The sequence below is a fragment of the Echinicola vietnamensis DSM 17526 genome, from assembly GCF_000325705.1.
In the GTDB taxonomy this organism is placed as follows: domain Bacteria; phylum Bacteroidota; class Bacteroidia; order Cytophagales; family Cyclobacteriaceae; genus Echinicola; species Echinicola vietnamensis.
The window spans coordinates 4,872,843-5,103,528 of sequence record NC_019904.1 but is presented as its reverse complement, the minus strand read 5'-3'; the positions used below and the strand labels follow the sequence as shown (position 1 = coordinate 5,103,528).

Below are 230,686 nucleotides of genomic sequence, written 5' to 3'. Positions count from 1 at the left end.
AGGGATGCCCCCTGTAACTGCCGACGGCAAGGAAGCGTTCCGCACCATGGTCAGGAACGAACGGCGGGTGGAACTGGCATTTGAGGAGCATCGGTATTGGGACGTGAGAAGGTGGATGACCGGAATGGACCTCTTCAACAGTGCTGTACGAGGAGTACAGGTGGAGAAAATCTCCGAGAACGAGTTCTCTTTGGAATACGTGGAGGTGGATGACCGTTTCTTTGCCCCTCAAATGAACCTCTATCCCATCCAGGCGGACGAAATAAACAAATCGAAAGGAAGCCTATCCCAGACACCGGGATGGTAACCAAAATAACCTTGAAACAATAAAGATAATGATAAGGACTACTATACTGGCCATGGCCTGTTTGATCAGTATCACAGCGTTAGGTCAACACGCAAAACAGCAGCGCTTTTCTCCTGGAAAGATATGGGAGGATACGGAAGGAACACATATCAATGCCCATGGTGGCGGAATGCTTTTCCATAACGGAACCTACTATTGGTTTGGAGAACATAAGACCGCCGGCAGGGGCGGAAACAGGGCCAATGTGGGGGTGAGGTGCTATTCATCCCAAGACCTATACAACTGGACCAATGAGGGGGTAGCCCTGCCGGTCGCAGCCGAAGGAAGCGGTTCGGACATTGAAAAAGGGAGCGTCATTGAAAGGCCAAAGGTCATCTATAACGCTTCCACTGGGAAATTTGTGATGTGGTTCCATCTTGAACTCAAAGGTCAGGGCTATAATGCCGCACGTACAGGGGTGGCCGTCAGTGACCGACCGGAAGGTCCCTATACCTTCTTGAGGTCACTGCGGCCCAATGCCGGTACCTGGCCGGTAAATTTTCCCGAACCTTGGAAATCTAAAGAAGTGACCGAAGCGGACCTGGAAGCTTGGAGTCCTGCATGGAGAAAGGAAGTGGCCGAGGGATTGTTTATCAGACGGGATTTCGGTACCGGGCAGATGTCGAGGGACATGGGACTTTTTGTCGATGATGACGGAAAGGCCTACCATATCCATTCCGCAGAAGAAAACCTTACCCTGCACATTTCAGAGCTGACCGATGACTACCTCGGATTTACCGGGAAATGGGCAGTGATGGAACCGGCCGGCCACAACGAAGCACCTGCACTCTTCAAAAAGGACGGGAAATACTATATGGTCACCTCAGGCTGTACCGGTTGGGATCCCAATGCGGCACGTTCCTTTGTGGCAGATCACATCATGGGGCCATGGAAGTCCCTGGGGAACCCCGCAAAAGGGGAAGGGGCCTCCATTACCTTCGATTCCCAAAGTACCTATGTCCTTCCTGTCCAGGGCAAGGAAGATGCCTTTATCTTTATGGCCGATCGTTGGGAACCGCAAAATGCCATTGATGGCAGGTATGTCTGGTTGCCCATTGAATTTAACGAGGGGAAGCCAGAGCTGAAATGGCATGAGGAGTGGTCTTTGGATTTCTTCGATCAATAAACGAACAATTACTATCATAAACCTATTAGACCAATGAGAAGAATGTTTTTTATCCAGCTGGGAGCAATATGTACTTCCTGGCTCCTTACCGGGTGTGGCAGCGGAAATACCTCGAACAATGCAACAGAAACCCCTGACTCACCTTACCAAGGGTATGAGTTGGTATGGCAAGATGAATTCGATATCGATGGAAAGCCTGACAGCAGGTTCTGGTCTTACGAGGAGGGCTTTGTCCGGAACCGGGAACTGCAATGGTACCAAAGGGACAATGCCAACGTTAAGGGAGGATTCCTGGTGATTGAAGGAAAAAGGGAACAGGTGGCCAATCCTGACTATGAAGAAAACAGCAGGAACTGGAAGAAAAACAGGCCCCATTCCGAATACACTTCCGCCAGCATCAATACGGCCGGAAAAAAGACCTTTCAATATGGAATAGTAGAAGTAAAGGCCAAGCTGGATACTGCCCTGGGCATGTGGCCAGCCATATGGACCCTAGGAGAATCAAAGGGCTGGCCAGCCAATGGGGAAGTGGATATCATGGAGTATTACCGCGTTGATGGGCAACCGACCATTTTGGCGAATGCCGCCTGGGCACACGAACAAAAAAGAGCGGCTTGGGATGAAGCAAAGGTGCCCTTTTCGGAATTTTTGAAAAAAGACACCAGTTGGCCGGAAAAGTTTCACATCTGGAAAATGGAGTGGACACCTGAAACTATCCGTCTTTCCCTGGACGGGGAGTTGCTCAACGAAATAGATTTGGCCACCACATTGAACCCTGATGGCAGTAACCCCTTTCACCAGCCCCATTATATTCTATTGAACCTGGCCATTGGTTCCAATGGTGGCGATCCTGCCAAGTCCGAATTTCCAAAAGAATACCTGGTGGATTATGTAAGGGTGTACCAAATGAAATAAACCGGCCCAAGCCAAGGGTCGGCTTAGTTTAGCGGTGTAAATTTTAGGACAGGGAGACCAGGAAAGATCTCCTTGTTTTTTTGGATTTTCCCTGGAAGTGGTTTGATACCACAAGCTTACCTTACCAATGGGTGTGCGCAGGAAAATGATTGTACACCATTCCCCTCCCTTGCCCGGATCGGGCGCAGGGAATGCAAACGGGATACCCTCCTTGGATAAACGTCACCCGGCAAAGGTTGAAGGAAGCGGTATCAACTTTCCCCGGTAGGGGGATCATAACGGTCTATCAAAGCCACCATCCGCAAGCGAACGGACTGGTGGTAAAGAAATGGACATAGGTTAAAAAGTAAATTAAGGGCACAGAGCAGGATAATGTACGTCCAGGTAATTCCAGAAAAACATGCTCCAATAGCCACGCCAATAAGCAAAAGAAAGGCCAGCAGGTGTTCTGCCTCCCTTTTGAAATGACGGAACATGGCATCCTCCAAAGAATGGCGGTGGTAATTCGGAGAATAGAGCAAATGATGGTCCAGGTAACTGAACGGTCCAAGGGACATTAAAAAACCGAAGCGGTAAATACCTAGTCTCCGATAACACCCTTCCCTGTTAAAAAGAAAACGCCTGCGGTACCGGCCGAACAACTTTGGCGGAGAAAGCCTGTGCAGGATAAAGGCCCCACAAAAGAGGGAAAACACATAGGTGAACAGGGCAAGAAAAATATTGTTGATGTAATGCATTTGGGCGATGGTATTGCGACGCGGAAATTAGATGAATTTAATGGATATTCTTATTTCTTGATTTTATTTGTAAGGATAACGCAGCAAAGTGTTATCGATATACGTTTTCATGCAAAAGGTAGATTGTGTTTTTTTAAGGTCTTTTGACCTATTTATGGGTGTTGTGTAGTTTTTTTTGTAAAATTAACCATTTAAATTGTTTTTAAATGCGTCCTTGAAGATGAAATTTGTTTGTTTTTGCATTACGTTACCTCCATGGTCCTAAACGGGGACAGGAAAAGATGAACGGATTTCCGAAGGGGCCGGTTCCGGTCCTTACCATTAGAGGTGGCATGCCCCTTTTATGGAAATCCCTGTACAGGTTCAGCGCTTTGGCCATTGGTAGTACGGGTTTCAGGATATCCTTCCGGTGGTCGAAGTGGTTGTCGGGGCGTGAACAGTGGATAACTTTCGGTAAGTTCCCCACAATTAACACCCTTAACAATACGGGGCACGTTATCAGCCTTATTTCTGGTAGGCCACATCAGGTTTAAAAATCGGCGCTGTTCCTGAATACAGCTTCAACATTTCAAGCATGGCCAATATCCTGCAAGCTTATGGAATGACAGCCTTCATACCAGGAGTTGGCCAGTGGTGCATCGGTTGGTCGTTCTTGTCCAAATGGTCCAATCCCTGTACCGGTGAAATCACCCCAGGGTCATTGTAGATAGGTTGATCCTTGAACATTGATGGGCTGTGTTGGGGGCCGGCTTCGGAAAGTCCACCTGTTAGCGGTAGGGGGATCACTGTTGCCTTTCCCGTGCAGCCTTTGAAACTGGCCTTGGGAAGATGTGCGGGTGCTTTCATTACAAAATTCACTATATTGCATTTTGCTCAACGTATCTTAACAACAGGAAAAAAGCTGAAATACGATGAAATGGCAATATGATGAATTTAAACAAATAGGCAGGGATTATTCCAAGAGGGAAGAAGTTGAACAATATGAGCAGACCCATGCATTGTTCAGGGACCTCTTGAAAGAGAGCATTGACATTTTGGAAGCATTGGAGCTCTCGGCCAAGGATACCTTGGTCGATTTTGGATCCGGAACCGGGAAGCTCGCCATTGAGGCGGCAAAAAGGTGCAGGCAAGTATATGCCGTTGATATTTCCTGCGAAATGTTGGAATATTCAAGAAAAAGGGCCAGGGAAGAGGGGTGGCCAATATCGAATTTGTCCACGCCGGTTTTTTGAACTTCCAGTCCAAGCCAGGATCAATAGATGTGGTCACATCCATTTATTCTTTGCACCACCTGCCCGATTTCTGGAAAAGAATTGCCCTTGGTAGGTTGAACGATATGTTAAAAGTGGGGGGACGTTGTTTATCAGGGATATTGTCATCCAGGACAACAACCCGGTTTTCAACATAGGTGCTTTCATCGCTGCACAATACAAACATGGAGGTGACTTTTTGGAAGAGGATGCCGTTATTCATTTTAAAGAGGAATATTCAACATTCGATTGGATCATGGAGGAAATGTTGGAACGGTCGGGAATGGAGATCACCGAGCTTGGGACAGAAAAAGGGGTGATTGGAAATTATACTTGCAAGAAGGTGAAGAATATCCGCTGATCCGAAAGGAATATTTCCGGCAAAGGTAAAGAGAGGGCCACCTTGCAAAAAGTGCCTGGTTCGAATTCGTGGAGACATGCTCCCTTGCCATTACATTATGTTGGTTCATGGCGTACCATGGAGGGACATTTCCTATAAAACTGCATAACATGTTGTGGGGTACGCTGATGATGGACCCGTGGACGGATCAAGATTGAGGATCTGCAGTGTTTTATTAATGGAAAAAGTGGAATATGGTGGTATTATGACCGATTAGCTGACAGATTTTGGCGAGAGGGGATTTATTATGGTGAAAATATGAAGTATCGGTTCAGGACATGGAGTGTACCCCCTGTATTTCATTGAATGAACTTATTAATCTTGGCCGGACCTTGACCATTTCCGGTCGGCTGGTTTTCCGGTTTCAGAGGGAAGAAATGGTTGAAGATACTGTTCAGGATCTTTTTGTGATTATAGTTGCCGATTTTATGGAAAGGGACCAAAAAATCGACAATCCGTTCTACGCTTCAGACCAACATGTTGCACCCAGGCCGTTCCTTGAATCATTGGACTTGAAGTCATTATTGATCAGGTTGGGGGACCGGGGGAGGGCAATGGACATGGTAAACCATATGGTCATAGGTATCACAGGGTTTTCGATACGGTGTTCCCGGGAACCGAAACTACAATTTGGACGCACCTGGACTTTGTGGTTTTCAATTAGGGTATCCTGTGGCAAGGTCCTTGGGAATGTCGCTCATGATCTTTGTTAGGGCAAGCTATTTGGGAAGTTTGCCCCGGTTATATCAACTTCAGTATCCGTTTTCATAAGTTCGGGCATTGAGCGAGGTGACATGAGGTCAAGTGCCATGGTGTTCGTTTTTAATGGCCCTCAACCATGCCAATGCGCTGGACTCTTCATGAAATACACCCAGTGGGAATTTTGGCCTGTTGAATCCCAAAAAGAAACTTGCAATAAGGTTGGCCCTTGTCGTAGTGGCAATAATGCCTACCGCTTGTTGGAACTTGCCGGTGTCGGGATGGCAAAAAAGGTCGCGGCATTCGCTGGTTACCTCCTTGATCATGCTGATATCGACCATCAAGAGGGCTGGACCGCCCCCTGACAGGGTTGAAACGGTACTGATGTTTTCCTTGGCATCCTCAACGGTAAAACAACTGTCAGGAAGGACCCTACTGTAAATTATTCCACTGGGCAGTTTCCTGAATTCCTGGGTCCTGGTTATGAGCGCGAACATTTTGAAATTAGTTGGTTATTAGTGAAATCCCTGCTGAACTGATAAGAATGCCGAAAAGGCGGTTCATGGCCTTCTTAATGATTTAAATATCTACTATATGTATGTCCTAACGAAAATCAAGCCAAATTTTTAATAAAATCAAAATAGCGTGCTTTAAATACACTAAAAGGTTTTTATTGAATATTTGTAGTATAAACAACAGGTCCTTTGGTTAAAAATGTAATGTTCTATGGTGGTGGATAAAAATATAATAATTACCTTTTGTCATGATTGACCGTTAATTTGTGGAGGGTAATGTCCTGTTTGGTCCATAATGGAAGCCCAACCTTCAGAAACACGTTTTATATTTTATCTTCCAAAAAGTGTGTTTATGTTGGATATATTGAGAACCACCGACTTTTTTCTGAAAATGTTTTGGAAGGTACCGCGGTGGTTGGAGCTCGTGAAGGGTAAGATGGAGCGATTAAATGACTTTTTTAAAGTTTACACTAAAGATGAATGCAGAATTATGAGATTTTATTGGTAGATGATGACGATCTTATAAACCTTGTCCACCAAAAAATGATCCGAAAGTATTGGCCTTCCATAAGGTTGGAGGTGTTCACATCTGCAGAGCAATGTGTCCACTACATTGCAGATAAACAAGGAATACGGTTTGTACTGTTTGTCGATATCAGGATGCCGCAAAAGAACGGTTGGGAGCTATTGCAGGATCTGCGTCAAAGGGGCCTTACCGAAGGATTGAGCGTATATATTGTTTCCTCATCCCTGGATCCGGGAGATATTGCCCGCACTCGGGAAGATAGGCTGGTCATCGACTTTCTTAACAAACCCCTGACTGGAGAAATCCTTCTTGGAATAAAGGCCTCTTTCCTGGATTGAGCAAGGGAGGCGTTTGGTACAATCGGTTCAATGGACCCGACAGCCCTTCCACCGTTTGTACACAGGGTTGATCATGGGATCACTGTGTGAAAAAGTGTCCATCCGGAACCATGTTTTACCAGGCCAATCATGGTCGGGGTCCTTAAAGTGATTAAGGAATGTTTGGATGGACCAATCTATATTATAACCGTTGTGCCGCTTTGAGGGGGTACCTTCTTTACCTCACCAACCTCTGCAGAATAGGAGGTCAGGGAAGTTTGTTCTGATCAGAAAGGCCCGACAGAAAAGGTGCCGGAAGGTTTGGGTAAGTGCAATTTAATGGATGGAGCGTCATCACACCATGGTGGCGAAGTAGCATATAATTGCTGTACCGAGCGGTCTCTACCAATCCCATGGCCCAACGGATCGCAGAGAAAATCCGGCGTGGACCATTATTCCGTTGTGAAAATACTGGCCGTTTATGGTCATGGGCAAGATCATAATGAAACCACTTGAGCAAACAGGGGTGGCTCGAAACGCTAAATTACAAAACCTATCCCCCCATTAATATGGTTTTGCTGAAGGAAGCCATTCAATTTAATGAACCCATTGCGAGAAATCGTCAGGGTTGATGGTGTGGAGGAGGCAAGGGGGCTATTCACCTACCAGACAAATTATTTCACATGACCTACTGATAGATTGGGAAAGACAGGAGGGGATTGAAGTACTATGATGCCGTCCAAATGCACAAAACAGTATAGGGCTAAAATGAGGGAGGGAAGGGTCCCAATACCGGTTGTTCAAGGTCAGGTAGGAAAACTATCGCAGATAAAGAGCAGTAGGCCTGCAAATGGCTGTAAGGAAAACCAAGGAAGGATTTAAGGTTGAACTGGAATTTCTAAAGTGGTCCTAACCTACATTCCCTTAGAACAGCCGTCCGGAGACCTACTGGTTGTGGAATGCCATGTCCTGAGGGAACGTCATAAACCTTTTCCGGATCCATATTCGATCAGCTATACCCGATCCCATTACTCAGTTCCGGGATCCATTAAATAACATTTGTACTTGCCATAATGAGTTACCCGGGTGCCCACTTGTATTCATGGATTTGAAAGCTGTCATACGCCTGGCCATTGACCAAAAAAAACAGGGGTCATGGTTGGTTAGTAAGCACGGTCCACTAGTGGATTCCGGTAATGGAAAACATATCGTTTGCATCCGGAACGAGTTGCCGGATGTTTTAACAGGAGGGGTGCCAAATTATATTTGTTTGAACTGAGTTTTTTACGGTGTTTATGAACAATAAATAACGCTGTATGTTTGGTTTATTTTGTTTTTTGTATATATTGAATTGTGGTTAAAAAAAGTATATTTTGTTAATAATGGGTTTGAAAAATTATTTTAAAAATATCTTTTATTATATAAAAGCCCTATGCAACGGCCATTCTATAACGTAGTATTTGGCCGCCTGGACCAAGAACGGGGGAGATAACAAGCTTGACAGGATAGGTCCCCAAATGTAATTTTATGGATCACGAGCAAATGACCACAAAATTGTTCTGGTACAATCCTTACGGAGCAAAGTAGACAACAATACAATGGATTATGTAGGCGCTTGGCATGAGCAAAAGTGCCTTCCTGCTTTCGTTACAAATTGTGAGGTGATGGAACCGACCAAGTCCTGTAGCCATCGGGCGAATGGATTTTTGTGCCCAAATGGAAATTGCATCCCCTGTGGGTTAATTACTGGAGATGACAAGGACAAAGAAAATGGGTGCCACGTTTGAGGAAAATTAAAGGAAGGGGAGATATGGTTAAAATTAAGGTAACGGGAAGGAACCCGAAATTTGTAGATAATATTTGCGAGATCCTTGGTCTTTTCGGATATCAGGCCGAAGCGGTCGATATGGGAACTGATGTCCAGGAAGTCTGTTGGGACTCTGTGAAGTTGGTAGTATTTGATGTATCCAACGGATGCCACACTTCAGGGGACATGGCCTTGATCAGGTATTTATGTTCCTTTGGTATACCAGTTCTCGTGCTTGGATATCCCGATGATTTGGGATACTATATGCATGGCCTTGACAATTGGCCAAAAGTCCATTACCTTAAAAAAATGTCCTCTGCAATGGCCTTTGAAAAAAGGTTGGTCCAACTGGTAGGTTCTCCTTCCGCTAACTGAGCTAATCCGGACCCGGAATAATACCGGTTCCACAATCCCGCAATACAACTATGGAACAAAAAACAATGGATGATGACATTTTTGAAGTGTCCCCAATTCCCATGTGGGTATATGACCCTTCCACCCTTCGTTTTTTGGCCGTGAACATGGAAGCCGTTGTGCAATATGGCTATACCAAAGAAGAATTCATGGAGATGACCATAGCCGAGATCTTCCCCTCCAGTGGAGCGGCGATGATGCACACCAGGGAAAAAAAACAAGGCCCCGAAGCCGGTGACAGAACAGTTCGTGTGGACCTGCACCTGGAAAAGGGCGGGAGACTGAGGAAGGTCAAGGCAAAGGGAAGCAAAATTAGGTTCAAGGGAAAGGATGCCGAATTGGTGATCGCCGTGGATATCACCCATCATGAAGGCCTTGGGGAAAGGGTGACCGGGCAAAGGGAAGGTCTAGAATTTCTGGAAGGGATTAACAGGCAATTGATAAAGGCATCATGTGCCGATGAGGCGGTCACATCCGTATTTTCGATGTTATGGGAGCCATGGGGGCTAGAAAAAGGATACTTTCTCGAGGTTTCGGATGAGGCGGTTGGCACCGGCCCAACATGGACGGTAAAGACTTATGATTTTCCTACCAGGGCCCTGTCCCCAGGATTAGGGACAGCCCCCTTCAAGTTGGAGCATTGTGTCGGACCAGGCGCTTATGGACCGGGACATCCATACAGGAAAGAGCTCGACCAGGTCCTTCCCGAAGTTACCATGGACGGTCTGATGATGGTTGTTCCCATATTATCCGAAGGAAACCGTTCAGGTTATCTGGTTTTATTGGGGAAAAGGCACCCATATGGAAAGTTACTAGACCTGTTGCTTTCCAACATCGGTAGTTCACTGTCAGGTTTGGTGGAAAAATTCCGGTCCCTTGGCGTATGGCACTTACACGAAAGGAAGTTCAAGGCCCTGGTGGAAAGAAGCAGCGAACTGATCGCCATCCTCAACAGTGAAGGAAGAATAGATTATTTCAGTCCTTCCTGTGCCAACCTCCTTGGGCAAAATCCGGGGGAATTCATCGGGACCTTTTTCCTGGAGCATGTCCATAAATCCCATAGGGAAATGGTTTCGGAGAAGCTTAAAAAGGTGAGAAAAAAGGGCCGGGTGAAACTGAAGGCTTTCAGGGCATTCGAGCAGGAAGACAGGCCACGGTGGCTTGAAATGAACCTGTCTGATATGCACGGAGTTGCCGGAGTTGGAGGCACCGTCCTAAACATGGTGGAAATTACCGAACTGAAGGTCGAACAGGAAAATGCAAAAATGATCAACGAGCGCTATCGGTTGGCAGCATTGGCCTCGAAGGACCATATTTATGATATGGACATGAAAACGGGGATGGTTACCAGGATGGGCCGCGCCCTTGAGAGTCTTTTTGGTGATGATGATCCCTACCGTACCCAATACCCATACGGGTTTTGGAAGGACAGGATCCATCCCGCAGACAGGGAGAAGGTCCTATGGTTGGTGGATGGATTTATCAGTTCTCCATACAAGGAGAACCTCTCGTTATCCTATCGTTTCCGTCGGGCCGATGGAAGTTATGCCCACGTGCTGGATTTTTGCAGTGCAATCCGGGATCAAAAAGGAAAGGTTTTGAGGATCGTGGGAAGCCTTCGGGATATCTCCAGGGCCATACATCATGAAGAAATGAAAGACCTAATGTTCAGGGTATCCTATGCCATGGGACAACCGGGGAAGTTGGATGCCTCCATGAAAAGGGGGCTTGTGGAACTGTTGATCCATACCGGGGGCGAATTGGGGGAGGTATGGCTCAGGTCCAAGGACGGCAGTAGGTTGTACCTTAATACAACCGCCCGTAGGAAATCTAGGACACAACCTTTCAATGCAAAGAAAGGTACCTTGAACCAGGTTAGAAAGGGAGAAGGCCTTCCAGGGCACGTTTGGAAATTCTCTTCGGTCCAGATTTGGGAAGGACTGGCCAACAACCCGTTGTTTTTGAGATCCGGAGATGCACGTGAAGCTGGGCTCGATTCCGGAATGGGCATTCCCATTGTTCATGGCACGGAGGTAATAGGGGTTTTCCTCGTGTTTACCTCTGGCACGGCCCACGCTTTCCATCATCACGAAAAGTACTTACAGGAGATTGGCCTGCAAGTTGGGGCAACGGTCAAGAACAAGCTCATGGAAGCAGAGTTGCTCCAGTTTATGGGGATTTCCAGCAACCTTTTGGCCATAGTTGATCCAGACGGTAAAGTCATTCGTTGCAACGCGGCCTTCGCTAGGGTCCTGGGAAAGGAAAGGAGGGATGTCGTGGGAAAGGGACTTGACAGTTTTGCAGTGGGGGAAGATTCGGAAAGGTTACTTTCCTTCCTTGATCCCTTGGACAGGTCCGACTTTTTGGTAGTGGCCATGAAAAACCGTGCCGGGGATCAAAAATGGGTGGCGTGGAAAAAAAACTTCAGCAAAGGAGAGCAGGTTTTCTATTGCATGGGCCAAGATATATCCGAAAGCAAAAAGGCCCAATACAAACTCAAAAATGCCTATCGCAGGTTGGATAGTGCCCAGCGCATTGCAAAACTGGGGTATTGGAGCAGGAATTGGGATGAAACGAATTCGGAATGGTCGGAACAGACCTATCGGATTTTTGGAGTGGACCCCAGGGAGTTTGAGCCCACCTATGAAAAGGTCTTGGAGAGGTTCCATCCACACGACCGACATTTGATGGAAAACGTTCCGTTGGATAGGTTGAAAAATTCAGGTCCGGTTAAATTTGTCCACCGTATCCTTAAGGGATGCGGAACTACCCGCTGGGTTGCCCAGACAGTAAACCTGGTGTTGGACGATGAGGGAAACCCGACGATGATAGAGGGAGTGGTGCAGGACATTACCGAACAAAGGGAATCGGAGGATAAGATAAAGCTTAACAATGAGCGTTTTAGCCTGGCCATGAAAGCTACCCGGGAAATGATATGGGACATTGACCATGAATCAGGATCAATCCTCCGGAGCGGGGCCTTGACCCATTTGGTAGCGTACAGGGAAAAGGAAAGGTTTTCAATAAACAATTCTTGGCTGACGAATGTCGTTGCAGGCGATGCAGTCTGGAAAAGTTATATGTTGGTATGTGGAAACAGGGATAAGCATTATTGGCAAATGGAGTACAGAGTCAGGAACAAGAAAGGCGAGCTCCTTTACGTGAAGGACAGGTGTTATATCATCCGTGACAAAGAAGGAAGGCCTACACGCGCGGTGGGTGCCATAGAAGATGTTTCGGAAACCAGAAAACATATGGACATCATTGCTGAACAGAACAGGAAACTCCGGGAAATAGCCTGGAAACAATCCCATCTTGTAAGGGCCCCACTCAGCAATATAATGCTGTTGACCAGTCTGTTGCAGGCTGGGTGTCCAGTGGACAGGGAAATACTGTCGAATTTATCCATTGCCGCAGGCAATCTCGATGCTATTGTACACCAGATCAACCAAGAAGTCCAGGCCGTAGAAAAATACCTGTCCGAAACATTTTACAAGAATTAGGAAAGTATGGGAGGTGCCATGAATCCCGTATAGTGGTGATTTTTTTGCATTCGTGCCAAGCCGCAAAGGTTCAATGGCCCACCAAAGGGCCATCCATAGTAAATGGCTGATAGATGTTAAGGAAGCGATTCCTACGTTTGCCCGACAAAAAGGCTTTGTTGACGATAAAATGACATAAAACGTAAACGGTACGGTTATTACTGTGTATGTACGGCCTCGTGCAGATATGTCAGACCTTTGGTGCGGAGCAATTGAAATGGAGGACCGATTCTTCTAAGGACGGAAATTCCTTGCCTTCTTTGACCAGTGCCTTCCTGGAAAATCTTATTTCCAGCGAAAGGCCCAAAGGTTTTTCCATTCCGTGATATTAGCGGAATGGTTCAATTGATGGCCGTTGAAAGGGAGTGGGGTTACGGTAGGTTTTCAGGATTTGCTCCACCGGTCTTCTGCCCTGCTGGAGCACCGAGGTAGACCAAAGCATGAAGCAATTAGGGGAGAGGCTACCATTAAGGTAACTTTTCACGTCCACTTCTTTCCTTTCATTGCTTAATAATAATTAACTTATGGCGAACTCTATTTTCGGCAGGATAGGTCTTGGCCATTATGTCCCGATACAGGACCGTGCACATCTTTCAATACTTTGAAGCTGTTTGAGCTACCGGCCTTTCATGATTAGATTTATCCAGGCTTATAAAAAACTAGCCAGTACCTATTTCAATTCCTTAACGGTCAATATTTTTCCATGCAGCATACCTCCATGATGCCCCCAGGGGAGAAGTTTAAAAATAAACCCGTCCATACAACAGATCTTAACTTATAAATACTTTGTTATAATGGAAACAAGCCTTTTATAATGGGGGATTTTTTGGAATGGTATCATTTGAGGTAATATCAAGTAATCATGCAACTTACTTTTAGGTTGAATGGGCATGTCCACCCAATGAACAATATGGAAGGTGAAAGGTAGGCAAAACGACATCGAATTCAGAATGGTAAAAAGGGGGGCTGAAATAATTTCGAGCGGCTCCCAAAAATAGTTTGGTAATAGGATTGGCGTGCCCAAATATTGAGAAAAATAGGTTTGGCCGGTATAATCCCATCAATTCATCTATCAAGTGGTCAGGAGTCAATTAGAATCCGGAAAAGTTCATCGATGCTTTTATGATGGACATCATTTAATTGGAATTGATGGAAAATCCTTTCATGCGTATCCTCTATCACAAATCGTGATTCGATATCAACATGATTGTACAATACCAAATACCCTACCTGGATAATTGGGGATATGTTACCAGGTCTTGAAGGTGTTTCTCCTAAATATTGGATATGGACAAATTCTTTTTTGTTGAAATCAGTAATCATGGTGTGGCAGGGATATAGAAAGACAAGTTGATATGATCCTTTTTGAAATTGCAACCAGAAAGACATCAGCCTGTCTTCTTTGGTATTCATTTTAAGGGACCGTATAGTTGGGTTTCGAGTTTTTATGGTCAGATCAACCCATGCTTTTGCGAGAATGCGAGCAGTTCCAGGATGGTCTTGCTCCCTGTCTTTTTCATCATTTTCCTTCTGTGAGAAACAATGGTGTGCCGGCTTAGATGAACCAACTCTGCTGTCCTGTCGATTGAAAAACCCTGGGTAAACAGCTGTAATATTTCAAGTTCCCTTGGGGCCAATGGTATTTTTTTTATCCTTTCATAGGAAGCAAGGATCTCCTGTATTTCCGGGCAAATATAAAATCGACCCTTTTCAAGATTTTTTAGACATTTTATCAATAGTGTCCTAAATAAAAAATGAGAGGTTCTGTTTTTTGCCCAAAAAAGTTATTTTGGGTTTGCACCAAAAAACACGAACCTCTCATGTTTAATATTACATAGTTTTCACAGATTATTAAAAAGATAGACCGATCAATTTTCAAGAAATTGGCCAAGGAAAAGCAAACCGGTAAGGGCTGCAAGGGATTTGACCGCTGGACGCATCTTGTCTCGATGTTGTTCTGCCATTTTGCCAAGAGCACCTCGGTAAGGGACATTTCCAACGGACTCCGGTCTGCTACCGGGAACCTTAACCATCTTGGTATTGCCAAAGCCCCCTCCAAATCAAGTATCAGCTATCAGAACAAACGAAGGGATTCGGACTTGTTCAGGGACCTTTACTATTCCCTACTGGGAAGTTTGGGACAGCAGGCAGCTGTCAGGAGGTCCAAACTCAGGATCAAGGTCTCCGTTTACCTGCTCGATGGCACGGTGATCAGCCTTTGTCTTTCGGTGTTTGACTGGGCTACTTTTCGTACCAAAAAGGGAGCTGTAAAGATGCACACCCTACTGGAATATGACGGGAAACTCCCTGTTTACGTGAACATTACCGAGGGGAGTTTAGGGGATAATAAAGAAGCTTACGACATTCCATTGGAAAAGGGCTCGGTGATCGTCGCCGACCGGTATTACAATGACTTCCCCATACTCAACGTCTGGGACCAGCAAAGGGGTGTTCTTCGTGATCAGGCACAAGGGAAACCTTGCCATCAGTACCGTCGAAGAACTGGAGCTTCCCGAAACAACCGCCCAACATGTGCTCAAGGACGAAGAAATCGAACTGACCAACCCACAATCCAAAACCAAGTATAAGGGAAGGTTCAGAAGAGTGGCCGTGTGGGATGAGGAAAACCGGCAGACCATTGAACTGATCACCAACAACTTTGCCTGGGCGGCCCAGCCCATTGGGGACCTCTACAAATCAAGATGGGAGATTGAGGTGTTTTTTCGGGACATCAAGCAGCTATTGCATATCAAAACCTTTATCGGAACCTCTAAAAATGCAGTAATGATCCAGATATGGACGGCTTTGATCACCATCCTGCTGATCAAAGTCATGAAGGCAACAACTAAATTCGGCTGGCACCTGTCCAATCTGATGGCCTTTATCCGGCTCAATATATTCCTGAAAATCGAACTGCAAAAATGGCTTGATAGCCCATTTACGGAACCCGAAAAACCACCCCTGAAAATAGTACAGGGGGATCTGTTTGCTCAAACTCCTTAATATGTCCCCAATTTGATTTCAAATACAGACCAAAGAGTAAATCAAAAATTATTTAGGACAGCATTGTACTGATTATAACAAAGGAATCATTTTAGTTTATATTGTATATTGACCGGATGGTACAATAAGGCAATGGCATCCACCACGGGTTGGTTTTTCTTACCTTCATAAAGTAGGGTATGGTTTGACCATTAATCATTCCACAAAGTTAGCTTTCGGGCGGCAGGGCGGCCATGAGCTTACGGCATAAACACCACTCTTCCCACCGTACCTTCCTTTATTCCGTTGCCACTTGGCCTTGTTTGCCCGTAAGCGGAAGGGCTTCCATAATTAATTTTCAACCTTAAACATGAAATGTTATGGATACCAACAACACCGTTCTCAGCCACGTAGCCGAAATTACCCTAAGCTACCGCCCCAACTCCAAGATGTCAGACAAGCCACAGGTCGTTTCCTCCCAAGGTGCCGCCAAAGTGCTCAGGGCAAACTGGGACGCATCCAAACTGGAATTCATCGAAGAGTTCAAGGTAATCCTGCTCAACAGGGCAAACCGGGTACTGGGCATTGTCAACGCCTCTTCCGGTGGAACCTGCGGTACCGTAGTGGACCTGAAAGTGATCTTTGCAGCGGCCATGAAGGCGTCTGCTTCATGCATGATCCTTGCCCACAATCACCCCAGTGGTACCCTCCGGCCCAGCGAACAGGATACCCAGCTGACCGAGAGGATGGCCAAGGCCGGAAAACTGTTGGATCTGCCGGTAATGGACCATATCATATTGACCGCAGAGGGTTACTATTCATTTGCCGACATGGGAGGGCTTTAGGCCCTCTTCACTATGCTATCCAAGAGCCGAACAAGGGAAACAGGTACACTTTTGGTGATGAGGTTTGTTTGCGTTACAATAATTTTACCCTGCGCCAGTAAGGAATTAAAAGGTTGTCAACTACAGTCCGCAGTGGGAGCACTTTACCTTTATTGCCCAGCTTACCGGTTCGACCCAAAGCATATTCTTTGCTTGTAAAGCAAGGAGTCCATGGGCCGGAAAATTCCTAAGCGGGAGAACCGATAACAGGTGGCCACCAACGGGAACCTTTTCATTTCAGGATTTTTTAGTTGGTACCCCAGGCGATGTTGCAGTTTGGCAGGATATCTTTATATTTACCTACTAAATCGATAAACCTATGAATAAACCTGTCCTCTTTTTATGCCTGGTATGGCTGTGTGCCTGCGGAGGGAAAACAACTGAAGAAGTCATTGAGCCACCCGTGTCCATCCAAAATCCCATCATACGGGGAGAATTTCCCGACCCTTCGGTAATTCGGGTGGACGGCACCTATTACGCCTGTGGTACCTCCAACGATTGGGCACCGATCTATCCCATTTATTCCTCTACCGACCTGGAAAACTGGCAATTTGAAAGCTACGTGTTCATGGAGGCACCGGATTGGACCATGGGCAGCTTCTGGGCTCCCGAGCTGTTTTACCGGGACGGTAAGTTCTTTTGCTATTATACCGCGCGGCGGAAGGATGGCGTTTCCTGTATCGGCGTGGCCAGTACCACTGATATCGGTAAGGGCTTTACCGACCATGGAGAGCTGATCGAATGGGGCTCGGAAAGCATCGATGCCTATGTCTTTGACCAAAATGGGCAGTTGTACATTACCTGGAAGGCTTATGGCCTTGATCCTGAGCGGCCTATCCAGTTGCTGGGGGCAAAGCTTTCTGCCGATGGCCTCCAGCTGGAAGGGGATGCCTTTACGGTCGTGACCGCAGAGACGGACACTTGGGAGCGTGGCGGAATAGAAGGGCAATCCATCGTGCAGCAGGGGGAGTACCTGTACCTGCTGTATTCCGGAGCGGCCTGCTGTGGGGGCGGCTGTGACTACAAGGTCGGCGTGGCCAGGGCCAAGCAGATGGAAGGGCCTTGGGAAAAATACACCGGAAATCCCATCCTGACCGATTTTGGCGATTGGAAATGCCCCGGACATGGTACGCCAGTATCCACGGGACAGGACGAATGGTATTACCTCTACCATGCCTATGCCACCGAAGGATTTCCCTATATGGGCAGGTCAGCACTGCTCAGCCCTTTTTATTGGGACGAAAAGTCCGGTTGGCCCTACTTTAAGACCGTGGACCTGATGGCGGACAGTACCGGTGGTGTGGCCCCACTTTCCATTGACGATAACTTTGATGGGGACCAGCTCGAGGGTTGGTGGCGCTGGGACCTGGCCAGCAACCAACCCTCCACAAGAGTGGACGATGGACAGATGCAGTTGTCGGGCAGCCTGAAGCAAGAGGCCTGGGCCACGGCACTTTGTGTGGTGCCTGAAAAGCCGGCCTATCAAGTGGTGGCGGAATTGCCCAACGAGGGCGATCACCTCAAAGGGCTGATGCTGTACGGTACCCATGCCAATATGCTGGGCATAGGTCTGAAGGAGGGGCGTTTGCAGGTGTTTGAATTAAGAAATGGAGAATACAGCCCGCTGGGAGAGGCGGTAGCCGTGGAGACCGAATCGGTAAGCCTCCGTGGGCAAGTAGAACAGGGGCACTTGGTGCGTTTTGCCTACCGAACCAAAGGCGGGGAGTGGAAGGCACTTTCCCCTGCCAAAACAGAAAACAGTCCGCTCAACGGCGCCTTTCTGGAATTCTGGCAATGGGGCGTAAAACCGGGGCTTTTCGTGGAAGGAGATGGTAAAGGCACCTTCAGCCGGTTTGAGTTGGAGTATGACGGATGGTGATTGTTGTCTGATGGTTATTTGATGACGGAGGTTATATTCCTGGTGTATCTTTAGCATTAAACGTACAATCCCGCTATTTTAGCATTATGGAAAATGATCACAAGGACACAAGGTGGGGTCAGGGTTTTGCTAATTTTAAGAAAGCATTTGGGCAATTAGAAAAGTTTGTAAACCATGGTTCATTGAATGAAATGGAAGAACAAGGGTTGATCAAGGCTTTTGAATACACTTATGAATTGGGATGGAAAACACTACAGGACCTATTGGCGCATAAAGGTTATCAGGGGATAACTGGGCCAAAGCCTGTAATTGAACAGTGCTTCTCGGATGGCTATATTGCCGATGGAAAAGGGTGGGCCAGAATACAAAAAAGCAGGAACCTAACTAGCCATACCTATAATGATAAGACGGCCCGAGAAATAGTGATAGGGATAAAATCGGAATATGTTAAACTTCTTCAAGATCTTAACTTAAAACTTGAGGCAGAAAGGTCTGGAAATCAAGGAGCAATATTTGAAGGTGAATAAAGATACCGGCTTGACGGATGCTGAGGTTAATGCCATAAATACGGTGTTCAAAAGACACCCTAAAATAGGTAGTGCTGTTTTATTTGGCTCAAGAGCAAAAGGTAACTATAAAAACGGTTCTGATATTGACATTGCCCTAAAAGGAAAAGGACTGCTCTTAATGGATATACTGGATATCTCGATCGACTTGGAAGATCTGATGTTCCCGTACAAATTCGATATAGTAGCTTATGATAGGATAGATGAAAAAGACTTAATTGAACACATAGACCGGGTAGGCATCAGGTTTTATAAAAGGACCGCTTAACCGATACCCATAAAACCTTTAATCAATCCGAAAAATCGAGGATAATGTGTGGGGTGGTGCTGATGGCACGGAAATTCCGAATTTTATAGAGATTTTCGTTGGTCTCTATTGAAGGAGCCTTCCAAAAGGCGTTCTCCTTGGATTTTTTCAGTCCCACAGGGGGCTTTAAGCAGATATTTGCCCTCCCCCCAAAAAAAAGACCTATACTGGAACCGAAGGCTGAAAGTCATTTATCCAACTTAGCCCAAGGCATGGCCTTGGGGTGTAGACGCCATAATTTCTTCCTTTCAGGTTGAAAGCGGATCAAGCCATATTTCTGGGGGCGATAAATTCCTTTTAGTCCAAATTATAGCATTCATTTGGGGCCTTTGGGAGGTTGTGGCATTTTTATTAATCCGTGGCTTTACCTTTGAGCCAACTGCCAGTCCCAAACTTTTCCGATTGATCAGAAATATGGGATGGGCCAACGTTTATTCCACTCTCTATTATCAGAAAAAATAAAACCGGGTCACCTTTCCCTCATCCCTTTTCAAACAGTTATTAGCGATTGTTGGATTGTAGCAGAAACGGGACGTTTTAGGGAAAGGTGGCCCGGCCAGGCTGTGGTTTATGTATAGTGGTTAGTTGGTTTTGCAGTTATTGCCCCTTGCCGTTGACCATCACCTTGACGGTTTGATAGATGATGAACATATCGGTCTTCAGACTGGGACCAGTGAGGTAAAGCAGGTCGTATTTCATCCGCTCGACCATCTCCTGTACCGTTTCGGCATAGCCATAGTAAACCTGCCCGATGGAGGTAATGCCCGGCTTGATGCCCTGCAGTTTTTTATAGCTCGGCGATACGCTCACGATCTGGTTGATAAAATGCTCCCTTTCCGGACGAGGGCCCACAATGGACATATCTCCTTTCAGCACATTGTAAAATTGGGGGATTTCATCCAAATGGGTCTTGCGCATAAAACTGCCCCATCGGGTCACACGGGGATCATTGCCGCGCGTGAGCTGTGGGCCGTTTTTTTCTGCATCCGTATACATGCTCCTGAATTTATAGATTTCAAAGGGCCTTCCATTTTCGCCGATCCGCTCCTGTTTGTAGAAGATAGGTCCCTTGGACGTCAGCTTGGTCATGGCCATGAGCGCCAAATATACCGGAGCGCCAAGGAGCAGGACCGTGACCGCAAAAAAGATGTCAAAGACCCGCTTGATGACCTTGGTAGTGGTGTCCATCTGCAGGTTCAGGATACCGCTCTGTAAGCGGTCCCGCGTGATCATGTCCGAAAGGGTAAACAAATCAGGAATGGCAGCCGTGGTGGTTACCGCCCTGTTAAAATGTATTTCTTGATTATGGTTAGTCATCTTGTTGGTTGTTTAGTCAGTAAATCAGTAAAATAAACCTGATTCACTTAAGCCAACTTATATGCCAAGGGGGAAATCACCTCTGAAAGGGCCTTAAAATGGTGTTAAGAGCTGATTTTGTGCGGGTTTGCTGGGGAAGGCTTACTCACTGTGTGGAATGCCAAAAATGCTTGTGCATGGATAAAAATTTGTTAAAAGATGTTGGCAACCGTTTGTGCATCAGACCTATTTTATAACCGGTCCATTTGGCGAAAAGGGAAGCAATGGATTTGGGAAGGGCCTTGGGATCATGCTCCAGAACATGGGCGATTTCCGATCGCAGGTATTGCATCCCCCGGCCTTCAGCGCGGCCAAAATGGTCAAAGATCCAGGCGCTGTCCGCATGGAACACCCCGATGTCAAAATAGCGCTTGAATTCCTCTTTGACCGTGTAGTCATGGGAATGGTGGACCTGGGCATTGGCAACATAGGCCATTTCCCAGCCCTTCAGCAGCATTTTGCCCGCCAAATAGGCATCCTCGCCCAAGATAAGGCCCGTGGGAAATCCTCCCGCTTCACAAAAAGCCTCTTTGCGGTAAGCTGCAAAAGAGTTGGAACAGGATATCGTCTTGATGCCGTGGCGGTGCCGGTCTTCAAGGCTGCGGACCTCACTTTTTTTAGGGTAATTAAAAAGCCTGGCGTGGGCTTCAAGGGTGGTGGCCCCATGGTGCGGCAGCTGACGGCCATAGGCCATGCCAAGTTTGGGGTTGTTTTCCAGGGCGGCCACCAACACGGAAAGGGCATATGGCCCCGCAGGAATGGCATCTTGGGTAAGGAAAATGAAAATGTCCGCATCGCCAAACTTTTCCACTGCCATCTGGCGGGTTCCCCCATGGTCAAAGTCCCTTTTGTCAATCGATATTACATCAAAACCATCCAGCAAAGGGTCATCCAAGGTGCCGTCAGTAGATCCCGAGTCGATGATCACCTTGCGGTGCAAAGTAAGGGACTGCTCGGCCAGCTGCTCCAGGGTCTCATGCCATTTTTTGCCTGCATTCAAGGTGGGAATAAAAAGGTTGGTCTTCATGTACGGTAGTGTTAAAGGTTACTGGTGGCGACGTTTACCCCGTCGAGTTCAACGGTTCCCCGAATGATCTTTTCTGCATCCATTTGGGCGGTGCCCTTGCCTTCCATGTAGATCACCGGACGGTCATCCCTGCCGGTATGTTCGTTGCCGGCAAGCAACAGGCCCTGAGGATTTTTGCTCCTGAAGGTAAGGGAATGGTTGCCGGCGTCCATGGCCGTGAGCTTGTTGCCCTTGATCCGGAGGTGTTGCGCACCTTGGTCGATGATGCAGGTGTTTACCGCGCGAATGGTGTTTTCTTCGACAAGGACATCAGCTGCCGTGGCATGGACGATCAGGGCAGGTGCGCGGTTGCTGACGATACGGTTGTTGGCAAGGTGGACCGCATCTGCCCGGACCAGCAGCAAAGCAGGATTTTTGCCTTCGTTGACGATTCGGTTGCCCACCAGCTGGACGCTTCCTTTCAGGTTGACGTTGAGCGAGGCATTGCCCAGCTCGTTCTCATTGACCAAAAGGGAGTCTATCCGGATGCCATTGGGCATGTGAAGGGTGGTCAGCTGGTTGTTTTCCATGCAGATGTAGCGGGCATGTACATTGTTGATAAAGGTGATGTTGGAAAAGGTATTGGACAGCAGGCTCAGGCTATTCAGGGCCCCGACCAATTCCACTTGGTTGTCGGCCTCATTGTCCTTGACCAAAATCTCCCCACAATCTTCCATGTACACGGCAGGGCGGTTGTTTCCCATGGCCTTATTGGCAATGACCGTCACTTGCGAAACGTTCACCAGCGTGGCAATCCCGGAGCCATCGGGGGTCGGTTTTCCTTTCACAAAGCCATTGTCCTTGCTGTCGTTGTGGAGAATGGACGCATGGATGGCCAACGGTTCGCGGGATCCCCGGTTGTTGATGTCCACGGCATCACTGGCGTTGCCATGCAGGATGTTGTTCTCAAAGCGGTAGTTTTTTTCCACTCCGCTCGTACCAAAGGCCACTTGGATGCCGCTCATGCCGTTATGGCTGATGGTAGAGCCCAGCACCCTTACATCGGGGCTGGCATGAATGAATACGCCGTTTTCCCCGTTGTGGGAGATGGTGGCCGCTTGAATGGTGACCTCCTTGCTTTCCAGGATCCGGATGCCGGTGCCGGGCTGGTAACGGTCCGTGTGGCGGCGGTCGGTGCCGAATCCGGCCACCGTGGTGCCTTCAATGGTGATATCGGAGCATTTGTAGAGCAATATTCCGGCAAAGGAGCGCAGCTTGGTGCTGTCCCCGTGCAACTGGGAACGGTAGATGGTCACCCGTTGGCTGCCGCTCAGGTAAATGGCCTCATGCAGCGCTTGGGCATTCAGCGAGAGGGAAAGGTCCGAGATGTCCTTGCCCCGAAACAGTGGCGCCGAGGAATTCTGGCGCTCTTTGGTGAATTCCTCCGTGCGGTCCAAATGCTGCTTCAAGGTGCCGTCGGCCTTGATGTGCACCCCGGAGCGTAAGCCCAAGGTGCTTACCTTGTAGGTGCCCTTCGGAATCCATACGGTGTCCCCGGGATGGGCCATGCGGATGGTCGCCTGAATGGCCTCGGTATCATCGGTCTGGCCATCGCCCTTGGCATGGTGGTCCCGTACGTTCCAGGTTTTCACCAGGTCCCGTGTGTCCATGTCCAAAGCAAGTGCAGCAGGACTTCCCACGGCCAAGAGCCATCCGATCAACAGGTAATAGGTCATTATTGCTTTTGCCATCTTCTTCCGGTATTCGTGTTTTTTTCAATAGGTTTGATTTGTCCGAAACTTCAGGAAAGGATCTGTTCCCAGGTCTGGGAGGCGGTGCGGGCCCACGGGAATTGCCTTGCCCGGCGGAGGCCCTTTTCGACCAAATCCTCATAAAGTCCATGGTCGCTGACCAGCCGCTCAATGCCGTGCTGGATGTCCGCGTGATCCTCTGGCCGTGCCAACAGGGCCGCGCCACCAGCGATCTCCGGAAGGGAGCTTTCCGTGGAGGTTAGGACCGGGGTGCCCGAGGCCATGGATTCCAGAACGGGCAGTCCGAAGCCTTCCATTTTGGAAACAAACAGCGTGGCATAGGCTCCCCTATAGACCTTCGGAAGCGCTTCCTCGGGAATGAACCCCAAAAACTGCACCCTTTTTTCAATGCCCAGCCCTTCGATAAGTGCCCGGAGCTGGGAATCGGGGTTCCCGCTAAGTGCAAAAACAAAGTCCTTGGGAATGCGGGCATGGGCAAAGGCCGTCAGCATGGCGGGAAGGTTTTTGTTCTCCCGACGGTTGCCAACGTACAGAAAATAGGGCCTGCCCAGTGAATGGCCCTCCTCATTGGCCAGGAAATGGTCGTCCACGCCGTTATAAATCACCGAAATCAGCGATTCGGGGAGACCCAGTATGGTGACCAATTGCGCTTTGCTGAAGTGGGAAACGGTAATGAGCTTTTTGGCCCGTTTGGCGAGCCGGGCAATGACCTGACGGTAATAGACCCGGTGCAGGGGAGAATAGTAAAAAAGGTGCATCAGGTCATGGACGGTAAAAACAAAAGGCATCTTCGAATATAGCGGGGGCATAAAGGAAGGACTGTAGAAAACTTCCCCATCTGACCTGCCAATGTCACGGGCAAGGGCAACCGGGGAAAACATACTTCCCAGCGGGACAGTGGTGCGCACATAGCGGCAATCCACTCCTTGTGGAGCTGCTTGCATGACCTCCCGGTAAAGCCTTCCGATTCCTGTATCCCCGGCCCATCGGCCATCGATCAATACTTTTCTTTTTTGTTCCATAACCCAATTTTTACATCGCCAAAAGGAACATTGTCACGGCAAGTGCCCAGAGGAACCAGCAGGACAAGGTACATGGCGATATCATTATCGTATCCCGAATACAGGATGCACATGATGGCAAGCAGCGGCAAAAAGCATGCTATCCAGAAGTGAAGGTGCGGGTTTATGATAAAACAAGACCGCGAATAGCCGACCAAAAACACCACAAAGGATGCCAGTCCGATGATGCCCAGCTCCAAATAACAGGACATGAAGGTGTTGTGGATGTGCGGCTCCCCATGGTAAAATTGGGCGTATTCGTTCAGGAAGGCCGGAGCGGTCATAAAGCCCTTGCCCCAAAGGGGAATGTCGGTGATATGGGCAAAAAAGGCCTGCCAATAGACCAGGCGTACGCCCATGCCGTCGTTGGAGGCGGTCAGCTGATCCACGCGGACCACCTTTTGGAGGATGATGGGGACAAGTGCTGCCAAAGCCACGACCATGACGATCCGGTATTTCTTGGAAAGGACCGTCCACAACAGGTAGCCACAGCCGATCAAAAGGGCCACCACGGGGGTCCTGGAAAGGGACAGGTAGGCAACCAGGAAAATAAAGGCGATCCGCCAAAAGGCCACCTTCCGGTAACGCACCACCGGTATCAGGATATACAGAAAACCCAGTAGGGCTATCCGGCCTCCCAGCATGTTCTTATCGGCCAGCCCCCAGAAGAAGAGTTGGGGATCATAAAGCATGCTGGCCTGCCCCGAAGAACTGCTGCCCGTGACCAGCCGGAAATGAAGGGCCTCATGGTAAACCAACAGCTGCAACAGGACCAATGCGAAGATCACGTGCAGGGTGATGTCCACCAAATAGAGCAGGTTTTGGTTGTTGCGCTGGGCAAGCCAGTTGAAGGAGCAGTAAAGAAAGGCGAAATTGACCACCAGTTTGATGATGGCCGTCACCAAAGCGGCCTGGCCTTCGTAAACCAAAAAGAAACTGCCCACAGCATAAAGGGAAAATATTCCGAGGGCGATGACCCAAGGGGCAAGATATTTTTTGTCGGATTCAATAAAGGAAAATCCAGCAGAGACCAAAAAGAGGGCCGGATAGATCTTTACCGGCAGGCATGTGGATGCCAAGGCGATGCAGAACACCAACTCGGAGAGTTGGATATCCTTCCACTCCAGCACGGGAAGGGGCAAAGTACTGTTTTGTTGCTGCAGGGCGGTGGCCATGGATCAGATGGGGTTTGTCGTAAGGTCGTTTAACGTTGTTTCCAGAATATCCTGGTAGGCATCCAGCATCCTGTCCCGGTCCAAAATCGCCGCGACCGAACCGCGGGCCTGTGCGCTGAGCCGTTGATAGTCCTCAGGGTTTTCGTACAGGGTCTTTAGCGCTGCCGCAAGGGAAGCCGGCTCATCACCATGGCAAAAGAATCCGTTTATGCCCTCTTGGACCGTTTCCTTGAGCCCTCCGGCGGCATTGGCCACCACCGGGATATGGTGGGCAAGGGCCTCGATGGCCACCATGCCCAGCGGCTCTTCCCACAAGGAGGGGACCGCCAATACATCAATGTTGGAGAAGAGCTCAGCAGGTTGTGCATAGCCCATAAACTCAATATTAGCATGTTCCTCGCTGATGGAGCGAAGGTGTGTTTCATAGCTTTCCTTGCCCTTTCCGGCAATGTGAAGGTGTATCGGGAAGTCCACCTGCTTGACCGTTTCGATCAGCCATTCGATGCCTTTGATCCTGGAGAGGGTGCCCAAATACCCGACACGCAAAGGAGCCTGTGCCGTTCTGGTCCGCGGAGGGCCAGGGTCGGGGATTTGCCGGGTGTTATGGATGACCTGTTTGTGGGCATGAGGAAAGTAGCCTTCTGCCTCAAAGCGCTGCAATATGCTTTGGCTGATGCCCACGACCGCGTTGACCTGCGCGGACTTGCCTTGGTGATGGAGCCGCAGCAGCTTGCATTCCATACAGATGCCTTTGCAGGCCGTGTCGTTCTTGTACATATTGCTGTTGGGACATAAAAGGTAAAGGTCATGCAGCACCTGGACCATGGGAATCCCCAGGGTACGGAGCTCGTCCCAGACCGCGACGGACCAACCGGCCAAATTGTGGCAGGAAACCACATCGGGCCGTTCCCGCGCCACCACCTCACGCAAGTAGGGCATCATGTCCCGGTTTTCACGGTCCTTTACATGCCAAAGCAACCGTTGGTACGCAGGGGGCTGGCCGGTGTCATAGGGCCAATACCGGTTTTTGAGGCCTGCACGGTAGACCTTCACACCATCCACCGTGGAGGAATGAAGCTCCCCCTCGGGCATCAGGGCCAATACCGCCACATCAAACCCTCTGGATTGCATGCCTTCCACCATGAGCTTGAGCGAAAGTTCGGCTCCACCACGGATGTCAGGGGCATAAAGTGAATTGATATAGAGTATTTTCATGGTCGTTGGTCTTGCATGTCATTGCCCGCCGGGGAAGGGCTGCGTTTACGTGAGAATTTACCAAAATAATCGGATAAAAGCAGGTTTTCCTTACGATGAAACCAGTTTATGGTAAAGTTGTTTGAGTTTATTCCCTACACGGGCCTTGGGCTGCCGGCTGAGCACATGGGCCTGCATGGCCTTGCCCATGGCCTCAAGGGCTTTCGGGTCCCTTTTTTTCAAGGCCATGGCCTGATCGATGGCCTGTCGGATCACCTTCCGGTGCCCGGCAGGGTCCTCATAGCGGTAGCCAAAGAAATTTTCCCGCGCCTCCTCCATATCAACCAACGTGCCAATTTCCGGACAAATCACGGTTTTTTGATAGCTGAAGGCCAGCATGACCGTGCCGGAATTCAGGCTGCTGGCCAGGTCATAGGGCAATATCACCACATCGGATTTGGCGAGCAGTTCGGGAAGGAGACTGTCCGGAACAAAAGCGAGGTTCAGGTGGATGTTGGGGAACCTTTTCGCTAACTGGGTGAGGCTGTCTTTATAAGCTTCGTCCTTGGCCTTGCCGGCAATCATAAGGGAAACATCTTTCATATCGCCCACCGTTTCGATCAGCAGCTCAATGTTTTTGTACGGTTTGACAGCGCCCACAAACAGGAGCCTCAGCGCGGAGTCATCGCTTGGACTGGAGGAAGGTACCGGCCCGTAGCAGTCCACAAAATCCGGATGGGGGATATAATGGATCTTCTGGGAAAGGGATGGGGACTGTGCCAAAATGAGCGCTCGGGAAAGTTGGCTGTGAATGATAATGGCGTCCGACCATGCCAGCAGTCGATCGGTCAGGATGCTGCTCATCTTGCCGGTTTTTTGTTCGTGGGTCATACGGTTGTGCATGGTCCACACCAACTTTTTCCCGCTCAGGTGGATGACCGTCAGCACCACCATCTTCCGGAAAAAGCTTCTCAACCCCTTGAAAAAGCTTGTGTCATCGATGTTCTCAAACCAATTGAGGTGGACCAGACGGATACTCCAAAAATGTTTCCACCCGGAAAACAAGCCGTCCAGTTCATGGATGCGGAAGCCATCCTGGCGCAGTGGCTCCACCATGATTTGGATGTATTTGTTCTCGGTATTGTCCGGTGGGTTGAAAATAATATCCATGTATAAAACGGTGTTTATGAGTTCTTTTCGCTATTTCCTTTTTGGCGTCCATTAGGATGGCATCCCCTCACTTTTTTGCCTTATGCCCAAACAGCTATTCCCTGAGCTGTTTTCTCATTTTCCTGCTTTTGACGGCAGCCGTTAAGATATCCTTGGTCGTGAGCTGGAATTTCTTTCGGTGCCGGAGCCATTTGCCGATACGGGGGATGGCCTCTGAGGCCATGATCTTGGTCATGGTAAAGATCCTCCGGTCGCGCATGTAGCGGTCTTGGTTTTCGACCAGGTGCCGATAGATGACCGTTTCGACAGCTCCCAGGGGATTTTCCTGGAGAAAGTTTTTCAGCCAGGCCGCATAGCCCATGTCCGCTTCCAGTTTGGCCAGGCCATTGGTGGTCGTGGAGGTAATGGACATCCCATGGCTCCTGTAGCGGAAGACCGCCTTTGGGCTGTGGGCAATGCCTTTTTGCCCCATGGCGATGAAGGCGGTGATGTCATCAGATCCCCAGGCCAGGGGAAGCGGATGGAAACCTCCTTGGTCCCGCAAGGCCTCGGTACGGTAAAGGTAGTCGGAAATATAGTTGGAGCGGTACTGGTTTAGGCGGTGCCAAATGCTGTCATAAACATCCTCGGTGGCGGGACAGGCCGGGGTCAGCAGTATCGTATTTCCGTTTTCGTCGATGATCTTGCTCCTGCAGTGGTAGACATCCAGGTCCGGATGGGCGGCGATCAGCCCGGTGAAGGTCTCCAAATAATCGGGTTCCAAAAGGTCGTCATCGCCCATGATCACGATAAACTTTCCCGTGGCCAGGGAAAGGCATTTGTTCCAGTTCTGGACCAGGTCGACGGCCCCGACGTTCGTTTCGTTTTTATGGTACTGTATCCTTTTGTCATCAAACTGGGAAACCACTTCTTCAACAGGTTGGGGAGAGCAGTCGTTCAGGATGATGAGCTCAAAGTCTCCTATGGTCTGGCCCAGGATACTGGCAATGCATGCGTGGAGATGCTTGCTCTTATAGGCGGGGATACATATGGAAAAGGTGGTGCCGTTATTCGGATTCATGGGTTCAGGGTTGGGGTGAAAGTTTGCTTTTTAGGTAGTCGATATCGGAACGCTTGATGACAAATGCCCCGTGAAAGCCTGCAAAAACCAACAGAAATACCGTGGTCTGCAGGGCCATTGCCAAGTAAGGCTGCGCCAAATCGACCAAGGTTCCGGTCAGATAAGCCAGAAACCATGCCAAGACCGCCCCCAGCAGGGAAGGTGAAAAGGCCTTGAAGAAGATCCGGGCGCTGCTCATGTGCAGGACCTTGGGAATATAGTAAAAGTAGAAGAAGCCCATCTGGATGAGCATGTAGACCAAATACCCCATAACGGCCGCACCCACGCCCATCTCTGGGGCGAAGACCACGGTAATCGGCAGGGAAAGGATGCAGCCAATGGCCGCCGAATAGACCAGGGCCTTGGTCTTCCCGGAGCTCAGGACCAAGCTGGCCACGGGAGTGTTGTGCATGGACAGCAACACGGTGAGCAACCAGATGATCAGCCATTTGCTGAGGTCGGCGTAACTTTCTCCCATATAGAGCACCAGCAGGTTTTCTGCGTTCAGGATCAGGGCGAATACCACTAAGGTCAAGAAAATAGCGATATAGCGGGTGGCCTCGAAGACCATCTTTTCCATTTTGTGTTGGTCGTTTTCAGCATGGGCCTTTGAAGCAGAGGGCAGCAGCACTTGAAGAAAGATGCTGCCGAAGGACATGACCAGGTTGGCAATGGTTTGGATGACCCGGTAATCGGTCAGCACATCGATGCCCGTGGCAAATTTGGCCAGCAGGATAGGGCGCAGTTCTTTTGCCGAAAATTGGAACAGCCCCATGGCAAAGATGGCCATGCTATAGCCCAAGATCTGCTTGAAAACTTTTCCGTCCCACTTGGGAAGCAGGAGCTTGCGCAGCGGAAGAGGATAGCGCTTCAGCCGGAGGACATTCAAGGGGATGACCACCATTAGCGATAGGGTGTAAAACAGGAAGTAGACCTCCAAGGACCATTGGAAATGGATGGCGGCCAGGGCAATCAGGAAGTTGAGGACACTGCTGATGACGGTGATGCGGTGGACAAACCCCAGCTCATCCTTGGCGCTCAGCAACTGGATGACCACGTTTGACAGCCAGTTGAACACCGTGCTGGCAGCGAGGATATACATCATGATCCGATAGGTAGGGGCTTGGTCCTGGCTGATATTGAAAAAGTCGGGACCATGATCGGCCATCCAAACGAAGATCAGGGCGTTGACCAGGCCGATGAGCCCGTAGAACACCATACTGGACCGTGAGGCCGTGGCAATTTTATCATACTCGCCTTTGGATTCCCACATGGCAAAATACCGCACCGATCCGATGTTCATGCCCAAGTCCATCAGGCGAAGGTAAGCATTTAGCGAGAAGGCCAAGGCAATGAGTCCATAGTCGGTTTTGCCATAAAAGCTTACCAGCAAGGGAATGGTCACAAACTTCGCCAAGGCATCGAGCACCTTGGCAGCGATGCCCCAAACAGAGCCAGAGAAGATTTTCTTTACCGGAGATTGTCCTGCCATAGGTAAGTCAATAGATCAATGCGTAAATTAAACCAATTTTAAGGATAATTAAGGGTTTTGGGCTCCCTCGGAAAAAGAGATTTTGCCCGAAAAAAACTGCTGGAAAGGTGATAGCAATCTTAGTGCTAGAAATCATGGAGCGGCGAGATGGGGTAGGCCTTGCGTTATTTGTGGGATAATTTTTTCAGTAGTACCAAAACAGGTAGGTTTTTTGATAGAAGGTAAACCATGGAAAATATTTTGATCATTGGTGCTTTTGACCGCTATAATTACGGGGACCTGCTTTTTCCCCTGATCATTGAAAAACAGCTCGAAACCTTGGGGAAGGAATACCGTTTCCGGTTTTTTGGACTGGTGAAAAGCGATCTTTCCCAAGTAGGAGGGAAGCCCACCGAGGATTTGGCAGCTTTTTACGAGGCCTGCAACGCCAACGATGGGCAAAACCACGTCATTATCGCCGGAGGCGAGGCCCTGGGCGTGACCTGGCACTCCCTTTTTGCCGCCTTGAACCCAACTTACCAAAAAATCCATCGCTACCGCCATCGCCTTTCCAGGTACATCGACCTGAATGCCATGGCCAAGCGTTTTCTAAAAGGGAAAACGGTATTGCCGCTGGTCTTTACCAAAGATGATCTGGGAAAGGTACGATCGGTGATCCTCAATTCTCTCGGGGGATCGGGGATTGACAGGAGCGTTTTTGAGCGCTATCCGTTTATGCAGGAAAAACTACAGCAGGTGGATTACTTGGCCGTAAGGGACGGACAGACCGTTAAAAACTTGCAGGCAAACCAAGTGGATGCACGGCTTTTTCCCGATTCCGCCGTCCTGATGTCAGCATTTTATCCCGTTGCTGACTTGGAGGCACGTGTGACCCCACCGGTAAGGGATTATGTCAAAGCCCATCGGGGAAAGTACCTCTTCTTCCAGATCAACCGAAAAAACACCATGGGAAAGGAAGCGGTGATCGCTGGCCAACTGGAGCAGGTGTTCCGGCAATCCGAAACGGAGCTGTGCCTGTGTCCAATAGGCAAGGCCCTCGACCATGACGACCACCTGGCCTTGGCGGAGGTGCGGAGGCGGATGGACTGTCCGCACGTTTATTTTGATGCCGAAAATATTTGGGATATCATGTACTTGATTGCCAATGCAAAATGCTATGCCGGCACCAGCCTGCACGGTGCCATCACGGCCATGAGCTATGCCGTGCCCCATGTCGGGCTAAAGGTAGAAAAGCTGAATGCTTATTTGGCCACCTGGGGACTTCCCCGGAACAATTTTGCGGTTGGCTTTGATAGGATCCATGCCCAGTTTGAGGTGGCCGTTTCCTTGCCGAAGGAAACCTATAACGAAAAACAACAGCTCCAAATGGAACAGGCCCGAAAGGCCTTTGCCTTGATAGGAGAGGTCATCGGAAAACCTTGATTTCCCAACAAAAGCTCCGGGAAGGTATTTGGATGGGAAGTATTGGTAGGTGGTTTGTGGGTGGTCTTTCGAATGGAAGCTCCGTGACTTTGTCTACATTATGGTACAATAATTCTACAATTTGTCTAATATTTCAGATTTTAGAACCTGAAGTTTTTTGATGATGTTCTAAAAATACCACTTCAGATTTCTTAATTGGCTATATTCATTGTTTTTTGGTGATTTTTTAAGGGTTGTGGAATAGGACTTGGATTAATTAAGGTCATACCATTAGAGCCTTAAAACCAACAACGATGAAAATACCGTTAAAGCGTATCAACCATCTGGTATTGACATGGAGCTTGGCAGGTTTTACTTGCCTGCCTGCTTTTGCCCTTACCGAGAGCTTTCCGGATTGGCGAGCGGCCTCCGAAGAACTCACCCCGTATCAGGATACCGTACCACAGCAACCCCGTCCCACATTGGACGTGCAAGACACTGTTCCACCTTCCACAAGGACCGTAAAGGGCAAGGTGACCGATCAGGAAGGAGCCTCCTTGCCAGGAGCAACCGTCCAAATAAAAGGAACCGATACGGGAACGATCACCGATGAGCAGGGGAATTATACCATTAGGCTTTCTGGAGGGAGCAGTGAACAGGTGCTGGTGTTTTCTTTTGTGGGCTTCCAAGGAAAGGAAGTAGCCGTGGGCAACCAAAGCCAAGTAGACGTTACCCTTGGTTCCGAAGAGAAGGAATTGGAGGAAGTGGTGGTGATCGGGTACGGTTCGGCACGGAAGGCGGATCTTACTGGAGCCATTTCCCAAGTCAGCACCGAGGAGGTAAATGCCTTTCCCACCACCAGCGTGGTGCAGGCGTTGGCTGGCCGTGCTCCGGGCGTGCAGGTGGTGCAAAATGACGGTTCTCCGGGAGGAGGAGTGGACATACGCATCCGTGGGAGCAATTCCATCCAAGGGGACAACAGCCCCCTTTACGTGATCGATGGATTTCCCTATTCGGGCAACCCGACCAACCTCAACAATTCGGACATTGCCAGCATCGAAGTGCTCAAGGACGCTTCTGCCACGGCCATATACGGTTCCAGGGGGGCAAACGGAGTGGTGCTCATCACCACCAAAGGAGGGGTGCAGGCTCCCACCCAAGTGGAATTTGACAGCTATTACAGTGTGCAGCACTTACGGAAAAAGCTGGACCTGATGAACGGGCGGCAGTATGGCCAGCTGATGAACATCCAGGCCGCAAATGATGGTTTGGATCCCTATTTCAGCGAAAGTGAGCTTTCGGCCATGGACACAGGGACGGACTGGCAGGACCAAGTGTTCGACAGGGCACCCATCAAATCCAGCTCCATCAGGGTTTCGGGGGGAAATGAAAGTACCCGATTTTCGGTAGGAGGAAGTATTTTTGACCAGGAAGGGATCATTCGCGGAAGTGACTATAACCGTTATGCCCTGCAATCCTCCATCCATCATTCCCTGAGCGATAAGCTGACCATTGACTTTTCGACCAACTTGACCAAACTGACCACTGCCAGAAGGGACAGCGATGGCGGGGCTCGGGGAAACTCCATGATCGGGGCAGCCTTGGTGGCCTCTCCCTTGTCCTCGCCCTATGCTCCCGACGGCTCCTTGACGGTATTGTCCGAAGACTTCCCCTTCGTTTCCCCGGATATCATCAATCCGCTTAACTATATCAATGAGGAGTTCAACACCGTTAATGCCAATATTGTCCTGGCCAATGCCTCGGTGAGTTATCGGCCCATTCCAAAATTGACCATCAAAATCCTTGGCGGGATCGAAAACAGGGATGACCGAACGGATGTTTACCGGACCACCGATTTTATCAACAGCGATGGCAATGCCAGCGTCAACACCCGGCAGTACATCAGCCGGCTCAATGAAAACACCATTTCCTATGCGGACACCTTGGATGAAAAGCATAAGTTTGATGTCCTGGCGGGCTTTACCTATCAGGATTTTCAGACACGCTACCTGGCAGGAAGTTCAGCTGGATTTCTCAGCGACCTGTTTGGAACGGATAACTTGGGCGCGGCCAATACCCCCGGCGTGCCCACTTCGGGATATGCCAAGTCGGTACTGCTTTCCTATATCGGTCGGTTGAACTATAATTATGCTGACAAGTACCTGTTTACGGCCACTTGGCGTGCCGATGGTTCCTCGCGCTACAGCGAAGGTAACAAATGGGGGCATTTTCCCTCCGCAGCACTGGCTTGGCGGGTGTCCCAAGAAGGATTTATGCAGCAACAGCAGGTGGTGTCCGAGCTGAAGATACGTACAAGTTGGGGGCTTACCGGAAGTCAGGCCATTGATCCGTACAGTACCTTGAACAGGCTTTTTCCGGGCTATACCGTTTTTGGCGAGGAGCTGTACAGCACCTTTGCGCCACAGTCGGTCCTGCCGGGAGACCTTAAATGGGAAACCACCGAGCAGTTTGACGTTGGGCTGGACCTTGGGCTGATCGGTGGCCGCATCATGCTGGGGGCGGACTATTACATCAAAAACACCCGCGACCTGCTCAGCACGGTCAGGCTGCCCAGCTCCTTTGGCTATACCACCACCGTGGCCAATGTAGGCGAAATTCAGAACAAGGGCCTTGAGCTCAGCATGGATGCCATAGTGCTGAACAGGGGGTTCCACTGGAACTTGAGCGGGAACATCGCCTTTAACCGAAACAGGGTCATCAGCCTGAACGATGGCGAACCCATTCTGACCAACTATATTAATGTAGTGACCGTGGCGGATAACTTTTCCATCATGGAAGAGGGAAGGCCCCTGGGGCAGTTTTGGGGCTATCAAGAGGACGGCTATACCGAAGATGGTAATATCCGCTACAGGGACCTGAACGGGGACGGGGAGATTAACGAGTCGGACAAGACCGCCATTGGCGATCCCAATCCCGATTTTTATTATGGCATCAATTCCACGATGACCTTCAAGAACTTTCAGTTGGACCTGTTCCTGCAGGGGACCAAGGGCAACGATATCTTTAATGTCAGTGCCATATCCAGCACCATGGATTTCGGGCAGGGGTTGAACATGCCGGAAGAAGTGCTGCTGGATCATTGGACCGCAGAGAATACCGATGCCAAATACCCGAGGATCAGCCGAAACAATGACCTGAAGGTGTCCGACCGCTATGTGGAGGACGGCTCTTACCTGCGGGTGAAAAATATCCAACTGGCCTATGATTTTGCCTTCCCGGAATCCAAGTGGATCGGTAACCTGAAACTTTATGTCAGTGGCCAAAACCTGCTTACGTTTACCGATTATTCCTGGTGGGATCCCGAGGTAAACAGCAACGGTGCCGATGCCAGTCTCGGGATCGACCACTTCAGCTATCCTATTCCAAAATCCTATACCGTGGGCCTCAGGGCCACCTTCTAACCATCCAAACGCGATACAGACCATGAATACCGATCATATCATTTCCCGAAATTTATGCCAAAGGCCTTTCCGATTTGCTGGCAGGGCACCGATGATCCTGTGGGCATTTACCGTACTGGTAGGGTGCAGCGATTTGCTGGAAGAAACGCCCAAGACCGTGGTGGCGGAAAACTTTTACCAGTCCGCAGCAGATATCGAAGCGGCCACGAATGCCATTTATAATCCGCTGCGCAATGTACGTTCCGAACAAGTGGCCGTTCTGAGCGCCCATACCGATTGGGGATACGGGCGGGGAAGCAGGGCCCAATACAATGATTTCGACGGGTTGAATGCCACCAACATCAACACCGCCGCCAGTCGCTGGACCATGTTTTACGAAGGGATCAGAAATGCCAACCTGGTGATTTTCCATGTCCCCCAAAGTGAGCAAGTGGCACAGGAAGTGCGCGACCGCTTTTTGGGTGAAGCCCGGTTTTTAAGGGCATTGACCTATTTTGACCTGGTCCGTAACTGGGGAGGGGTGCCGCTCAGGACCGAAGAAAACATGGAGGAAAGGGATGTGCCCAAAGCCAATGCGGATCAAGTATACGCGTTTATCTTGGAAGATCTGCGGATGGCCGAGCGTGCCTTGCCTGCCGAACCCGCACAGCCGGGAAGGCCTACCCTATGGGCGGCCAAGACGTTGATGGCAGATGTTTTTCTTCAGCTTGAAGCGTATGATTCGGCCCAGGTCAAAGCAAAGGAAGTGATCGATTCGGGGCAGTTTGGACTTGTTCCGGTCCAACGCGTAGAAGATATCCAGTGGAAGATCTTTGGGCCTGATTTGGTCAATAGCAGCGAAGAGGTTTTTTACCTGAAATATGCCCGTCAATCAGCCCAGGGGAATGGGTTGCCGTGGATATTGAACCACCCCAGTACGGGATTGTACAACTTTGGCGGGGCCTATGCCCATTACGGGGATGCCGCCAATCCCTTTTTCGAGCAATGGGACGATGCAGACCTGAGAAAGCAGCTGTGGTCCAACGTGGACTTTGGCCTGGGGGCGACCACCTTGGTCAGCGGGAAGTATGTGGAGCCCGAAGCGCCGGACAACACCGGAGCGGGAAATGACCTGCCCATCTACCGCTACGCAGAGGTGTTGTTGCTGTTTGCTGAAGCGGATGTTCGCGCTTCCGGGACGGTGAGCGGCGAGGCCCTGGAAGCACTGAACCAAGTACACAGAAGGGGGTACGGCTTGGATCCTTCGGTGCCGGGTGAAGTGGATTTCGGTCTCTCGGAGATGTCCACGGAGGCATTTCTGGATGCCGTGTTGCAAGAGCGGGCCTATGAATTCCAATTTGAAGGGAAACGCTGGCTGGACCTGAAGCGGTTGGGAAGGGCAGAGGAATTCGTTTCCCAAAACAAGGGCATCAGCATTGCCGAGAAACATTATCTTTGGCCGATACCCGTGGATGAGCTGAATTATAACCAGGCCATGGATGCTTCCAGCGATCAAAATCCCGGATATTGACCGTGTTTTTTATGTTGGAATAATCCTCGAGGTTCCTTTCTGGTCATGCGGAAAGGAACCTTTTTCGTCATGGGACTTTATCAGGAAAAAGATGGAAGTCCTTTCCCCAAGAAAAGAAATCGGGGATCAAGCAGAAAAGATGGGGGTAGCCTGTTTCGATGGGTAAATATGATCTTCGCCATCTTTGGTTGCTATTTGGCCACGGATGAACGCTGATAAACACAGATAGGATGCTTAAGAAATGGCAAATCCGTGGTATGGTGTAAAATGTAACCTCGAAAGTTAGCTCCAAAGGGACGGCACATTCATAGCCATGGGTGAAGCCCATGGTAAATTAACCCAACCAACGTTTTCCGTTTTAGCGTCATTGACCGCCCCATTCTCCACAACTTCCCGCTAAAACCCATTCGAGCGGATGGAGGAAAACCATCGTTGTAACGGTGTGAAATTTTCTTTCATAAGAACATGTCGAAAATCATCCCCCCAGAAACATTGCTTGATCCGAAATCGGATGTTAAATAATTTTGAATTTTTGGTCGAAAAGTCTCGCGAAATTCCAATTTTAGGCGGTTATTTTATAAATTCGCACTCCTACCGCCATCAGAATGAAAATTTCAGAAACCTTGGATGCCGTTTTGGTGTTTAATGGTTCTGAAAAAGTATCCAACTATTTCGTAAAATTTGTAGCGTAACTTTATGAGTACTTTATCCCCTGTGAAAAGGCTATGGCGGCTTTTGAAACTGTATAAGCCCGAAATAAGGCAGATTTATACCTACGCCGTTTTTATCGGTGTGGTAAACCTGTCCCTGCCACTGGGAATCCAGGCCATCATTAATTTTCTCCAAACCGGACAGCTGTCATCCTCTTGGTTTATTTTGGTTACCGTGGTTTTGATGGGGATTGGCGTAGCAGGGGTGTTGCAAGTGCTGCAATTGCGGATTGTGGAGAACATCCAGCAGGATATTTTTGCCCGCTCGGCCTTTGAGTTTGCATTTCGGTTTCCCAAAATGAAAGCCAAGGAGGTGGATAGTATCCACGCACCGGAGCTGGCCAACCGTTTTTTCGATACCCTGACCATCCAAAAAGGATTGCCCAAGATCCTGATCGACCTGTCGCTGTCCACCTTTCAGATCTTTTTCGGGCTGTTGTTACTGTCCGTGTACAGCCTGTACTTTATCTGGATGGGACTGGTCATGATCCTGATCCTTTATCTATTGGTGAAAATCACCGGTAAGATCGGTTTGGATACCAGCATTGAGGAAAGCAAATATAAGTACCGATTGGCACACTGGTTGGAAGAAATTGGTCGTGCCAGGAGGACGTTTCAGCTGAATGACCCAACGTCATTTCACCTGCGAAAGACCGATGATATTACGGCTGATTACGTTAACAGCAGGGAATCCCATTTTAAGGTATTGCTGGATCAGTTTAAGTCCTTTGTGGGGTTCAAGATCATCATTGCCGCAGGAATCTTGGTCGTGGGCGGGCTGTTGGTCTTTAACCAGCAGATGAACATTGGCCAGTTTGTGGCCGCCGAGATTGTCATCATCCTGATCATCAATTCGGTTGAGAAGCTATTACGGGTCTGGGACAATGTATACGATGTGCTGACAGCTTTTGATAAAATCGGTTTCGTGACCGACTTGGAGCTTCAGGAGAACAAGGGGCAGGAAGTGCTTGCCGCCGATGTGGAATGTTCGCTTTCCTTGAAAAAGGCCACCTTTCGGCATAAAGGAGCTGCTGATCCGACCTTTAGCGAGCTGGACCTGACCATTCCGGAAAGGGCCAGGGCGGTGCTCAACAGCGGAACGGGCTCGGGAAAATCCACCCTGCTGCAGGTGTTTGCCGGAGTGCAGGAACTGGAATCGGGCGACGTGTTGCTGAACGATATTTCCTATAGCGTACTGAGCAGAAAAAGCCTGCACCAAAAACTGGGAATTGTCTTTGCCGCCAACCAGATATTTGAAGCAACCATCAGGGAAAATATTTTAGTGGGCAGGCAGGTGCCCGAAAAGGAATTATCGGAAATGTTACGCGATTTGGGGCTGGAGGATTATATCAAGGGCCTGCCAAAAGGATTGGAAACGATCATGGACAGCGGGGGGAGGCGCACGCCACGGTGCATCATCCAAAAAATACACTTGGCACGTGCCATTTGCCACCGGCCAGGGCTGCTGCTGATGGAAGACCCTTTGGTCAATATGCCAACCGCCGAAAGGGTTCAGTTGATCGATTACCTGACCGATGAAAAACAGCCATGGACGCTGGTTGTCATCAGCGATGATGAGGAATGGTTGAAAAAAAGTACAATGACCGTGAAGCTGTAACCTGCTATGCTTAATATCTCTGAAAATAGTATTCATAATTATATCAAAAAGAAGGATTTCAAGGTCTTTAAGGTGTTGGAAGATGCCAAACCCTTTCAGTTTTCAAGAAGGACCTTCCTGATCATTTTTATAGTGTTTGTGGCGGCCATGTTTTTGCCTTGGACACAGAATATTCAAACGGACGGCTACGTGACCACCCGCTCCCCGGAGCAGCGGCCACAATCCATCCAATCGGTAATTTCCGGGAGGTTGGAACGATGGTACGTAAAGGAAGGTGATTTTGTCCAGCAGGGCGATACCTTGGTGTTCATCTCCGATGCCAAGAGCGAATATTTTGATCCCAACCTCTTGGAGCGTACCGAAGAACAGCTGAACGCCAAGACCCAAAGTGCGGATTCCTATGAGATGAAAGTTGGGGCGCTGAGGTCGCAATACCAAGCGGTCCAGGAAGCGCTGGAATTCAAATTGCGCCAGCTGGACAATAAGATCCTTCAGGCCAAGAACAAGGTGGAAATGGACAGCATGGACCTGGTGGCTTTCAAGACTAACCTTTCCATTGCCGAAAACCAGCTGCAGCGTACCACCGAGCTGCACGCCAAAGGCCTTAAGTCCCTTACCGAGCTGCAGGAAAAGGAGCTGAAGGTACAGGAAACAAGGGCAAAGGTGACCGTCCAAGAGAACAAACTCACCAACCAACGTAACGAGCTGCTCAACCTGGACCTGCAGATTTCCTCCACTGAGCGGGAGTACCGGGACAAGCTTTCCAAGGTACAATCGGATATCCAAACGGCCCTTTCCTCCAAATTGGGCACACAGGCAGATGCTTCCAAACTTCGGAATCAACTGCGCAATTATACCGAAAGAAGGGAACGTTACTTTATCACCGCCCCCCAATCAGGCTATATTACCAAAACCGTGACCAAAGGGATTGGGGAAATGATCAAAGAAGGTACCGATATCATGACCATCGTGCCAGAGCGCTATGACCTGGCCGTGGAAGTGTATGTCCGCCCACGCGATCTACCGCTGGTTCAGGAGAACGAAAAGGTACGACTACGCTTTGACGGCTGGCCTGCGATCGTCATCAGCGGCTGGCCAGAGGCTTCTACGGGGATCTTTTCCGGAAAAGTGGTAGCCATGGACCGCTTTATCAGCAGTAACGGCTACTACAGGCTGCTGGTGACCCCCGATCCAGAAGAGCGCAAGTGGCCGGAAAGGCTCAGCATCGGTACAGGAGCGCGGGCATTCCTACTTCTGAACGATGTGCCGCTATGGTACGAGATATGGAGACAGCTGAATGGCTTCCCTACAGATTACTATAGCGAAGAAAAGGCCAATCCCAAGGCCATTAAATTAAAGGCTCCCTTGAAATCAGTAAAATAGGCATTGACATGAGCAGAGTGGTAATTTATACGGGCTTATTGTGGATCCTGATCACCTCGCTGCAGACCCGGGCATGGGCGCAGGAAGCGGGGGAGGAGAGGTTGTATTTTGAGCAATATATCCAGGACGTACTGGCACACCATCCCCTGTCGGCAAAGGCAAGGCTCAATGCCCAAAAGGCAGCAGCTACCGTGCGGGCGGCGAGGGGGAATTTTGACCCTGTGGTCGGGGCGGATTTCAGCCAAAAACATTATGACGACAAAATATACTACCGTAAGCTGGCCTCGGGGTTGAGGATTCCCACAGTCGCAGGATTTGACCTGGTGGCGGGCTATGAGAAAAACTCGGGCTATAACCTGAACCCTGAAAACTATATTGCCGGAGATGATGGCCTGTGGAATGCCGGTATCGAGCTGAACGTGCTCCAAGGACTCTTGATGGATGAAGGCAGGACGGCCCTGAAGCAGGCCAAGGCCTATGCGGCCATTGCCGAGCAGGATCAGGTCTTACAGACCAACGACCTGTATTTCAGTGCTGCAGAGGCCTATTTTTATTGGGCTAATAGCCATCAGTCTTTGGAAATCGTCCAGGAAAGTGTGGAACTGGCTGAAAATTACTTTGAAAACACCAAGACAGCTTACTTAAACGGCGAAAAAACCGCCATGGACACCTTGGAGGCCTTTACGGTTTGGCAGGATCGGCAAAACCTGCTGCAGTCTGCCCAATCCAGTTATGTGGCTACCGTGCGGAATTTGGAAAACTTTCTTTGGGACCAAGATGGAAATGCTTACCTGCAGGGAAGGGATCCTGAGCAGTTGGAAACTTTGCGCGAAGCCGCAGGGGTGCCTGAGTTTCCCATCGACTCGGTGGAGCAGCATCCCATGTTACAGAAGAGCAGGTTGGACCTTTCTGCCCTCGAAGCGGAAAGAAGGATGAAACAGGAAAAACTGCTGCCCAAGCTCAAGCTCAAATACATGCCACTGCTCACCCCGGACGGGGAAGGGCTGCCGGGGTACAATGAAAACGACTACAAATGGGGCTTTTCCTTTAGTTTTCCGCTTTTGCTCAGGGGCGAGAGGGGAAACTTACAGCTCAGCAAGATCAAAATCCAGGAAAAGCAGCTGGAGCTGGAAAACAAAAGCTTAGGACTCCGAAACAAAGTGCTCAACAGCCAGGCACAAATAGGATTGCTGGCCAATCAGGTGGCCAACCAGCGACAAAATGTGGAAGGTTATGAGCGCTTGTTGTGGGCGGAATCCGAAAAGTTCAATTATGGGGAGAGTTCCGTGTTCCTGCTCAACAAGCGGCAAGAGAAATTTTTGGAAGGCCAGTTGAAGCTGATCGATTTGATTACCAAATGGCAGCTGGAAAAGCTGAAGTATGGTTATTTTTCCAATACGCTGGACATTCCCGAAGCCACCCAGTAAGGTGCATCGTGCTGTTGTCCGCTCGCTGTCCAGCAGCACGAGGTGAGGTGGGTACCTTGCCGGATTTGCTGTCCTACCTGGATCGGAGGAAAAGCGCTTCCGGAAGAGTGAAAGCCACCAATCCTTTCGGTTTGGTGACGCTTCGGCCATTATTACCACCGAGAAATGCGCCAATGCTTAAAAATTAGCGGGATTTGTGTTAACTTTCCCAAACATTACAAATCACTAATCAAAAGACAAAAAAGAACGTTATGAGCAAATTGGCTGATATAGGCCTGATAGGGCTGGCGGTGATGGGTGAAAACCTGGTGCTGAACATGGAGAGCAAGGGATTTTCCGTGGCCGTCTATAACAGGTCTACAGACAAAGTGGACAAATTTATCCAAGGACGTGGGGCAGGAAAAAACTTCATCGGTACCCATTCGGTAAAGGAACTGGTGGATTCCCTGCAAAAGCCCAGGAAAGTAATGATGCTGGTGAAGGCAGGTGATCCTGTGGACAGCTTCATCGAGCAGATCATCCCCCACTTGGAGGAAGGTGATATTATCATAGACGGAGGAAATTCCAATTTTACCGATACCATCCGCCGTACCGAATACGTGGAAAGCAAAGGATTCCAATACGTCGGAACCGGCGTTTCGGGCGGGGAGATCGGAGCCCTCAGGGGGCCTTCCATGATGCCCGGAGGCAGTAAATCCGCTTGGCCCCATGTCAAGGAAATTTTTCAGTCCGTTTCGGCCAAAGTGGACGGGGGCGTTCCCTGCTGCGACTGGGTCGGAGCGGACGGTGCCGGCCATTATGTGAAGATGATCCACAATGGCATCGAATACGGGGACATGCAAATCATCACTGAAGCCTACCAGTTTATGAAAGACGTGCTGGGAATGGATTATGATGAGATGCACAAGACCTTCAAAAAATGGAACAGTGAAGAACTGGATTCCTACCTCATTGAGATCACGGCGGACATTCTGGCCTATAAGGACGAGGACGGCGAGCCGATGGTGGAAAAAATACTGGATACTGCAGGGCAGAAAGGTACAGGAAAATGGACAGGAATCGAAGCCATGCACCTGGGCGTGCCCCTGACCTTGATTGCCGAGTCGGTTTTTTCCCGGTTCCTAAGCGCGCAGCTCGAGTTGCGCGACCAGGCCTCGCAGGTGTTTGACGCACCGGCCATTTCCTTTGATGGAAACAAGGAAGCCATGTTGGAGGACCTGAAAATGGCCGTTTATGGGGCCAAGATCATTTCCTACGCCCAAGGTTATAACTTGCTAATGGAAGCCTCCAAGGAACATAATTGGGAGTTGAATTACGGGGATATTGCCCTGATGTGGCGTGGAGGCTGTATTATCCGCTCCGCTTTTCTCGGTGATATTAAAAAGGCCTTTGACAAGAATCCTGGACTGCCTCATTTGCTTTTGGACGATTTCTTCAAGGAAAAGGTTCAAAATGCCCAGGCAGGATGGAGGAAGGTCTGCGCAGCGGCCGTGACCAATGGAATTCCCGTGCCTGCTTTGAGTGCCGCATTGGCCTATTTTGATGGATTCAGGACCAAGCGGTTGCCGGCAAACCTGCTTCAGGCCCAACGTGACTATTTCGGTGCCCATACCTATGAGCGTACCGATAAGCCTAGGGGAGAATTTTTCCATACCAATTGGACAGGCGAAGGTGCCGATACGGTTTCTACGGCCTATAACAGCTAAGCTGACCAAACTTAGACAAACGGATTTGGGCACACTGTCCGAATCCGTTTTTTTTTTGTGCCTGATCATCAAGCAGCAGGTTGATGGATAAAAAATCAATGAGGGCTAACCTTTTTCGATGGCTTTACCTATTCTTTGCCATTATTGGTTTCTATTTGGCCACCGATGAACGCTGGTAAACACCAATAGAATGCTTAAGGCATCGTAAATCTTTGACCACCCCTTTTTATTCTTACCATGAGGTTGACGTTGGATCAAGCGGGAAAATTGGGAGCGGCGGCAGCCCGGTCACCGATTACCCTCGAGTAGTTGGGGTTAGGTGACGGCCCACGCGTAGTTTTTCAGGTGGACCAGGAATCGCTTACTTTTCCTTTGGTGTCGTACTTGAGCTCTAAATGACTGATTTTGCCATCTTTGTCCGGTACCGCGTATGGAAGGGATGACATGCCCTTGGTCATCACACCGCTAGCTTTGGCGTCATAGGTCTTTTTTTCGCCACCTTTCATGACAATGGTAATTTCCTGAAGCTGCAGGGTCCCTTGAGTGCATTTTAATTTGATTTTGTCCACGGTATTGTCGTTCCCCAGCATGGATACCTTGTCGGTTTCACTTTTGAAGGCCACCGTTTTCTCGCCCAGCTTCACCCAGCCCTTTTCTTGGGCTTTTACCGTCAGGGTCATGAAAATCATCAGAGGGATCAGAAAAATATATCTCATATGTTTATTGAATTTGATTTAATATAAATTTACCAAAAATTAGTAGTTAATAGAAGTATTATTTTAATAGTAAATTGTTGGTTTCAAGCCTTTTAAGTTGATGGTGATCCCGGGTCCTTTCGATGGAGCTTAGAAATTTTCATTAAGCCTCAAGAACAGACCAGAGGTGCCGTAGTTGCCCCAGCCATAATCGATACCGATGTTGGTACGTGCTTTTTGACTGATATTAAACCGTAGGCCCAACCCATAGCCCGGCTCGACATACTCGAATAGGTTGATACCATTGGCTTTTCCATTGGCGGTCGTCGCGTTTAAATAGAGGATGGCGCCCATAAATCGGGGATTTTTTCGGGTAGCAAACAGGTGCTTCCTGTATTCCACTCCGCCAAACATCAGGTTCCTGCCCCGGAACCTTCCTTGAGAATAGGGTTCTCCGGATTTGGAGTACTGGTCCCAGCCAATGGCGGGCAGGTTCATATAAGGCAGGTCTCCTGAAACCGTAAGGTTGGCATAGGTCCAAAGGGCCAGGATATTGTTGTTGTCATCGGTCAGGTTAAAATAGTCACGGTACTCCATCCACAGCTGGGTAGAGCTTTGGTCGCTGCCGAGAAAGGTAGGATTCACTTTGAAATTGACCATGGCATATCGGCCGGCATAGGGATTGTTTACATTGTCCCGGGTGTCCAAAACACCATTGAAGGATAGCCCTACCAAGGTGCTTTTCTCTTGATCAAATCCGTAGGTTTCATTGTAGGCATAATATGGGGTGATCACGGGAGTGGAAGCTTCCAGGTCCAGCAATTGGTCCTTGATGTCACTGAAGATGTCCACGTGTACACCCAGTCCTGCATAGAATCCTTTGGAATTGATCTTTTTCAGGAACGTTTGATAGAACCTGAAAAACTTAAATTCCATCATGTCCGCCTCGGAATTGCCCTCGATACTGCCATCGTCAAAATTAAAATCATTGCTGGCCAGCCGGGCAGACTGCGGACCCGTTCCCAGTCCCCAAGTGGGCTGGCTACTGTCAAGGTAGCGCCAATCCCCAAGCATGATGAAATCATTGTCTTCGCCATAAACCGTACTCTTTAAGGTAATGATGGTCTGTTTCTTGGTGGTGAAGGCCACCCCGAGCAAGGCATTGGAAATCTTGGTGCTCGCCGGATCCCCCATAAACCAACTGGCGGAACCACCGACCCCATAAATAAAGCCAAATGCCGGATTGGCACCGATCACGGGCACGGGAGAGAGGTACAGGCTCCCTTTTTGGGGAGGATCATTTTTCTTCTTTTTTTGTCCGTAACTGTTGTCAACGACGATCACGGAAAGCAAGAAGAGGAAAAAGAGAGTGGGGAGGTTCAGTTTTTTAGCGGTCATATCCAATTTTTTTTCAACAGGTAGTGGTTGCCTTTTAGAAGGCCATGGTTGAACTTGGCATGGCCACTTTCGGCATTTATCCACTACAAAAATAGAAAAGTGGGGTGGGGGGAGGGCGGAATATTGGGGGGAAGTTGGTTAGTTTTATAATATTGGGCATGAAAACCCTTGCCAGAACGGTGCAATGGTCAAACCGGTGAAGGGCCAATAAAAAGTAAAGGCTGCCCGATTAACAAAACGATAGGGATTGTTTTCCTCCTTGTTTGTCTCTGGGCAGCCTTTGATTAGGCAAAGTTATTCGATAAAGATTTTCACTTGGTTGTAAGCCTCAATGGAACCTGAAATCATGACCACATGGAAATCAAAATTAATGCTCCTGCCCAATTTTACCTGCCAGCCCTTTGACATCCTCAAGGGAAAGGTAAAGGCAGGGCACGATCACCAAAATGATGGAGGTGGCAAAGACGATACCGAAGCCCAGGGATATGGCCATGGGAATCAAATAAAAGGCTTGACTGGAAGTTTCCAAAATAATGGGCGTAAGCCCACCAAAGGTGGTCAAGGTGGTCAGGACGATGGGCCTGAAACGCCGTAATCCTGCCTCGTGGATAGCATCAAAAACAGGAAGGTCTCTTCTCATTTTATTGGCATAATCCACCATGATCAAGGAGTCGTTTACCACTACCCCTGCCAGTGCAATCATGCCCATCAGGCTGACCAAGGAGAGGTCATACCCCAGCAAAATATGTCCGATCACGGCACCGACCACCCCGAAAGGAATGGCCGTCATGACGATCAGCGGCTGGGTGTAATTGCCGAAGGCCAAGGCCAATAGCGCGTATATGAGCAAGAGGGCCATGGTGAAGGTTCCCCACAGGGAGTCGGTGGATTCCCGCATGTCTGCTTGGCTTCCTTCGAAAGTCCATGTAAGCCCGGGAAAATCTGCCCGCAGTTGGGGGAGGACCGATTCGTTTATGGAAGCCAACACCCTGCTGACGGCATTGGAAGGCTCTACGTCCATGCCTACATTGACCACGCGGCGGCCATCCCGGCGGTTGATAGAGGTAAAGGCTTCTTTTTGGACCACTTCCACGACATCCATTAAGGGGACTTCCACGCCTGATGCTGTCCGAATGATAAAGTCCTCCAGGTTACGGATATCCTTTCGTTCCTCCAAGGGCAGCTTGACACGGACTTCCACTTCGTTATTGCCCCTGAGCTGCCGCATGGCCAAAGCTCCAAAAAAGGCATTCCGGACCTGCCTGCCCACCTCGGAAGAAGTAAGGCCGAGGTTTCTCCCTTGCGGCAGCAACTTAAAGTCGTACTGTACCTTTCCCTTATTGTAGTTGTCGCTGACGTCCCGGGTGTTTTCGAAGGTGTTCATCTTATCGACAAATGCCTTGCTGGCTTTTTCCAGCACGGCAATGTCCGTATGGCTGAGGTCCACGCTGATGGCTTGTCGAGCACCTCCCGGGCCCCTTTCTGCCTCAAAGGTGATCTGGTCCACACCCCGGATATCACCGATATTGTCTCGCCAAAGGGCGATGATCTCCCGGGCGGAAATGTCCCGTTGGTCGGGCGGAAGCATGACGATTTCCACGTCGATGAAGTTCTGCCCCCGAACATTGGTCTTGATTCCTTCGGCCACTTCGTACAGGTTGTGTTCCTCAAACATCTTTCTGGTGGCCGTGGTCACTTCCTCCGCCACTGCTGCGGCTTGGTCTGGCGTGGTGCCCACAGGAAGCCTGATCCCCGCCTCGATTTCATCTGCGGCCACTTCCGGCATCAAGATAATGCCCATGTGATCGCTTAGCCCATATCCGCCTACCACCACGAAGAGCCCCAAGGCGATGCTTAGGGTGATGTATTTAAATTCCAGGCATTTGTCCAGAAATGGATGGTAGTAGCTTTCGATAAACCAATCGAAGCCTTTGGCAAATTTAGCTTGGTAAGTCTCCAGCTTCAGGATGATTCCCTTTTTCTGGCGACGCTTGATATGGCCCAAATGGGAGGGGAGGATGAAAAGCGCTTCAATCAGGGAAACGCTGAGAATGACAATCACCACTGCCGGAAGCGGCCACCAAAACTTTCCGGTCTCCCCGGGAATGTAGAGTAAGGGAAAAAAGGCAATGATCGTCGTCAGGATACTGAACAGTACGGGTTGGGCCACATCTTTGGTGCCCTTGATGGCGGCATCCATGATACCATAGCCCTTTTGGCGGTATTCAAAGACGTTTTCGCCAACCACAATGGCATCGTCCACCACAATGCCCAGGACCACCAGAAAGCCAAACATCGAAATCATGTTGACGCTTACGCCGATCCACGGCAAAAAGGTGATGCCACCGATAAAGGAGATGACCATGCCGATCATTACCCAGAAGGCCAAACGGTATTCCAAAAACAGCGCAAGTATCACCAATACGATGACGATGGCCATCAGTCCGTTTTCCGTGAGCAGGGAAAGACGCTCCCGGTAGTCTTCGGCCCTGTTGCTGTCGATCCGATAAGCTACTCCAGGAGGCAACTGGAAGTCATCGAGGAGCTCGTAAACCAACTCTTCGATGTCCAGTGGAGATTGGTCGCCTACCCGGAAGATTTCCATACTGACCGCTGGTGTTTGGTTAAACTGACCATGAAAGCCCGTTTCCTCAAAGCCATCGGTAATGGTGGCGATGTCCCGGAGCTTTACCTGTGCACCTGATGGAGAGGAGGCAATGTTGATGTCCCCAAATTCCCTTGCCCACTGTTTTCGTTCTTTCATCCTGAGGAGGATCTCTCCGGAGTTGGTCTCAATGGCGCCGGCAGGAACGTCCCTGCTGGATTGGTCCACTAAATTGGCTACTTGCCCCAAGGTGAGCTGGTACTTCCGAAGGTTGTGGCGGGGGATTTCGATGCGGGTTTCATAATCGGGCACATTGTCCAAGCTGACCTGGGTGATTTCCGGTTGGCTCAAGAGCCGGTTTCTCAATCGCTCAGCCAGTTTGCGCAGCGTCCAAATATCCACGTTTCCGTACAGGGAAAGCTGCATTACATCGCGCTGTCGGTCCTGTAGGACGACTTCGGGTTCTTCAATGTCATCCGGAAAGGTGCGGATCCGGTTGACCGCCTGGTCGATGTCCTGGAAGGCCTTCATCCGATTGGTGCCGGCCACCAGCTCGATGCTGATCTGTGCGGAGCCTTCATTTGCGGTGGAGGTGATTTCCTTGATCCCTTGGATGCCCCGAATGGCCTCTTCCACCGGCATCAGGATGCCCTGCTCCACCTCTTCGGGGGCGGCTCCGGGATACACTACCGATACATTCACAAAATCAAGTTGAAATTGGGGAAACACTTCCTTCTGGATGGTGAACATCGTGTAGATCCCACCGCCCACCAGTAGTAGCATCAAGATATTGGCCGCCAGGGAGTGGGTGGCCATGTAGGCAATGATGCCCTTTTGTTCGGTATCGACGTGGCGCTTTTTCAAGGATGTGAAGGGTTATGGGTGCTGTCCTGCTCGACCCGAAGCGGCACGCCATTGGTGACGGTACTGATATTGGTCGTTACCACTTTTTCGCCTTGCTGCAGTCCTTCAGAAATGTAGGCATAGTGGGCGTCCATCAGCTGGATCCGAACCTTTCGGATGGAGAGTTTACCGTTTTCCATGACCCATACGGTTTCGTTGCTCCGCAGGTAATCCCGGTTTAACCTCACTACTTCTTTTACCGGGCTGCCCTTGATGGAGACTTCCACAAATTCATCAATCAGCAGCTTTGGCCGGTAGTCTTGGGATTGACTGGCCAGGGGATCGGGAACCTTGATGATGATGCGGGCCAGTCGGGTCTGTGGGTCGAGTGCTCCGATCTGGCGGTAAAGGTAACCTGTGCGGTACTCCTCCGGCTCCCAGGAGCTGGTATTTTTGATTTTTACGGTATCGCCTTTTTGGTGGTCTCCAGCGGGGAAGTGAAGCCATTTCAAGTCCCTCACCGGTAGGGTGACCTGCACCCAGTAAGCCTCAGTGCCGACCAACCTGCCCAAGTCATCACCGACACTCACTTGAGATCCCAACGTGACATTTTGGGTGATGATCTGTGCATCAAAAGGAGCCCTGATGACGGTTCGTCGAAGGTTTAGGCTAGCTTGGTCCACCGCTGCTCTGGCAGATTGGATTTGGGCATTGATGGCTTCGAGTTGGGGCTTTCGAAGGACCAGGGACTGTTCTTTTTCCGAAAGGGTGTCGCCGCTGATCAGGGACAGGTCCTGTTCGGCAATCTTTTGCCTTCCCATCTCGATCTGCAAGTTGGTTTCTGCCTGGGCCAGTTCACTTTGGCGCAAGGCCAGCTGGTTTTGGTAATCGGCAGGATTTATTTTTAGGAGCACCTCGCCCTTTTTTACCAGTCCACCGGGGACAAATTCCGCCATCCGCTCAATTACCTCACCGTTTACTTGAGCGCTTAAGCTGACGTTGTCCACGGCCTGAACGGTCCCCGTGGTGATGAATTCCGGGACAAAGGTGCCACTGCTGACTTCCTCGACGCTGACGAGCATGGCCGTGGTCTTGGTGGCTCCTTCGCTTTGGGCAGTAGGCTCGGTAAAAAATATCAACAATACCACCAACGCGGAGGCAGTCAATATTCCTACAACAATGAAAAGGGTCTTTTTATGGCTCATTTATGTGCTGGTTATCGGGTTGGTCATCTTGGAATTCCAGGTCAAAGTTTCCCGCCAAGGCCCGGTAAAGGGCTATCCTGGATTCAAAGACTTGTTGTTTGAGCTGGATTTTTTCACGTTCCAACTGCTGTTGTTCGTCCAGAGAGACCAGAATATCCAAGTATTCGGTCAATCCATTGATGTATTCGGTCAATCCATTGATGTATTCGATCTGCAATTGCTTTTGGACATTACTGGCCATGGTGATGCGTTTATCGATCACTTTCAGCCGCTCTGCCTGTTTCTTTTCCCGGATCAGGGCATTTTCTACTTCCTGAAAGGCTATCAGGACCGATTGCCCATAATTGTGGAGTTGTTGGTTCTTGATGGCTTCGGTACGGTCCACTTCTGCACGCAACCTGCCCCAGTAGAGCAAAGGAGCGACCAAATTGGCCCCCAAGGTATAGGCCCAATCGTTAAAGAGTTCGGGATAGGTATTGGAGCGCGTTTGGCCGGAGAGGTTGAAGGACAGCCGGGGAAACTTGTTCCTTACCGCGACGGCCATGTCCCGATCGGCAGCCATCAATTGGTGGTAAGCCCTTTGGAGATCAGGCCGACGCCTTACCAGTTCGAGGGGGAGTCCGGTTTGGGGATGCGGGGGAAGGGGCGGCAGGCTGTCCTTGGCCGAAATGGTGAAGTTTTGCGGAGCCACCCCGGTCAGCACGGCCAGTTGGTTTTTTAGGACTTCCAGGTCCGTTTCGTAAAGGAGCTGTTGGTTTTTGGCCTCCTCGACCAATTGCTGCTGCCGTAGGATGTCCACCCCCTTGACTTGGCCGGCTCCGAACCGCACTTTTATCAGTTTGATGATCTTTTCGTTAATGGCAATTTGCTCCTTGGCCAGGTTCAGTTGTTTTTTGGCGGTGATCAGCTGGAACCAAGTGGTGGCAATCTGTGAAGAAAGGGTCATGGCCGCTGTTTGGTAATCAAAGTAGGACGCCTGAAGCCTAAAGTCCTCTGCCTGCACACCTGCCCGGATCCTTCCCCACAGGTCCACCTCGTAATTTGCCGATACGCCTATCTGTGTGTTTTCCCCTCCTGCAAAATCAGGTTGAGGTCGGCTTATGGCCGTTCGAGCACTGCCCTCAATATCGGGCAGCAGCAATGAAGACTGTATTTTACGAATGGACCGGGCCTCCTGAAGTTGGTACCAGATGCTGATCAGGTCGAGGTTGTTCGAGAAGGAGCTGTCCATCAGCCTGTTCAGCTCGGGATCGTCAAAAGCCTCCCACCAACGGGCAGATACACTGTCCATTCCGGAAGATGAAAAAGCCTGAGGCTCGGCTATGGGTGGCTCATAGGGAGTGATTTTTGGTGAACACTGCCAAAAAAACAGGTTTAAGACCAGCAGGAGTATAATGCTGCTCGCAAAAGAGGTTTTCACTTTAGGGGCATTGATCTGCAATGGTCGTGTCCTTTAGGTGCTGGGTTTGTGCTAAAGTATTAAAATAAAGGATTTTAGGGAGTTGAGCAAATTGCTGGGCCTTGGAAGCGGGAAGTTTTTAGGGATGCATGAAAGTATAGGGAAGGGGAATCCTCTATGGAACGAAGGTTTCGTTTCGGGACCTGGCCGAGTGGTATATGAAAAAATCAACTGATAAGCGCAAAACCAAAGGAATATGGGAAGGGAAGCGTGGTTGGGATGATCCCCTTCCCATATTCCAATAAAAATCACTTTGTGATCAGGATTTCCGCTTAGGAAACCGCCACGGCTTGTGGTTTTTTCTTGGTTTTTCGGGAAGGCTTTTTCTTCATTTTGTTGATCCATATCAAGGTGCCGGTAATGGGCAAGCTGGTGGCGATCAAACAGGAGATGAAGTACAGCAATTTGGAGAATCCACCATACACAGAGCCGATGTGAAGGGCCTTGATGGATCGTGCCACCCGCTGATTAAAGGGCTGGTCAGCAAACCGATGGATGTCAGAGACCGCTGCAGTGGCAGGCTCAAGGCTGATCCGGTCACTTGCCGCAGGGGCAAAGAATCCCGTTTTGTTCTTTTGGATCTCGACCAGGTCGTTACCGTTTTTGGGGAAGCTGATCCGGTAATCACCCGTGTAGTCAAGGTGCTTGTCTGCCACGTCAAGGTATTCTTGGTAGGGAAGGAGCGATAGGGTTTTTTCGGGCTGTTCTTCCTTTTCGTTGGAAGGAGAAGGTCTTCCGTGTCCACCACCCCTGCCGGAAGGTTCCTGATAGGTACCCAAAGTCTTTTGCAGCCCCGTGCGGTACCAGGGGAATGACCACTGTGGCCCGGTCAGCCCCATGATCAGCAGGATGAAAAAGGCATAAAAGGCCAGTGTGTTGTGAAGGTCGTGGTTGGCTCGTTTCCAACTGCCGTTCAGTTTTAGTTTTAGGCCTTGCCTCCAGTTTTTTACTTTTTGGGGAAACCAGATCACGATGCCCGTGAGGACACCTAAGGTGAAGAGGATGGTGGCCGTACCGGTAATATAGCTGCCCAGTTTTCGATTCGAGAGTTCTCCGATCAACGGCTCTTCGATTTTGTCCAGGAGCAACCAGCGATGGAGGCTGAACATGTCTCGCATAAAACCTGCAATAGCATTTTTTTCTTCCGAAGTACCGACAATTTTACCTGTGTAGGGGTCCATATAATAAGATGTCCCGAACCTGCTCCGGCTGTCTTTTTCCCTGACGGTAAATTGAAAAGTACCTTGCGGGTCATGGGGTACAGAAACACCGGTGATGTCTCCATCCACCTGTGCGGAAAGGGATTGCAGGAGGGATTCTATGGTTTTTTTGCTGCTACCGTTTTGTATTTCTATATGATGGAGGTGGGCACTGAACATTTCCTGGAGCTCGGTGTTGTAGACATAGATGGTCCCTGAAAAGCAAACGGGGATGAGCACCAGGGCACTGGCCAATCCCACCCAAAGGTGGATATCATTGAAAAATTTTCTGACCTTTTGCCAAGTGGTTTTTTGCTTTTTTGCCTTCATTGTTTTGATAGTTTGATTGCCGGTGAAGTGGTTGGATAGGGATCATGACTGTCTCTGGGTCAATTTGCCCATCTCAGTATTCCTAAATAGCATTTTTGCTTTACGTAGGAAAGACCTTGTTTCCCCTTTTCATGAAATAGGAAAACAAGGTCAATGATTTGGATAAATCCCCGCGTGGGGAACCGATTTGATACCTTAAAAGGCTCCGATAAAATGGTTGCCCGGCTTGTTGATCAGTTTGGCGCCTACAGATACCTCTCCGGTTTGGCTGTGGAGGATATAAATATTCCCATCTTTGCCAAGTGGAGAAACCGGAACCAATAGGTCATTGCCACTTACCATAAAACCTTGGAATTGGTTAAACCTAACATCAGGATCATCTGGGATTTCGTTCACCAAATATGCCGTTTGCTGGTTTAGGTCCAGTCTCGCGATATAACCTTGGTCTTCCTCTCCATGTCTGATCATGGCATAGCCAATGCCATTGTTGACATATTTCCAAGCGTCCACATAGACGTCGTTCAGTCCCAGGGCCTCGTCCAAGCTCAGGGCGAAGGTATTGTCGTATTCATTCTCAGGAGTGATTCTCAGGATATGAGATCCGTCGGTGTCGCGGGAAGTGGCTTGGTAAATACTGCCGTCTTCTGCCAACTGGTTGACATTGCTGCGGTAGCCAGAGCAGTCTCCGTTTGCTTGTGTGGAGGTGATGATCGTTGGGTTTTCCAGAGAAGGATAATCTACCACGACTGTTTTGGTGCCCAATCTATCCCATTCACTTTCCCGCTCACCAGTGGCCACGTCATATTTGCGCATCCACGTTCCGATGAGCAGCTTGTCACCGGCTTGGTTCAGCACTGGTGCATCCAGTCTGAAGATACAGTGACCGGCCAGTTCTTCTTCTTCCGTTAGCGGAATTTCATAGTCTTTAGTAGCCCTGATAAGCACATCTTGGAGGTCCACATCAAGTACCGTCGCGGTACCTCTGTAATATTGGAAAGGCTCCGTGGAGTTTTCCGCAGCATTGTTTGCTGCAATATTGGCCACGTTTACTGCGATCCCGTTTTGGTCCCCATTGTACAATTTGCTCCATCGGGGAGCTGTGCCGACATACTGGGAAATGTTTACGGTGACGTCCTGCTGGACATAGCTGGAACCTCCTGCGACGTCAAATTTGGAAAATTCCCCGCCATTTTCACCACCATAGGCAATATTGAACAAGGTGCTTCCGTCTTCTGATATTTGCAGCCTTGCCGTACGGTTGGACTTGACTGGTTCCCCGTTGTCAAATACGTCGATTTCGATTTCTGGATTGATGGCGTCTTCATAACTCACCGCGTAGATTTTGGTACCGCCGTTTCCGTCACCCGGACTATCGCCCATCAGTGCGCCGGCGACGGTCACCCATCGGTCAGCATTCTGCTCGGGCTGGGGTGTGGGATCATCTTCGTTGTTACAGCTGGTCAGTGACAGGGCCGCCACAACGGCTCCCATATGAAGAATTTTGGATTTTAGCATGTTAGTCCTGAGCATCTTCCTATTGATTAATTGGTTAAAAATTATTTAAAGTTGTGAATTGCATAATTGATTTTGAGGTAAAAGGCCCTGCCGGGTTTTTGGACGGCAAAGTTGTCATAGACCTGCTTGTCAAACACGTTCCGTAGGTCTGCACTGATGGAAAGTCGTTGGTTGGGCAGGGTATAGGTGGCGCCCAGGTCATGGACATATTGTCGCGGGGTCCTGAAGTCCTCGATTTCCAGCCACGTGGTATAGAACCTCTCCACAAAGCTGAAATAATGCGATAGCCTTAAGGATGAACCCTGCTGGAAGACATCCTTGAGGGTATATTCCAGTGTACTGTTTATGGTAAAGTAAGGCTCATTTGGAATTTGCTGCCCGAATTTTTCGTAAAGGTTGCCATTGGGGTCATATTTGGTGTTGAAGACTGAATTGAACCGTGAAAAATTCACCGTTGCCCGTAAAGCCTTTTTATAGGAGTAGGTAGCCTGGCCTTCAAAGCCAATGGCTTTGGTCCGTCCCAGGTTTTCAAATGGATTGGTCTGCACTGCGTCGTTGATGCGCGGATTGATCTGCTGGATGATCTTGTCCTTGGTGTCACGGATAAATCCTGATCCGGAGAAGGAGAATTCATGGGCGTTTTTCCTGAATTCACCTAGTTTAAAACCGAGGTTCAAATTGTTACTGATCTCTGGTCGGATGCTCAGGTTTTCGACGATATTGTCCCCCGGACTGCCAAAGATCTCTCCCTCAGAAGGCATCCTTACCGCCTGTTCTGCGGAGGCAAGAAAAAGTATTTGTTTCCAGGCCCTGAAGGAATAGGCCATCCCCATGCCCGTGGTATTCCTGGAGCTGGTAACCCGGTCCTCTTGGCGTTCCGATCCGTTTGGTCCTTCCACCAATATGGGATCCATTCGTTCGATGTTTTGGACATAATACTTCCCGAAAACGTTGCCTTTGAGCCGGGAGTGCATCAGGTTAAACTCGTAACCCAGCGAGGTAATGTGTTTTTGGAGGTCCCTTGTGCCGACAAATTGCCGTTCTACCGCATTTCGCATTTCATCTTGCTGAAAACGGTCTATGTTGAAAAAAGATTGCCCGAAAATTAATTTGTGCTGCGGGTGGAGCTCATATTGTGCGCCAGCACGAAAAGTACTGACATTCCTGTCGATATGATTGATGGTCGGAGCGCCTTGCTGGGCACCGTCTGGCCTCAGGATAGGTTCGCCATCCAGATCCAAACTTATTTCCCCAAACCAATTGTAGTTCCATTTCACCGTATCGGTGACCACTTCGGCGCGTTTGCTGAAGGAGCCATTGAAGTTAACTGCCAATCCTTTGGTAAATAGGTCTTCCTTCGAATAGGTCAGCCCGAATACATTTGACTGGGAAGTCGTAAAACGTCCTTTGTAGGGGATGGACATGTAAGTGCCGTGCTGGATTTCATTATAATCATCCGATCCTGTGTAGCTGATAAAAAACTGGTCGGCCCATTTGACATCGGTAAAGCCGATATCGAATTTCCCGCCAACGGACCGGTAACTGTCGTTAAACCTTTTGGCCCGCACGTAGTCGTAGCGACCATTGGGGAGAATATTACGGACAAATTTCCCCCAGACCTCATAATCGTTGTCGGAGTAATTGTAAAATCCTGATATTTTGGTGGTGAATCCAGAGCGTTTGTCCCTATAGACGGCGTTAAGGTTGCCTTGCAGCGTGTTAAACGAACCATACGAAACCGCGGCCATAAGGCTGTTGACAGCTCCTTTTTTCAGCACCACATTGATGGCACCTCCCAGGGCGTCATCAGCCAAGTGTGCCGGAATCACGCCCTTGTAGATTTCGATGCGCTCGATCAGCGCGGGAGGAATGCTGTTCAGGCTGAAAGAGGGACCGTAGGTAGAAATGGGAAGACCGTCAATGAAGATCCGCACCGAATTTCCCGACATGCCGTTCAGGTTATAGTCCACTCTAGAGCCAATGCCCCCATTTTGACGGACACGGATGCCGGCGGTCCTGTTGAGCAGGTCATTGGTCTGGACAGACTGTAAGGCTGCCTTGTCCGTTTCCACCACTTCCACGGCAAACCCTTTGGTTTCTATCTCCGTTTTTACCGATTGACCTTCTATGATGACGCCATCAAGCTCTGTCATGGATTCCTCTAGCGCAAAATCCAAATGAACTGTGGGCTTGTTTTTTTCGATGGAGACCTTGCTCGCATGGTCTTGGTAGCCCAGGCAGGAAAGCAGCACTTCCACTTCCCCCTCTGGGATGTCGGTGATCTGGTAACTGCCATCCAGGGAAGATATGGCCGTAAGCGGACTGTCCTTGATCCTGACGATGACACCCGGAACCGGACTTTCTTCGGTATCAAAGATCCTTCCTTTTAGTGTCGTGGCCGGAATGGTCTGGGCTACCGCAGGTAATCCGGACATCAGCATACACAAGGCCGTGTAAAAATATATTTTCCCTAACGGTAGAAATGTTTTCATCCGAAGCTTTATTAGCGATGCTTAGCAAAGAAAAAATAATCAGTATAGCGCCACACGTGAAAAATGCATGATGCTGATGATTATTGTTTTTGTTTAGATTTAATCTAATTTGTTGCAAAAATATAGCCTTAAGATTATTATTACAATTATTATTTAGATTAATTTTTAATAAATTTATTTAAGGGGTAAAAAGTAATGGATACTGGCGAAATTATCCTATGCCCGACTAAAATGTGTGATTTGATCAGGCCGATTTTGATTATAAGGGGATTTAAAAAGCCCTATTGCGAAACGGTTGGTCCACAATAGGGCTTGTACTTTAATAGAACCTTTTTGTCTTCTTCAAAGCTTGAAAGGGGAGGTGCTATCGGTTCAGTTGGCCATGACCCTGGTTCCGATTTGTTTTCCATTGACGATATCCAGTAACACATTTGGTGTGGTGCCGTTGGCGATGTGGACGGCTATATTTTTACTGGCTGCTTTTTTGGCCATTTTGAGCTTTGAGGCCATGTTTCCTCGGCCAATGGTTTTGGGATCTCCTTTATCGTGGATATACTGTTCGGTTTTTTCATCTATTTTCACCTCTTCCAATACCTCGGTATGTGCTGCATCGGGAGGTCCATTGAACACCCCGTCCTTATGGGTAAGGAATATCAGCATGTCCGCCTCCAACAGTTCTGCCACGAGTGCTGCCAGTTCATCGTTGTCGCTAAAAGCGGACATGGAGAGGGAAACGGTATCGTCCTCGTTGGCAATCGGAACAATGCCCGAGGCGATCAGCCCGTTATAACAATTGATCATGTTTTCCCGGTGCTTTCCCGGAGAAAAGTCCCGTTTGGTGGCCAGCACCTGCCCACAACGGATGCCGTACTGTTGGAATATCTCGTAGTAATGGCGCATGAGCCTTGGCTGGCCCATGGATGAATAAATCTGTCTGCGCACGGCATCATCCTTTATGCTTAGTTCCCGCCCCATGGCCTCCATGCCTGCCGCTACCGATCCGGAAGTGATCAGGATGGGCATGATATTGTCCTCATAGAGTTCCGCCAGTTGTCCTACCAAATGCTGGAGGACGGTATCCATGATGCGGTTTTTATGATTGGTGAGCATATTGGAGCCTACTTTCACCACGATCTTTCTCGGTTTTTTACTCAAATTTTCCATTAATCCATGTTTTATCAACAGTTCAAAATTATGGTTCTATGAGAGAATTGCCATAATTTCGGTGAAAACATTTGGAATGAAGGGCGATCAGTGTACTGAGAGGACTGAAAGCCAAGGAAGTTACACCATTTGCCAGGGATGTCTGTCATTACACAAGCTACGGTCCCGAAATCAAAGGGGGAATAAATAAAAGGAAAACGTTATATTGAAAAAATTGCCTGCCTTGCGCTATAAAAATGGAGAAGTAAATCATAACCCTGAGGAAAACCAAAGATGAGAACATATCAATCAAACTGCATTTTCAGGATGCTAATCATGGTAGTGGTGCTTAGTTCTTGCCGATCAGAAAGCAAACAATACCGTAAAGAACCAAAGAAAAGCCAGTCAATAATGGTTGATGTCCAACAAGATGAAACCTTTCAGACCATTGCACATTTTGGTGCCTCGGACGCATGGTCATGTCAGTTTGTAGGCCAGTGGCCAGCGCCAAAAAAATCAGCCATGGCAGAATTGCTGTTCAGCAGGGAAGTTGATCAAGAGGGCCGTCCCAAAGGAATAGGGCTGTCGCTTTGGCGGTTCAATATCGGAGCAGGAAGTGCAGGGCAAGGGGATGAAAGTGGGATCCGGGACGAATGGAGAAGGGCAGCATCCTTTTTGGGACCGGATGGGCAATATGACTGGAACAAGCAGGCAGGACAGGTATGGTTTGCCTTGGCGGCCCAAGCATATGACGTTCCCCATTTATTGGTATTTCCCAACAGTCCACCAGTCCATATGACCAAAAATGGGAAGGCATATGCAGATGACGGGATCCCAAACCTGGATAAGGAGAAGTATAATGCGTTTGGCCAGTATTTGGCCAAGGTCATCAAAGGCCTGGAAGGGAAAGGGCTGAAGGTGGATTATGTAAGTCCGGTCAATGAGCCCCAATGGGATTGGTCGGATGGGGGGCAGGAAGGAACCCCATTTTACAATGTGGATATTGCCGGTATCGTAAAAAGCTTGGACGCATCCCTGACAGCAGCAGGACTGTCGACTAAAATCGATGTGGCAGAAGCGGGAAAGATCAATTACCTGTATGAAACAGCCGACAAGCCTGGCCGAGGGAAGCAAATAGAAGCCTTTTTTGATGAAGATTCCGAGTATTTTATTGGGGATCTTGACCATGTCGGGCATGCCATATCCGGGCACAGTTATTTTACCACATCACCCCATCATGCTGCCGTCGAGCAACGCCAAAATCTCCATCGGACCGTTTCCAAAATAGCCGGGATGACGTATTGGATGAGCGAATATTGCATCTTGGGCGATAACGGTGGTGAGATCGAAGGAAATGGAAGGGATTTGGGAATTGACCCGGCGCTTTACATGGCCAGGGTCATCCATGATGACCTTACCGTGGCCAACGCCTCCGCTTGGCATTGGTGGTTGGCGATTTCACCGTATGATTATAAAGACGGGCTCATTTATATCGATTACGATCAGCAGGACGGAGACTTCCATGAAAGCAAAATGCTCTGGGCACTGGGAAATTACAGCCGTTTTATCCGTCCAAATTATCAAAGAAAGGGAGTGGTCATTAGCGGAAATGAAGAGCAAGCTTCCCATTTGTTGGCATCAGCATTTTCTTCCCCGGCACAAGATGAAATGGTATATGTCCTGGTCAATTCAGGCCCGGAAGCCGTAGCCGCTGGATTGGCAGTGGACGGCAAGGCCGTAATGGCCCAACAAGCCTTTATTACCTCAAAGGATTTCGATCTCATGCCCATGGCGCTGGAAGGTGATACTTTTGATATTCCCGCCCGGTCGATCTTGACCGTTATTGTCAAGCCATTGGACTATTAGGGCGTTTCAGGGTTTTTATGGATGGCCTTTTATTTGGGGACAAGTTATTAGGGCAGGTTTTTCTTGGTTTTGGCAGGGCTGAAATGCCCTGACGTCCCTAAAATAGGAGTGAAAAATCTTTGGAAATAGGCCTGTGGAATGAGCCATCGCAATAGGAATTACCGGAACTGGGGGAAAAGGATTTGTAGGTATACCATCAATGGACAGGTTTTAAGGAAATCTTAAGAATTCCCTAAGGAAGTATTTAGGGAAGGCAGATAGTTTTGTAGCGGACCATAACCTCAATCGGAATGCTACAAAAACTTATCCAATACAGCCTGCAACATAAGCTGGTCATATTACTTTTTACCTTGGGTATTCTGGGCTTTGGCCTTTATGCGCTGACCCATATTCCCTTAGGTGCTGTACCGGATATTACCAATAATCAGGTACAGGTCATCACCACTTCGAAAAACCTGGCCACAGAGGATGTGGAGAAATTTCTTACCTATCCAGTGGAACTTGAAATGGCAAATCTTCCCAATGTGAAAGAGATCCGTTCGGTATCCAAGTTTGGGCTTTCGATTGTAACGGTGGTGTTTGATGATAAGGCAGGGACCTACCTTCCACGTCAACTAATTGCCGAAAAATTGAAACTTGCAGAGGAGAGGATCCCTGAAGGATTTGGGAGCCCATTCATGGGGCCCATTTCCACTGGTCTAGGAGAAATATACCAATATATCATAGATGTTGCTCCCGAATACAAAGGCGAATATTCCACTGCAGACCTGAGGACGATACAGGATTGGATCATCAGGAGGCAGCTTTCGGGTATCCCCGGGGTGGTGGAAATCAATACGTGGGGAGGTTATTTGAAGCAATACGAAGTAGCGGTGGACCCTGAAAAGCTAAGAGCGATGAATATACCGTTGCGAAAGCTATATACTGTGTTGCGGGACAATAACAGCATTGCCGGGGGAGGTTATATAGAAAAAACTGAAGAAACCTATTTCGTAAGAGGGGAAGGTCTAGTGGAAAGTCTGGAGGATATTGGCAATATCGTGGTGGAAAATAGGAACGGTGTCCCGGTCTATGTGTCTGATGTAGCGGAGGTACGGTTCGGTCATGCGACCAGATTTGGAGCGATCACCGGCAACGGGGAAGGCGAAAAGGTGCTGGGGCAGGTGATGATGCTAAAAGGAGCCGATTCTCAGGCAGTCATCAATGCGGTGGCCGAGAGAGTGGAGGCGATAAAACCTTCACTTCCCCCTGGGATCATCATCAATCCATTTTTGGAAAGGAGTGAACTGATCGGCAAAACCACTTTTACAATTGCCGAGAACCTCATTCTCGGTTGTCTAATTGTCATATTCGTGGTCGTACTGCTGCTGGGAAATCTCCGTTCTGCTTTGGTAGTGGCATCGGTGATTCCACTTTGTTTGCTGTTTGCGTTATCGTTGATGTACCTGACCGGTGTTGATGCCAACCTAATGAGTTTGGGAGCCATTGATTTTGGAATAATCATAGATGGTGCAGTGATCATTGTAGAGTTTATTGCCTACCAGATTACGGCCCAAAACGCATCGCTCATAGGCCTTAAAGGCAAGGAACGACAAGTGGCAATTGACCGGATTACTTTTTTAGGGGCTTCCAAGATGATGCACTCTGCAGTTTTCGGCCAGCTGATTATTATCATCGTATTCATTCCCATTTTATCCTTGGTGAATGTTGAGGGCAAGATGTTTCGTCCAATGGCCATGGTATTTTGTTATGCACTGGTGGGGGCGATGGTGCTATGCTTTACCTATGTGCCAGTGATGTCAGCACTATTTATCAAACCATCGAAAAAGTCCGGGGCAAATATCTCGGTCAAGTTGATAGCCGCTGTGTATCGGATATACCAGCCGGCGATATATTGGTCGCTGCGCCATAAGAAAATGGTGTTGTCAATGGCAGGAGGTCTATTGCTATTGGCTGGATTGTTGTTTTTTCGTATGGGTGGAGAGTTTGTGCCTACCCTCGATGAGGGGGACTTTGTGATCCAGCCAGTACTCAAAACGGGCACTTCTTTACAGAAGACCATTGAAACGACCACCAAGATGGAAAAGATCCTCCTTGGATTTCCCGAAGTGGATCAAGTGGTGACCAGGATAGGGGCTGCCGAAGTACCTACCGATCCCATGAGTATGGAAGAAAGTGATGTTATCATTAAACTGCATCCTAAAGAGGAATGGGTAACGGCGGAAACCAAGGATGGTTTGGCAGATGCATTCAAAACAGCTCTATCCATATTGCCAGGGATTGATTTTGAATTTACCCAGCCCATAGAAATGCGGTTCAACGAGTTGATAACCGGAGTGCGCGCAGACCTTGCCATTAAGATATTTGGGGAAGACCTCGACCTTCTTTACCAAAAGGCCCTTGAAGTGGAAACAGCTATTCAGCAAGTAGAAGGTGCTTCTGACATCATTGTTGAAAAAACGGCCGGTTTGCCTCAGATGTCCGTAAATTATGACAGGAGGAAAATTGCCAAATACGGCCTGAATGTAAGTGCGCTCAACGAGTTGATCAGCATGGGGTTTGCCGGTCTCCCTGCGGGGACCGTTTTTGAGGGAGAAAAACAATTTGACTTGGTTTTGCGGTTTGATCCTGAACACCGGAAAAGTTTGGAGGATATCCAATCTGCTTCTGTCCAACTTCCAAATGGCCATAGTCTTCCTCTCAGCGAATTTGCCTCGATTGGATTTACCACGGGGCCTGCAAAGATATCCCGGGACGATACCAAGAGACGGATTGTAGTGGGGGTAAATGTCCGGAACAGGGACCTGGAATCGGTGGTAGAGGATGTTCGGAAAATAATCGAGGAAAAGATTGAGCTGCCTACGGGATATTCGGTCACTTATGGTGGTCAGTTCGAAAATTTAAGAACTGCAAGGGAGCGCTTGATGGTAGCAGTACCCATAGCCCTATTATTGATTTTTGTCATGCTGTATTTTGCCTTTGGATCTATAAAGGAAGCCTTTATCATCTACAGTGCCATTCCATTGGCGGCGGTGGGAGGGGTGTTCCTGCTGTATTTTCGTGGACTACCATTTAGTATTTCTGCCGGGGTGGGATTTATTGCACTGTTTGGCATTGCCGTACTGAACGGAATTGTGTTGATCGAGGAATTCAAAGAGCTCCGTGATCAAGGGATCAAAAATGTTCACAAAGCTGTCCTTATCGGTACAAAAAAGCGGTTAAGACCAGTCTTGTTGACAGCTTCAGCAGCTGCATTGGGTTTCCTGCCCATGGCCGTATCCCATTCGGCAGGGGCAGAGGTACAGCGTCCTTTGGCCACGGTGGTTGTAGGAGGACTAGTGACGGCGACCCTTCTTACCCTATTGGTGGTTCCGGTTCTGTACACGATCATGTCAGCTCAGAAGATTATACCCAAAACCCCAAATAAAGTGATGGCCACGGCAGTGGTTTGCATTTTCCTAAGCCTAGCAGGTCACCAAACCTACGGTCAGGGAGAACAGGTCGGACTGGAAAAAGCGATGCAGTTGGCGGTAGAAAATAACCGTAGCCTCCGCTCTTCCCAAGTAGAATCCATTAGGCAGGAGCAGCTTACAGGAAGTGCTTGGAACATTGACAAGACAGCCTTCTACTACCTTTATGATGAAAATAATATAGCCGAAAATGGGGCGCCCATCAGGGTATGGGGAATCAATCAGACATTTGAATTTCCGACCGTTTACGGGGCGAGGCACCAATGGCAGAAGGAAAAGGCTGACCTCCAGCAAAGGCAATATCGGTTGGAGGTGTTCAAGGTCAAAAAAGAGGTTGCCCAAGCGTATTATACGGTGGTGTACCGAAAGCAGCTGGCAATCCATTATGTGTACTTGGATAGCCTTTATAAGGGGTTTGCCGGTGCAGCAGAAATGAAATTCGAAGCCGGTGAATCTAATTTGTTGGAGCGTCTGACAGCAGAGAGCAAATCAAAGGAAATGGCCGTGTTGTTAGCCCAGGGACAAAAGGATATGGAAAGAGCGCGCATTGCTTTAAATGGCTGGATTCAGGGAGATACAGCTTATCAGGTGATCGATCGTGAAATGCCGAAATTGGTACTTAATGGTGACAGTTCATTGCATCCTGGTATGGCCTATTACAAGCAATTGGAGGTGACCTATGGGAAGGAAGTAAAGGTCGAAAAGCAACAGCTGTTGCCCGATATACAAGTGTCACTTTTTCAGGGTACCAACCAATTGGCAGATGCCAAGCAGTATCGGGGTATACAGGCAGGAGTGGCCATTCCATTATGGTTTGGAGCCCAGCGTGCCAAAATCAGGGCTGCCCAATCCAGCTACCAAAAGGTTCAGCTGCAGCGGGAGAATTACCGGATTCATCTTCAGGCAAAATACTTGGCACTACTTGCAGAGCTCAAAAAGTACCGTAAGGCAATAGAATATTATGAACAGACCGGAGAGGAACTGGCCTCAGGGATTTTGGCCAATGCACAGATGGCTTACCGGGAAGGTGAAATTGACTATCTCCAATACATTCAGCTGTTGGAAAATGCACGAAACATTGAAATCAATTACCTCCGGAATCTGTGGGAATATAACATGACCGTATTGGAAGCAAATTATTTAACAGACTGAACCATGAGAATTACAAGCAAACAATTCAATGCAATTTTTGTCCTGACAGGAAGCCTGTTGTTGTTGGCCTGCAGCGGTGAGAAAAACCATGGAGACCAACAGCTCGATAATGGCGATAGTGTCATGGCTCCGGGGCTGGTCAGCTTGACAGAAGAGCAGATCATTGCCAATGATTTTACTTTGGGCAGTTTCGAAGAAAAGAGCTTCCATCAATCGGTAAAAGCAACTGGGATGATGGAAGTGCCTCCAGAAAGCAGGATAGCGATTAGCCCTTATCTTGGAGGATATGTAAAGGAACTTCCCTTGCTCACCGGTCAGAATGTCAAGAAAGGGGAAACCTTATTGGTCCTAGAAAATCCCCAGTTCATTCAGCTACAGGAAGACCTATTGGAAGCCAAAGGACAATTAGCATATTTGGAATCCGATTTCAGGAGGCAAGAAGGATTGGCGAAGTCGAAAGTGTCTTCGGAGAAAAAGTTTCGGAAGGCAGAGGCAGATTACAAGGTCATGAAGGCACGGTATGAAGCTTTGCGAAAAAAACTCGGCGTAGTGGGGATTGACCCAGATCAGTTAGCGCCCCATAACATTACTTCGATGGTCAAGGTATATGCCCCCATTTCAGGAACCGTTACGACCATCCAAGCCCAAAGGGGTATTTTTCTAGAGCCATCGGACGTGGCACTTACTCTGGTAAATACAGAGGATCTCCACCTTGAACTCAGGGTATTTGAGAAAGATGCCTGGAAAATACGAGAAGGCCAGCAAGTAACGTTTCGTCTGCAGGATAATCCTTCAAAGGAATATTCGGGAACCGTTCATTTGGTCGGTAGAGCAGTAGACCCAGTGGAAAGGAGCATAGGACTGCACGTACACTTTGATCCTTCAATCGAAACATCCAACTGGATTCCCGGCATGTACGCCGAAGCGTTCATCAGGACCGAATCAGTCCAAAGACCAGGACTTCCCATAGAAGCTGTGGTGCGGGCGGGAAACGAGCACTACGTTTTACTTCAAGCAGGAACATTCGACGGTAGAAGGAGGTTTGTCAAAAAACGAGTGGAGACAGGGAGTACAGAGAATGGATTTATGGAGGTTAAAAATGCTGAAGATTTTGAAAAAAATGCGGTGTTCCTGACCAAGGGAGCCTTTAATTTGATCAAAGAATAGCAGACTTGGTAATGGATTTTGCTAGATTGTAGACGAAAATCACAAGTGATGGTATTAACTGGAAGGATATGAAACTGTTGATTGTAGAAGATGAACCTGGCATCGTAAATTTCTTGAAACAAGGCTTTGAGGAAGAGGGGTACCAGGTCAGTTCTGCCCTGGATGGGGATAAGGGGTTGGACCTAGCTGTTTCCGATGATTATGATGTGCTTTTGCTGGATTGGATGGTGCCAGGAATCAGTGGCATGGAAATTTGTCGAGCTTTTCGAAAGATCAATAAACATACGCCTATTATTTTTTTGACAGCCAAGGATGAGGTAGCCGATGTGGTCTTTGGTCTCCAAGCCGGGGCAAATGATTATATCAAAAAACCGTTTCATTTTGAAGAACTGCTGGAAAGGGTAAAGGTACAGCTCAGGCCGCTATCAGGCGAACATGAAGTGTTCAGCATAGGAAATATTCGTCTGGATACAGGGACACATCAAGTGATCAAGGGAAGTGAAGAAATCTATCTGACCCAAAAGGAATTTTCCCTGTTGGAATACCTGCTTCGCCAGAAAGGAAAGGTTTGCAGACGGACCCAGATCATCGAGCACGTTTGGGACATCAATTTTGATTACAGCACTGGGGTAATCGACGTGTACATCAATGCACTTCGTAAAAAACTCCGATTGGATGAAAATGAAAATTATATCCAGACCATCCGGGGAGTGGGGTATATTGCCAAGGAATGATGAAGTTGGACTTTAAAAACAGGATTGCCCTTTATTATATGATGGCCACTTCGGTCATTAGTATTCTGGCTTTTGTGTTTATCTATTTCATGGTAAAGAACACCATGTACGACAGTCTCGACCATAGTCTTTCCTATGAGGCTCATAAGCACCTGAAAGAAATTGCGGTAGTCGCCGACACCATTTACTTTACACACAAGAAGGAATGGGAAGAGACCGAGCACAGGGAAGTCCAGATCAATCCTGTTTTCTTGCAACTTATGGATACCAACGGAAAGATCATGGACAAGTCCCCCAATCTAAAGGAAGATCACCTGATCATAAATCCCGCCTTCCCGAATGATGTGCACTATAATACGCGGTTAAAGGACCGGCCAATTCGTCAAATCCAGATCAATATCGAAGAAGAAGGAACCGTTAGGGGGCATATTGTCGCGGCCATTCCCATAGAATCTTCCTTAATGGTACTGTCTAACCTGCGCCATACACTTTTGGGGCTTTTTCCCCTCACCATGGTTGTACTTTTTTTTATATCCAGGTATTTAGCGGGGAAGAGCATTCGTCCCATTTCTACGATTATCGAAACAACCGGTCGGATTACCAAGAACAACCTGGGAGAAAGAGTTCCGCTGCCCACCCAAAAGGATGAACTTTACGACCTGTCCACGTCAATTAACGAATTGCTCAATAGGATTGAAGAGGCCATGGAACGGGAAAAGCAATTTACCGCTGATGCCTCCCATGAGTTGCGTACGCCATTGGCGACCTTAAGGGGGACCTTGGAGATCCTTGTACGAAAGGAAAGAAATATCCGAGATTATGAGGAGAAGATTCGCAATAGCCTTGATGAAGTGGATAGGATGTCGGAAATAGTGGAACAATTACTGTTTTTAGCCAGAAATGGGCAGGCTTCGGATCCCAGTCTCCAACAGAAAGTTCCGATAGCCGTGCTGGCAGATGAGGTACTGTCTCGCCAACATAAGGCCATTAAAGCAAAAAAATTGGTGATTTCCATGAAATCCAACGATTGGGGTAGTTTCGAAGTGCCTTATTATTATGGTTCGATCGTGCTGGATAACATTTTGGGCAATGCGATTAAGTATAGTCATGAAGGAGGAAAAGTGGTCATTGAGTTGAACGGTGACCGTACGGGATGTTTCTGCAAGGTGACTGATCAGGGAGTAGGCATCAAGTCAGAAGACTTGGACTATATCTATAATCCCTTTTTTAGGTCTGATTACTTAAAGCACAAACAGATCAAAGGATTGGGGCTTGGCCTTTCGATTGCTCGAAAGGCAGCCCTAGCCATAGGCGCTGACATTGTCATTGACAGTGAACTGGGAAAATGGACTGCCGTCAAAGTTTCGTTTTAATAAGAGGTCCATTTCGAGCAATTTGCCTTTCTCAAGGGCCCGAATTCATAAATGGTAACGGGAATGTCAGGTAAGGGAGTGAATAGGGAATAAAAACAATTGAAACTCAGGGAGAAATCTATTTGATCCTCTGGTGGAGTTGATAAGAGCAAATTCGAACCATTTGGGATCAAGCGGAAAAAATGGGGGTTAGCCTATTACCGAAGGGTAAATATGTTCTTTGTCACTTTTGGTTTCAATTTGGCCACGGATGAACACTGATAAAGACAGATAGGATGCTTAGGCAGGGTAAATCCTTGTTCATCTCCTCAGAAAAATGACTTGACCAAAATAACAGGAATTAATCCTATATCGATGGCAAAACCTAGGCTAAATAAAAATGTACCCAAGCTACGAAATGGATGCTGTAATCTACAAGGAAATTCATTAATAATTCCTTTGTACCTTTGAGCCTTCGTGGCGAATCATTTTTCCCCTAAATAACAATATCTCTCGCCCCCGAAATATGGCTTGATCCACCATTTAGTGGAGGATTTAAGGCTTTTGGCGGATATATGAAATCAGAAAGGGTGATCAAAGTTAGGGGAGTCACCTAAGTGCATAATAAGTGGCTCTTCCTTTGCCCTGTTTTTTAATGAGATTTTGCGCTACCATTTCAGTGAGAATTTCGTAGGTTTTTGTGTTTTTTAAGTCCAATAAAGCCGTAGCCTCTTTCCTTGAGATTTTTCCTTTTTCAAGTAAGTATAAAAGGATGGTTCGTTTTTCTTCCTCTAATCGTTCGTAATCGTTCGTAACCGTTCGTGATCCTGTCTTATTGATTGGTCTTGCTCAATACTTTCCTTTAAGGATGAAGTTTCCTGTGGCCGAATAAATTCATTGTCAAAATAGTCATTCTTCTCTTGGATAATTGGTGTTTGAAGTCCATAACCTTTACAAGCGCTGATGATCCTGTTAATGCCACTTCCCCATTGCTCGATCAAACCTAGCTCTTTGAATACATTTGCCAGTACTCTGTTGCGAACTTCACTACGACCATTAAAAATATCATCCATGGTAATGTTATTGGGCAAGCTACCAGGCGATACAATATTTACAATGTCATCATAAATACCCACTTTGATATCCCTGCCTTGGTTGACATAGTCCCGATGAATAATCGCCTTGACCAAAGCTTCCCTTAAAGCGACCACGGGAATTTCATATTTTTCATCTCTGTAAAGCCCTTTTATTTCAGCTTGGAGGTTGATATGGTTCAAAACAAAATTTTGGGTGTTTTCAAGAGCTGTAAAAATATCCCCACTATATTCCTTTTTATCAATAAAAGTCTCCATGGTAGTTCCTTTAAAGCGGGCACACTTTATGGTACAATGTGGAAGTTTCCCTAGAATAACCATTAAGGCATTTGAGGGATATATTTTATCATTGGAGGTTTTTATCAGCTTTAGGTTTTCTAGTTTCTCATTATTTAAGGGGTTACCAACTTGTTTGAATATATCAATTAGAGGGGACAAGTCAAGTTTATTGAGTTCAAGATCGTAATATACTTCCTCATCATAGCTTATATGATGTTTTTGACGTTCAAGCTCGGCAATTGTAGAGGAATCTGCGAGACGGTTGGTGGCACCAATTCTGACATAGGAACCAACTTCCCTTCCTCTGCTTTTTAAAAAATAAGGTTTTTGATTGCCACGAACTACTTCAATAACTAAGACCAGTTTGTTTTCTATATTTACACTGTAGATATCAGGAATAATCCCAGGGAAACAACTGTCAGAAATAATTGATGCAATCTTATCCTGTATTTCAAATAACATTGAATCATCAATGCCAACAATGCTTAATTGATCATTCACTCCAATGATCAGTTTGCCGCCACTTGTGTTTGAGAAAGCTACTATTGTTTTAGCGATACTTTCATTTTTTGGAAGGCTTTCTTTTAATTCGAGCGTTTTACTTTCTCCTTTTTGAATTTGATCGATTAAGAGCATTTTTCTACTGTGACAGTTATACGGAACTTTTTGGATGGATATAGATAGACAAATTAACCAAAAGCTTAAAGAATAATAAAGTAATCTTGATTTCTTAACTTCCCCTATCGCTTGAAATCTATATTATGTGACATTTTGAAGTCATTGGCAAACAGAAAAGGATATCAAAGAAATTTATGGGGAATTTTGTAATCACTTATTCAGAATCGGATAAACTGGAAATATTCAATGGGCTCTTTAAGGGTAGGTCAGATGTTTTCGCTGTTCGCTGGGAGAAGGGAGCCAAAGCCGGATATATGCCCGCATACCATTATGATCCCTATATGTATCGACGCCATAAACGTAATGGTGGTACATTCAAAACCTACAAGGACAAAAGCTATATCCCGTTAAAAGGCATTGAAGTTCTGAAGCATCTTAATGGAGAACACCATATCGGTATTTACCCTCTTTTACAGGACAATACTTCCTGGTTTATTGCTGCCGATTTTGATGGAAAAAATTGGGAAGGGGAGTGCAAAAAAGTAATGGGGCTGTGTAAATCCAAAAACATTCCTTCATATCTTGAAAGATCAAGATCCGGAAATGGAGGGCATATTTGGATATTTTTCGCGAGCCCTTATCCTGCAAGAAAAAGTAGAAAGCTGCTTGTCCATCTATTAAAGGAATCCCAATCGATTTCTGAATTTGATAAATTTTCCAGTTTTGACCGGCTGTTTCCAAATCAGGATTATCTATCCGGGAAAGGGCTTGGTAATTTAATTGCGCTTCCGCTAAACCAAGCTGTTTTGGAAAAAGGAAATGGTGGTTTCCTGAATGATAATATGGAACCATATCAGGACCAGTGGACTTTCCTGAAATCCGTCAAAAAGATTTCAGTGGACCGATTAGATGCCTTATATGACCAATTAATATTGGTCGCCCATGGATCAAGCCCATCAGATTTCAATACTTCAAAGAAGTTATTGATCAAACTGAGTAACAATATTCGACTCAATAAGTCTGCAATTACAATAGAGTTAACTGATTTTTTAAAGGAAGAACTGAATTTTTCCAATTCAGCCTATTTCGTAAAGAAGAAGGTTGGACGAAGCACCCATGGTACACCATCTCATTTTCGGTTGATTGATGAAACTGAAAATGAGGTTGTCATTCCTAGGGGTATTATGGGTAGGTTGGCGAGGTTTTGTACAGCCCACAACATTCCGTTTGAATTTAAAGATGAAAGAAAACTGCAACAGACAATCTCCTTTAACACCACTTTTAGACTAAGGGAACATCAGGAGAAAACAGTCTGTGCAGCGGAAAAGAAGCAGTTTGGGATAATTGTAGCCCCTCCGGGCACAGGAAAGACAATAATAGGGTTACAGATAATAGCCAATAAGAAACAACCAACACTTATTATCGTCCATCGGAAACAACTTATGGCACAATGGCTGGAAAGGATCCAGTCTTTTATGGGATTGAGGAAGGCTGAGATAGGAAGAATTGGACAAGGGCGTGCTAAAATCGGTAAAAAAGTAACCGTCGCAATGTTCCAAAGTCTGGCCAAGTTTTTGGACAAACCTGAATCAAGTGAATATTATGACGCATTCGGTACGGTCATAATTGATGAATGCCACCACATATCAGCAGAGAGTTTTCGGAACAGCTTGTCCAAGCTCTCTACTTTCTACCTGTATGGGCTGACGGCGACACCATTTAGAAAGGGAAATGACGGGAGGCTCATTTTTATTTATCTGGGTGATGTAATTGCCAGTATTGATCCCAAGGAAACCAAAAACTACCGGCCTGCAACGGTGAAAGTGAGGAAGACCGCCTTGCAAGTACCGTTCAATCCAAAAACTGATAGTTTTGAGACACTTTCAAAGATATTGGTGAACGATTCAGCCAGAAATCAGCTCATCATCAAAGATGTTATAAAAGAGGTGAATGAAGGGGGAAGTGTAGTGATTATTACAGAAAGAAGAGAGCATATCGCTACGTTAAACCACTATTTGAAAGGGGTTTTTGAAGTAATCACTTTGAGTGGGGAAGATAATGAACGTAGCCGCAAGGGGAAATGGGGCCAGATATCCAGAGGAGATTTCCAGGTCTTGATTACTACCGGACAGTTGATGGGGGAAGGTGTGGATTTGAATAACATATCAAGGCTGTTTTTGGTCTATCCTTTTTCTTTCAAGGGCAAACTTATCCAATATATAGGGAGGGTTCAGCGCTCCGAACTGGCTCCTGTGATATATGATTATCGGGATTATTTGGTTGATTATCTTGATCGTTTGTTTTTGAAGAGGAATACCTATTATAGAAAACTTAAGAAAGAAGCCGACTTGTTTATGGATCTAAGCGAATCTGGAGAAATGAGTGCTGTCACCATCGACAAGACAGTTAAAATTGCATTGGACAAACTGGATTTCAGGTATGGTAGCATTGCCTTTAATTATCCCGTGCAAGAACTCAATACAGAAATTGAATTTGAACTTGAAAATGAATACGTCCGTCCTGAGATTGAAGTATTAAAACCCTACTTCTCGAAGTCACTAAAAATGAAATATGCCAATGTGGAGATTTTTGCTGAATTTGAAAATGGAATGTTAGTGACCCAAAGAGCTGAATCCGAAGACTTGGGAAAAATTAATCAAGATACCATTGAGAGTGTCAGGTTTCAGTTTGCCATCGATGAAATTAAAAATGATCCAAATCATCAAAATGACAATAGGGCCACTTCTGATCTTGAAGGTTTAAGAAAATCCAATCAATTTCCCGGCTCTCATTTTACCGAAGAGCAACTGATCAATAACCTAATTGGAGATGAAAAGTACAGGCATTTCAGACAATTGAGGTACTTGGCATCAAAACACGAAGGTTCATTGTTAAAAATAAGGTTTATATTAAAACCTTTTTCATTCGTATTTCTATTAAAAGGTAAGAAATTTCACCATATCATTTTAGAAACCTTGGATACGGAAGAGGCTACCTATATTTGGCACACGGAAATCATGGTTAATGGAGGAGGAATTTCCCAATCCCTGCTTGGAAAAAGACTGAATGAGGTAGAATCGGACCTTCAGAATATAAAAGATAAGGGAAGACAAGCCTTTATAGAAAGCTCTCCGGAAAGTTTCAGTAGGTTAAACCATGATTATTCGGATCCAAGAAAGGGATATATCCTTTGGAAGGGGCAATTGGAAGAACGGTTGGTTTAGATGTGTTTGATATTTGGCTTTTAAAAAGAGTTTGGCGCATTAATTCAAAATAATTATTGGAATTTACAGGGAGTTTTATTTGAAATTTGGTTCGATTCCTACTAGCTAAGCCAATGAGATTGACCGAACCATTTGTTAAATTATATGATTTTTGAAGGTTGTTGTCAGTATTTTGATTTTTGATGGAATAGGTTTTTGGCAATTCATTTTTCGAATTATCAGCTTATTATATAGATGAAAACGATGTTTGTTAATTTGTTTATGTAAAAAAAATAAAAAACGAGGCGAAAATTCACCTCGTTTTTGGTTCGTGGAGCTAGAGGTACATGGATCGAACTCTTTTTTGGAAGAGATGGAAATGATAGATCAGTTTAGGCATTTGAAAGACTACTATCTGTGAATATGGTCAAATACTGTTCCACTGGCTTATAAAAAAATATGTTCTAAGGCTAAGCTCAAAAAGTATGTGAAGTATTAGGAGAAACAATAATAGAATTTTGAAAAGTAAATAATGTTTACAATATCGAGGTGATTTCCATTGACAAGGATTATCAAATACACTCATTCTAATCAAAGGAATGTTTGGTAAATTTATAAAATGATATTGTATAGTTTTTGATATAGTTTTTTACTTTGTAAAAACAAAATAATATTTCTATTAATGTATTGAGTCCTTTATTTGTGTAGCTATTGTTCTTTGTTGATTTGTTTTTTTTAATATTAATTATTTTGGTTTATTGTGTTGTGAAAGACTTAAGTTTTAATGTTTTGTTTTGAATCATAACTATTTATTGTATCGGTTTTGGGACAAATCGAAAATCTTACCATATCGAATTTAAAGAAGAAAACAGAGGAGGGCTTTGATTATTTATACCATAGGTATTACAAAAACCTGGTAAATTATGCATTTACTTTTTTGTTGGATTCCAGCGAGGCAGAAGATCTTGTTCAGAACCTCTTTATCCATTTTTGGGAGAATTTGGAAAGTTTTCAACTGAAAGGCACCTTAGATGGATTTTTTTATACTTCGGTAAAGAACAGGTGCCTGAACAAGTTAAAAAGTATTGATGTCTATGATAAGCACAAAATCCTATATATAGAGGCCATGTTGGTGCATCTATCAAGGGAAGAAGAAATCGATAAAAATGTACTTGAAGAAGAATTATTAATGGCCATAAGTAATCTACCAGTACAGGCAAGGGAAATTATTGTATTGAAATACTTCAAAGGCCAAAAAATAGCAGAAATAGCAGAAACACTTAACCTTTCTGAAAATACCGTTAAAACACAATTGAAGCGGGGTAAATCCAAGTTGAGGAATGAAATGAACCCCAAATTGTTTTCTATATTTTTCCTCTGATGATTATTTAGCCCCGTTCCTTCTTATTACAACTACTTCCCATCACTGCTTTTTTCTTCCTATATCACAAACTATCCTCAGGCCAAATGATGGAATGCCAAAGCACTTTCAGACCGAGATACTTGGGGGGCTTTGCATAGAAGAGGCTAATGCTTATTTCTGGTTTTATATTTGGAAATGGACCAGTTGACATGAACTGGGCATAATAATGGTTCCTGGCCAGAATTCCTGGATACAATTAGGGGATAAATGAACTTTTGTAAATGATTATACTGTGGTCTAGTAAAAAAATAAATATTTTTTTTGTCACCCCTTTTTTGAAGTCTCCTGTCCTTTAAGTGATAAAGGACAATAAAATGATCGATTACCTTCTCATTTGGAAAAAAATACATGGGCAACTGTCTAATGTTGAAGAAAAAGAACTTCAGGAATGGATAGCATCAGACAGCAAGCATGCGGATTATTATGCCAGAACCTTGGCATATTATAAATCGGGAAGAGATCCCAGGCTGCTACTTAAAGATGATGCATTAGTAAATTTAAAAAGCGGAATAACTTTTAAGAAAGAGAGAGATTTCAAAATTTGGAGATATGCAGCCGTAATCCTACTACTCATTTTTTCCGGGACCATTTTATGGTTAAGTATTGATAATTTCAGTTCTTCCCAACTGCCTGATGAAGAGCTTTTGACAGAACTGTCCAAGAATACAGGAAGTGTGCAGCTTTTTACATCGGGAGGAGAACAAATCAACTTTGACAAGGACAGTGCCTTTTCCATCGATGATGAGGAAGCAGCAGTTTCTGCACTGGGAAATAAGATTGAATATGAAAGCAAAGGCAATACAAAGGGCAAGTCAGCCATGAACATTCTGGTCATTCCAAGAGGAGAATCTTTCAATTTGGAATTGGCAGATGGAACTAAGGTATGGCTAAATTCAGAGTCTGTAATTAAGTATCCTTCAAAATTTGCAGACCAAATCAGGGAAGTTGAATTTTCCGGTGAGGCTTATTTTGAAGTGGCAAAGGATGCAAACCGCCCCTTTATTCTCCATTCCCAATCTCAGGAATTACGCGTTTTAGGTACATCCTTTAATGTCACTTCTTATAAGGACGAGGACAGGATTTTAACCACCTTGATAGAAGGTAGTGTGGCCATACAGCCAGCTTCAGGCGAGCAACTGATACTTCAACCCAACGAACAAAGTAGCTTGACCAAAGCTACGGGCATGATCGAAAAAAGAACGGTGGAGGTCGAAAACTTTATCGCCTGGAAGGACGGCATTATGCATTTTGATAATATGGAACTGCACGAACTGCTCGGTAGGCTATCGAGATGGTATGACATAAAAGTGGAATGTGAAAATCAGGCTATTAGGACAAAAAAGTTTACAGGGGAAATCGCCAGATATGATGACGTTTCAGAGTTTTTGAAAATGTTGGAAGCTTCAGGAATTGTAGAATTTAAATTAGATAAAAATGTAGTAACCGTGAAATAAAAAAAGGAGTGCTCCCAACACTCCTTGAGTTTGTTTAAATAAATGTTTAACCTTTTACAATTAAAATTTATGTTTAACAAGGATACAATAATACCCAAAAAAATCCGGAAAAAATATTTCCAAACCTTCTTGTTGACGATGTTGCTGTTAGCAGTCGCGAGTATGGAGGTTTCGGCCAATGTTTTTTCACAGACCTTGACCATGGACCTCAATGTCCAAAATGAATCCTTTGAGAGCATTCTCAAGGAAATCAAAAAAAAGAGTAAGTACAAAGTTTTGTACCCCAGTGATTTGTTTGAAGGGCTCCCCAATATGAGCATCAATGTTCAGAATGCCACCTTAAACACCATTTTTAACAAATTAATAGTTCCTTATGGCTATAGCTATGTTTTGAGGGATAAGACCATTGTTTTTAAAAAAGAAGGTGAAGCACCTCCAAAAGAAACTTTTCAGACAGCTAAGGATCCCATTCAGGTGAAAGGTCGCGTGACCGATGAAAACGGGGAAGGACTGCCGGGTGCGAATGTACTGATAAAAGGTACTTCCAAAGGTACAGTCACAGATGTAAATGGTGATTATAGTTTATCCGTTCCTTCTGATGCTATCTTGGAAATCAGCTTCTTGGGGTTTGTCAGCAAACAAGTAAATGTAGCAGGGCAGGAAGAAATTAATATTACCCTTTTGCCTGATGTTGAGGCTTTGGATGAAGTGGTGGTCATCGGTTATGGTAGTGTCAAAAAAAGTGACTTGACCGGAGCAGTGAGTACTGTGGATACCGAAAACTTTGATAAAATAGCGGGTACCTCGCCATTAAATGCCATTCAGGGTAGGGCCGCCGGTGTATCCATTTCAAGTGGATCAGGTCTGCCTGGATCTGGCTTTAATGTGACGGTCAGGGGAATCGGTTCGATCAATACCGGAAACGGGAGCGGTTCATCACCCATTTATGTAGTGGACGGTGTGATCACTAATAGTATAGAAAATATCAACCAAAATAATATTGAGTCAATTTCTGTACTAAAGGATGCCTCTGCTTCAGCCATCTATGGGGCCAGAGCGGCCAATGGCGTTATTTTGGTCACCACCAAAAGAGGAAGAGTAAATGTTGAACCTCAAATTACCTTTAATGCTTATTGGGGAGTAAGCAATGAGAGTAACTTGAAGCATGAACTGTTGAATGCAGACCAGTTTTTGGAGCTTTGGACAGAGTCTTATGAGAACTCCAATATCCCCTTGGATTGGGAGCAAAGTGATTTGGCCTATTATGAAGGTGTTGATACCAATTGGAAAGACCTGATGCTACAACAAGGCGGTATACAATCATATGATGTATCGGTAGCAGGAGGTTCTGAGCGTTCCAATTATTTTGTGTCTGCCAATTTAGTAGATCAGGATGGGATGGTAATTGGTACCGGACAAAAGAAATATACTTTCAGAATCAATACCGATCACAAGATCCGAGATTGGTTCAAATTCGGTAATTCCCTGAACATTAGCTCTAATAAAGTGCTGGGAGACCAAACCTACTATAGAAAAGCACTAACCAAGGTGCCACTTACAAGAAATAAGGAGGAAGATGGAGACTGGGGGATCATTCACAATCCCGGCTTGGAGCACTTCTTTGCCAATCCAATATGGGAGGCACAAAATAGCAGCCAGGAAGCCATTTGGAAGGGATTACAGGGAAACCTTTATATCACCGTTTCTCCGGTGAAAAACCTGGAATTTACGGTGAGGGGAAGTCTTAACTATTCGGGGAAAAAACAATCTGATTTTGTTCCAGGTGTACCTCCAGAGTATGGATGGGGAGGTACTAATGTCAATACCGTTTATAAGGAATCCTATGAAAATGTTTATTGGAGCAATGACTACTTGTTAAAGTACAAACTTGATGTCAAGGACCATGCTTTTAACTTTTTGTTGGGCTATTCCAGAGAAGAAAATTCTGCAGAAACCCTTTCAGCTCAACGTACTGGTACGATTAATAATGACATCCGGTATTTGGATGCAGGAGATCCTACCAGCCAGATCAATAGTAACTTTTTCAGGGACTGGGCTTTGGTATCCATGTTTGGAAGGCTGAATTATTCCTTCAAGGACAAATACCTTTTTACCGGTACTATCCGTAGAGATGGTACTTCCAGACTTACGGAGGATAATAGATGGGGAGTTTTTCCTTCAGGATCCATTGCTTGGAAGATTTCTGAAGAGGCTTTTTTGGAAAACAGTGCTGTATTGGAAGAATTGAAGTTGCGGGCCAGTTATGGTTCTTTGGGGAATGTCAATTCCATCGGGATTTACGGGACCAGTGCAACCCTTACCAGCGAACGTGCCGTATCCAATAATCAACCTGCTTTGGGTTATACGATGACCTCAGCGGTCAACAGGGACGTGACTTGGGAGTCAGCCAATAAGGCTAACCTCGGTATTGATGCCAGTGTAATCAATGGACGTTTTTATGGTTCTATTGATTACTTTATTGAAAACACCTTTGATATGCTTTTTGCAGAGCCCATTCCTCGCTCATCTGGATTGTCCGGCTTTCCGGTGATCAATGGGGGCAATGTAAGAAACAAAGGTTTTGAGGTGGTTTTGGGAGCAAGAGGAGGCAATTCAGATTGGTTTTATGATGTCAGCTTTAACCTGTCCAAAATTAAAAATGAGGTGACTGATTTGGCAGGCAGGGAAGAAATCAATTTGGGCAGTAGTAGGATCAGTTATAAACATAAGGTAGGAGCACCGGCCCATTCATTTTTTGGCTATAAGTCAGATGGACTTATCCGTGAGGAAAGCGAATTGGACAAATATGCAGGAGGGAGCTTCCCCACCAAAAAAGTAGGAGACATCGCCCTGATGGATATCAATGGGTATGATGCAGAGGGAAATTTGACGGGCGAACCTGATGGTGTGGTGAATGAAGCCGACAGAACCATCATCGGAAGCAGGTACCCTGAATTTTTTTACGGAGGGGTGATTTCCGGAGGTTATAAGAACCTTAGTTTATCCATTCAGTTACAAGGCTCGCATGGTTCTGATGAATATTTTGGACCGGGCCAGTCCACTGACTTGTTTCAGTTGATGACCAGTTTTGCCCAAAATGAAGATGTTAGACTTTATGACCGTTATCACCCTACTAAAAACCCTGATGGAACCTTTCCGCTTTTGAACAAAAATGGTTCCGGTGGAAATGAACAGTTTTCGGATTTTTGGCTGGAAAATGCCTCTTATCTGCGAATTCAGAACATTACCTTGAGCTATGATTTGCCTGCAGCGCTGATCTCAAAAGCTCAAATTGACAATTTGGGTGTTTACTTCAGTGTGCAAAATGCCCATACTTTTACCAAAAACCATAATCCAGAAGTAGGCAATGCCACTGCCACCGGATCTGGTTTGAATGCCTTCGTTACTGGGGTACCTATCCCCAGAACGCTTACACTAGGTATAAAAGCAGCATTTTAAACCCAAAAGAGTTAAACCATGAATTCAATAAAAAACATAAAATATATAGCGAGTTTCTTTTCTTTGATCATGCTAATGTCCAGCTGCAATGAAGAGGAATTTCTGAACAGATATCCTTTGGATAGACCTAATTCGGCCAATTTTTTTGTAGGACCGGAATCTGCTAGAGCGGCGGTCAATGCCTGTTATGAACCTTGGCACAGAGGTAATGCCAATATGCTTTATAGGGATATGACGATCCATCTGGATGCCCTTACGGATGATGGTTACTGGCGTCCAGTGAGAGCGGCTTCCATAGCCCTTGAGGAGTGGAACATTACACCTACCCATGAAAATGTCAAAAGCTGGTGGAGATACCCTTATGTGTGTATCAATGCGGCTAACTTTGCCCTAGCCAATATTCCACAATCTACAGACGAAAGTTTTACGCCTGAGCAGCAGGCACCTTATCTGGGAGAGGCGGCTTTTTATAGGGCCTATTCTTATCAGTTTTTAACCATGTTATATGGGGATGTGCCTTTGTATTTGGATTTGGCGGGTAGTTTTGATGATTTCCATTTGCCCAGATCACCCAAGGATGAGGTGCTGGCGCAAGTAATTGCAGATTTTACTTTTGCCAAAGAAAACCTGAAGAACCAACCGATTTTCCCAGGAGCTCCTTCAAAGCCCATTGCAGCCGCCATGCTGGCCAAAACCTATTTGATTTTAGGAGATTGGATCAATGCAGAAGCTGCCGCCAGGGAAGCCATAGAAATTGCAGAAGCAGCTGGTAAGCATTTGATGGATGACTTCGAGGCTATCTGGGCCCTTGAAAATGAAGGGGACAGCAATCCTGAGTTATTGTGGTATTGGGGATTTGTGGAAAACGATGAATTCCACGGTGGAAACCATGCGGTTCAAAGATTGACCAGGGACCTGCCTGCAGAACTTAAGACGGCCATTGACGGGGATGGTTGGGGCTATGCTTTGCCTCAGCGGGATCTTTATGACGCCTTTGAAGCAGGCGATCCCAGAAGGGAATATACCATTTTTGCTCCTGGTGATGATTATAAGATATATCCAGGTGAAGACTTTTCCTATAGACACCAAAAATTGGATGAGAATGGGGATACGCTTAGATGGGATGTGGTGTATTCAGCAGGAGATATGGTGGAGTATGATTACCGTTGGTCTCCATCGGGCATGAATGTTAGAAAGATGATCAGGACAGTCATTAATTTGGCAAATGTCCGCTGGTCCGGTCAGGATGTTCCTGTGATGAGAATGTCTGAACTTTACCTGATTTTGGCAGAAGCCCTCGCAGAACAGGGTGATGCAGAAGCCTATACTTGGGTAAACAAGGTAAGGGCTAGACCCTCGGTAAACATGCCTCCGGTAAACAGTGGTGATCTGGTAGAAGTGGTTCGCCATGAGAGAAGGGTAGAACTGGCTTTTGAAGGATTGCGCCTTTTTGATCTGATCAGATGGGGTGAAATTGATGATGTTTTTGGTGATGGTACCAAGGTGAAGCGGCATTTTTATTCAGACTTTTTACCTGATAATTCGCTGCTTAAATACGATCATCCTATTGGAAAACTTAATTTGGATCCTTTGTTCCCTATACCACAGGAAGAAATTGATAATAATATCAATATCAATTCGAACAACCCCGGATGGTAATTCTTTTTAGGCTAAACGGTTGATGTGTTCCTGGAGGCTGTGCCTCTAGGAACCATTATCATTCAGCATTAGCGCCTTTTTTAGGCTGAGGGGAATAGTATGTCCTTATCCAAAATATTTCTGACGCAGCTTAATGATAAATCCTATTAGAAAATAGGCTTGATTTTGACCTTTTATAACCTTCAAATCATCAATAAAACCCAAAAACATGTATAAATATAGACAAATTTATATCACCATATTCCTGCTATTGTGCATGGCCTTCGTTGGTGCACAGACCGCAAAAGCCGGAGTAATTCAGGTAAACCCTGGAGATGATGTGGCTGCCATTATTCAAAACGCAAATGGCGGAGACGAACTGGTATTCAGTCCAGGTACTTACAGTAAAGTGTTGATACAAAATCGACAATTCACAGAGAATGCGCCCCTGATTATCAAATCTGATGGAACCGGAGAAGTGATTTTCGAAACGGTAACCAATACTGGTACGGCTTTTAAGATTATTAATAGCAGTTATATAGTGCTGCAAGGTGTCTTTGTTCGAGGAGGACTAAACGGAATAGTTCTAGAGGGAAGTGACCATATTATGATCCTCAACAACGACATCAGTGGACCAGGACAGGCAGGCATACATGTTCATTACAGCTGTTCATATGTGGATATTATTGGGAATCATATTTATAATACTGGATTAAGAAACTCCCAATATGGAGAAGGCATCTATGTGGGCACAGGCAATTATGCCTACACGACCTTTCCGGATAACTGTGAAAATATTTGGATAGAAAACAATGAACTTCATCATTGCGGCAATGGTGAGGCCATCAATATCAAGGGAGAGAGCTTCCATGTGACGGTCAGGGATAATGTCATGTTTGATATTGCACCTGGAACGGCTACACAGTATAACCAAGCGGCGGTGACCGTGGAAGCTGCTTCAGTTTCCATTACCAATGATTACCGTTTGGATGAGTGGCGCGATACCTGGGTGGAAAACAATATCATCTATAATGTGGCAGGAGGTTATGAAGAGCGAAGCTCCAATAATGGGATCATGTTCGGGGGATCTGGATGTTATATCATCGGAAATACCGTTTTTAATTGTGAAGAACGAGGGCTATATGGCAATTCTTTTAAAAGTTTGGGCTTTGACACCTACGTTTACAATAACAATACTTATGATAATGGTATCAATACGCTCTACAATTCGGCATTGACCATTCTGGATCAGGATCCTGGACCAAACCCGAATGTGCCACAAAATTGGTACAGCGCTCCTGCTTTTTCAGTTGATACAGTCCTTTTGGATTTAACTTCGGTATTGATGGAAGTGGGGGATAAACAACAGCTAGTGGATCAGGTTTTGCCCTTAATGGCCAATGACCGGTCGGTGACCTGGAGCTCATCAAACACCAATGTAGTGACGGTGGATGAAAATGGTTTGCTAAGGGCCATAGGCTTGGGGCAAGGGATCATTTCAGTGGTCAGTACAGACGGTAGTAAGACAGCTACCTGTTCTGTAATCGTCAATGATGGAGACATTGCTTTGGGCAATACAGCAATTTATCCAATGATCAGCACGGCAAGTAACAGAAGTGCTATTCCTGTGATGGTAACACATCCAGGTGCCATCAACGAAATTTCTATTTATCATGAAGGAGGAACAGGAAATATGTTACTGGGGGTCTATGAAGGGGAAGTGGCTCCTACTAATTTATTGAGCAATACAGCCATTACAGCCGTCAATGCAACTGCTGGTTGGCAGCACCTTCCTTTGGACAGTTTAGTGGAAGTCAACTTGGGGCAAAAGATATGGTTAGCTTGGAATTTTGAAAATAATCCGGGGATTCATTACCAGTCGGGAAGCCCTGGAGTCCATCATTCATCAGGTTCTTGGCAAAGTGGAATGCCTCTGACTTTTGGTGCCACTACAGAAGAAAATAAGGTTTATTCTATTTTTGCCTCATTGGATCCTGAAAATATCCCCCCAAGTATTGAACTGACAAATCCATCAGCAGGAATACTGGAAATTAACCCTGGATTGGCCCTGGTAGAATTATTGGCATCTGCCAACGATCTTGATGGGGAAGTAACACATGTGAATTTTTTCGTGGATGGCAATTTGGTGGGAAGTGCAAATGGTTCTCCTTTTACGGTGGATTGGGTAAATGTTAGTGCAGGTACTTATTCACTTAGCGCAACAGTACAAGATAATGAAGGGGCGGTTGCATATTCAGATACCAGCATGGTTACCATCACTGAGAAGGACTTGGTTCCGGGTACAGTAGGTATTACCGATGTGTTGGGAATCAATACCACCAATAATAAAAGAAGAGCGCAACCTTTTGTGATGCCTGAGGATGGAAGGATAGAAAGTATGTCCATGTACCATAATGCAGGCAGTGGCGGAATGATTTTGGCCATTTATAATGGCACCTCGGCCCCAGATAGTTTGTTGGCCATTACACCGGTGACTCCTGTGGACAATGTGGAAGGTTGGCAGACCATTGGCCTTTTGGACAGTGTGGAAGTCAGTGCTGGAGAAACGGTATGGTTGGCTTGGTTGTATGAAAGTAACCCTGGGATTCGCTATGATAAGGGAAGCCCTGGTCGATTTGATTCCAATATCGCTTGGATAGGGGGAATGCCTGCTTTGTTTGGAAGTGGCACTCAGGGAACAGCCATGTATTCCCTTTATGCTTCTTATGTGCCCACTTCAAACCCTTATGTTAATCTTACTAGTCCGGCAGAAGGAGCGGTTTTTTCAGCACCTGCAGATATTGAAGTGACGGCAGAAGTGCTCAATATTGAGGGACTGTCGGAGCTGACTTTCTTTCAGGACAGTCTACCTTTACAAACACTCCAGTCTGGACCGTATACCTTTAATTGGGCAGATGTTTCTCCTGGAGCATATAGTCTTTATGCTGTGGCCACGGACAGTGCTTCCAATGAAGTAGTATCCGAGATAGTAAATTTCACGGTGGAATCTCCCGATTCCTTGCTCAACACAATTGGAATTACCGATCGTCTGGCCAGTGCGACCAATTATATCAATAGAAGAGCGGTACCGTATACCATGCCTGAAAATGGAACAATAGAAAGCATCAGTATGTATCATTTGGCGGGTAACGGTAATATGCTGTTGGCAGTTTATGAAGGAGACAGTGTGCCGACCAACAGAATTGCGATTACACCCCTTACCACTGTAAATCAAGTGGATGGATGGCAGAAAGTGATGTTAGAAACTCCCATAAGCGTAAATGCTGGAGAAACGGTATGGTTGGCTTGGGTATATGAAAATGCAACGGTCATTTATTATGAATCAGGAAGTCCTGGACGCTTTGATTCTGGAAAAACATGGAGTGGTGGCATGCCTGAGGAATTTGGTTCAGGCACCCAGGGAAATGCTGTTTATTCCATTTATGCCTCTTATATTCCGGACGCAGCTCCTGCTGTGAACCTGATCAGTCCTTTGGATGGGGCTGTATATGACGCACCAGCAGCTATTGAAATGACAGCGGAGGTGTTTAATATGGAAGGCCTGTCCCAAGTGATTTTTTATCAAGATAGCGTTCCATTGCAGGCTGTTTATACTGCCCCCTATACTTTTACATGGCAGGATATTTTCCCTGGTGTCTATAGTGTATATGCTTCCGCTATGGATAGCTCTTCTAATGAGGTGTTCTCTGAGCTGGTCAATTTCACAGTGGAGTCACCTGATTCCCTGCTCAATACTGTGGGAATTACCAGTCGTTTGGCCAGTGCCACCAATAATGCCAACAGAAGGGCAGTGCCTTATACCATGCCTGAAAATGGTAAGATAGAAAGTGTAACCATGTACCATAGGGCAGGAACTGGAAACATGCTTTTGGCAGTGTATGAAGGAGATAGTACACCGACCAATAGGATTGCCATAACTCCACTGACTCCTGTCAGTCAAACTGATGGTTGGCAGGAGGTATTGCTGGAGTCTGCTATCAGTGTGGGGGTCGGAGAGACCATCTGGTTGGCTTGGGTGTATGAAAGTCCGACATCGATTTATTATGAATCTGGTAGCCCCGGGCGTTTTGATTCGGGTGACAACTGGACAGGTGGAATGCCTGAGCAGTTTGGCAGCGGGAGTCAGGGAGATGCCCTTTATTCCATTTATGCTTCGTATGTAGTGGAGGAGTCCATAGGGGATACGACAAGTAGTGAAAATAAGGATAAAAAAGTCAAGACAGGCAAAAAGCCTAAGGTGAAAGTTTATCCAAATCCATTTGAATATGAAGTAAGCATAGGTTATGAAATAAGCGAAACATCCCAGGTGCTTTTGGTCATCTATGACTTAAATGGAAATGAAATTAATCGATTGGATCAAGGGCAAGTAGAGTCGGGATACCATGAAATCCATTGGGATCTTTCCCAATCCAATGCAGCCAATAAAAAACTATTTGTCTATCACCTTTCTGTGGTGACGGAAAGTGAGGATCATTTGATCATGGGCAAATTGAAGGTAAAATAATCCAAATTAGCCAGAGGTGGGGACTTAGAAGGAATTCACCTCTGGCTAACTACCATAAAAATTATCATCAGATGAAAAGAAAACATTTGTCGAGTTTTTTTTGTCTACTAGCGGTATGTACTATGATGGCCTGTAGGGATAGGCCTGCAAGTGTAACATTGCACAACCTGTTTTCAGACCATATGGTATTGCAACGGGAAAAGCCCATTCCCATATGGGGAAAGGCCCTTCCAGGAACTGTGGTGACGGTAAAGCTGAATGGTTTTACGGCGAGTTCCGAAGTAGGAGAAGATAGCACTTGGTTAGTAGAGCTGCCTGCCCAGAAGAAGGGCGGACCTTATCAATTGGAGGTGCTTGCGGATAGTACACTGAAATTGGAGGATGTGTGGCTTGGGGATGTGTGGGTTTGCTCCGGTCAGTCCAATATGGAGTGGCCACTCGAAAGGGCGGGAAATGCCAGTGAAGAAATCCGTCAGGCCAATTATAGCCAAATAAGACTGTTTGATGTACCGCATCAAATGGAGCAATCCCCCTCTGAATCTTTGCCTGATAGCGTAGCATGGAAGGTATGCTCTCCGGAGACCATTAAGAATTTTTCAGCAGTGGGGTATTTTTTTGGAAGAGAATTGCAACAGGAACTGGATGTGCCCATTGGTTTGATCAGCAGTAATTGGGGCGGTACCAATGTAGAGGCCTGGACAAGCGCAGCCATGATAGGTCAATTCCCTTCTCATAGGGCTAAGATTGCGGCATATGACAGCATCAATTTAAAGGAAATGACCTCAATAGCTTCATTGGCCATAGATAGTTGGCTGCAGGCTATCGACTCACTGGACCTGGGCTTGCAGGAAAATTGGTCCAATCCTGAAATTGAATGGGAAAATAGTAGTACTGTGGTTTTGCCCGAAGTATTTGAACGTTTAGATGTCCCAAATACAGATGGGGTTATTTGGTTCAAGAAGACCCTTTATCTTTCAGAAAATGAAGCAAATCAGGATGCTGAAATTTCCTTAGGAAGAATAGATGAGGAAGATTTTACCTATGTGAATGGACAACTTGTAGGATCGATGATCGGAACCGATCCCCTGAGGTCTTATAAAATCAAACAAGGAGTACTGAATGAAGGGCTTAATACCATCATAGTAAGGGTAAAAGACAAAGGTTGGACCGGTGGTTTTAAAGGCACTCCCCAACAGATGAATTTGGCATTGGAAAATAAAAAGTTGGACTTATCAGGAGAGTGGGAGATGAATATTGGAACTGTGGATTTGCCCATTGCTCCCAAGAATATCCATCCAAATAATTTTCCGACCACACTCTTTAATGGGATGATAAAACCGCTAATTCCCTTTAGTATCAAAGGTGCTATTTGGTATCAAGGAGAAAGCAACGCTACAAGGGCATATGCTTACAGGGAGATGTTTCCCGCCATGATCAAGGATTGGAGAGTACACTGGGGACAAGGTGATTTTCCTTTTTACTTTGTTCAACTGGCCAATTATAGGGCTGAACAAACAAGTCCCGGTGAAAGTACTTGGGCAGAAGTACGGGAATCCCAAATGGCCGCCTTAAAATTGCCTCATACGGGAATGGCCGTGGCCATCGATCTGGGAGAAGCAGACAATATACATCCCAAAAACAAGCAGGAAGTGGGACGAAGATTGGCATTAGAGGCTCTTTCAAATACATATCACCATGATATATTGAGCACAGGTCCAACCTATTCCCGACAGGAAGTTTTGGGAGATAAGCTGCGTTTAGTCTTTTCAAATATTGGTGATGGGATGACGACTGGAAAGAATGATAAGGAGCTGAGAGGTTTTGCCATCGCTGGCAAGGATAAACAGTTTTATTGGGCCAAGGCAGTCCTTGAATCTGATTCAACCATTTTGGTCAGTAGCCAGTATGTAGTCCGACCCCAGGCCGTAAGGTATGCTTGGGCAGATAATCCCGGAGCACTCAATCTGTACAATAGTGTGCATTTACCCGCCAGTCCATTTAGAACGGATAGTTGGAAAGTATCTACAGAATAAAATATATAAATAGAAATATCTTAATGAATAGTCAACCAGTAATATCCATGTTAGCCTATCCTGTCAAGGTCGTATCATCCATTGGCCTATTGATCTTTGTACTGTCCTTGTGGATGCTGCCTTTGCGCACAAATGCACAAATGACTGAAAAGAATCCATATGCGAGAGAGTTGGATAGGATCGTTTTAGAGATGGCAGGGAAATTAGAGCTTTTGGAAGTGGATTCTACCATGATTCCCCGCTCATTAAGGGCACAAGGCGACTTGGCAGGAGTGGGCTCCAGGGATTGGACCAGCGGTTTTTTCCCGGGTACGCTTTGGTACCTGTACGGTTATTCAGGAAACCCGGCACTCTTGTCCGCAGCCAGGACTTGGACAGCCTTTATAGAAAAGGAAAAATATGATGGGCATACGCATGATACGGGGTTTAAGGTATATTGCAGCTTTGGCAATGCCTATAAAGTCCAAGAAAAGGAGAGCGATAGAAATATCATCGTACAAACTGCTAACACATTGATGGGGAGGTTTGACCCAAAGATAGCTTGTATTCGTTCATGGGACTTTAACCAGGAAACTTGGCAATATCCTGTCATCATAGACAATATGATGAATTTGGAAATATTGTTTGCAGCCACACGCTTTACAGGGGATTCGAGTTATTATCAAGTGGCAAAAGCACATGCATATACTACACTCAAAAATCATTTTAGAGCGGATTATTCCAGTTACCATGTGGTCGATTATGATACCATATCCGGAATGTCCAGACTGAAAACTACCCATCAGGGATATGGAAAAAACTCCAGCTGGTCGAGGGGGCAGGCTTGGGCATTGTATGGTTTTACCATGTGCTATAGGGAGACCGCTGATCCGGTATTTTTCGAGCAGGCACAGAAGGTCGCTAGATTTATTCTCGATCATCCAAGGCTGCCTAAGGATAAAATTCCCTATTGGGATTTTGATGATCCCAAGATCCCAAATACACCGCGGGATGCTTCCGCAGCCGCTGTGATCGCTGCTGCATTATTGGAACTTTCCACCTATAGCCGTCAGGAACAGACTAGGAGATATTGGCAGGCAGCAAATACCATTCTGAAGCATTTGTCTTCCTCAACCTACCGCATGAAAGGAGAGGAATTACCTTTTCTTTTGGACCATAGTGTAGGCTCAAAGCCTCATGACGCTGAAGTAGATGTCCCTTTGGTCTATGCGGATTATTATTATGTGGAGGCCTTAATCCGGGCCAATAACTATGCCTTATCAAACATGAATAATGGATCAGGATTAACTTGGTAGGTGATGTTTTATCTTGATGAACAAAAACTAAAAAAGTACTTATGTTGAAATTCAATTATCTGAAGTCCAATCTTTTATTATTGGCCTTATTGCTTTCCCTGAATGTTTTAGGTCAGGAGAAGGAGACATTGAGGGTGTTGTTTGTAGGAAACAGCTATACTTATTTTTGGAATTTGCCTCAAATGGTAAGTGCTCTTGCAGCGGATCAGGGGATGTCCATTATTACACGAAAATCAACTTTGGGCGGAGCCACACTCAAGCAACATTGGGAGGGTGAGCGTGGCTTGGAAACAAAGAAAATGATTTCAGAAGGGGAATGGGATGTGGTTGTCCTTCAAAACCACAGCAAGAGCACTATTAATGATCCTGTGGAATTTGAGGATTATGGTAAAAAGTTCATAGAGCTGGTGAAAGCAAAGGGGGCGAAACCATTGCTTTATATGACCTGGGCCAGGAACTGGAATCCCTTAATGCAAGAGACCATTTCTGAAGGATACCGTGATTTGGCCAAAAGCACAGGAGTGGATTTGGCCCCTGTGGGGGAAGTATGGGGACAGGCAAGAATATTACGTCCAGATTTAAGTTTGTTTGATCCTGACGGAAGCCATCCCTCTCAGATAGGGACTTATCTTACAGCCTGTGTTTTTTATAGGATACTGAGCGGCAAAGCAAGCCAAGGTTTGTCGGGAAGGCTTTCTTGGGTTGATCAGGATGGAGAGGAAATCTTTTTGGCTATTATTCCTGAAGGTGAGGCTGAATTTATCCATCAGTTGGTAGATAAGGTGCTTGTTAAAACTATGGAGCAGGAATAATGGGAAAAACTTTCAGTAAAAAGTGGTCACTTATTCTAGGCCCAATGGTTTTTATCGGGTTGATTTTGTTGGATCCTCCAAGTGGCATGAGTGAGGAGGCTTTGAAGGTGTTAGCGGTGACGCTATGGATGGCCATTTGGTGGATAGCGGAAGCAGTCCCCATAGCTGTGACGGCATTACTTCCTATTGTTTTATTTCCAATAACGGGAGCGGTAGAAATCGGTATTACTACCGAGGCATATGGTCATAAGTATATTTTTCTTTATATGGGAGGGTTTATCTTGGCCCTGGCCATTGAAAGGTGGGGCTTACACCAACGTATTGCCCTGATCATCATTTCCCTGATCGGTTCCAATATGAACAGTATTATGCTGGGTTTTATGCTTGCGACGGCCTTCTTGTCCATGTGGATCTCCAATACAGCCACTGCTGTGATGATGCTGCCCATAGGGATGGCCATTGTCAATCAATTTGCAAAAGTGAGTGATATCTATCCTGATAACAGGGAAAAAGAGGTGGGGAAAGCTTTAATGTTGGCGATTGCCTACAGTGCTTCTATTGGCGGTTTTGCCACATTGATCGGCACGCCCCCAAATTTGGTACTGGCAGGGATTATAGAAGAATTATATGATGTGAAACTGAGCTTTCTTGATTGGATGAAATTTGGTTTTCCTTTAAGCATGCTATTGCTGATCATTTGTTGGAAATACCTGACCACTTATGCGTTCGACTGTAAAAAGGTGGATTTTCCAGGGGGAAAACAGGAGATCAATAAAATGTTGAAGGCCTTGGGCAAAATAAGTTTTGAAGAAAAATGGGTGCTGATCATATTTGCCTTAACAGCAGCGGCATGGATACTAAGGTCCTTTATCCAAAGGTTGCTTCCGGGTATTGACGATGCCGTGATTGCATTGATGGCTGCCATTACTTTGTTTGTTTTGCCAAGTAAAAGCGGGAAGAGAAAACTGATCAATTGGGAAGAGGCTGTAAAACTCCCATGGGGCATTATTTTACTTTTTGGTGGAGGAATGGCTTTGGCCAAGGGTTTTGGTATTACAGGTCTTGCGGAGTGGATTGCCGGAAAGATGGGACAGATGAATGGCATGTCCATGATACTGATGATATTGATTTTGGTCGCCATGGTCAATTTTCTTACAGAAATCACTTCCAATTTGGCCACCACAGCCATGATTTTGCCGGTATTGGCGCCATTGGCCATGTCTTTTAATGCACATCCATTTATGTTGATGGTTCCAGTAACTGTTGCTGCCTCTTGTGCATTTATGCTTCCTGTGGCCACTCCACCAAATGCCGTGGTGTTTGGTTCAGGCTATTTGAAAATTCCAGACATGGTTAAGGCTGGTTTCTGGATGAATATTTTTTCTATTCTTTTGGTTACAATTGTGAGCTACTACCTTTTAGATGCCTTTTGGAATTTTGAAGCTGATGTATTTTCTAAAGTATTAATTACCTGAGTTCGATTAATAATTCCCCATAAATTGTCCGCCAAGAAACGTTCAAGCAAGAATAACACAAAAATTAATGTTAAAATTTATTTTATAAAAAAATTCACATATATAGATAATATTTTCTATGTATTTAATTAAAAACTATAATTAGAAACATAGAAAAAGCCATGTTTTTTCGTTATATTAAAGTGTTGAAGTTCAATACATTAACTACTAAAACATGACCTTAACTGACTCCAAAATTACCGAAATTTTCTATCTTATCGATGAATTCTGCATCCAATTTGAAAAATCCACTGAAAAACATATTCTTGGAAACAGGCCCAAGAGAAGGCCCAGAATGAGCCTGAGCGAAGTCATTACCATTATGGTGATGTTCCATACCGGGGGATTCCGAAACATGAAACACTTTTATCTCTATTTTATCAAAGTCCATAAAAAACACCTTTTCCCCCAGACCGTTTCCTACAACAGGTTTGTTGAACTGATGCAATCCGCCACCCTTCCGATGACTATATTCCTGAAAACCTGTTGTTTAGGAGAGGGGACAGGTATTGCGTTTATCGACTCAACTCCGATCAGGGTATGCAAAAACAAAAGGATAAAAAGGAACAAGGTTTTCAAAGATATTGCCCAGGTGGGCAAATCCACCATGGGATATTTCTTCGGCTTCAAGCTCCACCTGGTCATCAATGACAAAGGGGAGCTGTTAAACTTTGTGGTCACCCAGGCCAATGTTGATGACAGGGAGCCGCTTAGGAACAAAAGTTTCGTAAATAACCTAAAGGGGAAATTATATGCGGACAAAGGCTATGTTTCAAAGGATTTGACCGAATTGTTGTTTTCAGACGGGCTTCACCTAATTGCCAATATTAGGAATAATATGAAGAATGTCCTTATGGAAATGAAGGACAAAATCATGCTCAGAAAACGATCTGTTATTGAAACGGTAAATGATGAATTGAAAAACATGTGTCAGATCGAACATTCCAGGCACCGCTCTTTTGGAAATTTCATCACCAACATGATTTCAGGACTCATTGCCTACTCATTTTTCCCTAAAAAGCCCGCAATCAAATACCAAACAGTCCAAACTAACCAAATAGCCCTGTTTTAAAATCGAACTCAGGTTAATTGATTAAAACCCATGGAATGAGGGTAGCTTATCGTGTGTTTTAAAACATCTCGCCATTCTATTCGCAAATCCAATAAAAAAGCCCTTTACGTTCTGTAAATGGCTTTTTCGTGTCCTTCATAAACTTTTCTCGAACCAATTTTATGAGGATTTGGAGTGGTATTATTGGGAGGATGAGTGAATAACACTATCTACTGTGTCAAAATGTTGACAGCTTGTTGTTTGTTTCGAACCGGTTTGCGGAAGATTTGATGATGATTTTGAAACTTTCTGATGAAATCAATACTCAGAATAATTGTTGATCGTCCCGTCAGCTGGAGCTGGCGTTATGTTGATCGAGCTCTATTTTGGATGAAAAGGAAATGTTAGATTAACTGTATCCCCCCTAGCAATCCCGTCCTTGTAATTTGAGGATTTTCATTTTGTAGTTTCGTGGATATAGTTTTCTGATATCCCTGTGGTTGGTGTCCATGATGTTGTCCATGACATATTTGAGCCACTCATAGGGGTTGATGTCCTCTTTCTTGCACATGGCAAAGAAGGAGTAGGCTATGGCCGCTCTTTCGGCACCTTTATGTGAGCCGGCGAACAGGTAGTTTTTCCTTCCCAGTGCCAGTGGCCTGATGGTGTTTTCGATCAGGTTGTTGTCGATCTCCAGGTTGCCGTCCAGGAGGTAGTTGCACAGCTCTGCCCATCGGTTCATGGAATAGAGCATGGCCTTTCCCATGGCACTTTTCGGGAGCACATTGGGCAGTTCGGCCTTGAACCATTCGGCGAAGCCGTTGAGCACCGGCAGGGCGTGGTCAAGGCGGTAGGCCTTTCTCTGGTCCGCATCCAGCCCCTTTTCGCGGCAATGGGCTTCCACCCCATAGAGTTTCTGGATGAACAGCAATGCCGTCTCGGCCCTTTTGGCATCATTGTTCTTGGCCTCGAAGAATTCCCTTCTGGCATGGGCCCAGCAGGCAAGGTGGGTAACCTCCTTCCGGCTGCCGTAGCATTCATACACCTTGTAGCCGTCGGTCTGCAGGTACCCCCTGAAGTCCTTCAGCATCCTTTCCGGGGCCTTGCCCCCGCGGCCCTTCTGGTAATCGAACAATACCGTACCGTCCATCGGGTTATGGTATACCCAATAGTATCCCAGGTGGGCGGCCTGCTTTTTTTCGCCGTCCAATACCTTTATGGTCGATTCGTCCACCTGGAGGTAGCCCTTGGAACGGGTATCCTCCAGCAGGCAATCATACAGGATTTCCAGCCGGTCAAGGCTCTGACGGACCCAGCCGTCCATGGTGGATGCCGCTATCGGGATCTTTTCCCTTTTGAAGCGCTGCAGCTGCCTGTAAAGCGGCAGGTGGTCCACATATTTGTCGGTCAGGATGCTGGCCAGAAGGCCTGTCCCCGCAATCCCCTTTTCGATGAACCTCGAGGGAAGGGTCCCTATCTCTACCTTCGTGCTGCCGGTTTTTTGCTTTGGCACGTACTTGTAGCGTATGTATCTTCTGACAACAAGTTTTGCAGGGACATAGTCCAGCTCCTCGGTCACCTCCGAACCTATGCATTCCATCTCCGAAAGGTCGACTTCGGGGTGGATCTCGATTTCTTCCACGGGAAGGTGGCCGGGAAGCGGGTGTCTTCCGGGATGGCTCTCCCTGGGCTGTTTCTTTCTGATGTACCCGATCTTTTTGCCCAGCTCCTCTCCTTGTTGCTCCTCCTTTACGGGATCCGCTCCAAAGGGAAGGGGAAGCTGGTCCCTGTTGGCCTCAAAGCGTTCCCGCTTCTGGGCAAAGGCCAGGCGGGCAAAACGGTCGACAATCCCACGCAGACGCTCGATCTCCTGCTCTTTTTCCTCCAGCCGGCGTACCGATTCCAGTTCCTTTTTTTCCAAAAGGGAAATCAGTTCTGCTTTGGTCAACTGGTCGAGCGGTTTTGACATGCCCCGAAAATAATACATCACTGGCGGTCTTCCATGGATTATTTTTCCACAGGCCCGGTGGAAAAAACGGCTTCAGGAGAGTATTTTGAACAGACGGGAACCAAAACACCCCATTAATGGATACAGGGGCGGTTGCCCCTGAAAAAAACTGAACCACGGTCAGGTGTTTTTTTTACCTTCCGTGCACGTAGCGGGGCGACTGTCTTGACCTTTCCACTTTGATGCCCTCTACCATCAGTACCAGTTCCGGCCAGCTGACCGTCCACCCCTCCCAGGGCGAAGGGGGCACAAAGGTCCCTTTTTCCAGCCTCTTATAGTACAGCACAAAACCGCCGTGCTCCCAGTGCAGCAGCTTGATCAGTGTCCTGGACTTGTTGAGGAAAACAAAGACATCTCCCGAGAGGGGATCCCTGTCGGTATGGGAGCTGACCAGTCCCTGAAGCCCATCGAAACTTTTGCGCATGTAATGTAAAATTTTACATTACATGCGCTTCGGTATCAACTCGCTTTCAGGCCTGGACCGGAACAAACTTGGCTTTGACCCGATGAATGGGGATGTTTTTGTTTTTATCGGTAAACGGTCAAACCAGATCCGCATACTTCAGTGGGATAAAGACGGTTTTGCCATGTATATCAAAAAGCTCGAAAAGGGTACTTTTGAATGTCCAGTACTCTCTGGAAACGCAATCACAAGCCGTCAATTGAGCCTTCTCCTACAGGGGGTAAGGCTTGAATCGGTGAGCTACAGGAAGCGCTATGACGCCTTAAAAAGAGTGTAAAAAAAGTACTCTTTTGGGTGTAAAAACAGCCTGTAAATGTATTCAAAGCCATTTTTTTATGGTATCTTTATATCATGGAAAACGGGGGGAAAGACTACAAAAAACTGTATAAAGAAGCCCTGTTGACCATATCTGAAAAAGAAGAAGCCCTGCTCAGAAAAGAAGAGGTCATCTCTGACCAACAGTCCGAACTCGACAAGCTCCGCAGGCACCTTTTTGGGTTCAGGAGTGAAAAACGCAAGGGCAACGTCGGTGACGACCAGTTGGGACTTTTTGAACTCGGCACCACAAAATCAGTACAGGAAGAACTTTCCGGAACAGTTTCTACAGCGGAAAAACCAACTCCAAAAAAAAGGGCAAAAGGAACGGGACGTATGAACCTTCCCGAAGAACTCAGGAGGGAAGAGGTGGTGATCGAGCCGTCCGAGCCTACCGAAGGCTGCGTGAGGATAGGCGAGGAAGTAACAGAAGTCCTTGAGGTTGTGCCCGCATCATTCTACGTGAAGCGTTATATCCGTCCCAAGTATGCCAGGGCCAACGGTGAAGGTATCATCATCGGGGTACTTCCTGATAGGGTGATAGAAAAAGGGATTCCTTCTGAATCGGTAATCGCCCAGATGACTGTTGACAAATACGTCTATGGGATGCCTCTCCACAGGCAGATAGATAAGTATACCAAAATGGGTGTACGCATCCCCGCCTCAAGTGCATCGGATTGGATCATGAAAGGCTGGGATCACCTCAAACCACTATGGGAACTACTTCGACTGATAGTCACCAGTCAAAAATATCTCCAGGTAGATGAGACACCGATAAAGGTCCTGGACAGGGATCATAAAAACAATATCCATCAGGGGTACATGTGGCTTTATCATGCTCCTGTGGACAGGCTTGTATTATTCGATTACCAAAAGGGCAGGGATCAGTCAGGTCCCAAGAAAATGCTTGCAGATTTTAAGGGCATCATCCAGACGGATGGCTATACAGTCTATGATTCACTTTATGGTAACCGCCCGGATATCCACCTGACCTTCTGTATGGCGCATGCCCGCAGGAAGTTCATGGATGCTGTAAAGGATGATGAGGTACAGGCTAACTATATTCTGGACGAAATCCAGAAACTATACCTCCTTGAAGCAAAGATGCGGGATGGGGCGATGGACTGGCAACAGCGGACAGCATTGAGAAAGGAACATGCGGAGCCTGTATTGGAAAACCTCGACAAATGGATGGAAGAAAAGCAGTACAGCTACAGGCCCAAAAGCCCGATGGGACAGGCCATAGCATACGCACATAAAAGATGGGCTGGATTAAGTGCATATGTTTTGCACGGACAGATGGAAATCGATAATAATCTTGTCGAAAACTCAGTCGGGCCACTGGCTATAGGACGAAAGGGGTTTTTGTTTGCCGGTTCACATAAGGCAGCCTAAATGACCGCTGCCATGTACTCCTTCATGGCAAGCTGCAAAAAGAATAAAATCAACGAGTTTGATTGGCTCAAGGACGTGTTTGAAAGAATACAATCACACAAGCAAAAAGATCTTTATAAACTTCTGCCTTCAAACTGGGAAGAATACAGGCCTAAATGAAAATACTTCCAATCCAAGATGGGGTTGGTCGGATGGATACAGAGAAAAAGACTGCAGAATGATGGAAGTGAAAGACGGCAGACCAGCCATATATTGTAAAACAAGAAAAGAGTGGCGAAAATGGTTGAACGAAAACTGTGAAACTGAAAAATCCATTTGGTTAATACTACACAAAAAGAATAGTACGAAAGCCTGTGTCAGTTTAATTGAGGCAACAGAAGAAGCCGTGTGTTTTGGTTGGATTGACAGCCTTTGCAAAAAACGTGATGAAGAAAGTTATTACCTGACCTTTACGCTCCGCAATCCAAAAAGGAGCAATTGGAGTGACAGAAATATTGAACGTGCCGAACGGATGATTGAACAGGGATTAATGACAGGACACGGACTAAAATTTATAGAGATAGCCAAGGAAAAAGGCAAATGGAAAGAAACATAGTAGAAAAAGCCAGATGCCAACATTGTAAAAGCGTAATGTGGTCGCAAGTGATAAATTTAAACGAATTGAATATTAACAAACATAGGATTAAACTGGAAGTGCTACTAATCCCGCACTACGCTTATACTTCACCGTTGGCGGTAGTATTGACCCGTCCTGAAATATGTCTACACTTAAACATGTAGATATGTATAAAAATGACAAGACCGTAAGACGGTACAGCGAGAGTTTCAAACTCAAAGTTTTAAACGAACTTAGCCAGGGACATTGTTCCAAAGCACAACTTGCAAAACTTTATGGTATCAACTCTTCAACCATCAATGAATGGATTAGAAAGTATGACCGTAAAGACTTAATGAATACCCGAATACTTGTGGAAAATCAAGATGAAGTAAGCCGGCTCAGAGCCTTAAAAAAGGAAATTGAGCAACTCAAAGAACTACTTATTCGTAAGGATATGGAGAAGCTTGTAAGTGACTCTTACCTGGAAGTGGCCGCTGAAAACCTGGGCTACAAAAACGTAGAGGAGTTAAAAAAAAATCTAAACATAAAGCACTGATGAAAGCAATACAACACAGCAAAGACTCAGGGCTGGCATCTACAAAAGCTACCTGTGAGCTATTTGGTGTACACCGTGATGCTTACTACAAACATCTTAAGTGATTCGATAAGAAACAGCAGGAGCATCAAATGATTTTAGACTTGGTAAAACACGAACGATCCGTGCAACCAAGGGTAGGTACCAGAAAGCTGATCAAGGCTCTAAAATTCCCTTTGGAATACAAAGGAATCAAGCTTGGGCGCGATGCATTGTTCAACATCCTTCGTGATGAAAATATGCTCATAAGGCGTAAAAAAACCAATCATAAAACCACGGATTCTTTTCACCGGTTTTACAAATACAATAACCTGATTAAAGATCTGGATATTGTCCGTCCCAATCAGGTCTGGGTCTCCGATATTACCTATATCAGAATGGTCAAGGGCTTTTGTTATCTGGCTTTAATTACCGACTTGTATTCTCGTAAAATAGTGGGTTACGACATCAGTGATTCACTTGAACTTAAGGGATGCCTCAGGGCTCTCCAAAAGGCCCAGAGGCAGTCCCGGCTTAAGGATGGAACCATTCATCACTCCGACAGAGGTATTCAATACTGCAGCAATCAGTATGTAAAAGAGCTTAAGAAAAGAAACATGCTCATCAGCATGACCGAAGAAAACCACTGTTATGAAAATGCTGTCGCTGAAAGGGTTAATGGTATTTTAAAAAGTGAATTTTACCTTGACGAATGCTTCACAAACCTTGAGCACGCTAAACGAGCCGTGAAAAATGCAATCAAAATTTATAACCATAAACGAATGCACTTATCTTTAAACTTTAGTACACCAGATATGGTGTATAACTTTAACCTCAATTAAGCCTTAAATCCGTAGCCGTATTTTAGGACGTGACATATAAAAAACAAGACAAAATGAAAAATATAATTCCAGCAACATTAATTTTTACAGCACTGTTATTTAGCTGTAACTCCAAAAATTCGGGCAATGCGACAAATGACAAAACAGAAACAATTGTAGAAAATAAAACGGAAACAAATTCTGACCCTTTAGCAAGTTGTAGTCCAAGAGTCCTTGAAAGAAATAAGGAAAATGGACTTATTCTTTTAACGGAAAAACAGCAGCAAGAATTATCCGAAAAATTAAAGCAGTTAAATCCAGATTTACCGACCATTGGACTATTAATGTATGATAATGTACTAACTACAGAATTGACTGCTCCAATGGATGTTTTTACAAAACTAACAGAAGATGGAAAACAACTTTTTAACGTAATTACAATTGCCGAAACTTACGATTTCATTGTAAGTGAAGAAGGATTAAAAATGTTTCCAGATTACATTTTAGAAAATTCACCGAAATTAGATGTTTTGATAGTTCCAAGTGCTTATGATATGTCTTTACAGGTTAAAAATCAAAACTTGGTTGATTTTATTAAGGCTCAAAATAACAACACAGAATATACGGTAAGTAATTGTGCAGGAGCAACTTTGATTGGAGAGTCAGGAATTGCTGACGGAAAGAAAATTGTGACTTGGATTGGTGGCGGAGAAGACTTACAAAAAAATTATCCCAATCTAAAAGTTCAAGATGACGGAAATGTAAGTTATATGGAAGATGGAAAATTTTTATCGTCTAATGGAAACTTGGCTTCATATATTTCTTCATTAGAATTATTAGAAAAATTATCAAGTAAAGAACACCGAAAATTTGTTGAGTCATATTTGTATCTCGACAGATTACAGGAATGGAAAAAATAAATACTATGTACAATAATGGTATCCGTCCGATAAACCCCATATTTTCTGATAACTGTTTGGGCTGTAATCTTGCATCATGAAAAAGATAAGCAAGGATGAGTATTATGACCTGAACCTTAGAGCTCTTAATTAGAGGATAAAGGCACTCTCCATTAATTCAATTTCAGATCTGGAAACACCTAACTTTTTCGCCATGTTTCTCCAGTCAATTACCTGAACCTTAATATAGTCAATTATATTTTTTGCCTCTTTATCAGGTATTCTAAAATACGGGGCTACTTCCATTGCTAGATCCAGATCCAGGGCATTTTCGTTTTCTGAGATATTCAGTTTGAGCCCCGTACCGTTTGGAATGGGGTTGACATCGTATGCAGGGGATAGCAACCATCCTGAACGGCTTAAGATAAAACCATGATTCCGCAGATGGTCGTCTGTATTGGATACACAAATATTGAAAACAATCCTCTTCCATAACCTTTTTAAATCCCTCTGAACATCAGCACCGCTTTGCATTAGGAATTCCACTAGCTCCAAATAGCTTACACCGTCATGGTAATCAATTCCATCCGTATAACCTAAAAGAGTCATGGCAGAGGCAAAGTGGATACGGGTACCATCTTCTTTACGGTCAAATCGTTTGGTGAAAAACGTGTGTTGATGGTGGGAGAATTTTTGAATGTTGGACGGGGCCATGTCGATACCTGAGCGAACAGCAAGTTGGTAAGTGAGCATTTCCCATGCGCCGATATCGTGACCATCGTTTTGGCTTGGAAATTTGGCAATCCATAAACTTCCGTCATTGTCCTGTACATTTGCCTTAGGCCTTGCACCTCCCAATGAGGATCCAGGGGCCATTAACATATTTAGCCATTTGAGGTATTCAGGGTGATCAGGGGCGTCTTCTTTTTCCAATTGAAGACTTGCAAATTCCAAATCCCTAAGGGAGGCGAACGGAGGGGCAGCCATTTCTTTATTGTCATCTAAAAATGCCCCCCCCCCGTGAGGATTCTTAAAACCTAAACCACCCATTCGGTTGCCATCATATACTCCCAAAAGGTAATCTGATTCCATTAATGGCTTGGTTTTTCGTCCTTCTTGGCGTGCTTTGGCAGCTTCTTTTCGCATCATCAGGACACGGCCCCAGCGGTCAGGAGAGGAATCCAGAAATATTCCGAAATTAGGCATATCATCGTTAAGGTATTGAGGCCCCTCAAACAAATGTAAATCGGGATCTATGACCTGTGCATAGTCTGACCTTAACCAGTCTTTATGATAGTGGAAGGAAAATATTTCCTTGCCCCTTGTTGGACTAGCATACAAGGTTCCCATTAGTAGTGGGGAAGCTATCCCTTCCCAATGGGCATATACTAAAATTTCTTTTCTGCTGGATACCATTGTCATTCGCCAGTTTTTGGGCCCCGTTGTTTTAAGGTAAGGTCTGCATCCTGTATTTTTCTTCCAAGTAGATCATCATTGGCGATGGAAAGTAGATCCTTTTCCAGACCCAAAACCAATAACACCTGAAGTACAATTCCTAAGGAAACTGTTGGATTTCCACTTTCAAGAGAAGATAGCGTTGGGCGGGATATCCCCGCACGTTCAGAAACCTGTTGCATGGTAAGCTTTCTGCGTAAACGGGCCAACTTGATGTTTTCACCCAAAACCGCTAAAAGTTTCTTGTTTTTGGGAAGCAATATGATATTAGATTTTGACATAATGTAAATTATAATTTACAAATACAATAATAAATGTTAATTTTATTTTACATTAATGTGTCGGTTTAATTGGTGTCTCATCAGTATAGATGAGTACTGTCCACAATCAGTTCCTCAAAAAAAACCATGTTATTGCGTCCATCCTCAACAGATAGGATTTGTTCAAAAGTTTGGGAAGTTATGGATACCTCCCTGTTTCCATGGTAAACATAAAATTCCCAAAGCCCGGCATTTAATCCTTTTAAGGCTTCTTCAACTGAGATGCTCCACTTTTCCCCATTATCATTAATGCCCCCAATTCGCTCTATTTTCTTTTAAGGGGACCATTTTCTATGCTGCTTATAAAGTGAATCCTTATTCTTTTCATAAAAGGTAAATAAATGAATTACAAATTAAAATATTGGAAAGCAGTAATCAAATCATTGGTGAAAGTAACACTTTTAAGCATGTGTTTTACATAACATAAACCCGCTACAATTACAGGCTAGCCCATTCCCTTTTACTACGTAAACTTCATTTCAGGGAAAGAGCTGCCTTGCTAACCGTCTTGGACAAAAATCCCATTTTAGCTTCCATTCCATTAACCCTTTCCACAGGGCTGGAAAGGATAATTTCATATCTGCTTCAAGCCGGAAATTCAGTCCGTTTTTTTGATTATGGAATGGGTAGGATTGTCTTCCTGATATTAATTCATTGTACCTGTTGAAGGGAAGGACAATACCTTTAATTTTTTGAAAGAACGGCAGAAAAGGGAAGCTAAGGTAGGGGCGGCCTTGGCTTGAGTCCGTAACGTGCGGGCAAAAAGGGACGGCATAAACACCGCCTCCCCGCTGCCTTTCCTTTATTCCGTTTCCTTTTTGCCTGAGGGCCGCCCCTTTTGTGGAGCTTTCTTTTTTGCCGTTTTTTCTTTTAAAAAAATGTTTTTTCCACAGGCTTTTAGAGGATCGGCAAAAGGGAAGCAAAATAAATGTACAACCCTTTAAATCATCAAGATCATGGGACACAATATCCATTATAACGAGAGAACAGGAAAGCACAGCTTTTTTAGTGTCAAACAGCCGGCATGGCATAAGTTGGGGAAAGTGGTGGAAAATTACCCTACCAGTAAGGAGGCCATTCAATTTGCAGGATTGGATTATGAGGTGGTCAAAGCACCATTATTTACCAAACGGGAAGGGATTGGTGATGGTGAAAACGGGCCTGATAATTCCAGTACAGAAATCCCGGTACCCGATCAGTTTGCCACCATGAGGACCGACACCCAAAAGGTATTTGGGGTAGTAGGGAAGGATTACGGTATCGTACAGAACCGGGATGCCTTTTCTTTCTTTGATGCCATCATCAAAGAAGGGAAAGGGGTGAAGTATGAAACGGCCGGAGCATTGGGGGAGGGGGAAAGGGTGTTTATCACGGCCAAATTGCCTGATGGGATTTTGGTAGGAAAGGAGGATCTGATCGAGCAATACCTGTTCCTGACAACCTCGCACGATGGGACAGGAAGTATTATGGCCGCATTTACCCCTATCAGGGTAGTTTGTCAGAATACCCTGAATGCCGCATTTCAACGGAAAACAAATGTGGTGAGGATCCGCCATACATCAGGGGCCAAAGAAAGGCTGCAACTGGCCCACCGCTTGATGGGCCTGGTAACGGAAACAGGGGCAAACCTGGAAACGGTATTCAACAGGTGGGCAAAGGTGAAAATCAAGGATAAGGAAGTCAAAAGATTGATAGAGCTGGCGCTGGCACCCAATAGGGATACCCTGGACAACCTCTACAGGGGAGAATATGACAAGGTATCCACAGCTTTTAAAAACCAATGTGAAGAGGCGTTTGCCTATGCCATGATGGGGGACGCCCAACTGTTACCGTCCACTGAAGGAACGGTGTTTGGGACGTATAATGCCGTGACGGGATACTTTCAGAATGTTAGGCGATTTAAATCCGAGCAGGACAAGACCAGATCTATATTGCTGGGTGGGACTGCCCAATTGAAAGGACAAAAAGCCTTTGACCTATGCGCGGATTTTGTGGACAGGGGAGCAAAAATATTGGTCCATAAGTAACTCAAGAATGGGGCAGGGGTGGAAGCCTGCCCCATTATATCATTTTGACAACTTTAACTTTAAGCAGTGATGAAAATTATAGATAAGGACGGAAAGTCCATCGAAATAACCGATCTGGAAGCAGCCATAAAACAGGCTGAAATGTTCAGCCAATATAAAATATCAGAAAAGGCAAGCGCCTTTCTAAAAGGCAGGCAGGCCTACTGGAAAGATATGCTCCGGAAACTTAAACAATTGAAAGAAGAAAACTAGTGCTTCCGGTAAGTCCGATACCCCCGGACTTCTTTCTTTTGAAGAAAGAAGCAAGGAACCAATATTGGGAAATTATTAATTCTGGAAGTTTTTCTATTAAAACTATATAATTCCACCTTCTGAATTCGGTGTGAATATTAATCCAATTCATTGGTGAACTTATCTTAATGATTGATTTGGATAAATTCAGTCCGAAAAAATGTGGACTCACACCTGAAAAGATTAGGGAGATATTTAAAAGTCATGGAGAAGAAATATCATTGGAAGAATCCAGCGGTATTCTGGAGGTAATGTGCTTTTTGGCTAAATTAGCTGTGGATCAAATTGTTAAAGAAAATGAGTGTAGCTGACTTATATATAAGGGTAAGTACCGATGAGCAGGCAGATAAAGGATATTCCCAACGAAATCAAGAGGAAGTCCTCAAAAGATATTGTGATCATCATAATATTATGGTTCGAAAGGTGGTTTTTGAAGATCACTCTGCAAAAACGTTTAACAGGCCCCGTTGGAAAGAACTTCTTACGTACTTAAAGAAAAGTCGTGGAAGAGGTGTGGACAAAATACTTTTTACAAAATGGGACCGATTTAGCAGAAATGCGGGTGATGCCTACCAGATGATAAATACCCTTCGAAACTTAGATATAGAGCCACAGGCTAACGAACAGCCACTTGACTTGAATATTCCTGAAAATAAAATGATGCTGGCGATCTATTTGGCAGCACCTGAGGTGGAAAATGATCGAAGGGCACTGAATATTTTTCACGGCATGAGAAGAGCCCTAAAGGAGGGGCGTTATTTAAGGAAAGCACCTTTTGGATATATAAACCGAATGGAGGGATCAAAAAAGTTTATTGCTCCAAAGGAACCGGAAGCCTCTATCGTTAAGTGGGTTTTTTCTACAATTCTTAAAAAAAGGTACCCAACGGAAAATATTTGGGAAATGGTCAAAAAGAAAGGACTTAAAATCAGCCGTTCCCATTTCCATCGGATGGTGCGAAACCCATTGTATTGTGGAAAAATTTACGTGCCTGCATTTAAAGATGAAGAGGACCAGTTTGTGAATGGCCAACATGAGCCTTTGATTACAGAAGGGGAATTTTATAGGGTACAGAATATTCTGCAGGACATAGGAAGAGATGAGTATTTGCCAAAAGTAGCGTCAGATGATAGGCTTCCATTAAGGGGATTCCTGATATGTCCCAAATGTGGTAAGGTTTTAACTGGAAGTGGCTCTACAGGTAGATCAAGACGCTATTATTATTACCATTGTCTATCAAAGTGCGGTTTTAGGGAAAAGGCTTCATTATTCAATGACCTAATGGTCAGTGAAATGAAAAGGTTTACCCTGAAGAAGGATAAAGTTGAAATATTTGGAGTAATACTCCATGAATTCTTCAAATACCATTTTAAGGACGAGGGAGAGGAGCATAAAAAAGTAGCAGCTTCTTTGGAAAGTCTTCATGAAAAATTAAAAAGAAGCAGGGATTTATTTGTGGCCGGAGACCTTGAGGCAGATGATTATAGGGATATAAAATCAGAATGTAATCAAGAAATAACACGGCTTGAGAACCAATTGGCTGCGACCAAGCCAGAGAGAGTATCGAACCATTCCAAATATGTTGATAGGGCTCTGGAAAGGCTCTCCAGGCTAGATTTGCTGTATGAAAACGGAGATATCGAGACAAAGAGAGAGTTAATTGGTTCGATATTCCCCGAAAAACTGTGTTTTTCAAAAACAGGTTATCGAACCGGAAGAATTAACGCTTTAGTTGGTTGTATCTACCAGATAAACAGTGATTTAAGCGTTAAAAAAAATGAGAGAAAAACGAAAAAATCGTCTAACTCTCATTGGGTGGAGCTGGCGGTACGCGGATCGAACTCTTTTTTGGAAGAAATGGAAATGATAGATTACAGTCTCCCAATTATATGTAAGAGAAGAAATAACAGAAGTAATATAAACTATGGCAGTGACTAGTTCAGGCTAACTTGAAAAAATATTTTCTGCTTAATTTAATCGGTTGTTTCTATACTCATTTGGAGTTTGTCCTACAGCTTTTTTGAAAAGCCTGGTGAAATGCTGTGGATATTTGAACCCCAATTCATAGGCCACCTGACTGATTCCCTTATCAATATCAAATATTCTTTCTTTAGCTATGGCAATTAATTTGGACTGTATGTATTCCTGTGCACTTTTTCCTGTTTGTTTTTTAATCAAATCTCCAAAATAATTGGAAGATAGGTTGAGTTCATCTGCACAATAGGTAACGGTAGGTAGTCCTAATTTTTCAGGCTTATCAGATTTGAAGTAGCCATTTAAAAGCGATTCGAATTTTTCCAGTGTTCCTTGATGGACATTTTCCCGCGTGATAAACTGGCGGTCATAAAAACGCACGGAGTAATTTAGAAGCAACTCAATATTTGAAATAATCAACTTTTTACTGTGATGGTCGATGGACTGCTCCAGCTCGTAAGAGATTTTGGAAAAACACTCCAAGATCAAATTCCTTTCACGCTGGGATAAATGGAGGGCTTCATTGGATTGGTAACCGAAGAACGTGTAGTTGTCCATGTGGCCGGCCAAGGAAGATCCCAAAATCAGGTCGGGATGGAAAATAAGGGCCTTCCCCTGGGGTTGGTATAGCTCACCGGTATTGTCCACGCTCACCACTTGGCCGGGGGCTATAAATACCAGTGTCCCTTCTTGATAATCATAGGTATGACGGCCGTATCGCAGATTTCCACACTTCACTTCTTTTAGGAATATCGTATAGAATCCAAAGTACATGTTGGATGCCCTTCTTTGGTCTGCTTTTGACAAATCCACAATGCTCACCAACGGGTGAAGGGTTTCATTGTTGTTGAAAACATTATAGTCATTGACCGTTTCAAATCTTCTTAGTTTTTCCATGACCGTTCTTGGTTTATATGCTTCAATATTACGGATTTATATCCAGTTGGTGGAGTGACCAGGATCAAAATCAGTAAAACTGGTAGGAGTCCCCGTAATCTGTATAAGCCCTTGACGGAATAAAAGAGGGATGTTTGTAAACACAAATGTTAAATGGGAAAATTTCTCCTCTCTAAAATCAAGAAGTTTACTATATGGAAGCTGCAAAAACATTATCAAAACCCCTCAAACGTATCAACGTATTGGACGCTCTAAGAGGCTTCGCCTTATTGGGTGTGGTTCTAATCCACATGCTCCAGCATTTTGGGATTTATTCCAGAGCAGGTGAGCAGGCCTTCCCTTGGTTCCCGCCTTTGGACGAAACGGTCCATTGGATCGGGCAACATATAATTATGGGAAGGTTTATCAATATTTTCGCATTCTTGTTTGGGCTTAGTTTCTTTATACAAATGGACAGTGCGAGTCGAAAAGGAGTGGATTTTAGAGGGCGCTTTGCATGGAGGATGGTCATTTTGTTTGTTATGGGTGTATTGGCCCATTCCTTTTATCCCCTCGAAATCATCTCCGTCTATGCCGTCTTTGGGCTGATAATGATTCCGCTTTACAAGACCAAAAACTGGGTGCTGTTGTTACTTTCCGGTCTACTACTGGTTGGTGTCCCTAGAACCATTCAAGCCACAATAAACAACCATGCATTAGGTAATCCTCCTGTAGAACAGGTGGATAGGAGTAGCCAAGAGGTTGCTGAAGGGACCCCTGAACATATAGTCAATCCTTCATTCTTCAATACTGCCAAGCATAATTATAACCAGCGATATATGGGAAAACTCAATTACCAGTTTGGTATGGTGGGGAGGGGATATGTTACCTTGGCACTTTTTCTAATGGGACTGGTAGTAGGCCGTCTCCGGTTCTTTGAATCTTTGCAGGTCCACAAAAGGCGTAACCTTCTGTTGTTTTTTGGCTTTTTGTTGGGTTTGCTCCTGACCTTGCTCGTCCAGAGCATGTTCCCTTCAGTGGAGACGCGTATGCTGTTCAATCCTGCAGGAAATGTCGTTTCTGCCAGGATTTTGGCCGTCAAGGCTTTGGAGGATATTGAATTGGTATTTTTCTCCGGGGCGTTGATGATGGCCTTTATTGTCCTTTATCAAACTACAGTGGGAGGGAGTGTGTTGAAAATCCTGTCCCCTTACGGCCGTATGGGGCTTACCAATTACCTGATGCAGGGCTCGGTAGGGTGCTTTCTTTTTTCTATGTGGGCATTTGGGCCGTTCTTCGGTGGGGCAAACCCGACCAAATTGTTTTTGGTGGGGATCTTGATTTACACTGTGCAAATTCTGCTCAGCAGGTATTGGCTCAGGCATTTTTTGTACGGCCCATTGGAATGGTTGTGGCGTTCTTTGACTTACCTTAGAATACAGGCTTTTAGAAAAAAAGAGCACGGAGAGTCAAAAGGAAAGCAGTCAGAAGGACTTTCAGTGCTACTGGATCGGAATCAGTGAAAATGGTATGTAAACCTGTAACCTGCATAAGCCCAATAGAATAAAAAACAGGGACCTTTGTAAATAAAATAACACGGAAACTATGAAAAAGATCAAATTGAACAATGGATTGGAAATGCCCCTCTTGGGATTTGGGGTTTTTCAGATACCTGATTTAAAGGAATGTGAACGGGCAGTAATGGATGCCATAAATATAGGTTACCGCCTCATAGACACTGCATCTGCATATATGAACGAAGCGGCGGTGGGAAATGCGATAATAAAGAGTGGGGTAGCCAGAAAGGAACTGTTTATTACCTCAAAACTTTGGGTGCAGGATATGGGCTACGAAAGCACTAAAGCTGCCTTTAGAAGGACACTTGAAAGGTTACAGCTCGATTACCTCGACCTTTACCTTATCCACCAACCCTATGGGGACGTCTTTGGCTCCTGGAAGGCCATGCAGGAACTATATCAGGCAGGGAAGATCAAGGCCATAGGAGTGGCAAATTTTCAACCTGACAGGGTTGTGGACCTTACCATAAACAGTGGGTTTGCCCCGGCCATTAACCAGATCGAAACACACCCTTTTCATCAACAGCAGGAAAGCCATGATTTTCTGATCGATCACAATGTACAGATGCAGTCTTGGGGCCCATTTGCCGAAGGGAAGAACGGTATCTTCCAAAATGAAGTGTTGTCCGAAATAGGAAGGAAATACAACAAATCCATAGCCCAGGTGATTCTGCGCTGGCTGATCCAAAGAAATGTAATTGCCATTCCAAAATCGGTCCATAAGGAAAGGATAGAGGAGAATTTTAGGATTTTCGATTTCGAAATTTCAAAAGAAGACATGCATTCCATAGCAGCCTTGGATACAGGATCTACCTTGTTTTTTGACCATAGAAACCCAGAAATGGTCAAATGGCTGAGTGAAACAAAATTGGATATATAAAATATTAGGAACCATGGAAAAAAGGACATTGGGAAATCAGGGATTGAAAGTTTCCGCGCTTGGACTGGGCTGCATGGGCCTGAGTTTTGGCTATGGGCCTCCCACAGAAAAGAACGCAGCGATCAAACTGATTCGTTCTGCGTTTGAGCAGGGCATAACCTTTTTTGATACTGCGGAATGCTATGGCCCATTTACTAACGAGGAGTTGGTGGGAGAGGCGATTGCCCCTTTCCGAAAGGAAGTAGTGATTGCTACCAAATTTGGCTTTAAGGACGGTGATTCCAAAAAAGGCCTTGATAGCAGTCCCAAGAGGATAAGGGAAGTCGCCGAATCATCCCTAAGACGATTGAACACAGATCATATAGATCTTTTTTACCAGCATAGAGTGGATCCATCCGTTCCAATGGAGGATGTGGCGGGTACCATGAGTGATCTAATTAAGGAAGGGAAAATAGGACACTGGGGCTTGTCTGAAGCAGGTGCAACTACCATCCGGAAAGCGCATGCCATTCAGCCGCTTGCAGCATTGCAAAGTGAATATTCGCTCTTTTATAGGGAGCCGGAAAAGGAGATTATTCCCTTATTGGAAGAATTTGGGATAGGTTTTGTTCCATTCAGCCCTCTGGGCAAAGGTTTTTTGACGGGTGCTATTTCAGAAAGCACCCAATTCGATCCCAATGATTTCAGGAATACGGTACCTCGCTTTTCAAAGGAAAACCGAAAGGCAAACCAGGCATTGGTAGATTTGGTCAAGAAAATAGCGGTACAAAAGCAGGCCACTCCCGGCCAAATTGCCTTGGGATGGTTATTGGCCCAAAAACCGTTCATTCTCCCAATTCCTGGAACTACCAAGCAACATCGTCTGACAGAAAATGTGGGCAGTACAAAAATCAACCTGTCCGATGATGATTTATTCCAGGTATCCACTGCTTTAAAAAATATCCAACTTGTGGGCGAAAGGTATTCCGCTGCAGCCCAAAAAATGATAGACAGATGAGAATGTTTAAGATAATAGCTGTGCTATTGCTATTCAATGTTTGTTACCGCTCTCAAGCACAGCAACTCGATAAGGAACAGAAAAGCATGGCCTCAATAGCGGCCCTTACGGCAATAAGCGATTGGGAAGGGCTGAAACCTGAATTATCGAAAGGTCTTGACAATGGATTGACGGTGAACCAAATAAAGGAGCAATTGGTGCACCTGTACGCTTATGTGGGGTTTCCTAAAAGCATCATGGGACTGCAAACATTTCTTTCGGTTTTAGAAGAACGAGAAGCTGACGGAATCAACGATAATTGGGGAAAGGAAGCTTCTCCAATTGATGACACACTGCCCAAATACGACAGAGGCAAAAAAGTATTGGAGGAGCTCATCAAAAGCCCTTTACCTGAGACCAAAGCTGCTTACCAACAGTTTTCCCCCGAAATTGATAGGTTCCTAAAGGAGCATCTCTTTGCGGATATTTTTGAGCGGGATGTGCTGACCTATCAGCAAAGAGAATTGACCACCATATCGGCTTTGATGGCCATGGGCGATGTAGAACCCATGCTGAGAGGGCATTTGGGAATATGCTTGAACCAAGGGTTTACCAAAGGTCAGTTAGATCTTTTAGTTGAGAGTCTAAGGCTTTATTTAGACGAAAAGAAAATGAAATCTGCTAAAATAATAATTTCAGAACTACCCTAAAAAAGGGTAAAATAGAACATCCCTGTAATATTGGTAAGTACCTCAGTAATTCATCTACATATACTCTTTGTTTTTTTTCTGAAATTTGTAATAACAATTTAAAAATCAGTTAAATGAAACGGATTATTTTGACGCTGCTAGCACTTATATCTATAAGCAGCATATTGGCACAAACTGAAGGAAGAAAACCAATAAGCCTACAGGAACAAGGTGTATTTGCAGTCGGTGGAGTAATCATCAAAGCCGAGGGAGAGTATAACCCAAACAATCCACAAAAAGAAGGTCAAACACTGCATGTCGACCATGCGACAGTGCAGTATCAGATACCGAGCAATGCCAAGAAATTGCCTTTGGTATTTTGGCATGGGTTCGGCCAAACAGCAAGAACCTGGCAGACAACGGCCGATGGCCGTGAAGGTTTTCAGACAATTTTTCTAAGAAAGGGCTTCTCTGTATATCTAATCGACCAACCACGTAGGGGGCAAGGCGGAAGAGGGCCAGAAGAATCCTCCATTCCCGCAACACCCAATGAACAGTATTGGTTGGGAATGTTCAGGATTGCCAAAGGGGATGAATTTATGCCCAATGTACAATTTGATAAAAGTCCGGAAACGCTCAATCAATTTTACAGACAAATCAGTCCGGATCTGGGGGCTATAGATTTTGAAGTAAATACAAACGCAGTATCAGCCCTGTTTGACAAAATCGGTGATGGTATCCTAATAACCCATTCCCATAGTGGGGGGCAAGGTTGGGCCACCGCCATTAAAAACAGTAATATCAAGGCCATTGTTTCTTATGAACCTGGAAGTGGCTTTGTTTTTCCCGAAGGCGAAGTGCCCGACCCAATGGAGAGTTCGGCAGGAACATTGGAGGCAGTGCCAGTTTCCAAACTGGATTTTCTGAAACTGACCAAAATTCCGATCATCATTTATTATGGTGATTTTATCCCTGAAACGCAGGAAAGCTTTTATGGTACGGATAATTGGCGTCCTCGTTTGGCAATGGCAAAATTGTTTGTGAAAGCTATCAACAAATATGGGGGTGACGCCAAAGTGGTACACTTACCGAAAATTGGAATCGAAGGGAATACCCATTTCCCAATGTCAGATCTCAACAATGCAGAAATTGCCAACCTAATGAATGGGTGGCTTAATGATAAAGGACTTAACTAAAAGCTGAAAAATATGAAAAACTTACTCATTACATTATTGTTCATCGTTCCCGTGAGTGTTTTTGCCCAACAAGGGGGCTACGAAGTTTCCTCATACCTGAACGAAGGCTTTAAAGCGCCTAACACCCATTACATCGGAGAAGCTTGGCTAAATGGGCTGTTGACAGGCGATAGTGAATTGGGCTATAGCATCACCAAAGCAACGTTTAAGGCAAACTCCACGCTTGACTGGCATAAGCATTCCTCAGCACAGGTATTGATCTACGTGGAAGGTGAAGGCTATTATCAGGAAAGAGGAAAGGATCCCGTAATCCTCAAAGCCGGCGATGTGATAAAATGTGCAAAAGACGTCGAACATTGGCATTCTTCTACCAAGGAGAGTGATGTAACCTATTTGGCATTATACGGAGGTGAAAATCCAACTACCTGGACAGAAGTGGTTACCCAGGAATATTACGATGCCGTAGCAGAACAATTAAAAAAATAAGAAGTCTCAAAATGAAGTATTCAGTTATATTGATAATAGCATTAATGGCTACATTTAATTTAAAAGCCCAAGGAATTGCCCAAGTACAAAATGGAAATCCATTCACCTTGGTTTATGCCAATGCAATTACTAAAAATGAAAAAGGCATGGTAAATATACATTCGGTCACCTACAAATTAAACGGTATTGATATTTCCGCCAATGTTTATACACCAGCAGGTTTTGACGTCAATAAAAAGTATCCAGCTATAATTATAGCCCACCCAAATGGTGGTGTGAAAGAACAAGTGGCGGGATTGTACGCACAACGTTTGGCAGAACTGGGCTATATAACAATTGCAGCAGATGCCGCCTACCAAGGAGCAAGTGGCGGAACACCAAGAAACGTTGATATACCTCAAAATCGTGTGGATGATATTCACGGTATGGCAGATTTTATTTCACAATTTGAAGGAGTTGATACTGCCAAGATAGGGTTGTTAGGCATTTGTGGCGGTGGTGGTTATTCGTTGAAAGCAGCCCAATCCGACAAGCGTTTTGAGGCCATTGCCACATTGAGTATGTTCAATTCAGGTGAAGTCAGGCGAAATGGGTTTTTAAAATCACAAACAGCCACTATCCAGGAACGATTGGACCAAGCCTCAAAGGCAAGGGCACAAGAAGCTAATGGAGGAGAGGTTTTGTATGTGGGTGGCGGTACACCATCTTTGACCAAGGAGCAAATAGCTTCACTTCCTTTTGACCTGTACAGGGAAGGCTATATCTATTACAATAAAACACATGCACACCCAAATTCGGGGGGAGGCTATACCATGAGCAGTCTCTTGGACCTGATGACTTGGGATGCCACCGATGAAATCGAACTTTTGGATCAACCTTTACTGATGATCGCAGGAAGCAAAGCCGATACTTATTATATGACCGATAAAGCTTACGAAAAGGCGATCAATGCCAAGGCGAAGGAGTTGTTTCTCATAGACGGTGCAACCCATATCCAAACCTACTGGAAACCGGAATATGTGAATCAAGCTATTGATAAGTTGGGGGAATTTTATACCAATAACCTGTAAAATCCGAAAAGATGAATTTAAAATTTAGAGCAATTCTTTTTTTGATGATAATGTCAATATTAGCCTGCAAAAATGAAGACTCCACTATCTCTGAAATCCAGCAGTCTTTGGTTTTCCCCAAAGGGCAGAAAATAAAAAATAGCAATTTCACAGGAACAGCCTATCTGGAAATGTTGGTCGATGCTGATAGTATAAACCAAAATTCAGTTGGAAGTGTCACCTTTGAACCCGGAGCAAGGACCAATTGGCACTCACATCCCAATGGTCAGATCATTTTGGCGATAGATGGAGAAGGTTATTATCAAGAAAAAGGAAGCCCAAAACGAATCTTAAGGAAAGGGGAGACTGTAAAATGTCCAGCAAATACTCCCCACTGGCATGGTGCAAGTGCCGAAAGCCAATTCATCCAAGTAGCCATTACCAGCAGGAGAAGCGGCCCCACGGAATGGCTGGACCAAGTCTCTGATAGGGAATATAATGCCTCTTTGAAATAGGATGTTGAAACGACTTTTTTGTTTTTCTATTTACTGAATTGATAATAAATACAAAGTATTTTAAAATGGAAAATATATAATGTAAATTTGTCGTAACTACCGGAGCCAGTAGCGGATTTGGAAAGATTACTGCTGATTCCTCTTCCACAGTGGTAGCTATTACCATCTGTCAGCCGGAAGATGTAGATATCAATGATTTATTGTTTCGTCCTACCCCTCAACACTTATAAGTGTTATATATTTAAATTAGGTAGTTAAGAAGCTACTGGAGATTTTCTTCTGTAGCTTTTTTTATTCATGGATTACTTAATGAAAAATGTGGTCAAATGCCCTTTTGATTCGAATGAGTTATTTCGAAGAGAATACTAAAAACAATCCAGTTTTGGGTTAAAACTTTCTGGTTTATTGTCCTTACTTATTTATGGAAAAGCTTGACTAGAATAAGCCCTAATCTAACTTGAAACCCTCAACCACCGATTGAAATCATCGATCGGTTATTTTCATATATGGCAGATTCCATTTCTTCATCCATACCGTCACGTGAGAATTTCTTTGTCTTGATGCTTTCAAGGATTAAATCCCTGATATTTTTGTTTTCACGTAATGGGCCTAACAGGTCTGTTTCTGAATTGGCGAAAAGGCAATTTTTCATTTTTCCATCAGCAGTAAGTCGGATTCTATTGCACTCTGAACAAAATGGGTTGGTAATTGTGCTTACAATACCAAAAGTCCCTAGGTGATCTTTTATTCTAAAATTGACGGAAGTGCTGTGTTTTGGATTATCAATAGCTTCAATACCTTTGAATTTTTGATTAATGGTTTCCAAGATTTCTTGTTGGCCAATTCCCTTACTCCAATCCCATTTATTCCCTTTGAAGGGCATAAATTCTATAAACTTAACCGTTATTGGATTGCTTTTAGTCAATTCAATAAAATCATTGATCTCTTGATCATTTACTCCTTTTATGAGTACCACATTTAATTTTACCCTTAGTCCATGATCAACTGCTGACTGTATGTTTGACATGATTCTGTGGTAATAATCACGCTTGGTAATAAACAGTGCCTTTGCTTGATCCAGTGTATCCAGACTGATATTGATGTGTTTTAACCCCACCTCTTTAAATAGTTCAAGGTATTTATCCAAGAGTATACCATTGGTTGTCAGTTTGAGGGTCACGCCGAGACTTGCGAGTTCACGGATTAGATAATCTAGGTTTTTACGGACTAGAGGCTCACCTCCTGTTAGTCGAAAAGTATTAACGCCCAATGTGTGATAAACCTTGGCTATCATGATAATTTCCTCAAGGGTCATGATATTGGCTTTTTCTGTTAGCTGAATTCGGTCTTCAGGCATGCAGTAGAAACACCTGAGGTTACACCTATCGGTCAGGGAAATCCTCAGATAAGTATGTGGTCTTCCAAAACGGTCCTTTATTTGCGGCTTTATTAATGTATTGTTCCTTTGAATCATTGAAGGTGTTTTTTAGAAAACAAACAATTTGTGCGGTTCAAATTAACTTTGTTTTCAATGTAAAATTAAGCGCTGTCAACTTATGGGTTTTCATTATCCACCGGCAAATGGCGGTAAAAACGCCACCTCATCCCCACTTTTGATATACCCAGTTTCCTTTAGTTCACGATTGATAGCCGTTTTGACGGAGCCCATATTGGTTATATTGTATTTCTTAAAACATAAGGCTTTGAAATCGTCCAATTCAATCTCCGCTTGAGAGAGAGTTAGGAATTCTGTAGATGTACCGGCCTGTTCTGCTACAGCACCAAAGTATTTAATAGTTATATCCATAATTGAATATTTTAATAAGTATTCGAGCTTGGAAATTCTAATGGTTTTTACATTTATTTACTGGTTTTCTAATTGTACCAATTGAAATTCACTGGGCTCATCTACATGAATCCTGTTTAATTTGTCCCTCAAATGGTCGGCACTTGAATCACAAAGGACTTTTTGGATTTCAGAGAGGATTGAAAGTGCTATTTCTGCCGGTGTTTCACTATTAAGATCCAACCCTATTGGTGCATAAATCCTGTTTTTTTGTTCGGCACTTGGGTGTATGCCCTTTTCGGCCATATCCTCAAGCATGCGCTTGTATTTCTTTTTAGGGCCGAGGATACCGATATAGAGCAGGGATTCCCTGAGTAGCAATAATTCCAGGATGGCAAGGTCGTATTTGTAGTTATGTGTCATTAGGACAAATACCGTGTTATCATTGATATCCAATGCTTCCAATGCTTTTTCTGGCTCTGTGACAACCACCTGGCATGAACCGAGAAACCTTTCTTTATTTGCATGGGTAGCGCGACCATCAATTACAGAAATATTCCATCCTAAGGAGTCTGCCATAGATGCTAAAATCTGGGCATCATTGCCAGCACCCACGATTACCAGATGGATGGGTTGTGGAACAAACTGGAAGAAAGCCTGTAATTCTCCTTTCTTTGACCGATATGTTCTGAAGCAGGATTTATGGGCTGAATGGGCGAATTTTGCATCGGATTTTATCTTTTGTAAAAACTCAGTACTTCTGCCATCTCCTAAGGTTTTTCCTCCAATATTAAATAAAAGGGAAGTGCCTATCTGTACCTGGTTTTTCTGGAGATTAAATAGGGATACAAGTACCGAATTATTATTGTTTTGCAGTACTTCTTTTAAGAGTTCAACAGGGTTTTCCGGATTGTTATAGTCAATCGGTTCAAATAGGATCTGTATGATCCCGTTACAGCCTAACTGTGCTCCAACTATGGCATCTGATTCATCACTTGTATCATAGGTGATGAGTTTATTGCGGTTTTGATGGAGCGCATGAAGGGATTTTTTTAAGGCGTCCCCCTCAAGGCAACCTCCACTGATGGCACCTGTCATTTGTCCAAGCTCATCCACTAACATTCTTGCTCCGGCACGTCTATAGGAAGAGCCTTCTACATGAACCACGGTGGCAAGAACACAATTTAATTTATTGGATTTAGCTGTTTCATATGCTAGATATATATGTTCCAATTCTCTCATATCAAAACCTTCCTTAAGTTTTTGATGGTAGATTTAATGGTCTTTATTGCTATCTCAACTTCTTGGGATGTGGTTTGTCTTCCCAAGCATATTCTAATAGAGGATAGTGCTGCTTCTTTGGAATGGCCATAGCTTAGCAAAACGTGTGAAGGTTCTATTGTCCCAGAGCTGCAAGCAGAACCTTGTGAGATAGCCAAATTGCCCATTAGCCGTAATAATTTATTTCCTTCGATATTTTTAAATGTAATATTGGACATATGGGGTAAACGATGTTCGTTGAATGAATTGATTTTTATATCACCAAGTGTCAATAATTCCTGTTCAATCTTATCCCTTAATTTCTTCAGACGCTGACTTTCCTGTGACATTGATTCAATACATAGTTGGCATGCCATACCAAATCCTACAATTGAAGGAACATTCAAAGTGCCAGGCCTTAATCCCCTTTCTTGGCCTCCTCCAAAATGGATAGGAGATATATTTAGTAGAGTTCTGTTGCGGATATACAGGGCCCCGATTCCTTTTGGCCCATAAATCTTATGGGCCGAAAACGTCGCAATATCTATCCCTGAACCTTCTATATCTAAAGGTATTTTCCCAACAGCCTGTGTAATATCACTCATGACCAAAACACCTTTAGCATGGGCTATTTCCGCAATTTTTTGGATTGGGTGAATAATACCTGTTTCATTATTTGCATACATGATACAAGTCAAGATAGTTTCTGGCCTGATGGCTTCTTGAAATGCATCTAAATCTAAATTTCCATTACCATCCACTTTCAATAAGGTTATGTTGAAGCCTCTTTTTTCAAGTTCTTGTAATGTGCTTAGGACAGCCTGGTGCTCTGTAGTGCAGGAAATAATATGTTTACCCTTTGGTTTTAAGGCTTCACAGGTGCCTATTAGGGCTAAGTTGATGGCTTCCGTTGCTCCTGAGGTGAAATAGAGTTGATTGCTTTTTGAATTGATCAGTTCTGCTATTTGTTCTCTGGCAATGTCAACGGCTTCTTCTGCATCCCATCCAAAAGAATGGGTTGAGCTGGATGAATTCCCAAATTTCTCACTAAAATAGGGAAGCATAGCCTCAACCACCTTTTCATCGCATGGAGTGGTAGAGTTGTAGTCTAGATAAATTTTTGTATTTGAGTTCAAGGTTACATTAATTTAAAAAGGCTCATCATTTCTATAATATAGTGTATAGATATAGTCATATACCAATTGTTATTAGAACAAAACCAGCCCATAGAATAAATTCCCAAATAAATCAAAAGATTAGACTTGGAATTGTTTGTCTAAAGTTATGGGAGACAAGCTCCTTAATCCGGGGACATCTCCCATTTCTAATTTGGATCAGGCTACATATTCAGGTTCTCAATCTGTAATATTTGTGGTTGAAAAGGCTGTTCATACAAGCGCTTGCCAGTTGCTTTGTAAAGAGAGTTACCTAATGCCGCAAAGATAGGAGGGAAGAGTGGTTCTCCCAATCCTGTGGGGGCCTCATTATTTTCCACAAAATGTACTTCAATTTTCTTTGGAGCTTCGTTATGCCGTATCATACGGTATTTATCGAAATTACTCTTTGTAGGAACACCATCCTCAAATGTCATTTCACCAAAGAAGGCATTTCCTATTCCATCTACTATGGCTCCTTCGCCCATATTGGCAGCTGCATCAGGGTTTATTACAATCCCGCAATCAACTGCTGCAAATACACTTTCAACTACAGGCTGTTTGTTTTTAATACTAATATCCACTACTTCTGCGACATAGGAATTGTGACAGAAATAAGCAGATACCCCTCTAGCGATACCGGATGGCACATTTGACCAGTTAGACTTTTCGCGTACCAATTCCAAGACTCCGGCATATCGCTTGGGGTCGTAGTCATTCCTTTCGCCTACAGGATTGGTCTCAGCTCTTTTGAGTAGTTCCAAGCGGAATTCGATCGGGTCTTTCCCCATTTCTTCCGCCAGCTCATCCAAGAAACTTTGTTCTGCACCAGCGATAAAGTTGGATCTAGGAGCCCTAAAAGCACCAATGGTAATATTGGAATCAATTTGCCAGCTTTCTGCCAGGTAATTATCTATCGCTCCTGCAGGAAACCTATTGGCATGTAGGGGAGATTCAGGAATTCCTCCCGCCTTCACATGAAGACCAAGAAGATTGTTGTTCGCATCCAAAGCTGCCCTGTAAGTTGCCGAATAGGTAGGTCTATAAACTCCTGCAGTCATATCATCTTCCCTGGTATAAACCATTTTTACAGGAGCCTTTATTTTCTGAGAGATTAAAGCCGCTTCAGTCAGATGGTGGCTATAAGCTCTACGTCCAAATCCTCCTCCCATTCTGGCAAGGTTGATCTGTATATTTTCTACTGGTAAGCCCAAACTACTGGAAAGGGTTTGTCTGATTAATTCAGGAGCTTGGGTAGGCGCATAGATGATGGCTTGGTCATCTTTGACATCGGCGAAAGCATTCATGGGCTCCATGGTATTATGTGCCAAAAATGGTGCTGAATAAGTCCTTTCAATTATCCTGGATGCCTGTTTAAAAGCAGTTTCCGGATCGCCATCTTTTCTATGGATATTACCTGGTTTGGAAATGTATTCGGCCATTTTCTCTTTATGTGTACTGGAGTTTTCCAAACCTCCAAGTACCTTGATTTCCCGGTTTTGGCCACCTCGTCCCGCCATAGGGAAGGTACTGTCTGAGGCCTTTTCCCATTCGACTTTTAGACTTTTCTTTGCTTGTAATACTTCCCAAGTGGAATTGCCTACGATCGCAATAATGACTGGAAAAGTAGTGGTGTCAAAGAAATTTCTGCCATAGTCATCCTTAAAAATTTTCAATTCAAAGGCATCTTGAATCCCTGGTAGGGAGGTGACTGAATTTTTGTCGAATGACTTTAGCTTCATTCCAAAGGCCGGAGGATGTACAATAGATGCATACTTCATTCCTTCCACCTTATGGTCTAGAGCGAAAAGTGGCTTTCCGGTAACAATCTTATTTCCATCTACATTCTTTTTGGATTTACCAATAATCTTGAAATCGGGTATTTCTTTTAAATTAACCGTTTCTGGATCCGGAGCATCCAAGGTTCCCGCTAATGAGGCCATTTCACCATATCCTGCTTTCTTGCCAGAGGATTTGTGCTCCACAGTTCCCATGCTTGTGGTTATTTCCTCAACGGGTACATTCCATGTTTGGGATGCTGCGTTTATAATCAGTTGTCTGGCAGTGGCACCTGCCGTCCGCAGCGGTTTCCAACTTGACCGGACACTATTACTGCCTCCTGTAAACTGCCTATCAAAACGATCAGGATAAAAGTCTGCCTGCTCCACAAACACTTTTTTCCAATCTATATCCAATTCCTCTGCCAAAATCATGGGTAGAGAAGTTTTGACATTCTGCCCAAATTCAGGGTTGGGGTTGAAGAGGGTTACTGCCCCGTTTTCGCCTATTTTTATATAACTGTTAATTTCAAACCATTCATCAGGCATGGTCAAAATTTCCTCATTTGTAGGTTTACATCCTGCTAACCAGCTAAAGCTTAGCATCATCCCACCTCCAGCCAGGGCAGATACTTTCAGGAAGGATCTTCTATTTAATTTTTTTTCGATTAATGTCATGGTGCAGTGGGTTAAATTGATTTTGAAGCTGTTTTAATGGCGGCCTTAATTCGGGTATAAGTACCACAGCGACAGATATTACCGTTCATGGCTTGAGAAATTTCCTCATCTGTCGGATTGGAGTTTTGATTTAAAAGGGATACTGCAGTCATTATTTGTCCTGATTGGCAATAACCACATTGTGGGACATCATGTTCGAGCCAAGCTTTTTGCACTGGATGATCTCCCTTTTCAGACAAGCCCTCTATAGTAACAACTTTTTTGTCTTCTATCGCGCTTACTGGGTAGGAGCAGGATCTTATCGCATTACCCTCTACATGTACCGTACAGGCTCCACACTGGGCTATTCCACAGCCGAATTTGGTACCCACTAAATCCAAATGATCTCTCAATACCCACAATAGAGGTGTGTTAGGATCTACGTCTACTTGGTGAGTTTTGCCATTGATGTTTAAGTTATACTGTGCCATATGTTTTCTGTTTATCCCTATATTAAATATTTATACTTCGTTTTAATTACTAAATTCAAACCATAAGTATCTGAAAATTGACCAATTAGCTGTTCAAATTAGGCTTGATAATCATTTAACTGTTCAGTTGATGGACAAATGGTTGATGGTAAAACCGATTTCCTGTGGCTTGATATAGCGCATTGGCTAAGGCTGCAAAAACAGGAGGGTATGCAGGTTCTCCAAGCCCCGAAGGATCATTCCCATTTTCTACGAAATAGGTTTCAATGGTTTTAGGCGCATCTCCCATTCGAATCTGCTTGTATCCGTCAAAATTGGATTTGGACACCACTCCATTCTCAAATGTCAGCTCACCAAACATGGCAGTTCCTATCCCATCCACTACAGCTCCTTCACAGAGATTTTTGGCAGCGTCAGGATTGATGACAATTCCACAATCAATGGCATTGGTCACCTTGTCTATTTGGACCTGTCCATTTACCAGCTTCAAATCCAAAACTTGGGCCGCATAGCTATTGTGACAGAAATAAGCTGAAACTCCTCTGGATATCCCTGGAGTTGGGTTGGACCAATCAGCTTTGTCCTTTACAAGTTGGAGTACTTTTGCATAGCGATCAGGGTCATAGTCATTTCTTTCACCGACAGGATTATTCTTTGATTTTTCCAATAGTTCCAAACGGAAATCAATGGGGTCTTTTCCTGCCAACTCGGCCACTTCATCCAAAAATGATTGTTCGACACAAGCCATGAAATTGGAACGAGGTGCTCGGAATGAACCTGTAGTGATATTGGATGGTACATCCCAACCTTCTGCCAGATAGTTGTCCACAGCTCCGGCAGGAAACCTATTTGGATATAATGGATTCTCGGGAAGTCCACCGGCATTTACATGGAAGGCGACTAATTGATTGTTTTCATCCAGTGCAGCCCGATAGGTTGCCTGGTAGCGAGAGCGATAGATACCGCCTGTCATATCATCTTCCCTAGTGTATATCAGCTTGATTGGCGCATTTACCTTTTTCGAAATGACAGCGGCCTCGATTAACCAGTGTGCATATGATCTTCGTCCATAGCCACCACCTAGCCTGGTCATAGCAATTTCTATGTTTTCAAGGGGGATTCCCAATCTGGAAGAGAGTGCCTTTTCTGTCAATTCTGGTTTTTGCAAAGGACCGGAGCAGATTACTTTGTCTTCTTGGACATGGGCAAAGAAATTCATCGGTTCCATGCAATTATGTGATAAAAAGGGACCTGTGTAAGTCCTCTCTATAGTCTTTGATGCGTTCTTGAATGCAGTTTCTGGATCCCCATCTTTTCTTTGAACCCGAGGGGTTTTAGCTGCCTTTTTCATTGCTTGCTCTTGGGAAGTGGTGCTTTCTAATCCCCTTGGTACCACCCTGGTTCCTTCCCTTCCGAACATATCACGTTTTTCCTCATAGGCTTCCTGAATTTCCCATTCCGTCTGGATTACTTTCTTTGCCTGAAGTACTTCCCAAGTGCTGTTGCCTACTATGGCAATTAGGTCTGTGAATTGAACGGTATCAAAAAACGTTCTTTTGTAATCGTCTTGAAGTGGTTTGATTCGAAAAACATCCTTTATTCCTGGCATTTTTCTGGCCTTGGAATCGTCAAAGGATTTTAGTTGCTTCCCAAAAGCAGGAGGATGAATGATCATTGCTATTAGCATTCCTTCGCATTGGGTGTCTATTCCAAAAAGCGGTTTTCCGGTTACAATATTTTTTGCTTCGACATTCTTTTTTGAACTGCCTATAATAGTGAAATTATTGTTGGCTTTTAGTTGAACTTCTTCTGGAACTGGCATCGTCGCTGCCAGAGAAGCAAACTCACCGAAATTAGCAGATTTATCGGACGCTTTGTGATAGATCGTACTGGATTTCACCGTGATTCCATCTGCGGGAACATTCCAGCTTTTGGCTGCGGCAGCCACCAACATTGCACGTGCTGTGGCACCTGCGGTTCTTAGGCTGGTATATCCAGATCGGATTGCCTGACTGCCTCCGATAAACTGTCTTGTAAAATACTTGGTATCCAAATCTGCTTGTTCTACAATGACATTCTTCCAATCCACATCAAGTTCCTCTGCTACGATCATCGGCATGGACGTTTTTACGTTTTGTCCACCTTCTGGATTTGGTGACATAATAGTCACCTTTCCATTTTCACCGATTTTAATAAATCCATTAAATTGAAACCATTCCTTGGGCATCCCCAAAGACTCATCTTGACTAGGTTTGCAGGCCGCTAGCCAATTTAGGCTGAGTAGCATTCCTCCTCCAGTGAGCGAAGTGACTTTTAAAAATGAACGACGGTTGATTTTAGTGCTAGCGGTTTTCATGAATTTGTTTCACATTTTTTATCCGAAATTTTAAAAAATAGAGATTATCAACGAAGAAGCCCCTAAAATGGAATTTACCTATTTTCTCCACCATTTACAATCAAAATTAAGTTTCCATGTTTTTGGATAATCTTCTGTTTTAGCTATTCTATCAATATTTTATAATTTAAGGTCTTACCTGATTTATTGGTTGTTCATTGTTGCACTTCGTTTGAGTTTTTAGTCCTTATTGAAACATTGGCTTTAATAATTCTTTATTACACGAAATAATACTGACAACTAAAACCCTAAATTGGTCAACCAATCATGGACTTCTTTTTTCACTTCCACCTCTTTTTCTCCTTCCATGACAAATAACACTCCGTTGCGTTCGATTCCGCCCCTTGTAGAGTAACCTTCCAGGATAGTGCTTTCCGAGCAGAGTTCGGCTACCGTCTCAAAGCTGCTTCCGATTCCGTAACCTGCATTGGTATTAAAGGGAATGACGGTTTTCCCACTGAGATCATTTTCATTTAGGAATGTTTTCATCGGTGGCGGTAGCTGCATGCCCCAAGTCGGAAAGCCAACAAAGATGGTTTCGTATCGGGAAAGGTCAACTTTGGTCTTTAAGGGAGGTAGTGTTCCGGTCTCATTTTCCACTGCAACCTGTGCGACAATGGCTTCATAATCCTCAGGGTAGGGAGTCTCCAATTCCAGACTTACCAAAGTGCCTCCCACTTTTGCCTCAATCATCTTTGCCACAGCTTTCGTGTTTTTAGTGCGTGTGAGATACACGATGAGGATTTTGTCCGGGGTTGTTTCCACCGCATTGGCATCGATCTCTGTTTGGGTCTGGCTGGTACAACTCAGGGAGCCAAAAAGGAAAATGAACAGAAGGAAGAATCTCATAGCAAATTAATTTTATTGGTCCCCGAATCCCATCAGTTTGGTGAAGGAGAGAGACCCGAGCTTCCATCCTTCAGCTTTTTTGATATACACTTCCGTGACCTCAAATGGATTGGTCACTTCGTTTCCTCCCACTTCGGCTATCAAGGTGATGCGGTTCAGCAAGATGGCGGTGTTATCGATGATCTCCACGGATACTTCGTGGATATCGGCTTTTTTATACCAAATCCCACCACTGCGGATAATGTTCACTTCTTGTTCCTTGCCCCAGGAACCGCCCATGTGGACGAAAACAGCTTTTTCGTCAAAAAGCTCGGCGAGTTTATCAGCTTCCTTGTCTGCCATCCACTGCCATTTGGTTTTGGATAGCTCGATGATTTCTTGTTTGCTCGTCTCGTCTTGCGCATAGCTAATTCCTGTGGCTAAGAAGAGAAGGAAGCATCCAATAATTGTCTTTAGCATGGTTAATATGGTATTTGGATTAATGTTCGATTTCGTGAGTGTCCCTTACGCTGCTGAATGTCAAGGCCAGCATTTTCCATTCTTTTTTCTGCTTTTGGTAGACTTCGGTTACCGTAAACTCAGTGGTTACATCGCTGCCTCTTACGAAAGCAGTCAAGGTGATTCGGTTCCATACCACTGCAGTATTTCCTGAAATCTCAAGGGCCGTGTCATGCACATCTGCATTTTTATACCATATACTTCCGGATTCGATGATTTCCAGCTCGCGGTCTTTTCTCCAGCTTCCACTCATGTGGACAAATTTGGCCTTGTCGTCAAAGAGCTTTTCCAGTTTCGCCACATCTTTATCAGCCATCCATTGCCACTTGTCCATGGAGAGCTTTTTGATTTCCTGCTCAGTGGAAGATTGGGCAAAAGAGTAAGTAGCGCTCAGAATAATGAGGGTCAATATAAATAGTTGCTTTTTCACGATTTTCATTTCATTTTTTTTGTGGTGCTTATTTGTCAAAGCCTTTCAGCAAATTGAACCTAATTTATGTTGATGGTTTTCGATTTACGGTTTATGTCCCCCGTATTCAATTAACCTTTTGACACATTACCAATAGACGAATAATAATCCTATATTTTTAACAAAATCAATAGACAGCAAGATTCTCTCACCCAGTCAACTGTTTTGATCTACGAATGAAAACACCCCTAAGGGATAGGAACATTCAGACTTTTGCATTTACAACTTGTTGAATAAAAAATGCCTTCCGTAGAGCACAGCTGTCAGTTGGATGATTGCTGAAATATGATGTTATTTAAATGCCTAAATTTCCAAAATGAAAAATAGTTTCATATCGCGTCCGGCATTCTATGCGCTCCATTTCCTTTTCTGGCTGTGTTATGGGGCTATTTTATACGCTGCCCTCAGTGGTTGGATATATTCTTCTGAGCAACTTTGGGGCGCAGTGATCTCTGATGTATTGACTTCTTCGTCCATCGCTTACTTGAATTATTATGTCCTGTTGCCGAGGCTTTATAGAAAAGGAAAGTACAGCGCTTATATTTTGGCATCCATTGGAATAGTGGTGGGCATTGTACTTTTACGGGTAAATCTTCTCGGAATGTCCCACCGCTCCGTTACTTATACTTATTTTATCAGGTCGGTTCCGGCTATTGGTTTTTACCTTATCACCACGGTCATTTGGTTTTTTGCCAATATGATCTCGGCGCAGAGAAAAGAAATAGAACTTCGAAACAGTCAGTTGGCCTCAGAGTTGAAGTTTCTGAAGCTTCAGTTGAGCCCTCATTTCCTGTTCAATACATTGAATAATATTTATTCGATGGCTTATTTCAAAGAACATAATACTGCATCGGCGATTATGAAGCTTTCCGAAATGATGCGTCATATGTTATATGAGGACCAAGGAAGGTTTATTTCGCTTAATAGGGAGATTGTTTTTATGGAAAATTTCATTGAGCTGTGGAGGTTAAAGCTGGATGAAAAACCGATAATTGTTTTTAAGCATGAAGGAGTCAAAGACAGACATAGAATCGCTCATTTGATCTTCCTGGTTTTTCTCGAAAACGCCTTTAAACATGGAAACACCATGGACGGGAGAATAGATATTAAGCTTGAAATAGATGCAAAAGAGAATCTTCACTTTTATATTAAGAATGATATAATTGATGCTCGTAAGACTGCAGAACAGGAAAGTGGGGTAGGATTGTCAAATGTGAAAAAAAGATTGAACCTAATTTATCCAGGAAAGCATGAGCTGATCTTGGATCAGGACGCTACTTCCTTTGAAGTTAAACTAACCATAGATTTAAAATGAAATACCAAATACTTATAGTAGACGATGAGCCTCCTGCAAGAAAATTGCTCATAGATTACGTTTCCAAAGTCGGAATGTTGGAGTTGGCAGGTGTATGCAGCAACGGAGAGGAGGCTATGGTATTTTTGAAGGAGAAGCCTGTTGATATTCTTTTGCTGGATATCCGAATGCCCCTGATGACAGGTATGGATTTACTAGATGAATTGGTGGAAAAGCCTCTTACCATATTTGTTACTGCTTATGAAGAATATGCAGTAAAAGGCTATGAATTAGATGTGATTGATTATTTGATGAAGCCAGTATCTTTCGAACGCTTCAGAAAAGCAATAGATAAAGCGGTAGAATACCTTTCGGTCCAAGTCGCTACCGAGGAAAAAAGAGAAATACTTGATTACTTTTTTATTAAAACCGATACAAGAATTGTGAAATTCCTGTTTGAAGAAATACAGGCCATTGAGGCTCAAAGAGAATATATTAAAATCATCACGCCAACTAGAAAAGTAATGTCATTGGTCTCTTTGACCAGCATTGCAAATGCACTGCCTGGTGAGTTTGTGCGGATTCACCGGTCGTTTATAATCAATATGCGGCATATCGACGAAGTCCAATCAAATGAAGTATTGATAGGGGAAGAGCTCTATCCTATCAGTAGAAACTATCGGGAGGACTTTTTTAAGAAGTTGGGAGATAGAAAGTTGTTGTAGGAAAAAGACTGGACAAATAGTGATTTTGAAGGGAAGTCACCACAAGTGCTTACCCTCCAATTGGTGGATACTGGGTGAAATGGTCATAAAGATATGGAATGAAAGAACACATGAATGTTGGGCCAGTGAAGGAAGGCTGGACAATGGGTAAAGTCCATTCAGCCATGATGAATTTAAAGTGGCCTGGTTGGCCTGGATTGGAGACGGTGCTGTCGCACCACCTTAAAAGGAGCTGACTTTGGGAGAAAAAATAGATAATCAGTAAATGGAAAAAGCCAATAATATCAAAGACATATTTGTTAACGGAGCAATTCCCCCGGATAAAATAGCCAAGTCAATAGCCAATCATGGAGTCAAAACAGCCATAGGGGCACATTCAATATTTTTGGGACAGATCCGGACAGATGAAAATAATGGTAGGAAGGTGGTAGCCATTGAATATACTGCGTATAGAGATATGGCATTGGAGAAGGCAAGGGAAATTAGAGAAGAAACTTTTTCCAAATATGATCTTACCTGCTTACATATTTATCATAGCTTGGGAGAAGTGAATGTGGGCGAGATCTGCTTGTTTGTATTTACGTCCTCCCCTCACCGAAAAGCGGCAATAGCGGCCTGCAATGAATTGGTGGAACGGATCAAATCGGAACTTCCCATTTGGGGCAAAGAAGTATTTGATGACAATAGCGAGCAATGGAAAGTAAATCAGTAGTATAAATGGTATATAGGTGTAGTGCGATTTGCCTGAACTGATTTCCCTGATTATTTTATCGGAGTGTTAACAGGTACTTGAAGATAAATAATGAAAAATAAACAAATAATCAAGTCCGATAAAGAATCCTGTGATGTAAATACCGGGAAGTACGGTATCATTATTTTAGCTGCAGGCAATTCCATCAGGCTTGGAAAGGACAAACAAATGTTAAGGGTCCAAGGGGAAACTTTACTCAAGAGATCCTCAAAAAAAGCCTTGGCCGCAAAACCTGATCAAGTTGTGGTGGTGCTGGGGGAAAAGGCCCATTTACATCAAAAAGAATTACAGGGACTGGATCTTTCCATTGCTCTAAATTCTGGTTCCAGTGAGGGGATTGCTTCTTCTATTAGAATAGGGATAGACCATCTACAAAGCCTTTATCCTGCGATAGAATATGCCATAATAATGCTTTGTGACCAACCCTATGTCACCAGTGGGCATTTGAAGGGCTTAATAGATCTCCAATATCAATCAAAGGCAAAGATTGTCGCCAGCTTTTATGGCGGCCAGAAAGGAGTTCCTGCACTATTTCACAGGAGCTGTTTCCCACGCTTAATGGAATTAAAGGGCAATTCGGGAGCCAAACAATTATTTGCTGATTTTGAAGGTTTAGAAACGTTAGCGCTCTCTAAAGGTGAAGTGGATATAGATACCATGGAAGACTATTTGAATCTTATTGATAGGTTGGGAGTTTAAGGGATCTCTTCTAAAGTGGTTTTGGCTTATGAGCAACGATTTGGTATATGATCTTGATTGCCTTTTCGATACGTCTTCCGTAATTTCTTTTCTGCCAACCGAAATGTTGGGGAAATCAATAATCCAAAAATTCTAAGGGCCATAAAATTGACATCATTTGAGGCTATTGTCCCAATTTAAGTTTTTAATAAAAAAATACGCTTCGCACTTCAGGATCGGCCAATGAAATATAATGGCCAGAGCGACTTTTATATTGAAATTGCTATCCAAAGGAGAGTCCAAAGTAATATTGCCCAACAGGAATAGCTAATGGAATATTGGCATACTAGAGAGCCATACACAGAAAGGGAGTAGGACTGGTGCTTATCTTTGATATTGCTGAAGTTTTATTCAAATTATGGCAATTGGTTGATGAAATCCCATGCTTGATAATTTTTTTAAAATTTGGGCTGAACGGTTAAACCATTCATTTGAGGAGAGGTATCAAATGTGTTTTGGGCAGCCCCTATGGGCCGGGCTATCCGCTGTATCCCGGCAAGGCCGGGGATGCCGCTCCTATCCCTGCTGCATATTCCCAGACTTGATAGTAGGATTTGTCGACAGCCGTTATTTAACCTAACACTCCTCAAATGAAGCATATGATAATTCTTGAAAGGAGAGGGTATTTAATTATTCATTAATCACTGCACAAAGTTCGCTTTTCGGGCTGCCGGGGCAGCCAAGAGTGTCCGGCATAAACACATGCCATTCCCGCATGCCCCTCATTTATTCCGTTGCCACTTGGCCTTGGTTGCCTCAAGCGGGACGGTGCCCATAATTAATTTCTAACCATCAAAAACGAAATGTTATGGACAGCAACAACAAAGACATCGTACCCAACCAAGTAGCAGAAATTGTACTAAGTTACAAGGCCAATTCAAAGGTTTCCCAAAAGCCTCAAATCACTTCTTCTTTGACTGCCAATAGGATTTTAAGGGCCAATTGGGATGAATCAAAAATAGAATTTATAGAAGAATTTAAGGTTATTCTCCTAAATAGGGCTAACCGTGTCCTTGGAATTATCAACGCTTCATCCGGAGGAACCTGTGGTACAGTAGTGGACCTGAAAGTGGTCTTTGCAGCGGCCATGAAGGCGTCAGCATCGGGCCTGATCCTCGCCCATTATGCAAAGTATAATATTATGTAAAGCTTTACATAAGGCACATAACCACCCCTCAGGAACGATGAAGCCCAGTGAACAGGATAAACGCCTCACCGAAAAGATGGTGAAGGCAGGAAAACTATTGGAACTTCCGGTACTTGACCATATCATCCTAACTCCCGAAGGGTATTATTCCTTCGCAGATGATGGAGGGCTGTAAGGCCCTTTTTTTATTGCTGATAATTTAAGTTGATGATAGGTCTAATTAGAAGGGGAATGTCACTTCAAAAATACGCTCATTTTATACCCCAGTAGGGTTAAACTGGTGAATATTTTTAATGAATGTAAATTTAATTAAGCCTCTATCAGAATTATAATATGGTACAACTGAAAGAAAAAAAGAGGCAGGAAAAAATTAATAAGCTGATAAAATTATTGAGGAATGATGGTCAGGAAATCTCATATGCTGATGCTGAACATTTGTTTGACTCTATCCAGTTATTTTGTAAATTGGCTGTAAACCAACTTTTTACCAATGAAAATAGCTGATTTATATGTTAGAGTAAGTACAGACGAGCAGGCTGATAAAGGTTATTCCCAACGTAATCAAGAAGAGGTATTAAAAAGGTATTGCCTTGTTAATGATATAAAGGTAAGGCAGGTTATTTATGAGGACCATAGTGCCAAGACTTTTGATCGGCCTGAGTGGCAAAGACTTTTGACTGATCTTAAAGGAAGAAGGAAAGGAAAAGTAGATCTCATCCTATTTACTAAATGGGATAGGTTTAGCAGAAATGCAGGGGATGCGTATTTTATGATCAATATTCTAAGAGGTCTTAATATTGAGCCTCAAGCAATAGAACAGCCACTTGATTTGGAAATACCTGAGAACAAAATGATGTTGGCTATTTATTTGGCTGCACCAGAAGTCGAAAATGATAGGAGGGCACTCAATATATTTCATGGTATTAGAAGGGCAACCAAAGAAGGTCGGTATTTGAAGAAAGCACCAACAGGGTATATTAATCGGTCGACTGTAACAGGAAAAAAATATATTGCACCAAAAGAACCTGAAGCTAGTCTTGTCATCGAATCATTTGAAAAGGTAGCAGAAGGTACTTTTAATACCGAGAAAATCTATACAGAAATGTTCAAAAAGGGTTTAAGCCTTACAAAATCCAGTTTTTGGAGAATGCTAAGGGATAAACATTATATTGGAAAAATTTTTGTTCCTGCCTATAAGGATGAAGAATCTCACTTCGTTGAGGGGCAACATGAGGCGTTGATATCAGAAAGATTATTTAATAGTGTTCAGGATATTTTGGATGGAAGGGGAAGGAAAAATAAGGTTAAAATAGTTTCCAAGGAACAGTTGCCACTCAGAGGTTTTCTAGAATGCCCTAATTGTGGAAGAGGTTTGACCGGAAGCCCTTCAAAGAGTAAAACAGGGAAGTACTATTATTACTACCATTGTAAATCACCTTGTAGATGTCGTTTTAGAGCTGATTTAGTAAATGAGAAACTGATTGAGATGCTTAATCAGTTTTCAATAAAAGAAGAAAGGCTTAAGTATTTTCAAAAAGAACTAATCGAAATTCTTAATTCAAAATTGAATGATAGAGGAAATGAAAAGAAATCCTTATTGGAAAAAATCGAAAATGAGAGTAATAAGCTAAAAAAAGCAAGGCAGCTTTTGCTGAATGATAAGATTGATAGTGATGATTTTAAAGAAATCAAAAAAGAAGTATCTAATTCAATAGATCGATTAGAGCTTCAATTGGCGAGCGTTCGTGAAAAGCCGAAAAGAAACATCAAAGAGATGATAAAATCCTGTTTAAGGGTAATTTCTAATTTAGGTGATTTATATGCAAAATCTGGCCTAGAAGACAAGCAGAGGCTGTTGAGTTCGACCTTTAGTGAAAAATTGGTGTTTGAAAAAAATAATTATCGAACCCCGAAAGTTAATAAAATGATTAGTCTTATCTATTTGATAGATAGAGGTTTATATATTAAAAAGAACGGCACAAAATCTCAAAATGAGGATTTGTGCCGTCAGGTGGAGCTGATAAGAGAAAATTCGAACCATTTAGGGGATGATATTCGACTGCTTGCGGGTATATAAGATCAGAAAGGGAGTGCTTAAAGTTAGGGCGATTCAACTAAGCATATAATAAGTGGCTCTCCCTTTGCCCTGTTTTTTGATAAGATCTTGGTCCACCATTTCAGTGAGAATTTCGTAAGTTTTTGTGTTTTTTAAGTCCAATAAGATTGTAGCCTCTTTCCTTGAGATTTTTCCTTTTTCAAGTAAGTATAAAAGGATGGTTTGTTTTTCTTTCTCTAATCGTTCGTAATCGTTCGTAATCGTTCGTAATCGTTCGTGATCCGGTTTTGTTGATTGGTCTTGCTCAATACTTTCCTTTGAGGATGCGGTTATTTGTGGTCGAATAAATTCAATGTCAAAATAGTCATTCTTCTCTTGGATTATTGGGGACTGAAGCCCATAGCTTTTACAAGTATTGATGATCCTGTTAATTCCACTACCCCATTGCTCGATCAAACCTAGCTCCTTAAATACATTTGCCAATACTCTGTTTCGAACTTCACTACGACCATTAAAAATATCATCCATGGTAATATTATTGGGCAAGCTACCAGGCGATACAATATTTACAATATCATCATAAATACCCACTTTGATATCCCTGCCTTGGTTAACATAGTCCCGATGAATAATCGCATTAACCAAAGCTTCCCTTAAAGCGACCACGGGGATTTCATATTTTTCATCCCTGTATAGCCCTTTTATTTCGGCTTGGAGGTTGATATGGTTCAATACAAAATTTTGGGCGTTTTCAAGAACCGTAAAAATATCGCCACTATATTCCTTCTTATCGATAAAAGTCTCCATGGTAGTTCCCTTAAACCGGGCGCATTTAATAGTACAGTGAGGAAATTTTCCTAAAATAATCATCAAGGCATTTGAAGGATAGTTTTTGTCGTTAATTGTTTTAATTAGTTTTAAGTTTTCTAGCTTCTCCTTGGTAACAGTCTTTCCCGTTTGTTTGAATTTGTCAAGAAGGGGGGACATGTCAAGCCTGTTAAGCTCCAGGTCGTGATAAACTTCCTCATCATAGCTTATATGATGTTTTTGACGTTCAAGCTCGGCAATTGTAGAGGAATCTGCGAGACGGTTGGTGGCACCAATTCTGACATAGGAACCAACTTCCCTTCCTCTGCTTTTTAAAAAATAAGGTTTTTGATTGCCACGAACTACTTCAATAACTAAGACCAGTTTGTTTTCTATATTTACACTGTAGATATCAGGAATAATCCCAGGGAAACAACTGTCAGAAATAATTGATGCAATCTTATCCTGTATTTCAAATAACATTGAATCATCAATGCCAACAATGCTTAATTGATCATTCACTCCAATGATCAGTTTGCCGCCACTTGTGTTTGAGAAAGCTACTATTGTTTTAGCGATACTTTCATTTTTTGGAAGGCTTTCTTTTAATTCGAGCGTTTTACTTTCTCCTTTTTGAATTTGATCGATTAAGAGCATTTTTCTACTGTGACAGTTATACGGAACTTTTTGGATGGATATAGATAGACAAATTAACCAAAAGCTTAAAGAATAATAAAGTAATCTTGATTTCTTAACTTCCCCTATCGCTTGAAATCTATATTATGTGACATTTTGAAGTCATTGGCAAACAGAAAAGGATATCAAAGAAATTTATGGGGAATTTTGTAATCACTTATTCAGAATCGGATAAACTGGAAATATTCAATGGGCTCTTTAAGGGTAGGTCAGATGTTTTCGCTGTTCGCTGGGAGAAGGGAGCCAAAGCCGGATATATGCCCGCATACCATTATGATCCCTATATGTATCGACGCCATAAACGTAATGGTGGTACATTCAAAACCTACAAGGACAAAAGCTATATCCCGTTAAAAGGCATTGAAGTTCTGAAGCATCTTAATGGAGAACACCATATCGGTATTTACCCTCTTTTACAGGACAATACTTCCTGGTTTATTGCTGCCGATTTTGATGGAAAAAATTGGGAAGGGGAGTGCAAAAAAGTAATGGGGCTGTGTAAATCCAAAAACATTCCTTCATATCTTGAAAGATCAAGATCCGGAAATGGAGGGCATATTTGGATATTTTTCGCGAGCCCTTATCCTGCAAGAAAAAGTAGAAAGCTGCTTGTCCATCTATTAAAGGAATCCCAATCGATTTCTGAATTTGATAAATTTTCCAGTTTTGACCGGCTGTTTCCAAATCAGGATTATCTATCCGGGAAAGGGCTTGGTAATTTAATTGCGCTTCCGCTAAACCAAGCTGTTTTGGAAAAAGGAAATGGTGGTTTCCTGAATGATAATATGGAACCATATCAGGACCAGTGGACTTTCCTGAAATCCGTCAAAAAGATTTCAGTGGACCGATTAGATGCCTTATATGACCAATTAATATTGGTCGCCCATGGATCAAGCCCATCAGATTTCAATACTTCAAAGAAGTTATTGATCAAACTGAGTAACAATATTCGACTCAATAAGTCTGCAATTACAATAGAGTTAACTGATTTTTTAAAGGAAGAACTGAATTTTTCCAATTCAGCCTATTTCGTAAAGAAGAAGGTTGGACGAAGCACCCATGGTACACCATCTCATTTTCGGTTGATTGATGAAACTGAAAATGAGGTTGTCATTCCTAGGGGTATTATGGGTAGGTTGGCGAGGTTTTGTACAGCCCACAACATTCCGTTTGAATTTAAAGATGAAAGAAAACTGCAACAGACAATCTCCTTTAACACCACTTTTAGACTAAGGGAACATCAGGAGAAAACAGTCTGTGCAGCGGAAAAGAAGCAGTTTGGGATAATTGTAGCCCCTCCGGGCACAGGAAAGACAATAATAGGGTTACAGATAATAGCCAATAAGAAACAACCAACACTTATTATCGTCCATCGGAAACAACTTATGGCACAATGGCTGGAAAGGATCCAGTCTTTTATGGGATTGAGGAAGGCTGAGATAGGAAGAATTGGACAAGGGCGTGCTAAAATCGGTAAAAAAGTAACCGTCGCAATGTTCCAAAGTCTGGCCAAGTTTTTGGACAAACCTGAATCAAGTGAATATTATGACGCATTCGGTACGGTCATAATTGATGAATGCCACCACATATCAGCAGAGAGTTTTCGGAACAGCTTGTCCAAGCTCTCTACTTTCTACCTGTATGGGCTGACGGCGACACCATTTAGAAAGGGAAATGACGGGAGGCTCATTTTTATTTATCTGGGTGATGTAATTGCCAGTATTGATCCCAAGGAAACCAAAAACTACCGGCCTGCAACGGTGAAAGTGAGGAAGACCGCCTTGCAAGTACCGTTCAATCCAAAAACTGATAGTTTTGAGACACTTTCAAAGATATTGGTGAACGATTCAGCCAGAAATCAGCTCATCATCAAAGATGTTATAAAAGAGGTGAATGAAGGGGGAAGTGTAGTGATTATTACAGAAAGAAGAGAGCATATCGCTACGTTAAACCACTATTTGAAAGGGGTTTTTGAAGTAATCACTTTGAGTGGGGAAGATAATGAACGTAGCCGCAAGGGGAAATGGGGCCAGATATCCAGAGGAGATTTCCAGGTCTTGATTACTACCGGACAGTTGATGGGGGAAGGTGTGGATTTGAATAACATATCAAGGCTGTTTTTGGTCTATCCTTTTTCTTTCAAGGGCAAACTTATCCAATATATAGGGAGGGTTCAGCGCTCCGAACTGGCTCCTGTGATATATGATTATCGGGATTATTTGGTTGATTATCTTGATCGTTTGTTTTTGAAGAGGAATACCTATTATAGAAAACTTAAGAAAGAAGCCGACTTGTTTATGGATCTAAGCGAATCTGGAGAAATGAGTGCTGTCACCATCGACAAGACAGTTAAAATTGCATTGGACAAACTGGATTTCAGGTATGGTAGCATTGCCTTTAATTATCCCGTGCAAGAACTCAATACAGAAATTGAATTTGAACTTGAAAATGAATACGTCCGTCCTGAGATTGAAGTATTAAAACCCTACTTCTCGAAGTCACTAAAAATGAAATATGCCAATGTGGAGATTTTTGCTGAATTTGAAAATGGAATGTTAGTGACCCAAAGAGCTGAATCCGAAGACTTGGGAAAAATTAATCAAGATACCATTGAGAGTGTCAGGTTTCAGTTTGCCATCGATGAAATTAAAAATGATCCAAATCATCAAAATGACAATAGGGCCACTTCTGATCTTGAAGGTTTAAGAAAATCCAATCAATTTCCCGGCTCTCATTTTACCGAAGAGCAACTGATCAATAACCTAATTGGAGATGAAAAGTATAGGCATTTCAGACAATTGAGGTACTTGGCATCAAAACACGAAGGTTCATTGTTAAAAATAAGGTTTATATTAAAACCTTTTTCATTCGTATTTCTATTAAAAGGTAAGAAATTTCACCATATCATTTTAGAAACCTTGGATACAGAAGAGGCTACCTATATCTGGCACACAGAAATCATGGTTAATGGAGGAGAGATTTCGAAATTGATGGTTTGGAAAAGACTGGATGAAATAGAATCGGACCTTCAGTTTATAAAGGATAAGGGAAGGCAAGCCTTTATTCTAAGCTCCCCGGAAAGTTTCAGTAGGTTAAATCATGATTATTCGGATCCAAGAAAGGGATATATCCTTTGGAAGGTGCAATTGGAAGAACGGTTGATTTAGATGTGTTTGATATTTAGCTTTAAAAAAGAGTTTGGTGGATAAATTCAAAAAAAAAATATTGGAATTTTCAGTGAAATTTATTTGAAATTTGGTTCGATTCCTATTAGCTAAGCCAATGAGATTTATCGAACCATTTGTTAAATCATATGATTTTTGAAGGTTGTTGTCAGTATTTTGATTTTTGATGGAATTGGTTTTTGGAAATTCATTTTTCGAATTAAAAGCTTATTATATAGATGAAAACGATTTTTGTTGCTTGGTTTATGTAATATAAATAAAAAACGAGGCGGAAATTCACCTCGTTTCTGTGTTGTGGAGCTGGTAAGAGAAAACTCGAACCACTTAGTGGAGGATTTAAGGCTTTTGGCGGATATATGAAATCAGAAAGGATGATCAAAGTTAGGGTAGTCATCTAAGAGCATAATAAGTGGCTCTTCCTTTTCCCTGTTTTTTGATAAGGTTTTGCCTCACCATTTCAGTGAGAATTTCGTAGGTTTTTGTGTTTTTTAACTACCAATAAGAGAGCAGCCTCTTTCCTTGAGATTTTTCCTTTTTCAAGTAAGTATAAAAGGATAGTCCCTGTCCTGATTGGCTCTTGCCAAAGACGATTTGGAGACGTTCTTCCCCACCCCTAAATGATAGCATTTGGAATGATGTGCATCAAGAGCGGCGATCAAATCTCTTAGACTTTCACGATTGGAGAGCTGGCCGAACATCATGCACAGTAGTTGATTCCAACAGTTGAAATGCTTCACATATTTGTCGCCATTATACCTGGCGACGATACGAATGAACTTACTCCGATTAAGAAATGAGATCAATTGGGCGAAAACGTATTTATCTTGAAACATATACCATCAGGTTAAACTGATACAAAGCTATAGTTTCAAGTCCGTTCGCTTTAGAAACCTCTGCAACTAACTCTATTTCAGACGTTTCAAAGAACTATTTTAGATTTTAATGGGACAGTACTGGTTATTGATATGTAATTAGTATTGCTTAAAAAAAAATTGTAGTATAAAGTAGTTGTTTGTGATTTCTTTGGGCTATGTATAGTATGTAGATGGAACTTTCTAACGAAACAGATGGAAATCATCTATGTGTTTAAACTTTTAATATCCATCTTCGTTATTTAAGTAGTTGCTTAAATAAGAACAGTTATGAATAAATCATGTATCCGGGTTTTCGCAGACGTTGAGCAGATCAAACATTGCAAAGTAGAAATTACCAGAGTAGCGCCATCAATAACTATGGTAGCTAAGGCATTGAGCCTGTCGGGCAATGAAATCCGGCTTAAAATCCTTTTTCTACTCCACAAGGAATCCAAGCTATGTCCCTGTGACATGAGTGACATTTTAGATATGACTGTACCTGCAATTTCTCAGCATTTGAAAAAGCTGCGTGAGGGCGGACTAGTGGTGAGTGAAAAAGTAGGACAAACCATATTCTATTCACTTAAAATGGAAAACCTGAAAGTAATTGCTCCAATTTTAGACAGCCTCGTATCGACAGATCAAAAATCTACAGTGTCATGAATACCAGTAACCAACATTCCAAACAGGCAGATTTTTCTACCAAGAGCGCAAGTGCCGGATTGCTGGCTGCTATTGTAGCTTCGCTATGTTGCATCACGCCAGTAATTTCGTTTCTTGCCGGAATTAGTGGCATTGCCTCCACCTTATCCTGGATGGAGCCTTTCAGGCCGTACTTAATTATGCTGACAATTGGGGTGTTAGCTTTCGCCTGGTATCAAAAACTCAGACCCAGAACAGCTGAAGAAATTACTTGTGCCTGTGAGGATGACCAAAAACCATCGTTCTGGCAGTCAAAAAAGTTTTTGGGAATAGTTACAGTGTTTGCTACTCTTACGCTCGCATTCCCTTCCTATTCACATATATTCTATCCCAACAGCACCAGTTCAGGAGTTGTAGCTGATCAGGATCAGACCCAAATCAAATTAGCTGACTTTAAGATCAAGGGCATGACCTGCACAGGCTGTGAAGAGCACGTTAAACATGCAGTATCAGGTCTGAATGGAGTTTTAGAAACGACTGCGTCGCATAAAAACGCTAATGCACAAGTAAAATACAATGCATCATTAGTTGATGTAAACAAAATTATTGAGGCAATTAACAGCACGGGATATACGGTCACTGAATCCAAAGTAAGTGACTGGAATGCTGAAAACGCACTGTTTCAATCTACTACTTTTAATACCATAAAACTATCTGTAAAAGGAATGACCTGTTCGGGTTGTGAATCCCACATAACCCATGCAGTAGGCGAACTTGATGGAGTTGAAGTGGTGAAAGCATCATACGAAAAGGGTAGTACCATAGTAAAGTATGATCCAAGCCAAGTGCGAAAAGACAAAATTGTAGAGGCGATCAATAAAACCGGTTACAAAGTAGTAGAAAACAAAATTCAGGAATAATGGGAAGTTTTGACAGGCAAAAACATTGGGAGAACATTTATCAATCAAAACGATTGGAAGAAGTAAGCTGGTATCAACCAACCCCTAAAACCTCTTTGAGTTTCTTAAAGCAGTTTAATATACCTAAACATGCTAAAATCATAGATGTTGGTGGAGGGGACAGTTTACTGGTAGATCATCTGATTGACTTGGGGTATCTGAACATTACTGTTCTCGATATTTCTGAATCAGCACTTAAGCGAGCAAGGCAAAGACTTGGTAATCGTGCCAATAAAGTGAAATGGATAGTGGCAGATGCGGAAACTTTTGTAGCAACAGAACAATATGACTTCTGGCATGATCGTGCGGCCTTCCATTTTCTAACTGAAGAACAAGAAATTGAAACCTATTTAGAAAATGCCCAAAGAAGTATAAAGCCAGAAGGAATACTCATGCTGGGCACCTTTTCAGAAGAAGGCCCACAGAAGTGCAGTGGGATTAAAATCAAACAATACTCAGAATCAACTATGACAGCTCTTCTTCAGAGGTTTTTTGAGAAGTTAAAATGCAAATCGGTTAATCATAAAACTCCCTTTGAGACAATTCAACAGTTCACTTTTTGTAGTTTCAGAAAGTTACAAATTGACCTTATTTAATATTGAAATGGAGAAAGAAATCATTTTACAATCAACTATTACATGTCCAAACTGTGGGCATCAAAAAGAAGAGACCATGCCTAAGGATGCATGCCAGTACTTCTACGAGTGTGAAAATTGCCAAGAAGTAATCAAGCCCAAAGATGGTGATTGCTGTGTGTATTGCTCTTATGGGACAGTCGCCTGTCCTCCGATTCAGGAAGGTGGAAAAAATAGTTGCTGCTCATGAAAAAATATGATGTCATCGTCATCGGATCCGGTATGGCCGGAATGACCATCGCCAATAAATGTGCTAAGAAAGGATTAAAAACAGCTATCACCGACTCACGACCTTATGGTGGAACTTGTGCCCTTCGTGGTTGTGATCCTAAGAAAATTCTGGTGGGAGCGGCCGAAATCATTGGTAGAGTTGATAAAATGAGCGGAATAGGCATCTCAGGGGATATTTCGATTAATTGGGAAGACTTAATGGCTTACAAAAACGATTTTGTTTCTAAAATGCCCAAAGGCGTTGAGAAAGGATATGAAAAAGCAGGTGTGAAGAAGTACCACGGAGTAGCCAGCTTCGAATCTGAAAACACTGTCCGTATTGGGAATGATCTACTGGAAGGTGGTAAAATCGTGATTGCCACAGGTGCCAGACCAGTGACTCTTGATATTACCGGTGGAGATTTGCCCATCGACAGTACCGATTTTCTAAACTTGGAAAAGCTTCCTGAACATATCACTTTTGTTGGAGGTGGTTATATTGCGATGGAGTTTGCCCACCTTGCTGCTCGAGCGGGCAGTAAGATTACTATCTTCCATCGTGGTGAGCGTCCACTGGAAAATTTTGATGAGCATATCGTAAAACATCTTGTTAAGGCCACCAAAGATTTAGGTATTCTCTTACATGTTGAAACTGAGGTAATTGGTATTGAAAAAGATGGTGATCAGTTTATAGTCTTCACAAAATCTTCAAATGGTGAGCAAACACATCACACTGACCTTTTAGTAAATGCGGCAGGCCGAGTACCAGAGTTGGATGGAATGAATCTGGAAAAAGCCAGTATTGCTTACAACAAAAAAGGCATTGAGGTAAATGAATATCTGCAAAGTGAGAGTAACCCTACAGTATATGCAGCAGGTGATGCAGCTAATAGTAATGGGCTAAACCTCACGCCTGTAGCCGTAATGGAAGGACATGCTGTGGCGGCTAACATTATCAGAGGAAATTCTAAAGTGCCTGACTATACAGAAATGCCTAGTGCAGTATTCACCCTACCCACTTTAGCAGCAGTAGGTATGACAGAAAAGCAGGCAAAGGAGTTAGATGTAGAATACCAGGTAAAAAGTGCTTCTGCCTCCAACTGGTATAATGCCAAACGGATTAATGAATCCACTTATGCCTACAAAGTGATTTCGCATAAAGATGGCCACATTTTAGGCGCTCATATCATCGGCCCGCATGCGGAAGAAATGATCAATCTTTTTGCGATGGCTATTCGAGGAAAACTCAAAGTAGCTGACATAAGGAACATGGTCTATTCCTATCCCTCTATGGGTTCGGATATCGGGTCTATGGTTTAATTGAATTCAAAAACATAAACAATTCGTTGTTCACCACCCCGTGCAGAAACGTAGCTTTAATAAAATGTGAAAAATTATGATACCCAAAGACCTAACAAAAGATATAAAGACACGCTTACAAAGCATCAAAGGCCAGGTGGATGGCTTGATAAAAATGTTGGATGAAGGAAAAGATCCGGAAAAAATTTTGCTACAGTTCAAAGCAGCACAAAAAGGGTTGGACAAAGCCCATTATTTATTATTGGATGAAGCTTACCGGAAAGCTCTTGCCATTAAGATTTCAGAAACCGTTGAAGCCTGCCCGGGTAATTGCGGGAATGAAGAACGAATCGAATTTATCCGCCAGCAGTTTCCTATCCTGGAACTGGATAGCCTTACTCAAAAAATGAAGGAAATAGCCGAGCTAAAGAAACGAATAGGCAATGCAAATATCGACTCATAAGCCGTTGCTCTATATTGCAAGTGCCGGATTTACCTTCAGTATGATCTGGTAAAACTTCCATTTTTCACCAGCACTTTACCTATCTCCGGAAAAATAAATCAAATTTTCTGGCTTCTTACTCTTGCCGACCACCCCCTCCCTTAGCTTACCTTTGAATTGTTCTTATCCGGAAAGAATCTCAAATCATTTTACAGAACAATTCAAAAGGAGGAATTTATGAAAAGACAAGTAGAAATATTTACGTCTAATTGCCCAGTTTGTGATCCGGTGGTCAGTATGGTAAAAGACTTAGCCTGTGATCAATGTGAAATAACAGTCTATGATCTGGTAAAGCAATGTGAAGACAAAACCTGTCTGAGCAAACTGAAAGAATACCAGATTAAAAAAGTGCCGGCCATAGCAGTCAATGGCAAATTGCTGGACTGTTGCCAGGATCAGGGTATAACCAAAGAAGAACTGATCAAAGCGGGTATCGGCCAGGGATAAAACAATAAGGCACGGCTTATTCATAAAATTTTCTCTGTAGCCGTGCCTGCAGGGAAAGCTTTTAAACCAACAAAGTTATGAAACCATTGAACAACGAAATTCAACAATGTATTGACGAGTGTAATGCCTGTATCACCGCTGCGCGCATCTGTCTGGACCAGCATATGGGTGAACCCGATATGAAAAAATGCCATCAGCTTTGTCTGGATTGCATTGCCCTTTGTACTGCTTGTGTCCAAATGCTGGCATCTCAGTCGGATTATGTAAACAGGGTTTGCGCCATTTGTGCCGATCTCTGTAAAGCCTGTGCAGAAGAGTGCAGCAAGTTTGACAGTGAGGTGTGCAAGCAGTGTGCAGAGAAATGCAAAGCTTGCGCAGAAAGTTGCGCTAAAATGGCGGCATAATAATTTAGATTATTTTATAAAAGGTCAATTATGCGAGGCAGAATTGACCTTTTATATCTTTAGACAGTCTTTAGACTAAAAAGATTTAATGAAACAAATTTACAGATCAAAAGCATTCTGGTTGCTGGCATTAGCTGCTTCTTTGATATTTTTTCAGGCCTATATGATAGCCCCTTTGATCCCCAAGCTGTCAGAAGTATTTGGGGTAACGGAGCAATACATAGGGCTGGTCATTCCTGCTTATATGATTACCTATGGTATTTCCATTCTTTTTTATGGGGTTCTTTCTGATCGTTTTGGAAGGATGCGGATAATTCGGTTTTCACTACTGGCATTTATACTGTTGACAGCACTTACTGCTTTGGCCCAAACATCTTCACAATTGATTATGCTCAGACTTTTTACTGGCCTTGGTGCAAGCGGAGTTATCCCCATGGCGCTGGCGCTGGTTGGGGATTTATATGAGCCCCATGAGAGAGGTAAACCTCTAGGTTTGCTATTTGCAGCTATGGAAGGGGGTATGGCGCTAGGTTCTACCGCAGGAGTTGTGCTGGAGCCCTTTATCGGATGGCGGATGCTTTTCTTAGGGATTGCAATCTTAGGAGCCATAATATTATGGTTTATCTCATTCCAAATTGATTTTAAATCCCAAAAACCTGAATTAAATAAACCAAATGTACGGCAGGTTTTTTCAAAATTCTTCCATTTGCTTTCAATGTCAAGAGGGGCAAAAACTTACAGTTCTGTTTTTTGGAATGGAATATTCCATTCAGGCATCTATACCTGGCTTGGATACTATTTCTCTGTAAAATATATCTTAGGAGAAATAGGTATTGGTTTGGCTATTCTGGGCTATGGGGTTCCGGGATTTCTTTTTGGTTCCAGTATCGGAAGGGCCGCAGATAGGTGGGGCCGGTTTCGGCTTATTATACCTGGGCTAGGCATTGCGGCTTTGGCCACTGCTCTATTGGCTACCAATATATCAGTAATATTGGCAGCCATTGCTGTTACAGTGATTTCATTAGGATATGACTTAACCCAACCTCTCTTTGCCGGAATTGTAACGGAGTTAGGGGGCAAGAAATATGGAGGGCAAGCAATGGGACTAAATGTCTTTGCCCTGTTTACAGGTTTTGGAGTTGGGAGTCTCATATTTGGAGAAGTCTTATCGATTGGTTTGGAAAACGCATTTTTGATATTCGCAGCATTGCAGGGTTTGATGATGCTGTTTGCCATTCGAATGTTTAAAGCTGAAAAGTGAAATTACTATCAGATACAATACCTGTATACCTGAGGAATAGAACCAATACTATTCTCAGAATCAGTATTGGAGCAATATTCTTCTGGTTTGGCGTAGTTAAATTTTTCCCCGGGGTAAGTCCTGCAGAAAGTCTGGCTGCTGGCACCATTTGTTCTCTTACATTCCATGTAATTTCTCCACCTGCATGTACCATTGTGCTGGCAGTTTTTGAAAGTCTCCTTGGTATATTATTGATTATAGGAAATTTTTTAAAACCTGTATTGATCTTACTATTTCTGCACATGCTGGGTACAATGCTCACCTTTTTTATTTTTCCTGATTTAATGTTTGCCAAGTTTCCTTTTATACTGACAATGGAAGGCCAATATGTTATGAAAAATATTATCACTCTGGCTAGTGTTCTACTTCTTTGGTCCAGAGACTCAGATCAAAAAAATATTTCAAAAAGGCCTAGGAGACCACCCCCCTCATAAATCTACTTTTGAGAATGAATTTAAAAAGGAGTTAAATCATGAGAAAAATGATCAAGAAAACAGTTTTAGTATTTACGTTTTGTTTAGGAGCCTTACTCATTGCTAATGGAGCAAGGGCACAGTCCCAAGAAAAAGAAAAAGCACCGAAAATGGAACAAATGGAAAAAAACACTACCAAGCTTGAATTGAAAGTAGAAGGCATGAGTTGCCAGGCAGGATGTGCCAATGGCATTGATAATATGCTCAAAGAACAGAAAGGTATTCTTAGCAGTGAAACCCTCTTTGATAAAAGTTCATCAGTAATCAGGTATGACAGTAGGGTAATTTCTGAAAAGGACATTATTGCCCTTATTGAAGACAGGGGGTTTAAGGTCAAAAAGAAAACAGATAAGAAATAAACTTAGTAGCAAAGAACTTTAAGAGTTAATCATGCAAAAATTGATAAAGCTAAAAGACGATTTCGTCAGCATAGCGTCCTTGTTTACTTCGGTATCTACCTTGTTGTGCTGTGCCTTGCCATCATTGCTGGTAGCTGTGGGTATGGGGGCGGTTGTGGCCGGGTTGGTATCAGATTTTCCCGCACTGATATGGTTAAGTAAGTATAAACATTGGACATTTTTGGGTGCAGGATTACTAATAGGGTTCAATTTCTGGTTGTTCTATGGACGTAAGCAAGATCAGGCTTGTGAAATAGATGAATACGGAAATGAAACGGCCTGCAATACAGCCGCCCGGTGGAGTAAGGTTATCCTTTGGATATCTTTTGGGCTTTACGTAGTTGGCTTATTCTCTGCTTACTTGCTGCTTCCACTTCAACAATTTTTAGCAATTTAAAAAGTAAAGATGAAACAAACGATAATAATTATAATAGTTGCCATGATGGCACTTTCAAAAACCTACGCTCAAGGACATGGGCCACTCTTCGGACTACAAACGCCAACCTTAGCCAAGGGAGGAGTAGATTTTAATGCTGCTGCCATGAGTCTGGCCACTAAAGATGATCAGTCTTTCATGCTCAGGTATATTTGGTCTTATGGCGTTACAGAAGACCTACAGTTAAACATCACTACCCCGACATTGATCAACCGGCTTTCAGAAGCACCCAGAACTAGAGGAAACAGCAACATGCCCGCCAATGGGGATATTGAAGCTTCGGTCTGGTATCGTTTTTTTTCCAATGCATTTGGCGTGGGGAAAAGATTTGAATCTACTGCCATATTAAGTGTTTCTACACCCACTGAGGATACAAGGGGAGGTATCAATGTAAGCAACTCCCTGCATGGGGCTATCTCTACCGGGTATGCTTCCCGTACCTGGTACGCATGGGTAGGTGGCGGCTATCAATATTACTTAGAAGAGTCAAATGACCAGTTGGGCGATTTGCCTTATGCGAGTCTGGTGGTTGGCTATCGTCCCAACATATTCATGGGAGACTATCCAAAACCCGACTGGAGGGTATTTGTGGAATCGCTGGCTGAGTTTCCGGGTGCAAGCGTGAATGCGGGCCAGATTTCTCCCATTGATCAAAGAGGAAAGAAAGTAATGCTTGGGCCTTCCTTTCTTGGTCTTTATGGTGCCTGGGGAATATCCTTCGGGGCTTTATTTCCGGTCTATCAGGATATCGTGCAAGGCCCTCAAGAGCGATATAGGCTTTCAATGAATATAAGTTATTGGTTGTAACATTTAATAAAAAGAAATATGAAAAAGATAGGAATTATATTAGTAATAAGCATTTTCAGCTTTGGCAGTGCAATGGCACAGCTGGTCAAAGTAGATCAGGAGGTATTTGGAATGGATTGTGCCCCTTGCGCCTATGGCCTGGAACGTGGGCTCAAGAAAATGGGTGGACTGGGAAGCATAAAAGTAAGCCTCAATGATGGGAAAGCCTACCTCACGCTATCACCGGATAATAAGCTGACATTGCAAAAGATTCAGGAAGAAGTAAAGAATAATGGATTTTCTGCTCGCAGGGCTGAGGTAGTTTTAACCGGTGAGCTGTGCAAGAGTGAAGGCACTTGGCAAATAAAGGTCAATGACGAAACCTTCCAAGTTACCTCTGATACTACCCGGGAAATAATCAGGTCTTTAAATCCTGGAATAATAAAAGCCAGGCTTTTAATTAAGGATAAATCAGACAGAGAATTAAGTGGTACGTGGGAGGCTCGAATAGAGGAAATTATGTGATTTTTTCCCATTTATTGGTCAGGCTTCTTTGATGTTAGTACAAAAACTTATAATATTAAACCAAAATTCTATAAGTGTAATCAGCCCGAAATTTTGGATAATTGTGGGAAGAAATTAAACTAACTATTTTCTTAACGGTAATTAGGTGAAAAAAGCAGTTTCCATATTCTTACTGATTGTGATGCTTTTGAGTAACATTGGGGTTACTTGGGCCACCCATCTATGTTGTGGAATTGCGGTTAAATCTGCCCTGATGCTTGGAAATGGGGAGTTGGATTGCGGCATGAATCATTCAGAATTGGATAATACTGATGACTCATTTGCGGAGAGGACGGTTGTTAAAGATAAGTGCTGTGATAACCATTACACTACTATCGAATCTGATGAAGCCATATTCAGCAAGACGTCCCTTAATTCGATCAATGTTGATTTTTTTATCCCTTTTGTTTACAGTTATTTAGGTATTGATCCTTTTAATCAGGATCACTCTACCGTTTACACCGATTATTCCCCTCCTTTGTTGAAGCAAGACCGGCAGGTAATGTTTCAATCCTTTCTAATTTAAATCGCATAATTTGGTTTTTGTGGTGCATTAGGGATAACCTTAATGCTAAATCCCCTATTTGAGGGGTTAATAATTTTTGGGAGTTTATTCCTTAAAAAAATCGAATTATGCTAAATAAAATAATTAGGTACTTCCTTGATAACAAGTTAGTTACCGTGCTTGTATTGTCAGGATTTATAGTTTGGGGTATCGTTACCGCTCCGTTTGGCTGGAAGATGGGGATCTTGCCATCTGATCCGGTACCAGTAGATGCCATTCCTGATATCGGTGAGAACCAGCAGATTGTGTTTACCCAGTGGCAAGGCCGGTCTCCGCAGGATATTGAAGACCAGATTTCTTATCCTCTGACGACTTACCTGCTAGGTATTCCAGGGGTGAAATCCATACGCAGTTCATCTATATTTGGTTTCTCCAGTATTTTCATCATTTTCAATGAAGATGTAGAGTTCTACTGGTCCCGCTCACGTATTCTTGAAAAGCTCAATGCGCTTCCTTCAGGCCTGTTGCCTGAGGGGGTACAACCGGCTCTGGGGCCCGATGCTACGGCCTTGGGACAGGTGTACTGGTACACGATAGAGGGCCGTGATAAAGAAGGAAATCCTACCGGAGGCTGGGATTTACACGAAATCCGTACTGTACAGGACTTCTACGTCAAGTACGGACTGAATGCAACTGAGGGAGTCTCTGAAGTGGCATCTATAGGCGGATTTGTGCAGGAATACCAAATAGATGTCAACCCTGACGCCCTTAAGGCTTATGAAATACCCTTGCATAAAGTTATGCAGGCGGTACAGCGGTCCAATAAGGATGTAGGGGCCAAAACCATTGAGATCAATCAGGCTGAGTACCTGGTTAGAGGACTAGGTTACATCAAGCAGGTAGAAGACCTGGAAAAAGCCGTGGTGGCGGTGCAGGATAATGTACCCATAAGGATAAAGGATGTCGGTGTAGCTACTTTAGGACCTGCCACCCGAAGAGGGCTGTTGGATAAAGATGGTGCCGAAGTAGTGGGGGGCGTTGTGGTAGCCCGTTACGGTGCAAATCCATTGGAAGTCATTAATAATGTAAAGGATAAGATTAAGGAAATTGCTCCCGGACTGCCGAAAAAAACGTTGGCAGACGGAAGGGAGAGCCAGCTAACCATCGTACCCTTTTACGACCGTTCAGAACTCATCTATGAAACATTGGGAACTTTGGAAGAAGCCCTGTCATTGGAAATTCTTATCTCCATTCTTGTAGTTATCGTGATGGTTTACAACCTGCGGGCATCATTGCTTATTTCAAGCATTCTGCCTATTGCCGTGTTGATGGTATTTATTGCCATGCGGTATTTTGGGGTAGATGCCAATATTGTAGCATTATCAGGGATTGCCATTGCTATTGGTACTATGGTGGATCTGGGAATTATACTTTCTGAAAACATCATTAAACACATGGATGAGGCCCCTCCTGGCCAACAACTCAAGGAGACCATTTATAATGGCTCTACTGAAGTCGCTACTGCAATACTTACGGCGGTATCTACCACGATAGTGAGTTTTATTCCGGTATTTACCATGCAGGCAGCGGAGGGGAAATTATTCGGTCCTTTGGCCTTTACCAAAACATTTGCCCTGATTGCTGCCTTGATCGTTTCATTGATCATATTGCCAACACTCGCACATTGGTTTTTTGGGGCCAGGATAAAGAACAAGGCCCTAGCAAGAGGTGTAAATATAGGATTAATGCTGATCGGGGTTCTAGCCATTATACTTGGCCACTATTGGGGAGGCATTGTACTGGCCCTTTATGGCCTGTCCGGTATCCTAAAAAACAAGTACCATGAAACGCACAAGGATTCTGGAAAATGGTATGTGAAAATTGTCCGAAAAGCGGATCTTATCATTGCTGTGCTGGGAATAACCTGGTTACTGGCCAGATATTGGCTGCCACTTGGAGCAGGTAAAAGTCTGTTGCTTAATGTAATTTTTGTGGGCCTTCTGCTAGGGCTTATTTTAGGCTCCTTTTCTGTTTTGGAATATTACTATAAAGTAATTCTGAAATGGTGTTTGGACAATAAAGTCAAATTTCTATTAATACCTTCCTTCCTGATACTGGTAGGGGCCAATGTATGGTTGGGTTTTAATGCGGTTTTTGGTTTTGCCGCAAAAGGGTTTGATGCTTTAGGCTGGGATATTAAGACCACCAAAATCTGGTCAGGCTTAACGCATAGCTTCCCTGGTGTAGGAAAGGAGTTTATGCCTTCCCTTGATGAAGGAAGTTTTCTGCTAATGCCAACCTCCATGCCGCATTCCGGTGTAGAATTTAACCGCAAGGTCGTAGGACAGCTGGATATGTTGCTGACTAATATTCCTGAGGTGGACCTCACGGTGGGAAAACTTGGACGTGTAGAGTCTGCCCTGGATCCTGCACCTATTTCAATGTATGAAAATATCATCAATTATAAACCGGAGTATATGCTCAATGCAAAAGGGCACCGGGTAAGGTTTAAAGTGGATAAGGAAGACCGTTTTATCCTTGATAGCGGCGATAGTCTTACTAATGATGAGGCTATAGACCGGGGGATTACCGTGGAGGAACTTATACCTGATGATAATGGGAATTATTTCCGAAACTGGAGGCCTCAGATAAAATCCCCGGATGACATTTGGAATGAAATTGTGAAGGTTACCAAAATACCGGGAGTTACTTCTGCGCCTAAACTACAACCCATTGAAACCAGACTGGTCATGCTTCAAACAGGCATGCGTGCTCCAATGGGGATCAAAGTATACGGTCCCGATCTTAAAACCATTGAGGATTTTGGGCTTCGGTTGGAAGAAATACTCAAAAATGTTCCTTCTGTAAAGGCAGAAGCTGCATTTGCAGACCGGATTGTGGGTAAGCCTTATCTTCATTTAAATATTAACCGGGATGAGATTTCACGCTATGGATTGAATGTTGAAGACGTACAACAGACCGTTGAAACGGCCATAGGGGGGATGAAAATTACTTCTACGGTAGAAGGGCGTGAGCGCTTTCCAGTCAGAGTCCGCTATCCCAGGGAGCTTCGGGACGATCCCGAATCACTGGGTAAAATCCTGTTGCCTACACCAACTGGGGCGCAAATACCGATCAGTCAAGTAGTGGACTTTGAATATGTACGCGGACCACAGGCGATCAAGAGTGAAGAGACCTTTTTGGTAGGTTATGTACTGTTTGATAAAAGAGATGGGTATTCTGAAGTTGGGGTAGTCAATGACGCACAGGCGGCTATTCAGGCGAGTATAGATGAAGGGGACCTAATTGTTCCCTCAGGAATCAGCTATAAGTTTTCCGGAAGCTATGAAAATCAGGTAAGGGCAGAAAAAAGGCTTTCCATCATTGTGCCATTGGTTCTGGGGATTGTCTTTCTCATACTCTATTTCCAGTTTAAATCGGTTTCTACTTCCCTAATGGTATTTTCCGGTATTGCGATGGCTTTTAGTGGCGGATTTATTATGCTTTGGTTATATGGACAAGACTGGTTTGTCAACTTTTCCCTGTTCGGCACTAATATGCGAGACCTCTTTCAGATGCACACCATCAACTTGAGTGTGGCCGTTTGGGTGGGCTTTATAGCTCTTTTTGGCATCGCTACGGACGATGGGGTACTTATTGCCACCTATTTGGACCAGAGCTTTGAAAGAAACCGTCCTGAAAATTTGAACCAAGTCAGAGAAGCTGTTGTGGAAGCTGGCTTGAGAAGAATACGTCCGGCCCTGATGACTGTTTCGACTACCATGATAGCCCTGCTGCCCGTACTCACTTCTACGGGACGTGGTTCAGATATTATGATTCCAATGGCCATCCCTTCATTTGGAGGAATGGCGTTTGCCCTGGTGAGCATTTTCATTGTTCCAGTGCTTTACAGCATGAGAGAAGAAAGGAAAATAAAAAAGACACGATCATGAAAGTAATTATAAATGTCCTCATCCTTCTATTTCTCGGGAGCGGAATAGGCTTTGCACAGGCTCCTGAGGATTATTTTGAAATAGCGGCCAAGAATAATCCTGGTCTACAGGCAAAATACGCGGCTTTTGAAGCAGCCATCCAGAAAGTGGAGCAGGTAAATACCTTGTCTGATCCTAGTTTCTCTTTTGGCTATTTCATATCGCCTGTGGAAACCAGGGTGGGACCTCAAAGGGCCAGGTTTTCTTTAACACAGATGTTTCCCTGGTTTGGTACATTGAAAGCACAGGGTAATGCTGCAGCTTTGATGGCTGAAGCTAAATACCAGTCTTTTCTGGATGCCAGGAACCTATTGTATTATCAGGTGGAGGCAGCCTATTATCCGCTTTATGAACTCAATCAATGGAAAGAGATTGAACGTGAGAATATAGAAATTCTGGAATCCTATAAGACCATTGCCAACAAGAAATTTGAAAATGGTACGGGTACTATGGTCGATGTGCTAAGAGTGGATATCATGTTGAAAGATGCCGTGACCAATCTGAGTATTCTGGAAGATAAGGAAAAACCGCTGGTGACAAGGTTTAATAAACTGCTTAACAGAAAGGAAGATGCATTGATTACTGTCCGGGATTCCCTTATAATTCAACCTTTACCAACAACCTTCAGGAAGGACTCTTTGTTGCTGAACAACCCTGTACTGGAAGAACTGGATTTAAAAATTGCATCCAGTGAGGCAAGTGAAGAGGTAGCACATAAGCAAGGGCTTCCAAAATTCGGGTTAGGACTGGATTATGTAATGATCGGAGAGCGTACCGATCTGGCTTCTGGCATGGCTGCTCCACACGACAATGGCAAAAATGCCCTAATGCCGATGGTATCTGTAAGCATTCCCCTTTTCAGAGGTAAATACAAAGCAGCGGTGAAAGAGGCGAAACTCATACAAAAGAGCTATGCACTCCAAAAGGAAGACTATGCCAATACACTCACTTCCGGCTATGATATGGCCTGGTTTGAGATGCAACAGCAACAAGAATTACTTGCCTTATACGGTCAACAAATTCAGGAAACCGATCAAGCACTCAACCTGCTTTTTACCGCTTATGGTAATTCAGGAAAGGAATTTGAAGAAGTGCTGCGTATGCAACAGCAGCTGCTCAAATATGAAAAGATGAAAGCTACGGCAGAAATCCAGTTTCACATTGCCTTAGCCAAACTACATTACTTAACTGCAAAAAACTACTAAGATGAATACGGATAAAAGAATAATACTCATTGCACTGTCCACCCTGGTGGCGGGCGTGCTACTCGGCTGGCTTATTTTTGGAGGTTCGTCTGAAAACAACAGGGATAAGGAACACCAACACACTGCTGAGGAAGCTGGGGAAACGGTATGGACCTGTTCCATGCACCCTCAGATCAAACAGAGCGAACCTGGGGATTGCCCCATTTGCGGAATGGACTTGATCCCATTGGAAGAAGATCAAAATGAGGTACTTGATCCTATGGCCATCAGCATGTCACCGACAGCGATGCAACTGGCGAATATTACAACTTCCGCAGTAGGTACTATGGATCCGGTGAAAACAGTTAGACTGAACGGTAAGGTGCAGGAAGATGAGCGGCTAGTTTCTTCTCAATCCAGTCATATTTCAGGGAGGATTGAACGGCTCAATGTCAGCTTCACAGGTGAATATGTGAATAAGGGGCAGGTAATTGCCTATATCTATTCCCCCGAATTAGTGACTGCCCAGGAAGAATTGTTTGAAGCGCAGAAGATCAAAGAGACGCAGCCACAATTATTTAAATCGGCTCGGACAAAACTTAAAAACTGGAAGCTTTCGGACGGTCAGATAGATAAAATATTAGAAAGGGGAAGTCCTTCCGATGATTTTCCCATCACAGCAGACATTTCAGGGTATGTGTTGAATAAAAATGTCATCGTGGGTGACTACATCAAACGAGGAGAGCCTGTTTATGAGATTGCCAATTTATCCCGTGTATGGGTGCTGTTTGATGTGTACGAGTCGGAAATGTCCTGGATAAGTAAGGGAGATCAGGTGCGGTTTACCGTTCAATCATTGCCGGGCCAAACGTTTGAAGGCAAGATAAGCTTTTTAGATCCTGTAATTGATCCAAAGACCAGGGTAGCAAAGGCGCGGGTGGAAGTGCGCAACAATGACAATCAACTAAAACCTGAAATGTTTGTATCAGGGACAGTGGAAGCAATGCTGCCTAATAAGGCAAACACTGTTGTCATTCCGAAAACCGCCGTTATGTGGACGGGGAAGCGTTCTGTGGTATACGTGAAAAACACTTCTGGAAGTGGCGTGAATTTTATCATGCGGGAGGTAATGTTGGGACCTGGTTTAGGCGACAGCTTTATAGTGGAGAGTGGACTACAAGAAGGGGAGGAAATAGCCGTGAATGGTACCTTCAGTATAGACGCAGCTGCGCAGCTAGTGGGGAAACCCAGCATGATGAATCCTGAAGGCGGTCCCACCATGACCGGGCACAATCACGCCCACTTGCCGGACGGGCAGGGAGACATGGAGATGCTGGCTTCTTCTTCAAGCTCAGTACCTGGGAAGCAAAAAGAAGTTAAACCGATAGCAATCAACCAAAAGGCCAAAGATGCGCTAAAACCCCTTTATGAACCATACCTGAATTTTAAAGAGGCACTAGTGGCTGATAATTTGTCTGGGGCGCAGAACGCTGCGAATGAGTTGAAAGGAAAACTAGATGCAGTAAACATGTCCGTATTTACCGGAGAATCACATAATGCCTGGATGAACTATAGCGGTAATTTAAAAAATGCTATACAACATGTACCGCACATGAAAGACTTAGTGGCCGTGCGTAAAGCATTTCAACAGGTGTCTGAGGGGATGATTGATTTGACCAGGGCTTTTAATCCCTTTGAGAAAACGCTCCATGTCCAGTTCTGTCCCATGGCTGACAATAATAGAGGAGCCACTTGGCTCAGCACCGAAAAGGAGATTCGCAATCCGTATTTCGGAGAGGCCATGCTCACTTGTGGTGAGGTGAAATCAACCATCAAATGAAGGAATGTTGCAAAACGGGGGATGAAAATCCTCCCTCAAAATTAAAAATATGGGCTTTTCGGATCATATGGGGAATAGTAATCCTTATAGTGGTCGGTATAGCCCTACTACAAATGTTTAACCTATAAAAATCAACAAAATGAAAAATGTAATGAGTAAAAAAGCGCTGCTGGTAGCGGTAATGGCTTTAATCAGCCTTGGGGTTTATGCACAACATGACCATAGCAATCATGGAGATAAGAAAAAAATGGCCCAACACATAGAACCTGTGTTTAAAAACAAAGAGGTGGGAAGTACCTATAGCCATTATATAGCCCTTAAAGATGCTCTAGTAGCGTCACAGTCCGGAGAAGTCCAAAAGGCTGCGGAGAAGCTTAAACAGTCTTTAGAATCTGTAAAGGATGCGAAAACAGTGCAGGAGGAAGCAGGTAAAATAGCCTCAGCTTCCAATCTCGATGACCAACGGAAAGCCTTTGCCTCATTGAGTAAAGAAATGGCCGTTTTGGTTAAAGCAAATGCTCCTTCAAAGGGTGAGGTATACCTGGATTACTGCCCGATGGCCAATGGAAATACCGGTGCTTATTGGCTATCAAGCCAAAGGGAAATCAAGAATCCATATTTTGGCGATAAAATGCTGAAATGTGGGAGTGTGAAGGAAACGATCAAATAAGAAACTATGGAGGTTTTGTGGCCCGAATGGGCACCCAACATTCATCCAATGATCATCCATTTCCCGATAGTGTTGTGGTCTGTGGCCGTCATTGCTGACCTGATTTTATTATTCTGCTCCAAAAGCTGGATCAGGAATATGACGGTCACTTTATATACTATGGGAGCACTAGGAGGTTTTGCGGCTTATCTAAGTGGAACACAGGCGATAGATATGGTTTCTGTACCCATGCAGGGAGAAATAACTGCAGGAAACCATTCTGATTGGGGGAGGTATACTTTTTACTTTCTTTCGGCTTATGCGATAATCCGTCTTGTTCTTTTTTGGATACAGAGGGACAGGAACAGGTGGTTGGCTGTTCTTCTTTTCATACTGGGATTGGCAGGTATGGGTATGGTGACTAAAACTGCGGATCTTGGAGGCAAACTGGTATATAAATATGGTGTAGGAACTAAAAAATAAAATTAAACAAACAAAAATTTAAAGTCATGAATAATAATACAAGATTATTTTTTTCAGGCGCCTTGCTTTCGGTAATGATAGGCATTACATCTTGTTCACAGGATAAAAAAAGTGAACAAGCCGAGGCTGAGGGACAGGAACACTTAGAAATGAAGGAAAAGGGTCATCATCAAAAAGAAGAGACACATTCACATGGGGAAACATCAGGTAATGGTCATGGTACTCATGCTGAAATGAAAATGGGACAAAATAAGACCTGGACCCCAAGTGGAAATGGAATAGATCTTATAAAATCAGACTTTCATTTTATTACAGGAAATTTGGAAAATATCAATCCGGTTGTAAAAGAAGTTGATGGTGAACAGGTTCTTGAACTAGATTCCGATGGCACGCCAGCTGCCTTTGTTTTCCATAATCAATATGGGAATGTGGGCATGATCGTAAAATTGAAAAAGCTTGACTTTACAGGTACCATCAGCTTGATACATCATGCCAAAGACCTTACCAGTTATGATTTTATAGCCATAAAAGGCCAAAACATGAAACTGGGAAGAGTGGTAAACGGGCAGGAAGATGTATTTGATGAAGGTGACTTTGATTCCGGCAATGACTGGATGTCGCTAAAGGTAACGGCAGCAGGAACCCATTTTAAAGGTTATGTTGATGAAAAGACCGTTACTCATGGACATGGTGATAAAATGGCCAATGGGTTTGTGGGGATAATGGTTGACGGCAAGGGTAAGATTCAGATCGGTTCCATCGAGACAGCCGTGCTTGAAGATGAATAAATTATACTCAGGGCTGTGGGAATGTACACAGCCCTGAAAACCAAAAAAAAATAATTTGTAAAGTTGGTTCACCATATCCCCTAAGTTTGAATCCATCATCACCTGTTTAACTGATTTAGAAAAAATCGGACAATTTCATCAAGGGAATTTAGTACCTTAAATGTGCATAATGGTAAATAGTCAGTTATACTATTTTAGTAAAGGATCTTAGTGCTAGATCAGATTGGAAAGAACAGCATAGATGTAGTTTAAATTAGCCTTTGAAACTTCCACCTTAAAAGCAACCAATGATGAATAGCTATGCGATTAAACCATATATTATTTTATTTTTCATAACTATTTCATTCTTCTCTGTCAGGGGACAAAGCCTTATGGAGAAGTCTGTAGAAGGAAACTCACAAAACCTACCTGTCAGAGAGTATACCATCACCCTGAGGGAAGAAAAAGTAAGTAAAGCAGGGAAGGAGGTGATGGGGATGACCATTGATGGAGGGATTCCGGGCCCTACCTTACGTTTTACAGAAGGGGAATATGCAGTAATTTACGTAAAGAATGAGATGAGGGAAGAAACTTCTGTTCATTGGCATGGGCTGTTGCTTCCCAATTTTTATGACGGTGTTCCTTATCTCACCACACCGCCTATTCAACCTGGGAAAACCCTGAAATATGAATTTCCGATCAAACAATCAGGCACTTATTGGTATCATTCACATACCATGCTACAGGAACAAAGTGGCGTTTACGGTTCTATCGTGATCGAACCGAAAGAAAAAGTGCTTGAATATGATAAAGAATTGGTGATGGTCCTTTCGGATTGGACCAATGAAAAACCCATGGACGTACTACGGTTTTTAAAAAGAGGTACTGAATGGTACAACTGGAGAAAAGGAACGGCCACACCCCTTAATCAGGTTATTGCACGGGGTGCACTGGGTGCACAGCTCGAGTTTTGGCGACAAAGAATGGAGGGCGCTGATATTGCCGATATTTATTACCCTACATTCCTTGTAAATGGGGAAAAGAGGCAAGATTACCCGGATTTCAAATCCGGTGAAAAAGTTAGGCTGCGGATTATAAATGGGGCAGCTTCTACCTCATTTTGGATGACCTTTGGAGGAGGAAACCCTACAATAGTGTCTGCAGATGGCTTAAATGTGGTACCTATCGAACATAACAAAACCTTTATTGCTATAGCAGAGACTTATGATTTTATTGTTACTATTCCAAAAAAAAGTAAGATGGAATTCCGGATTACAGCCCAGGATGGATCAGGGACTGCATCGGCTTTTTTAGGAAACGGTGATGTCCTTTCGGCACCGCCAGTGCCCCGCCCAGATAAAATTGGTATGATGATGCAGATGTCAAAAATGGATATGAGGATGGGGGCACCTGCATTAAAGTTTAGGCCAAAAAAAGATGAGCCGGAGAAAATGATGAAAAGGTGGGGAATGCAGATGGATGAATTAATGAGCGGAATGGATATGAACCAGAGCGACTCAGGGATGACTGAACATCATAACATGGATATGAAGCATGAAGAACATGGTAATACCCAAAATAAAAATATGGCTGGTATGGAGATGCAGGGAAAGAAAGCTAAGAGTAAAGATGACGGTTCCAAAATGCAAATGGAAGGGATGGATATGTTTTCTGAGTACAATTATGACTATTTGAAATCTCCGGATAAAACCACCTATAATGAGGATATTCCGGTACGAGATATTTTGCTGAACCTGACAGGAAATATGAGTCGATATGTATGGAGCTTAAACGGAATCCCCCTTGCTGAAACAGACAAGATTAAAATTAATGAGGGTGAAGTAACGAGAATTACTTTCAACAACCTCACCATGATGCACCATCCCATGCACCTGCATGGGCATTTTTTCAGGGTAATTAATGAGAATGGAGACTACTCACCTTTGAAACACACTGTTAATGTGCCCCCAATGCAAAAAGTAACCATCGAATTCTATGGTAATGAATATGGAGACTGGTTTTTTCATTGCCACATCCTTTATCATATGATGGGAGGTATGGCACGAGTGGTGAGCTATGATACCCCAAGAGATAAGAGAATGGAGCCCTATCCTGTTTCTAACCTGGTGCATGAAACCAATAAATTTTATAATTGGGGAATGGCAGACCTCGCTACCCATACCGGTGCATTTAATATAGTATCCTCAAACATTCGCAACCAATTTAATCTGGCAATAGAGTATGGTTGGAATAAAAACTTTGAAGCAGAGTTTTCTTATGAATATTATATGTATGACTATCTGCGTGTATTTGGGGGAGTAAATGTTGAAAATACCACTCAAAATAGTTTGGATGATATCAATACCACAGCAGTAGCCGGTATCCGATGGTTTACTCCGTATATGTTTGATGTCGATATTAGAATTGACAATGAATTAAGACCAAGAATTGGAATCGGACGATCTTTGATGCTCTTCCCCAGGTTTTCCGTTTTTGGTTATTATGAATACCAATTTGATGCGGGTTGGGTCAATACCCTGGAAGGTAATACTAACTATACTCAGGAAATTGTTTGGAATGCAGGCGGAGAATTCCTGTTATCCAAAAATTTTTCATTGATGGCCGGTTATGATAACCGCTTTGGTGGGGGAGGCGGACTATCTGTCAGATTTTAACACTAAATAAAATCAATATGGACAACTTTCTAAAACAATGGGGTGAAGCGGCGTATACCAGTACCGGTTTTTTCTGGATGGCACTGTGGGCTTTTATCCTAGGTTATGCTGTAAGTTCATTTATACAAATCTTTGTTACAGAGAAGCGTATGCAGGAAACCATGGGCGATGCCAAGGCTAAAAGTATACTGTTAGGTACCTTCTTCGGTTTTATCAGCAGTTCGTGCAGTTTCTCCGCATTGGCCACCTCCAAATCCCTTTTCCAGAAGGGAGCAAGTTTTGCTTCTTCTATTGCTTTTTTATTGGCGTCGACCAACTTGGTGATTGAGCTGGGAATTATCATATCGATTTTCCTGGGCTGGCAATTTGTAGTCGGAGAGTATGTCGGAGGGATTTTGTTGATCCTTTGCAGTTGGTTGCTGATTCGCCTGATCAAGCCCAACGGGCTAATTGAAAAGGCAAGGAAGAACCTCGACAGCTCCTCTGACAAGCAGGCGGAATCATCCTCCTTTAAGGAAAAGGTCCAATCCAAAAAAAACTGGGCAAAAGTAGGCAAACAATATGCCATGGAGTGGAAGATGGTATGGAAAGACGTGACCTTGGGCTTTACGATTGCGGGCATTGTTTCGGCTTTTGTACCGGACAGCTTTTTTCAGACACTTTTTATTAATACTGGTGAAGGCCAAAACACTTTTGGTTTTTTTACCCTTCTGGAACATGTCATTGTGGGACCTGTAGCTGCGTTTCTAACCTTTATAGGCTCCATGGGAAACATTCCATTGGCGGCATTGTTGTTTGGCAAGGGAGTAAGCTTTGCAGGAGTCATGGCCTTTATTTTTAGCGACCTCATCGTCTTCCCGGTACTCAGGATCAATGCCAAGTACTATGGGTGGAAGATGTCATTGTTCATACTCTTTCTATTGTTTACTTCACTTATTGTCACAGCCTTACTCTTGCACTATGGCTTCAGCTTTTTAGACTTCTTACCGGATAGTTCGGGAAAAAGCATTACCGAGAGCGATCATTTTAAGATTGACTACACCTTCTTCCTAAATATTGCATTTTTTATAGTGTCCGGAATTTTGATCTACTTCGGTTTTTATAAAGGAAGAGACGTTAAATACCATAAGGAGATGGCACCGAAAAGCCCAATGTTGGAGAAAATACTCAAATGGTTAGCTTTTGTTTGTTATGCTTGGCTTGTGACTGGAATTTTTATCAAAATGATAATACTGTAAAACTATGAAAGACCACAAACATCATCATAGTGATCACCACCCAAGTGGACAGGAAGCAATGGAGCATTCGTCTGAACATCACCATCATACCGGTCACCATGATCATCATAAGCACATGATAAGCGACTTTAAGAAGCGTTTTTATATCAATTGTGCCCTTTCGATTCCAGTATTGGTTTTTTCGGAAATGATCCAGCATTTTTTTGGGTTTTCATTCACTTTTCCCGGAATGGACTATGTAGCGGCTGGTTTGTCCAGCTTTATATTTTTCTACGGTGGATGGCCATTCCTCAAGGGACTCAAAGAGGAACTTTCTGAAGGGGGACCAGGGATGATGACCTTGATCGCTATAGCCATTACAGTGGCCTGGACGTACAGTACGGTGGTGGTATTTGGCCTTAAAGGAATGGTTTTTTATTGGGAACTGGTCACCTTGATTGATATTATGCTGCTGGGACACTGGCTGGAAATGCGCTCGGTAATGGGGGCTTCAAAGGCCCTTGAGAAACTGGCAGAACTGATGCCTTCTGAGGCCCACAAATTGGACGGGGACACAATGCATGATGTAAAAATCAGTGAGCTGAATAAAGGAGATATCATATTGATCAAGCCTGGAGAGAAAGTTCCGGCTGATGGTAAAATTATAGACGGAGAAAGTGATTTGGACCAAAGCGCGCTTACAGGAGAGAGCAAACCCGTGCAAAAATCTAAAGGGGATGAGGTGATAGGCGGGGCAATCAATGGGGATGGCAGCCTCAAAGTGGAAGTAAAATCCTCCGGTGAGGACAGCTATCTTAGCAAAGTGATCAGACTGGTGGAAGAAGCCCAACAAACCAAGTCAAAAACGCAAAATCTTGCCAATAGAGCAGCAAGCTGGTTGGCCTATATTGCCATAGGTGTGGGAATAGTCACTTTTATCGCATGGTCTTTTTTTAGTTCACAGGGCGTGGATTTTGCCCTTGAACGAATGGTTACCGTAATGATCATCACCTGCCCGCATGCCCTGGGTCTTGCTGTACCTCTGGTGGTTTCGATCTCGACGGCCTTATCGGCCAAAAACGGCTTGTTGGTACGAAACCGGACAGCTTTTGAGAACAGCCGAAAAATCTCTGCCATTGTATTCGATAAAACCGGAACCCTGACAGAAGGTAATTTTGGTGTAAACAGGATTGAAAGCTTGTACGGCCTGCCCCAGAATGAACTGTTATCAACTGTTGCAGCAATTGAACAGCATTCGGAACATCCCATAGCCAAAGGTATTGTGAAAGAAAGCAAAAACCGTGGTCTCAAACTTCCCCGGACCTCAGGCTTCAGTGCCACAAAAGGAAGAGGGGTAAGTGCCAGGGTTGGAGGTGTGATTTATCAGATCGTCAGTCCGGGATATCTGGAGGATCAAGGTCTTGACTTGCCTGAAGGAGCTATGACTGACCAAATCGAGACTATCGTATTTGTCCTTAAGGAAGGGGAACTGATAGGATTTATTGCTTTGGCTGATCAAATTAGAAAGGAAAGTAAAGGGGCCATCGCATTGCTCAAGGAACAGGGCATTAAGGTATTGATGGCTACTGGGGATAATGAACAAACCGCCAAAGCAGTGGCTGATGAACTCGGACTTGATGGCTACTTCAGCCAAGTACTGCCGCATCAAAAGTCAGAACTTATTGAGAAACTACAGTCCAAGGGAGAATACGTAGCGATGACCGGTGATGGGGTAAATGATGCACCTGCATTGGCCAAAGCGGATATTGGGATTGCCGTGGGATCCGGTACAGATGTAGCCGCTGAAACGGCAGACATTATTCTTACTGAAAGCAGTCCTGAGGATATCAGTCGTCTGATCATATTTGGAAGGGCAACCTATAATAAAATGGTTCAGAACCTTATATGGGCAACAGGCTACAATGTGATTGCCATTCCCTTGGCCGCAGGAGTGTTATTTTCTGAGGGGATCATGATAAATCCGGCCATAGGTGCTGCGTTGATGAGCCTTAGCACCATTGTTTGTGCCGCCAACGCACAGTTGTTGAGATTGAAGTTTAATTAACAGGTTATAACACATAATACACGATATAAATCTTGAGATTAATGAATAAAGTAACAATCCATATTAAGAACATGGTGTGCCACCGTTGTATCCTGGCAGTGAAGGAAATTTTGGAAGATTTGCAGATTGAAGCCCAGGAGGTAGCATTAGGACAGGTAACCTTATCAGATGAATTAGGGACTGAAATAAGAAATAAGCTCGCCGGGCAATTAAAAAAAATTGGTTTTGAATTGCTGGAAGAAGGACGGTCCAGTCTTATTTCCCGCATCAAAACATTGATTGTTGAACAAATCCATTATAATAAAGAGCCACTGAAAGAAAATTTCTCCACCTTTCTTTCAGATAAGCTAAACCATGACTATTCGTATTTGAGCCGTTTTTTCTCCTCCGTAGAGGGGGTTACCATAGAGAAGTTTATAGCCTTGCAGAAAATTGAGAAAGTAAAGGAATTGCTTTTTTATGATGAGTTGACCCTGTCAGAAATTGCCTTTTTGATGAATTACAGCAGTACAGCTTACCTATCCACCCAGTTTAAAAAGGAAACAGGGATGACTCCTACCCAGTTTAAAAGCATGCATCAACCAGGGCATCGAGATTTGGATAGTATTTAAGCAAAATCTTAAAAATGTACCCCAAAATACTGTAACATATTTTAAGTCAATTGATGTGACATTTGTATCATACAAACAAAGAATTTTATTCTCATGGATACAATCGTTGCACCAAGAAAAACCGTAAAGAAGGAATCATTTCCAGTGACTGGAATGACCTGTGCGTCCTGTGCTTCAAGTGTGGAGTCCATTTTATCCCATATCGATGGGGTCTCCCAAGCCAGTGTGAATTTTGCTTCCAACTCCGTATTGGTAGAACACGATCCATCTGTTAGTCCGCTTGATTTGCAAAATGCCCTGCGAAGTGTCGGTTATGACCTTATCATCGATGAGGAAAACCCTTCTCAGGCTCAGGAAGAAAGACAGCGCCAACACTATCTGGAGGTGCGTAATCGAACCATTTGGTCTGCGCTTTTGACATTTCCAGTATTTATTTTGGGCATGTTTTATATGAACTGGATGCCGGGACAATGGATTTCGTTGCTGCTTACCATCCCCATCCTGTTTTATTTCGGCAAAAACTTTTTTATTAATGCCTTCAAGCAAGCCAAACACGGTAAGGCGAATATGGATACCTTGGTAGCATTAAGTACAGGTATTGCCTTTGTTTTCAGTTTGTTCAATACTCTTTTTCCAGATTTCTGGCACGCCCGAGGCATTCATCCACATGTGTACTACGAGGCGGCTACTGTTATCATTACCTTCATTTCTTTAGGGAAGCTGTTGGAAGAAAAAGCCAAGTCAAATACTTCATCCGCGATTAAAAAGTTGATGGGACTGCAGCCCAAAACCTTGAGAGCCATTATCAACGGCGAAGAGCTGGAAATCCCGATTGCGTCGGTCCAAAAAGGAAATACGATTTTGGTACGCCCGGGAGAGAAAATTCCGGTGGATGGGGCAGTTTTGTCCGGTAGTTCCTATATAGATGAAAGCATGATCACTGGTGAACCGGTACCGGTGGCTAAAATCAAAGGGGATAAAGTATTTGCCGGCACCGTTAACCAGAAAGGGAGCTTCCAGTTTGAGGCCGAGAAAGTAGGAGGAGAAACCCTGCTTTCACAGATCATCAAAATGGTGCAGGAAGCCCAGGGCAGCAAAGCTCCGGTGCAGAAACTCGTGGACAAGATCGCCGGGATATTTGTGCCGGTGGTGATGGGGATTTCCATCTTTACCTTTATCGTATGGATGACGGTGGGCGGGGATGATGCATTCACCCATGCCCTGTTGACCTCGGTAGCAGTGTTGGTGATTGCCTGTCCCTGTGCTTTGGGACTTGCTACCCCTACGGCCATTATGGTAGGAGTAGGAAAAGGAGCAGAAAACAATATCCTGATCAAAGATGCTGAGAGCTTGGAACTTGGCCATAAGGTTAATGCTATTGTATTGGACAAAACCGGCACCATCACAGAAGGTAAACCTACCGTTACCAATCTGTATTGGTCGGAGAAGGCACATGAAGCCTATCATGCGGCTGTGCTGCTTGCTCTGGAGACACAGTCTGAGCATCCATTGGCCGATGCGGTAGTGAAAAAACTAAAAGAAAAAGGTGTTCAACGGGAAACATTAAAGGACTTTGACAGCCTCACCGGAAAGGGGGTGAAGGCCTCTGATACTGCAGGTAAGACGTACTATATCGGTAATGGAAAACTGATGCAGGAATATCAAATAAATATCCCGCAGCACATCCAGCAAAAAGCAGGTGAGTGGCAAAAGGAAGCAAAAACCGTGGTTTTCTTTTCAGATGATGTAGAGGTGCTGGCAGTTTTGGCAATAGCTGATAAGATAAAGGCGACATCCAGATCGGCTGTTGAGAAATTGAAAAAACTAGGTGTAGAGGTTTATATGCTCACGGGAGATAACAACCAAACTGCACGGGCAGTAGCCGCCCAGGTGGGTCTGACTGATTTTAAGGGAGAAGTATTGCCCTCTGATAAAGCTGATTTTGTAAGAGAACTGCAATCCAAAGGAAAGGTGGTGGCGATGGTGGGTGATGGGATCAATGATTCGCAGGCGCTTGCACAGGCAAACGTGAGTATTGCTATGGGGCACGGATCGGACATAGCTATGGACGTGGCTAAAATGACGCTGATCACTTCTGACCTGGAATCTATACCCAAAGCCCTTAAGCTGTCTTCCAAAACTGTGAAGGGAATCCGCCAAAACCTTTTCTGGGCTTTTATTTACAATGTAATAGGTATTCCTATTGCTGCTGGGATACTATATCCAGTTAATGGATTTTTGCTTGATCCAATGATTGCAGGGGCGGCAATGGCGCTGAGTTCAGTGTCTGTGGTCGCCAATAGTTTAAGATTGAAAACAACTAAGATTTAAAAATCAAATTTTCAAACTTTAAAATAGACTTAAAATGAATACTTTAAAATTCAAAACGAACATTAATTGCAGTGGGTGCCTCTCCAAAGTTACGCCCTTCCTGAACGAGGAAAAGGACATTCAAAAATGGGAGGTTAATCTTGAAAGTGAAAACCGTGTGCTTACCGTTGAAACTTCAAACCTCAATGCGGAAGAAGTAAAGAAAACAGTTCAGAAAGCCGGCTTTAATGCTGAGGTTATTTGATTTATAATGTTCACTTAAGCAAACATTTAGGTTCTTAGCGACTCTTTCGCTCAAATAAACTTCATTTTTATCATCTTCAAGGAGTTTGACAGACATGTCAAACTCCTCCTTTTCAATAATTACCCACCTCTGACCAAGTTGTAATCCCTTGTCCAAATGATTTAAAAAGCCTTTATCATCAGTATCCACACTTCGGAAAACATAATTTTTGCCCGGTTCTAATTCGGAAAGTTACCGTCTTTATCTGGTATAGGATCGACATGCGGATCTCTTTCAGGATACTCAAGAAATCGCTCCAGTCTTTCTCTGAATAAAGATGATTGAACATGCTCTAGCTGCTCAGCAATAGTATGTACTTCATCCCATTTAAAGTTCAGTGTTTCTACGAGAAAAGTCTCCCAGAGCCGATGTTTTCGTATGATTAGTTTTGCCAGAAAACTCCCCTGATCTGTTAAAGTAATATTATTCTTATCCTCTATCAAACCTTTTTCATAGAGTCGCCTGAGCATGTCTGAAGCCGAAGCAGGACTGTTCTGAATTTTTTCGGCTACAGCACTCACCGTGACAGAGGTCGCAGTTTCTTCAAGAAAGAAGATTGCCTTGAGGTAATTCTCGCCTGTAGTTGATATTATTGATTAATTTAGTCTAAACTAAAATTTTATTTTAGTTAAACAAATTATTAGTTTTGCCTTATCAACATATAATTATATGATAAACATAAAAATAAAGTATCTGGTTTTGGTTTTTTTGGTGCCCTTGTCGTTTTATTCATGCGAAGAGGTATTTCCTGAAGCACCAGCAGAAAATGAATTGTTGGACGGTCCAATGGAAGATCTTGCATATTCAGAGCAGAACAGGTTTTTGGCTGGAGATGTAGCCTTCAATGATGAGGTTTTTACACCAGAGAATGGTTTGGGACCTATGTTTGTAGCCACCTCCTGTGGAAGCTGTCATCCGGGAGATGGAAAAGGGCATCCTTTCACCACACTTACACGATTTGGGCAGACATCACCCAATCAGAGTTCCAATATTCCACCAGGAGCACCACAGCTGCAGAATAGGGCCATTCCGGGATTTGAGCCGGAGAGGCTACCCTCCGGGGTTCCATTTATGAAGTTTACTCCTCCCGCAGTTACCGGTCTTGGACTGTTAGCGGCCCTCACAGATGCACAAATCCTTGAAAATGCCGATCCTAATGATGATGATGGAGATGGTATCTCCGGGATCCCCAATTATATTACTCCTCCCGATTACTTTCAACCGCAATGGTTTCATCAATCCTTCAGTGGTAAATACATTGGGCGTTTCGGAAAGAAGGCTGCCGCCATTGACTTGTTGCAACAAACTGCCACCGCATATAACCAGGATATGGGCGTGACATCTACATTTGAGTCGCTAGATGTGGCCACCAACCTCTCAGTGGATCCGGAAGTAAGCGATCAGACTATAAGGGACGTAGTTTTTTATTTAAGAACGCTTAAAGCACCCATTCAAAGGGAATCCGATGCTTCTGATGTTATTCGGGGTCAACAAATCTTCACTGATATTAAGTGTGGCTCATGTCATATCCCCTCCTGGACAACTCCTGAATCAGATATTGGAGCTCTCAGCAATAAGACTTTTTATCCTTATACAGATTTGTTGCTGCACGATATGGGACCTGGTCTCGATGATGGAGCTACGGAAGGTTCAGCAGAAACGTATGAATGGCGAACCCCACCACTCTGGGGACTTGGTCTTTCACAGGATTCCCAAGGAGGTGAGTTGTTTCTGATGCACGATGGACGTGCAAAAACGATTGAAGAAGCTATAAATATGCATGGTGGGGAAGCATCCACCAGCCGGGACAGCTTTGAGCAACTCAGCAAAACAGATAAGCAAAAACTCCTCACATTTCTTAAATCTCTTTAGTCATATGGACAGGAAAGAATTTCTAAGATTAATGGGAGGCTCTTGCTTAGCAGCAGCTGGAATCACCACTTTTTTTTCAGGCTGTACGTCTATTCATAAAGTGAGTGCCTTGATAAGCGATAATAAGCTGAAGTTATCAAAAAGTGAATTTTCTACCGACCAGGAAAAACTCCTGGAAGTAGTACTGGTAAGAGCAACCTCTTTGGCCTTTCCTATTGCCTTATACAGAATCAATCCTAAGGAATACATCGCACTATGGATGGAGTGTACGCATAAAGGGTGCGAAGTAAATGCACAACCCAATTACCTCGTCTGCCCCTGTCACGGAAGTGAATTTGATTCAAAGGGCAATGTATTGCAGGGCCCTGCAGAAACTAACCTCAAAACCTTTAATACAAGCACAGATCATGAAAACATCTACATTCATTTATAAAAACCTCAAACTGCTATTCCTTATTATTTTTTTGGGAATGGGAGCATCTGTAATGGCACAGCAAATAAGTAATGACACAACTGATATCCAAATGAATATGGATGCGGTTTATAACCGTCCGTTTTTACAGGCAGGCAGTTTTCCGGTGGCCTTGGGCGGTTATGTTGAAGCACATGGTCAGTATTTCGTGACTGATGGAATTAGCGAGGGGGTTTCTTTTAAGATACCCAGAATGACGCTATTCGTGTCTTCCTCAATCCTGGATCGGATTAAATTCCTTTCCGAAATAGAGTTTGAAGAAGGCACCAAGGAAATAAATATTGAGTTTGCTGCTCTTGATTTTGAATTTCACCCCTTATTTAACCTTAGGGGAGGAATCATCATGAATCCTATAGGTGCATTTAACCAAAATCATGATGGGCCTAATTGGGAATTTGTAGACCGGCCTATTTCAGCTACCACCATAATCCCGTCTACTTTCAGCAATGTCGGGTTTGGTTTTCATGGCAAAACCTATCAGAAGCAATGGGTTTGGGCCTATGAAGCTTATGTGACCAATGGATTCAATGATCAGATAATCGCCAACAGCGAAGGCCGCACCTGGCTACCGGCTGCCAAAGAAAATGTAGATCGGTTTGAAGAAAATTTTAATGCCGTACCACTGGTTACACTGAAAACGGCAATTCGTCATAGGCAAATTGGAGAAATTGGGCTTTCATGGATGGGGGATGTATATAATAAATATGAGGAAGATGGACTTGTTTTGGATACAAAAAGAAGGTTGGACGTATTTGCTATAGACGTCAATACCACCATCAAAAAAAAGATGAATATCACAGGTGAGTGGGTTTGGGCCTTCCTGGATATACCAGATACCTATTCACAGCAGTTTGGCACGCAGCAACAGGGAGGATTCGTTGATGTTGTTTACACAATTATTAAGCGTAAGATGCTGGGATGGGAAAATGCCAAGGTTAATCTAGCTGTGCGCCTGGAGCATGTAGATTACAACGTAGGATCATTTAATGAAACCGGGGCCATTATTCATGACGATCTACAGGCCATTGTGCCTGCCATTAGTTTCCGGCCATCTGCACAGACGGTGATACGGGCCAACTACCGCTACATGTGGGAAACGGATTTATTGGGGAATCCACCTGTAAAAACAGCAGGAATAGAAATTGGGGTTTCCAGCTATTTTTAGATAAAGACGAATGCCATTCAGCGAAAATGCAGCCAGTTACTTAGTTAACCTTTAAGTTTCTACTTTGCAATACCCTTGCATTGCTTAATTACGTACATTTGTAATAATGAAAATCGCATGCTACATATTGAGTTTTTACTTTATAGCCCTTTCAGGGGTGGCATGTGCGGATACTATTCCCGAAGATTCTCAAAACAGTGTAACAATAGTTGATATCGGCAACCCAGGGCATAACCACCATTCCACTAACGGGTGGGATGGGTGTACTCCTTTCTGTGTGTGCCATTGCTGCCACCTTCATTTTTTTCCTGCTTCTGGTGTTGTTTTCTCACATCCTTTGAAGCTCCCACAAGTTTATTCTTCTTTTCGTCAGGACTTCGGAAACCTGAAACTTCACGATTTTCTCAAACCTCCTCGAGCTTAATTTGCAGGTTGTAGGGTTCGGTATGTCTATTTGGCAATGATGTTATGCATTGACCGGAATTCATACTGCAATCTATACAGCCCCCTTTTCATTGGCCTAAATTCCATAAGGTCACCTTTCATTGGTTTTAGGGAAAATTTGAAAAATTTTGAAAGAATCAAATAAAAAGAAGAGAAGAAAGAGAAAAATCACGGCCAAATGGGCAATCAAATGGCTTTTCATTGTGATGGTATGCCTCATCTTGCTTGCAGCGATGGTGGCTCGTGTTCATCACTTCTTCTCTGTTCATGTGAAATAATTTAATAAATGGTATGATCAATAAAATCATTTCTTTTTCTATAAAGAATAAATTCATTGTGGGCTTGCTTACGCTGGCCCTCATCGGAGTAGGTATCTACTCCATGTCCACGGTCAACCTGGGATCGGTACCGGACATTACAAATAATCAGGTGCAGGTAATCACTGTTTCTCCCAACCTGGCTACTGAGGATATAGAGCAATTTGTTACTTATCCGGTAGAGTTAGCCATGGGTAATTTGCCGGGAGTAGATGAAATCCGCTCTATTTCGAGGTTTGGTCTGTCAGTAGTTACAATAGTGTTTGAAGACGACATGGGCACCTATCTGCCCCGACAACTAGTTCAGGAAAAGTTAAATGAATTACAAGAGACTATTCCACAAAAATTCGGCAGCCCTACTATGGGGCCAATTTCTACTGGGTTGGGTCAGATTTACGAATATACTATCCAACCTCAAGAGGGCTATGAGTCACAGTATTCTCCTATGGAGCTACGCACTATTCAGGAATGGATTGTTAAACGACAACTTACTCTACTAGATGGAGTGGTTGAGGTCAATTCATTCGGTGGTTATATTAAACAATATGAAGTAGCCATTAATCCGGAAAAGCTCAATGCAATGAATGTGAGCATTTCCGAAGTATATGAGGCATTGGCTAGAAATAATGTCAATACTGGGGGCGCCTACATTGAAAAAAACAGGATGTCAAACTTCATTCGTGGTGAGGGCTTGGTGCGTTCTCTTGACGACATCCGTAAAATCGTTATTACAACGGAAAATGGCCTTCCGATTACTATTGGTGATGTTGCAGAAAAGGTACACTTTGGTAACCAGGTAAGGTATGGGGCCTTTACACAGGATGGGAAAGAAGCAGTAGGTGGCATTATTATGATGCTTAAAGGTTCCAATCCAAATGCCGTGATCCAAAATGTGAAAGAACGCATGGAAGAGGTAGAAAAATCTCTTCCTGAGGGACTGGCTATCAATTCAATAATAGACAGAAGTGACCTGATATCAAGAACGACTGACACTGTGAAGCAAAACCTGATAGAGGGAGCTTTAATTGTAATTTTTGCTTTGGTAATCTTGTTGGGGAGTTTACGAGGTGGGATAATTACTGCCACCACTATTCCTCTTTCTTTATTATTTGCCTTCATCTTGATGAAGCAGTTCAATGTATGGGCCAACCTGATGAGCTTGGGAGCTATTGATTTCGGGATCATCATTGATGGTGCGGTGATTATTATTGAAGGTACAGTATACGAAATCCAGAAGCGCATCCGATCAGGGAAGATAAAGTTTAACCAGGTTGTAATGGATGAGGTGGCGTATGATGCCGGCAGTACGATGATGAGTTCTGCTTTTTTCGGACAGATTATTATTTTGATTGTCTTTGCTCCGATACTTTTCCTTACAGGGGTAGAAGGTAAAATGTTTCAACCTATGGCCTACACCTTTGGTTTTGCCATGATTGGAGCCATTATATTATGCCTGACTTACGTGCCCATGATGTCGGCACTATTCATGAAACCTATTCAGAATAAAAAGAATTGGTTTGGTCGTTTTGAACGGTGGTTAGAGAAAGTTAGCGACAAGATTATTGGCGGTATTCAATATGCTTACCTTCCATTACTTAAAAGTGCGCTGCGTTTCAAAGCTGTGGTAATTATTGTTGCTATTGTATTGCTAGGGCTTGCTGGGTTTATTTTCTCACGTATGGGGGGCGAGTTTGTACCACAATTAGATGAAGGGGACATTGCTATGCAGGCACTCATCCGACCTGGAAGTTCTTTGAGTGAGTCAAAAGACGTGTCTATCAAAATTGAAGAATTGTTATTAAAGAGCTTTCCGGAAATTAAGACGGTAACGGCCCGTATAGGAGTGGCAGATATTCCTACCGACCCCATGCCCATGGACATTGCTGATATGTATCTCATTTTGGAAAAAGATAAAGACCAGTGGGTATCTGCCGAGACCAAGGATGAGTTGATAGAGCAAATCAAGGATAAGTTAGAAACTAACATGACCGGAGTAAATCTGGTCTTTACCCAGCCGGTGGAATTACGGTTCAATGAGTTGCTGGAAGGTGTCCGGGAAGATATTGCTGTCAAACTTTATGGCGAAGATCTGGAGATGCTGTCAGCCAAAGTTCAGGAGATGGCAGATATCATTTCTACAGTGCCTGGAGCAGGAGATGTAAACCCGGAAAGAACGTCAGGACTACCGCAAATGACTGTCCGTTATAACCGGGATAAAGTAGCGCAATATGGACTAGATATCCAGAAGCTCAATGAGTACGTAAGCACAGCTTTTGCCGGTGGTGTAGCCGGGGTGATCTTTGAAGGCGAAAAACGATTTGACCTGGTTATCCGCTTTGATGAAGCTCACCGAAAGAGCATAGACGACCTGCGCACCTTATATATTGACCTTCCGGATGGTACACAGGTTCCGATTAAGGAGGTAGCAGACATTAGTTACGTGCCTGGACCCATGCAGATTTCTCGGGACAATACCTACAGAAGAACCTATGTCGGAGTGAATGTAAGAGGCCGGGATGTAGAGTCGGTAGTCAATGATATACAGGAAAAGCTGGATAGTGAGCTGGATTTGCCAGCAGGCTATTATATTTCCTACGGAGGTGAATTTGAAAACCTTCAGAGAGCCAAGCAACGCTTGCAGATCGTGGTGCCAATAGCCCTGTTTCTCATCTTTGTACTACTCTACTTTGCGCTTAAATCTTTCTCACAATCCATAATGATTTACATCGCCATTCCTTTGGCAGCCATTGGAGGTGTGTTTGCCCTTTGGTTGAGAGACATGCCATTTAGTATCTCGGCTGGTGTCGGATTTATTGTGCTCTTCGGTGTGGCCGTGCTCAATGGCCTGGTTTTGATCAACCGCTTCAATTCGCTAAAAGAAGAAGGTGTGACCAGTATCAGGGACCGTATTCTAACCGGAACAAAAGAACGAATCAGACCTATTATGCTAACAGCGACAACAGATATTTTCGGCTTCTTGCCCATGGCATTTTCAGCCTCTGCAGGTGCCGAAGTACAGCGACCCTTAGCTACCGTAGTGATAGGGGGAATGCTGACAGCGACATTGCTTACGCTGGTAGTTCTACCTGTACTTTACACTTTTGTAGAAGGAAGAAGCGACAAAAGGAAAGGGCTTCAAACCCCAAACACCAATCTGATTCTTGTATTGTTCATGGTGAGTGGCCTTGTTGGATTACCTTCCCTTGCGAATGCCCAGCGGTCGCAAGAGAATTTAACAGAGAGACAAAGTGATTACGATAGTCTGCCTACGATCACCCTGGAACAAGCTAAAAAGAAAGCGATTGAAAGCTATCCGAAAATTCAATTGGCACGCTTGGAGATTGAAAACCAGGAGGTTTTAAAGAAAACCGCCTGGGATTTTGGCAACACGCAGGTATTTACCGGACGAGAAGAGGTTGGTAGTGGTTCAGAGGTAAGTTCTGGCGGAGTATATACCCAAATAGGTATCCAGCAGCAGCAAATTGATGTTTTTGGCATAGCACCTAGGCTTAGGTTGCAGAAAGAAAGAGTGGCACTCGCTGAAGATGCCCTCAACCTGTCAGTGATTGAACTGGAGCGAGAAGTGAGCCGGGCCTGGGCACAAGTGTATACCACCAAAAGTCAGTATCTGGTGTATGAACAACTTGATTCTTTATTTATAGATATAGAGCGGGCAGCCCGGATCAGATTGGAGACAGAAGCTACGTCCAAGCTGGAGTACCTGGCCACCTCCAACCAGGCCAACCAGGTACAGATTCAAAAAGAGCAGGCGTATCGGGACTATCTGAGTGCACTACAAAGGCTAAACCTGTGGTTTGCCAACGATACACTCTTTAACGTACCAGACATAGCCACCAATCAATTGGATCAGCCTTTGAACTATATGGCAGATTCGCTGATGAACCATCCGATGTTAAATGTATCCCGGCAGCAGGTGGATGTCGCAAATGCTATGATAAAAGAACGGAGAGCACAATTTCTGCCGCAGCTGCAGGGGCAATATGGTAAACAGCAGGTAGATGGGCAATCCGGCTTTTACACATACCAAATAGGTATTAGAATACCATTACTTTTTGGGCCTGAGTTGGGAAGGACCCAGTCAGCTAAAATCCAAAGGGATATTGCCGGGCAAAACCTAAGGCAAACCCAGATGGAATTGAATACCGCTTATCAAAACATGCGGGAGCGGTATTTGAAGTGGCGCAATTCATGGGTTTACTATCGCGAAGAGGCGCTACCACTAGCCAGGGAGCAACAGGCTGGAGCAGTTACCGCTTATCGCGAAGGAGCCATAGATTATGTGACGTTTCTGCAAAACATCCGTGACGCGATACGTATTGAGGTGGACTCCTGGGATGCTTTTGGTAACTACCTGGATAGCCGCTACCAATTGGAATACTATTTAAAGACATCAAATTAATTAACCGATAAATCATAGATATAAATAGATAAAAAAGATGAAGAATCAATTGATATACATTTTGGCACTGCTAATGATAGCCTCTGTATTTACAGGCTGCGGCAGTAAATCGGCTGATACGGCTAAAGAAACCCATGAAAACCATGCAGAAGGTGAAGGCGGTCATGAAGGCGGAGAAAGTAGTCACAGTGAAGAAGAAGTGGGCGTGGTACACTTATCTGACCTTAAGTTTAACAGCCTCAAGATGAAAGTAGACAGCCTGCCCATGCGGGCTTTATCCGGGGTGGTAGAGGCCAACGGACAATTGGAAGTACCCCCACAGCACGAGGCAACTGTTACTGCTATTTTAGGTGCTAATGTAACTTCCATTAAAGTAATTGAAGGTGAGAAGGTGAATAAGGGGCAGGCACTGGCATACCTTTCACACCCCAACCTGACTCAGCTACAAACTAATTATGTAAAATCATTCAGTCGCTTACAATACCTGGAAAAGGAAATGCAACGGCAAAAGCGGCTGTATGAAGAAGAAGTGGGGTCAGGTAAAACCTACCAGGAAACGCTGGCTGATTTTCAGGCCATGAAAGGTGAAGTGAAGGGCTACGAGGCACAATTGAAACAACTCAATTTAAATATCTCCAAAATTCAGAATGGAGACATTTATCAATATGTACCTGTGGTAAGCCCCATTAACGGGTACATTGAAAAGGTACTGGTGCAGGTCGGGCAGTTTGCAGACCCTCAGAAAGAAATGTTCATGATCGTTAACACCGAGCATATACATGCCGACCTGATGGTATTTGAAAAAGACGTTCATAAGGTTAAAGAAGGTCAAAAGGTCTCTTTTAGGGTAGAATCGGTGCCGGGGGAGCAGCTAGAGGCTGAGATCTACTCTGTTGGTAAACAGTTTGAGCAAAACCCTAAAGCGGTGCATGTACATGCGGAAATTGAAAGTAAAGAAGACTTCCTAATCCCCGGTATGTACATTAATGGAAAAATCCATACCGAGAGTGAATCTGTAAAGGCTTTGCCTGAAGGGGCCATTGTGGAGGATGAAGGTAAGCCTTATATTTTTATAGCTGAGGCACACGAGGAAGACGGAAAAACCGAATGGGCTTTTCAGCCGGTAGAGGTACGCACCGGAATATCGGATGAAGGTTGGGTAGAAATCAATCTGCTGGAGCCTTTGCCGGAGGGTACAAAAGTGGCTTGGAATAATGCATATTATCTGATTGCTGAGATGAAAAAAAGCCAGACTTCACATAGTCACTAAAGGCTAAGTTGGCAAAAGGTAGTTCGCCAACTACCTTTTTGCCAATTACAAACTGAAATTAAAACAACAAAGGCATGAAATGAACATAAGCTTAGAGATCCTAATTATATCAACCTTGGGATGAATAAGTTTATTGCGAATTACATGTGGCCATTGGAATTAAACTTATACACATGAAAGAAATAAAAGCATTTATAAAACCGAAAAAAGTACAGGTAGTGGTAAAGTCCCTGCGGGATGCAGGATTTGAGAGTGTGACACTTTCTAAAGGAGAAGGAACTGGAGCGCACAGACAAGAAGATGCATCGCCTTCATTAGACTTTCATTTTACGGACAGCCCGGTTGTGAAACTGGAGCTGGTCTGTCAGAATGAAGAAATGGATATAGCAGTGCAACTGATCTGTGATAAGGCTCAAACGCCAGAACCGGGCGATGGGATTATTTATGTATCAGAAGTAGACGATGCTTACCGGATCAAGACTGGAAAATCAATTAAAAGATTTGATATGAAGTAATTGTATTATGGAGTCTCCAATAGAAATACAATATCTGGCCCGAAAAAGAGGAGGACTTTGTCTATCAGATTTGTACATAAACAACAAATCAAAACTGTGGTGGCAATGTGTTGAAGCCGGTTCCCCGGTCTATCTTCATGATAGCGACCGTTCGCATTTTTTTGTACGCACCGGCAATGGCACACGAGAGCTTGATATACCTGAAGAACTCGATTATATCGAAGAAAATTTAAATGGTCGTTAATAGTGAAAATCAAGTTGTTCATACTTCTGCTAATTGTCTTTAATGCCTCTATCATTAAAGGTCAAACACTTTACAGGACTACTGAAGGGCATATTGTAATGGTTGCTGAAGAAGATGAGGAGCAGGTTATTGTAGAAAGTCATCAACTGTTGATTCAACTGGACTATGACACAAAAGAAATTTCAGGTCTGCTTAACCTGAAAAGTCTGGATGTTGGTAACGGTTTTTTAAGTGAACAGATAAGCCAGCCTCATTCTCCTATAACGTTTAACTGAGCGATTAAAATTATAACAGATGAACGGAAATTTCAGGTAGTGATGAATGCTACGCTCAAGCATTTTAATGGTGGAGAATCCATCGCATGTTTGCTAAGTGCTACGGGAGGTTTTTCTAAAAAGAGATGGGTTTAAATCCCTTCATTCCGGGAATTAGTGAGGTCTTAAAAGTGCAGTTTACACAAGTAATACTTAGAAAAATACATTATGAGCGCAATAAAAGAATTAGAAGAAACTCTTGTATGCCATAAGATAAAACCAACCGCCATGCGGTTGTTGGTGCTGGAGTATTTGCTGGATCGGGAGGCAGCCGTTAGCCTCACCGACTTGTACAAAGCCTTCGTAAAGTCTGACAGAACGACCATCTACAGGACTTTAAAGGTGTTTGAAGAAAATGGCATGGTACACAGTATAGACGATGGCACCAGTGTGCCCAAGTATGCATTGTGCGAGGATGGCTGTAAATGTGACATAGAAAGAGATTTGCATCTGCATTTTCATTGCAGAATTTGTGAGAAAACTAAATGCCTTACCAGTTACAAAATTCCTGAAATTGTCCTTCCGCCTAATCATGAGGCCGAAGAAGCCAATTTGGTTGTAAAGGGCATTTGTCCCCAATGTAAAATTGAAAGCTAATATTATGAGCCAGCAAATTCATTATCAATCTCTATTGGTTTGCCCACACTGTCATCACCAACGTCAGGTAGAAATGCCCCAAGATAGTTGCTTGATTTCGTTTGATTGTGAGCGATGTGATAACATTTTACAGCCAAATTCAGGTGATTGCTGTGTTTTCTGTTCTCATGGTTCAGTGCCTTGTCCATCCGTTCAACGGACATTAGAAGGGCATATTAATCTTCAAAAAGGACTTAGAACTGCTTTCATCCTCAGCCTGATAACCATTGGATACAATACTATTGAAGGCCTTGTCTCTACCTTCTTTGGCGCAACAGATGAAACACTGGCCTTATTTGGGTTTGGAGTAGATAGTTTTGCAGAAGTACTCTCTGGAGTAGGAGTTGCCCACATGGTTTGGAGAATGCAGTATCATGAAATAAAGCAACGTGATAATTTTGAGATAACAGCCTTGAGAATAACCGGTACGGCTCTGTATCTATTGGTGGCAGGGCTCATTACAGGTGCCATATTTTCAATTGTTAGCCAGTCCGAACCCCAGACTACCTCTGCCGGTGTTATCATTTCAGCGCTTTCTATCGCTACCATGTATTTTCTTTTTAGAGCAAAAATAAAAGTGGGTAGGGAGTTGGAGAGCAAACCAATTATTTCTGATGCACAATGCACTAAGACCTGCTTTTATCTTTCTTTTATACTTCTGGCGTCCAGTCTCATTTATGCTATATGGCAAATTCCTTATGTAGTTGCTATTGGTAGTCTTGGAATAGCTTGGTATGCCTTAAAAGAAGGAAAGGAAGCATTTGAAAAGGCTTAAACAAAACGCTTATCATGAGAGAACAGTTGTTGTTAATGAATAAATGAGTAAAATGAAAAAACTACAAATACAAATATCGGTGATGCTGCCGGAAGTACCGGATGAAAAAGATCAATGTGTAGATAAACTCATCAGCCGCCTTCAGGATACCCAAGGCCTAGAAAAAGTGCATGTGGCTGATGAAACCGACAATGGTGTGCCACAGCTATGCTTTCATTATGACCCTGAGGTGATATCCATTGACCGAATCCAAAAATTAGCGGGGCAAACCGGAGCTGAAATTACCGAGAAATTTGGTCATAAACTCATAGAAGTAGAAGGGATACGGCACACTCGGCATGCCCGTAACGTTGAGAGAAATCTTCGGAACAAAGGGGGTGTTCTGGAAGCTTCTGTTTCAGGTTCCGGCATGGTGAGACTAGAATTTGATACCTCAAAAATAGATGAAGCCGAGATATTAAAAGTATTGCGAAAAGAAGGGTTGGACATCCCCGATACACGGGTAAGTGCAGAGCGATTTTTACAGCAGTCCAGCAAATCTGAATCAAAGGAAACTCAGGAAAGAGAACATGATCATGAGAAAGGGGAAGATCACGACCACTCACACGGAGGCATTTTCGGCAAAAATACCGAGCTAATTTTTTCTATCATCTGCGGGTCATTGCTCGGTATTGGTTTTGGGCTTTCCTACATCGAGGCTGTGCCTTCCTTGGTAAGCTTAATATTGTATATCGCAGCATATTTCTTTGGCGGCTATTTCACTGCTAAAGAAGCCATTCAAACAGTCGCCAAAGGAGGCTTTGAAATAGATTTCCTTATGTTGGTGGCAGCCATAGGTGCGGCTATTTTGGGGGAATGGGCGGAGGGTGCTTTACTGCTGTTCTTGTTCAGCATGGGCCATGCCCTGGAGCATTATGCCATGAACAAGGCCCGAAAATCTATTGCCGCCCTGGCAGAACTGGCACCCAAAACGGCCTTGCTTAAGAGAAATGGGAAAACAGAAGAAGTAGGTATAGAAGAACTAAGCATAGGCGACATCATCGTGGTAAAGCCCAACAGTAAAATTTCTGCTGATGGTGTGGTAGTAGATGGTCGGAGTAGCGTAAATCAAGCACCTATTACCGGGGAAAGTGTACCAGTGGATAAAGAACCTGTGGATGATCCCGATAAAGACTGGTCACAGGAAAGCGAAATAAAGGATGAAAACCGGGTGTTTTCCGGTACCATCAATGGCAATAACACGCTGGAAATAAAGGTGATCAAGGAGGCTAAAGATTCTACTTTGTCACGGCTGGTGAAGCTGGTCAATGAAGCACAAACCCAAAAGTCGCCCACCCAGCGGTTTACCGATAAGTTTGAGAAATATTTTGTGCCTTCGGTGCTGGCCCTAGTGGTGCTGCTCAATTTTGCTTTTCTGGTCATTGATGAAACTTTTAGCGAAAGCTTTTACCGATCTATGGCCGTGCTGGTGGCAGCCAGTCCATGCGCTTTGGCCATTTCCACCCCTAGTGCCGTGCTTAGTGGAGTGGCCAGGGCGGCCAAAAGCGGTGTGCTCATTAAAGGTGGCCGGCCACTGGAAGACCTGGGTGTGCTCACGGCCCTGGCTTTTGACAAAACCGGTACGCTAACCGAAGGAAAGCCAAACCTTACCGAAGTAATTGCCCTGGGTGAAGTAGGTGAAGAAGAACTGTTGAAAACCGCCATTGCCGTAGAAAACCTCAGTGATCACCCACTGGCAAAGGCCGTAGTGCGTGACGGGAAAGAGCGACTGAAGGGTGCTGATATACCAGAGGCGAAAGATCTGGAGGCAGTGCTTGGGAAAGGGATCAAAGCAACACTGGGAAGTGACAAAGTCTACATTGGCAACCTGGATCTGTTTGAGTCGCTGGATGATAAGAAGCCATCAAAGGAAATTGAAGAAAAAGTAAAGTCCTTAGAGTCTGATGGTAATACCACCATGCTCATCCGGCAAAATGACAGCTACATCGGCATCATCGCCTTGATGGATACGCCAAGAGAAGAAGCGAAAAATACCTTAGCGCAATTGAAAAAGATTGGTGTCAAACGCATGATCATGCTCACCGGTGACAATCAGAAAGTAGCCGATGCGGTAGCCAAAGAAATAGGCCTTACAGATGCCTGGGGCAGTTTGCTGCCAGAAGAAAAAGTAGAAGCCATTAAAGAGCTTAGACAAAAAGAAGACAAAGTAGCCATGGTAGGCGATGGCGTAAATGATGCTCCGGCCATGGCCAATAGTACGGTGGGCATAGCCATGGGAGCGGCAGGAAGTGATGTGGCTCTGGAAACAGCTGACATTGCTCTGATGGCCGATAAGCTGGAAACCTTACCTTTTGCAATCGGTTTAAGTAGAAAGGCCAAAGGCATTATCAAGCAAAACCTGTGGATGAGTTTGGGTATAGTGGCCTTGTTGATACCCGCCACAATTTTCGGATTTGCCAATATCGGTATTGCAGTGTTGATCCACGAGGGTTCTACGTTAATCGTAGTGTTCAATGCTTTACGATTGTTGGCGTATAAAAATACTTAAAATGATAGAATATAAACATTGGTTAAAATATGAGCATAGCAGAAGATATACTTCAGGATCATGGAATTCTTTTAACAGATACTCGTACCAAAGTGATTGAATATATTCTTGAGAAGCAAAAGGCTTGTAGCATGAAAGAACTTCAAAAAGCTTTGGATATTACTGCCCGGCAGGAAAAGCCGGTAAATAAAATGACTTTCTATCGGACAATAGATTTATTTGAAGAAAAATGGCATTTCCACTTTCACTGTGAAGTATGTAGTAGAACCTTTTGTTTGCCTGATTCTGTACCGAATGAGCTACTTTCAATAGATGGGAATCATAATGTAAAGGAGGTCAATAGGGTGCTCCAGGGCATCTGTGAGAAATGTAGAAAAAAACTAACCAAATGAATAAAAGCATATTCAAAATAGCCAAAATGGACTGCCCCTCAGAGGAGCAAATGGTCCGCATGAAACTGGAACCTCTCAGTCAGGTAAAACACCTGGAGTTTGACATTCCGGCACGCAGGCTGGAAGTATTCCATCAGGATGAGGTACAGCCTATACATAAAGCGATCAATGAGCTCAATCTCAATGGTCAATTGGAGGGCACCACCAACGCAGAATTGCCTATAGAGGTGGATGATTCACATCAACGCAAAATATTATGGTGGGTGCTGGGTATCAACTTTGGATTTTTTGTAGCCGAAATGACCACCGGATGGATATCCAGGTCCATGGGCTTGATAGCCGACTCGCTGGATATGCTGGCTGATTCCATTGTCTATGGTCTGAGTCTCTTTGCGGTGGGAGCAGCTATTTCCCGCAAGAAAAAAGTTGCCAAGATCAGTGGTTACTTTCAGATGGCCCTGGCCCTGCTTGGGTTTTCGGAAGTACTACGTAGGTTTTTTACTCAAAGCGAAACGCCTCTGTTCCAGTGGATGATTATTGTATCCCTGCTTGCTTTAGCGGGCAACCTCATTTCACTATGGCTGATCAACAAGGCAAAAAGTAAAGAGGCCCACATGCAGGCCAGTGCGATCTTTACCTCTAATGACATCATCGTTAACGCAGGGGTGATACTGGCCGGGGTATTGGTTTATTGGCTGGAAAGCAAATGGCCTGATTTGATTGTAGGCGGGATCGTTTTTGCCTTTGTGATGCGTGGTGCAATTAGGATTTTAAGGTTAGCAAAGTGAAACTTAAACTCTAAATATATGAATGGATGGTTATGGGCAGGCGTACTAATATTAGCTGCATGGGCGGCTCACTGGGGAGCAGATCAGCTGCTGACCCCTTTAATGCTACTGCGTAAACAATGGGGGCTTACCGCTTCGGCAGGAGCCGCATTTCTGGCCATTATTACCGCCAGTCCATAGGTGGCCATTAATATTACCCGTGCAGCACGCGGAGTGTCGGATATTGACTTTTACTAGGCATTTTAAAAAACCATCAATCATAAATAATTTACGGCCTTAGTAACAGTACGTTTCTAGGTTGGTGATATATTACCATTTAGTTCATAATTGGACTATTATCAGGATCAATGGATAATTGAAAGTTTTAAAATTGACAGGTACTAAGCTAGACTGCAAGAATCTTTTGTCGTTGAATTAGCCTATGAATTGATGTTTCTATGCGCTTTACTCTGGTTTGAGAAATTGTTTGTTTCAATTATCGGCTTTGTTTTCTAATTACCGATATCCACCACACCTTGCTGCAAAAGTATAAAGGGAAGGAATACGGTCTAGGGCAAGAGAATGCTTTTTGACGTCAGCACCCCGCACCTTTATTCTTTCCCGTTATAAGGTGGCATCCAAGAGGAGTGATTTGGGAGGTAGGGTCGGTAATTTGAACATTTGTTCTTGGTTTGTGATTACAGTTAAATGCATATAGTCTGTATAATTTCTTTTGGAGTGATTTCCATCACTAATTATCCTATTCAGGTCTTTTTATGGATTTATATTAATGGTTTTAAGAAATAATATCCTGAGTAACATAGAAGAAAGAAATGATAAAATTGGGTACTGCCATTTTTAGCCATTTTGAAAGTTATCAGATTGATAATTTTGACGAAATCCTAACTGCTCTAATTGGATTTATTATTCTTTATCCATTAATCACTGCACAAAGTTCGCTTTCGGGCTGCCGGGGCAGCCAAGAGTGTCCGGCATAAACACATGCCATTCCCGCATGCCCCCTCATTTATTCCGTTGCCACTTGGCTTTGGTTGCCCTCAAGCGGGGCGGTGTCCATAATTAATTTCTAACCATCAAAAACGAAATGTTATGGACAGCAACAACAAAGACATCGTATCCAGCCAAGTAGCAGAAATTGTACTAAGTTACAAGGCCAATTCAAAGGTTTCCCAAAAGCCCCAAATCACGTCCTCCTTGACTGCCAATAGGATTTTAAGGGCCAACTGGGATGAGTCGAAAATAGAGTTTATTGAAGAATTTAAGGTTATTCTCCTAAATAGGGCTAACCGTGTCCTTGGAATTATCAACGCCTCATCCGGAGGAACTGCAGGGACTGTAGTAGACCTGAAAGTGATCTTTGGGGCAGCCATGAAAGCATCTGCTACGGCTATGATAATTTCGCATTATGAAAAGGAAATGGTTATGTAAAGTAATGAGTTTAAAATATTGATAATAAGCTACTAAATATGAATTTAGTTTACATAATAAACTGCACATAATTTTGGAATTATATTCATAATAACCAAAAGAGGATTCAAGAAAGCCTGCTAAATGCCCTTTAGGGCTATTTGCAGTAATAAGTAAATGGGACAACCATAGTTTAAATTCGAACACGGTGTGTTTTTATGTAAAGTTTATTGTTGTCAACTTTTTCATAATCAGATATTTATAAATTTCGCTTTACATAATATTATACTTTGCATAATGCGAATTATGTAAAGCTTTACATAAGGTTCATAACCATCCATCCGGTACCTTAAAACCCAGTGAACAGGATAAAAGACTAACGGAAAAAATGGTGAAAGCCGGGAAATTATTGGAATTGCCGGTATTGGATCATATTATCATCACAACCGAAGGATATTATTCATTCGCGGATGAAGGAGGGCTGTAAGGCCTTTTTTTTATTCTTGCTTTAAGTGCTGCCTAATTTGGGAAAGCGGTGTTCCTTTTGTTTTTCAGCTCCCCCTTCGGTTTTCAGTGTGACCATTCCAGCCTTTTATGATCCACCTTTGGACTTTAACAAAACGAAGAACGATCATGAAAGACCAAAGTGAACATCCGAATTTTACTGACCGTATTCCACCTACCATCGAAGAAGTGAAGGCCTATTTCCGGTTTATGAACATTCCGGATTCTGAAGCGGAAGTATTCTATTTTTACTATCAGGGACTGGACTGGAAAAGTGAGTCGGGAAGCCCGTTACGGGACTGGGTGATGGCCGCAGACCAGTGGGTGTGGAACCTGGAAAACTGAACTTGGTATTCTAAAGGCCTATCATTTTAACATGTTTAACGGAGGACAGTTTGTCCCAATCCGGGGCCGCGATCCGGCGGCCAGCAAGATGTAGGATTGTCTGACGCCAATCCGATCTTGCCCCTTGCTGCCGGAGTGGCAAGGGGGACAATCCCTCCAAAGTCGGAACATGCAAATCCAACAACCATGAAACAAAAAAGACAGGAACGTAACTACAGGAAGACCATCAGGTTCAAGGAAACGGAGCACCGGAAACTGGTAGAGCTACTGCGCCAATCGGCAGGTTGCCAAAACCTGAGCGAGCTGTTGCGGAGCATGCTGTTTGACCGTGCCATTACCCTCGACACCCGGAATGCTTCCATGGAGGAAATAAGAGAAGAGCTGTCCCAGACCAAAACAGCCATCCACAAGATCGGGGTGAACATCAACCAACTGGTCCACTATTTCCATGCCCACCCCGATCCCAAGAACAAACGCTTTTATGCAAGGAAAGTCATGCCCCTTTACGCCAAGGTGGGAGGGCTGGTTTCCAAACTGTTGCTGGTGCTCGACCAATTGTCAAAAAGGCCATGGTCGTAAGGATCACCACAGGGAAATCCATCCGCGGTGTGCTGCGCTATAATGAAAACAAGGTGGAAAACGGACAGGCCTCCTTGCTTATGGCCAATGGATTTCTACAACTCGATCCTGATTATAAGGAAAAGCTGCAGCGGTTTGACAAGCTGACCAAGCTGAACATAAGGACAAAGACCAATGCGCTGCATATCTCCCTGAACTTTTCCCCGGAGGACAAGTTGGATGCCGATACCATGAAAAGGATCGCTACAGAGTATATGGAGAGGATAGGTTTTGGAGGGCAGCCCTACCTGGTCTATCTCCACCATGATGCCGGACATCCCCACTTGCACGTGGCCACCTGTAACATTGATGGGAAGGGCAGACGGCTTGAAACACATAACCTGGGAAGGCTCCGTTCAGAGCCGGCAAGAAAGCAGATTGAAAAGGACTTCGGCCTGGTGGTGGCGGAAGAACAGGGCCACCGCAAGCGGTTCTTGCTCCAACCGCTGGAACCGGTGGAATATGGCAAAAAGGAAACCAAGGCGGCAGTGACCAAGGCAGTACAGGAAGTACTTTACAACTATCGGTTTACTTCGCTTGGCCAGATGAATGCCATCTTGGGACATTTTAACGTGACCGCTTATCGGGGAGAACCGGGAAGCAGGATGCACGAAAAGAAGGGACTGGTCTACAGTATTGTTGATCAGCAGGGAAACAGGGTAGGTGTGCCCATCAAGGCCAGTGAGCTGTATGAAAAGCCTACATTGTCCCGATTGGAAAAGACATTTGAACGGAACAGCCGCAGGACAGTAGAATTTAGGGCACCCTTGAAGGAAACCGTTTCCAAGGCACTTTGGCCTTCGGGCTCCATGGAGCAGTTTAGGGAAAAGCTGTCTAAAGAAGGGATAGGGCTGGTCATTCGGCAGAACGGTGAGGGAAGGGTGTATGGGCTGACCTATATCGACTTTGTAAACAGGTGCGTCTTCAACGGCAGCCAATTGGGCAAGGGCCTTTCTGCCAAAGGGGTGCAGGACCGGTTTGCTGCGATTTCAAGACCTTGTGCATTGGAACGACTGAATGAAGAGACGGTGGAAGTGATCATTGCTCCCATTATTGGTTCCAGGACCAGGGAGGAAATTCTGGACATGCTCTTTCATGGAGCAGCCTACGAACCGGTGCCCTACCCGCTGAAAAGAAAAAAGAAGAAACAACGGAGACCAAAACTATAGGACATGGCAACAGGGGAAAGCATAGAAGGACTGCGCAAGATCATCGACCTTACCCGCAAGGGAAGTGTGGGGATGCTGTGTCTACACTTTTACTATACCGGTTATAGCCTGTTCTGCCAGCTAGGGGCCTGTCATTCCATTACGGACAGACTGTTGGCTGGACTTGCCAAGACAGGGCTCTTTGCTTCCCCCTTTTGGACAAAGGGAATTGTCCTGTTCCTGTTGTTGGTATCCCTTTTGGGAAGCAAGGGAAAAAAGAAGGAGGACAGTAAAATAGCACCTTTGCTGGTGGGCTTTCTATTGGGCAGTGCTGTTTTCCTTTCCTGCCATTATTGGACAGGTGAAATAGTATGGCCTCCAAACAGCTTCTATGTTTATATGGCCATAACCTCTTTTTCTTTTTTAGCCGTACTTTCCACCGGGGCACGAATGGGAAGGGTGCTGTTTCTGGGAAATCAAAAGAACGTGTTCAATCATCTCAACGAGACTTTTCCACAGGAAGAAAGGTTGATAGAAAATGAATACTCGGTCAATCTACCAGCACGGTACAGGCTCAAAAACAAGGTACGGGCTTCCTGGATCAACATCATCAACCCCTTCCGCGCACTTTTGGTAGCAGGTACACCGGGATCCGGGAAGAGCTACTTTGTCATCCGTCATGTCATTACCCAGCACATCCAAAAGGGCTTTAGCATGTTCATCTATGATTACAAATACGATGACCTGTCCATTATTGCCTATAATACCCTCTTGAAAAACCTTGCTGCCTATAGGGAAAAGCCCCGTTTCTTTACCATCAATTTTGACAGGCTAAGCCATTCCCATCGTTGCAATCCACTGGAGCCGGAGACCATGCTGGACATCACCGATGCCAGTGAGGCGGCAAGGACGATCATGATGGGGCTGAACCGGGAGTGGAGGACATCATTTCCTCTCCTGTGGTCAAGGAGGCCATTATCAACAATTCCGACTGCAAGATCCTGCTCGACCAGTCCAAGTACCAGAACAAGTTCGGCCGTATCCAAGAGCTGCTCGGCCTGACCGAAAAAGAGGCTGCTTTGGCACTCAGTATCAACAAGGCCAATGACCCCAAGCGGAAATACAAAGAAGTATTCATCAGCCTGGGCGGGCAGTTGTCCAAGGTCTATCGCACCGAGGTGGGACCGGAGGAATACTATACCTATTCCACTGAGGAAAGCGAACAGGAGGAAATCAGGCGCTACACGAAAAAATATGGGAGTTTGGAAAAGGCCATTGAACATATGGCAAGAAAGCAATAGCAATGAAAAGAAATATACAACTATCCATAGGGACCTGTACACTCGTTTTGGGACTTTCTCTTGCGCCCCTGAACCGGGCAGAGGCCATACCGCTTGCCGCGGTGCTGGAAATCATCAAGCAGGGCGTAAAAAAGGTGATCAAGGCCATTGACCTGAAGATCCAGCGCCTGCAGAACCAAACCATATGGCTGCAGAATGCCCAGAAGGTACTGGAAAATGCGATGACCAAGCTGGAACTTGAAGGAATCGGCAACTGGAGCGAAAAGCAGCGTGAACAATACGGCGGGCTCTTCGATGAGCTCTGGAAGGTCAAGCAGGTGCTTTCCCAGTTCCAGCGGGTGCGGGACATTGCCCAAAAGCAGGCGGCCATAGTGGGCGAATACCAAAAGGCCTGGAAGGTGCTGTCCCGGAGCACGCTGTTGACCACATCGGAAAGGGATGCCATGGCCGCTGCCTACACCAATATCCTGGAGCAGAGTGTACAGAACCTGCAGCACCTGACCGATGTGCTCACCGCCTATTCCATTCAGATGGGCGATGCGGAACGGCTGGAGATCATCTACCGGACGGACAAGAAAGTACAGGAAAATCTCAACGAACTGAGAAGTTTCAACAGAAGGAATTTCCAAGTGTTAAGGGCTAGGGAATACTATCCGCAAGCAAATGCCCCGATCAAATCACTCTATGACCTTTATTGAGCTATGGGATCAAACAACAGATTAAAAGTGCGAACAGGCCTTCTGGTCTTATGTCTTGTACTTTCTTCAAAACTGCCTGCACAGACTTTTAACGAGTGGTTCCGTCAGAAGCGGACACAGGAGCGTTACCTGGTGGAGCAAATAGCTGCATTGAAAATCTATGCCGGGACCGCCTGGAAGGGTTATCGTATTGCCCGCACGGGACTGAACACCCTTTCCCGTATCCGGGAGGGGAAGTTCAACCTCTTTGAGGAATGGTTTGCTGCGATGGACGGGATCAGCCCCCATGTAAGGGACAACCACTTGGTGGAAGGCATTATTGTCATTCAGGGAAAGATACTTGGAGAAACGGCCAAAGGCAGGGAATTGCTGGATAGGGCAGGCCTACGGCCAAGGGAACAACTGGCCATGGAAAGGAATTTCCGGGAATCGGTCAGACGCTCACTGGCTGTTCTTGCAGAAATGTATGCGGTGATAAAGCCCTTTCAACTGGAAATGGAAAATGCGCAAAGGCTGGAAGTACTGGAAGGCCTCTTTGTAAGGATGGATAAAATCCACCGGCAATTGCTCACCTGGAACAGGAAGCTGAACAATTTCAGCAGACAGCGGAAATGGGAACAAGTGAACGGTCAAATAATGCAACGCCTTTACGATGATGAAAATTAAGCTGCTAATACTTATGCTAATGGGTGCCTTGGCATGGGGCAATCCTGTCAGGGCCCAGAGCCAGGAAGCCGTGCAGTTGGTACTGAATTTTGAAAAACTCAACCAGCTCAAACAGATCCTGCAGGACATGTACAAAGGGTACCACTTGCTTAGTACGGGCTACAAGACCGTAAAGGGAATCGCCGAGGGGGATTACAAACTGCACGAGGCCTTTCTGGATGGCATGTTGGCCGTAAGCCCCGAAGTGCGCCGGTATTACCGCATTGCGGAAATCGTCCGTTACCAGCAGCTGATCATCCAGGAATACACGGCTACCTACCGGCAATTGTCCCGGGACGGAAAGATGGGATTGGCCGAGCTGGAATACCTGTCTTCGGTTTATCGTCACCTTTTCAAAGAAAGCCTCAAAAGCCTGGACGAACTGGCAATGGTACTTACCTCGGGCAAGCTCCGCATGGATGACCATGAGCGGATCGAGGCCATCGACAGGGTTTTCGGGGAGATGCAATCCATGTTGGTCTTTGTCCGAAAGACCAACAGTAAGGTGAAAATGCTCAATGAGCAGCGTAAGCAACTGGAAAACAACCTGATCAAAATCTGGAACCAATGGAAATGAACTTTATGAAAAGAACGGTCATTACGGCAATCATGGCAATGGGATTGGTGGCACTGCCGGAAGTTTCCTTTGCCCAAGGGATAGGGGACAGTGTTCGGACATTGCACGAGGTACTCGATGACCTTTATACTGAAATGCTGCCCTTGGCAGGTCAGCTTACCGGGGTGGCCCGGGCTATTGCTGGCTTTGGCGCCTTATGGTTCATCGCCTATCGCGTTTGGGGACATATGGCCCGATCAGAATCCATTGATGTCTATCCCTTGTTGCGTCCTTTTGCCATCGGCCTTGCCATCATGCTTTTTCCTGCCATAATGGATATTATCCATACGGTGGGAAACCTGATAGTGGAAGGAACCGCCCTCATGGTGCACGATAGCAATGCGGCGATCAATGCCCATATCGACCTATTGAACAAACAGGAAATTGTACCCAATATCACGCCCCCGGCAGATATCTCTGCACCTGATCGCTACAGTTATCCCGATTCAGTTGAGGATATGGGCGTACTGGAACGGCTGGCAAACAGCATCTATGCTTTTAACCTGCAGAACATCCTGAACCAGGCCATCAGTGGGATACTACAGGTGCTCTTCTTTGCCGCTGCCCTGTGCATCAATACTATTCGGACCTTCCAGCTGTTGGTGCTCTCCATTCTTGGGCCGATCGTCCTGGGCCTGTCCGTATTTGATGGGTTCCAGCATACGCTTTCCGCATGGTTTGCCCGCTATATCAACGTCTTTATGTGGCTGCCCGTGGCCAATATCTTCGGGGCCATCATAGCCAAGATCCAACTGAACATGATGGTACTTGACCAAAACTTCCTTTCCTCTACGGCCTATATGGTCTTCATGGTCATTGCCATTACCGGCTATTTTACCGTGCCCAATGTGGCCAGTTTTATTGTACAGCCGGGAGGCCGCGACCAGTTACTGGGCAAGACCACCAGTATAGCAGGTCAGGGAAGCAAAGCAGCCGTGAAGGTAGGGGGAGCCATCGCCAAATCATTATAAGCCATGTTTGAAAGCCTGAAACATATCGATACCGCCTTCCGCCATATACGTCTTTTCAGCCTGCTTGCCGTGCTGGGCGTCTGCCTGCTCAGTGGATTTCTAGGCTACCGATCCTTCCGGATGGCAGCCGATGCACAGGAAAGGGTATATATCCTTGCCCATGGCAAGGTACTGGAAGCCATGGCAGGAGAAAGGAAACAGAACATTGCCGTTGAAGCAAAGGACCATGTCAAAATGTTCCATCATCATTTCTTCACCCTTTCACCTGATGAAAACCAGATTAAGCAAAGCGTGGCCAAAGCCCTGTATTTGGCAGATGGATCGGCAAAAAAGGCCTATGACATCTTGGACGAACAAAGTTACTACCAGCAGCTGGTGGCGGCCAATATGGACCAGACGATTGAAATGGACAGCATAAGGCTCGATATCGAAAGCTACCCTTACCGCTTCACCTATTATGGCAAGCAACGGATCGTGAGGACAACCTCCGTGATGGTGCGCAGCCTGGTGACCCGTGGTGCCTTGCGGGAGGTCCAGCGATCCGAGAACAATCCCCATGGCTTTTTGATCGAAGGCTGGGAAACCCTGTCCAATACCAATCTTTCAAACCATAAACGATGAAGATCATGGGAATTGCGATTGCTTTTTCGGGCAACGAAAAATTAAAGGTCGGGACGTTGAGGCTGTCCAGGAGCCTTCAGTCCAGGCTGTACAGGTATTCCCCTAAGCAGCAGTACGGGTTAATGGTCCTGTTGCTTGCAGCGGGAACCCTCGGATATGCAGCAGTTGCCTTGACCTCAATACGGCAAGACCAAGTGGGCCTTGCCCCGATGCCAACGCCTGAACTGCCGGTGCTTCCGGCCTATCAGGACAGTAGTGATGTACAAAACCTTAAACCATTGATCGATGATGAACGAACACAGTGAAAAATTCCTCAGGGAAAGACGCATGATGCTGTTTTTGCCCCTATTGACCATTCCCTTTCTCTTTTTGGCCTTTTGGGCACTGGGAGGAGGTAATCCTGATGTATTGAATGACGATCACCAGACAAAGGGGCTGAACCTTACCCTTCCCGGGGCCACCTTGCCCGAAGGGGAGAACCTGGACAAAATGGCACTTTATGAAAAAGAAGAACAAAAGCAGCGGAGTCTTTCACAACAAGAAGGACAACTACCGCTATTTGAAAGCAAATTACCAGTGGAAGGGAAAGAGGCTGTTCCAAACGATTTGGACCGGGCCGAGCAGGAAATTGCCTCCCAACTAGAAACGATCCAGCAACTGGTCAATGCTCCAGCACCATCAGTGGCAAAGAAAGTGCCTGAACCGGTAATGGAAAAAACAGGCATCCATAAAGATGTCAGGCAGCTCGAAGAAATGATGGAGCAGATGAGCAGGCCAATGGGCGAAGATCCCGAAATGCAGCAGATTGATTCCATGTTGGACAAACTACTGGACGTGCAGCATCCGGAGCGCGTCCAGCTGCGGCTCGAAGAAGCCAAAAGTAAAGTAAAAAGTTTTGCAGTGGAAGCATCGGGAGGGCATGAGACCGATAACCAAACCAACACGGCCTTCCAGACCAATGGGTTTTATGGACTCGATGAAAGTGAACCGTCCGCGGAGGAACCCGTGCCCGTGGCCATCGCCGCGACGGTCTATGGTGACCAAGAGATGGTCACGGGACAGACCATCACTTTGGAGCTCTCCGAGGACGTGTCGATCAATGGGCTTTCCCTGCTAAAAGGGCAACTTGTCCATGGTCGTTGCAGCCTGTCCGGTGAGCGGCTGGAGATCAAGATCAGTGCCATAAGGAAAGGCAAGATGATCCTGCCCGTATCCCTTGCTGTCCACGACATGGATGCGATGGAGGGCATCCGCATTCCGGGAAGCATGGAAAGAAAGGCCGTAAAGGAAGGTGCTGGACAGGCCATACAATCCACCCAGCTGATGGGCTATGATACCTCCTGGCAAATGCAGGCCGCCTCGGCAGGCAGCGAAACCGTAAAGGGCCTGCTTTCAAAAAAAGTCAAACTGACCAAAGTAAGGGTAAGGGCCGGACATCCGGTGCTGCTTGTCAACCAAAAATAATCCGATATGAAAACCATGATATTCCAAAAAGCAGCAATGGCCTTACTGCTATTGTTCCTCTCCATTTCCATCCTTAAGGCACAATATACTCCAAAGGCCATCATCAAGAGCTACCCCGTTGAAGTTGCCTATGACAAGACTACCGTCCTGGTATTCCCTTTTGAGGTGAAGAGCCTGGACAGGGGAAATCCAGTGGTCATGGCACAAAAGGATAGCCATGCCGGCAACGTGCTTAAACTGAAGGCTGCTGCCAAAGGTTTTGCCCCGATCAGCCTGCATGTCATCACTGCCGGGGGAAGGCTTTACCAGTTCAAGGTCAAATATAGTGATCATCCCAATATCCTAACCATCGATATGGTAGCGCAGCTGGATAATGAACGCTTTGCAGTTGCCTTGAAGGGTATAGGATTGAATCAGCGGGAACTGGCCAACTTTGCGGCCTTAATGGCCAATAAAAAAACAATGGGCCGTTTGGGCAGAAAAGCCAGGTCGGGCAAGGTTTCGGCAAGGGTAAGGACGGTGTCCAGCCATGGGCAAACGCTGTTCTTTACCATTGACCTGAAAAACAAAGGAGCGGTGGACTTCCAACAACCTGGGATACGGTGCTGGAAGCGGGATGGGGGAGGCATGAAAAGAACGGCGAGGCGCAATACCGAGCTAGTTCCCGCGCATGTCAGCTGGAAGGCGGAAGAAGGAGTGCAGGGAAATGATTCGAGCAGGCTGGTACTTGCACTACCGCAGTTCAGCCTGAGGGGCAATGAAAACCTGGTCATCGATATCAGGGAGCAAAACGGTGGGCGGCTGTTAAGGCTAAGGCTAAAGGCAGGACATCTGGAGAAAGCACAACCGATTATTCAACCATAAAACCAATAGACCATGGACAAGGAAAACCTGGAAGTACTAAAGGAACGATTGAAATATGCCGGTTTCGGCGAAGAACTCAACAAGGAACTGGAAAAGCAAATGAAGCAGGGAAAAAAGGAATTCCAGTTGGGCCACTCGGTGACCATCGAGGACAAGCAAGTGGACTTTAAGCTCAATTTCAGAAAGTCCGACAAGATGGACCGCTATTTCTTCAACAGTTTCGATGCTGAGCTCCACAAGCCCAACGGCAGCAAAATGTCCAACACCTTTTACCAGAACCAGCATATTTCGGCAAAGGAGGCCTTTAATCTCCTGGAATGGCGCCCGGTGTATAAGACCCTGTTCAATAAGGAAGGGGAACGCTATAATGCCTGGCTACAGTTGGACCTGGCAGAAAAGAACGAAAAGGGCCAGCATCCTATGCTCCAGTACCATGACCGTTATGGTTTCGATCTGGAAAAATCACTGAAGACCCTGCCAATCGTGGAAATGGAAGGCATGGATCAAAAAGACCGTTTGCTTTACTCCCTTAAAAAGGGAAACCTCCATGAAGTGAATATTGCAGGCAAGGAAGGCTCCTTTTTGATTGCAGCAAATCCACAATACAAATCAATCAGCGTATATGATGAAACTGGAAAGCGGCTCAATCTCAAGGATCTGCGGCAGGAGATCAAAGAGAATTTGGAGCAGGGGATGGGTAAAAAGAAGGATACTCCCAAGCAGGAGAAAGGCAAAGCAATGAAAGTATGATAATAGAAAAAGGCTTCAAAATCGGAGCCTTTTTCTGTTTTCAATGATTCTTTATTGTTGGAATTCAGGTAAAACAAAATTTAGGTTTTCTTAATATTCCTTATTATTGATACATTTTCAATTAATGCCTGGCAGGTACTATTTTTTAATTTCCAGATATAAATACACCACAATGGGGGAATGTGAAACTTTTTAAGAGGGACTTTTGAAGACACATAACCGTTGCAATAATAAGAAAGTACATTCCCTTCATTCCTTAAACTCCATTTCAGGGAAAGCACTTCATAAAATGTCTTGGACCAAATTTCCGTTTTTGATTCCATTCCACTAACCCTTTCCGCAGAGCTGGAAAGGATAATTTCATATCTGCTTCAAGCCGGAAATTCAGTCCGTTTTTTTGATTATGGAATGGGTAGGATTGTCTTCCTGATATTAATTCATTGTACCTGTTGAAGGGAAGGACAATACCTTTAATTTTTTAAAAGAACGGCAGAAAAGAGCAGCTAATGTAGGTGCGGCCTTGGTTGAAGCCTGAAAAGTGGGGCCAAAAAGGGACGGCATAAACACCCCCTCCCCACAACCTTTCCTTTATTCCGTTTCCTTTTTGGCTGTGGGCCGCCCCTTTTCTCCAGCTTTCTTTTTTGCCGTTTTTTCTTTTAAAAAATGTTTTTTCCACAGGCTTTCAGAGAAAGGGCAAAAGGGAAGCAAATAAATGTATAACCCTTTAATTAATTGAAATCATGGGACATAATATCCATTTTAACGAAAGAACAGGAAAGCACAGCTTTTTTAGTGTCAAACAGCCGGCATGGCATAAGCTGGGGAAAGTGGTGGAAAATTACCCTACCAGTAAGGAGGCCATTCAATTTGCAGGATTGGATTATGAGGTGGTCAAAGCACCATTATTTACCAAACGGGAAGGGATTGGTGATGGTGAAAACGGGCCTGATAATTCCAGTACAGAAATCCCGGTACCCGATCAGTTTGCCACCATGAGGACCGACACCCAAAAGGTATTTGGGGTAGTAGGGAAGGATTACGGTATCGTACAGAACCGGGATGCCTTTTCTTTCTTTGATGCCATCATCAAAGAAGGGAAAGGGGTGAAGTATGAAACGGCCGGAGCATTGGGGGAGGGGGAAAGGGTGTTTATCACGGCCAAATTGCCTGATGGGATTTTGGTAGGAAAGGAGGATCTGATCGAGCAATACCTGTTCCTGACAACCTCGCACGATGGGACAGGAAGTATTATGGCCGCATTTACCCCTATCAGGGTAGTTTGTCAGAATACCCTGAATGCCGCATTTCAACGGAAAACAAATGTGGTGAGGATCCGCCATACATCAGGGGCCAAAGAAAGGCTGCAACTGGCCCACCGCTTGATGGGCCTGGTAACGGAAACAGGGGCAAACCTGGAAACGGTATTCAACAGGTGGGCAAAGGTGAAAATCAAGGATAAGGAAGTCAAAAGATTGATAGAGCTGGCGCTGGCACCCAATAGGGATACCCTGGACAACCTCTACAGGGGAGAATATGACAAGGTATCCACAGCTTTTAAAAACCAATGTGAAGAGGCGTTTGCCTATGCCATGATGGGGGACGCCCAACTGTTACCGTCCACTGAAGGAACGGTGTTTGGGACGTATAATGCCGTGACGGGATACTTTCAGAATGTTAGGCGATTTAAATCCGAGCAGGACAAGACCAGATCTATATTGCTGGGTGGGACTGCCCAATTGAAAGGACAAAAAGCCTTTGACCTATGCGCGGATTTTGTGGACAGGGGAGCAAAAATATTGGTCCATAAGTAACTCAAGAATGGGGCAGGGGTGGAAGCCTGCCCCATTATATCATTTTGACAACTTTAACTTTAAGCAGTGATGAAAATTATAGATAAGGACGGAAAGTCCATCGAAATAACCGATCTGGAAGCAGCCATAAAACAGGCTGAAATGTTCAGCCAATATAAAATATCAGAAAAGGCAAGCGCCTTTCTAAAAGGCAGGCAGGCCTACTGGAAAGATATGCTCCGGAAACTTAAACAATTGAAAGAAGAAAACTAGTGCTTCCGGTAAGTCCGATACCCCCGGACTTCTTTCTTTTGAAGAAAGAAGCAAGGAACCAATATTGGGAAATTATTAATTCTGGAAGTTTTTCTATTAAAACTATATAATTCCACCTTCTGAATTCGGTGTGAATATTAATCCAATTCATTGGTGAACTTATCTTAATGATTGATTTGGATAAATTCAGTCCGAAAAAATGTGGACTCACACCTGAAAAGATTAGGGAGATATTTAAAAGTCATGGAGAAGAAATATCATTGGAAGAATCCAGCGGTATTCTGGAGGTAATGTGCTTTTTGGCTAAATTAGCTGTGGATCAAATTGTTAAAGAAAATGAGTGTAGCTGACTTATATATAAGGGTAAGTACCGATGAGCAGGCAGATAAAGGATATTCCCAACGAAATCAAGAGGAAGTCCTCAAAAGATATTGTGATCATCATAATATTATGGTTCGAAAGGTGGTTTTTGAAGATCACTCTGCAAAAACGTTTAACAGGCCCCGTTGGAAAGAACTTCTTACGTACTTAAAGAAAAGTCGTGGAAGAGGTGTGGACAAAATACTTTTTACAAAATGGGACCGATTTAGCAGAAATGCGGGTGATGCCTACCAGATGATAAATACCCTTCGAAACTTAGATATAGAGCCACAGGCTAACGAACAGCCACTTGACTTGAATATTCCTGAAAATAAAATGATGCTGGCGATCTATTTGGCAGCACCTGAGGTGGAAAATGATCGAAGGGCACTGAATATTTTTCACGGCATGAGAAGAGCCCTAAAGGAGGGGCGTTATTTAAGGAAAGCACCTTTTGGATATATAAACCGAATGGAGGGATCAAAAAAGTTTATTGCTCCAAAGGAACCGGAAGCCTCTATCGTTAAGTGGGTTTTTTCTACAATTCTTAAAAAAAGGTACCCAACGGAAAATATTTGGGAAATGGTCAAAAAGAAAGGACTTAAAATCAGCCGTTCCCATTTCCATCGGATGGTGCGAAACCCATTGTATTGTGGAAAAATTTACGTGCCTGCATTTAAAGATGAAGAGGACCAGTTTGTGAATGGCCAACATGAGCCTTTGATTACAGAAGGGGAATTTTATAGGGTACAGAATATTCTGCAGGACATAGGAAGAGATGAGTATTTGCCAAAAGTAGCGTCAGATGATAGGCTTCCATTAAGGGGATTCCTGATATGTCCCAAATGTGGTAAGGTTTTAACTGGAAGTGGCTCTACAGGTAGATCAAGACGCTATTATTATTACCATTGTCTATCAAAGTGCGGTTTTAGGGAAAAGGCTTCATTATTCAATGACCTAATGGTCAGTGAAATGAAAAGGTTTACCCTGAAGAAGGATAAAGTTGAAATATTTGGAGTAATACTCCATGAATTCTTCAAATACCATTTTAAGGACGAGGGAGAGGAGCATAAAAAAGTAGCAGCTTCTTTGGAAAGTCTTCATGAAAAATTAAAAAGAAGCAGGGATTTATTTGTGGCCGGAGACCTTGAGGCAGATGATTATAGGGATATAAAATCAGAATGTAATCAAGAAATAACACGGCTTGAGAACCAATTGGCTGCGACCAAGCCAGAGAGAGTATCGAACCATTCCAAATATGTTGATAGGGCTCTGGAAAGGCTCTCCAGGCTAGATTTGCTGTATGAAAACGGAGATATCGAGACAAAGAGAGAGTTAATTGGTTCGATATTCCCCGAAAAACTGTGTTTTTCAAAAACAGGTTATCGAACCGGAAGAATTAACGCTTTAGTTGGTTGTATCTACCAGATAAACAGTAATTTAAATTCTAAAAAAAATGAGAGAAAAACGAAGAAATCGTCTAACTCTCATTGGGTGGAGCTGCAGGGAGTCGAACCCTGGTCCAGATAGGGAAACACCGTACCGTCTACATGTTTAGTCATCTATTGGGTTTTCGTCGTTGGGCCGCTGGATGACACAGCTACCGTCACGCTTAGCTATTTGAGTTTCGCACTGCCTTAATAGCATCAGCAATACTAGTCCTGGCAAGTCGACACCCCAAGATCAGCGCTGCCAAGACAGAGCGCCGCGGGATGTGGCTGGGGAATTCGCCTTGCGAACTCAACCCTTTAAGCAGTATCAGTCCCTATGAGGGTCTGATTAGGCAGCCATGGCGTAATTAGATTCGCCAATTATAGATCGCATGAATTATTCGCGGGCGTACATGCTCCACCCGACATGCGAGCCCAGTCTTCACACCTACTGTCAAAACCGGTCAGCCCCATTTCGTAAAGGATGACAAAAATACCATTAATTTAGTTCCCGATAAAGAAAATCGTCATTCATTATTGAGGCACATTGGCGTCCAATATCAAATTTATTCTTGGTTTTAGCAGGATCCGTAATACGAAAACAGTGGAGGTGATCACTTCATTCCGGATCAAATGACAAAAGAGGCCGCTTACCCCGGTAAGCGGCCTCGGAAATTAAGGTTGGCGGAAGTTAATTTAGTTTGAATTTAATGGGCAACCGCATTTTTACCCTCACGGGCCGTCCTCCTTGGAGGCCTGGTTTCCAGTCGGGGGCATTTTCCAATACCCGAATGGCCTCTTCGCTACAGCCACCTCCTACACCCCGTAAAATTTCCACATCTTGGATCGATCCATCTTTGTTGACCACAAAGACCAAAAATACCGTCCCTTCTATTCCCATTCTGACAGCCTGTTTGGGGTATGTTAAGTTGCCGCTGAGGTATTGTGCCCATCCTTCCATACCACCGGGAGGAGTGGGCATCTGTTCGGCAAAATCTTTGACCTCGTCAGCCGTATCTGCTAAAGGAGGTCCTGTGGGAAGAGCAGGACTATTGACAACGGGATCCTCCGGAATCGCTATATCCAGAATCGGCTCGAATTTTTCTTGGATATCCTTATCATTCGGGACTTCCTTGATTTCCGGATGCTCGATCTTTGGTGGCTTGGGAACCTGATGGGGGGTGATGGGTACATCGAGAATACCCTCAAATGGGTCAGGTTTGAGATTATAATCCTGTACGGTGATAAGCGTGTAGGATTTAAACTCAAAGGCGGCTAGGGCCAGTCCTGTGCTGATCAGCAGGCCAATATTTAGGAAAAGACCACGCTTTTTTCTTAAATCTGCTTTTGGTGTTTTTTTGGCTTCCATATTATCTGAAGTTATGATTATATTTAATATACTAAATAAATAGTTTAAAAACTAATAATTTAGGTGTTTAAATATATTTCATGCCAAAAATGGATTAGGCGGGAAGGTTGGGGAAGTGGATCAAGCCATATTTCTGGGAACTAGGTTTTATCTTCATGGGGAATCCCCACTGCTCAGGAAACATCCATGAACACAAGGTTTTTGGTATGGAGCACACCCAATGCTTGGCCCGATGGGGAAACATCTATAGTCATTGGGTTCTTCCATGGTAAATCAATTCGTTCAGTGCCAATTGCGGAAACCATTTATCGGTGTGAAATATTTTTTCACAAGAACATGACAACATTTATCCACTGGAAAAGAGGCTTGATCCCATTGATCACCAAGACGGTGTTTACCGAAGTGTTGAGCTGGGCTTTCAGCCTGAAAGGAATAATTTATGGCATCTGAAGCCCAAGGCAAACACTTTTAAACTGTTAGTAAAGAGATGTCAGCCTATATTAAAGAACTTCAAGGGGCTAAAAGCGATTTCCCTGATGGTTTGTCAAATGCTTTTAGTATTAATTTCGTGTAGAGGAGCTATCATCCGTGCCCCTGGCACTCCTTCGGGAAGTTGAGGAGTGCTTAAGTTCCTGCGGATGAATCCGCAGGTTACAAAATTTATCGTGCTGCTGGCACTTTGCCCCGATTTGCACATAGGAAACCGCAGTAGCCTATTGTGCCGAATGGCGGAATAGGCTGAAAGAATGATTTGTTGATTTGGATCATACAAGCCGTCACGGCGATCTGCTCATGTATAGTGGTTGGCTCGGTTGAGGTTAAACCCTGAATATGAGCTGGCAACTGAGCACCTTGCCTAATCCGCCCTTGGCGGAGGGGCATATAGAAGGTGCAGGTGACAACCTGCACCAAAAATGATTACAGACAAAAGGGTAAGTTCCGTAGGAACGGCAGATATACATGCAAATAGGAACATTTTTTAAAAGCATTTGCCCTATTGAGGAAGTCCATCATTTTAACGGAATGAAATTCTATTTCATAAGACCATGTCAAAATTCGTTCTCCCCAGAAATATTGCTTGATCCGTAAAAGACTTTCAGCCTTCGGTTCCAAAATGAGGGTTTTGGGGTAGGTGAAAAAAGTGGGAGGGGATGAAAAAAGGGCTGTCAAATTAATGACAGCCCTTTTTTTATAAATTGTTCGATCGATTAGCTTAGCTTGAATCGAATCGGTAGTCTCATTTTTACCCTTACTGGACGTCCCCTTTGTTTACCGGGCTCCCATTTAGGTGCATTTCGTACTACGCGCATGGCTTCTTCATCACAGCCACCTCCGATACCTCTTAGGATACCCACATCTTGAATAGAACCATCCGTATTTACCACGAATACTACATATACAGTTCCTTCGATCCCCATCCTACGTGCTTGGGTTGGGTATTTAAGGTTTTTGCTCAGGTACTTATTCCAACCTTCCATTCCTCCGGGAGGAGTAGGCATGGTTTCTACCACGTCAAAGATTTCTTCAGCTTTCTCTTCTACAGGAGCATCCGCAATAACGACTTCTTTGATCACGGTTTCCTCTTGCACTTCCACATCGAAATTCACTTCGATCTTCTCTTCGATTTCTACTTCATCAGGAATCTCTTCGATGATTGGCTGTTCTACTGGTGGTGGTGGCGGTGGTGGTTGTTCCGTAATAGGAATATCTAATAATTCCTCGAAATCGTCTTCCACTGTTCCTAGATCCATCAGCTCTCCTGATTCGTACGTTTTGTACTCGAAAGCAAACAGCGTAAGACCAACGCTGACAAGAAGCCCCAAGTTCAGGAACATTCCTGACTTCTTGCTCAAATCAGCTTTTGGTGTCTTTTTAGCTTCCATAGTTTAATACTTCATATAAAGGTTAATAATTCTTTGCTTCTTAGCGATAACAATTCTAACCATTTATTTTTACTTATACAAGCTTACTTTTCTTCTTATATAAAATATAAAAACAAATGGTACCGACTGCACTGCCTAACAGGTTAGCGGCGATATCCCACAAGTCAAAAGTCCTGTGGGGAGCCAATAACTGTAACCATTCTACCAATATAGCAAAAATAATTCCTAAAACTAAATAATTAGTAATAAATATTTTTTTGCTAAACGGCTTTTGGGAATGGTTCCAAACCCTGTTCCAAAAGAAGAGCAGTCCTGCAAATAGACCAAAATGGCCAATTTTGTCCATGCCCGGTACTTTCGGTACGTCCGGCAGCTTGTTGCCTGGTGAAAGGACCAACCATAGTAAAATGCCTGACCAAATGATCGCCGGCAGTAGTCTTTCGCTAAAGTGCTGCTTATTCACCAACCAGTTCGGCGTAAGCTTCGGCGGACAGGAGGTCGTCAGGAAGTGCTCCTTCCAATTTGACCTTGATCATCCAACCGTCTTCATAAGGTGAATCATTGACCAGCTCAGGAGAACCTTCCAGCTCTTCATTGAATTCAGTGATTTCACCATTTAAAGGCATGAATAGGTCCGATACGGTTTTTACCGCCTCTACTGTACCGAACACTTCTCCGGTCTCAATAGTTTCACCGACAGTTTCTACTTCCACGTAAACGATATCACCCAATTCTCTTTGGGCAAATTCCGTAATGCCAATGGTAGCGGTTTCGCCTTCGATTTTTACCCACTCGTGGTCTTTTGTGTACTTTAAGTCTTTAGGGAAGTCCATATGTTATATTTAGGATTAAGTAAAGCCAAAAATACAAGCTTTCGACAAATCATAAAACCTATTGGCCCAAATTAAATCGCAATTGGCCTCCAAAAGCGGTGGAACTTCTTCGATAGGCCGTGGTAATCCGTGGATCATTTACGGTCCTGTCAAAGTAGAAGGTGATTTTTAGGTTTTGGTTGATGATATAGCCTAGGCTTGGCCTTATCTGTAAGTTGACATTGCCATTGGTAATGGTGCTGCCTTCCTCCAGTTTCCGTTGGAGGGTTTGGGTGTCCACGATACTGGTGCTGACCCTTATTTCAAGGTCATTGTCCAGTATTTCCTGTTGTCCTTGAATTTTGAACGGTATCTTGACTCCGGATTTGGTGTAGCCCAGCTCAAACCTGAAATCCTTACTTTTCTGTTCGGTCACCTGGGCGTTGGAGAAGTTCAGTCCTATCGCCCTTTCCTTATTGAACTCAAAGGATATGTTCATCCTGTTTTTGGTCAGGATGTCCACGCCCAAGAAAGGGCCAAACCGCTCGGAAAGCACCACCTGGTTAAGGATAAATACCGGAATATAACTGCCATATTCATCGGTCATGCTGGCCGCAGGATAATTTTCAAGTTTGTTGTACAGCTCTAGGCCGTTTTGGTACAGCAAGGAAGAAGAGAAGTTGCTGACATCATAAGTGGAAGTATAGTTATGCGTCAGGTTAATGGAACTGAAGTTTTCCTCAAACCATGACAATCTAGAAAGTCCACGATATTCCACTCGCCAATTGGGCAAAGGAAACTTTGGAAATGGGTTTAGAGAGATTTCTTGTGGGGATTTGCCACTATAGGCTGCCAAAAACGCCGGCACCAATACATCTTGACCGTTGATATTGTATTCTCCTCCGGGATTGATCGCATCGAGTCGTCCCTTGATGACGGACCGGTAGGACTCAAAATCATCGAATAGGGGGGAGTTGTTATCGGCATCATCCTTGGCAAAGGTGGTCTTGATCATGTTATAGGTAATGTTATAGGCTCCCAGCCGGTTTGGATTTACCGAGAGGTAGTCGCTATCGGTACCACTTTCCTTCCGGAAAATTTCGCTGTACTGGCCCGTTTCCCTTTTCCTCATGTCCAAGGTGATCCTGAAATCCCGCGTCGGTTCCAACATGGCTTGAATCTGCAGGTTTTTTACTTGGTTTTGCCTGAAGGCCTGGGTGAGCTCCGAGCTGGGCGCCATGACGCCCCTGTCGGCCAGGTCATGCCGGATGCTGGCATTTTGACTGCCAAATAAAAAGCCAAGACCTGGGTTCATAAAGCTCCTGTCCAGTCCAAAAAGCCCTGTATTTTCCATATATCCAGGTAAAAAGGTGCCCTCGGTAATGGAGTATTGTCCTGAGATTTCTTTGAGCATCATGGCAAATTTAAGCAGGCCGTTGCCAAAGCCATCCGTGATGATGCTGTCCTGCTGATTTCCCCTCTGGCCAGGAATACTTGGCCGCTTTGGAGCGTTCAGGGCACGTAGTTTGGCGGATTTGTTATAAAGGCTCACAAAGTCCAGCTTTCCGTTTAGTGTCCTGTTTCTGGTGTTTTGGATGACATTCCCCAACGTGTCGCGCTGGCCGATGGACCCTGTAAGCCAGCTGTAAGTGGCTTCATACCTGAAATCTGCACTTATCCAATCCAGTGCCGGCACCTTGTCCAGCGGCAACGTGTAGTTGGCAATGAAGGAATGGTTGTAATTCGTGGGGCGACCCAGTTTTTTGACGTTGCTTTTGACCGAATCTTGTTTGGTTTCCGTATCGAGGTCTCCTTCGGGTTCGTCCACAATGGCATTGACACTGGCCCGGTAGTCAAAGCTCAAGTTCTTGGTTAGGTCCCAATTAAGGCCAAAAAAGCGGTTGATGTAGAAGCTCTTTTGGAAGAGCGGATCCACTCCCTCGGTGGTCAATTGGTCATTGCGGTATTGGGTACGCATGAATTTTCGGTCCACGTCCAAGCTTGCGGTGATCTGGCTCGGCGCAAGGTTGAGATTGAAATCCCGCATCAGTTGAAGGTAGGGACTACTGAAAATCCCCCAGTTTTTAAACGGTTCCACGACGACAGGATTGGGCGCATAATTATAGGAAATATTGCCCCGATAGGATTCATAGGTATAATCCTCGGTGTTGATATTACTCTGTTTTACCAGGCCATAGGCGTAGGAAAATGAGAAGTTTGACAGATCGTATAGGTGGTTTTTTTGCTTCTTTTCATTGGGCAGTTTTCGCACATTTGAGAAACTGATGTTTCGGCGTTTCACTTGGTCGAGCACCAGGTCGCGATAGGCTTCCCGCTCCGAATTGGTCCGGAATTTACGCAGGGCCAATTCAAAGGGAACATCCGGGTTTAGCGGATCGAACTGTGGTTTGGTCGTGCTGTTTTCCATGCTGACATACATCGGAATGCTGACATTGAGGCCTTCAGGAAGTATCCTGTCCACTTGGACATTTGCCGAAACATCATACCGGGTGGTGGATTCCCGAGATCTTTCGGAAAGTCGCGTTTCCAATCCGCCAAAGCCAAAGGTATTATGACGGATACTACTGGAAATGGTGGCCACATCGGCGATTTTGGCATTCAGCCGCGCATTGGCCGCCCACCCGTTGGACTTGTTGAAGTCAACCACTCTCAGTTCATTGGCCCATACACAGATCGATTTGCTGGCACTTCCGGTAGATGCAGGGTTTCGGACACCGATCATCAGCCCTTGGACATAATTCAGTTCCGGCCGTCCCACCACCGTTACATTATATTGGCGGATCTGTTCGGTATAGGGGAGGTTTTGGGGGTGCTGGCTATTGTCCCTGGCAGATTTCACCCCGACGATCTCCTCAATGGCGATGTCTATTTCATTGGCACTTGGCCAGATTTGGTTGGGATCGCGGGTTCCTTTTGGTGTAATGTTTAGCGGTACTTCGATCTCGTAATAATTGTCCGTATAATCGGTGCCGAGCCTTAAGAAAGCCGTCAGTTCACCATCAAGAGCATCCTCACTGTCCGCATGGAAAAACATTTTGAGCCTTCCATACTGTACCAAATCCAGGTTACTGTTTTTGAACACCGCCCTGGCATCACGGCTTTGCAGGTTGTCTATGCACAAGCTGAGCGACTGTTCATTGAGCTGTCGCTCTACTGTGGAAGTATTGTCCCGGTCACGGTTGATTCCCGGAGGAAGCACGTAGGGACTTTGCCGGGAATTTCCTTGGCCATTTTCCTCGATGTTGACGACGCCCACGGTCATGTTGGACACATCGGGCTCGGGTACTTCAAAAAGCCCTCGCTCATAAAGTGACTCGCGGAAGGTACGCCATTGGCTGCCGACCATCCGGAACTGCGCCATCCTCAATACCACGGGCTGCTCGAAGTCGGTGAGGTAGGTACGGATAAATCGGAGGGACTTGAAGCCAGAAATATCTCCCTGTACCTTGTCTGGTTGCCGGACAGGGATACGGAATTGGTACCAAGTAATGTCTTGCCCGTTGACATTCCTTGTGGATTTTCCGACCACGTGGTTTCTTCCGACTTCCAGCCCTCCCGGTTCGAGGTCGATTTCGTACTCGTAGTAGTTTTCGACCTCGTTTATGGTGTTGTCACCATTAAGGTCTTCATTATCAGGTTTGTTAGAGCCTGAGGCCGTATAAGCTTGGTTGGAATTGGCCGAAATGGGCGTGTTGTTTTCCATGCCATTGAAATACTTGTACCGCTCCTGGATCTTTATGTTTTGCTGGTCAAGTTCATCTCCGAGGTAATATTGGAAGGTATCTCCGGATGGATCAGCTTCGATTCGCGCATATGCATCAGCGTTGACGTTTAACCGGCTCAGGAATCGGTCCTGGAAGTAATCCACTTCTTGCTCACTGCTCAGTCCATCCAGGCCTACATCCTGAAAGGCACGGGATTCAGGAGAATTGTCAAACCCTGGCGTCAGGTATTGCTGGTTGGTGACGCGGCCCCACTCATTTTCTGTGGTTTCCGAAGGGTCACCATCCTTCGGAAGGCCGTTCTCAAATGCCTGACGCCCATCTTTCATGACGTCTTCGGAGATTTCACCCAAGTTAAAGACCAATTTTCCCCCGGTCGTATTGTTTTCGTTAAAGACACCGTCCAGCACCCGGCCATTGGGGCCTGAAATAAAGGGATCCAGCATCCAAAATTCGATGTATTCAATATTGGTACGATCAAAATCCACATCCGAGGTGATGACCCTGGAGATCCCGCCATAATTGTCCTCGGGATTGGGGAGGAGTCCTTCGTTGTTCAAGTTGGGATTATAGTTGTACATGCCCCTTTCGGAAGGATAGTATGCCAGGTCAAATAAGGGCTCCGGCAGGACGATGGCATCCTGATCGCGGCCTTCAAAGATTTCCTGGGGCGAGAAGGACTTTACATAGTAGTTTTGGCGGTCTTCGTCGGTAATGTTTTCCGGCACTCCTTGGCCACTGCGCCTATAAAATACATTGTCAATATTGTACCAAGCGAGCCGGGCCCTTCGGTAGGCACTGCCCAGCTGGTCTTCGGTCATCATGCTCATGTCAAACCGGTTGTCCTCGGTCTTTGGTGTGGAAGAGAGCTTCCAGCTTTGGGGGCTGCCGCCCAGGCTGAAGGGCGTGACGGCGGTTTCGAAGTCGTCGATGTAGGAAGCGCCTTCTCCGTCCACTTGGTTGGAAGTGCCGGGGATCAGGTGGGCAAATTCACCGCTGAAGGTCACCAATGATTCGTCTTTCGTGTCCGTAAAGGGCAGGGCATCTGCCAGCTTGGTCAGCCATCTGGATTTTTCGCTGTAGTTTACGTCCAAGCCCCAAAGGCTGTTTTTGATGGTTTCGCTTCCAGTACTGATCCGGGTGATGTTTGGACGCTCGTTCAGGTATAGGAAAGTACCGCCAAGGGTCAAGTTGTCGTTAAAGATATAGTCGAAGCGCGTCCCCAAGAGACTTCTGGTCTGAAAGGAGACCAAATCCGCTTTTTCAAAGCTGATCGAGATTCTTTTGCCCGAGGCCAAAATTCCCTCATTGATGATCACCACCCTGCCAATATTATAATCCACCGTGTAGTCAACTCCTTCGGTAAGTGGAATATTGCCGGCATTCACGATGACGGATCCTTCGGAAATATTTAGTCCGGGAAGCATGATCTCCGAGGAGGACCCTGCCGTCAGACTGCCTTTGATATAGTATTTGTTCAGCCGGGTGACCAGCTCAGCATCTGCCTTGGTCGTACGGTAGAGGGTGTCATAGACAAACTTATCCTTCAGACTCTCTTCGTTGGGCAGGAAATTGTCGGCAAGTGTCTGGCCAAAGGGTTCCAGCTTGGGAAAGATCAACATGCCCTTTTCGGGCAATATGGTCAGGCCCGGTACAAAATCAAAATTCCCGTCTGGAGCCGGATCATTCTGGGGATTGAGGTTGTCCAGCCCCATCAGCCGGATCAAGGGGACATCCTTGACCTGCTGGCCTTCTAGCAGACTGGGGTTATCCAATCCCGTGCGGTCATCCCGGTAGATCACCTGCAGCTGAAAGCCTTCCTTTTGGATTTGGTTGGCATTGAAGCTGTAGACGTTTTTCATCATCAGGTCCCAAGTGGGGACGTTGGTATTGATCCGGGCAGGGCGCAGGAGCTTTAGGAACAGCACATCGGATTCTGGGCGGTTTTGGTAGTCTTCAGACATTTCCCCGACCTTATAGGCTTGGCCATTATAGGTGTATTCAAAGGAAACGGCCACCACTTCGTCGTTCAGGATTTTCCTGTTCAGGCTTAGGTAGCCAAGTTCCCGGTGAAAGGTGTATTCATTTTCAGCGAGTTTTCTGGCCCCGTTTACCTGTACGAAGTCGGTTCCTTTGACCAGTTCCAGGCCACTTTCGATCTGGTTGGAAGCCTGATCATAAGGGCGGAAGTTGGGATTGGCGGTCAGGTTGTCGAAGAGGTCATTGGCATCATTGGAGGCCGGACTCCCGGGGGTGCCGGATCCGATATTGGGATTGCCCGGGCGAAAGATCCTTTCACCTTCCCCAAGGTCCATGAATGCCGTAAAGTTTCTAAGGGTTTCGGTATTGTTTGCCCTGTTCATAATATAGACTTCTACCCGGGTGACATTTACGCCGGAAAGGACCTGGGGAAGTCCCCGAAGCCAGCGTTCGTAGTTGTCGCGGAAAAAGTGGGCCAGGAAAAAGTGCCTGTTGTCATCGTATTCAGATGCCCTGAGTTCGAAAGGTCGTCCCTGCCCGTTGCCTTCAATGACGATTTCATCCCGTTGGCCCCGCTGAGTGGAGGCCACTGCGGTCATAAAGAGCTTGCCAAACTGAAGCTGGGTCTTTACCCCAAAGAGGTTTTGGGAACCTTGGATCAGGCTGTTTTGGACAGGCATGCTGACATTTCCGATTTCGATGCTCTTGATGATATCTTCCTCAAAGCCCCTGTATTCGACCTTTAGCTGGTTTTGAAAGTCAAATGAATTGTTGCTGTCAAAGTTGGCATTGATGGACATCTTTTCTCCCAAATTGCCATTGACGCTCATCTGGATCTGCTGATCGAAGTTAAACCCACCGTTTTGCTGCTGGCGGATGGGAATGGATGGGTTGTCAATGCGCCTGAAAATGCCGCCAAAGTCCAGGTTGATATAGCCGGTTGGTACGATATTGATATCACTGCCCCCAAAGAGGCGGTCAAAGGTCGGGCTCATGGTAATGGGAGGGATCAATCCCCGGCCGCTGACGGCACTTTCCCCGTACATGCCCTTGGAGCGGTCACGCCAATATTGCTGGCGCATCCTCAGTTCCTGAATCTTGGAAAACTCTTCAAAATCAAAGGTGTAACCGGGATTGATATCGGTGGAATCCAACCGGTCGTACACCCGATATTGCAACGTGGAATCCAATTCGATTTCCACTTGCTGCTCTTGGGGAGACTGGTTGTAAAATGGGGAGCTCCGATAATCCAGTGGACTTTGATTGGGGTAGAGGGGATTGGTACGGTAATTGTCCCATAAAAGAAAAGATGGCAGAGCCCTTCGCTCTTCAAGAGAATCCAGCTTGCTTGGAATACTGTCCGAAGAGACGCCTTGTGCTTGAGCAGCCTGCCAACCAAACAATAGAAAAACTGCCAACAACAGCGATAGTGTTGCTGAAAAGTTTTTTGGGTAGTTACTGCTCTTTAAAAAATATGATCCAACAATAGTCAAACTTCCTAGTAATTAGGTTGACCTTAAAGATGCCTTAATTAATTCTTCCAATGAAATTTCTGAGCCGCTTTTTTTCAAAACCGATGCAATATTTTTTTCGGCCATGGCCTTGGTAAATCCAAGCGTGATCAACGCTTGCAAAGCTTCTTCTTTGAGGTGTTGCTGCTGTTGGATAAACCCTCCAGAAACCACCTGTGGTTCGGCCAGGTTTTCCTTGTTGATCTTATCCTTAAGTTCCAACACAATCCGCTGGGCAGTTTTGGCCCCCACGCCTTTGACACGTTGTATGGTCTTATGATCTTCCTGTGATATGGCCGTCTCCAGCTCCCCTCCGGAAAGGGAAGAAAGGATCATCAAGCCGGTGTTAGGCCCGACCCCCGAAATGGAAATCAGCAAAAGGAACAACCGCTTTTCCATTTCCTCCTTGAACCCATAGAGCGTGTGGGCGTCTTCCTTGATGTGAAGGTGGGTGAGGAGCTTGATGTGCTCCTCATCCTTGATCTGTGAATAGGTGTTTAAGGATACTTTGACATGATATCCGACCCCATTTATGTCAATAATTACAAAAGTAGGGTCCTTGAAGACCAGTTTCCCTTTTAAATAATCAATCATATATTGTCATGGCTTTGGGCATCCACTACTGCAATGGCTACCATATTGATGATTTCCCGGATCGAACTGCCCAGCTGCAGGATATGAACAGGTTTGTTCATTCCCAATAGCACCGGACCGATGGCTTCGGCATTGCCGATTTCGGCCAACAGTTTGTAGGCAATGTTCCCCGAACTGAGGTTGGGAAAGATCAGGGTGTTGGCTTTTTTATTGGCCAGGGCACTGAAAGGATAATTTTCCTTTTGAATGGCCTCATTGATGGCCACATTGGCCTGCATTTCCCCTTCGATGATCAGGTCCGGGAATTTTTCCTTGGCCTTGGCGGTGGCCAGGGCCGTCTTGGTAGGCGTGTTTCCTTTTGCCGAACCGAAGTTGGAGTAGGAGAGAACGGCCACCTTTGGCTCCAAGTCAAAGAACTTCACGGCATCAGCGGTCAGTCCAATGATTTCCACAATTTGGTCCGCAGTGGGATCCACGTTTACGGTGGTGTCGGCAAAGAAATAAGGGCCTTTGTCCGAATTCATGATGTACATCCCTGCGACCCGATCCACATCTTTTTTTACACCGATGACGTGCAGGGCGGGCAGGATGGTTTTGGGATAGTCCTTGGTAAGGCCTGATATCAGGGCATCGGCTTCTCCGGTCTCCACCATCATGGCACCGAAATAGGTCCGGTCACGCATCAGCTTCTGGGCTTCAAAAGGAGTCAACCCTTTACGCTGGCGCTTATTGTAAAGAAGGTTTCCGAATTTTTCCAGCCTTTCGGGCTCTTCATAGGGATCGATGATCGGTACATTGCTCAAGTCCAGAGAATGTTCCTCGATAAGCTTGAGAATGGTTTCCCTATTGCCCAATAGGATGGGATCACAGATACGCTCGTCGTTGATGAGCTGAGCGGCTTTCAGTATTTTGGTGTTGTCGGCTTCTGCAAATACGACCCGCTTTGGATGCTTCTTGGCACGGGCAATGACCCTGGACATCAAACGCTGATCGATGCCGATCCTCTCCTGAAGTTCCAGTTCGTAGGTTTCCCAGTCGGTTATCGCCGTTTGGGCGACACCGGTATCCATGGCCGTTTTGGCTACAGCAGGGGCGATGGTGGTGATCAGCCTTGGATCCAGTGGTTTAGGGATCAGGTAATTTCTGCCAAAACCCAATTGGTCATCTCCATAGGCTTTGTTGACGATCTCAGGAACCGGTTCCTTGGCCAGCTTGGCAATGGCATGGGCGGTGGCCAGTTTCATTTCTTCGTTGATGGCAGTGGCCCTCACGTCAAGGGCTCCCCTGAAGATGTATGGAAAGCCCAGTACATTGTTTACCTGGTTGGGGAAATCGGATCTGCCCGTGGCCATGATAAGATCTTCCCGGGTAGCGGTGGCCAGGTCGTAGTCGATCTCCGGATGTGGATTGGCCAAGGCGAAAACAATGGGGTTTTCGGCCATGGATTTGATTTGCTCAGGAGAAACAATATTTCCTGCCGAAAGACCTAAAAATACGTCTGCTCCTTTCATGGCATCAGAAAGGGTGTGAAGCGATTCCCTGGAAGTGGAAAATTCTTTTCGAATATCATCGAGGTCTGGTCTATCGGAGCGGATGACCCCTTCTATATCGACCATGACGAGGTTTTCCCTTTTTACCCCAAGGGACATGTAAAAACGGGTGCAGGAAACTGCCGCGGCACCGGCCCCACAAACGACCAAGCGGATTTCCTCGATCTTTTTGCCGACGATTTCAAGGGCATTTAGCAAAGCTGCTCCCGAGATGATGGCCGTGCCATGCTGGTCATCGTGCATGACAGGAATTTTCATCTGTTGCTTGAGGGCCTGCTCGATCTCAAAGCACTCAGGGGCCTTGATGTCCTCCAGGTTGATTCCCCCAAAGGTAGGTTCGAGGGATTTTATGATCTGGATGAGCTTTTGGGGATCTTTTTCGTCGATTTCTATATCGAAAACATCAATGCCCGCAAATTTTTTGAAAAGAACTCCTTTTCCTTCCATGACAGGTTTACCTGCCTCAGGGCCGATATCCCCCAGTCCCAAAACGGCGGTGCCGTTGGAAATTACGGCCACAAGGTTGCCCTTTGCGGTATACTTGTAAACGTTTTCTTTTTGCTTGGCGATTTCCAAACAAGGTTCTGCCACTCCAGGTGAATAGGCTAAGGCCAGGTCTAACTGGCTGGAGAGTGGTTTTGTCGGAACGACCTCGATTTTTCCCGGACTGCCCTGGGAATGGTAACCCAAAGCATCTTCTTTTCTGATTTTAATCGCCATTGTTAAGCTATATATTGGATTTAATTTTGCGTGTCCTCTGGGAATTTGGTGGCCATCAAGATAGCTTCTATTTCCCGAAGGGCCTTTTTATGGGTTTCATTTGGATAGTATAAAAATCCTTCCAAATAATAGAGTTTTCCATTGGTTTCATCCACTACCGTGTAGGACACAAAAGACCCGCCCATACTGATGGAATGGGTTTTCCATTGTCCCCTCATTTCGATAGCATAATGGCCGTCGATTTGCATGTTTCTGAAGGCAGGGACGATCTGCTTTTCCGTTTCCAAATAGGAATTTGGCTTTTCAGGATCACCAAAGACACGGGTTTTCAGGATTTCATCCCGCAGCTTGATGATGTTCTCTGGGAATACCTGCTCTTCGGAAGTATAATCGGTCTGGTAAAAGATCAGGCTGATGTCTGCCCGCTCTGTGGTGGGCGTGGGCTGTCTGGCCCAAAGAAAGTTTTCCTCTTCTTTTACAAATTGATAAGAGGCTGGAACGGTCAGCTCCAAGCCCAGAATTTCTTCTCCTTCGGATTGTACTTTGCCGCTGGTACGCGCCAAAATGGCTTCGCCTAAGCGGTTTCTCTCCCTCACTTCGAAGAGATTTTGAAGTTTGTTTTTGTTTTTGCGCAGGTTGTTGATCAATTCTTCTTCGCTGTTTCCAAAAAGATAGACCACTTCCTGACCTTGGGCAAATTCATCTTCGTTCCTCAACATGAACAGAGAAGGATCCGCTGCGGCTTTTTCCTTGGATGCTGGACTAAACTGGTTGCTGATCATGCGGCTGCCGGGCTTCTTGTCGTCGAAAGTGGTGACATAGACAATGTTATAGGCCATTTTCAGTATCCGAGTCATGGACCTAGGATCTACTTTCCGCATGTCAAATAGGGTCTCTTGACGGACAAGGCCCTTGATGTCCTCTTCAAAAACATTTTTCAAGGCATCTCCCACGGGACCTTTGTACTTTAGGGAGTCAATGACCAATAGGATTTCTCCGCTGGCTCCCCTGGCTTTGGGTTTATTGGAATTATTGCCGTTTTCACCATCCTGACAGCTTACCAAAATGCCTGTGGCAAAGAGGAATAGGGCCAGGATCAAACTGTTTTTCTTTTTCATTGTAATGGGATTTAAAACGTGACCGTGTACAATTTATAAAAAATGAACGGCAGTCGGAAACAAACTACTAAATATTTAGTTGTATTCAGAATTAACCAATGATAAGCTTCTGGCCAGGTTTGATTTTGTTATTGCTTAGTTTGTTGAGTCGCTTGATTTCTTCAATGGTCACGCCATCGAGTTTGTTGGCGATGAGCCAAAGGGAGTCTCCGGGTTGGACAACATAAGTTTTGGGGCTGCCTTTGACAAAAGTGGCATCCTGCTGACTGGGATTGTCCGCCGCCAGGTTCCTGGTGAAGGCATCGCCATCTTGGTAGATGGTCAGGTGTTGTCCAATTTTGATGTTATTGGAATAGAGCCCGTTCCACGTTTTGAGGTCAGCCACAGTGGTACCATACAGTCTGGCGATTTTGCCTAATGCATCACCCCGTCTTACTTTATAGATAATCTTTTCAGGCTCTTTTTCTTTGGGTGCTGCCGTCTTCTGCTCGGCCAGCAATCGCTCTTCTTGCAGGTTAATGCTGTCCATCATCCAGTGGACATTGGAGGCGATGTAATCCGCTTTGGCTTTGGGTACGCGAAGGGCGTAATAATTGGAGCTGGCAGGGATTTTACTGTTTTGGATAGCAGGGTTTAAAAACTCCAACTCTTCCAAACAGGTGCCACTGATATCTGCCAAACGCTTAAGGTCCAATTCTTGGTCAAACCTCACCTTTTCATGTGCGATAGGGAAGGTGCCGTCCTCCAAAATGAGGTTGTGTTCATCGGCATAATTGAACACGTACATGATGGCCTGGAATTGCGGAATATATCCCCTGGTTTCCCGCGGTAGCCAATTGTAAATTCCCCAAAAGGTTCGCTTTCCGCCGGATCTCCTGATGGCCTTCCGTACATTTCCCGGTCCACAGTTATAGGCGGCCAGGGCCAATTCCCAATCATCGAACATTCGGTGCAGGGATTTCAAGTAGCGACAAGCCGCTTCAGTGGCCAGCTCGGGATCCATGCGGTCGTCAACATCCCTAGTGACGTGCAGGTCGTAAACCCGCCCTGTGGCCGGCATAAATTGCCAAAGCCCCATGGCACCCACGCGGGATTTTGCCTTTGGGTTAAGTCCTGATTCGATGATCGCCAAGTACTTGATTTCCTCCGGCATGTCATGTTCCTTGAGCTCTTTTTCGAAAAGAGGGAAATAGATCTCTTTTCTGGCCAAGGTCATCTTGGAGTACTCCCGGTTTCTGACCGTAAAGTAATTGATAAAAGCAAAAATGGTTTCATTCAGCTCGAAAGGCATGCCCGTATCCATCTTTTTTACCCGCTGATCCACCTCATCGTAGGTGAAGTCAGGAATAAATTCGTAATGGTAAGTGGGCTGGATAACCTCTTCTTCAGCAGCAATGAAACCATTCTCTCCCTGATTTTGGGCACTGGCAATCGCCACACAGAATATCATCGGTGATAGGAGTGTAAGTAATTTCCAGTTGCTCATGACAGGTATATGTTTTTATTTCTTAATCTTCATTAAATAATCTGCAAAAGCATAAAGCTCTGCCTCCTTGAAGGAGTTGGTGATGACTTGCAGCCCGATCGGAAGGCCATTTTCATCTTTTCCATTGGGAATGGAAATCGCCGGCACCCCTGACACTGACGCTTGTACAGTGTAAAGGTCTTCCAAGTACATGGCTACAGGATCGTCGCTGTGCTCACCAAACTTAAACGCTGTAGAAGGCGTGGTCGGTAAGACAATATAGTCAAATTTGTTCAACAAATCTTCCGTGAACTCTTTGATCAGTCGCCTTACTTTTTGGGCTTTGGTGAAATAAGCATCGTAATAACTGGCACTCAAAACAAACGTTCCCAGCATTATTCTCCTTTTCACTTCCTCTCCAAATCCTTCGGAGCGGGTGAGCTTGTACATGCTTTCCAAGTTGTGGGCGTTGGGTGTCCGGTACCCATATTTAACGCCGTCAAATCGGGAAAGGTTTGAACTGGCTTCTGCAGTGGTTAAAATATAATAAGTAGGAAGGACATATTCAAGTAGCGGGAAATCAACCTCTTCTACTTGATGGCCTTCTTCCTTGAGCTTATCGAGGATGTCAAGGGTGTGTTCCTTGATGGCCGGTTGCAGGGCCTCTGATTCAATGGTTTCTTTCAGGTAAGCCACTTTTACTGGACGGTCCAGTTGAAGCTGCTCGGAATAATGGGGCACTGCCTTTCGGGAAACGGTGCTGTCGTTATCGTCTTGGCCTGCGATGACTTCCAGTACCAGGGCATTGTCCTTTACATTGGTAGAGAATACACCAATGGTGTCAAAAGACGAAGCATAGGCGATCAGTCCAAAGCGCGAAACCCTGGAATAGGTAGGTTTGATGCCGACCAGGCCGGTAAAGGCTGCAGGTTGGCGGACAGAACCTCCCGTGTCCGTACCAAGAGAGGTAGTGCAGAGGTTGGCCTGCACGGCCACGGCAGAGCCTCCGGAAGATCCTCCCGGTACCCGCCCTTCGTCCAGGGCGTTAAGGACTTTCCCATGGACGGTATTTTCATTGGAGGATCCCATGCCAAACTCATCACAGTTTAGACGACCGATAATGATGGCATCTTCATCGATGAGCTTTTGAACGGCGGTGGCGGTAAATTGGGATTGGAATCCCTCTAAGATTTTACTGGAGGCATTGACTTCGTGGTCAGCATAGCAAAGGACATCCTTGATACCGATGACCATTCCTGCCAGCTTTCCGGCTGTGCCTGCCTTGATTTTTTGGTCCACTTTTTCAGCTTGCTCCAAAGCGGACTGCTCATAAACTTCAACGAAGGCGTTGAGATGCGCCTTCGTTTGAATGTTCTTGAGATAATAATGGACGATCGCTTTACAATCTGTTTCTTTATTTTCAAGCGAGCGTTTTATTTCGTCGAAAGAATGGAATTTTTCCAATGGTGGTTATTTTTTTAACTTTTCTTTTTACTGTCTCCCTTGATGCCATCTTCGATGTCATCCTGAATCTCTTTGGTGGCATCCTTGAATTCTTTGATGCCTCTGCCCAGCCCGCGAGCCAGCTCAGGGATTCGTTTTGCTCCGAATAGAAGGATGACAACCAAGATGATAACAACCAAGGAACCACCTCCTATATTCTGAATGAAACCCAATGTAGTCATGATAAGCGTATTTAAGTTTTAAATCGGTACAAATATATAACTGTGTCTTACTAACACAAAGGAATCGAACACAGTTCTTGTTTTTTTCAATATCTTTTTTGTAAAGATACTCATATTATCGTAGAAATGCTTACAGATAGTGATGAATTGCCTAAAGGGAGGCTAAAAGGTGAAAGATCTTTTTCACCTGTGCCGGTGGTGGATATGGATGCTGGAGGAAAGGCGTTTTCCCTCCAGTGTTGCGATTGATCCTTTGTTACTGCACTGTGCTATTTCCCTGCTAGCCAAGAAGATGGGTTCATTTTTTGCAGTCCCTTCCACGTTTGGAAATGCACTTCGGATACCCCGTCACTGCCGGTGGCGACCTCGCCGATTTTGTCATTTGCCTTGACGGTTTGGCCGGATTTTACCGAAATGGTCTGCAGCCTGCTGTACATGGTGTAGTATTCGCCGTGACGGATGATGATCGTGCCTCCCATGCCTGGAATAGTGGATACTTTGGTCACCACGCCATCGAAGACTGCCCGGACAGTTTCATCTGGATTGGTCTGGATGTCGATGCCGTCATTGGTGATCATGATGCCTTTCAGGGTAGGGTGGGGATGGTCTCCATAGGATTCCGAAACAAACCCACTGGCTACCGGCCAGGGTAATTTTCCCCGATTGCTGGCAAAAGAGCTGGAAAGGGCTGCTGCTTCCGGGGTCATCGGCATGCTGCTGGAAGCCGATTTGGTGGTTTTGGTATTCGCTTTTTTGGCTTCTGCTTCTGCTCTCCTGATCTCTTCTTCAATGACCTTTCTGATCAATCGGTTCAACTCTTCCTGCTGCTTTTTGGTCTCGGCAATGTCCTTGCGGATTTCCTCTTCCTTGTTGGATAAGGTATTGACAATGGACTGTTGCTCTTGCTTGAGCTGGTCAAGTTCTTTTTTCTGGCTCTGTTCTTCCTGGAGCGCCGCTTGTTTGTCGGCTTTTTGTTTTTCCAGTTTTTCCTGTTGCTGCCTGAGGTCTGCACTTACTTTTTCAATTTGCTCGACCTGCTTTTCCCGCGCATCGCTGTACTGTTTCAGGTACCTGATCCGCATGTACAGCTGCTTAAACGTGGAAGAGCTGAAAATAAAGGTAAGGATGGTGACGCCACTGTTGAGTTTGGCCGAGACATAGACCATTTGGGCATATTCTTCCTTTAAGGTTTCCAAGTCCTGCTCCAGCGAGCCGATAAGGGTATTGGTTTCCTTGATTTCTTTGTTGAGAAGGGCGACTTCATTGTTCAGGGTTTGGATAAAACTGACGCGCGTTTCCAGCTGTTTACTGACCAAATTCAGCTCACTGATCGTATTTTTCTTTCTGGCAGAGGTCTTTTTTAGAATCTCGTCAAACTCCTTCAGGCGTTGGAGAACTTCAGCTTTTTCCTTTTCAAGCTGGGCCCTGGACTTGGAGGTTTGGGCCATCAGGCTTCCCTGTTCAGGAAGGACCATCCAAGTAAAGGTGAACAAAAAAGCGAGCGCCAGAAGGTATTTCATAGATCAGAAATTGTAAGGAAATGACAATGGGGTATCCTGGAGTTCCACTTTGTTGAATTCCAAATTGACCAAGGTTGATTGGACATCGGAAGAAGCATTTTCCATCAATAACTTCAACAGGATCTTATAAGCATAGGGCTGGCCATCCAGGTCTTCGAATTCCGGATAGCTGGCGGAAAGTTTTCCTTTGTGAAACCGGGAAGCCGTGGTCAGCTCGGTTACTTTACCGTGCTGGACGCCGATCACCGATTCGTAGGTGATGCCGTCCCGCCGCTGGGTAAGCTCAAACGTCTTTCCCACTCGGATCAGCCTGTCCCTGTAGCTGACACCATAGGGGATATTGGCAAAGAGCACATTCTGGAACAGGTCCAAGGAGAGTTTTAGGCCATAGGTATTTTGGAACTGATCAAAGGTCAAATTGATGTCCTTATTGTTGATGCGGTCGATGACCTTGATGTCTTCGCGCGTGATCATGCCCCTTGCGGCTTCGATGCCCAAGCCCGGACTGATGCTGAACCAAATGATGCTGTCCCGCTTGGCCCGCAGGTTCAGCGTTCCCCGGGTAGTCTTGCCGTTTTCTTCTTCCATGGCCACGCGGGCTTTGGCGCTCAGGTATTCAAAGTCAAAATAGGAGGGCGTAAACTCCTTCATGGCTTCGTCCGAAGAATAGATCTTGGTCTTTTTGGCACACCCTGCCAAAAGTAAAACACATGCTAAAAGGCTTCGTAAAAAGTGTTTATTCATAGTATTTCTTGTCCTTTATTTTTTGATCAAGCTCCTCGGATACATCGCTTTTGCCAGCGGCTTTTTCCCAGTATTCCAAGGCGCCGGACTTATCTCCCAAGTGAAAAAGGATGTCCCCATAATGCTCTAGCATTACCCCACTGGGACTTTCTTCTAATTCCAGGGCCTTTTTCATATATTTTTCCGCTTCTTGGTAAGACTTTTTTTGAAAAAGTACCCAAGCATGTGTGTCCAGATAGGTGGCATTGTCCGGAAATCGTCTGACCAGTTTAGATGACATGTCCAAGGCCTTGTCCAAGTCCCTTTTTTCCAACGACAAAAAATAAGCGTAATTGTTCAGAACGTGCTCATCTTCTGGTGAAATCTCCAAAACCTTGTCATAAGCCTCAAAAGCCTTGTCCTCTTTTTTAAGGGCATGGTAGGTATCTCCCAGCTGGCCAAGGACCATCAGGTCCAATTGTTTGTTGGTCCCGTCATTGAGCTCAAGGCTTTGCTTCAGGGAGGTGGCTGCGGCTTCGTGTTTTTTAATGGCAAGCTTTGCCGTGCCGTCAAAAAACCAAAATTCCGGTTTCTGGGGGAATTCCTCCGTGCCCAAGGCCGTATAAGTTTCTATTTCCTCAAAATCTTTTCCCTGCTCAAACATCAGGCTGATCACTCCCTGCAGGACCTTAGGGTCTTGGGGATTGATCGCTATGGATTGCTGATAGTTTTCCAAGGCTTTGGCAGGTTGTTGGTTTTGCATGGCCCGGTCTCCCAAAATGGTCCATACAGGGGCACTTTTGGGACTGGTTTTGACCATGAGGGTTTCCAAACTGTCCAGCATGGACTCACGCTCTTTGGTCTTAAGGTCTTTCTGCATAATGTCCCCAAAGGTCTGTGCCTTGATCTCGCCCTCCAGGTCCGGGCTCTGGAATGCTGTGAACAAATGGTCGTGGGCGACATCCAGTGCTTCTTTCTTTTTGTAAAGGGTATAGGCGGCCAGGTGAAGGTCAGGTTGGTTGGGGTAGTCCTCCAGTGAGGCATTGACCACCCCAAGGGCCTGGTCAATACGGTTGTTGTTGAAGAGCATTTCCACCAAGGCCAAGACATAGCGGGAATTGCCGGGATTGGCCTGAATGAGCTTTTCGCCTTCTTTTATGGCAGCATCCAAATTGTTCTGCTTCAGGTAAATGCGCTGCTTTTGTACCGAGAGCTGCTCGACCACCCCGTAATATTCCTCGGCCTTGTCCAAGGCGATAAGGGCTTTGTCAAATTGCTGGGTGGAGAGGTAAAGGGATGCCAGTTCAAGGATGTACTGTTTGTTGTCATCAGAACTTTCGATCAGGGTTTCCAGGATCTCGGCGGCCTTTTCTGGTTGGTTTTGCTTGGTGTAGACTTCGGCAATGAGCAGGTGGTAATACTTGTTCTCCGGATCGGCTTCCACGGCCTTTTGCCCGTGCTCCAACGCCTTTTCGTTTTGGTTGGCGCGGGCCAGGATCTCGGCCATCTTAAAATTCACCGCTCCTGATTCAGGGGTCAGGTCGTGGGCTTTGTCAAAGTAAAAATAGGCCTTTTCATAATCTTCCAGCATCATGTGCTTTTCCCCTTCAATAAACAGCCTGGTCGCCATATCGGCTTCTTTCTGTTCTTTTTTGGCACCTTTAAAAATATTGAACTGCGCATGGGCTGAAGGAGCCGAAAACACCAAGGGGAGGGCAATGGCCAGGAAGAGTAGTGATTGCTTGAAGGTTTTTATTTGCATGTTATCTTTCCAACTGGTGATATTATCAATAAGATATGTGGCATCTTACTGACAAAACGTACAAAATTAAGGCCTTTTTCGTTCATTCCCCAAAAGCCATTTTACGAAATTTAACGAAATCAGGATTTGCCGGTACTGCCGAAACCTCCAGCACCCCGTTGGGTTTCCGATACTTCGGCAGCTTCTTTCCATTGGATCTGCTCATGACGGGCCACCACCATTTGGGCAATGCGTTCGCCATCGTTGATCTCGAAAGGTGCGTTGGAAAGGTTCACCAAAAGCACTTTTATCTCGCCCCTGTAATCCGCATCGATGGTGCCCGGTGAATTGAGCACGGTGATCCCATGCTTATAGGCCAGTCCGCTACGGGGACGGATCTGAGCTTCGTGACCAGCAGGGAGTTCCATAAACAAACCCGTTCCCACTAAGGTCCTTTCCAACGGTTTTAACGTGATGGGTTCGGCGAGGTTGGCCCGTAGGTCGAGGCCTGCCGAAAGGTCCGTTTGGTATTCGGGTAGGGGATGCTTGGATTGGTTGATGACGTTGACCTGCATGGTAGTGTTGTTTTTAAAGGTTTATAGGGGTCAAAGATAGCGGGTTATTTTATATTTGAAGGAACCAAACGGGGAAAATAGCAATTGAAAAGTACAAACGGAGCGTAGGTCTTTAGGACTAAATCGTTAATATTAGGCATTAAAAGAATAAAGAAACTTACGCGATGATGGAGAATACGACCAAGTGCTTGTTTTGGCTATGGCTATGCTTAAGGGTGACGGCTTTGTCCGCCCAAGACCAGAAAATGAATGCCGGCATTTTTCCGGCAGCAGAAGTCGAATACGTGAAGTTGATTGATTGGAAGCGGTTTGAAGGCAAATCAATGGTGACCGACTCCCAGCAGTTGGCAGGAAAGCTGCTATTGAATGCCAATAAGTATGCCTTGACGACTTGGTGGCAGGAAAGGGGATTTTCCGAGCTTTCCCAACACGGGTATCTTGACCTAAAGGGGATTTCGGAGCATAGGGTGCGTCCCGTGGCAGCAGAGGCGGAAGCACTTGCCGCTTCGCTGAGATTGGGATTATATGATCCTGCCAGTGTCGGTGTTTCAGAGCATGAGGCAGCAGAAAAGACCATTCTGCTCATCAAAAGTTTGGCGCATGCGCATTTGGCCAATACTGAAAACGGATGGGGCAGGGAGTGGCAATCAGCTTTATGGGCTGGTTACAGTGCCTTTGCCGGTTGGATGATGTGGGATAAGCTGGATGACCAGACCCAAATGGAGGTCTTGAAAATGATTCGGGTAGAGTGTGAATGGATCATGCACGATAAAGGTTTGCCGCAGATCAAAACTTACCGTAACCGCCACGGGGAGATTATCAGCCCCGGGGATACAGGGTCAGAAGAAAATGCCTGGGACGGGCTTATCCTGACAGTCGCCTCTGCGATGATGCCAGCACATCCCCAACAGTCGAAATGGATGGAAAAGCTTATCTTTTTGACCTTGAATGCCACAGCGAGGCCCAGTGATCTAGAATCTACACAATTGGTCAATGGAAAACCCTTGAGGGAATGGCTGATAGGCAGCAATATCAATGAAGATGGGACGGCTGTAAACCATCATTTTATCCATCCCGATTACATGACTTCAGTTTTTGAGTTTAACCCGATCAAGTATTTTTGGCTTGCCGATATGGAAGTTTCCATGGCGATGGTACATAATATTGATGTCGTCTTTGGAGGTTTTGCTGACCTTACGTTCACAGCCGGTGAAACCATAACAGGAGGGGAGGTGAAGGCTCCAGGGGGGACTATTTTTATTCAGGGAACCGGAGATATTTATTACCCCTTGGGTACAGATTGGGGAGAAGGGAGACGAATGAACTTCGTGATGTTCAACAGTATTGCAGCAGCTTTTTCACCAAACCCAGCGGTAAGGAAAAGGGCGCGGGAGTGGATGCTCTTGCAAGGACAGGAGGCACTGGAAATGCAGGGACGGTTTGAGGATGGGCATACGTATATGAACGAGAAAGAAGACGCTTACAAGTCTAGGGAGGCTTGGGTGGCAGATAAAGCTACATCTACGTATATCATAGAGGCACTCCAATTGACCGAAGCGCCGAGGTTTACCAATCAAAAAATCAAATAAAAATAAAAGCTGTCCCAAAAGGTTTTCTATGCTATGTGGGACAGCTTTCATTTCTGTTATTGGGCCATTTTATAGATTTCAGTACCTGCGCACAGGTAGGCTCCCACGCCATAGACCTCAGTTCTGTCCGGCCAAGCTTGGCCAGGGGCAGCGCCTATTGGCTGGACATAGCCCAGCATGCCATCCTCGGTGACGCATTCCTGCAGGGCATTCCATCCTTTCCAAACGACGGCTTCGTAATCATCCTTGTCGAGTATGCCATTATTGATGCCCCAGGCGAAGCCATAGGTGAAAAATCCCGTGCCACTGGTTTCAGGAGTTGGGTAGAATTCGGCCCCCAATAAGCTCATGGCCCAGTAGCCATCAGCGGTTTGGAGTTCTTTTAGGCGTTTGGCCATTTTCTTAAAGAGTTTTACAAAATACTTGTATTCCGAAGTGCCTGGTTCCAGCTCAGCAATGATGTTGGTAAGTCCTGCAAAGACCCAGCCATTGCCGCGGGACCAAAAGACCTTGGTGCCATTGTCAAGTGCTGAAAAATAATTGTCGTCCCGGTAATACAGGCTTTCTTTCTTGTCAAATAGGTAATCGGTGGTCGCCTTGTATTCTTTGACCATGAAATCCAAGTACTTTTCATCTCCGGTGATCTTGCTCAGCTTCGCCCATACCGGTGGTGACATAAAGAGGGCATCGCACCAGTTCCATCGATCTTGGTGAAAGGGTGTGTTCCAGTGAAGGGAGGTTTGGGCGGGGTGGTAAATGATAAAGTCCAAATGTTTTTGGGTCGGTTCCAGCATTTTTTCTTCACCGGATTTGCGATAGAGCTCCAAGTACATTTGGCCGACAGTATGTTCATCGGCGTGATAGCGGCCAAGTCGCGAGCCCAGCTTCCATTCCGTTTTTTCACCTATGCCGGTTAAAAAATCCGTGTAAGCCGGATCATCCGAAAGGTTTGCCCATTTCATCATGCCCACATATAAGGCGCCATTGGTCCAGTTGGTGGGCTCATGCACCCGTCTGCCGTGTCCAGCCTCCCAGAAATTTTCGATTTGCCAGTCAGCCACTTTTTGCATGCTGTTAAAGACCTCTTGTTTGGAGGCTTTCTGGGCCTGGGCATTGGGCATTTGTAGTGAAATGCAGCAAATGAGAAAGAAAATTGTAAAAATCTTACCAAAAAGTAGATTCATAGTGGTGTTTTTATTGATGTAAACTATTTTGAGTTATTGATTTCAAATATATAAATCATATGATTTGAAAATAATATTGTTTCAAAATATTTTGCTCCCAAAGGTTTTGGATGCTTGTGGGGAATCCATATGTCTTGCTAGCTATTAAGGGTGTGGCTTAATTCCTCCTTTTTGGTTTATTCCGGTTAATACTATTGGGTTTTCCATAGTTGCTTCCTTTTGGGAAAGCTCTCCAGAGGAATACGGCTGGCTCTTTGAACCCGATTTATAGATTAGGAAATGTAGTAGCTTGTTCCTAGGGATCTCAAAAAGAGCTGAAAGTGTCTTAAAATCACTTCGTTAGGAGGAGAGGGGGTGGCGCCGCTACGATTACCTTAATAGCTAAAGTTTGACGGCTTATTGAAGTGATATCCGCAAGTGATAACTGAGCATTTGCATCTCCCGGGGGAAGAAAAAACCTATCGGGAAATATTTTTTTTAAGGTCCAAAAGCTCCCTTTTTTCCATCAAAACCACTCCAACTACATAAACCACTGGAAGCAGGTTGCGAAAAACAAATGTTAGGATGCTGGAATCCAACTGGATGTAGAACCCCAAATAGGAAAAGCCAAAGGCAATGACCAGGTAGGAAATATCCCTGATGGTCTTGTAGGGAATTGGGTAATACTTCTGACCGAAGAAATAACACATGACAGACATGACTACATACGTGGCCAAGGTGCTCATGGCGGCGCCGGTGTAGCCATATCGGGGAACCATCAGGAAGATCACCAAGACCGTGACCACGGCACCGGTAAAGGTAATGTAAAAGCTGTAAATGGTCCGGTCAGTGATCTTGAACCAGATGCTGAGATTGAAATAAACGCCCAGCATCAGGTAGCCCATCAGGAGCATGGGGACGATGTCCATGCCAGCTTGATAGCCCTTGTTGCCCAAAATGATCTTGCCGATGATGTCCAGGTTTACGGCGACCAGGATCATCAGCACACTGCAGAAAATGATAAACCAGTGCATGACCCGGGCATACAGCTGTGGACTGTCCTTGTCCTCGCTTTGGGAGAAAAAGAACGGTTCTGCGGCGTACTTGAAAGCTTGGATGATCAGGTTCATGAAGATGGCCAGTTTGAAGTTGGCACCGAAGATGCCGCCCGCCTCACGGGCGGTAAGGCCGGGGTAGAAGTTTTCGGGGAGTACGTACTCAAACAAGAACCGCGAAAATACTTCATTGGTCACTCCCGCCAAGCCCATGAACAGCAGCGGAAGGGCATACTTCCACATGGGCCCCAAGATGCTTTTGTCCAACTGCCAGCTAAACTTTCCTGACAGTGAGAAAAGGACCGGAATGATCAGGGCATTGGCGAAGAGGTTGGAAAGCAGAATATAATCCACCCCCCATTCGGGATGGTAAAAACCATTTACAAAGGGCTGGAGGAACTTCAGGTAATCTCCCTCGTGGACATGCAGGCAGACCACGATAAAGAAGATGTTGAAGCCTACGTTCAGCAGGATGTTCAGTAGCTTGGTCAGGGCAAATTGAAGCGACTTGTTTTCTACGCGAAGCCTCGCATAGGGGATCGCCAAGATGGCATCTATGGCCAAGATCAGGGCTGTCCATTGAAAGAGGTGGGATTTCCCCGGATAGTCCATCCAAAGACTCAGTTGCTCAGCACTCAGGAACAGCAAGGCTCCCAATGACAGGGAAGTGGTGAGGATCAAGGATTGGACATTATTGTATACTTTCTGCGGGTCCAGGCCTTTTCCAGTGGCAAACCTAAAAAAAGTGGTTTCCATGCCATAGGTAAAAATCACGTTGAAAAGCGCAATGAAGGCATAGATGGCCGTAAACGAGCCAAGGTCTTCTTTTGAGAGGTAGGTGATGTACAGTGGAAGCAGCAGGAAATTGATGACTCTTCCCAAAATACTACTGATCCCGTAAATGGCAGTTTGACCGGCAAGTTGTTTGAGTTTACTCATGGAACCGGAAGAAGGAGGGGCTATTCCCCTTTAAAATTGGGTTTTCGCTTTTCCAGGAATGCAGAGGTTCCTTCCGAATAGTCTTCGGATTTGACGCATCTGGCAAAGCTGTTGGCCTCGATGAGGTAGCCATTTTCATCATTGCTGTAGACGGCATTCACACAATCGATGATCATGCCTATGGACAGCGGCGCTTTGGTCATGATCTTTTGCAGGATTTCTTCGGCCTTTTGGATGGCTTCCGCCTTGGTCTGGGTGACATAATTTACCAGTCCGAGAGCCTTGGCTTCTGCCGCATCCACCATATCGCCGGTCATCAGCAATTCGTTTGCTTTGGTCCTACCGATGAGGAAGGTGAGGCGTTGGGTGCCACCATAGCCGGGAATGATGCCCAAGTTGACTTCTGGTTGGCCAAATTTGGCATTGCTGGTGGCGATCCGCATATGGCAGGCCATGGAAAGTTCACAGCCTCCTCCCAAGGCAAAACCGTTTACGACGGCAATGACCGGTTTGTGGCAGGATTCGATCAGGCTGAATACTTCTTGTCCATTTTCGGAAAACTTACGGGCGTTGAGCTCATTCAATTCCGCTATCTCGCTGATGTCCGCACCGGCGACAAAGGCCTTTTCCCCGGAACCTGTCAGCACCACACCCCTTATCGACTTGTTGTCGCTGACCTCATTGAAGATATTCTTAAGCTCTTCAAGGGTGTCGAAATTGATTGCGTTGAGTTTGGATTCCCGGTTAATGGTGAGGTAGAGAATACCGTCTTTGTTTTCAGAAAGGATATTGGTAGATTCAGCCATGCTCTAAAACCTATGTTTGAATTCAAATATACGAGGTGCCGTAGCAAACACAAAGCAAACCTTGTAAAAATGAACGTTACCGGTAGCTTATGCCTGATTGTGACCCTATTGGGTTTTATTGCCCCATTTGCCATCACATTGCAAAATGTGTAAGCCTGCAGGTGACCAGCAGTCCATTTGGGAGTAGGACCGGATATTTATACGCTGAGCAAAGCGGTTTTGCCGGTGACCGGAACTGTAAGGACACGCTTAGCGGTCCCGGTCTGTGAGCGGACCTATGGGGAAGAATGCTTCCCATTGGCCCGAAGATAAATAGTGCCTTGGATAGCAGTCATCTCCCACAAAATTTTATATTTTTGTACCATATTTTGAAAGTTAACATCTTTAATAAAATACTTTATGTCATCCAAAAGAAAAATAACCGTAGCCTACGGTGATGGTATCGGCCCGGAAATCATGAAAGCCACCCTGGAGATTTTGGAAGCTGCAGGAGCACAAATAGAACCTGAAGTCATTGAAATAGGCGAGCAGGTCTATCTTAAAGGCATCAGCTCGGGGATCGAACCAAAAGCTTGGGATTCGCTTAGAGAAACAAAGATATTTTTAAAGTCTCCAATAACCACCCCACAGGGCGGAGGCTTCAAAAGCCTTAACGTGACCACTCGGAAGACGCTGGGCCTATACGCCAATGTGCGGCCATGTAAAGCGTATTCTCCTTATATCAGGACCCATTTTCCTGAAACGGACATGGTGATCGTCCGGGAAAATGAGGAAGACCTGTATGCAGGTATCGAGCACCGGCAGACCGATGATGTGTACCAGTGCCTAAAGCTCATTTCCAGGCCAGGTTCCGAAAAGATCATCCGGTATGCTTTTGAATATGCCAAAAAATACAACAGGAAAAAGGTGACCTGTATGACCAAGGACAACATCATGAAGTTGGCCGATGGTCTGTTCCATAAAGTGTTTAATGATGTGGCCAAGGAGTATCCGGAGATTGAAGCAGATCATAAGATCATTGATATCGGAACCGCCTTGATCGCGGACAAGCCAGAGATGTTTGACGTGATCGTCACGCTTAACCTCTATGGAGATATCATCTCCGATGTGGCAGCGCAGATTACAGGATCTGTAGGCCTTGGCGGTTCGTCGAATGTAGGCGAAGACGTAGCGATGTTTGAAGCGATTCACGGTTCTGCCCCTGATATTGCAGGTCAAAATATCGCCAACCCATCCGGACTGCTCAATGGCGCCATCATGATGTTGGTGCATATCGGCCAGCCAGAAGTGGCGGAAAAAGTGAGCAATGCCTGGATGAAAACCTTGGAAGATGGCATCCATACAGGTGATATTTACCAAGAAGGAGTTTCGTCCCAATTGGTCGGTACCAAGGAATTTGCACAAGCTGTAATTGACCGGCTGGGGCAAAAGCCTGAAAAAATGGTTCCTGCCGAATTCAAGAAGGGAGATGGGGCTGATGATAATATGGGAGCCATCAAACTGGCCGACAGAAAACCGTGCAAGAAGGATCTGATCGGTCTGGATGTGTTTATCGATTGGAAGGAAAACGACCGTGATGCAAATGTCATTGGCGATAAGCTGAGAGCAGTGGATGCCGATGGCCTGAAAATGCAGCTGATTACCAACCGTGGCGTGAAAGTATATCCTGATGGGATGAAAGAGACCTTCTGCTCTGATCACTGGCGTGTAAGGTTCTTCAATGCAGACCAATCCACCATCACACATGGACAGGTATTGGATGTGCTGAAGCAAGTGGAAGACTTGGGTTTTGATTTTATCAAGACCGAAAACCTGTACACCTTTGACGGTGAAAGAGGCTTTTCACTGGCGCAAGGTGAATAAGCCTTTTGTATTATAGAATAAAGCACTTAACAGCGGCTGTCTCGATCGATAAGACAGCCGCTGTTTGTTTTATATGGATTGTTTGAGTTTTTTTGAAAAATGGATTTTTAAGATGAAAAACCTTTTTATTGCGGTATTGGGATGTACGATGGTGTTAGGTGGCTGTGATCTGGATGAGCCTGACATAGACCCACAACGGTATATTTATGGACAGTGGGAACTGCTCAATCAAGAGGCATACGGTAGGAATGGACCGACTTTCTCGGAGACCTACGTATTTCGTGAGGGTGGGGATTTTGAAAAAAACCGGATATCGGATGAAAGCCATGCCCTTGCCAAAGGAGTTTTCAGTGTGGAGGAGACTTCTAGCTCCGATGATGGTGCTTTGGTAAAATTAGAATACTTATCCGGCGAGCAGCAACTTCGCAATGGCTGTGCCGAGGTACCCAATGTCGAATGGCTTGTCCTGAGCAAGGATGGTAGTCTGAACAGTAAGGTTGAGATCTCTTGTCAAGCCCCTTTCCTGTTGTATGAAAAAATCATGCCCTAGAAAGCAGCCAGCGCTTCCGAATTTGTTATTCTCCTTAGTTGGATAATGACAGTTAATGTGCCAGTGGTAGGGATGATACGGGGTAAGGCAGAGATTGCTTGATTTTTAAAAAAAGAATGTGATAAAAAAGTTTCTTTTGGGACACATTCATGATGCTTTTCGTATAGACTGCAAAACCACATAATTGTTATGAAAAAACTATTCTTTACCTCATTTATGTTTTTATTCGTTTTGTGTGCATGTACACAAAACGATCCGGAACCAGAAATCATCATTGATTATGAGGAATCATTTGTTGCTGGCGACTGGAAGCTGGTAAAAAGTGTAGGTTCAATGGTGGATGTGACCTTGGAAGGAGAAGAGTTGAAAAGAGAAGAAATCTACACCTTTACCAATGATGGTACCTTTACCAAAACGGTGGATGCAGAGGATTATCAATCAGAAGCAACGGGAACCTTTGTGATCGAAAAGGTCTCGGAGGAAATGCAGGACCGTTATATGGGCGTAGTGGTGCTAACGTTTACCGGAGGGGATGGCATGGCCTATAATTGTTCGAGCGATGAAGTGGAGCGGGAATCGCTGCACATTTCCTTAGAAAATCAATTGGTCAATATAAGTTGGGCACCCTGTGATGGGCCTTGGCTGTATTATGATAATTAATGATGTGTTCTTGACTAAGTGAACAATGAATGAATTATACGAAATGTTGACGAAAGCATGAGTCGATTCTTCCTTTGGATCATAGGTGTGGCGATCGCTTTTGCGGGTTGTGGTGATGTTTCACCCGATATTGACCCGGATGAGTATGTTTATGGGGAATGGATCCTTTCAAAGACATTTTCTCCCGAGTCGGGCGTTTCAAAAGAAGGTGATGAGCTATTATGGGAAGAGCGCTATGTTTTTTATCGGGATAGCACTTTTGAAAGAATGATGTCTTCAGCATCAGGAGACCTTTTGGCAAAGGGCAATTTTACGATGGATCACCGGTTAGATTCCGGATATTTGGCTCATTTTCAACTGCAATACACCTCGGGTGATGTGAATTTAAGGAGTAGTTGTAATGCGAACAACCAATTGAAAACCGAGATGGTGGTGATGGATTACCGAGGCCGATTGATTAACAGAAGTGCTGGGCCATGTGATGGTTGGGTTTTGTATTTTGAAAAGTAATGTATGATCCAGAATGGAACGCTAAAGATAAACCGTGCAGAAAATTATTACAACAAGAATTAGCCAAACAATGACAATATGAAAAAGGTAACGATTGCGATTTTAATGATTGCGTTTGTTTCCTTTTCCTGTGACAAGGATGATGGGTTTAGCCCAGTACATGCTATTCAGGGGGAGTGGGATATGGTAAAGGCAAATTACGGTTTGACTGGTGATTTTAGCGCCAGCGAACTTAATTTCAAGGAACAGTATGTTTTCCATAGCGATGGTTCATTTGTAAAAAAGTATGAAGGGGAGGATGAGACTTTTCAGATCAGTGGAACCTATACCTACCGAGAGGCTGAAGTGTCAGATTCAAGTAAGGCACGGGTTTATCTTACACTGAGTTATACCAATGAGGCGAACAGGAAGTGGATGTGTAGTGAGGAGAGAGAGGATTTTGTATTGACCCATGCTGGTGAGCTGTTCAAGAGTTGTCGGGAATTAGCTGATTTTCCAGTGTATTATTTTGACAAAAAGTAGCGATAATAAATTGCTTGGTTTTTGGTGGGACCCGATTCTGTGCTTTTAGGATCTGCGCTAGAAACAAAAAAAAACTCCCTTGAAGCAGTTCAAGGGAGTTTTTGTATGATATAAAAACGAAAAGGCGATTAGGCGTCCTTTTTCGCCATTCTGTTTCGTTCACCTTCGTCGAGGTAGATTTTACGCATTCTCATGCTCTTAGGCGTGATCTCCAAGTATTCATCTTTTTGGATGTATTCCATGGCTTCTTCCAACGAGAACTTCTTGGCAGGTGGGATCTTGGTGTTGTCATCAGACCCAGAAGCACGCATGTTGGTCAATTTCTTGCCCTTTTGGACGTTTACCACGATGTCGTTGTCCCGGGAGTGTTCACCGATTACTTGGCCACCATAGATTTCCTCTCCTGGATCCACAAAGAAAGTTCCTCGGTCCTGAAGCTTGTCGATAGCATAGCCGGTGGTAGGGCCAGACTCCATAGAGATCAGTGATCCGTTGATCCTGCCTGGGATAGGGCCTTTGAAGGGCTCGTAGTCCACAAATCGGTGGTTCATGATCGCTTCCCCTTGGGTGGCGGTCAGCACATTGTTTCTCAAACCGATCAAGCCTCTGGAAGGAATGCGGAATTCCAAGTGTTG

The 230,686-nt window shown here is 44.8% G+C and carries 188 protein-coding genes, 1 other RNA gene and 4 pseudogenes (2 of these 193 only partly in view); 130 read left to right on the top strand and 63 right to left on the bottom strand.

Going from position 1 to position 230,686, the window contains the following annotated elements; genetic code table 11:
* The 3 genes in view from ECHVI_RS20735 to ECHVI_RS20725 are tightly spaced (at most 33 nt apart) and all read left to right on the top strand, a layout consistent with a single transcriptional unit that may run on beyond the window.
* Positions 1 to 307 carry the 3' end of a RagB/SusD family nutrient uptake outer membrane protein gene (locus ECHVI_RS20735; protein ID WP_052331467.1) on the top strand. It extends 1,373 nt beyond the left edge of the window, so 307 of the gene's 1,680 nt are visible here — the last part of the coding sequence; its start codon lies beyond the left edge, outside the window; it ends in the stop codon at positions 305 to 307.
* 28 nt (positions 308 to 335) lie between these two features.
* Positions 336 to 1,472, top strand: a complete 1,137-nt coding sequence (locus ECHVI_RS20730) for a glycoside hydrolase family 43 protein (RefSeq protein WP_015267981.1) — start codon at positions 336 to 338, stop codon at positions 1,470 to 1,472.
* Between the two features lie 33 nt (positions 1,473 to 1,505).
* Positions 1,506 to 2,387, top strand: coding sequence for a glycoside hydrolase family 16 protein (locus ECHVI_RS20725; protein ID WP_015267980.1), 882 nt, complete (start codon positions 1,506 to 1,508; stop codon positions 2,385 to 2,387).
* Positions 2,388 to 2,638: 251 nt separating this feature from the next.
* Here ECHVI_RS20725 and ECHVI_RS23785 read toward each other — a convergent pair whose 3' ends face one another.
* Together ECHVI_RS23785 and ECHVI_RS20705 are read right to left on the bottom strand one after the other, a co-directional pair.
* Positions 2,639 to 3,124 (bottom strand): glycosyl-4,4'-diaponeurosporenoate acyltransferase CrtO family protein, encoded by a 486-nt coding sequence (locus ECHVI_RS23785; protein WP_015267979.1) that lies wholly within the window; start codon positions 3,122 to 3,124, stop codon positions 2,639 to 2,641.
* A 594-nt stretch (positions 3,125 to 3,718) separates the two neighbouring features.
* Entirely contained in the window at positions 3,719 to 3,970 is a 252-nt protein-coding gene (locus tag ECHVI_RS20705) for a hypothetical protein (protein WP_041739027.1), read from the bottom strand.
* A gap of 65 nt (positions 3,971 to 4,035) precedes the next feature.
* Here ECHVI_RS20705 and ECHVI_RS24335 point away from each other — a divergent pair.
* Both ECHVI_RS24335 and ECHVI_RS23975 read left to right on the top strand, forming a co-directional pair.
* Positions 4,036 to 4,532, top strand: a pseudogene (locus ECHVI_RS24335) (class I SAM-dependent methyltransferase).
* On the top strand, positions 4,481 to 4,735 hold the full coding sequence (locus ECHVI_RS23975; RefSeq protein ID WP_052331465.1) for a hypothetical protein: 255 nt from the start codon (positions 4,481 to 4,483) through the stop codon (positions 4,733 to 4,735). The pseudogene ECHVI_RS24335 and the gene ECHVI_RS23975 overlap by 52 nt, the downstream one beginning before the upstream one ends.
* An 839-nt stretch (positions 4,736 to 5,574) precedes the next feature.
* Here ECHVI_RS23975 and ECHVI_RS20690 read toward each other — a convergent pair.
* A complete protein-coding gene (locus ECHVI_RS20690; protein ID WP_015267977.1) occupies positions 5,575 to 5,970 on the bottom strand; it encodes a DUF7793 family protein in 396 nt (131 codons plus the stop codon).
* Positions 5,971 to 6,468: 498 nt separating this feature from the next.
* On the opposite strand from ECHVI_RS20690, the gene ECHVI_RS20680 reads away from it, so the two are divergent.
* From ECHVI_RS20680 to ECHVI_RS20670, 3 genes are all read left to right on the top strand, one after another.
* Entirely contained in the window at positions 6,469 to 6,852 is a 384-nt protein-coding gene (locus tag ECHVI_RS20680) for a response regulator (protein WP_015267975.1), read from the top strand.
* 1,789 nt (positions 6,853 to 8,641) lie between these two features.
* Positions 8,642 to 9,013, top strand: a complete 372-nt coding sequence (locus tag ECHVI_RS20675; RefSeq protein WP_015267974.1) for a hypothetical protein — start codon at positions 8,642 to 8,644, stop codon at positions 9,011 to 9,013.
* A gap of 50 nt (positions 9,014 to 9,063) precedes the next feature.
* Positions 9,064 to 12,555, top strand: a complete 3,492-nt coding sequence (locus tag ECHVI_RS20670; RefSeq protein ID WP_083891997.1) for a PAS domain S-box protein — start codon at positions 9,064 to 9,066, stop codon at positions 12,553 to 12,555.
* Positions 12,556 to 13,674: 1,119 nt separating this feature from the next.
* Here ECHVI_RS20670 and ECHVI_RS20665 read toward each other — a convergent pair.
* Positions 13,675 to 14,007 (bottom strand): hypothetical protein, encoded by a 333-nt coding sequence (locus tag ECHVI_RS20665; RefSeq protein ID WP_015267972.1) that lies wholly within the window; start codon positions 14,005 to 14,007, stop codon positions 13,675 to 13,677.
* A gap of 38 nt (positions 14,008 to 14,045) precedes the next feature.
* Entirely contained in the window at positions 14,046 to 14,231 is a 186-nt protein-coding gene (locus tag ECHVI_RS24330) for a response regulator transcription factor (protein ID WP_157501551.1), read from the bottom strand.
* A gap of 246 nt (positions 14,232 to 14,477) precedes the next feature.
* Here ECHVI_RS24330 and ECHVI_RS24170 point away from each other — a divergent pair, with 246 nt between their 5' ends.
* The 6 genes from ECHVI_RS24170 (at position 14,478) to ECHVI_RS20635 (ending at position 19,173) form a co-directional block, all read left to right on the top strand.
* Positions 14,478 to 15,182 carry an IS4 family transposase gene (locus tag ECHVI_RS24170; RefSeq protein ID WP_245553386.1) on the top strand — a complete coding sequence of 235 codons (705 nt, stop codon included), beginning with the start codon at positions 14,478 to 14,480 and terminating at the stop codon, positions 15,180 to 15,182.
* Positions 15,079 to 15,597 (top strand): transposase, encoded by a 519-nt coding sequence (locus ECHVI_RS24165; RefSeq protein ID WP_245553531.1) that lies wholly within the window; start codon positions 15,079 to 15,081, stop codon positions 15,595 to 15,597. The genes ECHVI_RS24170 and ECHVI_RS24165 overlap by 104 nt, the downstream gene beginning before the upstream one ends.
* Positions 15,598 to 15,956: 359 nt before the next feature.
* On the top strand, positions 15,957 to 16,421 hold the full coding sequence (locus tag ECHVI_RS20650) for a JAB domain-containing protein (RefSeq protein WP_015267971.1): 465 nt from the start codon (positions 15,957 to 15,959) through the stop codon (positions 16,419 to 16,421).
* Between the two features lie 358 nt (positions 16,422 to 16,779).
* Positions 16,780 to 18,339, top strand: a complete 1,560-nt coding sequence (locus ECHVI_RS20645; RefSeq protein WP_015267970.1) for a family 43 glycosylhydrolase — start codon at positions 16,780 to 16,782, stop codon at positions 18,337 to 18,339.
* Between the two features lie 86 nt (positions 18,340 to 18,425).
* Positions 18,426 to 18,866 (top strand): nucleotidyltransferase substrate binding protein, encoded by a 441-nt coding sequence (locus tag ECHVI_RS20640; RefSeq protein WP_015267969.1) that lies wholly within the window; start codon positions 18,426 to 18,428, stop codon positions 18,864 to 18,866.
* Positions 18,859 to 19,173: a nucleotidyltransferase domain-containing protein gene (locus ECHVI_RS20635; protein ID WP_041739018.1), complete on the top strand. Its 315-nt coding sequence runs from the start codon at positions 18,859 to 18,861 to the stop codon at positions 19,171 to 19,173. The genes ECHVI_RS20640 and ECHVI_RS20635 overlap by 8 nt, the downstream gene beginning before the upstream one ends.
* Before the next feature lie 636 nt (positions 19,174 to 19,809).
* Here ECHVI_RS20635 and ECHVI_RS20630 read toward each other — a convergent pair.
* The 9 genes from ECHVI_RS20630 to ECHVI_RS20590 form a co-directional block, all read right to left on the bottom strand.
* The gene (locus ECHVI_RS20630; RefSeq protein WP_015267967.1) at positions 19,810 to 20,529 is read right to left on the bottom strand and encodes a sugar transferase; all 720 of its coding nucleotides are present in this window, start codon (positions 20,527 to 20,529) and stop codon (positions 19,810 to 19,812) included.
* A gap of 145 nt (positions 20,530 to 20,674) precedes the next feature.
* Positions 20,675 to 21,595, bottom strand: a complete 921-nt coding sequence (locus ECHVI_RS20625; RefSeq protein WP_015267966.1) for a glycosyltransferase family 2 protein — start codon at positions 21,593 to 21,595, stop codon at positions 20,675 to 20,677.
* Between the two features lie 11 nt (positions 21,596 to 21,606).
* Positions 21,607 to 23,325 (bottom strand): right-handed parallel beta-helix repeat-containing protein, encoded by a 1,719-nt coding sequence (locus tag ECHVI_RS20620; protein ID WP_245553385.1) that lies wholly within the window; start codon positions 23,323 to 23,325, stop codon positions 21,607 to 21,609.
* Between the two features lie 50 nt (positions 23,326 to 23,375).
* Positions 23,376 to 24,368 (bottom strand): glycosyltransferase family 4 protein, encoded by a 993-nt coding sequence (locus ECHVI_RS20615; RefSeq protein WP_015267964.1) that lies wholly within the window; start codon positions 24,366 to 24,368, stop codon positions 23,376 to 23,378.
* Positions 24,344 to 25,582, bottom strand: coding sequence for an O-antigen ligase family protein (locus tag ECHVI_RS20610; RefSeq protein WP_015267963.1), 1,239 nt, complete (start codon positions 25,580 to 25,582; stop codon positions 24,344 to 24,346). Before ECHVI_RS20610 ends, ECHVI_RS20615 begins: the two co-directional genes overlap by 25 nt.
* Positions 25,583 to 25,585: 3 nt before the next feature.
* Positions 25,586 to 26,797 (bottom strand): glycosyltransferase family 4 protein, encoded by a 1,212-nt coding sequence (locus ECHVI_RS20605; protein ID WP_015267962.1) that lies wholly within the window; start codon positions 26,795 to 26,797, stop codon positions 25,586 to 25,588.
* A 90-nt stretch (positions 26,798 to 26,887) separates the two neighbouring features.
* A complete protein-coding gene (locus ECHVI_RS20600) occupies positions 26,888 to 27,946 on the bottom strand; it encodes a glycosyltransferase family 4 protein (RefSeq protein WP_015267961.1) in 1,059 nt (352 codons plus the stop codon).
* 94 nt (positions 27,947 to 28,040) lie between these two features.
* A complete protein-coding gene (locus ECHVI_RS20595; RefSeq protein WP_015267960.1) occupies positions 28,041 to 29,006 on the bottom strand; it encodes a glycosyltransferase family 2 protein in 966 nt (321 codons plus the stop codon).
* Between the two features lie 4 nt (positions 29,007 to 29,010).
* Positions 29,011 to 30,537: a lipopolysaccharide biosynthesis protein gene (locus ECHVI_RS20590; RefSeq protein ID WP_015267959.1), complete on the bottom strand. Its 1,527-nt coding sequence runs from the start codon at positions 30,535 to 30,537 to the stop codon at positions 29,011 to 29,013.
* Positions 30,538 to 30,765: 228 nt separating this feature from the next.
* Between ECHVI_RS20590 and ECHVI_RS20585 the strand changes: the two genes are divergently transcribed.
* The 7 genes from ECHVI_RS20585 (at position 30,766) to gnd (ending at position 43,714) form a co-directional block, all read left to right on the top strand.
* A complete protein-coding gene (locus ECHVI_RS20585; protein ID WP_015267958.1) occupies positions 30,766 to 31,959 on the top strand; it encodes a polysaccharide pyruvyl transferase family protein in 1,194 nt (397 codons plus the stop codon).
* 293 nt (positions 31,960 to 32,252) lie between these two features.
* Positions 32,253 to 35,360: a SusC/RagA family TonB-linked outer membrane protein gene (locus ECHVI_RS20580; protein WP_015267957.1), complete on the top strand. Its 3,108-nt coding sequence runs from the start codon at positions 32,253 to 32,255 to the stop codon at positions 35,358 to 35,360.
* 22 nt (positions 35,361 to 35,382) lie between these two features.
* A complete protein-coding gene (locus ECHVI_RS20575) occupies positions 35,383 to 36,870 on the top strand; it encodes a RagB/SusD family nutrient uptake outer membrane protein (protein WP_015267956.1) in 1,488 nt (495 codons plus the stop codon).
* Between the two features lie 696 nt (positions 36,871 to 37,566).
* Positions 37,567 to 39,198, top strand: coding sequence for a peptidase domain-containing ABC transporter (locus ECHVI_RS20570; protein ID WP_015267954.1), 1,632 nt, complete (start codon positions 37,567 to 37,569; stop codon positions 39,196 to 39,198).
* A 6-nt stretch (positions 39,199 to 39,204) separates the two neighbouring features.
* Positions 39,205 to 40,581: an HlyD family secretion protein gene (locus ECHVI_RS20565; RefSeq protein WP_015267953.1), complete on the top strand. Its 1,377-nt coding sequence runs from the start codon at positions 39,205 to 39,207 to the stop codon at positions 40,579 to 40,581.
* Between the two features lie 8 nt (positions 40,582 to 40,589).
* Positions 40,590 to 42,008 carry a TolC family protein gene (locus tag ECHVI_RS20560; RefSeq protein ID WP_015267952.1) on the top strand — a complete coding sequence of 473 codons (1,419 nt, stop codon included), beginning with the start codon at positions 40,590 to 40,592 and terminating at the stop codon, positions 42,006 to 42,008.
* A gap of 251 nt (positions 42,009 to 42,259) precedes the next feature.
* Positions 42,260 to 43,714 carry a decarboxylating NADP(+)-dependent phosphogluconate dehydrogenase gene (gene gnd, locus ECHVI_RS20555; RefSeq protein WP_015267951.1) on the top strand — a complete coding sequence of 485 codons (1,455 nt, stop codon included), beginning with the start codon at positions 42,260 to 42,262 and terminating at the stop codon, positions 43,712 to 43,714.
* 341 nt (positions 43,715 to 44,055) lie between these two features.
* Here the strand turns inward: gnd and ECHVI_RS20550 are convergent, their stop codons facing one another.
* From ECHVI_RS20550 to proB, 9 genes are all read right to left on the bottom strand, one after another.
* Positions 44,056 to 44,430, bottom strand: a complete 375-nt coding sequence (locus ECHVI_RS20550) for a DUF2541 family protein (RefSeq protein WP_015267950.1) — start codon at positions 44,428 to 44,430, stop codon at positions 44,056 to 44,058.
* Between the two features lie 129 nt (positions 44,431 to 44,559).
* Positions 44,560 to 45,807 (bottom strand): BamA/TamA family outer membrane protein, encoded by a 1,248-nt coding sequence (locus ECHVI_RS20545; protein WP_015267949.1) that lies wholly within the window; start codon positions 45,805 to 45,807, stop codon positions 44,560 to 44,562.
* Between the two features lie 367 nt (positions 45,808 to 46,174).
* A complete protein-coding gene (locus tag ECHVI_RS20540) occupies positions 46,175 to 49,276 on the bottom strand; it encodes an efflux RND transporter permease subunit (RefSeq protein ID WP_015267948.1) in 3,102 nt (1,033 codons plus the stop codon).
* Positions 49,273 to 50,460, bottom strand: a complete 1,188-nt coding sequence (locus ECHVI_RS20535) for an efflux RND transporter periplasmic adaptor subunit (RefSeq protein WP_015267947.1) — start codon at positions 50,458 to 50,460, stop codon at positions 49,273 to 49,275. Before ECHVI_RS20535 ends, ECHVI_RS20540 begins: the two co-directional genes overlap by 4 nt.
* On the bottom strand, positions 50,450 to 51,880 hold the full coding sequence (locus ECHVI_RS20530) for a TolC family protein (RefSeq protein ID WP_217189904.1): 1,431 nt from the start codon (positions 51,878 to 51,880) through the stop codon (positions 50,450 to 50,452). The genes ECHVI_RS20535 and ECHVI_RS20530 overlap by 11 nt, the downstream gene beginning before the upstream one ends.
* Positions 51,881 to 52,191: 311 nt before the next feature.
* Positions 52,192 to 53,448, bottom strand: a complete 1,257-nt coding sequence (locus tag ECHVI_RS20525; RefSeq protein ID WP_015267945.1) for a PepSY-associated TM helix domain-containing protein — start codon at positions 53,446 to 53,448, stop codon at positions 52,192 to 52,194.
* Positions 53,449 to 53,643: 195 nt separating this feature from the next.
* Entirely contained in the window at positions 53,644 to 54,978 is a 1,335-nt protein-coding gene (locus ECHVI_RS20520; protein ID WP_015267944.1) for a hypothetical protein, read from the bottom strand.
* A gap of 26 nt (positions 54,979 to 55,004) precedes the next feature.
* The gene (locus tag ECHVI_RS20515) at positions 55,005 to 57,455 is read right to left on the bottom strand and encodes a TonB-dependent receptor (RefSeq protein WP_015267943.1); all 2,451 of its coding nucleotides are present in this window, start codon (positions 57,453 to 57,455) and stop codon (positions 55,005 to 55,007) included.
* A gap of 372 nt (positions 57,456 to 57,827) precedes the next feature.
* Positions 57,828 to 58,619, bottom strand: a complete 792-nt coding sequence (proB, locus tag ECHVI_RS20510; protein ID WP_015267942.1) for a glutamate 5-kinase — start codon at positions 58,617 to 58,619, stop codon at positions 57,828 to 57,830.
* A gap of 390 nt (positions 58,620 to 59,009) precedes the next feature.
* On the opposite strand from proB, the gene ECHVI_RS20505 reads away from it, so the two are divergent.
* From ECHVI_RS20505 to ECHVI_RS20485, 5 genes are all read left to right on the top strand, one after another.
* Positions 59,010 to 60,464, top strand: a complete 1,455-nt coding sequence (locus ECHVI_RS20505) for a glycoside hydrolase (RefSeq protein WP_245553383.1) — start codon at positions 59,010 to 59,012, stop codon at positions 60,462 to 60,464.
* A gap of 290 nt (positions 60,465 to 60,754) precedes the next feature.
* A complete protein-coding gene (locus ECHVI_RS20500; protein WP_015267940.1) occupies positions 60,755 to 65,086 on the top strand; it encodes a CusA/CzcA family heavy metal efflux RND transporter in 4,332 nt (1,443 codons plus the stop codon).
* Positions 65,087 to 65,089: 3 nt separating this feature from the next.
* Positions 65,090 to 66,253 (top strand): efflux RND transporter periplasmic adaptor subunit, encoded by a 1,164-nt coding sequence (locus ECHVI_RS20495; protein WP_015267939.1) that lies wholly within the window; start codon positions 65,090 to 65,092, stop codon positions 66,251 to 66,253.
* Positions 66,254 to 66,321: 68 nt separating this feature from the next.
* Positions 66,322 to 66,987 carry a response regulator transcription factor gene (locus ECHVI_RS20490; RefSeq protein WP_015267938.1) on the top strand — a complete coding sequence of 222 codons (666 nt, stop codon included), beginning with the start codon at positions 66,322 to 66,324 and terminating at the stop codon, positions 66,985 to 66,987.
* Complete coding sequence (locus ECHVI_RS20485; protein ID WP_015267937.1) at positions 66,984 to 68,360, top strand: sensor histidine kinase; 1,377 nt, start codon at positions 66,984 to 66,986, stop codon at positions 68,358 to 68,360. The genes ECHVI_RS20490 and ECHVI_RS20485 overlap by 4 nt, the downstream gene beginning before the upstream one ends.
* A 770-nt stretch (positions 68,361 to 69,130) precedes the next feature.
* Here the strand turns inward: ECHVI_RS20485 and ECHVI_RS20480 are convergent.
* Positions 69,131 to 70,348, bottom strand: a complete 1,218-nt coding sequence (locus ECHVI_RS20480) for an RNA-binding domain-containing protein (RefSeq protein WP_041740115.1) — start codon at positions 70,346 to 70,348, stop codon at positions 69,131 to 69,133.
* 176 nt (positions 70,349 to 70,524) lie between these two features.
* On the opposite strand from ECHVI_RS20480, the gene ECHVI_RS20475 reads away from it, so the two are divergent.
* From ECHVI_RS20475 to ECHVI_RS20420, 11 genes are all read left to right on the top strand, one after another.
* Positions 70,525 to 73,554: a TOTE conflict system archaeo-eukaryotic primase domain-containing protein gene (locus tag ECHVI_RS20475; protein ID WP_015267936.1), complete on the top strand. Its 3,030-nt coding sequence runs from the start codon at positions 70,525 to 70,527 to the stop codon at positions 73,552 to 73,554.
* Positions 73,555 to 74,356: 802 nt separating this feature from the next.
* Positions 74,357 to 74,914, top strand: coding sequence for an RNA polymerase sigma factor (locus ECHVI_RS20470; RefSeq protein ID WP_015267935.1), 558 nt, complete (start codon positions 74,357 to 74,359; stop codon positions 74,912 to 74,914).
* Positions 74,915 to 75,270: 356 nt separating this feature from the next.
* A complete protein-coding gene (locus ECHVI_RS23120; RefSeq protein ID WP_015267934.1) occupies positions 75,271 to 76,410 on the top strand; it encodes a FecR family protein in 1,140 nt (379 codons plus the stop codon).
* A 138-nt stretch (positions 76,411 to 76,548) separates the two neighbouring features.
* Entirely contained in the window at positions 76,549 to 79,869 is a 3,321-nt protein-coding gene (locus ECHVI_RS20455) for a TonB-dependent receptor (protein ID WP_041740111.1), read from the top strand.
* Positions 79,870 to 79,887: 18 nt separating this feature from the next.
* Positions 79,888 to 81,528 carry a RagB/SusD family nutrient uptake outer membrane protein gene (locus ECHVI_RS20450; RefSeq protein ID WP_015267932.1) on the top strand — a complete coding sequence of 547 codons (1,641 nt, stop codon included), beginning with the start codon at positions 79,888 to 79,890 and terminating at the stop codon, positions 81,526 to 81,528.
* A 208-nt stretch (positions 81,529 to 81,736) separates the two neighbouring features.
* Positions 81,737 to 86,032 carry an Ig-like domain-containing protein gene (locus ECHVI_RS23115; RefSeq protein ID WP_015267931.1) on the top strand — a complete coding sequence of 1,432 codons (4,296 nt, stop codon included), beginning with the start codon at positions 81,737 to 81,739 and terminating at the stop codon, positions 86,030 to 86,032.
* A gap of 182 nt (positions 86,033 to 86,214) precedes the next feature.
* Entirely contained in the window at positions 86,215 to 88,065 is a 1,851-nt protein-coding gene (locus ECHVI_RS20440; protein ID WP_169316426.1) for a sialate O-acetylesterase, read from the top strand.
* A gap of 47 nt (positions 88,066 to 88,112) precedes the next feature.
* Positions 88,113 to 89,360 carry a glycoside hydrolase family 88 protein gene (locus ECHVI_RS20435; RefSeq protein WP_015267929.1) on the top strand — a complete coding sequence of 416 codons (1,248 nt, stop codon included), beginning with the start codon at positions 88,113 to 88,115 and terminating at the stop codon, positions 89,358 to 89,360.
* A 41-nt stretch (positions 89,361 to 89,401) separates the two neighbouring features.
* The gene (locus ECHVI_RS20430) at positions 89,402 to 90,172 is read left to right on the top strand and encodes an SGNH/GDSL hydrolase family protein (protein WP_015267928.1); all 771 of its coding nucleotides are present in this window, start codon (positions 89,402 to 89,404) and stop codon (positions 90,170 to 90,172) included.
* Positions 90,172 to 91,647 carry an SLC13 family permease gene (locus ECHVI_RS20425; protein WP_015267927.1) on the top strand — a complete coding sequence of 492 codons (1,476 nt, stop codon included), beginning with the start codon at positions 90,172 to 90,174 and terminating at the stop codon, positions 91,645 to 91,647. Before ECHVI_RS20430 ends, ECHVI_RS20425 begins: the two co-directional genes overlap by 1 nt.
* 214 nt (positions 91,648 to 91,861) lie before the next feature.
* Positions 91,862 to 92,758 carry an IS982 family transposase gene (locus tag ECHVI_RS20420; protein WP_015264071.1) on the top strand — a complete coding sequence of 299 codons (897 nt, stop codon included), beginning with the start codon at positions 91,862 to 91,864 and terminating at the stop codon, positions 92,756 to 92,758.
* A gap of 403 nt (positions 92,759 to 93,161) precedes the next feature.
* Here the strand turns inward: ECHVI_RS20420 and tnpC (ECHVI_RS20415) are convergent, their stop codons facing one another.
* Positions 93,162 to 94,706, bottom strand: a complete 1,545-nt coding sequence (gene tnpC / locus ECHVI_RS20415) for an IS66 family transposase (protein WP_083891994.1) — start codon at positions 94,704 to 94,706, stop codon at positions 93,162 to 93,164.
* A 172-nt stretch (positions 94,707 to 94,878) separates the two neighbouring features.
* Positions 94,879 to 95,169, bottom strand: coding sequence for an IS66 family insertion sequence element accessory protein TnpB (gene tnpB, locus ECHVI_RS20410; RefSeq protein ID WP_015267925.1), 291 nt, complete (start codon positions 95,167 to 95,169; stop codon positions 94,879 to 94,881).
* A 22-nt stretch (positions 95,170 to 95,191) separates the two neighbouring features.
* Between tnpB (ECHVI_RS20410) and tnpB (ECHVI_RS20405) the strand changes: the two genes are divergently transcribed.
* From tnpB (ECHVI_RS20405) to ECHVI_RS20380, 7 genes and pseudogenes are all read left to right on the top strand, one after another.
* On the top strand, positions 95,192 to 95,485 hold the full coding sequence (gene tnpB / locus ECHVI_RS20405) for an IS66 family insertion sequence element accessory protein TnpB (protein ID WP_015267924.1): 294 nt from the start codon (positions 95,192 to 95,194) through the stop codon (positions 95,483 to 95,485).
* A gap of 74 nt (positions 95,486 to 95,559) precedes the next feature.
* A complete protein-coding gene (gene tnpC, locus ECHVI_RS23910) occupies positions 95,560 to 96,918 on the top strand; it encodes an IS66 family transposase (protein WP_083891993.1) in 1,359 nt (452 codons plus the stop codon).
* Positions 96,919 to 96,996, top strand: a pseudogene (locus ECHVI_RS24160) (hypothetical protein); the annotation flags it as partial.
* Position 96,997: 1 nt separating this feature from the next.
* The gene (locus tag ECHVI_RS20395; protein ID WP_217189956.1) at positions 96,998 to 97,513 is read left to right on the top strand and encodes a YdeI/OmpD-associated family protein; all 516 of its coding nucleotides are present in this window, start codon (positions 96,998 to 97,000) and stop codon (positions 97,511 to 97,513) included.
* A 187-nt stretch (positions 97,514 to 97,700) separates the two neighbouring features.
* On the top strand, positions 97,701 to 98,072 hold the full coding sequence (locus ECHVI_RS20390) for a transposase (RefSeq protein WP_015267921.1): 372 nt from the start codon (positions 97,701 to 97,703) through the stop codon (positions 98,070 to 98,072).
* Positions 98,073 to 98,197: 125 nt separating this feature from the next.
* A pseudogene (locus ECHVI_RS20385) lies at positions 98,198 to 98,932 on the top strand (IS3 family transposase); the annotation flags it as partial.
* Between the two features lie 53 nt (positions 98,933 to 98,985).
* Positions 98,986 to 99,831, top strand: a complete 846-nt coding sequence (locus ECHVI_RS20380) for a DJ-1/PfpI family protein (protein ID WP_015267918.1) — start codon at positions 98,986 to 98,988, stop codon at positions 99,829 to 99,831.
* A 129-nt stretch (positions 99,832 to 99,960) separates the two neighbouring features.
* Here ECHVI_RS20380 and ECHVI_RS20375 read toward each other — a convergent pair whose 3' ends face one another.
* The gene (locus ECHVI_RS20375; protein WP_015267917.1) at positions 99,961 to 101,232 is read right to left on the bottom strand and encodes a type II toxin-antitoxin system HipA family toxin; all 1,272 of its coding nucleotides are present in this window, start codon (positions 101,230 to 101,232) and stop codon (positions 99,961 to 99,963) included.
* Positions 101,229 to 101,546 (bottom strand): helix-turn-helix domain-containing protein, encoded by a 318-nt coding sequence (locus tag ECHVI_RS20370; protein ID WP_015267916.1) that lies wholly within the window; start codon positions 101,544 to 101,546, stop codon positions 101,229 to 101,231. Before ECHVI_RS20370 ends, ECHVI_RS20375 begins: the two co-directional genes overlap by 4 nt.
* A 995-nt stretch (positions 101,547 to 102,541) precedes the next feature.
* On the opposite strand from ECHVI_RS20370, the gene ECHVI_RS20360 reads away from it, so the two are divergent.
* From ECHVI_RS20360 to ECHVI_RS20345, 3 genes are all read left to right on the top strand, one after another.
* Entirely contained in the window at positions 102,542 to 103,612 is a 1,071-nt protein-coding gene (locus ECHVI_RS20360) for a DUF932 domain-containing protein (RefSeq protein ID WP_015267915.1), read from the top strand.
* 69 nt (positions 103,613 to 103,681) lie between these two features.
* A complete protein-coding gene (locus ECHVI_RS20355; protein WP_015267831.1) occupies positions 103,682 to 103,864 on the top strand; it encodes a hypothetical protein in 183 nt (60 codons plus the stop codon).
* A 336-nt stretch (positions 103,865 to 104,200) separates the two neighbouring features.
* Positions 104,201 to 105,841: a recombinase family protein gene (locus tag ECHVI_RS20345; protein WP_015267914.1), complete on the top strand. Its 1,641-nt coding sequence runs from the start codon at positions 104,201 to 104,203 to the stop codon at positions 105,839 to 105,841.
* 30 nt (positions 105,842 to 105,871) lie between these two features.
* Here the strand turns inward: ECHVI_RS20345 and ECHVI_RS20340 are convergent, their stop codons facing one another.
* Positions 105,872 to 106,774, bottom strand: a complete 903-nt coding sequence (locus tag ECHVI_RS20340; protein WP_015267913.1) for a helix-turn-helix domain-containing protein — start codon at positions 106,772 to 106,774, stop codon at positions 105,872 to 105,874.
* 194 nt (positions 106,775 to 106,968) lie between these two features.
* On the opposite strand from ECHVI_RS20340, the gene ECHVI_RS20335 reads away from it, so the two are divergent.
* The 8 genes from ECHVI_RS20335 (at position 106,969) to ECHVI_RS20300 (ending at position 114,121) form a co-directional block, all read left to right on the top strand.
* Positions 106,969 to 108,276: a DUF418 domain-containing protein gene (locus ECHVI_RS20335; protein WP_015267912.1), complete on the top strand. Its 1,308-nt coding sequence runs from the start codon at positions 106,969 to 106,971 to the stop codon at positions 108,274 to 108,276.
* Between the two features lie 82 nt (positions 108,277 to 108,358).
* On the top strand, positions 108,359 to 109,210 hold the full coding sequence (locus ECHVI_RS20330; protein WP_015267911.1) for an aldo/keto reductase: 852 nt from the start codon (positions 108,359 to 108,361) through the stop codon (positions 109,208 to 109,210).
* A 13-nt stretch (positions 109,211 to 109,223) separates the two neighbouring features.
* Entirely contained in the window at positions 109,224 to 110,207 is a 984-nt protein-coding gene (locus tag ECHVI_RS20325; protein WP_015267910.1) for an aldo/keto reductase, read from the top strand.
* A gap of 2 nt (positions 110,208 to 110,209) precedes the next feature.
* On the top strand, positions 110,210 to 110,896 hold the full coding sequence (locus ECHVI_RS20320) for a carboxymuconolactone decarboxylase family protein (protein WP_245553380.1): 687 nt from the start codon (positions 110,210 to 110,212) through the stop codon (positions 110,894 to 110,896).
* Between the two features lie 113 nt (positions 110,897 to 111,009).
* Positions 111,010 to 112,071, top strand: coding sequence for an alpha/beta hydrolase (locus ECHVI_RS20315; RefSeq protein WP_015267908.1), 1,062 nt, complete (start codon positions 111,010 to 111,012; stop codon positions 112,069 to 112,071).
* Positions 112,072 to 112,083: 12 nt separating this feature from the next.
* A complete protein-coding gene (locus ECHVI_RS20310) occupies positions 112,084 to 112,557 on the top strand; it encodes a cupin domain-containing protein (RefSeq protein WP_015267907.1) in 474 nt (157 codons plus the stop codon).
* An 11-nt stretch (positions 112,558 to 112,568) separates the two neighbouring features.
* The gene (locus ECHVI_RS20305; RefSeq protein WP_015267906.1) at positions 112,569 to 113,627 is read left to right on the top strand and encodes an alpha/beta hydrolase; all 1,059 of its coding nucleotides are present in this window, start codon (positions 112,569 to 112,571) and stop codon (positions 113,625 to 113,627) included.
* Positions 113,628 to 113,677: 50 nt separating this feature from the next.
* Complete coding sequence (locus ECHVI_RS20300) at positions 113,678 to 114,121, top strand: cupin domain-containing protein (RefSeq protein ID WP_229683484.1); 444 nt, start codon at positions 113,678 to 113,680, stop codon at positions 114,119 to 114,121.
* 466 nt (positions 114,122 to 114,587) lie between these two features.
* On the opposite strand, the gene moaA is transcribed toward ECHVI_RS20300, so the two are convergent.
* The 10 genes from moaA to ECHVI_RS20250 form a co-directional block, all read right to left on the bottom strand.
* Entirely contained in the window at positions 114,588 to 115,595 is a 1,008-nt protein-coding gene (gene moaA, locus ECHVI_RS20295; RefSeq protein WP_015267904.1) for a GTP 3',8-cyclase MoaA, read from the bottom strand.
* 93 nt (positions 115,596 to 115,688) lie between these two features.
* The gene (locus tag ECHVI_RS20290; protein ID WP_015267903.1) at positions 115,689 to 115,928 is read right to left on the bottom strand and encodes a MoaD/ThiS family protein; all 240 of its coding nucleotides are present in this window, start codon (positions 115,926 to 115,928) and stop codon (positions 115,689 to 115,691) included.
* 57 nt (positions 115,929 to 115,985) lie between these two features.
* Positions 115,986 to 117,149, bottom strand: coding sequence for an XdhC family protein (locus ECHVI_RS20285; RefSeq protein ID WP_015267902.1), 1,164 nt, complete (start codon positions 117,147 to 117,149; stop codon positions 115,986 to 115,988).
* Positions 117,146 to 118,303: a cysteine desulfurase family protein gene (locus tag ECHVI_RS20280; RefSeq protein ID WP_015267901.1), complete on the bottom strand. Its 1,158-nt coding sequence runs from the start codon at positions 118,301 to 118,303 to the stop codon at positions 117,146 to 117,148. The genes ECHVI_RS20285 and ECHVI_RS20280 overlap by 4 nt, the downstream gene beginning before the upstream one ends.
* A 203-nt stretch (positions 118,304 to 118,506) precedes the next feature.
* Positions 118,507 to 120,777, bottom strand: a complete 2,271-nt coding sequence (locus ECHVI_RS20275; protein WP_015267900.1) for a xanthine dehydrogenase family protein molybdopterin-binding subunit — start codon at positions 120,775 to 120,777, stop codon at positions 118,507 to 118,509.
* A gap of 11 nt (positions 120,778 to 120,788) precedes the next feature.
* Positions 120,789 to 121,247 (bottom strand): (2Fe-2S)-binding protein, encoded by a 459-nt coding sequence (locus tag ECHVI_RS20270; protein ID WP_015267899.1) that lies wholly within the window; start codon positions 121,245 to 121,247, stop codon positions 120,789 to 120,791.
* Between the two features lie 115 nt (positions 121,248 to 121,362).
* Complete coding sequence (locus ECHVI_RS20265) at positions 121,363 to 123,603, bottom strand: xanthine dehydrogenase family protein molybdopterin-binding subunit (RefSeq protein ID WP_015267898.1); 2,241 nt, start codon at positions 123,601 to 123,603, stop codon at positions 121,363 to 121,365.
* A gap of 279 nt (positions 123,604 to 123,882) precedes the next feature.
* On the bottom strand, positions 123,883 to 124,491 hold the full coding sequence (locus ECHVI_RS20260) for a flavodoxin family protein (protein WP_015267896.1): 609 nt from the start codon (positions 124,489 to 124,491) through the stop codon (positions 123,883 to 123,885).
* A 12-nt stretch (positions 124,492 to 124,503) separates the two neighbouring features.
* A complete protein-coding gene (locus ECHVI_RS20255; protein ID WP_015267895.1) occupies positions 124,504 to 124,950 on the bottom strand; it encodes a nuclear transport factor 2 family protein in 447 nt (148 codons plus the stop codon).
* Between the two features lie 19 nt (positions 124,951 to 124,969).
* Positions 124,970 to 125,428 carry a nuclear transport factor 2 family protein gene (locus tag ECHVI_RS20250; protein ID WP_015267894.1) on the bottom strand — a complete coding sequence of 153 codons (459 nt, stop codon included), beginning with the start codon at positions 125,426 to 125,428 and terminating at the stop codon, positions 124,970 to 124,972.
* Positions 125,429 to 125,774: 346 nt separating this feature from the next.
* Between ECHVI_RS20250 and ECHVI_RS20245 the strand changes: the two genes are divergently transcribed.
* The 7 genes from ECHVI_RS20245 to ECHVI_RS20220 all read left to right on the top strand — a co-directional run bounded on the left by ECHVI_RS20245 (position 125,775) and on the right by ECHVI_RS20220 (position 132,190).
* Positions 125,775 to 126,773, top strand: a complete 999-nt coding sequence (locus ECHVI_RS20245; RefSeq protein WP_015267893.1) for a sensor histidine kinase — start codon at positions 125,775 to 125,777, stop codon at positions 126,771 to 126,773.
* Complete coding sequence (locus tag ECHVI_RS20240) at positions 126,770 to 127,477, top strand: LytR/AlgR family response regulator transcription factor (protein WP_015267892.1); 708 nt, start codon at positions 126,770 to 126,772, stop codon at positions 127,475 to 127,477. Before ECHVI_RS20245 ends, ECHVI_RS20240 begins: the two co-directional genes overlap by 4 nt.
* 265 nt (positions 127,478 to 127,742) lie before the next feature.
* Positions 127,743 to 128,189: a molybdenum cofactor biosynthesis protein MoaE gene (locus tag ECHVI_RS20235; protein WP_015267891.1), complete on the top strand. Its 447-nt coding sequence runs from the start codon at positions 127,743 to 127,745 to the stop codon at positions 128,187 to 128,189.
* Positions 128,190 to 128,279: 90 nt separating this feature from the next.
* Positions 128,280 to 128,927, top strand: a complete 648-nt coding sequence (locus tag ECHVI_RS20230; RefSeq protein WP_015267890.1) for a nucleotidyltransferase family protein — start codon at positions 128,280 to 128,282, stop codon at positions 128,925 to 128,927.
* A gap of 847 nt (positions 128,928 to 129,774) precedes the next feature.
* The gene (locus ECHVI_RS20225; protein ID WP_342662027.1) at positions 129,775 to 130,113 is read left to right on the top strand and encodes a JAB domain-containing protein; all 339 of its coding nucleotides are present in this window, start codon (positions 129,775 to 129,777) and stop codon (positions 130,111 to 130,113) included.
* A gap of 37 nt (positions 130,114 to 130,150) precedes the next feature.
* A complete protein-coding gene (locus tag ECHVI_RS24275) occupies positions 130,151 to 130,288 on the top strand; it encodes a JAB domain-containing protein (protein WP_342662026.1) in 138 nt (45 codons plus the stop codon).
* Between the two features lie 315 nt (positions 130,289 to 130,603).
* Complete coding sequence (locus ECHVI_RS20220) at positions 130,604 to 132,190, top strand: recombinase family protein (RefSeq protein ID WP_015267888.1); 1,587 nt, start codon at positions 130,604 to 130,606, stop codon at positions 132,188 to 132,190.
* A gap of 33 nt (positions 132,191 to 132,223) precedes the next feature.
* Here the strand turns inward: ECHVI_RS20220 and ECHVI_RS20215 are convergent, their stop codons facing one another.
* Positions 132,224 to 133,633: an ATP-binding protein gene (locus ECHVI_RS20215; RefSeq protein ID WP_015267887.1), complete on the bottom strand. Its 1,410-nt coding sequence runs from the start codon at positions 133,631 to 133,633 to the stop codon at positions 132,224 to 132,226.
* A gap of 176 nt (positions 133,634 to 133,809) precedes the next feature.
* Here ECHVI_RS20215 and ECHVI_RS20210 point away from each other — a divergent pair, with 176 nt between their 5' ends.
* The gene (locus tag ECHVI_RS20210; protein ID WP_015267886.1) at positions 133,810 to 136,839 is read left to right on the top strand and encodes a TOTE conflict system archaeo-eukaryotic primase domain-containing protein; all 3,030 of its coding nucleotides are present in this window, start codon (positions 133,810 to 133,812) and stop codon (positions 136,837 to 136,839) included.
* 554 nt (positions 136,840 to 137,393) lie between these two features.
* On the opposite strand, the gene ECHVI_RS20205 is transcribed toward ECHVI_RS20210, so the two are convergent.
* Positions 137,394 to 137,690 carry a DUF4372 domain-containing protein gene (locus ECHVI_RS20205; RefSeq protein WP_041739003.1) on the bottom strand — a complete coding sequence of 99 codons (297 nt, stop codon included), beginning with the start codon at positions 137,688 to 137,690 and terminating at the stop codon, positions 137,394 to 137,396.
* Positions 137,691 to 137,999: 309 nt separating this feature from the next.
* Between ECHVI_RS20205 and ECHVI_RS20200 the strand changes: the two genes are divergently transcribed.
* The 27 genes from ECHVI_RS20200 to ECHVI_RS20070 all read left to right on the top strand — a co-directional run bounded on the left by ECHVI_RS20200 (position 138,000) and on the right by ECHVI_RS20070 (position 165,329).
* Entirely contained in the window at positions 138,000 to 138,374 is a 375-nt protein-coding gene (locus tag ECHVI_RS20200; RefSeq protein ID WP_015267885.1) for an ArsR/SmtB family transcription factor, read from the top strand.
* Positions 138,371 to 139,273, top strand: coding sequence for a mercuric transport protein MerTP (gene merTP, locus ECHVI_RS20195; protein WP_015267884.1), 903 nt, complete (start codon positions 138,371 to 138,373; stop codon positions 139,271 to 139,273). Before ECHVI_RS20200 ends, merTP begins: the two co-directional genes overlap by 4 nt.
* Complete coding sequence (locus ECHVI_RS20185; protein ID WP_015267883.1) at positions 139,273 to 139,908, top strand: class I SAM-dependent methyltransferase; 636 nt, start codon at positions 139,273 to 139,275, stop codon at positions 139,906 to 139,908. The genes merTP and ECHVI_RS20185 overlap by 1 nt, the downstream gene beginning before the upstream one ends.
* Before the next feature lie 7 nt (positions 139,909 to 139,915).
* The gene (locus ECHVI_RS24150) at positions 139,916 to 140,137 is read left to right on the top strand and encodes a GDCCVxC domain-containing (seleno)protein (RefSeq protein ID WP_083892019.1); all 222 of its coding nucleotides are present in this window, start codon (positions 139,916 to 139,918) and stop codon (positions 140,135 to 140,137) included.
* Positions 140,134 to 141,477, top strand: coding sequence for a dihydrolipoyl dehydrogenase family protein (locus tag ECHVI_RS20180; RefSeq protein WP_015267882.1), 1,344 nt, complete (start codon positions 140,134 to 140,136; stop codon positions 141,475 to 141,477). The genes ECHVI_RS24150 and ECHVI_RS20180 overlap by 4 nt, the downstream gene beginning before the upstream one ends.
* Before the next feature lie 76 nt (positions 141,478 to 141,553).
* Positions 141,554 to 141,919, top strand: a complete 366-nt coding sequence (locus ECHVI_RS20175) for a metal-sensitive transcriptional regulator (protein ID WP_015267881.1) — start codon at positions 141,554 to 141,556, stop codon at positions 141,917 to 141,919.
* Between the two features lie 216 nt (positions 141,920 to 142,135).
* Positions 142,136 to 142,405 (top strand): thioredoxin family protein, encoded by a 270-nt coding sequence (locus ECHVI_RS20170; protein ID WP_015267880.1) that lies wholly within the window; start codon positions 142,136 to 142,138, stop codon positions 142,403 to 142,405.
* A 77-nt stretch (positions 142,406 to 142,482) separates the two neighbouring features.
* Entirely contained in the window at positions 142,483 to 142,809 is a 327-nt protein-coding gene (locus ECHVI_RS20165; protein ID WP_015267879.1) for a four-helix bundle copper-binding protein, read from the top strand.
* 88 nt (positions 142,810 to 142,897) lie between these two features.
* A complete protein-coding gene (locus tag ECHVI_RS20160; protein WP_015267878.1) occupies positions 142,898 to 144,070 on the top strand; it encodes an MFS transporter in 1,173 nt (390 codons plus the stop codon).
* Positions 144,067 to 144,543, top strand: coding sequence for a DoxX family protein (locus ECHVI_RS24325; protein WP_083891991.1), 477 nt, complete (start codon positions 144,067 to 144,069; stop codon positions 144,541 to 144,543). Before ECHVI_RS20160 ends, ECHVI_RS24325 begins: the two co-directional genes overlap by 4 nt.
* A 47-nt stretch (positions 144,544 to 144,590) precedes the next feature.
* Positions 144,591 to 144,941, top strand: a complete 351-nt coding sequence (locus tag ECHVI_RS20150) for a heavy-metal-associated domain-containing protein (RefSeq protein WP_015267876.1) — start codon at positions 144,591 to 144,593, stop codon at positions 144,939 to 144,941.
* Positions 144,942 to 144,972: 31 nt separating this feature from the next.
* Positions 144,973 to 145,377 (top strand): hypothetical protein, encoded by a 405-nt coding sequence (locus tag ECHVI_RS20145; protein WP_015267875.1) that lies wholly within the window; start codon positions 144,973 to 144,975, stop codon positions 145,375 to 145,377.
* Positions 145,378 to 145,386: 9 nt separating this feature from the next.
* Complete coding sequence (locus ECHVI_RS20140; RefSeq protein ID WP_041739001.1) at positions 145,387 to 146,223, top strand: hypothetical protein; 837 nt, start codon at positions 145,387 to 145,389, stop codon at positions 146,221 to 146,223.
* Positions 146,224 to 146,241: 18 nt separating this feature from the next.
* Positions 146,242 to 146,727, top strand: a complete 486-nt coding sequence (locus tag ECHVI_RS20135; RefSeq protein ID WP_015267873.1) for a heavy-metal-associated domain-containing protein — start codon at positions 146,242 to 146,244, stop codon at positions 146,725 to 146,727.
* A gap of 145 nt (positions 146,728 to 146,872) precedes the next feature.
* On the top strand, positions 146,873 to 147,292 hold the full coding sequence (locus ECHVI_RS20130) for an HYC_CC_PP family protein (protein ID WP_015267872.1): 420 nt from the start codon (positions 146,873 to 146,875) through the stop codon (positions 147,290 to 147,292).
* Between the two features lie 107 nt (positions 147,293 to 147,399).
* Complete coding sequence (locus ECHVI_RS20125; protein WP_015267871.1) at positions 147,400 to 151,224, top strand: efflux RND transporter permease subunit; 3,825 nt, start codon at positions 147,400 to 147,402, stop codon at positions 151,222 to 151,224.
* A complete protein-coding gene (locus ECHVI_RS20120; RefSeq protein ID WP_015267870.1) occupies positions 151,221 to 152,468 on the top strand; it encodes a TolC family protein in 1,248 nt (415 codons plus the stop codon). Before ECHVI_RS20125 ends, ECHVI_RS20120 begins: the two co-directional genes overlap by 4 nt.
* A gap of 1 nt (position 152,469) precedes the next feature.
* Positions 152,470 to 154,287 carry an efflux RND transporter periplasmic adaptor subunit gene (locus tag ECHVI_RS20115; RefSeq protein ID WP_015267869.1) on the top strand — a complete coding sequence of 606 codons (1,818 nt, stop codon included), beginning with the start codon at positions 152,470 to 152,472 and terminating at the stop codon, positions 154,285 to 154,287.
* Positions 154,288 to 154,426: 139 nt separating this feature from the next.
* Entirely contained in the window at positions 154,427 to 154,957 is a 531-nt protein-coding gene (locus ECHVI_RS20110; RefSeq protein WP_015267868.1) for a DUF3347 domain-containing protein, read from the top strand.
* 6 nt (positions 154,958 to 154,963) lie between these two features.
* Positions 154,964 to 155,419: a DUF2231 domain-containing protein gene (locus tag ECHVI_RS20105; RefSeq protein ID WP_015267867.1), complete on the top strand. Its 456-nt coding sequence runs from the start codon at positions 154,964 to 154,966 to the stop codon at positions 155,417 to 155,419.
* Positions 155,420 to 155,445: 26 nt separating this feature from the next.
* Positions 155,446 to 156,207 carry a hypothetical protein gene (locus ECHVI_RS20100; protein WP_015267866.1) on the top strand — a complete coding sequence of 254 codons (762 nt, stop codon included), beginning with the start codon at positions 155,446 to 155,448 and terminating at the stop codon, positions 156,205 to 156,207.
* Between the two features lie 290 nt (positions 156,208 to 156,497).
* On the top strand, positions 156,498 to 158,861 hold the full coding sequence (locus tag ECHVI_RS20095) for a multicopper oxidase domain-containing protein (protein WP_015267865.1): 2,364 nt from the start codon (positions 156,498 to 156,500) through the stop codon (positions 158,859 to 158,861).
* A gap of 17 nt (positions 158,862 to 158,878) precedes the next feature.
* Positions 158,879 to 160,099: a permease gene (locus ECHVI_RS20090; RefSeq protein ID WP_015267864.1), complete on the top strand. Its 1,221-nt coding sequence runs from the start codon at positions 158,879 to 158,881 to the stop codon at positions 160,097 to 160,099.
* A 4-nt stretch (positions 160,100 to 160,103) separates the two neighbouring features.
* Positions 160,104 to 162,143, top strand: a complete 2,040-nt coding sequence (locus ECHVI_RS20085) for a copper-translocating P-type ATPase (RefSeq protein WP_015267863.1) — start codon at positions 160,104 to 160,106, stop codon at positions 162,141 to 162,143.
* A 41-nt stretch (positions 162,144 to 162,184) separates the two neighbouring features.
* On the top strand, positions 162,185 to 162,754 hold the full coding sequence (locus ECHVI_RS20080; protein WP_015267862.1) for a helix-turn-helix domain-containing protein: 570 nt from the start codon (positions 162,185 to 162,187) through the stop codon (positions 162,752 to 162,754).
* Positions 162,755 to 162,847: 93 nt separating this feature from the next.
* Positions 162,848 to 165,085, top strand: a complete 2,238-nt coding sequence (locus ECHVI_RS20075; RefSeq protein WP_015267861.1) for a heavy metal translocating P-type ATPase — start codon at positions 162,848 to 162,850, stop codon at positions 165,083 to 165,085.
* Positions 165,086 to 165,119: 34 nt separating this feature from the next.
* Positions 165,120 to 165,329: a heavy-metal-associated domain-containing protein gene (locus tag ECHVI_RS20070; RefSeq protein ID WP_015267860.1), complete on the top strand. Its 210-nt coding sequence runs from the start codon at positions 165,120 to 165,122 to the stop codon at positions 165,327 to 165,329.
* A 218-nt stretch (positions 165,330 to 165,547) separates the two neighbouring features.
* On the opposite strand, the gene ECHVI_RS20065 is transcribed toward ECHVI_RS20070, so the two are convergent.
* Positions 165,548 to 165,958: a metal-dependent transcriptional regulator gene (locus tag ECHVI_RS20065; protein WP_281168859.1), complete on the bottom strand. Its 411-nt coding sequence runs from the start codon at positions 165,956 to 165,958 to the stop codon at positions 165,548 to 165,550.
* A 79-nt stretch (positions 165,959 to 166,037) separates the two neighbouring features.
* On the opposite strand from ECHVI_RS20065, the gene ECHVI_RS20060 reads away from it, so the two are divergent.
* From ECHVI_RS20060 to ECHVI_RS24320, 4 genes are all read left to right on the top strand, one after another.
* Positions 166,038 to 167,240, top strand: coding sequence for a di-heme oxidoredictase family protein (locus tag ECHVI_RS20060; RefSeq protein ID WP_015267859.1), 1,203 nt, complete (start codon positions 166,038 to 166,040; stop codon positions 167,238 to 167,240).
* Between the two features lie 4 nt (positions 167,241 to 167,244).
* On the top strand, positions 167,245 to 167,673 hold the full coding sequence (locus tag ECHVI_RS20055; protein ID WP_015267858.1) for a QcrA and Rieske domain-containing protein: 429 nt from the start codon (positions 167,245 to 167,247) through the stop codon (positions 167,671 to 167,673).
* Positions 167,648 to 168,877 (top strand): hypothetical protein, encoded by a 1,230-nt coding sequence (locus tag ECHVI_RS20050; protein ID WP_015267857.1) that lies wholly within the window; start codon positions 167,648 to 167,650, stop codon positions 168,875 to 168,877. The genes ECHVI_RS20055 and ECHVI_RS20050 overlap by 26 nt, the downstream gene beginning before the upstream one ends.
* A 106-nt stretch (positions 168,878 to 168,983) precedes the next feature.
* Positions 168,984 to 169,301, top strand: coding sequence for a DUF6660 family protein (locus ECHVI_RS24320; RefSeq protein ID WP_015267856.1), 318 nt, complete (start codon positions 168,984 to 168,986; stop codon positions 169,299 to 169,301).
* A 157-nt stretch (positions 169,302 to 169,458) separates the two neighbouring features.
* Here the strand turns inward: ECHVI_RS24320 and ECHVI_RS24255 are convergent, their stop codons facing one another.
* Positions 169,459 to 169,590, bottom strand: a complete 132-nt coding sequence (locus ECHVI_RS24255) for a hypothetical protein (protein WP_262710635.1) — start codon at positions 169,588 to 169,590, stop codon at positions 169,459 to 169,461.
* Positions 169,591 to 169,612: 22 nt separating this feature from the next.
* On the opposite strand from ECHVI_RS24255, the gene ECHVI_RS20045 reads away from it, so the two are divergent.
* The 30 genes and pseudogenes from ECHVI_RS20045 to ECHVI_RS19885 all read left to right on the top strand — a co-directional run bounded on the left by ECHVI_RS20045 (position 169,613) and on the right by ECHVI_RS19885 (position 197,505).
* Positions 169,613 to 174,058: a CusA/CzcA family heavy metal efflux RND transporter gene (locus tag ECHVI_RS20045; RefSeq protein WP_015267854.1), complete on the top strand. Its 4,446-nt coding sequence runs from the start codon at positions 169,613 to 169,615 to the stop codon at positions 174,056 to 174,058.
* 37 nt (positions 174,059 to 174,095) lie between these two features.
* Entirely contained in the window at positions 174,096 to 175,328 is a 1,233-nt protein-coding gene (locus tag ECHVI_RS20040) for an efflux RND transporter periplasmic adaptor subunit (protein WP_015267853.1), read from the top strand.
* Positions 175,329 to 175,501: 173 nt separating this feature from the next.
* Positions 175,502 to 175,843, top strand: coding sequence for a P-II family nitrogen regulator (locus tag ECHVI_RS20035; RefSeq protein WP_015267852.1), 342 nt, complete (start codon positions 175,502 to 175,504; stop codon positions 175,841 to 175,843).
* Between the two features lie 7 nt (positions 175,844 to 175,850).
* Positions 175,851 to 176,087, top strand: a complete 237-nt coding sequence (locus ECHVI_RS23930; protein WP_015267851.1) for a hypothetical protein — start codon at positions 175,851 to 175,853, stop codon at positions 176,085 to 176,087.
* Between the two features lie 2 nt (positions 176,088 to 176,089).
* The gene (locus ECHVI_RS24140) at positions 176,090 to 176,362 is read left to right on the top strand and encodes a hypothetical protein (RefSeq protein ID WP_245553379.1); all 273 of its coding nucleotides are present in this window, start codon (positions 176,090 to 176,092) and stop codon (positions 176,360 to 176,362) included.
* A 207-nt stretch (positions 176,363 to 176,569) separates the two neighbouring features.
* Positions 176,570 to 176,998 (top strand): Fur family transcriptional regulator, encoded by a 429-nt coding sequence (locus ECHVI_RS20020; RefSeq protein WP_015267850.1) that lies wholly within the window; start codon positions 176,570 to 176,572, stop codon positions 176,996 to 176,998.
* Between the two features lie 4 nt (positions 176,999 to 177,002).
* A complete protein-coding gene (locus ECHVI_RS20010; protein WP_015267849.1) occupies positions 177,003 to 177,812 on the top strand; it encodes a GDCCVxC domain-containing (seleno)protein in 810 nt (269 codons plus the stop codon).
* A gap of 52 nt (positions 177,813 to 177,864) precedes the next feature.
* Positions 177,865 to 180,360 carry a heavy metal translocating P-type ATPase gene (locus ECHVI_RS20005; RefSeq protein WP_015267848.1) on the top strand — a complete coding sequence of 832 codons (2,496 nt, stop codon included), beginning with the start codon at positions 177,865 to 177,867 and terminating at the stop codon, positions 180,358 to 180,360.
* A 29-nt stretch (positions 180,361 to 180,389) separates the two neighbouring features.
* On the top strand, positions 180,390 to 180,752 hold the full coding sequence (locus ECHVI_RS20000; RefSeq protein WP_015267847.1) for a Fur family transcriptional regulator: 363 nt from the start codon (positions 180,390 to 180,392) through the stop codon (positions 180,750 to 180,752).
* Entirely contained in the window at positions 180,749 to 181,540 is a 792-nt protein-coding gene (locus tag ECHVI_RS19995) for a cation diffusion facilitator family transporter (protein WP_015267846.1), read from the top strand. The genes ECHVI_RS20000 and ECHVI_RS19995 overlap by 4 nt, the downstream gene beginning before the upstream one ends.
* A gap of 18 nt (positions 181,541 to 181,558) precedes the next feature.
* A complete protein-coding gene (locus tag ECHVI_RS19990; protein ID WP_015267845.1) occupies positions 181,559 to 181,720 on the top strand; it encodes a hypothetical protein in 162 nt (53 codons plus the stop codon).
* A 909-nt stretch (positions 181,721 to 182,629) separates the two neighbouring features.
* Positions 182,630 to 182,968, top strand: coding sequence for a JAB domain-containing protein (locus tag ECHVI_RS19985; RefSeq protein ID WP_083891990.1), 339 nt, complete (start codon positions 182,630 to 182,632; stop codon positions 182,966 to 182,968).
* Positions 182,969 to 183,275: 307 nt separating this feature from the next.
* Positions 183,276 to 183,434 (top strand): annotated as a pseudogene (locus ECHVI_RS23440) (JAB domain-containing protein); the annotation flags it as partial.
* A gap of 146 nt (positions 183,435 to 183,580) precedes the next feature.
* A complete protein-coding gene (locus ECHVI_RS19975) occupies positions 183,581 to 183,796 on the top strand; it encodes a hypothetical protein (protein WP_041738992.1) in 216 nt (71 codons plus the stop codon).
* Between the two features lie 186 nt (positions 183,797 to 183,982).
* Positions 183,983 to 184,375, top strand: a complete 393-nt coding sequence (locus tag ECHVI_RS19970) for a plasmid mobilization protein (protein WP_015267843.1) — start codon at positions 183,983 to 183,985, stop codon at positions 184,373 to 184,375.
* The gene (locus tag ECHVI_RS19965; protein ID WP_015267842.1) at positions 184,366 to 185,583 is read left to right on the top strand and encodes a relaxase/mobilization nuclease domain-containing protein; all 1,218 of its coding nucleotides are present in this window, start codon (positions 184,366 to 184,368) and stop codon (positions 185,581 to 185,583) included. The genes ECHVI_RS19970 and ECHVI_RS19965 overlap by 10 nt, the downstream gene beginning before the upstream one ends.
* Before the next feature lie 3 nt (positions 185,584 to 185,586).
* Positions 185,587 to 186,624, top strand: a complete 1,038-nt coding sequence (locus ECHVI_RS24315) for a YWFCY domain-containing protein (protein WP_052331459.1) — start codon at positions 185,587 to 185,589, stop codon at positions 186,622 to 186,624.
* Positions 186,507 to 186,863, top strand: coding sequence for a TraG/VirB4 family ATPase (locus ECHVI_RS24130; protein ID WP_425386813.1), 357 nt, complete (start codon positions 186,507 to 186,509; stop codon positions 186,861 to 186,863). Before ECHVI_RS24315 ends, ECHVI_RS24130 begins: the two co-directional genes overlap by 118 nt.
* A gap of 2 nt (positions 186,864 to 186,865) precedes the next feature.
* Entirely contained in the window at positions 186,866 to 187,561 is a 696-nt protein-coding gene (locus tag ECHVI_RS19950; RefSeq protein ID WP_015267841.1) for a hypothetical protein, read from the top strand.
* A 3-nt stretch (positions 187,562 to 187,564) separates the two neighbouring features.
* Positions 187,565 to 188,227 carry a hypothetical protein gene (locus ECHVI_RS19945; RefSeq protein WP_015267840.1) on the top strand — a complete coding sequence of 221 codons (663 nt, stop codon included), beginning with the start codon at positions 187,565 to 187,567 and terminating at the stop codon, positions 188,225 to 188,227.
* Positions 188,214 to 188,843, top strand: a complete 630-nt coding sequence (locus ECHVI_RS19940; RefSeq protein WP_015267839.1) for a hypothetical protein — start codon at positions 188,214 to 188,216, stop codon at positions 188,841 to 188,843. Before ECHVI_RS19945 ends, ECHVI_RS19940 begins: the two co-directional genes overlap by 14 nt.
* Complete coding sequence (gene traJ / locus ECHVI_RS19935; RefSeq protein ID WP_015267838.1) at positions 188,834 to 189,853, top strand: conjugative transposon protein TraJ; 1,020 nt, start codon at positions 188,834 to 188,836, stop codon at positions 189,851 to 189,853. Before ECHVI_RS19940 ends, traJ begins: the two co-directional genes overlap by 10 nt.
* Positions 189,854 to 189,856: 3 nt before the next feature.
* On the top strand, positions 189,857 to 190,474 hold the full coding sequence (gene traK / locus ECHVI_RS19930) for a conjugative transposon protein TraK (protein ID WP_015267837.1): 618 nt from the start codon (positions 189,857 to 189,859) through the stop codon (positions 190,472 to 190,474).
* 5 nt (positions 190,475 to 190,479) lie between these two features.
* Entirely contained in the window at positions 190,480 to 190,779 is a 300-nt protein-coding gene (locus ECHVI_RS19925) for a hypothetical protein (protein ID WP_015267836.1), read from the top strand.
* Entirely contained in the window at positions 190,760 to 191,938 is a 1,179-nt protein-coding gene (gene traM, locus ECHVI_RS23090; RefSeq protein ID WP_015267835.1) for a conjugative transposon protein TraM, read from the top strand. The genes ECHVI_RS19925 and traM overlap by 20 nt, the downstream gene beginning before the upstream one ends.
* 6 nt (positions 191,939 to 191,944) lie before the next feature.
* Positions 191,945 to 192,802 carry a DUF4138 domain-containing protein gene (locus ECHVI_RS19915; RefSeq protein WP_015267834.1) on the top strand — a complete coding sequence of 286 codons (858 nt, stop codon included), beginning with the start codon at positions 191,945 to 191,947 and terminating at the stop codon, positions 192,800 to 192,802.
* Between the two features lie 12 nt (positions 192,803 to 192,814).
* Positions 192,815 to 193,552, top strand: a complete 738-nt coding sequence (locus ECHVI_RS19910) for a hypothetical protein (RefSeq protein ID WP_015267833.1) — start codon at positions 192,815 to 192,817, stop codon at positions 193,550 to 193,552.
* A 740-nt stretch (positions 193,553 to 194,292) separates the two neighbouring features.
* Positions 194,293 to 195,363: a DUF932 domain-containing protein gene (locus ECHVI_RS19900; RefSeq protein ID WP_015267832.1), complete on the top strand. Its 1,071-nt coding sequence runs from the start codon at positions 194,293 to 194,295 to the stop codon at positions 195,361 to 195,363.
* A gap of 69 nt (positions 195,364 to 195,432) precedes the next feature.
* On the top strand, positions 195,433 to 195,615 hold the full coding sequence (locus ECHVI_RS19895; protein WP_015267831.1) for a hypothetical protein: 183 nt from the start codon (positions 195,433 to 195,435) through the stop codon (positions 195,613 to 195,615).
* 336 nt (positions 195,616 to 195,951) lie between these two features.
* Positions 195,952 to 197,505: a recombinase family protein gene (locus ECHVI_RS19885; RefSeq protein WP_015267830.1), complete on the top strand. Its 1,554-nt coding sequence runs from the start codon at positions 195,952 to 195,954 to the stop codon at positions 197,503 to 197,505.
* Here the strand turns inward: ECHVI_RS19885 and ssrA are convergent.
* The 16 genes from ssrA to dut form a co-directional block, all read right to left on the bottom strand.
* Positions 197,468 to 197,877: a transfer-messenger RNA gene (ssrA, locus tag ECHVI_RS23435) on the bottom strand. The two genes, ECHVI_RS19885 and ssrA, sit on opposite strands and share 38 nt — an antisense overlap.
* Positions 197,878 to 198,096: 219 nt before the next feature.
* On the bottom strand, positions 198,097 to 198,774 hold the full coding sequence (locus ECHVI_RS19880; RefSeq protein ID WP_015267829.1) for an energy transducer TonB: 678 nt from the start codon (positions 198,772 to 198,774) through the stop codon (positions 198,097 to 198,099).
* A 1,208-nt stretch (positions 198,775 to 199,982) separates the two neighbouring features.
* The gene (locus tag ECHVI_RS19865; protein ID WP_015267828.1) at positions 199,983 to 200,657 is read right to left on the bottom strand and encodes an energy transducer TonB; all 675 of its coding nucleotides are present in this window, start codon (positions 200,655 to 200,657) and stop codon (positions 199,983 to 199,985) included.
* Positions 200,658 to 200,730: 73 nt separating this feature from the next.
* The gene (locus ECHVI_RS19860) at positions 200,731 to 201,120 is read right to left on the bottom strand and encodes a VanZ family protein (protein WP_342662024.1); all 390 of its coding nucleotides are present in this window, start codon (positions 201,118 to 201,120) and stop codon (positions 200,731 to 200,733) included.
* Positions 201,113 to 201,490 carry a glycine cleavage system protein GcvH gene (gene gcvH, locus ECHVI_RS19855; RefSeq protein ID WP_015267826.1) on the bottom strand — a complete coding sequence of 126 codons (378 nt, stop codon included), beginning with the start codon at positions 201,488 to 201,490 and terminating at the stop codon, positions 201,113 to 201,115. Before gcvH ends, ECHVI_RS19860 begins: the two co-directional genes overlap by 8 nt.
* Positions 201,491 to 201,548: 58 nt before the next feature.
* The gene (gene sov, locus ECHVI_RS19850) at positions 201,549 to 208,610 is read right to left on the bottom strand and encodes a T9SS outer membrane translocon Sov/SprA (RefSeq protein ID WP_245553378.1); all 7,062 of its coding nucleotides are present in this window, start codon (positions 208,608 to 208,610) and stop codon (positions 201,549 to 201,551) included.
* An 87-nt stretch (positions 208,611 to 208,697) separates the two neighbouring features.
* Positions 208,698 to 209,297, bottom strand: coding sequence for a Holliday junction branch migration protein RuvA (gene ruvA / locus ECHVI_RS19845; RefSeq protein ID WP_015267824.1), 600 nt, complete (start codon positions 209,295 to 209,297; stop codon positions 208,698 to 208,700).
* The gene (locus tag ECHVI_RS19840) at positions 209,294 to 211,567 is read right to left on the bottom strand and encodes an NADP-dependent malic enzyme (RefSeq protein WP_015267823.1); all 2,274 of its coding nucleotides are present in this window, start codon (positions 211,565 to 211,567) and stop codon (positions 209,294 to 209,296) included. Before ECHVI_RS19840 ends, ruvA begins: the two co-directional genes overlap by 4 nt.
* Before the next feature lie 20 nt (positions 211,568 to 211,587).
* Positions 211,588 to 212,685 carry a DUF4837 family protein gene (locus ECHVI_RS19835; protein ID WP_015267822.1) on the bottom strand — a complete coding sequence of 366 codons (1,098 nt, stop codon included), beginning with the start codon at positions 212,683 to 212,685 and terminating at the stop codon, positions 211,588 to 211,590.
* Between the two features lie 91 nt (positions 212,686 to 212,776).
* Positions 212,777 to 214,171: a lytic transglycosylase domain-containing protein gene (locus tag ECHVI_RS19830; protein ID WP_015267821.1), complete on the bottom strand. Its 1,395-nt coding sequence runs from the start codon at positions 214,169 to 214,171 to the stop codon at positions 212,777 to 212,779.
* 15 nt (positions 214,172 to 214,186) lie between these two features.
* Entirely contained in the window at positions 214,187 to 215,614 is a 1,428-nt protein-coding gene (gatA, locus tag ECHVI_RS19825) for an Asp-tRNA(Asn)/Glu-tRNA(Gln) amidotransferase subunit GatA (protein WP_015267820.1), read from the bottom strand.
* Between the two features lie 14 nt (positions 215,615 to 215,628).
* Entirely contained in the window at positions 215,629 to 215,835 is a 207-nt protein-coding gene (locus ECHVI_RS19820) for a Sec-independent protein translocase subunit TatA/TatB (protein WP_015267819.1), read from the bottom strand.
* Positions 215,836 to 216,104: 269 nt separating this feature from the next.
* A complete protein-coding gene (locus tag ECHVI_RS19815; protein ID WP_015267818.1) occupies positions 216,105 to 217,355 on the bottom strand; it encodes a murein hydrolase activator EnvC family protein in 1,251 nt (416 codons plus the stop codon).
* Positions 217,356 to 217,358: 3 nt separating this feature from the next.
* Positions 217,359 to 218,099 carry a lipoprotein insertase outer membrane protein LolB1 gene (gene lolB1, locus ECHVI_RS19810; protein ID WP_015267817.1) on the bottom strand — a complete coding sequence of 247 codons (741 nt, stop codon included), beginning with the start codon at positions 218,097 to 218,099 and terminating at the stop codon, positions 217,359 to 217,361.
* Positions 218,092 to 219,840 (bottom strand): tetratricopeptide repeat protein, encoded by a 1,749-nt coding sequence (locus ECHVI_RS19805; RefSeq protein WP_015267816.1) that lies wholly within the window; start codon positions 219,838 to 219,840, stop codon positions 218,092 to 218,094. Before ECHVI_RS19805 ends, lolB1 begins: the two co-directional genes overlap by 8 nt.
* Positions 219,841 to 219,959: 119 nt before the next feature.
* Complete coding sequence (gene dut / locus ECHVI_RS19800) at positions 219,960 to 220,394, bottom strand: dUTP diphosphatase (RefSeq protein WP_015267815.1); 435 nt, start codon at positions 220,392 to 220,394, stop codon at positions 219,960 to 219,962.
* Between the two features lie 164 nt (positions 220,395 to 220,558).
* Between dut and ECHVI_RS19795 the strand changes: the two genes are divergently transcribed.
* Positions 220,559 to 221,983, top strand: coding sequence for a hypothetical protein (locus tag ECHVI_RS19795; protein WP_015267814.1), 1,425 nt, complete (start codon positions 220,559 to 220,561; stop codon positions 221,981 to 221,983).
* Positions 221,984 to 222,039: 56 nt separating this feature from the next.
* On the opposite strand, the gene ECHVI_RS19790 is transcribed toward ECHVI_RS19795, so the two are convergent.
* The 3 genes from ECHVI_RS19790 to ECHVI_RS19780 form a co-directional block, all read right to left on the bottom strand.
* Positions 222,040 to 223,167: a glycoside hydrolase family 88/105 protein gene (locus ECHVI_RS19790; protein ID WP_015267813.1), complete on the bottom strand. Its 1,128-nt coding sequence runs from the start codon at positions 223,165 to 223,167 to the stop codon at positions 222,040 to 222,042.
* A 458-nt stretch (positions 223,168 to 223,625) separates the two neighbouring features.
* Positions 223,626 to 225,140, bottom strand: coding sequence for a lipopolysaccharide biosynthesis protein (locus ECHVI_RS19785; protein WP_015267812.1), 1,515 nt, complete (start codon positions 225,138 to 225,140; stop codon positions 223,626 to 223,628).
* Positions 225,141 to 225,160: 20 nt separating this feature from the next.
* On the bottom strand, positions 225,161 to 225,946 hold the full coding sequence (locus ECHVI_RS19780) for an enoyl-CoA hydratase/isomerase family protein (RefSeq protein WP_015267811.1): 786 nt from the start codon (positions 225,944 to 225,946) through the stop codon (positions 225,161 to 225,163).
* 399 nt (positions 225,947 to 226,345) lie between these two features.
* Between ECHVI_RS19780 and ECHVI_RS19775 the strand changes: the two genes are divergently transcribed.
* From ECHVI_RS19775 to ECHVI_RS19755, 5 genes are all read left to right on the top strand, one after another.
* Positions 226,346 to 227,809: an NADP-dependent isocitrate dehydrogenase gene (locus ECHVI_RS19775; protein ID WP_015267810.1), complete on the top strand. Its 1,464-nt coding sequence runs from the start codon at positions 226,346 to 226,348 to the stop codon at positions 227,807 to 227,809.
* Positions 227,810 to 227,921: 112 nt separating this feature from the next.
* Positions 227,922 to 228,359 carry a hypothetical protein gene (locus tag ECHVI_RS19770; protein ID WP_015267809.1) on the top strand — a complete coding sequence of 146 codons (438 nt, stop codon included), beginning with the start codon at positions 227,922 to 227,924 and terminating at the stop codon, positions 228,357 to 228,359.
* 189 nt (positions 228,360 to 228,548) lie between these two features.
* Positions 228,549 to 229,019 carry a hypothetical protein gene (locus ECHVI_RS19765; protein WP_015267808.1) on the top strand — a complete coding sequence of 157 codons (471 nt, stop codon included), beginning with the start codon at positions 228,549 to 228,551 and terminating at the stop codon, positions 229,017 to 229,019.
* A gap of 57 nt (positions 229,020 to 229,076) precedes the next feature.
* Positions 229,077 to 229,529 (top strand): hypothetical protein, encoded by a 453-nt coding sequence (locus tag ECHVI_RS19760; protein ID WP_015267807.1) that lies wholly within the window; start codon positions 229,077 to 229,079, stop codon positions 229,527 to 229,529.
* Positions 229,530 to 229,607: 78 nt separating this feature from the next.
* Positions 229,608 to 230,051, top strand: coding sequence for a hypothetical protein (locus ECHVI_RS19755; RefSeq protein WP_015267806.1), 444 nt, complete (start codon positions 229,608 to 229,610; stop codon positions 230,049 to 230,051).
* Between the two features lie 128 nt (positions 230,052 to 230,179).
* Here ECHVI_RS19755 and typA read toward each other — a convergent pair whose 3' ends face one another.
* A protein-coding gene (typA, locus tag ECHVI_RS19750; protein WP_015267805.1) for a translational GTPase TypA crosses the window boundary here: on the bottom strand, positions 230,180 to 230,686 show its end. Its footprint extends 1,299 nt past the window's final position; the window shows 507 of its 1,806 coding nt (coding positions 1,300–1,806); its start codon lies beyond the right edge, outside the window; it ends in the stop codon at positions 230,180 to 230,182.

Coding starts and splice junctions, on each gene's coding strand:
- ECHVI_RS20730 (WP_015267981.1), top strand. CDS start 336: ATGATAAGGACTACTATACTGGCCATGGCCTGTTTGATCAGTATCACA.
- ECHVI_RS20725 (WP_015267980.1), top strand. CDS start 1,506: ATGAGAAGAATGTTTTTTATCCAGCTGGGAGCAATATGTACTTCCTGG.
- ECHVI_RS23785 (WP_015267979.1), bottom strand. CDS start 3,124: ATGCATTACATCAACAATATTTTTCTTGCCCTGTTCACCTATGTGTTT.
- ECHVI_RS20705 (WP_041739027.1), bottom strand. CDS start 3,970: ATGAAAGCACCCGCACATCTTCCCAAGGCCAGTTTCAAAGGCTGCACG.
- ECHVI_RS20690 (WP_015267977.1), bottom strand. CDS start 5,970: ATGTTCGCGCTCATAACCAGGACCCAGGAATTCAGGAAACTGCCCAGT.
- ECHVI_RS20680 (WP_015267975.1), top strand. CDS start 6,469: ATGCAGAATTATGAGATTTTATTGGTAGATGATGACGATCTTATAAAC.
- ECHVI_RS20675 (WP_015267974.1), top strand. CDS start 8,642: ATGGTTAAAATTAAGGTAACGGGAAGGAACCCGAAATTTGTAGATAAT.
- ECHVI_RS20670 (WP_083891997.1), top strand. CDS start 9,064: ATGGAACAAAAAACAATGGATGATGACATTTTTGAAGTGTCCCCAATT.
- ECHVI_RS20665 (WP_015267972.1), bottom strand. CDS start 14,007: ATGAATACCAAAGAAGACAGGCTGATGTCTTTCTGGTTGCAATTTCAA.
- ECHVI_RS20650 (WP_015267971.1), top strand. CDS start 15,957: ATGGATACCAACAACACCGTTCTCAGCCACGTAGCCGAAATTACCCTA.
- ECHVI_RS20645 (WP_015267970.1), top strand. CDS start 16,780: ATGAATAAACCTGTCCTCTTTTTATGCCTGGTATGGCTGTGTGCCTGC.
- ECHVI_RS20640 (WP_015267969.1), top strand. CDS start 18,426: ATGGAAAATGATCACAAGGACACAAGGTGGGGTCAGGGTTTTGCTAAT.
- ECHVI_RS20630 (WP_015267967.1), bottom strand. CDS start 20,529: ATGACTAACCATAATCAAGAAATACATTTTAACAGGGCGGTAACCACC.
- ECHVI_RS20625 (WP_015267966.1), bottom strand. CDS start 21,595: ATGAAGACCAACCTTTTTATTCCCACCTTGAATGCAGGCAAAAAATGG.
- ECHVI_RS20620 (WP_245553385.1), bottom strand. CDS start 23,325: ATGGCAAAAGCAATAATGACCTATTACCTGTTGATCGGATGGCTCTTG.
- ECHVI_RS20615 (WP_015267964.1), bottom strand. CDS start 24,368: ATGGAACAAAAAAGAAAAGTATTGATCGATGGCCGATGGGCCGGGGAT.
- ECHVI_RS20610 (WP_015267963.1), bottom strand. CDS start 25,582: ATGGCCACCGCCCTGCAGCAACAAAACAGTACTTTGCCCCTTCCCGTG.
- ECHVI_RS20605 (WP_015267962.1), bottom strand. CDS start 26,797: ATGAAAATACTCTATATCAATTCACTTTATGCCCCTGACATCCGTGGT.
- ECHVI_RS20600 (WP_015267961.1), bottom strand. CDS start 27,946: ATGGATATTATTTTCAACCCACCGGACAATACCGAGAACAAATACATC.
- ECHVI_RS20595 (WP_015267960.1), bottom strand. CDS start 29,006: ATGAATCCGAATAACGGCACCACCTTTTCCATATGTATCCCCGCCTAT.
- ECHVI_RS20590 (WP_015267959.1), bottom strand. CDS start 30,537: ATGGCAGGACAATCTCCGGTAAAGAAAATCTTCTCTGGCTCTGTTTGG.
- ECHVI_RS20585 (WP_015267958.1), top strand. CDS start 30,766: ATGGAAAATATTTTGATCATTGGTGCTTTTGACCGCTATAATTACGGG.
- ECHVI_RS20580 (WP_015267957.1), top strand. CDS start 32,253: ATGAAAATACCGTTAAAGCGTATCAACCATCTGGTATTGACATGGAGC.
- ECHVI_RS20575 (WP_015267956.1), top strand. CDS start 35,383: ATGAATACCGATCATATCATTTCCCGAAATTTATGCCAAAGGCCTTTC.
- ECHVI_RS20570 (WP_015267954.1), top strand. CDS start 37,567: ATGAGTACTTTATCCCCTGTGAAAAGGCTATGGCGGCTTTTGAAACTG.
- ECHVI_RS20565 (WP_015267953.1), top strand. CDS start 39,205: ATGCTTAATATCTCTGAAAATAGTATTCATAATTATATCAAAAAGAAG.
- ECHVI_RS20560 (WP_015267952.1), top strand. CDS start 40,590: ATGAGCAGAGTGGTAATTTATACGGGCTTATTGTGGATCCTGATCACC.
- gnd (WP_015267951.1), top strand. CDS start 42,260: ATGAGCAAATTGGCTGATATAGGCCTGATAGGGCTGGCGGTGATGGGT.
- ECHVI_RS20550 (WP_015267950.1), bottom strand. CDS start 44,430: ATGAGATATATTTTTCTGATCCCTCTGATGATTTTCATGACCCTGACG.
- ECHVI_RS20545 (WP_015267949.1), bottom strand. CDS start 45,807: ATGACCGCTAAAAAACTGAACCTCCCCACTCTCTTTTTCCTCTTCTTG.
- ECHVI_RS20535 (WP_015267947.1), bottom strand. CDS start 50,460: ATGAGCCATAAAAAGACCCTTTTCATTGTTGTAGGAATATTGACTGCC.
- ECHVI_RS20525 (WP_015267945.1), bottom strand. CDS start 53,448: ATGAAGGCAAAAAAGCAAAAAACCACTTGGCAAAAGGTCAGAAAATTT.
- ECHVI_RS20520 (WP_015267944.1), bottom strand. CDS start 54,978: ATGCTCAGGACTAACATGCTAAAATCCAAAATTCTTCATATGGGAGCC.
- ECHVI_RS20515 (WP_015267943.1), bottom strand. CDS start 57,455: ATGAAAACATTTCTACCGTTAGGGAAAATATATTTTTACACGGCCTTG.
- proB (WP_015267942.1), bottom strand. CDS start 58,619: ATGGAAAATTTGAGTAAAAAACCGAGAAAGATCGTGGTGAAAGTAGGC.
- ECHVI_RS20505 (WP_245553383.1), top strand. CDS start 59,010: ATGGTTGATGTCCAACAAGATGAAACCTTTCAGACCATTGCACATTTT.
- ECHVI_RS20500 (WP_015267940.1), top strand. CDS start 60,755: ATGCTACAAAAACTTATCCAATACAGCCTGCAACATAAGCTGGTCATA.
- ECHVI_RS20495 (WP_015267939.1), top strand. CDS start 65,090: ATGAGAATTACAAGCAAACAATTCAATGCAATTTTTGTCCTGACAGGA.
- ECHVI_RS20490 (WP_015267938.1), top strand. CDS start 66,322: ATGAAACTGTTGATTGTAGAAGATGAACCTGGCATCGTAAATTTCTTG.
- ECHVI_RS20485 (WP_015267937.1), top strand. CDS start 66,984: ATGATGAAGTTGGACTTTAAAAACAGGATTGCCCTTTATTATATGATG.
- ECHVI_RS20480 (WP_041740115.1), bottom strand. CDS start 70,348: ATGCTCTTAATCGATCAAATTCAAAAAGGAGAAAGTAAAACGCTCGAA.
- ECHVI_RS20475 (WP_015267936.1), top strand. CDS start 70,525: ATGGGGAATTTTGTAATCACTTATTCAGAATCGGATAAACTGGAAATA.
- ECHVI_RS23120 (WP_015267934.1), top strand. CDS start 75,271: ATGATCGATTACCTTCTCATTTGGAAAAAAATACATGGGCAACTGTCT.
- ECHVI_RS20455 (WP_041740111.1), top strand. CDS start 76,549: ATGTTGCTGTTAGCAGTCGCGAGTATGGAGGTTTCGGCCAATGTTTTT.
- ECHVI_RS20450 (WP_015267932.1), top strand. CDS start 79,888: ATGAATTCAATAAAAAACATAAAATATATAGCGAGTTTCTTTTCTTTG.
- ECHVI_RS23115 (WP_015267931.1), top strand. CDS start 81,737: ATGTATAAATATAGACAAATTTATATCACCATATTCCTGCTATTGTGC.
- ECHVI_RS20440 (WP_169316426.1), top strand. CDS start 86,215: ATGGTATTGCAACGGGAAAAGCCCATTCCCATATGGGGAAAGGCCCTT.
- ECHVI_RS20435 (WP_015267929.1), top strand. CDS start 88,113: ATGTTAGCCTATCCTGTCAAGGTCGTATCATCCATTGGCCTATTGATC.
- ECHVI_RS20430 (WP_015267928.1), top strand. CDS start 89,402: ATGTTGAAATTCAATTATCTGAAGTCCAATCTTTTATTATTGGCCTTA.
- ECHVI_RS20425 (WP_015267927.1), top strand. CDS start 90,172: ATGGGAAAAACTTTCAGTAAAAAGTGGTCACTTATTCTAGGCCCAATG.
- ECHVI_RS20420 (WP_015264071.1), top strand. CDS start 91,862: ATGACCTTAACTGACTCCAAAATTACCGAAATTTTCTATCTTATCGAT.
- tnpC (WP_083891994.1), bottom strand. CDS start 94,706: ATGTCAAAACCGCTCGACCAGTTGACCAAAGCAGAACTGATTTCCCTT.
- tnpB (WP_015267925.1), bottom strand. CDS start 95,169: ATGCGCAAAAGTTTCGATGGGCTTCAGGGACTGGTCAGCTCCCATACC.
- tnpB (WP_015267924.1), top strand. CDS start 95,192: ATGCGCTTCGGTATCAACTCGCTTTCAGGCCTGGACCGGAACAAACTT.
- tnpC (WP_083891993.1), top strand. CDS start 95,560: ATGGAAAACGGGGGGAAAGACTACAAAAAACTGTATAAAGAAGCCCTG.
- ECHVI_RS20390 (WP_015267921.1), top strand. CDS start 97,701: ATGTATAAAAATGACAAGACCGTAAGACGGTACAGCGAGAGTTTCAAA.
- ECHVI_RS20380 (WP_015267918.1), top strand. CDS start 98,986: ATGAAAAATATAATTCCAGCAACATTAATTTTTACAGCACTGTTATTT.
- ECHVI_RS20375 (WP_015267917.1), bottom strand. CDS start 101,232: ATGACAATGGTATCCAGCAGAAAAGAAATTTTAGTATATGCCCATTGG.
- ECHVI_RS20370 (WP_015267916.1), bottom strand. CDS start 101,546: ATGTCAAAATCTAATATCATATTGCTTCCCAAAAACAAGAAACTTTTA.
- ECHVI_RS20360 (WP_015267915.1), top strand. CDS start 102,542: ATGGGACACAATATCCATTATAACGAGAGAACAGGAAAGCACAGCTTT.
- ECHVI_RS20355 (WP_015267831.1), top strand. CDS start 103,682: ATGAAAATTATAGATAAGGACGGAAAGTCCATCGAAATAACCGATCTG.
- ECHVI_RS20345 (WP_015267914.1), top strand. CDS start 104,201: ATGAGTGTAGCTGACTTATATATAAGGGTAAGTACCGATGAGCAGGCA.
- ECHVI_RS20340 (WP_015267913.1), bottom strand. CDS start 106,774: ATGGAAAAACTAAGAAGATTTGAAACGGTCAATGACTATAATGTTTTC.
- ECHVI_RS20335 (WP_015267912.1), top strand. CDS start 106,969: ATGGAAGCTGCAAAAACATTATCAAAACCCCTCAAACGTATCAACGTA.
- ECHVI_RS20330 (WP_015267911.1), top strand. CDS start 108,359: ATGAAAAAGATCAAATTGAACAATGGATTGGAAATGCCCCTCTTGGGA.
- ECHVI_RS20325 (WP_015267910.1), top strand. CDS start 109,224: ATGGAAAAAAGGACATTGGGAAATCAGGGATTGAAAGTTTCCGCGCTT.
- ECHVI_RS20320 (WP_245553380.1), top strand. CDS start 110,210: ATGTTTAAGATAATAGCTGTGCTATTGCTATTCAATGTTTGTTACCGC.
- ECHVI_RS20315 (WP_015267908.1), top strand. CDS start 111,010: ATGAAACGGATTATTTTGACGCTGCTAGCACTTATATCTATAAGCAGC.
- ECHVI_RS20310 (WP_015267907.1), top strand. CDS start 112,084: ATGAAAAACTTACTCATTACATTATTGTTCATCGTTCCCGTGAGTGTT.
- ECHVI_RS20305 (WP_015267906.1), top strand. CDS start 112,569: ATGAAGTATTCAGTTATATTGATAATAGCATTAATGGCTACATTTAAT.
- ECHVI_RS20300 (WP_229683484.1), top strand. CDS start 113,678: ATGTCAATATTAGCCTGCAAAAATGAAGACTCCACTATCTCTGAAATC.
- moaA (WP_015267904.1), bottom strand. CDS start 115,595: ATGATTCAAAGGAACAATACATTAATAAAGCCGCAAATAAAGGACCGT.
- ECHVI_RS20290 (WP_015267903.1), bottom strand. CDS start 115,928: ATGGATATAACTATTAAATACTTTGGTGCTGTAGCAGAACAGGCCGGT.
- ECHVI_RS20285 (WP_015267902.1), bottom strand. CDS start 117,149: ATGAGAGAATTGGAACATATATATCTAGCATATGAAACAGCTAAATCC.
- ECHVI_RS20275 (WP_015267900.1), bottom strand. CDS start 120,777: ATGACATTAATCGAAAAAAAATTAAATAGAAGATCCTTCCTGAAAGTA.
- ECHVI_RS20270 (WP_015267899.1), bottom strand. CDS start 121,247: ATGGCACAGTATAACTTAAACATCAATGGCAAAACTCACCAAGTAGAC.
- ECHVI_RS20265 (WP_015267898.1), bottom strand. CDS start 123,603: ATGAAAACCGCTAGCACTAAAATCAACCGTCGTTCATTTTTAAAAGTC.
- ECHVI_RS20260 (WP_015267896.1), bottom strand. CDS start 124,491: ATGAGATTCTTCCTTCTGTTCATTTTCCTTTTTGGCTCCCTGAGTTGT.
- ECHVI_RS20255 (WP_015267895.1), bottom strand. CDS start 124,950: ATGCTAAAGACAATTATTGGATGCTTCCTTCTCTTCTTAGCCACAGGA.
- ECHVI_RS20250 (WP_015267894.1), bottom strand. CDS start 125,428: ATGAAAATCGTGAAAAAGCAACTATTTATATTGACCCTCATTATTCTG.
- ECHVI_RS20245 (WP_015267893.1), top strand. CDS start 125,775: ATGAAAAATAGTTTCATATCGCGTCCGGCATTCTATGCGCTCCATTTC.
- ECHVI_RS20240 (WP_015267892.1), top strand. CDS start 126,770: ATGAAATACCAAATACTTATAGTAGACGATGAGCCTCCTGCAAGAAAA.
- ECHVI_RS20235 (WP_015267891.1), top strand. CDS start 127,743: ATGGAAAAAGCCAATAATATCAAAGACATATTTGTTAACGGAGCAATT.
- ECHVI_RS20230 (WP_015267890.1), top strand. CDS start 128,280: ATGAAAAATAAACAAATAATCAAGTCCGATAAAGAATCCTGTGATGTA.
- ECHVI_RS20225 (WP_342662027.1), top strand. CDS start 129,775: ATGGACAGCAACAACAAAGACATCGTACCCAACCAAGTAGCAGAAATT.
- ECHVI_RS24275 (WP_342662026.1), top strand. CDS start 130,151: ATGAAGCCCAGTGAACAGGATAAACGCCTCACCGAAAAGATGGTGAAG.
- ECHVI_RS20220 (WP_015267888.1), top strand. CDS start 130,604: ATGAAAATAGCTGATTTATATGTTAGAGTAAGTACAGACGAGCAGGCT.
- ECHVI_RS20215 (WP_015267887.1), bottom strand. CDS start 133,633: ATGCTCTTAATCGATCAAATTCAAAAAGGAGAAAGTAAAACGCTCGAA.
- ECHVI_RS20210 (WP_015267886.1), top strand. CDS start 133,810: ATGGGGAATTTTGTAATCACTTATTCAGAATCGGATAAACTGGAAATA.
- ECHVI_RS20205 (WP_041739003.1), bottom strand. CDS start 137,690: ATGTTTCAAGATAAATACGTTTTCGCCCAATTGATCTCATTTCTTAAT.
- ECHVI_RS20200 (WP_015267885.1), top strand. CDS start 138,000: ATGAATAAATCATGTATCCGGGTTTTCGCAGACGTTGAGCAGATCAAA.
- merTP (WP_015267884.1), top strand. CDS start 138,371: ATGAATACCAGTAACCAACATTCCAAACAGGCAGATTTTTCTACCAAG.
- ECHVI_RS20185 (WP_015267883.1), top strand. CDS start 139,273: ATGGGAAGTTTTGACAGGCAAAAACATTGGGAGAACATTTATCAATCA.
- ECHVI_RS24150 (WP_083892019.1), top strand. CDS start 139,916: ATGGAGAAAGAAATCATTTTACAATCAACTATTACATGTCCAAACTGT.
- ECHVI_RS20180 (WP_015267882.1), top strand. CDS start 140,134: ATGAAAAAATATGATGTCATCGTCATCGGATCCGGTATGGCCGGAATG.
- ECHVI_RS20175 (WP_015267881.1), top strand. CDS start 141,554: ATGATACCCAAAGACCTAACAAAAGATATAAAGACACGCTTACAAAGC.
- ECHVI_RS20170 (WP_015267880.1), top strand. CDS start 142,136: ATGAAAAGACAAGTAGAAATATTTACGTCTAATTGCCCAGTTTGTGAT.
- ECHVI_RS20165 (WP_015267879.1), top strand. CDS start 142,483: ATGAAACCATTGAACAACGAAATTCAACAATGTATTGACGAGTGTAAT.
- ECHVI_RS20160 (WP_015267878.1), top strand. CDS start 142,898: ATGAAACAAATTTACAGATCAAAAGCATTCTGGTTGCTGGCATTAGCT.
- ECHVI_RS20150 (WP_015267876.1), top strand. CDS start 144,591: ATGATCAAGAAAACAGTTTTAGTATTTACGTTTTGTTTAGGAGCCTTA.
- ECHVI_RS20145 (WP_015267875.1), top strand. CDS start 144,973: ATGCAAAAATTGATAAAGCTAAAAGACGATTTCGTCAGCATAGCGTCC.
- ECHVI_RS20140 (WP_041739001.1), top strand. CDS start 145,387: ATGAAACAAACGATAATAATTATAATAGTTGCCATGATGGCACTTTCA.
- ECHVI_RS20135 (WP_015267873.1), top strand. CDS start 146,242: ATGAAAAAGATAGGAATTATATTAGTAATAAGCATTTTCAGCTTTGGC.
- ECHVI_RS20125 (WP_015267871.1), top strand. CDS start 147,400: ATGCTAAATAAAATAATTAGGTACTTCCTTGATAACAAGTTAGTTACC.
- ECHVI_RS20120 (WP_015267870.1), top strand. CDS start 151,221: ATGAAAGTAATTATAAATGTCCTCATCCTTCTATTTCTCGGGAGCGGA.
- ECHVI_RS20115 (WP_015267869.1), top strand. CDS start 152,470: ATGAATACGGATAAAAGAATAATACTCATTGCACTGTCCACCCTGGTG.
- ECHVI_RS20110 (WP_015267868.1), top strand. CDS start 154,427: ATGAAAAATGTAATGAGTAAAAAAGCGCTGCTGGTAGCGGTAATGGCT.
- ECHVI_RS20105 (WP_015267867.1), top strand. CDS start 154,964: ATGGAGGTTTTGTGGCCCGAATGGGCACCCAACATTCATCCAATGATC.
- ECHVI_RS20100 (WP_015267866.1), top strand. CDS start 155,446: ATGAATAATAATACAAGATTATTTTTTTCAGGCGCCTTGCTTTCGGTA.
- ECHVI_RS20095 (WP_015267865.1), top strand. CDS start 156,498: ATGAATAGCTATGCGATTAAACCATATATTATTTTATTTTTCATAACT.
- ECHVI_RS20090 (WP_015267864.1), top strand. CDS start 158,879: ATGGACAACTTTCTAAAACAATGGGGTGAAGCGGCGTATACCAGTACC.
- ECHVI_RS20085 (WP_015267863.1), top strand. CDS start 160,104: ATGAAAGACCACAAACATCATCATAGTGATCACCACCCAAGTGGACAG.
- ECHVI_RS20080 (WP_015267862.1), top strand. CDS start 162,185: ATGAATAAAGTAACAATCCATATTAAGAACATGGTGTGCCACCGTTGT.
- ECHVI_RS20075 (WP_015267861.1), top strand. CDS start 162,848: ATGGATACAATCGTTGCACCAAGAAAAACCGTAAAGAAGGAATCATTT.
- ECHVI_RS20070 (WP_015267860.1), top strand. CDS start 165,120: ATGAATACTTTAAAATTCAAAACGAACATTAATTGCAGTGGGTGCCTC.
- ECHVI_RS20060 (WP_015267859.1), top strand. CDS start 166,038: ATGATAAACATAAAAATAAAGTATCTGGTTTTGGTTTTTTTGGTGCCC.
- ECHVI_RS20055 (WP_015267858.1), top strand. CDS start 167,245: ATGGACAGGAAAGAATTTCTAAGATTAATGGGAGGCTCTTGCTTAGCA.
- ECHVI_RS20050 (WP_015267857.1), top strand. CDS start 167,648: ATGAAAACATCTACATTCATTTATAAAAACCTCAAACTGCTATTCCTT.
- ECHVI_RS24320 (WP_015267856.1), top strand. CDS start 168,984: ATGAAAATCGCATGCTACATATTGAGTTTTTACTTTATAGCCCTTTCA.
- ECHVI_RS24255 (WP_262710635.1), bottom strand. CDS start 169,590: ATGAACAGAGAAGAAGTGATGAACACGAGCCACCATCGCTGCAAGCAA.
- ECHVI_RS20045 (WP_015267854.1), top strand. CDS start 169,613: ATGATCAATAAAATCATTTCTTTTTCTATAAAGAATAAATTCATTGTG.
- ECHVI_RS20040 (WP_015267853.1), top strand. CDS start 174,096: ATGAAGAATCAATTGATATACATTTTGGCACTGCTAATGATAGCCTCT.
- ECHVI_RS20035 (WP_015267852.1), top strand. CDS start 175,502: ATGAAAGAAATAAAAGCATTTATAAAACCGAAAAAAGTACAGGTAGTG.
- ECHVI_RS23930 (WP_015267851.1), top strand. CDS start 175,851: ATGGAGTCTCCAATAGAAATACAATATCTGGCCCGAAAAAGAGGAGGA.
- ECHVI_RS20020 (WP_015267850.1), top strand. CDS start 176,570: ATGAGCGCAATAAAAGAATTAGAAGAAACTCTTGTATGCCATAAGATA.
- ECHVI_RS20010 (WP_015267849.1), top strand. CDS start 177,003: ATGAGCCAGCAAATTCATTATCAATCTCTATTGGTTTGCCCACACTGT.
- ECHVI_RS20005 (WP_015267848.1), top strand. CDS start 177,865: ATGAAAAAACTACAAATACAAATATCGGTGATGCTGCCGGAAGTACCG.
- ECHVI_RS20000 (WP_015267847.1), top strand. CDS start 180,390: ATGAGCATAGCAGAAGATATACTTCAGGATCATGGAATTCTTTTAACA.
- ECHVI_RS19995 (WP_015267846.1), top strand. CDS start 180,749: ATGAATAAAAGCATATTCAAAATAGCCAAAATGGACTGCCCCTCAGAG.
- ECHVI_RS19990 (WP_015267845.1), top strand. CDS start 181,559: ATGAATGGATGGTTATGGGCAGGCGTACTAATATTAGCTGCATGGGCG.
- ECHVI_RS19985 (WP_083891990.1), top strand. CDS start 182,630: ATGGACAGCAACAACAAAGACATCGTATCCAGCCAAGTAGCAGAAATT.
- ECHVI_RS19975 (WP_041738992.1), top strand. CDS start 183,581: ATGAAAGACCAAAGTGAACATCCGAATTTTACTGACCGTATTCCACCT.
- ECHVI_RS19970 (WP_015267843.1), top strand. CDS start 183,983: ATGAAACAAAAAAGACAGGAACGTAACTACAGGAAGACCATCAGGTTC.
- ECHVI_RS19965 (WP_015267842.1), top strand. CDS start 184,366: ATGGTCGTAAGGATCACCACAGGGAAATCCATCCGCGGTGTGCTGCGC.
- ECHVI_RS24315 (WP_052331459.1), top strand. CDS start 185,587: ATGGCAACAGGGGAAAGCATAGAAGGACTGCGCAAGATCATCGACCTT.
- ECHVI_RS19950 (WP_015267841.1), top strand. CDS start 186,866: ATGAAAAGAAATATACAACTATCCATAGGGACCTGTACACTCGTTTTG.
- ECHVI_RS19945 (WP_015267840.1), top strand. CDS start 187,565: ATGGGATCAAACAACAGATTAAAAGTGCGAACAGGCCTTCTGGTCTTA.
- ECHVI_RS19940 (WP_015267839.1), top strand. CDS start 188,214: ATGATGAAAATTAAGCTGCTAATACTTATGCTAATGGGTGCCTTGGCA.
- traJ (WP_015267838.1), top strand. CDS start 188,834: ATGGAAATGAACTTTATGAAAAGAACGGTCATTACGGCAATCATGGCA.
- traK (WP_015267837.1), top strand. CDS start 189,857: ATGTTTGAAAGCCTGAAACATATCGATACCGCCTTCCGCCATATACGT.
- ECHVI_RS19925 (WP_015267836.1), top strand. CDS start 190,480: ATGGGAATTGCGATTGCTTTTTCGGGCAACGAAAAATTAAAGGTCGGG.
- traM (WP_015267835.1), top strand. CDS start 190,760: ATGATGAACGAACACAGTGAAAAATTCCTCAGGGAAAGACGCATGATG.
- ECHVI_RS19915 (WP_015267834.1), top strand. CDS start 191,945: ATGAAAACCATGATATTCCAAAAAGCAGCAATGGCCTTACTGCTATTG.
- ECHVI_RS19910 (WP_015267833.1), top strand. CDS start 192,815: ATGGACAAGGAAAACCTGGAAGTACTAAAGGAACGATTGAAATATGCC.
- ECHVI_RS19900 (WP_015267832.1), top strand. CDS start 194,293: ATGGGACATAATATCCATTTTAACGAAAGAACAGGAAAGCACAGCTTT.
- ECHVI_RS19895 (WP_015267831.1), top strand. CDS start 195,433: ATGAAAATTATAGATAAGGACGGAAAGTCCATCGAAATAACCGATCTG.
- ECHVI_RS19885 (WP_015267830.1), top strand. CDS start 195,952: ATGAGTGTAGCTGACTTATATATAAGGGTAAGTACCGATGAGCAGGCA.
- ECHVI_RS19880 (WP_015267829.1), bottom strand. CDS start 198,774: ATGGAAGCCAAAAAAACACCAAAAGCAGATTTAAGAAAAAAGCGTGGT.
- ECHVI_RS19865 (WP_015267828.1), bottom strand. CDS start 200,657: ATGGAAGCTAAAAAGACACCAAAAGCTGATTTGAGCAAGAAGTCAGGA.
- gcvH (WP_015267826.1), bottom strand. CDS start 201,490: ATGGACTTCCCTAAAGACTTAAAGTACACAAAAGACCACGAGTGGGTA.
- ruvA (WP_015267824.1), bottom strand. CDS start 209,297: ATGATTGATTATTTAAAAGGGAAACTGGTCTTCAAGGACCCTACTTTT.
- ECHVI_RS19840 (WP_015267823.1), bottom strand. CDS start 211,567: ATGGCGATTAAAATCAGAAAAGAAGATGCTTTGGGTTACCATTCCCAG.
- ECHVI_RS19835 (WP_015267822.1), bottom strand. CDS start 212,685: ATGAAAAAGAAAAACAGTTTGATCCTGGCCCTATTCCTCTTTGCCACA.
- ECHVI_RS19830 (WP_015267821.1), bottom strand. CDS start 214,171: ATGAGCAACTGGAAATTACTTACACTCCTATCACCGATGATATTCTGT.
- ECHVI_RS19820 (WP_015267819.1), bottom strand. CDS start 215,835: ATGACTACATTGGGTTTCATTCAGAATATAGGAGGTGGTTCCTTGGTT.
- ECHVI_RS19815 (WP_015267818.1), bottom strand. CDS start 217,355: ATGAAATACCTTCTGGCGCTCGCTTTTTTGTTCACCTTTACTTGGATG.
- lolB1 (WP_015267817.1), bottom strand. CDS start 218,099: ATGAATAAACACTTTTTACGAAGCCTTTTAGCATGTGTTTTACTTTTG.
- ECHVI_RS19805 (WP_015267816.1), bottom strand. CDS start 219,840: ATGCAAATAAAAACCTTCAAGCAATCACTACTCTTCCTGGCCATTGCC.
- dut (WP_015267815.1), bottom strand. CDS start 220,394: ATGCAGGTCAACGTCATCAACCAATCCAAGCATCCCCTACCCGAATAC.
- ECHVI_RS19795 (WP_015267814.1), top strand. CDS start 220,559: ATGATGGAGAATACGACCAAGTGCTTGTTTTGGCTATGGCTATGCTTA.
- ECHVI_RS19790 (WP_015267813.1), bottom strand. CDS start 223,167: ATGAATCTACTTTTTGGTAAGATTTTTACAATTTTCTTTCTCATTTGC.
- ECHVI_RS19785 (WP_015267812.1), bottom strand. CDS start 225,140: ATGAGTAAACTCAAACAACTTGCCGGTCAAACTGCCATTTACGGGATC.
- ECHVI_RS19780 (WP_015267811.1), bottom strand. CDS start 225,946: ATGGCTGAATCTACCAATATCCTTTCTGAAAACAAAGACGGTATTCTC.
- ECHVI_RS19775 (WP_015267810.1), top strand. CDS start 226,346: ATGTCATCCAAAAGAAAAATAACCGTAGCCTACGGTGATGGTATCGGC.
- ECHVI_RS19770 (WP_015267809.1), top strand. CDS start 227,922: ATGAAAAACCTTTTTATTGCGGTATTGGGATGTACGATGGTGTTAGGT.
- ECHVI_RS19765 (WP_015267808.1), top strand. CDS start 228,549: ATGAAAAAACTATTCTTTACCTCATTTATGTTTTTATTCGTTTTGTGT.
- ECHVI_RS19760 (WP_015267807.1), top strand. CDS start 229,077: ATGAGTCGATTCTTCCTTTGGATCATAGGTGTGGCGATCGCTTTTGCG.
- ECHVI_RS19755 (WP_015267806.1), top strand. CDS start 229,608: ATGAAAAAGGTAACGATTGCGATTTTAATGATTGCGTTTGTTTCCTTT.